Raw genomic sequence first — 228,226 nt, forward strand, 5'->3', positions numbered from 1 at the left:
ACCGGGCACACAGGCTCACAGGCACCACAGTCGACGCACTCGTCGGGGTGGATGTAGAGCATCCGGTTGCCCTCGTAAATGCAGTCGACCGGGCATTCCTCGATGCATGCCTTGTCGAGCACATCCACGCACGGCTCGGCGATGATGTAGGTCACCGGTCTTCTCCTCCGCAAGACTCGTCGCGATCACACGCGACGGTAAGAGCCTAGTATCTCGCCGGGGAGGAGGTCGATCGTGCTCCGAGAGCAGGATGTGGGACACCGGATCGTGGTCCGGCGGATCGTGGGCTCACGCGCCGGTCGGCCGGTGTTCACCGACGCCCTCGGCGAGCTGGTCGAGCTGACCGAGACCCACCTCACGATGACCACCCGGCAGGGTCGGCTGCGCGTACCGATCGCCGAGGTGCACCGCGCCAAACGGGTCCCGCCGACCCGCCGGCCCACCGCCGACGCCGTGGTCGAGCTGGAACTCGCCGCCGACGAGGCGTGGCCGGCGCCCGTCCGGGGTCGGCTCGGCGACTGGCTGCTGCGCTCCGCCGACGGCTGGACCGGCCGCGCCAACTCCGCGCTGCCGGTCGGCGACCCCGACCGGCCGCTGCCGGCCGCACTCGACGCGGTCGAGCGCTGGTACGCCGAACGGGGCCGGCCGGCGATCGTCAACACGCCGTTGCCGCTGGCCGCACCGGTCGGCGCCGAACTCGACCTGCGCGGCTGGGAGAGCCGCCCGCTGGTGCTGGTGCAGACCGTGCCGCTGGCCGCCCTGACCGCACCCGACGGCCGGGTTACCCGCGCGGCCACCGCCGCCGCACCCGCCGTCGAACTGGCCGCCGCGCCGACGGACGACTGGCTCACGGTGGCCGCCGGCCGCAAGGGCGGGCTGCCGGCCGCCGCCCGGCACGTGCTCACCGCCGTCGGACAGGTCCGCTTCGCGCACGCGTACGACGGGGACACGCTGGTCGGGGTCGGCCGGGGCACCGTCACCGGCGCGGGCCGCTGGCTCGGACTGTCCCTGATCGAGGTGCTGCCCGAGGCCCGCCGCCGAGGGGTGGCCGTGGCCGTCATCGGCGCGCTCGCCGAGTGGGCCGGCACGGCCGGCGCCACCGACGTGTTCCTCCAGGTCGAACAGCACAACGTGCCCGCCGTGACGCTCTACCGGACGCTGGGCTTCACCACCCACCACACCTACCGGAGCCGGATCGCCCCGAGCTGACGGCGCGGCCCGTGCCGGGCGTACCCGGTCAGCGACGCACGCTGCGACGCGGCTTGCCCGAGCCGCTCTCGGCGTACTCCTGGAGGCTCTGCGACCGGTGGTCGCGGCCCAGCGTGGTGAGCAGCAGGTAACCCAGGATCGTGCCGACGGTGGTCGCGACGAGGTAGAGCACGACCTGCCAGAAGAAGGTGGCGCTGCCGTCGGCGAACGGGCTCCGGCCCACCAGCAGCGGCCCGACGAACATGGTCAGCGCGAGCGCGATGCCGATCGCGCCGGCCAGCTCGGGGCCCCACTGGGCCACCGGACGCGACTGGCCCCACGAGTAGGCCATCCCGGCCAGGATCAACCCGATCACCGCGAACATCCCGAGGGTCACCCGATCGGCGGCGGCCTCGTCACCGTCGAAGCCGAACCGGATCACCAGTCGGGCGACCACGTTGACCGCGAACAACGCGATCGCGAGCACTCCGATCGCGCGCCACCGCTGCCCCATCGCACGCCTCCCGCCGTACCGCCCGCCCCGGTGGCGGGCCTCCTGGCAGGAATGTCTATCACCCGGGACGGGGTGGCGTCAGTACCGCCTGGACGGCGGGTTCGGCGCGAGGATCGACCGGAACGCCATCACCGCGAAGGTCATCGACCCGGCCACCACCAACGTGAGCCCCACCCAGTTGCCGACCAGCAGCACGTCGCCCTCGGTGGTCCGGTCGGCCGCCGCCACCATGATCACGACCCACGGCAGCGCCGGCAGCACCACCGCCCACCGGGACCCCACCGTCTCCATGGCGAACCAGCTCAGCACGATGTTCGCGAGCACGGCCACCAGCACCGCCGCCCCGATCAGGTATCCACCGACCCGCAGCGGGGCGAGCAGCAACTCCAGCACCGCCGTCACCGCCCCGGCGACCAGGGCGACCACCCCGCCGAGCGCCCGCAGGCCGAGGTCCACGGGTCGCCGCCAGGCCCGCGCGGGCGGTGGCGGCTGGTGTCCGGGCGGGGCGACCGACATCGCGGTGGGCACGGTCACCGGAGACCGGCCGTACCGACCGGTGTGCGATCCGGGTCGTCGGCGGTCTCCAGCCCGGCGAACAGGTCCGACTCCCAGCCGTACGGGCCGCTGCCCGGTCCCTTCGCGCCCACCGCGAGGGTGAAGTACTCCACGCCCATGAACTCGGCGCCGAAGTTGCCGGCGATCGAGTAGAGCCAGGAGGTGGCCGGGATCTGGGTGGCGTGCGCCCGCATCGCCGCCTCCTTCGCGGCGTGCTGCTCGGTCGCGTCGATCCGCGCCGCGATGTCCTTGTCCGGCGTGCAGAAGGGCAGGTCGGTGGCGTTCTCGATGCCGGCGAAGGGGTTGTCCGAGGACTCCTCGAAGTGCGTCATCCCGGCCTCCAGGACGCTCTGCGGCATGGCCGTCCAGTAGACCTTCGCCGGGGCGATCCCCTCGGCGGCGGCCAGCTCGACGGCCCGCATCGCGACCCGGTGCGCCTGGATGTGGTCGGGGTGGCCGTAGAAGCCGTTCCCGTCGTAGGTGATCACCACCTGCGGGCGTACCTCCCGGATCACCTCCAGCAACTGGCCGGCGGCCTCGTCCAGGTCGGCCTGCCAGAAGGCGCGCGGGTGGTCGTTGGTGGCCAGGCCCATCATCCCCGAGTCGCGGTAGCGTCCGGCGCCACCGAGGAAGCGGTGGTCGGTCACGCCGAGCTCGGCGCAGGCGGCGGCCAGCTCGGCGATCCGGAACCCGCCGAGCTGGTCGGCCTCGGCGGCGGCGAGCCCGGCCAGCTCCGGCACGTGGATCTCGCCCTCCTCGCCGAGTGTGCAGGTGACCAGGGTGACGTGGGCCCCGGTGGCGGCGTAGTGCGCCATGGTCGAACCGGTGCCGATGGACTCGTCGTCGGGGTGCGCGTGGACCAGCAACAGGCGGCGGTCGGGCAGCGTCGTCACGAGGGTCACTCTAACCGGCGGTTCTCGCCGATCAGCCCCGACGCGTCCGCTCGGGTCCGGCACATCGCGCTCGGCCGCCGCATACGATCTGGCCTGTGGACTTTCCCGAGCTGGCCGCCCGCACCCGCCGGTTCAGCCACGGGGCGCCGCGCGCCGTCTCCGTGGCCGACGACGGGGCCCGGGTGGTCTTCCTGCGTTCCGCGGGGCCGGAGAACCCGGCCGACGCGCTCTGGCAGCTGGACGTGGCGAGCGGCGAGGAACACCTGGTCGCCGACCCGGTCGCGCTGCTCGGCGAGGACGCCGACCCGGCCGCGCTCAGCCCCGGCGAACGGGCCCGACGGGAGCGGCTGCGGCTCTCCGCCGCCGGCATCGGCGCGTACGCCCTGGACGCCGCCGGCCGGGTGGCGGTGTTCGCACTGGCCGGTCGGCTGTTCCGGGCCGACCTGGTGCACGGCGACGTGATCGAGGTGCCGGCCGCCGGCCCGGTCCTCGATCCCCGGCCGGACCCGACCGGCCAACGGCTCGCGTACGTCACCGACGCCGCCGAGGGGGTACGCCGGGGCGAACTGCGGATCGTCGACGTCGACGGCACCGACACGATCCTGGCCGGCGAGGACTCCGGGGTGCTGTGGGGGCTGGCCGAGCACATCGCGGCGGAGGAGTTCGACCGACACCGTGGCTACTGGTGGGCACCGGACGGCCGGTCGGTGCTGGCCGCCCGGGTCGACGAGTCCCGGCTGCCCCGCTGGCACCTGCACGACCCGTCGCAGCCGGCGAGCCCGCCGGTCAGCGTCGCGTACCCGGTGGCCGGTGGACCCAACGCGGAGGTCAGCCTGCACCTGTTGGACCTCGACGGCGGCTGGGTGGACGTGCACTGGGACCGGGAGACCTACCCGTACCTGACCGCGGTGCACTGGGCCGAGGGTGCTCCGCTGGTCACCGTGCTGCGCCGCGCGCAGCAGCACGGGCTGGTGCTCGCCGTCGACCCGCGCACCGGCGAGACCCAGGTGCACGCCGAACTGGCCGACCCGCGCTGGGTGGAGCCGATCGCCGGTACGCCCGCACACCTGCCGGACGGGCGGGTGCTGGTCGGCGGCGAACTCGCCCACGACGGGTACGACGCGCGGTGCCTCTTCGCCGACGGCACCCTGCTCACCCCGCCCTCGCTCTACGTCCGCCGGGTGGTGGGCCGGCTGGCCACCGGCACCGGGCCGGCGGACCTGCTGGTCGAGGCGAGCGACGGCGAACCGAGCGAGCAGCACCTGTTCCGGGTCCGCACCAGCATCGGCGGCGGCGTCGACGCCCGCCGCCTGACCAGCGACGCGGGATGGCACCACGGTGCGGTCGGCGGGGACGTGCTGGTCGTCGGCGTCGCCTCGCTCGACCACCCGGGTGTGCGGTGGACGGTCCGGCAGGGCGACCGCGAGGTGGCCGTGCTCCGGTCGCTGGCGGCCACGCCCCGCTACTCCCCGCTGCCGCTGCTGGAACGGGTCACCGACCGACGCCTGCCCTCGGCCGTGCTCTACCCGGACAACCACGTCACCGGCCGTCGGCTGCCGGTGCTGCTCGACGTGTACGGCGGGCCGGGGCACCAGGAGGTGGTCGCCACCCGCGCGGCCTGGCTGGAACGGCAGTGGTGGGCCGACGCCGGCTTCGCGGTGGTGGTGGTCGACAACCGGGGTACGCCCGGCATCGCGCCGTCGTTCGAGAAGGCCATCCACCGGCGGCTCGCCGACGTGATCCTGCTCGACCAGGTGGAGGCGCTGACCGCGCTCGCCGACAAGCACCCGGACCTGGACCTGTCCCGGGTCGGGGTACGCGGCTGGTCGTTCGGCGGCTGGCTGGCCGGGCTCGCGGTGCTGCGCCACCCCGAGCTGTTCAAGTGCGGGATCGCCGGCGCGCCGGTGACCGACTGGGCCCTCTACGACACCGCGTACACCGAGCGTTATCTCGGCCTGCCCGACGACGGCCCGGACGTGTACGCCCATCACTCGCTGGTGGAGGCGGCCGCCGAGCCGCCCACCGACCCGGCGCAGGCCCGGCCGCTGCTGCTGGTGCACGGCATGGTGGACGACAACGTGGTGGCCGCGCACACGCTGCGGTTCTCGGCCGCGCTGCTGGCCGCCGGCCGACCGCACTCGGTGCTGCCGCTGACCGGTGCGACGCACATGGCCGCCGGTGGGCTCGCCGAGCGCCTCCTGCGCCTGGAACTCGACTTCCTCCGCACCCACCTGTCCGTGTAAGGAAGGGCACCTTACTAACGCCTCGTGCATAGCAGGGGACCCCTCCTTACATCTCAGGGCCCGGCACGGCACGAGCCGTCCGTCGCGCGTACGTCGGTCGGCTGGCCTAGGGTCGGCCCATGAGCGAGCACGACGGGGTGCGGGGATGACCGAGTTCGACGCGGCCGAGGTCGCCGTGCAGGCCGCGCTGGACGCCGGCGCCAGGTACGCGGACGTCCGCGTGATGCACCGGCGCTACGAGTCGATGACGGCCCGCAACGGCGAGGTGGAGGCACTGACCCAGGACGAGAGCATCGGGCTGGGCGTCCGCGCGCTGGTCGGGTCGAGCTGGGGCTTCCACGCCGTACCCGAGGTCTCCGACGCGACCGCCCGTGACGCCGGCCGGCGGGCGGCACGGATCGCCGCCGCGAGCGCGCGGGTGCCCGGCCCCCCGGTGGACCTGGTGCCGTCGACGCCGACCACGGCGACCTGGGCCTCGCCGTGCGAGGTGGATCCGCTCGGCGTCTCGCTGGCCGCCAAGGGTGACCTGCTGGTGGCGGCGACCCGCACGATGGCCGAGCACGGCGCCGACCTGACCGAGGGCCTCTACCAGGTCTGGGACACCTCGAAGTGGTTCGTCTCCAGCGAGGGCCACCGCATCGACCAGCACATCCGCGAGTGCGGTGCGGGCATCTCGGCCACCTCGGTCGGCGACGGCGAGACGCAGCGCCGGTCCTGGCCGAGCTATCGCGGGCAGTACGGCACCACCGGCTGGGAACTGGTCGACTCACTGGACCTGACCGCGCACGCGGCCCGCATCGCGGAGGAGTCCCGGGCGCTGCTGACCGCGCCGCTCTGCCCGGCCGGCGAGACCGACCTGATCCTCGGCGGCGAGCAGTTGGCGCTCCAGATCCACGAGTCGGTCGGGCACGCCATCGAACTCGACCGCATCCTCGGGTGGGAGGCGGCCTTCGCCGGCACGTCCTGGCTGGACCTCGACCGGCTCGGCTCGCTGCGCTATGGCTCCGACCTGATGAACATCACCATCGACCCGACCATCCCCGGCGCGCTGGGCAGCTTCGGCTACGACGACGAGGGCTCACCGGCGGTCCGGCGTGACGCGGTCCGGGACGGGCGGTGGGTGGGCGTGCTGGCCGGCCGGGACTCGGCCGCCGTCGCGGGCCTGGACTACGGCGGCAGCGTACGCGCCGACGGCTGGGCCCGGCTGCCGATGGTGCGGATGACCAACGTGGGCCTGGAACCCGGCCCGCACACCCTGGAGGAGATCGTCGCCGCCACCGACGAGGGGGTGCTGATGGACGTCAACCGGTCCTGGTCGATCGACGACAAGCGGCTCAACTTCCAGTTCGGCTGCGAGATCGGCTGGGAGATCCGCAACGGCCGGCGCGGGCGGATGGTCCGCAATCCCACGTACACCGGCATCGGGCCGCAGTTCTGGCGCTCGATGGACATGCTCTCCTCCGAGATCGTCCCCTGGGGCACCCCGAACTGCGGCAAGGGCCAGCCGGGCCAGACCGGCCACACCGGCCATCCGGCGGCACCGGCCCGCTTCCGCGGCGTCCGGGTAGGAGTGCGCGCATGAGCGAGCGAATCGTCAGACTCAGCCGACATGACGACACGCAGCGAAGCGGAGTGGCGTCATGAACGAGCTGGAGCTGGCCGGGCGGGTGGTGGAGTTGGTCGCCCGGCTGGGCGGGACGGACGCCCAGGCCGAGGTGACGGTGTCCCGGGGCGAGTTGGCGTTGACCCGGTTCGCGAACTCGGCGATCCACCAGAACGTCGCCGAGTCCGCCGTGGAGGTCCGGCTGCGGCTGCACCTGGCGGGGCGTACCGCCACCGGGGTGGGCAGCGCGGTCAGCACCGACGGGTTGCGCGCGCTGGTGGAGCGGGTGGTGGCGGCGACCCGCTTCACGCCGCCGGACCGGGGCTGGCCCGGCCTGACCCCGCCGACGACGATGCCGGCACCGGCGCTCTGGGACGTCGCCACCGCCGACGCCGGTCCGGACGAGCGGGCCGATCTGGTGCGGGCCTTCGTCGACGCGGCCGACGGGTTGGAGACGGCCGGCTACTGCCGCACCGCCCACCGGTCGGTGGCGTTCGCCAACTCGGCCGGACACTCGGCGCAGGGTCGCACGGCGGAGGCCGCGATGGACGGGATCGCCCGGGCCGGTGGCGCGGACGGGATGGCCCGGCACTGCGTCGACCGGCTGGCCGACCTCGACGGCGCCGCTCTCGGGCGACGGGCCGCCGCGAAGGCCCGGGCGGCCCTGGACCCGATCGAGTTGGCGCCGGGGCGGTACCCGGTGGTGCTGGAGCCGGCCGCGGTGGCGGACCTGTTGCAGAACCTCGCCTGGTACGGCTTCAACGGCAAGCGGTACGCCGAGCGGCAGTCGTTCGCCGAGCCCGGAACGGCGCAGCTCGACCCGGCGGTGACACTCGTCGACGATCCGCTCGGCGCCAGCGGGTTGCCGTTCGACCTGGAGGGCACGCCGACCGGCACGGTGACCCTGGTGGACGCGGGCACCACCACGGCGGTGGCACATGACCGGCGTAGCGCCGCCGAGTCGGGCACCACCTCGACCGGTCACGCCGCGCCCGGCAGCGCCACGTTCGGTCCGATGCCGCGCAACCTGCGGCTGGTCCCGTCCGGTCGGGCCGAGGCGGTGGAGACGGTCGGGGCGACGGTGCCGCCGACCGGGGCGGTGGCGGACGCCGACACCGCGGCCCTGGTCTCCCGGATGGGGCGTGGCCTGCTGGTCAGCGACCTCTGGTACACCCGGGTGCTCGATCCGAAGAGTCTCGTGGTGACCGGGCTGACCCGTAACGGGGTCTGGCTGGTCGAGGAGGGTCAGGTCACCCGCGCGGTCCGGGACCTGCGCTTCACCGAGTCGTACCCCCGGGCGCTGGCGCCGGGCGGGGTGCTGGAGGTGGGTCGCCGGGCGGTACGCCAGCCGGACCGCTTCGACGGTGTCTGGCGGGAGGCGCCGTCGCTGCGGTTGGCCGCGTGGAACTTCACCGGCGGGGCGTCCGGCTGACCAGCTCATCGGCCGTTTGTCGATCTTTTTCGGACGCTCACATATTGATCATGGCGAGAGACTTTCCAAAGTTCGGGACACACGGGACACTGCCTTGCGCGGACGGCCCGCCTAGATCGGCGTAACGTGTGTCACTTAGCTGCGCCGACAAACCCGGTGCGGTCGTTGGTGTGCGCATGACGTGGCACGTGGGCGCGGGATGACCGGTCCGCCTGCCGACCGGAAGTGTTCCGCCGCCCGTGACAGGGCCCCGTCAGGGAGACGACGCGAATGACATCATCGGCAACGAAACCGAAACCGCGGGGGGCGCGGGCACGTGCCGCCATCGCGGCGAAGACGTTGCGTACGGACCGTTGGTGGCTCGCGCCACTGATCACCGTCATCGGGCTCGGCGCATGGATCACGTACGCGACGGTCCGGGTCTTCATGCACCGGTGGTACTGGGTCGAGGAGTACCACTACCTGACCCCGTTCTACTCCCCCTGCGTGACCGACCGGTGCATTCCGGAGGCGTCGCACTTCGGGCAGTACCTGCCGGGCTGGTGGATCATCCCGGACGCCGCGTTCACCCTGCCGTTCCTGCTGCTGTTCCGGCTCACCTGCTACTACTACCGCAAGGCGTACTACCGGTCGTTCTGGCTCTCGCCGCCGGCCTGCGCGGTGCCCGACGGTCACGCCAGCTACGGCGGCGAGACCCGGTTCCCGCTGATCGTGCAGAACTCGCACCGGTACTTCTTCTACTTCGCCGCGATCATCTCGTTGATCAATACCTGGGACGCGATCGCCGCCTTCCGCAGTCCCGAGGGCTTCGGCTTCGGCCTGGGCAACCTGATCCTGGTCGGCAACGTGGTGATGCTCTGGGCGTACACCATCTCCTGCCACTCCTGCCGGCACATCATCGGCGGACGGCTCAAGAACTTCTCCAAGCATCCGGTCCGCTACCGGGCCTGGGGCTTCGTCTCCTGGCTGAACGTCCGGCACATGCAGCTCGCCTGGATCACCCTCGGCACGTTGGCGCTGACCGACTTCTACGTCATGTCGATCGCCGCCGGGTGGATCTCCGACCTGCGGTTCATCAACTAAGGGCCCCCGACATGACCAATCCTCAGCACGGACCGAGCACCACCACCCGCATCGAGCGACACCACTACGACGTCGTCGTGATCGGGGCCGGCGGCGCCGGCCTGCGCGCGGCGATCGAGGCGCGGCTGGCCGGCAAGAAGACCGCCATCATCTCCAAGTCGCTGTTCGGCAAGGCGCACACGGTGATGGCCGAGGGCGGCGCCGCGGCGGCCATGGGGAACGTGAACAGCCGGGACAACTGGCAGGTGCACTTCCGGGACACCATGCGCGGCGGCAAGTTCCTGAACAACTTCCGGATGGCGGAGCTGCACGCGAAGGAGTCGCCGCAGCGGATCTGGGAGCTGGAGACGTACGGGGCGTTGTTCGACCGTACGAAGGACGGCAAGATCTCGCAGCGCAACTTCGGCGGCCACGAGTACCCCCGGTTGGCGCACGTCGGCGACCGGACCGGCCTGGAGCTGATCCGCACCCTCCAGCAGAAGATCGTCTCCCTGCAGCAGGAGGACAAGCGCGACCACGGCTCGTACGACGCCCGGATCAAGGTCTTCGCCGAGACCACCATCACCGAACTGCTGCTCGACGGTGACCGGGTCGCCGGCGCGTTCGGCTACTACCGGGAGTCCGGGGAGTTCGTCCTCTTCGAGGCGCCCGCCGTGGTGCTCGCCACCGGCGGCGTCGGTCGCTCCTACAAGGTCACCTCGAACTCGTGGGAGTACACCGGGGACGGCCACGCGCTGGCGCTGCGTGCCGGGGCGACCCTGATCAACATGGAGTTCCTCCAGTTCCACCCCACCGGCATGGTCTGGCCGGTCTCGGTCAAGGGCATCCTGGTCACCGAGTCGGTACGCGGTGACGGCGGCGTGCTCAAGAACTCCGAGGGCAAGCGGTTCATGTTCGACTACGTCCCCGACGTCTTCCGCAAGCAGTACGCGGAGACCGAGGAGGAGGCGGACCGCTGGTACACCGACCCGGACAACAACCGGCGTCCGCCGGAGCTGCTGCCCCGCGACGAGGTGGCCCGGGCGATCAACACCGAGGTCAAGGAGGGGCGGGGCACCCCGGCCGGCGGCGTCTACCTGGACATCGCCTCCCGACTGCCGGCCGAGGAGATCCGTCGCCGCCTGCCGTCGATGCACCACCAGTTCAAGGGCCTGGCCGACGTCGACATCACCAAGGAACCGATGGAGGTCGGCCCGACCTGCCACTACGTGATGGGCGGCATCGAGGTCGACCCGGACAGCGGTGCCGCGCACGGATCGGTGCGGGGCCTGTTCGCCGCCGGTGAGGTCTCCGGCGGGATGCACGGCTCGAACCGGCTGGGCGGCAACTCCCTCTCCGACCTGCTGGTCTTCGGCAAGCGCGCGGGTGGCCACGCGGCCACCTACCTCGACCAGCTCGGCGGGCGCCCCCGGGTGGCCGTGGAGGCGGTGGAGCACGCGGTGGAGACCGCGCTGGCCCCGCTGCACCGGGACACCGGCGAGAACCCGTACACCCTCCAGCAGGACCTCCAGGCGGTGATGGGCGACCTGGTCGGCATCATCCGGCGGGAGGCCGAACTGGAGGACGCGCTGGTCCGGCTGGCCGAGCTGCGCGAGCGGGTGGCGAAGGTCAGCGCCTCCGGCGGCCGGCGTTACAACCCCGGCTGGCACCTCGCGCTGGACCTGCGCAACATGCTGGTCGTGTCGGAGTGCACCGCCAAGGCGGCGTTGGAACGCCGCGAGTCGCGCGGCGGCCACACCCGCGAGGACCACCCGACGATGGATCCGCAGTGGCGCCGGGTCAACCTGGTCTGCTCGCTGGAGGGCGACACCGTCCGGCTGGAGCGCAAGCCGCTGCCGAAGATGCGGACCGAACTGATCGGCCTCTTCGACCGCGCGGAGCTGGCCAAGTACCTGACCGACGAGGAACTGGCCGAGTTCGACGCCGTCGCCGCCGCTGACGCTGCCGGGAAGGAGAGCTGAGGAATGGGTACGAAGCGCAACTTCCGGATCTGGCGGGGTGACGCCGACGGGGGTGACCTGCAGGACTACGCCATCGAGGTGAACGAGGGCGAGGTGGTCCTCGACGTGCTCCACCGCCTGCAGGCGACCGACGCGCCCGACCTGGCGTGCCGGTGGAACTGCAAGGCGGGCAAGTGCGGCTCCTGTTCGATGGAGATCAACGGGATGCCGAAGCTCAGCTGCATGGCCCGGATGTCGACGTTCGAGGAGAACGAGACGGTCACGGTGACGCCGCTGCGCACCTTCCCGGTGATCCGGGACCTGGTCACCGACGTGTCGTTCAACTACGAGAAGGCGCGCGAGACCCCGGCCTTCGCACCCCCGGCCGACCTGGCCCCCGGCGACTACCGGATGCAGCAGGTCGACGTGGAGCGCTCGCAGGAGTTCCGCAAGTGCATCGAGTGCTTCCTGTGCCAGAACGTCTGCCACGTGATCCGTGACCACGACGAGAACAAGCCGGCGTTCTCCGGGCCGAGGTACTTCATCCGGGCCGCCGAGCTGGACATGCACCCGCTGGACACCAGGACCGACCGCAAGGAGTACGCGCAGACGGAACAGGGTCTCGGCTTCTGCAACATCACCAAGTGCTGCACCGAGGTCTGCCCCGAGCACATCAAGATCACCGACAACGGGATCATCCCCATGAAGGAACGGGTCGTCGATCGCAGGTATGATCCACTCGTATGGCTCGGTAGCAAGATCTTCCGGAGGGGTCAGGTGCCTCAGACCAGCGTGACCAGCGAACACACCCCGGGCGCCGTGCGCTCCAGCGCCAGCGGCCACGGCGTGCACTCGCACGCGGGCGGCTCCCACGACACCGACGCCGAGGTGCAGGCCCAGCAGGGCGTCAACTGGCACCGCGAGGTGCCCCGGCCGACCGCCCCGGCGGTCGACGCGAGCGGCAAGCTGCCGCTGACGGAGCTCACCTTCGACCGGGCGGCGGCCCCCTCGCCCTTCGGCGACGACGTGACCTTCCCGCTGCCCCCGGAGCACCTCAACTTCGCGCATCCGGAGCAGGACGACAAGAAGCACTGACACCCGTTTCGACCGGGGGGCCGTGGCATCCGCCACGGCCCCCCGCTTCGTTCCCGCGCCATGGCCATGCGATCTCCGCCTCGACGGCCGTGGTCGCCGTCGGCTCAGATCGCGTGTTCGGCACCGACCTCGGCCGGCACCCGCTTCGCTATCCGCAGGTTCAGCTTCCACGCGGCCCGCTGGGCAAGACCGACCGCCTCCTCGGCGCTGGCGGCGCTGGCCCGCACCTGCGCGACCCGGGAACCCGAGTCGGAGAGCAGCTCCACCGGGGCACCGACCTGGACCAGTGCGGTGACCTCGACCGACGGACCCAGGGCCTGGGCGTCCTCGACACCGTCCAACCCGGCAAAGATCCCCGCCTCCGGCGCGGTCACGAACCAGATCGCCTCGCTGGTGCCGCTCGGCTCGGCGTTGCGCAGCCGCTCCTGCACCGGCTCGCCGAGCACCAGGTCGATCGAGGCCGCCGACATGTCCACCCCGCTGACGATCGACGCCATCCGCCCGATGTCGTCACCACCGAGACGGGCGTTGACCTCCACGATCCGGGGTCCGTCCGAGGTCAGGACGACCTCGGTGTGGGCGGGACCGTCGGTGAACCCGAGGGCGTCGAGCATCCTGACGACGTACGCGCGCACCACCTCGGCCTCCGCGTCGGGGATCTGCGCCGGCACCACGTGCCCGAGTTCGACGAACGTCTCCGGGTGGGAGAACTTCTGGGTGATCGCGAGCACCGAGGTGACTCCGTGCTGACTGATCGACTCGACGCTGAACTGCGGCCCGGACAGGAAGGGCTCGACGATCACGCGGCGGTTGGCGCGGTCGGGATCGATCGGTGACTCCTGGTCGGACGCCCGTCGTAGCGCTGCGGCCAGGTCACTGCCCCGGGTCACCTTCGACACGCCCAGGCTTCCGCAACCGGCGGCCGGCTTCACGATCCAGGCGGCCTCCGGGTGCCCCGCGCCGACGATCGCGGTCAACTCGGCGAGGCTCTCGACGGTGCGGGCCCGGACGTTCTCGACGCCGGCCTCGGCCAGGTGGGTCCGCATCGACTCCTTGTCCACGATGCGCCGGACCACCGAGAGCGGCGGCACGCCGGGCAGGTCGAGTGCCGTGGCGATGCGCGCCGCCAGCACGGTGAGCGGCTCACCCAGGCAGGCGACGGCGTCGAACGGGTCGAACGCGTGGATGGACCGGACCATCTCGACGACCAGGTCGTCGGGCTCGTCACCCTGGATCGCGAGGACGCGCGCGTGGTGTCCGAGACTGCCGAACCAGGTCAGGAGTTCGCGGGAGGTGACGAAGGTGGTGCGGGTCTGCGGGCGGTGCGCCAGGAACGCGCCGTTGCCGCCACCCACCAGGAGGACATGAGAGGGCCGTCCGCTCATCAATGCTCCGCATGCTCTCGACTACCGGGAGTCACAGTCTCCGTACTGGCACCGTTCGGCACCATCGTCTGACCATCGGTAACACCTGACGCGTACGGCGGGTTACCTCTCGGATGCCGGCCCGTCGGGCGGGGCGTCGGCGGATCCGAGCAGCGGACGGAGGGCGGCGACGATGGGGGCGTCGGCGGGCAGCCAGGTGACGGTGTCCAGCTCGGCGGCGGAGAGCCAGCGCATCCCCGAGTGCTCCAACGCCTGCGGTCGGTCACCGTGCAGCAGGCGGGCCGCGTACACCTTGAGCACCGAGCGGCCGTGTGCCATCCGGACGCTGCGGCCGACCCGGTCGCCGACCTCGACGCGTACGCCGAGTTCCTCGGCGCACTCCCGGGCCAACGCCGCCGTCTCGCTCTCCCCCGGCTCCACCTTCCCGCCAGGGAATTCCCACATGCCGGCGACCTCGGGTGGGGCCGATCGGGCACAGGCCAGCACTCGCCCGTCCTCGATGATGGCCGCCCCGACGATCACCTTCGGGTCCCTGCGGGCAACCTGCCCGCCACCATTAGCCCGTTCGGTCCGCACGGGCGTCCAGCGTGCCAGATCAATCGGCGGTTTGGGTAGCCTGGTCGACCGTCAGGGCAGGAATCCCAAGAAGTGTGGGCGTGGACACACCATCCGAGTGACGTAAGACTAGAGGCACCGACAAGACACGGGGCGGCGACGATTTGGCCACAAGCCGGCAACGAAGCCTGGGAGGTGCGGTGATGCGTGCGCTGTTCGGCGGTCGAGCAAAGCACGACTACCTCAGCGACGCCCTCACCCTACTCAACGGGTGGACGCGCGAGGGCGACCAGATTCGGCGCACTCTGGTCATAGACGACACGCAGCACGCGGCCCTGACCGAACGGGTCAAGGTGGTCGCTGACGCGCTGCACCTACGTCCGGAGATAAGCCGGCGGGCCGACCACACCCAGATCCGGGTCGGGCACCACGACGAGCCCCTCACCGAGGGTGAGGTCCTGCTGGCCGCCCGGATCGAGGACGCCTACCGCGCGGTGGCGGAGCCGGGCGAGGACCGCCTGAGCTGACGCCGCGTCCGGGACGGTCCGACGGACTGACCTGCCGGATCTTGTGGTTGGCGTCGGCCACCTACCGTGGAGTACATGACGAACGCGACGTACGACCGCAAGGAGCAGTTCCAGCAGATCCAGAGTGGCCTGCTCGACGGGGAACAGATCATCGCCGTCTACGACGCCGTCGGCACCGGCACCGGGTTCATCGGGCTGACCGACCGGCGCGTGATCATCCAGGACCGTTCGTTCATCGGCAAGAAGTACGCGATCACCAGCATCCCGTACTCGAAGATCACCAGCGTGAGCGTGGTCAGCAACAAGTCCTGGGGCGGCTCGTTCTTCTCCACCGGCGCCATCGCCATCCACGTCGGCACGCACACCTACGAGGTGGAGTTCCGGGGCGACCAGAAGAGCCACCACGTGCACAACGTGATCCTGCACTACATCAGCTGACGACGGCCGACGCGGCACCCACGCGCCGGAAAACGGGTTGCCCGCCGCCATCGAGCCCGCTTGGCTGGTCCTCAGCCGATCGAAGGGAGCGACCGACATGAGGTACGCCACGACGCACGTCCAGCGACCCACAGTCACCGACTCCGTCGAAACGAGGCTTCGTGAGTACGTGGTTTCCCACGATCGAGGCGCCGCACGGCGCCGCTAGCAGCACCGGAGGCCGCTGATGTCGGTCTTCGACGACCCGGGGCACTTCGGCCGGTTCTGGGCCGACACCTACGACCTGCCCGGTGGACTGCCCGACCCGATGCCGGCTGCGGCGTTCCTCGCCGACCTGGCCGGTGACGGTCGGGCGCTGGAACTCGCCATCGGCACCGGCCGGGTGGCCCTCCCGCTCGCCGCGCACGGCTGCGCCGTCGAGGGGGTGGAGGGGTCACCCGAGATGGTCGCGAAACTGCGCGACAAGCCGGGCGGCGCCGACGTCCCGGTCGCCATCGGCGACATGGCGGACGTACCCGGAGTCACCGGGCCGTACCGACTGGTGTTCCTGGTCTTCAACACGCTGTTCAACCTGACCCGCGCGGAACGGCAGGCGGACTGCTTCCGCAACGTCGCGCGGGTGCTGGAACCGGGCGGGACGTTCGTCATCGAGACGTACGTGCCCGACCCGGCGGGCATCGACCGGGACGAGCAGGTCCAGCCCTGGGAGGTGACCGAGGACTCGGTCGCCATCCGGCTGCACCGGTACGACCGTGCGGCGCAGACGTTCCTGCGGCAGACCGTCACCTTCGACGGCACCGGAGTACACCTGCACCCGTTCGCCATGCGGTACATGTGGCCGGAGCAGATCGACGAGATGGCGGCCCAGGCCGGCTTCCACCTCGCCGAACGGTACGCCGACTGGGACCGCTCGGCGTTCGGGGCGGACAGCACCTCGCACATCTCCGTCTACCGGCTCGGCTGACGACCGGTGCGGGCACGGGACGGCCGTCGTGCCGCTTCGTGCCCGCACCACCCACCGGTCCGGACGGGTACGTCGGGCCCGGAAGCTCGCCCCCTGCGGCCCCTGTCGAGCTGAACCGTTCAGCGCATCACCCAGGCCGGCGGCTCGCACCGAGTGGGCCGATCGGTGATCCGTTCGCGCCATCAGCTCGACAGCGTCCATATCCCTATACCGACGCCACCCTCTGCACCAGCCATCCACATGCCGGCGCGGGGAGTGGCCTCGCCACGGGCTGGGATAATCGATCACATGCCGATCCGTACCGCCGTGTCAGCCGGACTGCGCCGGGTCAGGGAGAACGGCCGGGGCCGCTGGCTGCGCCGGGCGGTGCTAGCCGGCACGGCCGGCGTGGTGCTGGTCACGACCGGAGCCTGGGCCAGCATCGGTTGGATCCGTTCCGGCGCCGACGGGCACACGTACACCGCCGAGGCGGTGCCCGAGGCCCCCGTCGCCCTGGTGCTGGGCACCCGGGTCCAGCCGGACGGCACCCCGTCGCCGTTCCTCAGTGCCCGCCTGGAGATCGCCCGCGAGTTGTACGCCACCGGCAAGGTGCGGGCGATCCTCGTCTCCGGCGACAACATGCGCCACGACTACAACGAACCCGAGGCGATGCAACGTTGGCTGGTCGACCGGGGCGTACCCGCCGACAAGGTGGTGCTCGACTACGCCGGATTCGACACGTACGACTCCTGCGCCCGCGCCAAGCGGGTCTTCGGCGTGGAGCGCGCGACCGTGGTCACCCAGTCGTTCCACCTAGACCGGGCCGTCACGGTCTGCCGTCACCTCGGCGTCGACGCCAACGGTGTGGGCGACGAGACGATGCGGGAGCTGAACAACCGGACCTGGCGGATCAGCTCGACCCGCGAGTACGGCGCGGGTCTGAAGGCGGCGGTGGACGTCCTCTCCGGCCGTGACCCGGTGCACCTGGGCGAGCGCGAGACCGCCCTCGACGACGCGCTACGCGCCGGCTGACACGCCGCCGCACCGGCGCCTCAGGAGAAGTTCGTCGGATAGACGCGCCGCTTGGCACCGGTCTGCTGAGCGGCGGTCGCCTGCCGCTGCGCCACCGGGATCTGGGCGACCATCGGCGGCGGCGCGACCTTCGTCAACGGTCCGGGTACGGCCAGTTCCTCGACCACCTGGATCTGGCCCGGCGGGATCACCTCCAGGGTCTGAAAGTTGTTGCTGTCACCGCTCTTGTCCTGGCGCCACCGGTCGTTACCGGTGATGCTCGCCTCCGGCACGTCGAAGCTGAGGACGAGGCCGCCGCACTCCGCCACGTCCCGGAGGGCGGGCTCGTGTTCTTTCATTCCCATGGCCCACTCGGTGTGCTGCCGCGCGTAGGAGAGCGCCACCTCGAAGCTGAGCGTGACGGTGTGCCAGCCCTGGTCCTTGTACTCCGCAGCGACGATGTGTTTCTCCCATCGCTTGCAGCCGATACCGCCACCGGCCTTGCCCGGGTCGAGTCCCACAGCCGAGATGCTGCCGGGCCCGGAATAGAAGTTCTCCCGGTTGGTGCCCTGGTAGAAGCGGCAGATCCCCGGAGGTGCGGGAGCCGGTGCCGGATTCGCCAACCGCCACAGGTGCCCCTGTCGCGTGTTGAACGCCTGGAGCGCGACCGGGTCGCCCACATCCACGGGGAGCTCGTGCAGGCGGGCGGCCAGCCGGTAGAGGATCAGCTTGTCGGCGATGGCGCCGAGCGCCGGACCTGCGTACGTGACGGAGAGAACGATCATGTTGGCAACCGGGAGGTAGTCGCTGCCGACCGGGGTGTCGAGAAGCCCGACACTCAGCGGCGCGGGCTGACCGGCATCGAGTGACGCCACGGCGTCGGCGACCAGCTGGTCCGTCCCGGCCAACTGGTGGAGTCGCGCGGTCAGTCCCGGGTGCGCGGGTGGGGGTGCCGGAAGGGCGCCTGGGGTGGGTTGCATACTCGCGACCCTAGGCCGAACAATCACCCTCTGTCACAACTCGATCGCGAAGCAGACTGACAGATCGCCACGTTGGAAGAGCGTGGCAGTGTGGCTGTTCGACACGCCGGGTCCAGAGCAGCTGCACTGCCACGATCCGGGCCGAACTCAGGCAATCACGTGGAAGTCCATCGGGCTACGTGACCGGGCACCGTCAGGCGGCGCGGCCGGTCAGCGACGCCGCATCCAGCTCGGAACTGGCGGCACCGAGACTCGCAACGGCCCGCGTCGGTCGCGAATGTACGTCGCGTAGTCCGAGAAATGGCGGCGGCGACCCAGGTAGTGCGGGTAGTGGTCGAAATGCCACCGGCAGTCCTCAAGGAAATCGGTGTGGTCATCCAGCCCGAGGCGGGCACATGTCCGAGCGAAATCGTCCAAGCCGATCATCATCTCGGCGCACTGGGCGGGCGTCGCGCCATCGGCACCCCACAGCACCCCGGCCGGGAGTTCGTGAACCACGTAGTCAAGCCATTCGCGGTCATGGCGGTAGCGGGCCTGGTCGTCGTCGGCCAAGGCGATCACCAGGCTCTGCTCGCCCTCGGTGGTCTCGATCCCGTCCGGCAGCATCACGACCATCTCGCCGCCGTCGACACTCCCCGCACCAGCCTCGATCCAGAACTCGATCGGGAAACGCGATCGCGCCGTCACGGTGAGCGTCGTGAGGACGGGCACCTTCTCGACGATGCGATGGTGACGCCCTCGGGCGTCGCGAACGGACGCCTCGACCCAGCCGGGAAAGTCGTCCGAGTGCCAACGCACAGCCACCGCCCTCAGCTTCACCATGGAGCGAAGCCTAGGTGGCAGACGTTGGACCAGGATCAGACGTTGAAGCGGAACTCCACCACGTCGCCGTCCTGCATCACGTACTCCTTGCCCTCGATGCGGACCTTGCCCGCCGACTTCGCCGCCGCCATCGAACCGGCCGCGACCAGATCGGTGTAGGAGACCACCTCGGCCTTGATGAAGCCGCGCTGGAAGTCGGAGTGGATCACCCCCGCGGCCTCCGGCGCGGTCGCGCCGACCGCGACCGTCCAGGCCCGTGCCTCCTTGGGGCCGGCGGTGAGGTACGTCTGGAGGCCGAGCGTGCGGAAACCGACGCGAACCAGCTGGTCCAGCCCCGGCTCCGACTGCCCGATCGACTCCAGCAGCTCGCGGGCCTCCTCCTCGGGCAGGTCCACCAGCTCCGACTCGATCTTGGCGTCCATGAAGACCGCCTCGGCCGGGGCGACCAGCGCCCGCAACTCGTCGAGGAACTCGGCGTTGTTGAGCTCGGCCTCGTCGACGTTGAAGACGTAGAGGAACGGCTTGGTGGTGAGCAGGTGCAGCTCCCGCAGGTGCTCCAGCTCGATCTTGGCTGCCGCCGCGCCCGCGTACAGGGTGGTGCCGCCGTCCAGGACCTCGACGGCCTGCTTGGCGGCGGTCACCGCGGCGGCCCGGTCCTTGCGGAGCTTGGCCTCCTTCTCCAACCGGGGCAGCGCCTTCTCCAGGGTCTGCAGGTCGGCGAGGATCAGCTCGGTGTTGATCGTCTCGATGTCGTCGGCCGGGGAGACCTTGCCGTCGACGTGCACCACGTTCGGGTCGGAGAAGGCCCGCACCACCTGGCAGATCGCCGAGGCGTCGCGGATGTTGGCGAGGAAGGCGTTGCCCCGCCCCTGTCCCTTGGAGGCGCCCCGGACCAGGCCGGCGATGTCGACGAACGACACCGGCGCGGGAAGCACCTTCTGCGAGTCGAAGATCTCGGCGAGCTTGACCAGCCGCTCGTCCGGCAGCCCGACCACGCCGACGTTTGGCTCGATCGTCGCGAACGGGTAGTTCGCGGCGAGCACGTCGTTCTTGGTCAGCGCGTTGAACAGGGTGCTCTTGCCGACGTTGGGCAGGCCGACGATGCCGATGGTGAGACTCACGACGAGCCAGCTTACGCCGTTACCCGCCGACCACGGTCAGCGGTGGGTCAGCTTCGCCGGCTCGGGCCCGCCTGCCGGGGCACCAGCGTGTCGACCCGCAGCGAACCCGGGGCCAGCTCGGCCGCAGCGGCCAGCGGCAGCGTGAACCGGGCGTCCGCGGTCGGGTCGGCACCGTGCGACTCGCCGAGCATCCAGTGCACCTCGTCGGCCGTCCAGCCCAACGTCGACCGGGTGGCGATCTCCCGGAGCAGTCGCAGTGCGGCGCGGGTGTCGTCGTCGTAGAAGCGCATGCACCAGTGGTGCACCCACATGCCCAGGGCCCGTACGCCGTCGTGGTCCAGCGACCGCAGCAGGCGCCCGCAGGCGGTGTCGCCGAAGGCGCGCCCCGGGTCGTCGGCACGGTCCCGCTCGATGGCGCCGACCGCCGCCGGGGCGACGACGCGCATCCGCTCGTAGAAGCGTTGGACGACAGCCTCGTCCAGCGGGGGGTGTCCCTGCCTCGACGCCGATGCCCGACCCGCCACGCTCGCCATCACCGCGCCCCTTCTTGAGTTGGTGGCCGCACGCTACCGACCACAACCGACACTTTCCCCGCGCCCACGTCGCACCCGTGCCCACCATCCCGCCACTCGCCGCAGCTCGCAGCGGGTATGGATGTAAGGAAGGGACCCTTCCTATACACGAGGCGTTAGTAGGGGACCCCTCCTTGCACCGGGTCCGAATTCCGCCAGCCGGAGGTCGGCGGGAGGCGCATCATCGGTGACGTGGATCTGGACTTCGAGCGGTGCTACCGGGCTGTCGACAGCCGCGACCAGCGGTTCGACGGCTGGTTCTACACCGGCGTGACCTCGACCGGGATCTACTGCCGGCCGTCCTGTCCGGCGGTGACCCCGAAGCGGCGCAACGTCCGGTTCTTCCCGTCCTCGGCGGCGGCCCAGCGGGCCGGACTGCGTGCCTGCCGACGGTGCCGGCCGGACGCCTCCCCCGGCTCGCCCGAGTGGGACGTCCGTGCCGACGTGGTGGGCCGGGCGATGCGGTTGATCGCCGACGGCGTGGTGGACCGCGACGGCGTGCCGGGGTTGGCGTCCCGCCTCGGGTACACCGAACGGCACCTGCACCGGATGCTCCGGGCGGAACTCGGCGCGGGGCCGCTGGCGCTGGCCCGGGCGCAACGGGCACAGACTGCCCGAACGCTGATCGAGACCACCGGACTGGGCCTGGCCGAGATCGCCTTCGCCGCCGGTTTCGGCAGCGTCCGGCAGTTCAACGACACCGTCCGCGAGGTCTTCGGCGTACCCCCGTCCCAGTTGCGCAGTGTCCGCAGGTCCGACGCGGGCGGGGCGGGGACGGTCACCGTGCGGTTGGCGTACCGTCCGCCGCTGCACGCCGCCGCACTGCTCGGCTTCCTGGCCCAACGGACCCTGCCCGGGGTGGACGAGGTGCGCGACGGGGCGTACCGCCGGGGGTTGCGGCTGCCCCACGGCCCCGGCGAGGCCGTGTTGACCCCTGCGGACGGGTACGTCGTGGCCACGCTGCGACTGACCGATCTGCGGGATCTCGCCCCGGCGGTGGCCCGGTGCCGGCATTTGTTCGACCTCGACGCCGACCCGGTCGCGGTCGACCAGACCCTGGGTGCCGATCCGGCGCTGGCCGGCGCGGTGGCTACCGAGCCCGGCATCCGTGTCCCGCACGCGGTGGACGGCTTCGAGACGGTCGTCCGGGCGATCGCCACCCAGCAGGTCTCGCTCGCCTCGGCCCGCACCACGCTCACCCGGCTGCTCGCCGCGATCTCCGACGCCCCACCCGACGGCCCAGCCGGCGCGGGCGACGGCGATCCCGCCGTCGAGCGCCTGCGGGAGCGGCAGGGCTGGCTGCGCGGGTTCCCGACGGCGGAGGAGATCCTGCGGGTGCCCGACGCGGGTTTCCGGATGCCGGTGGGCCGGCGCGAGACGATCCGGCGGGTGGCCCGGGCGGTCGTCGACGGCGGACTCGACCTGGCACCCGGCGGCGACCGGCAGGAGACCGCACGGCGGTTGACCGCGACGTCGGGCATCGGCCCGTGGACGGCGGGCTACCTGGCGATGCGCGCGCTCGGCGACCCGGACGCGTTCCTTCCCACTGACCTGGCGGTCCGCCGGGGAGCTGCCGCCCTCGGCCTGCCCGACGACCCGACGGCCCTCGACGCGTACGCCACCGCGTGGCGCCCCTGGCGCTCGTACGCGGTGATCCGACTCTGGAGAGCAGCATGAACCCGACCTTGGAGAAGAGTGTGAACCCCACCTCGCAGAGCCCGGCCGACCCGACCGTCGACTACGCCACCGTGAACACTCCGGCCGGTCCGCTCACCATCCTCACCGGTCCGGACGGCGCGGTACGGTCCGCCGGTTTCACCGCCGACCCGGCACTCCTGTTGCCGCTGATCCATCCGCGCCTGCGGGGCACCCTTCGGCAGCATCGGGACCTCGGCCCGGTCACCGACGCCGTCACCCGGTACCTCGACGGTGACCTGACCGCGATCGACGCGGTGCCGGTCGAGCAGTACACCGACGGGGTGTTCCTGGCCCACGCCTGGCAGGTGCTGCGGGAGGTGAAGCCGGGTGAGCCGGTCACCTACACCGCGTACGCGGGACTGGCCGGACGCCCGGCCGCGATCCGCGCCGCCGCAGCGGCCTGTGCCCGTAATGCCGCTGCCCTCTTCGTCCCGTGTCACCGGGTGCTGCGCACCGACGGGACGCTGGGCGGATACCGCTGGGGACTGCCGGTGAAGGAGTGGCTGCTGGCGCACGAGGGAGGCCGTTGAGGCGCGGGCCCGACCCGCTCGCCGCGAGCCGCGCCAGTGCTGACGGCCGGCTGGCGGAAGGGGCCCGGGCGGCGGAACAGCAGGCGGTGGTTCTCGATGACCGCGATCGCCCCATCCTGACAGCCGGAGTGGCTGCCCGCAGCCCCGGACGCTCCCCTGTGGACAACCGTCCGACAGGGCAACATAGCTGACAACAAACCGACACCGGTGACCCGGCGTTTGCCGCTACCGTCGGGTAGTGGCTGCGGGGAGCGACGGCGGCCCGACCGACCGGGGTGAGGTCGGACGACATCCGCTGCGGAACCTGTGGCGGCTGCGCCGCTACCTGCGCCCACACGCCACCGAGTTCGCCTGGCTGATGCTGGCCGGGCTCGCCGCCACCGGCGCGGGCATCGCCGTGCCACTGGTGGCGCAACGGGTGGTCGACGGTCCGGTGGCCGCGCAGGATCTGCCAGGGCTGCTCAGGCTCGGCGCGCTCGCGCTGGCGCTCGGGCTGGCCGAAGCCGTGCTGATCTTCATTCGACGGTGGGTGCAGTCGTCGTCCTCGGTGGCGATGGAGGCGACCATCCGCGCCGACGTCTACGCCCATCTGCAACGACTACCGGCCAGCTTCCACGACCGGTGGCCGTCCGGTCAGCTGCTGTCCCGGATCACCAGCGACCTGTCCGTGCTGCGCCGGTTCCTCTCCTTCGGGCTGTTCTTCCTCATCCTCAACCTGGTCACCTACCTGGTCGTCGTGGTGCTGCTGATCCGGCTGCACCCGGTCCTGGGGTTGCTGGTGGCGGCCAGCGCGGTGCCGCTGTTCCTGATCGCCCGCCGCTTCGGCCGGCACTACCACACCGCGTCCCGACGGATGCAGGACCAGCAGGGCGACGTCGCCACGCTGGTCGAGGAGACCGCGCAGGGGCTGCGGACCATGAAGGCGTACGGGCGGGGACCGCAGTTGGCGGCCCGGTTCGCGGGTGGCACCCGGGCGTTGCACGACACCGGGGTGGGCAAGGGGCGGCTGCTCGCCCGTACCTCCGCCCTGCTCGACCTGGTGCCCAACCTGACGCTCGGCGTGGTGCTGGTGGCGGGCGCGGCGGCCGTCGCCACCGGCCGGCTCACCATCGGTCAGCTCGTCGCGTTCGTCAGCCTCCAGCTCATGCTGATCTGGCCGGTGCAGTCGCTGGGTTGGATCATCGCCAACGGGCAGGAGGCGGCCACCGCCGCCGACCGCATCCAGGAGGTGTTGGACACCGCACCGGGCATCGTCGACGCGCCGGGTGCGGTGGCTCTCTCCGGTCCGGCGGTACGCGGGCGGCTGCGCTTCGAGGCAGTGACGTTCCGCTACCCGGGCAGCACCGCCGCCGTGCTGCGCGGCATCGACCTGACCGTGGAGCCGGGCGAGACGCTCGCCGTGGTCGGTGCCACCGGCAGCGGCAAGAGCACACTGCTGTCGCTGGTGCCCCGACTGCACGACGCGACGGGCGGCCGGATCACGCTGGACGGGCACGACCTGCGGGACCTGGGGCTGGCCTCGTTGCGTGGGCTGGTCGGGATGGCCTTCGAGGAGCCGACGCTCTTCTCCATGTCGGTCTGGGAGAACCTCACCCTGGGTCGGCCCGACGCCGGGGAGGACGAGGTCCGGGCGGCACTCACGCTGGCCCAGGCCGAGTTCGCGTACGACCTGCCGTGGGGTCTGCGGACCCGGCTCGGTGAGCAGGGGCTCTCCCTCTCCGGCGGCCAGCGGCAGCGGTTGGCGCTGGCCCGGGCGGTGCTCGTCCGGCCCGCCGTGCTCGTCCTCGACGATCCGCTCTCCGCGCTCGACGTGCACACAGAGGCGCTTGTCGAGTCGGCGCTGAAGCGGGTGCTGCGCGACACCACCGCGCTCCTGGTGGTGCACCGGCCGTCCACGATCGCCCTCGCCGACCGGGTCGCGTTGCTGGAGCAGGGCCGGATCACCGCGATCGGTCCGCACGCCGAACTGCTGGCCACGGTGCCGGCGTACCGGGCGGTGCTCTCGGCCGAACCGACCGAACGGGTCGCTCCGGCTGGACCGGCTGCTCCGGTCTCCCCGGCCGGGCCGGACGAACCGGTCGCACCGCCGCCCCGGGCGTCCGCCGACCCGGCACCCGACGGCTCACCGCTGGTGCGCTCATGACCGGCGCCGCCGGACCCGAACCGGCCGCCCCCGCACCGACGGCCGCCGATCCCGCGCTGTCCGGCCCGACGATCGCCGCACCGACGACCTCCCGCCCGACGGTCGCCGACCCGACGCACTGGCGCGGCATCGCCCCCGACCCGCACGCCGACCGCAGCCTCGCCGAGGACACCAGCCCGGAGGCGGTGGCCCGGTTGCGCGCCCGCAGCCGGGCGCTGCTGGCCGACGTGCTGCGCCCGCACCGCGCCCGGCTGGGCGCCGCGGTGGCGCTGCTGCTGACCCAGAACGCCGCCGCCATGTCCGGGCCGTACCTGGTGATGCTCGGCATCGACCGGGCCATCGACCCGCTGCGCGAGGGCCGGCCCGGTCCGCTGGTCGCGGTCGCGGTGGCCTTCGCCGCCGCGGCCGGCATCGAGTACGCGGCCCGGCGCGCCTTCCTCGCCCTCTCCGCCCGGATCGGCCAGGCCGTCCTGCTCGACCTGCGCCAGCGGGTGTACGCGCACTTCCTGCGCCTGCCGGTGGCCTTCCACGAGCGGTACACCTCGGGCCGGATGATCTCGCGCCTGACCAGCGACATCGACTCGATCGCCGAGTTGGTCGACGGAGGCGTGGAGAGCCTGGTGATGGCGGCTCTGACGATCGTGTCGGTGGCCGGCATCCTGCTCTGGCTGGACCTGCCGCTGGCGGCGGCGACCCTGCTCGCCTTCCCGCTGCTGTTCTGGTTGTCCCGCTGGTTCGCCCGCGCCTCGGCCGCTGCGTACCGCCGGACCCGAGAGGCGATGGCGCTGGTCATCGTGCACTTCGTGGAGTCGATGCGCGGCATCCGGGCGGTGCAGGCGTACCGCCGGCAGGAGCGCAACCAGCAGATCTTCGCCTCGGTCAACGACGACTACCGGCACAGCAGCCGGCACGCCTTCCGCCTGATCGCGACGTACTCCCCGGGAATCAAGCTGATCGGCAACGTCACCGTGGCGGTGGTGCTCTGCTACGGCGGCGCGCGGGTGCTGGGTGGCGAGACCGGCGTGGGCGTACTCGCCGCCTTCCTGCTCTATCTGCGCCGGTTCTTCGAGCCGATGCAGGAGCTGAGCCAGTTCTACAACTCGCTCCAGTCGGCCACGGCCGCGTTGGAGAAGCTCGCCGGGGTGCTCGACGAGCGTCCGGAGGTCGCCGAGCCCGCGCGGCCGGTGCCGCTGCCGCGCGGGCCGACCCGGGGCGCGGTGGAGTTCCGGGACGTGTCGTTCGGCTACCACACCGGGCGGGCGATCCTGACCGGCCTGGACCTCGACATTCCCGCCGGGCAGACGGTGGCGCTGATCGGGCCGACCGGCGCCGGCAAGTCCACCGTCGCCAAGCTGCTGGCCCGGTTCCACGATCCGACCGGCGGCACGGTCAGCCTCGACGGCGTGGACCTGCGCCAGGTGGCCGACACCGAGTTGCGCCGGACGATGGTGCTGGTCACCCAGGAGACCCACCTGTTCGGTGGCACGGTCGCGGAGAACATCCGGTTCGGTCGGCCGGACGCCGACGACGCCGCCGTCGAGGCCGCCGCGCGGGCGATCGGCGCGCACGACTTCATCGCCGCGCTGCCCGGCGGGTACGCCACCGAGGTGCACCGGCGCGGCGGCCGGCTCTCCGCCGGGCAGCGGCAGTTGGTCGCGTTCGCGCGGGCCTTCCTGGCCGATCCGGCGGTGCTGATCCTGGACGAGGCCACCTCGTCGCTGGACGTCCCGACCGAACGTCTGGTGCAGCACGCGCTCGGCACCATCCTGCGGGACCGGACCGCAGTGGTGATCGCGCACCGGCTCTCCACGGTGGAGACCGCCGACCGGGTGCTGGTCCTCGACGGCGGCCGGATCGTCGAGGACGGCCCCCCGGCCCGACTGGTCACCGAGGGAGGCCGGTACGCCGCGCTGCACCGCCAGTGGCGCGACTCGCTGCTGTAGAAATTCCGGTGACCGCCCCCCTGGTCCCCCGCCTACGATCGACAGATGACTGATACGGCGAGGACGGCCCGCACCGGCGTCCCCGAGCGTCCGACCCTGGACGGACTCGAGGAGACCTGGTCGCGCCGCTGGCAGGAGGAGGGCACGTACACGTTCGACCGCACGAAGGAGCGGTCGGACGTGTACGCGATCGACACCCCGCCGCCGACCGTATCCGGCGAGCTGCACATGGGGCACGTCTTCTCGTACACCCACACCGACCTGGTCGCCCGCTTCCAGCGGATGCGGGGGCGGACGGTCTTCTACCCGATCGGATGGGACGACAACGGACTGCCCACCGAGCGACGGGTGCAGAACGTCCACGGCGTGCGCTGCGACCCGAGCCTGCCGTACGACCCGCAGTGGCAGGCACCGCAGGCGCCGGTGGACGACGCCGCCCGCAAGGACCCGACCCCGATCTCCCGACGCAACTTCATCGAGTTGTGCGAGCGGCTGACCGTCTCCGACGAGCAGGTGTTCGAGGCGTTGTGGCGGCGGCTGGGGCTCTCGGTGGACTGGTCGCTGATGTACACCACGATCGGTCCGGCGGCCCGGGCCACCTCGCAGCGGGCCTTCCTACGCAACCTGGCCCGGGGCGAGGCGTATCAGGCGGAGGCGCCGACGCTGTGGGACGTCGGTTTCGCCACCGCCGTGGCCCAGGCCGAACTGGAGGACCGGGAGCGCCCCGGCGCGTACCACCGGCTGCGGTTCCACGGGCCGGACGGGCGCGAGGTGCTGATCGACACCACCCGCCCGGAGTTGCTGCCGGCCTGCGTCGCGCTGGTCTGCCACCCGGACGACGAGCGGTACGCCGACCTGGTCGGCACGGTGGTGCGTACCCCCGTCTTCGGGGTGGAGGTGCCGGTGCGCGCGCACACGCTGGCGGACCCGGCCAAGGGCACCGGCGTCGCGATGGTCTGCACGTTCGGTGACCTGACCGACGTGACCTGGTGGCGGGAACTGGACCTGGAGACCCGGGTGGTGATCGGCCGCGACGGGCGGCTGCTGCCGGAGCCACCGTCCGGGGTGCCCGGCGGCCCGTACGCGGAGTTGGCCGGGCAGACCGTGAACGGGGCCCGGCGTCGTCTGGTGGAGTTGCTCGCCGACGCGGGTGACCTGGTCGGCGACGTGCGACCGATCACGCATCCGGTGAAGTTCTACGAGCGGGGCGACCGGCCGCTGGAGATCGTCTCGACCCGGCAGTGGTATCTGCGCAACGGTGGCCGCGACGCCGACCTGCGCGAGGCGCTGCTGACCCGGGGGCGGGAGATGCGCTGGGTGCCGGAGCACATGCGGCACCGCTACGAACACTGGGTGAGCGGCCTGACCGGCGACTGGCTGGTCAGCCGACAGAGATTCTTCGGCGTGCCGGTGCCGGTGTGGTACCGGCTCGACGACGTTGGCGAGCCGGACTGGTCCCACCCTCTCACGCCGGAGGACTCCGCGCTGCCGATCGACCCGTCCGAGGACGCCCCGCCGGGTTACGACGAGTCGCAGCGCGGCGTGCCGGGCGGATTCGTCGGCGATCCGGACGTGCTGGACACCTGGGCCACCTCGTCGCTGACCCCGCAGCTCGCCGGCGGCTGGGAACGTGACCCGGAACTGTTCCGGAAGATCTTCCCGATGGACCTGCGCCCGCAGGGCCAGGAGATCATCCGGACCTGGCTCTTCGCCACCGTGGTCCGGGCCCACCTGGAGCACGGCACGCTGCCCTGGCACACCGCCGAGTTGTCCGGCTGGATCCTCGACCCGGACCGCAAGAAGATGTCCAAGTCCAAGGGGAACGTGGTGACCCCGATGGCGTTGCTGGAGCAGCACGGCTCCGACGCGGTGCGCTACTGGTCGGCCAACGGCCGGCCCGGCACCGACCTGGCGTTCGACCCGGCACAGATCAAGGTCGGGCGGCGGCTCGCCACCAAGCTGCTCAACGCGTCGCGGTTCGCGCTCGGGCTCGGTGCCGCCGATGCCCTGCGCGCCCCGGCGACCACCCCGCTGGACCGGGCGGTGCTGGCCGAACTGGCGTCCGTGGTGGCGGCGTCGACCACCGCGTTCGAGGCGTACGACCACACGGCCGCGTTGCAGGCCGCCGAGTCGTTCTTCTGGCGGTTCTGCGACGACTACATCGAGTTGGTGAAGGAACGCGCCTACGGCACCGGTGCCGGGGCGGACTCGGCCCGGGCGACGCTGGCCACCGCGCTCTCCGTGCAGCTCCGGCTGTTCGCGCCGGTGCTGCCGTACGCGACCGAGGAGGTGTGGTCCTGGTGGCGCTACGGGTCGGTGCACCGGTCGCCGTGGCCCACCACGTACGAGGTGAACCGGGCAGTCCAGGGCGAGGGTGATCCCGCGCTGCTGCGGTTGGCCTCCGACGCGTTGGGGCAGGTCCGACGGGCCAAGTCGGAGCGGAAGCTGTCGATGAGGGCGGAGGTGCCGCTGGCCGAGGCGCTCGGTCCGGCGGCCCTGCTCGACCAGCTCACCGAGGTCGCCGACGACCTGCGGGCGGCGGGCCGGATCGGCAAACTCGACCTGCTCCCGGACCGCACCACCGAACTCGTCATCGCCTGCGCCTTCTAGCGCTTGGGTGAAAGGAAGGGCACCTTGTTAACGCCTGGTGCATAGGAAGGGCCCCCTGCTAACAACCGGCCGGCACGAGCCCTTCGGAACCGTTAACAGGGGGCCCTTCCTATACCGGAGGCGTTAACAAGGTGCCCTTCCTTGCATACCTCAGCTGGTTTCGCCGGCCACCGAGAAGGACCGTAGGCGGTCGATGGCGAGCAGCGTGAAGCCGACGCTGACCAGTACCATCATCACCGCCGCCACCGGCACGGAGACCGTCGTGTTGAGCAGCTCGGTCGGGGCCAGCCTGTCGGCGACGGCGATCACGTAGTGCTGGATGGACAGCACCCGGGTGCCGGTCACCACGTTGCTGAGCAGCCCTTCCCAGATCAGCACGTAGACCAGGCCGAGCAGCACCGGCCGCCGGGTGAGCAGGCTGCTCGCCACGAACAAGGCCGAGTAGGCCAGCGCACCGGCCGTCGCGGCGACGGCGAGCGCCAGACCGAGGCGGACCGAGTCGGCCAGCAGACCGGCGACGAAGAGCGGCACCGCCACGGTGACGGCGGTGGCACCGGCCGCCACCGCCAGCTTGGGCAGGACGATCTGCCAGCGCGGCAGTGGCGTGGTGAGCACGTGCACCACCGTGCCGTCGTCGATCTCGGCACCGAGCACGCCGGTGCCGACGATGAGCGCGATCACCGGCAGCACCACGGCCAGGCCGAGGCCGACCAGGACCGGCGGTCCCCAGTCGGTGGGCTTCACCCCCAGACCACGGGAGAGTACGGCCAGCACCACCAGCAGGATGGGCAACGGCAGCAGCAACAGGAACCGGCGGCGACCGAACAGCCCGCGCGCGGTGATCCAGGAGACAGTGGACATCAGGCCTCCACCAGGTAGGAGAAGACGCTCTCCAGGGATTCGTCCTCGGGCACGAGCTGGCTGACGCGTACGCCCCGGGCCAGCGCCACCTTCGGCAGCGCCCGGGTGAACGAGCCGTAGTCGCCGGCGCGTACGGTCAGCCCGTTGCGGCCCAGCTCGACGCCGCTGACCGAGGGTTCGGCCATCAGCGCGACGGCCAGCGCCCGGTCGTCGGTGGATCGGATCGCGAAGACGTGCGGCCGGTTGGTCATCAGTCGGCGGATGGTGCGGAAGTCACCGGAGGCGGCGAGCCGGCCGGCGACCATCACCTGCACGGTGCCGGAGACCTGCTCGACCTCCTCCAGAATGTGCGAGCTGAACAGGATGGTGCGGCCCGCGTCGCCGAGCGAGTGCAGCAGCTCCATCATGTGCAGCCGCTGGCGCGGGTCCATGCCGTTGAACGGCTCGTCGAGCAGCAGCACCTGCGGTTCGTGCACCAGCGCCGCCGCCACCCGGGCCCGCTGCCGCATGCCCTTGGAGTACGTGCCGATCCGGCGGTCCTGTGCGCTCTCCAACTCGACGAGGGCGATCGCCCGGCGGGCCGCCTCCTTCGGGTCGGGCAGCTTGTGCATCCTGGCGGTGGCGAGCACGAACTCGTACGCGGTGAGGAACGAGTGCACCGCCTCCCGCTCGCTGACCAGCCCGAGCCGGCGGTACACCTCGGGGTTGCGCCAGGTGGGCCGCCCGTCGAGGGTGACCGCGCCCCGCGACGGGGCGAGGAATCCGGCCATCATGTGCAGCAGCGTGGTCTTGCCGGCCCCGTTCGGTCCGAGCAGACCGGTCACCCCGGGGCCGAGGGACATGCTGACGTCGTTGACCGCGACCACGTTGCCGTACCAGCGGGAGACCCCGGCCAGGTCGAGGCTGCTGGTGGCGGTGGCCGTCGGCGCGGCGGCGGAGGAGGTCGTGGTCATCGTGCGGCCACCTTCCGGTAGCGGGCCAGCAGCAGGGCGACGCAGCCGGCCACGAGCGCGACGGCGGCCACGGCGTACAGCGGGCCGAACGGGCCGAGGTCGGGCACGAAGGCGTCCTGGTCGGTGATCAGCAGGTCGCGCAGTGTCCAGACGCCGACGCCCTGCACCAGGGTGGACGGCGAGGCGAGACCGGAGAGCTGGTTGGCCGCCTGTGAGGGCAGGATCGACATGGTGCCGACGATCGGCGTGGTCATCAGGAAGACCGCGACGATGCCACCGGCGGCGAAGGCCCGCTTGCCGGTCAGCGAGGCGACCAGCAGGCCGATCGAGGCGAAGACCGCCGCCCAGAGCCCGGCGTAGAGCAGCCCGCCGGTCAGGTCCACGAACTCGTCCCAGACCGCTCCGGGACCGTCCAGCGTGAACGCGCCGCCGAGGAACATGAACAGCTGCGGCGCACCGAGCAGCAGCCAGAGCGAGGTGACCAGGGCGAGCAGCTTGGCCAGCGGGTAGTCGGCGCGGGGCAGCGGCCGGGAGAAGTACAGCGGCAGCACACCGCTGCGCAGGTCCCGCGAGACCAGCTCGGGCGCGGCCACCGCGACGAAGAACAGGACCAGCCAGCTCATGTTGTCGGCGAACTGCGCGTACGTCATCACGACCTCGCCGAACTGGGCGCGGATCGCGGTGGCGGCGACGGCCACCATGAGCACGATGCCGACCACCAGCCAGGGGAAGATCTTCGCCTTGGCGCTGCGCCCCAGACCGAAGGCGGTGCGTACGCCGTGCAGGTAGAGCGATCCGAAGACGTACCGGCGGCCGAGCCGGGGACCGGTGTACCGCTGGTAGCCGATGTCGTGGATGACGCCGGTCGGCTCAGGCATGGGTGCTCTCCCTCCGGGAGAAGAGTTCGGAGACCCGGTGTCGGCGCTGGTCCAACCGGTGCAGCGGCAGGTCCAGCTCGGCCACCGCACCGAGGATCAGGTCGTAGGTGCCGTCGTCGGCGAGCGGGACCAGGAGCAGTTGCCCCTCCCGGTTCACCGGCAGGTCGAGCGCGGTCAGCCGGGTCGCCAGCTCGTCGGTGCCCTCGCTGACCTCGACGGCGAGCACGTCGAGGGCCGTGGTCATCGCGGCGATGTGGTCGGCGCGCAGCAGCCGCCCGCCGTCGATCGCGACCAGCGTGTCGCAGATCCGCTCGACCTCGCCGAGCAGGTGGGAGCAGACCAGCACGGAGATGCCGAACTCGGTGCCGATCCGGTGCACCAGGGCCAGCATCGCGTCCCGGCCGGCCGGGTCGAGACCGTTGGTGGGCTCGTCGAGAAGCAGCAGGTCGGGGTCGTGCACCAGCGCCTGGGCCAGCTTGACCCGCTGCTTCATGCCGGTGGAGTAGCCGCCGACCGGGCGGTGTCGCTCCTCGTGCAGCCCGACGTGGCGCAGCGCCTCGGAGGCACGTTCCCGCGCGACCGTCTTCGGCAGGCCGCTGATCCGCCCGAGGTGGGTGACCAGTTCGGCGCCGGACAGGTCGGGTGGCAGGCAGTCGTGCTCCGGCATGTAGCCGACCCGGGCGCGTACCGCCGTGGGATCGGTGGTGGGGTCGAGGCCGAGTACGCGTACCTGGCCACTGGTCGGGGCGAGCAGGCCGAGCAGGAGCTTGATCAGCGTCGACTTGCCGGCGCCGTTGGCGCCGACCAGCCCGACTATTCCTGGCTCCACCGCTACCGTCAGCTCGGACAGTGCGGTGACCCCGCCGCCGTAGACCTTCGTCAACGACTCGGTTGCGATCAGTGTCACGTCGACAGCCTAGAGAGGGTCGGCAATGTTCCGGACCCCGGTGAGGGCCCCTGTTTCCCCTGATCCTCCCCGGGTGGCCGCCCCCTAGGGTGAGGCGTCCCGGACCTGGGCCGGCATCCCCGCCACCACCGGCACGCCGGAGTCGGTTGCGTACGCCGGGCCGGAAGAGGAGGATTCGACCCCGCACACTCAGTGATCGCGGCATTTGGTACACCATGGAGCATGCGACACGACAACCGGCGGAAGTGGCGGGCAGGAGGACGATGACGGCTGGCGGGCCCAAGGTGAGCGTGGTGGTGCCGGCGTACAACGCGGCCGGGACCATCCAGACGCTCGTCGACTCCCTGCTGCGGCAGTCCATGCCGGCGGCGGAGTTCGAGGTGGTCTTCATCGACGACGGTTCGACCGACGACACCGGGGCCCTGCTGGACAAGCTGGCCGCCGCGCACCCGCACATCCAGGTGCTGCACACCGAGAACGCCGGTTGGCCGTCGCGTCCGCGCAACCTCGGGATCGCCCGGGCCCGCGGGGAGTACGTCCAGTTCGTCGACGACGACGACTGGCTCGCCGACGAGGCCCTGGAGCGGCTCCACGCGTACGCGGTGCGGCACGACGCGGACATCGCGATCGGCAGGATGGTCGGTCACGGTCGGACCGTGCCCCGGGAGCTGTTCCGCGTCGACCGCCCCGACGCCACGCTCCACGACGCCCCGCTCATCGACAGCATGACCTGCCACAAGATGTTCCGGCGGGCCTTCCTGCTGGAGCACGACCTGCGGTTCCCGGAGGACCGGAGACGTCTGGAGGACCACCATCTGGTGACCCGGGCGTACCTGCTCGCCCGCCGCGTCAGCGTGCTCTCCGGCTACACCTGCTACCACCACGCCAAACGGACCGACGGCGGCAACCTGACCGCCAGCCGACTCGATCCGGCCGAGTACTTCGACAGTCTGCGCGCCGTGCTGGACATCGTCGACGCGCACGTGCCGCCGGGTCCGCAGCGCGACCGGCTGCACCGGCGGTGGCTACGCAACGAGATGCTCGCCCGGCTGCGCGGCAAGCGGCTGCGGGACGCGCCACGGGACTGGGCCGACCAGGTCGTCGACGAGGTCGGCAGGACGATCCGGGAACGGTTCGCGCCGGGGGTCGCCGCCGCGCTGCCAGCGCTGCAACGGACCGTCACCGCGCTCGCCGCCGAGGGCCGCGTCGAGGACCTGCACCGCCTGGCCGAGTGGGAGGCGGGCGTCCGCGGCGTCGTCCGCCTGACCGGGTACGAACTGACCGGCTCGACGCTCGTCGTCACCCTGACCGGTCAGCTACGGACCGGCGACGGGCCGATCACGTTCACCCACGTCGACGGGCGGGACCTGCTCGTCGTACCGGTCGAGGAGATCCCCACCGACCTGCTCGACTGCACCGAGGAGCTGCGGCACGGCCGGTTGGACGTCCTCGCCCGGAGCGCCCGGGACGGCACGGAGTCCTTCCTGCCGGTGAGCTTCGAGGTGAAGCGCGTCACCGTTCCCGCAGGTGGCCTGCGCGTGGTCTACCGGGGCACGGCGACGGTCGACGTCGACACGCTCGACGGCGGTCCGGACCCGGGTGACTGGGCACTGAAGGCCCGGGTGTCCAGCTTCGGCTGGACCAAGGACGCGAAGGTGCCGCTGGCGTTGTCGGTCGGGGCCGACGGCCCGGTGGTGGTGGACAAGCGCCCGAGCCCGACTCCCCCGCCACCGCCGGAGAAGGTCGGCCTGTGGCGACGGGTGCAGCGGACGTTCGGCCGCCGTCCCGGCGCGACCGGGCCCGGCGCGGTCGGCGCCACCTGACCCTCGGACGGCCGCCGGGGCCGGTGGGGCCGTGGGAGGAGTGGCGCTCTCGACCGATCGGCGACCGGCTGCGAAACTGTGTGCCGGTCGCCGGAGTTGGGGGTCTGATGAGCAACGGCTGGGTGCTGCCCGACGAGGTGCTGCGGGACGCGCCGACGTACACGCCGCGTCCCGGCGAGCTCGCGGATCTGGAGTTGTTGCTCACTGGTGCGTACGCGCCGCTGACCGGCTTCATGACCCGGGCCGACCTGGTCTCCGTCAGCCGCCGTGGTCGGCTCGTCGACGGCGCACCGTGGCCGGTCGCGGTGACCCTCCAGGTGCCCACGACGCTGGTCCAGGGGCTCGACCTGCACGATCCGGAGCGCCGCACGCTGGTGCTCGCCGACGGTGAGGGAGCGCCGGTGGCGGCGCTGGAGGTGGCCGACGCCTGGCAGGTCCGTGACGGCGTGGCCGGCGTCGGCGGCACGGTCCGCCGGCTCGGCGACGGCGGGCAGGGCCCGTTCCAGCGGCTGCGCCGCCCGCCCGAGGAGATCCGGGCCATGCTGCCGCCCGGCCGGGTGCTCGGTGTGGTCGCCGACCGGCCGCTGCACCGCCCGCAACTGGCCCAGATCGCGCACGCCGTCCGGACACTCAGCGCCCACCTGTTGATCATGATTCCGGTGGGCGAGGAGGGCACCGGGGGCATGCCGCCGGAGGCGCTGGTGCGCGGCGTCTTCGCCGCCCGCGACCGGATGCCGCCGGCCACCCTGGTCGCGGTGCCGTTCTCCCGGCGGCGGGACGAGATCAGCGACGCCCTGCTGCGGGCCCGGGTGTCCGCCGCGTACGGCGTCACCCACCTGCTCTCCACCGGTGAGATGCTCTCCGGCGCCGGGCTGCGGGTGCTGGTGCCCCGGGAGCTCGCGTACGACAACCGCGACGGCCAGTGGCGCTGGCGCGAGGACATCCCGCCGCGCAACCGCCGGTTGGCGCTGACCCAGTCCGAGGTCGACGATCTGCTGGACCGGGGTTTCCCGTTGCCCGAGTGGCACACCCCGCCCGCGGTGGCGAAGGAGTTGACGCGGGCCCGGCCACCCCGGCGGCACCGTGGGCTGGTGGTCTTCCTCACCGGGCTCTCCGGTTCGGGCAAGTCGACGGTCGCCCGGGGGCTCGCCGACACGCTGCGCGAGCAGGGCGAGCGTACGGTGACGCTGCTCGACGGCGACGTGGTGCGCCGCGAGCTGACCGCCGGGCTGGGCTTCAGCAGGGCCGACCGGGACACCAACGTGCGCCGGATCGGCTGGGTGGCCGCCGAGATCGCCCGGCACCGGGGCATCGCCATCTGCTGCCCGATCGCCCCGTACGCCCAGGCCCGGGCGACCGCCCGGGAGATGGCCACGGCGGCGGGCGCCGGTTTCGTCCTGGTGCACGTGGCCACGCCGTTGGAGGTGTGCGAGCAGCGCGACCGCAAGGGCCTGTACGCGCGGGCGCGGGCAGGTCTGCTCACCGGCATGACCGGCATCGACGACCCGTACGAGGAACCGACCGACGCCGACCTGGTGCTCGACACGACGGATCTCGCGGTGGAGAACGCCGTGCACGCGGTCCTGCACCAGCTCACCGAGACCGGCTGGGTCGAGCCGCCGCGTCCCGCGCTCTGACCCGGGGATCGTCCCTTCCGGGAGGTTGCCGACCCGCGCTATGTTTGCCCATGTTCGAAGATGTTCGTTGACGTGGGGCGCGGAGGGTGCCGATGCTCGCCCAACAACGCCAGGCGGCGATCCTGGACCGGGTCCGGGCGACCGGCGGGGTCCGCGTCGGTGAGCTGGCCGTCGAGTTCGGTGTCTCCGACATGACCATCCGGCGCGACCTGGACCTGCTGCACGAGCGCGGCCTGCTGGCCAAGGTACACGGCGGGGCCACCGTCGCCGGCTCCACAGACGAGCCCGGCTTCCAGGCCAAGTCGGTGCGCCAACAGGTCGAGAAGGCCGCCATCGCGGCCCGCGCGGCACGACTCGTGCACCCCGGCGCGGCGATCGCGCTCTCCGCCGGCACCACCACCGCCGAGTTGGCCCGACGACTGGTCGACGTGCCGTCCCTGACCGTGGTGACCAACTCGCTGCCGGTCGCCGACATCCTGCACGACCAGGGCCGGGACGACCAGACGGTGGTGCTCACCGGCGGCGTGCGGACGCCGTCGGACGCGCTGGTCGGACCGCTGGCCGTGGCGGCCGTCCGGTCCCTGCACCTGGACCTGCTCTTCCTCGGCGTCCACGGGGTCACCGACCGGGCCGGTTTCACCACGCCGAACCTGATGGAGGCGGAGACCAACCGCGCCCTGGTGGCCGCCGCCGATCGGCTCGTGGTGCTCGCCGACCACACCAAGTGGGGCACGGTCGGCCTCTCCGCCATCGCCCCGTTGTCGGACGCGCACGTGCTGGTCACCGACGACCGGCTGGCTCCGGAGGCCCGCCGGCTGCTCGCCGACCGGGTCGGTGAGCTGCTCGTGGTGCCGGCGACCGGACCAGGAGGGCCGCGATGAGGCGTACCGCGATCAGGCTGGCCGACGGCCGCGAACTGATCTACTTCGACGAACGGGACGACGGCGTCCGGGACCATCCGGACCGGCGCGACCTGCCCCCTCCCCCACCCGCCTCCCAGCTCCGCTACGACCCGCTCACCGACGAGTGGGTGGCGCTGGCGGTGCACCGGCAGACGCGCATCTTCCTGCCGTCGGCCGACCAGTGCCCGCTCTGTCCCTCGACCGACGAGTGGTCCAGCGAGATCCCGGCGCCCGACTACGACGTGGCGGTCTTCGAGAACCGCTTCCCGGCCCTGAGCGGCAACGTGGTCGACGAGCCCACCGAGATGACGCCGTTCACGGCGGTCCGGCCCGGGCAGGGGCGCTGCGAGGTGGTCTGTTTCACCGACGACCACCATGGCTCCTTCGCCGGCCTACCGCCGCGCCGGGTCCGTACCGTGCTCGACGCGCTGGCCGACCGGACCGCCGCGCTGGGCGAGTTGCCTGGAGTGGAGCAGGTGTTCTGCTTCGAGAACCGGGGGGTGGAGATCGGCGTGACCCTGCACCACCCGCACGGGCAGATCTACGCGTTCCCGTTCGTCACGCCGCGTACCCGGTCGCTGTTGGGCGCGGCCCGCCGGCACGCGGAGCGCACCGGAGGCCGGAACCTCTACGCCGACGTGCTCGCCGCCGAACGTGCGGCCGGCGAGCGGGTGGTCGCCGCCAACGACCACTGGACGGCGTACGTCCCGGCCGCTGCCCGCTGGCCGTTCGAGGTGCACCTCGCCCCGCACCGGCCGGTGCCCGACATCCCGGCGTTGGATGAGGCCGAGCGGGACGCCTTCGGCCCGCTCTACCTGGACCTGCTGCGCCGCTTCGACGGCCTGTTCGACGCGCCGATGCCGTACATCGCCGCCTGGCACCAGGCGCCGGTACGCGTGGACCGCGAGCTGGGTCACCTGCATCTGCAACTGTTCAGCGTGAAGCGGGCCGCGGACAAGTTGAAGTACCTGGCCGGTACGGAGTCCGCGATGGGCGTGTTCAGCAACGACATCGCCCCCGAGCAGGCCGCCGCCCGGCTCCGCGCCGTCTGAGTCGACCGCGACGTGCGCGGGACCTGCTGCGGTGACGCGTCGGGGCGGAGAGCAGGGCGCGGGGGGCCCGGGACAGGGCCCCCCGCGGGGAAGGGACGGCTGGCTGTCGGTGACAGCCGAGGAAGGCTGGCTGCTGGGCACGCGTGCCGCGCGGCGGCGACGGTCAACCTTCCAGGACGGGACTGGCATCTCGTCCACCCTGGTCAACGAGGCGCGCCGGAGCGGGTGACGCCGCACGGCGTGTCCGCCCGCGCCGCGCCGCCGGAGCCCGCTAGCCCGCCACCGGCGACCGTCGGCGAGCCCGCCGCAGAGAGCCGCGAGCCCACCGGCGGTCGGCCGGCGGGCTCGCGGATACGGACGGAACTCAGGCGGCCAGGCGGCGGGCCAGGTTCTCGTCGAGCGTGTTCATGAACTCGTCGGTGGTCTGCCACGGGGCGTCCCGCGAGATGAGCAGCGCGAGGTCCTTGGTCATCTGCCCGCTCTCGACCGTGGAGACGATGACCTCCTCCAGGGTGTTGGCGAACTCGGTGACCGCCGGGGTGCCGTCCAGCTTGCCCCGGTGGGCCAGGCCCCGGGTCCAGGCGTAGATCGAGGCGATCGGGTTGGTGGAGGTCTTCTCGCCCTTCTGCCACTGCCGGTAGTGCCGGGTGACGGTGCCGTGCGCGGCCTCGGCCTCGACGGTGCGGCCGTCGGGCGAGAGCAGCACGGAGGTCATCAGACCGAGCGAGCCGAAGCCCTGCGCGACGGTGTCCGACTGCACGTCACCGTCGTAGTTCTTGCACGCCCAGACGTAGCCGCCCTCCCACTTGAGCGCGGCGGCGACCATGTCGTCGATGAGCCGGTGCTCGTAGGTGAGGCCGGCGGCGTCGAACTCCGCCTTGAACTCGTTCTCGAACACCTCGGCGAAGATGTCCTTGAACCGGCCGTCGTACGCCTTGAGGATCGTGTTCTTGGTGGACATGTAGACCGGGTAGCCGCGGTCCAGGCCGTAGCGGAACGAGGCCCGCGCGAAGTCCCGGATCGAGTCGTCGTAGTTGTACATGCCCATGGCGATACCGCCGCCCGGGAAGTTGGCGATCTCCATCTCGACCGGGTCCGACCCGTCGGCCGGGGTGTAGGTGATGGTGACCGTACCCGGGCCGGGGACCACGAAGTCGGTGGCGCGGTACTGGTCGCCGTGGGCGTGCCGGCCGATGATGATCGGCTTGGTCCAGCCCGGGACGAGCCGCGGCACGTTGGACATGATGATCGGCTCGCGGAAGACGACGCCGCCGAGGATGTTGCGGATGGTGCCGTTCGGCGACCGCCACATCTTCTTCAGCCCGAACTCCTCCACCCGGGCCTCGTCCGGGGTGATCGTGGCGCACTTGACGCCGACGCCGTGCTCCTTGATGGCGTTCGCGGCGTCGACGGTCACCTGGTCGTCGGTGGCGTCACGGTGCTGGATCGACAGGTCGTAGTAGTGCAGGTCGACGTCGAGGTAGGGCAGGATCAGCTGTTCGCGGATCTGCTTCCAGATGATCCGGGTCATCTCGTCGCCGTCGAGCTCCACGACCGGGTTGTTTACCTTGATCTTCGCCATCGGCCGGCGCTCCTCTCAGGGGACACATGCTCAAGCAGTACGAGCGTACTGGATCCGCCCCGAGCGGAAACATCGCGGCCACCCGTTCGCCGACGGGCAGGTGCCGGACGCGGCCTCCGGGCCCGACGGGAGTTACCCCGCCAGACCCGGCGCATGCGCGGTGGATCAGTCGGCCTGCTCGGTGCCGTGCAGCCACTGGACCACCTGCAGGATCACCCCGTTGGGGTCGGTGACCTGGAAGAACCGCTCCCCCCAGGGCTCGGTCTGCAACTCGGTGACGATCGGCACACCGGCGGCCTGGAGGCGGGCGTACTCGGTGTCGATGTCGTCCACCACGAAGACGACGAGCAGGCCCTCGGCCCGCTGATCCTTCAGGCTCGGGGGCTGGAGGCTGGCCAGGCCCGTACGCAGGAAGATCAGGTTGAAGCCGACCCCGTCCCGGGCCAGCGAGACGAACCCGTCGGCCGACATCTCCTCCCGGAACCCGAAGTGCTGCTTGACGAACTCGGCCGACGTCGTCACGTCCTCGACGTTGAGCGAGATGGCCGAACCGGTGATCTGCATGCGCTCTCCCACCTTGCGGAAACTTACTCCGTACATTGTACATCGTACTGCGTACAGAGATTTGGCCTGCAAAGATCGGAGAGTGCCCGACCATCACACCGGAGGCGGCGATCCCGCCCACACGCTGCGCCTGCTCTGGCGGCAGCCCGACGCCGACCCCCCGCGCCGCGGCCCCCGCCAGGGCCGCTCGTTGGACGAGATCGTGATGGCCGCCATCGCGCTGGCCGACGCCGAGGGGCTGGACGCGGTGACCATGCGAGCGCTCGCCCAGGCCGTCGGCGTGGCACCGATGACCCTCTACACGTACGTGCCGGGCAAGGCCGAGCTGCTCGACCTGATGTTGGACGCGATCTATGCGGACATGCCCCGGCCGGACCTCTCCGACCAGCCGTGGCGGGTGCGGGTGGCGGCGCTCGCGCAGGACAACCGGGAGCTCTTCACCGCCCACCCCTGGGCCGCCGAGGTCGCCACCGGTCGCCCGCCGCTGGGGCCGGGCCTGATGGCCAAGTACGAGCACGAGCTGCGCGCCTTCGACGACACCGGCCTGGACGACGTCACCCGGGACGCCGCGTTGACCTTCGTCCTCGACTTCGTCCGGGCCGCGGCCCGCTCGGCGGCCGAGGCGCGCTCCGCTCGACAGCAGAGCGCCTGGACCGACGAGCAGTGGTGGACAGCGAACGCCCCCCTCCTGGCCCAGGTCCTCGACGAACAGCAATACCCCACCGCCGTACGCGTCGGCGCCGCCGCCGGCACCGCCCAGAACGCCGCCTACCACCCCGACCACGCCTACACGTTCGGCCTGACCCGCATCCTGGACGCCCTGACCACCCTCATCGACCAGTCGAGTTGATCAAGAAGTTTGCATTGCCGAAGAGCGATTCGGAGACGCAAACTTCTTGATCAACCCGGGGGTGGAGACAGCGCAGCGCCCCACGACCGGGAGAGGGCGTGGGGCGCTGGGTGGAAGGTCGGGGTTACATGTTGACGACGTCGGCCTGCTTGGCGCGGACGGCCTCGGCGGCCTCCTTGAGGCTGGCCAGCTCGTCGGCGTCCAGGTCGGTCTCGACCACCCGCTTGACGCCCTCGGCGCCGATCGCCGCCTCCACGCCCAGGTAGACACCGGAGATGCCGTACTCGCCGTCGACCCAGGCGCAGACCGGCATGACCTCGCCGGAGTCCTCGGCGACGGCCTTGGCCATCCGCGCCGCGGCGGCCGACGGGGCGTAGTACGCCGAACCGGTCTTGAGCAGGGCGACCACCTCGGCCCCACCGTTACGGGTGCGGACGACCAGGTCCTCGATCTGCTCGGCCGGCATCACCTCACGCAGCGGCTTGCCGTTCACGCTGCTCTGCGACGGCACCGGGACCATGGTGTCGCCGTGCGACCCCAGGGTCAGCGTCTTCACCGACTTCACCGGTACCTCCAGCGCCTCGGCGACGAAGTTGGAGAACCGGGCGGTGTCGAGCATGCCGGCCTGGCCGAGCACCCGGTTACGCGGGAACTGGGTGGCGATCTGGGCCAGCGCGGTCATCTCGTCCAGCGGGTTGGAGACCACGATGACGACGGCGTTCGGGGCGTACTTGGCGACGTTCTCGGCGACCTGGCGCACGATCTTCGCGTTGGTCTCCAGCAGGTCCATCCGGCTCATGCCCGGCTTGCGCGGCAGGCCGGCGGTGATGACGACGACGTCGGAGCCCTCGATGCCCTCGTAACCCTCGCCGGTCGGGCTGGTGGTGACGCCGACGACCTTGGTCTCGAAACCCTCGACCGCACGGGACTGGTTGAGGTCGAGGGCGATGCCCGCGGGCTTGCCCTCGATGATGTCGGTGATCACGACGGTGTCGAAGACGTCGTACTCGGCCAGGCGCTGCGCGGTGGTGGAGCCGTAGAATCCGGCGCCGACGACAGTGACCTTCTTACCCATGGTCGTCCCACTCCCTGCTACCAGTCGGTTTTCCGGACGGTATCAGCCATCCTGGCACCGGGCAGGGCAGGGGCGGACGGTTATGGGCCTTCCGTCACCTCAGCCGCGTTCGGCCCGCTCGACCACGTTGGTCAGCAGCATGGCGCGGGTCATCGGACCGACCCCGCCGGGCATCGGCACCACCTTGCCTGCCACCTCGAAGACCTCCGGGTCCACGTCGCCGGTGTAGCGACCCTTGCCGTCGGAGCCGATCACCCGGGTGATGCCCACGTCGACCACGACCGCGCCCGGGGTGACCATCTCGGCGGTGAGCAGGCCGGGTACGCCGGCCGCGACGATGACGATGTCGGCGGCACGGGTGTGTGCGGCGAGGTCGAGGGTGCCGGTGTGGCAGAGCGTCACGGTGGCGTTCTCGCTGCGCCGGGTCAGCAGCAGCCCGAGCGGACGCCCGACGGTGTTGCCCCGGCCCACCACCGCGACGTTGGCGCCGCGCAGCGGCACCTCGTGCCGACGGAGCAGTTCCACGATGCCGCGCGGGGTGCACGGCAGCGGCGCGTCGTAGCCGAGCACCAGCCGACCCAGGTTGACCGGGTGCAGGCCGTCGGCGTCCTTGTCCGGGTCGATCAGTTCGAGCACCCGCTGGGTGTCCAGGTGTGCCGGCAGCGGCAGCTGGACGATGTAGCCGTGGCATGCCGGGTCGGCGTTGAGCTCCGCCACGGCCTGGTCGACCTGCTCCTGGGTCGCGTCGGCCGGCAGCTCCCGCCGCAGCGAGGCGATGCCCACCTCGGCGCAGTCGCGGTGCTTGCCGTTGACGTACGCCTGGGAACCGGGGTCGCTGCCGACCAGGACCGTGCCCAGCCCCGGCACGGTCCCCCGTTCCGCCAGGGCCTTGACCCGCGTCCGCAGCTCGTCCTTGATCTCCGCCGCAGTCGCCTTGCCGTCCAGAAGCGTCGCCGTCACGACCTGATCGTCTCACGCCCACCACCGTCGCCTCCCCCGACCTGGCGGGCCGACGACGCGGACCACGAAACTACTTTCCGTAAGGTGTCGTTCCTCACTCGGAGTGACGGCTTGTGCCGCCGGCCACGACGGCTCCGGACAACGGGCGCACGAACACCCGCAACCCGACGATCGATTCGTCCGGCCCCGAGAAGGCGTCGACCACTGCGTCACGCCCCTCAACCGTCGCAAGCATCCGCGCGCCGCCGACGCTTTGGGCGGTTCGACTTAGCACGCCGACAAGCCCTCGCCAACCTGTACGCCCTCGTTCTGTTACCCCTTCGAGACCGGCACGTTGCCGAGTCCCGGTGCACGACCTACCGTTGCCCAGCGTTGCGCAGAGTCACCTCAATGTCGGGCTCAATAGCGCAGCGTAATGAGATGAGGAGGCTCAATGCGCGTTCGTAGGCTCGCCGCCTGGACCGCCCTCCCGCTCGCGGTGACCCTGGGCCTGGTGGCCTGCGGCTCGGGCGGCAGCGGTTCCGGTGAGAGCGACCCCAACGCGGCCGTGCGGATCGAGATCGCCGAGCCGCAGCACCTGGTGCCGACCAACACCAACGAGACGAGCGGTTCCCAGGTGCTCGCCGCCCTGTTCAGCCCGCTCGTCGACTACGACGAGGCCCACAAGCCGTACGCGGTGGCGGCCGAGTCGATCACGTCCGAGGACAACACCACCTGGACGATCACGCTGAAGGACGGCTACACGTTCCACAACGGCGAGGACGTCACCGCCGACAACTACATCGACGCCTGGAACTACGGCGCGTACGCCCCGAACGGGCAGAACTCCAGCTACTTCTTCGAGAAGATCGCCGGGTACGACGACCTCCAGGGCGAGGACCCGAAGGCCACCACGCTCAGCGGGCTGAAGAAGGTCGACGACGACACCTTCACCGTCACGCTGTCCCAGCCGTACAGCGAGTTCACCGCGATGCTCGGGTACACCGCCTTCTACCCGCTGCCGGAGGCCGCGTTCTCCGCTCCCGGCGAGCTGGCCGAGGGGTACGAGCAGGCGCCGATCGGTCAGGGTCCGTTCAAGATGAAGGGCACCTGGCAGCACGACGCCAAGGTCGAGGTCGAGCGCTACGACGCCTTCCCCGGCGAGCAGCCGAAGGTGGCCGGCGTCGAGTTCCGGATCTACCAGCAGCTCACCGCCGCGTACGCGGACGTGCTGTCGGACAACCTCGACGTGATCAAGACCATCCCGACCGAGAATCTCTCCACCGCCGCCACCGACCTGGGTGACCGGTTCCAGCAGAGTCCCGCGTCGTCGCTGCACTTCCTGGCCTTCCCCACCTTCCAGGAGGAGTACAGCAACCCGGACGTCCGCAAGGCCATCTCGATGGCGATCGACCGTGAGGAGATCACCCGGTCGATCTTCAAGGACTCGCAGCAGCCGGCCCGCTCGTTCGTCTCCCCGGTGGTCGCCGGCTACCGGGAGAACACGGTCGGCTCACCGGGCGAGTTCGACCCGATCAAGGCCAGGGCGCTGTACGAGGCCGCAGGCGGGCCGTCGCAGATCACCCTGTCGTACAACGGCGACGGTGGGCACAAGGACTGGATCGACGCCACCTGCAACCAGCTCAAGGCCAACCTGGGTGTGGACTGCGTCGGCAACGCCGAGCCGAAGTTCGCCGACCTGCTCACCAAGGTCAAGGCCAAGCAGCCGGTCGGCCTGTTCCGGATGGGCTGGATCATGGACTACCCGTCCATGGAGAACTACCTGGGCCCGCTCTACAGCTCGAACGGTTCGTCGAACTACTACGGCTACCGCAACCCGGAGTTCGACAAGCTGCTCGCCGAGGGCGCCAGCGCCCCCAGCGAGGACGAGGCGATCGAGAAGTACCAGGCGGCCGAGGACCTGCTGGCCGAGGAGATGCCGGTGGTGCCGCTGCGCTTCGGGCAGAACAACTTCGGTCACTCGACCAAGGTGAAGAACGTGGAGATGGACCTCTTCGACCGGGTCGACCTGATCCAGATCGAGGCCGTCTCGTAACGACCACGGGCGCGGGTCGGGTCGAGGTGACCCGACCCGCCACGGGGTTCGCCCTTTTTGGGGAGACTGCCTAGTATGTTCCGCTTCATCGTGCGGCGCCTGCTTCAGATGGTCCTGGCCTTCTTCGGCACCACGCTGATCGTCTACGCGCTGATGTTCGCCGGCCAGGGCGACCCGATCCAGGCGCTCGCCGGTGAACGTCCGGTGACCGAGGCCCAACGGGCCTACCTCACCGAGAAGTACCACCTCGACGCGACCGGGGTCGGCGGCTTCTTCTACCGCTACGTCGACTACCTCTCCAACCTGCTCCGTGGCGACCTCGGCGAATCGCTCACCGGCCGGTCGATCGGCGACATCCTCGCCACCGCCTGGCCGGTCACCATCAAACTGGCGCTGATCGCTCTCGCGGTCGCCGTGATCTTCGGAGTCACCGCGGGCGTCCTCGCCGGCATCCGACGGGCCAGCATCTTCGACAACGCCACGCTGCTGCTGACGCTGCTGGTGCTCGGCATCCCGACCATCGTGCTCGCGCCGCTCGCGCAGTACTTCCTCGGCGTCCGGTGGCAGGTCTTCCCACCCACCGCCGGTGCCGACCCCGACTTCCGCTCCCTGCTGCTGCCCGGGATCGTGCTCGGCTCGCTCTCGCTGGCCACCGCGCTGCGGCTGACCCGTACCTCGGTGGCCGAGAACCTGCGCGCCGACTACGTGCGTACCGCCCGCTCCAAGGGCCTGCCGAACCGGCGGGTGGTCAGCGTGCACGTGCTGCGCAACTCGCTCATCCCGGTGATCACCTTCCTCGGCGTCGAGGTGGGCAACCTGATGAGCGGCGCGATCATCACCGAGGGCGTGTTCAACATCCCCGGCGTCGGCTTCAACCTGTTCCGCGGCATCCGCACCGAGGACGGCCCGCTGGTGGTGGGCATCGTCAGCGTGCTCGTCGTGGTCTACCTGGTCTCCAACCTGGTGGTGGACATCCTGTACGCCGTCCTGGACCCGAGGATCCGCTATGTGTGAGCGCAGCGAGGGGGCGGCATGAGTGAGCGCAGCGAACGAATCGGCCAGCGCAGCGGAAATGCCGGCACTGAGCGCAGCGAAGGGACGGCATGAGTGAGCGCCAGCGAACGAATCATCAGCTCAGCGGAAATGCCGGCACCGAGCGCAGCGAGGGGACGGCATGAGTGACTTCGAGACCGTCGCGGCGACGGAGAACCAGGCCGCGCGACGGGGGCCGTCGGGTGAGCCGGGCGCGCCGGATCAGGTCGGCCGTCCCCGCAAGCCGCGCAGCCTGGCCGGGGACGCCTGGCGCGACCTGCGCCGCAAGCCGATCTTCTGGATCAGCTTGTTCCTGGTGCTGCTGGTGGCCGCGATGGCCGCCGCGCCCGGGCTCTTCACCGGCAACGATCCGGGCGACTGCGTGCTGTCCCGGCAGCACGCCGCCCCGTCCGGCGGGGCGATCTTCGGGTACGACTTCCAGGGCTGCGACACGTACGCCCGCGCGGTCTACGGCGCCCGCGCGTCCCTGCTGGTCGGCGCCCTCTCGGCGCTGCTCACCGGGGTGATCGCGTTGGTCGTCGGGATGCTCGCCGGCTACTTCGGCGGCTGGGTCGACGCGGTGCTCTCCCGGGTGATCGACATCGTGCTCGGCATCCCCCTGCTGCTGGCCGCGATCGTGCTGCTCAAGCGGGTCGCCAGCGACAGCGCCACGGTACGCGTCGGTGCCGTCATCTTCGTGCTCGCGGTGCTCGGCTGGACCACCGCCGCCCGGGTGGTCCGCTCGTCGGTGATCACCGCTCGGGAGCAGGACTACGTGTCCGCCGCCCGGATGCTGGGCGCCGGCAACGGCCGGATCATGTGGCGGCACATCCTGCCGAACGCGCTCGCCCCGGCGATCGTGGTGCTGACCATCGCGCTCGGTTCGTTCATCGCCGCCGAGGCGACACTCTCGTTCCTCGGCATCGGCCTGCGGGAGCCCACCATCTCCTGGGGCATCGACATCAACAACGGTCGGGTGCACATGCGGGAGTCGGCGACACCGCTGGTCGTCCCGTCGACGTTCCTGGCCCTGACCGTACTGGCGTTCATCATGCTGGGCGACGCCATCCGCGACGCGTTCGACCCGAAGCTGCGGTGACCGACATGACCACGACGCCACCGACCCCGGCCACCCCCACCCCGCCCGGCGGCCACCTGCTCCAGGTACGGGACCTGCACATCGAGTTCCGCACCGGCGAGGGGGTGGCCAAGGTGATCAACGGGGTCAGCTACCACCTGGATCCGGGCGAGACCCTGGCGGTGCTGGGCGAGTCGGGCTCCGGGAAGTCCGTCACCGCGCAGGCGGTGATGGGCATCCTGGACAGCCCACCGGCGCACGTCAGCTCCGGACAGATCCTCTATCAGGGGCGCGACCTGCTCACCCTGCCCAAGGAGCAACGCCGGCAGGTGCGGGGCAAGGAGATCGCGATGATCTTCCAGGACGCCCTCTCCGCGTTGAACCCGGTCTTCCCGGTCGGTTGGCAGATCGGTGAGACGCTGCGCCAGCGGCTCGGCATGTCCCGGGCCGACGCCCGTCGCCGCGCGGTGGAGTTGATGGACCTGGTGCAGATCCCGGCCGCCGACGCACGTCTGGGCGACTATCCGCACCAGTTCTCCGGCGGTATGCGCCAGCGCGTGATGATCGCGATGGCGCTGGCCATGGAACCGAAGGTGCTCATCGCCGACGAACCGACCACCGCGCTCGACGTCACCGTGCAGGCGCAGATCATGGACCTCCTCGCCGACCTGCGGCGGGACCTGGACATGGCGATGATCCTGATCACCCACGACCTGGGCGTGGTCGCCGACGTGGCCGACCGGATCGCCGTCATGTACGCGGGCCGCATCGTCGAGCACGCCGACGTGCGGTCGCTGTACCGGGCACCTGCCCACCCGTACACCAAGGGGCTGCTGGCGTCGATCCCGCGCCTGGACCAGCGCGGCGGGCGGCTCTCCACCATCCGGGGCCTGCCGCCGAACCTGATGCGCATCCCCAGCGGCTGTCCCTTCCATCCCCGATGCCCGTACGCGCAGCAGGTCTGTGTGGACGAGGTACCGCACGACCTGGTCCTCGGCGACGGCCGGACCAGTGCGTGCCACTTCGCGCAGGAGGTACGTGATGACCGCGCCGACTGAGCCCACCACCGTGCGCGGCGAGACGCTCCTCGACGTCGACGACGTGGTCAAGCACTTCCCGATCACGCAGGGGGTGCTGTTCCAGAAGAAGGTCGGCGCGGTGAAGGCCGTCGACGGGGTGAGCTTCCAGCTCCGCCGGGGCGAGACGCTGGGCATCGTCGGCGAGTCCGGCTGCGGCAAGTCCACCCTGGCCCGGCTGCTGATGCGGCTGGAACGCCCGACCGCCGGGCGGGCCACCCTGGCCGGGCAGGACCTCTTCGCCGCCTCCGGCGCCCGGCTGCGCCGGATCCGCCGGAACATGCAGATGGTCATGCAGGACCCGTACACCTCGCTGAACCCGAGGATGACCGTCGGCGACATCATCGGCGAGCCGTTCGAGATCCACCCCGAGGCGGCCCCGAAGGGCAGTCGCGACCGGCGGGTGCAGGAGCTGCTCGACGTGGTCGGGCTGAACCCGGAACACGTCAACCGCTACCCGCACCAGTTCTCCGGCGGTCAGCGGCAGCGCATCGGCATCGCCCGGGCACTCGCGCTGCGGCCCGAGGTGATCGTCTGCGACGAGCCGGTCTCCGCGCTGGACGTCTCCATCCAGGCCCAGGTGATCAACCTGTTGGAGCAACTCCAGGACGAGTTGGGGCTGTCGTACATCTTCATCGCGCACGACCTGTCCGTGGTGCGGCACATCTCGGACCGGATCGCGGTGATGTACCTGGGCCGCATCGTGGAGATCGGCACCGAGGACGAGATCTACCAGCGCGCCACCCACCCGTACACACAGGCACTGCTCTCGGCCGCGCCGGTGCCGGACCCGGACGCCCGGGAGCATCGGACGGTGATCCGGTTGCACGGTGACGTGCCGAGCCCGGCCGACCCGCCGAGCGGCTGCCACTTCCGGACCCGCTGCTGGAAGGCCCAGGAGATCTGCGCCGTCGAGGATCCGCAGGCGGTGCCACGGGCCGCCGACCCGCACCCGTCCGCCTGTCATTTCGCCGAGCTGCGATCGGTGTAAGGAAGGGTCCCCTGCTAACGCCTGGTGTATAGCAGGGGACCCTTCCTAACATCACAGCCGCAAGCGCACACGGCGCCGCCGGTCGCGCGGCGGCGGGTCAGTGGAAGAAGTGCCGGGTGCCGGTGAGGTACATGGTGACGCCGGCCTGCTTGCAGGCGGCGATCACCTCCTCGTCCCGGATCGAGCCGCCCGGCTGCACGATGGCCCGGATGCCGGCGTCGATGAGGATCTGCGGGCCGTCGGCGAACGGGAAGAACGCGTCCGAGGCCGCCACCGCGCCCCGCGCCCGGTCGGCACCGGCCCGGCTGACCGCCAGTCGCGCCGAGTCCACCCGGTTGACCTGCCCCATCCCGACACCGACCGTGGCGCCGTCCTGCGCCAGCAGGATCGCGTTGCTCTTCACCGCGCGCACCGCCCGCCAGGCGAAGGCCAGGTCGGCCAGGGTCGCCTCGTCGGCCGCGTCACCGGTGGCCAGCCGCCAGGTCGCCGGGTCGTCGCCCTCGGCGTCGACCGCGTCGCGTTCCTGCACCAGCACGCCGCCGGTGATCTGCCGCCACTCCGTGGACGGCGGACGGAACTCCGGTGCCCGCAGCAGCCGGATGTTCTTCTTGGCCTGGAGCACCTCGGCGGCCCCCGGCTCGTAGCCGGGCGCCACCACGACCTCGGTGAAGATCTCGGCGATCTGCCCGGCCAGCTCGACCGAGACCGGACGGTTCACCGCGATGACGCCGCCGAAGGCGGAGACCGGGTCGCAGGCGTGTGCCTTGCGGTGCGCCTCGGCCACGTCCGCGCCGACCGCGATCCCGCACGGGTTGGCGTGCTTGATGACGGCCACCGCCGGCTGGTCGGCGAAGTCGTTCGCGGCCCGCCAGGCGGCGTCGGCGTCGACGTAGTTGTTGTAGGACATCTCCTTGCCGTGCAACTGCTCGGCCTGGGCCAGGCCGGGCGGGCTCGCCGGGTCCGCATAGACCGCCGCGCCCTGGTGCGGGTTCTCGCCGTACCGCAGCACCGCCTGCCGCCGCAGCGCCAGCCCGGCGAACTCCGGCCCGCCGTCGGCGGCCGGGGCCAGGGACGTGGCGAACCAGTCGGCGACCGCCACGTCGTACTCGGCGATGTCGGCGAAGGCGCGGGCGGCCAGCGCCCGCCGCTGCGCCAGGGTGAAGCCACCGCCGTCGAGCGCGGCCACCAGCAGCGGGTACGCGGCCGGGTCGGTCACCACGGCCACCGAGGCGTGGTTCTTGGCGGCGGCACGCACCATCGCCGGACCGCCGATGTCGATCTGCTCGACGCACTCGTCCTGGCTGGCGCCGGAGGCGACGGTCTGCTGGAACGGGTAGAGGTTGGAGACCAGCAGGTCGACCCCGGCGATGCCGTGCTCGTCGAGCTGGGCGACGTGGGTGTCCTTGCGCAGGTCGGCGAGGAGTCCACCGTGGATCTTCGGGTGCAGGGTCTTCACCCGGCCGTCGAGGATCTCCGGGAAGCCGGTCACCTGCTCCACGGCGGTCACCGGTACGCCGGCACCGGCGATCGTCGACGCGGTGCTGCCGGTCGAGACGATCTCCACCCCGGCGGCGTGCAGGGCCTTGGCCAGGTCGACCAGACCGCTCTTGTCGTAGACGCTGACCAGTGCCCGCCGGATCGGGCGGCGCCCGTCCTCGATGGAACTCACGGAACTGTGACCTTTCTCCCGGTGATCGTCCAGCCGTCGCGGACCAGCCGGCCCACCTGCTCGACGAGTTGCTGCCGCTCGGCTTCCTTGATGCGCTCGGTGAGCGTGTCCACGTCGTCGTCGTCGTGCACCGGCACCGCCACCTGCGCCACGATCGGGCCGGTGTCCATTCCGGCGTCGACGAAGAAGAGCGTCGCCCCGGTGACCTTCACGCCATAGGCGAGCGCGTCCCGCGGGCCGTGGATGCCGGGGAAAGCCGGCAGCAGGGTGTTGTGCGTGTTCAGGTAGCGGTCGCCGAAGGCGGCGAGGAACCGGGAACCGACAAGCTTCAGGAACCCGGCGGAGACGACCAGGTCGGGCCGGTGCGCGGCGACCTGCTCGGTGAGCGTCGCGTCCCACTCCTCGCGGGACGGGTGGTCCTTGACCTTCGCCACGAAGGTCGGCACCCCGGCGGCGGCGGCCCGGTCCAGCCCGGCGATGCCGTCGCGGTCCGCGCCCACCGCGACCACCCGGGCCCCGTACGCCGGGTCGGCGGTCGCGTCCAGCAGCGCCTGCAGGTTGCTGCCGGAGCCGGAGACGAGGACGACGATGCGGGCGGGCTCGGTCACCGGCACACCCTATCCGGCGGCGAATCAGCGCTGGTCCGGTGCCCACCCGATGGGCCGCCGACCCTTCGCCGACCACCGAAGTCGCACAGACCGGGTACGCTGCCGGTCGCTTGGGACCGGCGCATGTCCGGCCCGCACCCGTCAGCGACACGTACGTGAGGAGCTCGTCACCATGCAGCCCGGATACCCGTCCCAGCCGCCCCAGCAGGTCGACAACAACATGACGATGTCGATCGTCGCCATCTTCCTGTTCTGGCCGCTGGCGATCCCCGCCATCATCAACGCCTCGAAGGTCAACCAGCTGCTCCAGCAGGGTGACTACGCCGGTGCCCAGGCCGCGTCCGCCGAGTCGAAGAAGTGGTCCAAGTGGGCCATCATCGTCGGTGTCGCGTGGCTCGTGATCGTGCTGCTCTGCTGCCTGGGCGGTGGCGTCCTCGGTTCGCTCAGCGGCTCGAACGCCTGAGTAACGGAACCACATGCAACCCGGTAACCCCGGTCAGGACCCGTACGGCCAGCAACAGCCGTACGGGGATCCGACAGCTCCACCTCCGCACAACCCGTACGCGCCACCGGCGGCCAATCCCTACGCACCTCCGCCGGCCAACCCGTACGCCACACCGGAGCCGCACACGCCCGCGGTCGACCCGTACCAGCAGGCAGACCCGTACCAGCAGGTCGATCCGTACCAGCAGGTCGACCCGTACGGCCAGCAGCCGCCCACCTCGGGGCAGCCCTACGATCCGTACTCTGCACCGCCCGCCGGACAGCCGGCGTACGGTCAGCCCCCGGCCTACGGGCAGCCGCCGACGTCGGGGCACCCCTACGGCCAGCCCTACCAGGACCCGTACGCCCCGCAGCCGTACGGCGGCGCGCCGATGTACCCGCACGCGGGTTTCGTCGGCCACGGCGGCCAGCAGAACACCCTCGCGCTGGTGGCGATGATCCTGGGCATCGCGTCGATCCCGCTGAACTGCTGCTACCTCGGTATTCCGCTGGGTCTGGCCGCGGTCATCACCGGCTGGCTCGGCAAGCAGAAGGTCGACCAGGGCCTGGCCGGCAACCCGGGGCAGGCACTCACCGGCCTGATCTGCGGCGGCATCGGCCTGCTGCTGGGCCTGCTCTATGTCGTGCTGATCGCGGTGAACTACGCCGTGCCGCGACTTTGAACCAGCAGTACGCGAGGGGCGCTCCGGACGACCGGGGCGCCCCTCGTCGTGAGCAGGCCCGCTGTCGAGGTCTGGCCGCCCTGCGGCAGGCCTAGACGGCGCGTCGGGTGAGCCAGCGGACCGCCCCCGCACCGAGCACCGCCCCACCGCCCGTGATCAGCGTCGCGGCCAGCGCCACCTGCCACCCGACCGGGCCGACCTCGGCCAGCCGACCGGCACCGAGCGGTCCGCCGGAGACCTCCGCGAGCACCCCCAGCAGCACCCCGGCCACCGGACCGACGAGTACGGCCGGCACCAGCAGACGCCGCCAGCGCAGCGGAGCGCGGTCCGCCCCGGCCGACCGGATCAACCGGCGGGCCAGCAGCCCACCGGCGGCCATACCCACCAGGACCGGCATCGCGAGAACCATGATCGAGGCGGGCCCGTCGACCGGCCCGCTCGGCAGCCCGGCGAACAACGGCAGCGCCGGTAGCGCGCCGACGGAGACCTCGCTGGTGCGGACGGCCGTGTCGGTGCCCACGGCGAAACCGGGCCCGAGCAGGTAGCTGGTGGACCAGACGGTGGCGTTGGGCGCGTACGCCAGGCTGACCAGCGTGATGCCAGCCTGCCCGGCCACACCGGTGCGGTAGGCGCCGATCAGGTCGGCCGCGTCGCCCCCGCCGGTCGCCACGGCCAGTCCCGCCCCGGCGGCTCCCGCGCCGAGCAGCACCAACGCGGCCACCAGACCGGCACGGACCCCTTCGCGTACCGGCCCCGGCAGCTGCCCTGCGAGCACCTCGGCCAGCCCGGTGGTCCGGGCCGCGCCGAGACCCGCGGCGAGCGTGCCGAGCACCGCGAGCGTCACGCCGGCCCGTGGCCATGACACACCGGTGCCACCGGAATCGACGAGCAGCGCGGCGAGCAGGCCGATCAGGGCGTATCCGACGCCGACCGCCGCCGCGACGGCGACCGTGCGGCCCGGGGACCGGTCGCCGCGTGCGCCGACCGCGCGGCTGGCGTGCACGCCGGCCCGGGTGAGCCGCCAGATCGCCAGCACGGTGACCGCGAGCGGGGCCAGGCCCAGGGGGCCGGCGGCGGTCTCCAGCGGTACGCCGTGCCCGAGCAGCCAACCGGCCGCGCCCGCGCGGATCGCGCCCAGCGGGGTGGCGGCGCCTTCGCTGAGCTGGAACAACCAGAGCACGAGCACCACCGGCAACCAGGAGGTGAGCGCGGCCCCACCGGCCGCCACCAGCGCGGCGACCGCGAGGGGCGGGTGACGGCGGCCGCCGGGTGTGCCCCGTTGCACCGGTACCCGACGGGGCGGGCCGGCACGACCGGGTGGCCGGGCGCCGACCCCACGGGCGTCGGTGGCCCGGCGGGGCTGGTCAGGGGTGACGGAGGACATCGTCTCTACTCTGGCATGTCGGGGCCGCCTCGGCTGTCCGACACCACCCCGTCCGGAGGTGAGTTCGCCTGATCCGCCGTGCCGGCAAGGGGCTCCGGTCTAGCCTCGGCTCAGAGCCGTGGCCGACGTCGCGGCAGTTAGTGTCCGGAGGGAAGCCGTGAACGCTCCGTATCCACCGCCCCCGCCGCCACCGGCGGGCCGGGACCGCACCACCCTGTGGGGCGTGCTGGGCATCGTGACCGGGGTGCTCTGTTGCGGCATCCTCGGCATCGTCTTCGGTTGGCTGTCGATCCGCGACGCGCGCCGCTACCGGCAGTCCCCGGTGCTGGGCTACGTCTCGATCGGTCTGGGTGTGGTCAACATCGTGGTCAGCCTGATCCTGTCCGCCACGGGCAACTACCCGTACTGGAACCGCTGAGGGGCCGACCTTCCGGTCGGCCCCTCGAAGACTGTCGTACCGGCTCAGCCGGCGGACATGATCTCGCGCATCAGCTTGGCGGTCTCGGTCGGGGTCTTGCCGACCTTGACACCCACCGCCTCCAGCGCCGCCTTCTTCGCGTCGGCGGTGCCCGCCGAACCGGAGATGATCGCACCGGCGTGCCCCATGGTCTTGCCGGGCGGGGCGGTGAAGCCGGCGATGTAGCCGACCACCGGCTTGGTGACGTTGGCCTTGATGTACTCGGCCGCCCGCTCCTCGGCGTCGCCGCCGATCTCACCGATCATCACGATGGCGTCGGTGTCCGGGTCGGCCTCGAACGCGGCCAGCGCGTCGATGTGCGTGGTACCGATGATCGGGTCGCCACCGATGCCGACGCAGGTCGAGAAGCCGATGTCCCGCAGCTCGTACATCATCTGGTAGGTCAGCGTGCCGCTCTTGCTGACCAGGCCGATCCGGCCGCTGCCGGTGATGTCGGCCGGGATGATGCCGGCGTTGGAGGCACCCGGCGAGGCGATGCCGGGGCAGTTCGGCCCGACGATCCGGGTCCGCTCGCCCTTGCCCGTGTTGTACGCCCAGAAGGCGGCGGTGTCGTGCACCGGCACGCCCTCGGTGATCACCACGGCCAGCGGGATCTCGGCGTCGATCGCCTCGATGACCGCGCCCTTGGTGAACTGCGGGGGCACGAAGATGACGGTGACGTCGGCACCGGTGTCCTTCATCGCGTCCGCGACGCTGGCGAAGACCGGCAGCTCGGTGCCGTCGAAGTCGACGGTGGTGCCCGCCTTGCGCGGGTTCACGCCGCCGACGACGTTGGTGCCGGCCGCGAGCATCCGCCGGGTGTGCTTGGAACCCTCGGAACCGGTCATCCCCTGGACGATGACCTTCGAGTCCTTGGTCAGCCAGATAGCCATTGTCAGACCCCCGCAGCCGCCAGCTCGGCGGCCCGCTCGGCCGCGCCGTCCATGGTGTCGACCCGCTGCACGAGCGGGTTGTTCGCGCTGTCGAGGATCGCCCGACCAGCTTCGGCGTTGTTGCCGTCGAGCCGCACGACGAGCGGCTTGGTGACCTGCTCCCCGCGCTGCTCCAACAGGGCCAGCGCCTGGATGATGCCGTTGGCGACCTCGTCGCAGGCGGTGATGCCACCGAAGACGTTGACGAAGACGCTGCGGACCGACGGGTCGGAGAGCACGATCTCCAGGCCGTTGGCCATCACCGCGGCGCTCGCGCCACCGCCGATGTCGAGGAAGTTGGCCGGCTTGACACCGCCGTGCCGCTCACCGGCGTACGCGACCACGTCGAGCGTGGACATGACCAGGCCCGCGCCGTTGCCGATGATGCCGACCTCGCCGTCGAGCTTGACGTAGTTGAGGTCCTTCTCCTTGGCCGCCTGCTCCAGCGGGTCCACGGTCGCCTGGTCGACCAGGGCCTCGTGGTCCGGGTGCCGGAAGCCGGCGTTCTCGTCCAGCGAGATCTTGGCGTCCAGCAGCAGCAGCGTGCCGTCACCGGTCTTGGCCAACGGGTTGACCTCGACCAGGGTGGCGTCCTCGGCGACGAACGCCTTCCAGAGCCCCACCGCGACGTCGACGAGCTGGTCGGCGAGATCGGCCGGGAAGCCGGCTGCGGTGACGATCTCCCGGGCCTTGGCCTCGTCGACACCCTTGACGGCGTCGATCGGGGCCTTGACCACCTTGTCCGGGGTCTCCGCGGCGACCTGCTCGATGTCCATGCCGCCGGCCACGCTGGCGATGCAGAGGAAGGTGCGGTTCGCCCGGTCCAGCAGGTACGAGAAGTAGTACTCGTCGGCCACGTCCGCGGTCACCGTGATCATGACCTTGTGGACCGTGTGGCCCTTGATGTCCATGCCGAGGATGTCGGTGGCGCGGGCCACCGTCTCCTCCGCGCCCTCGGCGAGCTTGACGCCGCCGGCCTTGCCTCGCCCGCCGACCTTCACCTGCGCCTTGACGACCACTCGGCCGCCGAGGCGATCGGCGATCGCGCGGGCCTCCTCCGGGGTGGTGGCAACGCCGCCGGCGAGCACGGGAAGACCGTGCCGCTCGAACAGGTCCCGCCCCTGGTATTCGTACAGGTCCACGATTGCGCGTCCCGTCCCGTCTCCGCGGCGCACCGTCGCGCCGCCACCAGCGTATGGAAAGTAAACAGTGCGGTGCCTGACATCAGTCGAAGTTGACGCAGACCGCTGAACCTCGCACGGCCCGAACCGCACGGCGCTCGCGCACCGCACCCACCCGGTGGATCCGTCGGACCGTGGGCGGAGGTGGTGCGAGGTCCATTGGGCGCAGCCTAACGATGTCGGCACGGGCGGCAACCGAGCGGGTGCGGGGTGTGCGGTAATCCACAGCCACCACCGACGCTGTGTCACCGGTGTGCGCCACGCCGCAGCGGCCGCCCCGATGTCACCCGTTCGAGCGATCTCGGCGGGCCTGGCAGGGAACCGGACGTCGGCGCGTAACCCGGTTGGCAGGGCCTCGTTGAGTCAGGTGTCGGAGCGCTGAACGGCGCGAGGACGCAAGCGGCCGATGCCCTGTCGGTCGAGGGGTGGCGGCGGGGCATCGTGCATAGAGGGGCCGGACGTGTGAGGGGTGCGTCCGGCCCCTCCCCTTGCCCGCATTCGCCCCACGTCCCCGTACCCGACTCTCGCGTCGGCCCCCGGGTCCGCTCGTCCGGGTCAGCTCACCGGCTGGGCGACGTTGCTACGGACCCACTCCACGATGGACTGGGTGGTCGCGCCCGGCGTGAAGATCTTGGCCACGCCGATCTGCTCCAGCTCCGGGATGTCCGCGTCCGGGATGATGCCCCCGCCGAAGACCACGATGTCCCGGGCGTCGCGCTCGCCCAGCAGTTCGAGCACCCGGCGGAACAGCGTCATGTGCGCGCCGGAGAGCACCGAGAGACCGACCGCGTCGGCGTCCTCCTGGATGGCGGTCTCCACGATCTGCTCCGGGGTCTGGTGCAGGCCGGTGTAGATGACCTCCATGCCGGCGTCGCGGAGAGCGCGGGCCACCACCTTGGCCCCACGGTCGTGGCCGTCCAGGCCCGGCTTGGCGACGACGACCCGAACACGAGAGCTCATCAGCGCATCCCTTTCACCGGCTCCGGGGCTTTCACCTGAACGAACGGTAACCCGCGCCACGGATTCCGGGGAACCGGGGCCGGGACCCGAGGACGGACCCGCCGCCACGACGACCTCACACACAGGCACGACCGACGCGGCTCGGGTCAAGGAGGACGACTCCGCCGATCGGTCACGGTCTGCGACGAACGGACGATAACGAGGGCAGCCCACTAGTGCCGCGAGCCATGACATTAATGGACGGAAAGGGACAGAAAGGTGCAACGAGTTCGGCGCTCCGGCTTGTGGGGCGACTGACGGTTGGCTACCGTGTCCACGGTTGTCATCAGGTTTGCGGACGGGTGACGACGCGACCAGCCGACGGACGGATCACTGATCCGGACGGCGGCCGAACGCTTCGGAACCCCGACAACGGAGGGTGTGCGTGCGCCAGCGCCTGTCGTCTGAGCCCGATCGATATCGCGGTCGCCGCCGCGTACCCACCCCCCCACGTAGCCGTTACGCCGCAGTCGTCACCACCGCCTTCGTCGGTGCCGGCGTGGTGGCACTGGGCGCCGGCGCACTGCCGGACGCCAAGAGCGTCGAACAGTCGGTGCTCGACGAGCTGAAGCAGGCCGCCGTCAGCAGCCAGGGAGCTGCCGAGCGCGCCGACGCCGCCGAGCGGCCCTCCCGGGACGGCCGCAGCGCCCCGGAGAGCGTCGAGGACTCCGGCGTCTGGCTGCTGCCGCTGCAGGGCTACGACTTCAACTCCCCCTACGGCATGCGCTGGGGCAAGCTGCACACCGGCATCGACCTGGTCGCACCGGAGGGCACCCCGTACGTCTCGATCCACGAGGGCACCGTCACCAAGGCCGGCTGGTTCGGCGGGTACGGCAACGCCGTGATCGTCCAGCACCCGGACGGCAGCGAGGCGATCTACGGCCACTCCTCGGCGTTGAGCGTCCGGGAAGGCCAGCAGGTCAAGGCCGGCGACCAGCTCGGCCTGGTGGGCAACACCGGCCACTCCTACGGGGTCCACCTGCACCTGGAGATCCATGTCAAGGGCAAGCCGCTCGACCCGGTGCCCTGGCTCCAGGAGCGCGGAGTGGACATCAAGCTGCAAGTCGAGGCAATCTACAGCGAGGTAACGGAGTCCTGACACCCCGTTGCACCCGTTGACCGCCCGGATCGATCGATCCGGGCGGTTTTGCGTGCGCGGCCCGAACGCAAAGTGTCCCAGGCCACAGGCTGCTTTGTGGCGGAGCGCACACCACAGCCGACGCACCGACCCGGTCATCCGGTGGCAACCGGGGACAGAACCGGGCGGCCGTCCCGCCGCCACCATCCACCCGCCGAACCCCGGTACCCGACACGCACCCGACCGACACCAGGATTTCCAGGTCACGTACCCCTCGATCCAGTGAGGTCCGCTCCGTGCAGGACGACAGCTCCACCCCGAACCGCACGCTCTCCCACGCTCCCGCCCGGCACCGCCGCCGGATCGGCCGGCGCGGCCGTCGGCTGGCCGTCGGCGCGGTCGCCGTGCTGGGACTCGGACTCGGTGGTGTCGTCGTGACCAATCTCGACGACAGCCCCACCCCGAGCCCCGTCTCACTCGACGCGCAGGCCCGCGCCGAAGCCGCCGCCCGCGCGGAGGCCGCCGACCGCGCCGACCGCTCGGCCCGCGAGTCGGTCGCCCCGGCCACGCCGGAGAGCCCGACACCGACCCCGACGGCGAGCCCGACCAGGACACCCAGCGCGAGCCCGACCGCGAAACCCCGCCCGACGGCGACCAGGGCCAGCAAGGCCGCTCCGAAGACCACCACGAGCACCGCGTCGAAGCCCGACTGGGTCATCCCGATGGCCGGCGCCGCCGTCACCTCGTGCTACGGCCCCCGGTGGGGCACACTGCACGCCGGCATCGACTTCGCACTGCCCGCCGGCACACCGGTGCGGGCCGCCTCCAAGGGCACCGTCACGAAGGCCGGCGACGTCGGTGACGGGTACGGCATCTCGGTCGTCATCGACCACGGCAACGGCTACCTCACCCACTACGCCCACCTGAGCACCACCCGGGTGAACGTGGGTGCGAAGGTCAGCACCGGCCAGACCATCGGACTGGAGGGCTCCACCGGCGACTCCACCGGGCCGCACCTGCACTTCGAGGTACACCAGGGTCAGATGTGGAACCAGATCGACCCGGCGCCGTTCCTGCGCGCCCGCGGCATCGACGTGGCGTGCTGACCTGATCGCCCGGTGCACCGGTCCCACCCGGGCCGGTGCACCGGTCCGTCAGATCTTCTCGATCGGGGCGTGCCGCAGCACCAGCCACAACGTCTGGTCGCCAAAGTCGATCTGCGCGCGGGCACCCGGACCATGGCCCTCCACGGTCACCACCCGGCCGAGTCCGTACCGCTGGTGGTTGACCCGGTCCCCGGCGGAGACCTTGGGGCCCTGGGGCAGCTCGCTCGCGGTGGCCAGCCGGCTGCCGTCCACGCCGAGCTTGCGGGCCAGCTGGACCGCGCGGGGCGTACCCCCGGTGAAGCCGCCGCCCACCCGGTCCGCGCGACCACCCACGCCGCCGCCACCGCCACCCCAGGAGGTGTACGACCCCTCCGTGCGTTCCCAACGGACCAACTCGGTCGGCAACTCCTCCAGGAACCGCGACGGCGGGTTGTACGCCGGCTGCCCCCACGCCGACCGGGTCACCGCCCGGGACAGGAAGAGGCGCTGCCGGGCGCGGGTGATGCCCACGTACGCCAGCCGCCGCTCCTCCTCCAGCTCACGGGTGTCGCCCAGCGAGCGCAGGTGCGGGAAGACACCGTCCTCCAGGCCGGTCAGGAAGACCACCGGGAACTCCAGCCCCTTGGCGGTGTGCAGGGTCATCAGCGTGACCACGCCCTGGTGCTCGGGATCGTCCGAAGGGATCTGGTCGGCGTCGGCCACCAGGGCCACCTGCTCCAGGAAGCCGGCCAGCGTGGCCCGCTCCCCCTCCGCGCCGGTCGCCTCGATCCGTTCGGTGTACTCCCGGGCGACGCTGACGAGCTCCTGGAGGTTGTCCACCCGGCCCGCGTCCTGCGGGTCCAGGCTCTCCTCCAGCTCGCTCAGGTAGCCCGAGCGGGTCAGCACCGCCTCCAGCACCTCCTCCGGGGTGCCGTCAACAGCCACCTCCCGGGCGGAGTCGAGCAGTGCCACGAAGTCGGCGATGCCGTTGGCGGCGCGGGTGGAGATGCCCGGCGCGTCCTTGGCCCGACGCAGCGCCGCACCGAACGAGATGCGGTCCCGGCTGGACAGTGCCTCCACGCACGCCTCGGCCCGGTCACCGATGCCCCGCCGGGGCGTGTTCAGGATCCGGCGCAGACTCACCGTGTCGTCGTCGTTGACCACCGCGCGCAGGTAGGCGAGCGCGTCGCGGACCTCCTTGCGCTCGTAGAAGCGCACCCCGCCGACGACCTTGTACGGCAGGCCGACCCGGATGAACACCTCCTCGAAGACGCGGGACTGCGCGTTGGTGCGGTAGAAGACCGCCACGTCGCCCGGCCTGGCCTCGTCGGCGTCGACCAGCCGGTCGATCTCCCGACCCACCCAGTCCGCCTCGGCGTGCTCGGTGTCGGCGACGTACCCGACGATCTGCTCGCCCGCCCCGGCATCGCTCCACAGCCGCTTCGGCTTGCGGGAGGTGTTGCGGTCGATCACCGCGTTGGCCGCGTTCAGGATGGTCTGGGTGGAGCGGTAGTTCTGCTCCAGCAGGATGGTGCGGGCGTCACCGAAGTCGCGTTCGAACTCCAGGATGTTGCGGATCGTCGCGCCCCGGAAGGCGTAGATCGACTGGTCCGCGTCACCGACCACGCACAGCTCCGCCGGAGCCAGCCCTTCGGTGCCGGCGACCAGTTCCTTGATCAGCACGTACTGCGCGTGGTTGGTGTCCTGGTACTCGTCGACCAGCACGTGGCGGAACCGACGGCGGTAGGTCTCGGCCACGTGCGGGTGCGACTGGAGCAGGTGCACCGTGGTCATGATCAGGTCGTCGAAGTCGAGCGCGTGCGCCTCTCGCAGCCGTCGCTGGTACAGCGTGTACGCCTCGGCCAGCGCCCGTTCGTTCGGCCCCGACGCCCGGCCCGCGAAGGTCTCCGGGTCGACCAGCTCGTTCTTGAGGTTGGAGACCTGGGCCGCCAGACCCCGCGCCGGATAGCGCTTCGGGTCCAGGTCGAGCTCGCGGGTGACCATCTGCATCAACCGGCGGGAGTCGTCGGCGTCGTAGATCGAGAAGGTGGACTTGAGCCCGGCGTGCGCGTGCTCGGCACGCAGGATCCGGACGCAGGCGGAGTGGAACGTGGACACCCACATCATCCGGGCGCGCGGACCGACCAGGGCGGTCACCCGCTCCTTCATCTCACCGGCGGCCTTGTTGGTGAAGGTGATCGCAATGATCTCTCCGGGATGCACGTCCCGCGCGGCGAGCAGGTATGCGATCCGGTGGGTCAGAACCCGGGTCTTGCCGGAACCGGCACCGGCGACGATCAACAGCGGTGAACCGGCGTGGGTGACCGCGTCCCGCTGGGGGCCGTTGAGGCCCTCCACCAGATCGGCGGGGTCGAGGCGGCCGGGAGCCGGCCGACGCGGCGGCAACGCCCGGTCGGGCTCGGGCGCGGACGGGGACGCGGGGATGTCGAAGAGAGGATGCATCGCAGGGCGAGTCTATGCCGCCGCCCCGACATCCCCGCCCCGCGCCGCCCCCGGTGTAAGGAAGGGCCCCCTACTCACGCCTCGTGTATAGGAAGGGTCCCTTCCTTACCGGTTTCCTTGCGCGGCGGCGGCTGCGGCGGCATACTCGACGGCGTGTTCGACCAGCGCTTCTACTTTTACTACGGCCCCGGGAGTCCGGCAGCCGTAGGTCGCGCCTGATCGACAAGACCTACGAAAAGCCCCGGGCTCTCGGAGTCCGGGGCTTTTGTCGTCCCGGGATCCGGGCACCGGGCACCACACCGTGAGAGGTACCCGAAGATGACAGACGTGATGGAGCAGAACGGCGTCCCAGGCGAGTCCGGCACGACCCCGAACGGCACCGGCGCGGAGGGCGGCACCAGCCCCGGCCTGGACACCCCGAAGACCGGGACCGCGGAACCGGGCGCCGCCGCCCGCATCGCCGAGATCCGGGTACGGATCGACGAGATCGACCGCACGATCGTCGAGCTGTGGCAGGAACGGGCCGCCCTGTCCCGCGAGGTCGGCGCGACCCGGATGGCCTCCGGCGGCACCCGGCTGGTGCTCTCCCGCGAGCAGGAGATCCTGGAGCGCTTCCGGGTCGCTCTCGGTGCCGACGGCACCCAGTTGGCGCTGCTGCTGCTGCGGGCCGGTCGCGGCCCACTGTGACCGAGCGGGTCCGTCGGCGAGGCGCGTCAGGGTTCGACCGTCCCCATGAGCAGGCGCCGGGCCGACCGTGGCGGCCCGGACACGCAGTCCGGGCACGGTGGTCCGAACGCGGACCGGGGCGCCGGCCGCTGGTGACGGCCGACGCCCCGAATCACTGAGGAGGCACTACCTTCACCGCCGCTCCCGGTTTGGATGACCGGCCACGACGGCGTCTGTGTGGCTACTCCGTCGCGTGCACCACGTCGCGTACCTCGGCGAAGTGGCAGGCGCTCGGGTGGCCGGACTTGTCCCTGACCTGCAGCAGCGGCTCCTCTTCCGCACAGACGTCCTGCGCCTTCCAGCAGCGGGTACGGAACCTGCAGCCGGACGGCGGGTTGGCCGGCGACGGCACGTCGCCGGTCAGGACGATCTGGTCACGGTGCCCACGCAACGTCGGGTCCGGCACCGGCACCGCCGACAGCAGCGCCTGGGTGTACGGATGCGTGGGCGACTCGTAGATCTCGTCCTCGGTGCCGATCTCGACGATCTTGCCGAGGTACATCACCGCGACCCGGTCGGCGATGTGCCGCACCACGGACAGGTCGTGCGCGATGAAGATGTACGACAGACCCAGCTCGTTCTGGAGCTTCTCCAGCAGGTTGATCACCTGAGCCTGGATGGAGACGTCCAGCGCCGAGACCGGCTCGTCGCAGAGGATGATCTCCGGGTTGAGCGCCAGCGCACGGGCGATCCCGATGCGCTGCCGCTGGCCGCCGGAGAACTGGTGCGGGTAGCGGTTGATGTGGTCGGGGTTCAGGCCGACCAGCTCCAGCAGCTCCTGCACCTTGGGCCGACGCTGGCCCTTCGGCACCACGTCCGGGTGCACCTCGAACGGCTCGCCGATGATGTCGCCGACGGTCATTCGCGGGTTCAGCGAGGTGTACGGGTCCTGCATCACCAGCTGGATGTTCCGCCGACCCCGACGCCGTTCCTCGGAGCCGACCTTGGCCATGTTCTTGCCCTGCACGAACAGGTCACCGGAGGTCGGCGTCTCCAGACCCACGAGCAGCCGGGCCAACGTCGACTTGCCGCAACCGGACTCGCCCACGATGCCGAGGGTCTCGCCGCGCCGCAGCTCCAGGTTGATCCCGTCGACCGCGCGGACCGCCCCGACCTGCTTCTTGAAGACGATGCCCCGGGTCAGCGGGAAGTGCTTGACCAGGTCACGGGTCTCCAACACCACGTCACTCATCGCCCTTGACCTCCTTCCAGAAGTGGCAGGCAGCCGTCCGGCTCGGCGACACCTGGTACAGCGGCGGCGCCGGGTCCTGCTTGCAGACGTCCTGGGTGTACCGGCACCGGGGGTTGAAGGCGCATCCACGAGGGATGTTGGTCAGCGCCGGGGGCAGGCCCTTGATGGCGCTGAGCTCCTGGCCCTTGAGGTCCAGCCGCGGGATCGACTCCAGCAGACCCTTCGTGTACGGGTGGGCCGGGGTGGCGTAGATGTCGTTCACGCCGGCTTCCTCGATGACCCGACCGGCGTACATGACGGAGATCCGATCCGCCACGTCGGCCACCACACCCATGTCGTGGGTGATCAGCACCAACGCCATGTTCCGTTCCCGCTGGAGCTCGGCGAGCAGGGCCATGATCTGGGCCTGCACGGTCACGTCCAGGGCGGTGGTCGGCTCGTCCGCGATCAGCACCTCGGGGTCGAGTGCCAGCGCCATGGCGATCATGACGCGCTGGCGCATACCGCCGGAGAACTGGTGCGGGTAGTCGTTCACCCGCTGCTGGGCCGCCGGGATCTTGACCAGGTCGAGCAGTTCGACGGCTCGGGCCTTGGCATCCTTGCGGGACATGCCCCGGTGCTTGCGGAACAGCTCGCCGAGCTGGAACCCGACCGTGAAGACCGGGTTCAGCGCGGAGAGCGCGTCCTGGAAGATCATCGCGATCCGGTTCGCGCGCACCTTGCGGCGCTCGGACTCCGGCAGCTTGAGCAGGTCGACACCCCGGTAGAGGATCTCCCCACCGGTGATGAACCCGGGCGGGCTGTCCAGGATGCCCATGATCGCCTGGGCGGTCACGCTCTTGCCGCAGCCCGACTCCCCGAGGATCGCCCGGGTCTCGCCGGCCCGCACGTCGAAGCTCACTCCGTTGACCGCGCGAGCCACGCCGTTACGGGTCCGGAACTCCACCTGCAGGTTCTTGACCTGAAGTGGCAACGCGTTCGGGTCGAGGCCCGGCAGCGCGTCCAACTTGACGTTCACATCACTGCTCATGCCGACACTCCGCTTCGCTCCGCGCCAGCCTGAGACACCAACGCGCCGAGCCTGATGATTCGCTCGCTCCGCTCCCTCATGCCGACACCCCGCTTCGCTCCGCGCCGGCCTGAGACACCAACGCGCCGAGCCGATTGATTCGCTCACTCATTCGGATCACCGGAACTTCGGGTCGAGGGCGTCACGCAGTGCGTCACCCATCAGGATGAAGGACAGCACCGTGCCGACCAGCAGACCACAGGGGAAGAGCAGCAGCCACGGGTCCTCCAGGAAGTAGACCTGGTGAACCGAGATCATGATGCCCCACGACTGCGCCGGCGGCTGGAGCCCGACGCCGAGGAAGGTCAGCGTGGCCTCCGCGGCGACGAACGAACCGAGCACGATGGTGGCGTACACCAGCATCGGGGCGATCGCGTTCGGCAGGATGTGCCGGAACATCAGCCGCGAGTTGCGGGCACCGACCGCCTTGGCGGCGTGTACGTAGTCCAGATCCTTCGAGGAGATGACGCTACCTCGGGTGATCCGGGCGATGGTCGGCCAGGCGAGCAGGAACAGCACCAGGGTCAGCGTCCAGATGTTCTGCCGCTTGATGACCGTGAGGAACACGATCGCGCCGAGCAGGAACGGCAGTGACAGGACGATGTCCATCACCCGGGAGATGATCGTGTCGACCCAGCCGCCGTAGTAGCCGGCGAGCAGGCCGAGCGTGCCACCGACCAGCACGATGCCACCGGTCGCCATGACCGCGATGACCATCGACGGCCGCGCGCCGTAGATCGCGTGCGAGTAGTAGTCGCAGCCCAGGATGTCGTACCCGAACGGGTGTTCCCAACTGGGCGAGATCCGGGACCGGTCGGTGTTGCAGGCACGCGGGTCCTGGCTGGTCCAGAGCTTCGGGAAGGCTGCCATCGAGCCCACCACGAGGATGTACAGGGAAGCGATCATGAAGACCGGGTCGCGCAGCAACTGCCGCCGGGCGTCCGCCCAGAGACTGGCGCTGCGCTCCTTGCCGCCGACCGGCGCATCGGTCGTGGGACCGTCGCCGCCCACCGGTGCCCCGCCGACGGCGGTGCCCGCACTGTTCAGGTCACTCATGCCGACGCTCCGCTTCGCTCCGCGCCGCCATGAGGCACCAACACACTGAGCCTGATGATTCGCTCGCTACGCTCACTCATGCCGACGCTCCGCTTCGCTCCGCGCCGCCATGAGGCACCAACACACTGAGCCTGATGATTCGCTCGCTACGCTCACTCATGCCGACGCTCCGCTTCGCTCCGCGCCGCCATGAGGCACCAACACACTGAGCCTGATGATTCGCTCGCTACGCTCACTCATGTCCACACCTCGTTTCGCTCCACCGGCACCCGGGAGCGGTCGGAAGAACCTGCGTCGGCATCGTCACCACGGTCCGGTCACTCATAACGGATCCTCGGGTCGAGCACGGCGTACAGGAGGTCGACGAGCAGGTTGGCGATCAGGACCACCAGCACCAGCATGGTCACCACGCCGATCACCACCGAGGATTCCCCGGTACGCGCCGACATCGTCACCAGCCGGCCGATGCCCGGCACGTTGAAGATGGTCTCGGTGACCACCGCGCCGGCCATCGCGGCGCCGATGTCGACGCCGAGGAAGGTGATCACGGGGATCAGCGAGTTGCGCAGCGTGTGCACACCGATGACGCGCTTGGTGGTCAGGCCCTTGGCCTTCGCCGTCCGGACGTAGTCGGCCCGGATGTTCTCCATGATGCTGGTCCGGGTGAGCCGGGCGGTGACCGCCAACGACGTCGCACCGAGCACCATGCCCGGGATGATCAGACTCGCCCAGGGGTAGTCGGGCTTGAATCCCGGGCTGAACATGCCGGTGGAGATCACGTCGGGAATCCAGCTCTGGCCGCGCAGGACGTTGCCGAACTTGACGCCGACGAACTCCCGCACGATCAGGCCGAGCACGAAGATCGGCACCGAGATGACGAAGACCGTGCTGATCTTCACCGTGTAGTCGGCGAAGCTGCCGCCCCGCAGACCGGCGAGCACACCGGCGGCGATACCCACGACGGCCTCGAAGACGATGGCGATGAGCAGCAGCTTGAGCGTGAACGGAATGGCGTCCGCCACCAGGTCGGTGACCTCACGCTGGCGCAGGTTGATGCCGAAGTCGAAGTTAAGGAAGATGCCCTGCAGCCGGTCCAGGAACATCCCGAAGCAGGGGTTGCCCTTCTGGTCGAGGCAGGGGTCACCGTAGCCGAGTCGCTCGGTGATCGCCTCCAGCAGCGCGGGCGGCGGCGTCCGGTCCCCGAACAGCGCGCGGACCGGGTTCCCGCTGAACTGGATCGCCAGTGAAGTCAGGTAGTGGAGCAGGAACATGGTGCCCAGCACGGTGGGGATGAACTGGAGCAACCGTCGAATGACGTAGCGCCCCATGTCGGGGTCTCCTCTCGGCGCTGACGTGGCGGCAACGATCACCCTGGTGGGGAGACCGTTGCCGCCACGTCGTGTTACGGCAGGATCAGGCGGTTGAAGCTCAGTTCTGCTTCAGCGAAATCGCTGCGTAGTCGGCGTCCGAGACGGAGTTCCAGACGAACTGGTCGACGTTCTCGCTGTAAAGGGCACCAACCTTGTTGAACCACATCGGGATGACCGGCAGGTCCTCACCGACCAGGTCCTCCGCCTTCTGGTAGGACGGGATCGCGGCCTGGATCGAGTCGGCCGAGTCACCCTCCTTCATGGCGGCGTCGAACTCGGGGTTGCTGTAGGTCGAGTTGTTGCTGCCCGAGCCCGTGGCGTACAGCGGGTAGAGGAAGGTCTCCATGAACGGGTAGTCCGGACCCCAGCCGAGGCGGAACCCACCGGTGAACTTCTTCTGGTCGGCGGTCTCCAGGTACTCGGCGAACTGCAGGTTCACCCGCAGCTCGTAGTCGATACCCAGGGCCTCCTTGATCTGGTCGCCGACCGCCTGCAGCCACTGGTCGTGGCCGGCACCGGCGTTGGCCCACAGGATCAGCTTCTCACCGGCCGGCCAGCCGCCGGCCTCGGCGAGCAGCTGCTTGGCCTTCTCGACGTCCTTCTTGGCGTACGGGGTGACGTTCTCCCGAGCACCCTCGAAGGTCGGGGCGACGAAGCCGGTGGCCGGGGTGAACCGGCCGTCGAAGACGGCGTCGATGATCGACTGGCGGTCGATCGACAGCGAGAGCGCCTGCCGGACCCGCTTGTCCTTGAAGTTGTCCTGGTACAGCGGCATACCGACGTAGGTGAAGCTGTCACCCGGCTGCTCGTACATCCGGTCGGCGTAGGTGGCCTTAGCCTCCTTGTACCGGGCCGGCGGCACGGTGTAGAGCACGTCCAGCTCGCCGGCCTGGAAGGCGGCGTAGCCGGCGTCGATGTCGGCGAAGATCCGGTACTCGATGCGGTCCGGCTTGCCGGGGTCGCCCTTCCAGCTGTCGCTGCGGACGACGTTGATCGCGACGTTGTGCTGCCAGCTGCCGTCGATCTTGTACGGGCCGTTGCCGATCGGCTTCTCGTTGCAGGCCGCAATGTCGGCGATGCAGGCCTCGGCCATCGGGAAGAAGCCCGGGTAGCCGATCGTGGTCGGGAAGCCCGAGAACGGGGCCTCCAGCTCGACGGTGAAGGTCAGGTCGTCGACCTTCTTGAGGCCGGACAGCTCCTTCGCCTTCGGCTCCGGGGCCTTCTGCGGGCCGTCGCCGTCCGGGTCCTCGGACTGGACGTCCTTGATACCGGCGATCCGCTTCATGAAGTAACCGTTGTTCTGGGCGTTCGGGCTGTAGGCCGCGAAGTTCCAGGAACGGATGAAGGCGTCGGCGTTGACCGGCTCACCGTTGTCGAAGGTGTAGCCGTCCTTGATCTTGATCGTCCAGAGCTTCTGGTCGTCCGAGTCGACCGACTCGGCCAGGTCCATCTCGACCGCGGCGCTCTCGGCGTTGTACTTGACGAGACCACGGAAGAGCGAACGGATCACGTACAGCGACGGCTCGTCGTCACCGCCGGAGGGCGTCAGGAACGCCGGCTCCGCGTTGTAGACGCGCAACGTACCGCCGGCCTGGCCGCTCGATTCGTTGTCGTTGTCGCTACCACCGCCGCAGGCGGTGGCCAACATGGCGGTGGCGGTCGCCGCGACCGCCACCTTCAGGAATTTCCCGCGCATGGGAGTGCCTCCTCAGGGCGCTCGGCTCACGAGGGGGTTGTGAGGTGCCTGCCACTGTGACACCCGATGCGCCCAAGCCGAAAGGCGTGTTATCAACCCGATACCCGCCCGGGACGGCCTCGACATCGACCTGGAGCCCCCTCCACGCCGCTCGACAGGCATGCTATGAGCTGCCCGTCAACGGCTTTTTCGGGCCCGATTGGCCGATTGCCGGCGCGGCCGGAACACCCCGGAGCATCGACCAGGAAACCTGAGGTGAATCCCGCCACGTCGCCCCGAATACTAACCGAAAAGACGATGTCAATTCCAGACGGGAGACCGAACCCGTTACTCGGGTGATCGTCCGCCGGAGAGCCCGTACGAGCCCCGTCCGCTCACACCAACCGGCGGTCCGCGGCCCAGCGGGACAACTCGTAGCGGTTGGACATCTGGAGCTTGCGCAACACGTTGGAGACGTGCGTCTCGACCGTCTTGATCGAGATGTACAGCTCCCGGGCGATCTCCTTGTACGCGTACCCCCGGGCCAGCAGCCGCAGCACCTCGCGCTCGCGGTTGGTGAGCTGGTCCAGCTCGGGATCGGCGACCGGGGCGTCGGGGCGGGACGCGAAGGCGTCCAGCACGAACCCGGCCAGCCGGGGGCTGAACACGGCGTCCCCGTCGGCCACCCGCCGGATCGCCGCAGCCAGTTCGTCCGGTGAGATGGTCTTGGTGACGTAGCCCCGGGCACCGGCCCGGATCAGCCCGATCACGTCCTCGGCGGCGTCGGAGACGCTGAGCGCCAGGAACCGCACCTGCGGGTGGCTGCGCCGCATCGCCTCCAGCACCGCGCGACCGCCCCCGTCGGGCATGTGTACGTCGAGCAGCACCACGTCCGGTCCGGTGGCCGCGATCCTGCTGACCGCCTCGGCCACCGTGCTCGCCTCACCCACCACCTCGACGTGCGCGCCCAGTTCGGCGCGTACCCCGGCGCGGAACATGGCGTGGTCGTCGACCAGGAACACGCGCAGCCGCTCGGGTCCGGCTCCCGTCGGCTCGGCCGGTGGCGTCGACTGCTCGGTCATGATCTGTCCCTTTCCGCCGTGGCCGAGTCCCGACTGATCGGCAGGATCAGTCGGACCTCGGTCCCCTCCCCCGGTCCGGAGCGGATCTCCGCCCGGCCGCCGTGTCGCTTCATCCGCCCGATGATCGAGCCCCGTACACCGTGCCGGTGATCCTCCACGGTATCCGGATCGAAGCCCGCCCCCCGGTCCCGTACGAAGACACTGACCTGGTCGGGTTCCACCTCCGCGTAGAGCGAGACGGTCTGCACCCCGGCATGCCGGGCGGCGTTCACCAGTGCCTCCCGGGCCGCGGCCACGATCGCGCCGACCCGTTCGTCGGTGTCCCGGTCACCGACCACCACCGCCTCCACGGTGATCGCGAAGGTGTCCTCGACCTCGGCCGCGGCCTGTTCCAACGCGGCGGCGAACCGTTCGGTCGGCGACGCGGTCGGCTTGTAGAGCCAGTTCCGAAGCGAACGCTCCTGGCCCCGGGCCAGCCGCTGGACGGCCTTCACGTCGCTGGCGTTGCGCTGGATCAACGCGAGGGTGTGCAGCACCTGGTCGTGCACCATGGCCGCCAGTTCGGCCCGTTCCTGTTCCCGGATGCGACCCTCACGCTCCGAGCGGAGCTGGTTCCAGGTCCGCCAGAGCACCGGCGCCGTCACCACCCCGACACCGGCCAGGCCGACCAGCGCGAAGATCACGCCGTTGATCACCGCGTCCAGGTTCTGCGCCGGGGAGTAGACGGCGGCGACACCGATGATGCCGACGGCGACCAACACCCCACCGCCGACGAACCGGAGCACGAAGGCCCGCCGGTCGCTCTCCTCCACCACCGCGCCGAGCCACGGCACCGGCAGCGACTCGCCCCACTGCCGCCGCCGCTCGGGGGTGGACTGGTGCCAGATCACGCCGGCACCCACCGCGATGATCGCGACCAGCCAGCCGGCGGTGCCCGCCGCACCCACCGAGTCGAAGAGCATCATCTGGACCAGCAGTACGCCGAGCCCGATCGCCACGAAGGGCAGCAGCTGCCCGAACTCCCGCCGGGGCGGTACGGCGGTGTCTCCCGGACGCAGCGGCACGACGGCCCAGAAGGCCGCATAGAGCAGCAGGCCGAGCCCGCTCAGCCCGAGCAGCACCATGAAGGCGACCCGGACCCGGCGTACCGGAACGTCGAGGTGCTCGGCGATGCCGGCAGCCACCCCGGCGGCCATCCGGTGCTCCGGGGCGCGATAGAGGCGCGGTGGCTGGCTGACGGTACTGATCACGTACTCCCTGGTCAGAACGGCTCGTGCCGGTGAAGGAGGAATGCGGCGGCGTTGGTCCGATCGTCACACGCGCGGTGGTCGGCCGACCACGGGGACGCCCCGGACATTGGCGGCCCACCGATCTCAGGGTGGGGTCAGGGTCGTCTCCGGAGGTCGCTCGGGTCCGTGGCGCAGCAGTATCGAGACATGACCGACGACGCTGCTCAGCCGCACCGGCCGGGGCCCACGGAGAAGGCGCCGGGGCACGACGCCCCGGCACCGGACGCGCCCGACACACCGGGCGCCGTTCAGGACGGTCCCGACACACCGGCCGCTGCTCCGGACGGTCCCGACCCGTCGGCCGCACCGCCACCGGCTGGATCGACGGCGTGGGACGCGACGCCCCCGCCGGTCGGCACGCCACCACCCGCCGGGCCGGGGGGGCCGGGCGGGTCGGCGTACACCGAGGGTCCGCCGGCCGCCCCGCCGCCCGGCGGGAGCGGCGCACCACCACCCGGGGGGACCGGCGCACCACCGCCGTCGGAGGGTCCCTGGCCGCACTTCGGCGGCGCCGGATTCACCTCGCGGTACGGGCTGGTCCGCCCCCGCGACGGCCGTTACCTGGCCGGGGTGTGCGCCGCCGTCGGTCGCGCCACCAACACCGACCCGGTGCTCTGGCGGGTGCTGCTCGCCGTGCTCGGCTTCTTCGGCGGCATCGGCATCCTGCTCTACGTCACCGCCTGGTTGATCATCCCGGGCGAGGGCGACACCGCCTCACCTGTCGAGTCCATGCTCGGGCGGGGTCGGTCCAGCATGTCCCCGGTGACCGTGATCGTGCTCAGCATCCTGGTCGCGATCAGCTTCGGCTTCATCGTCACCGACGCCTTCCGGGCGGTGCTGCTCGGCGCGGCGATCCTGGTCGGCGGCGCACTGCTGCTCAACCGCCACCAGCAACGCGGCCCGCATCCTGCGGGCGGTCCGGTCGGCGCACCGGCGCCACCCGCCGGACCTCCGGGTCCGGTGCCGCCGGTGAGCTATCCCGGCCCCGCCGGATATCCGCCGCCGCCCGGCGGGTTCGGCCGCACCGTCCCGGCGTTCACCGCGCCGGCCGCCTTCCACGCGCCCGCCCCGGTCCCCGGATCGGCACCCGCTCCGGCCGGGCGCGCCGAGGACCCGACCCGGTTCCTGCCGCCGACCCCACCGTGGTCCCCGGTGGGCTCCCCCACGCCGCTGGTGGTGCCACCGACCGTGCCGCCGCACTCGTCGACCTACCGTGCCCCGTTCGCCCCGCACGGCCCGTACGCCGGGCAGACCCCGGTGGCACCGCCGCCCAGGCCGCCGAAGCCGCCGAAGAAGCCCCGGGAACGTTCCGCACTCGGTGCGGTGACCTTCTCGCTGATCTTCGTCGCGCTGGGCGCGGTGGGCATCCTCGATCTGCTCGACGTCTTCCGGATCGGCGCGTCGGCGTACTTCGCGGCGGTTCTCGCCGTGATCGCCCTGGGCCTGCTGGTGGGCACCTGGTTCGGCCGGGCCCGCTGGCTCATCGCGCTCGGTCTGGTGGCCTCCGCCGCTCTGGGGGTGGCCACGGTCGCCGAGTCGTACGACCGGGTCCGTGGTGTGGACGGCACCGTGACCTGGGCGCCCACCGACCACCGCGACCTCGCGGTGCGGTACGAGCAGAGCTTCTCCGACGCGGTGCTCGACCTGCGCGCGGTCGACTTCGACCAGAAGGACACCGAGATCACCGTGGTCATCAACTTCGGCGAGGCCACGGTGGTCGTTCCGCCGAACGTGGACGTGACGACCAACGCGCATGTCACCGCAGGTGACGCCAACGTCTTCGGCCAACGCACCGGCGGCCTGGACAACCGGCTCACGGAGATCGTCGACCTCGGCGCGGACGGTGTCGGTGGCGGCAAGCTCCGCCTCAACCTGCAGATCAACGCCGGACACATGGAGGTGACCCGGTGAGGGTGCATCGCACGGACCTGGTGTCGTTCGCCTTCGGGCTGCTCTTCCTGTCGTTCGCCGCCTGGTGGCTACTGGCCCAGGTGCTCGGCCTGGTGCTGCCGCCGGTGGGTTGGTTCCTGGCCGGTGGGTTGATCCTGATCGGCGCGTTCGGCCTGGTCGGTGCGCTGCGGTCCAGCCGACACAGCCGGACGTCGGCGGACGAGGCCGTCCCGACCGAGCCGGCCGCTCCCCCGGCCGCCGGCCTGGGCTCGCCGACCGCCTTCGAGCCGTCGGACCTGGACTCGCCGACCGCCTTCGGGCCGACCGGCCCCGACTCGCCGACCGTCTCCGGGCCCACCGACCCGGACTCACCGACCGTGTTCCGGCCGACCGACCCGGACTCACCGGCGGGCACCTGGCCCGACCTGGCCGGCGACCCGGCCACCGGGACGGCGCCGGGCCGGGCGGAGACGGACGACCGGACCCTCGGTCTCCCCTACGGGGACGACACGTCGCCGACGCCGCCACGGGGGCCTGCCGCCTGACCATGCGGCGCCTGTCCGCAGCCGCCTATGCTGGCCGGTGTGCTCCCGCCTCCGTCGGCCGGCCACGCCGCAGGGCCTCCTGCGCTGGCCGCCGGCTCGCGCGGGCCGTCCGTGGCAGGCCCGGCCCCGCCACTGGCGGTGATCTCGCGACAGTCGCCTCTACCCCGTCAGGAGCCTGTTCGACATGACCCAGTCCCCCGCCGTGCGTGTCCCCGGACGGTCCGGTCCGGTCCGCCTCGGCGAGCGTGCCGCCCGTACTCTCGTCGCCGAGCTCGCTCGGATCAACGACCCGAAGGCCGCCCTGCTTGTGGGCGCTGCCCCGGAGTCCGCTGTGCTGGCCGCAGCGATCGACGCGCTGCTGCCCGGCGACACCCTCACCCTGGTGCCCACCGAGCGCGTCAGTGCGACGGCGCTGCGGGAACACGTCACCGCCCAGGGGCGCTGGGTCGCCGACCGGGTCCGTGTGGTGGACAGCCTCACCGAGGCCGAGCCCGCCACCGTGGTGGTCGCCGGTGAGCCGTTCGTCGGCACCGCGGACGAGACCCGGAGCACCGTCGAGGAGCTGACCAAGTACCTGGCCGACGGCGGGGTACTCACCGTGTCCACGGCGGTCGCCCGGACCGCCGGCGCCGCCGCCGAGCTGGAGCGGCAGGGCGCGCTGCACGGCGTCGGGGCCGACCTGGTGCTGCGCAACTCACCGCCGGTACGCGTGTACCGGCTCCGCTTCACGCCGGCCGACGCCGCGTCGGCGGAGCGTCTCGCTCCCGCCTACCGGCCGTCGAGCGTGCCGCTGACCCGCGACATGCACATCGACTCCAACGGGGTGGCCGCCGCCGGCATCGCCCTCGGTCTGGCCGCGCTGACCCGCCTGGCCCGGCCGAAGTCGAAGCTCTGGTTGCTGCCCGCGCTGGCCGCCGCGCCCGTGGCCGCCTTCTTCCGCGACCCGGAGCGGGACGTGCCGGAGGACCCGTCGGCCGTGGTGGCCGCCGCCGACGGCGAGGTGCTGTCCGTGCAGCGCCTGCACGACGAGCGCTTCGGCGACGGCGAGTTCCTGCGGGTCGCCGTCTTCCTCTCGGTGCTCGACGTGCACGTCAACCGCTCGCCGGTGGCGGGCAAGGTGGTGGACTACTTCGTCGCCGACGGCGGGTTCGTCAACGCGATGAAGCCGGACGCGGAGCACAACGTGGCCGCGTACACGGTGCTGGACACCGCCCACGGCACCGTCGTGGTGGCCCAGCGGACCGGCCTGATCGCGCGGCGGATCGTGCAGCGGGCCCCGATCGGCGCACTGCTGGCCCGGGGCGAGCGGTTCGGCCTGATCCGGTTCGGTTCGCGGACCGACGTCTACCTGCCGGCCGAGGCCGCCGAGCCGCTGGTCGGGCCGGGCGACAAGGTCGTCGGTGGGTCGAGCGTCATCGCCCGCTGGCGCTGAGCGGTACGAAGAAGGGGCGTCCCGGCCGGGACGCCCCTTCTTCGTGCCATGTCGATCAGGTCAGATGAGGGTGCGGCGCTGGCGGAGCCAGAGCACCGGACCGCTGACCAGGTAACCCACCACGATCAGACCGAACGTGACCCGGATGTCGATCAGCGCACCGAGCACCGGGACCACCCAGACCCACGGCGGCAGCTTGACCAGCCGCGCGAGCTTCGCGTACGGGAAGCTGCTGACCATGGTGAAGGCGAGCAGCGCCACCCCGGCGACCTGCACCAGACCCGGCACCGGCAGGCCGATCACGACCATCAGGGCGAGCACGGCCGCCGCCATGGTGGTCGGCACGCCGCAGAAGAAGCGGCCGTCCTGGGGTGAGACGTTGAAGCGGGCCAACCGGATCGCGGCGCACGCGGCGACCAGTGCGGCGGCCACCCCGGCGGCGGCCATCGGCACCTCACCGGCGAGCGAGGCGTAGACCACCACCGGTGCGGCGAGACCGAACGAGCACATGTCGGCGAGCGAGTCCATCTGCGCGCCGAAGGGGCTGGAGACCCCGAGCTTGCGGGCCAGCGCGCCGTCGAGGCCGTCGAAGGCGACGCAGGCGATGAGCAGCAGGGCCGCCAGTTGTACGTCGCCACGCATGGCGACGAAGATCGCGTTGATGCCCAGCACCAGGCTGGCCAGTGTGCAGGCGTTGACCAGGGCGAACTTCATCCGCCGGGCCATCGTCCGCTCACCGGGGAGCAGCGGGATCGGTGTCTGGGCGCTCTCCTCCACCGGAGCCGGCACGACGGCGGGGCTGACCGGGGCGATTGTCTCGATCCGTGTGCGGTGGAACCGCTGCAGGCCGTACCGGCGACGCGGACGGTCCTGGTACCTCGGCTCGGGCAGCACGTCAGCCGTGCCGCCCCCCTCCACACCTCGACGACCGACGCGGACCAACAGGACCTGGCGGGCGAGACTGCCGCTGCGGCGCAGCGGGCCCGTCCAGTTGCGTCCGGCGGGACGCGGGCTGTCAGTGGTACGACGCCGGCGCCATGGGGCTCTCGGCACGCTTCCTCCATCACCGGATCGTTGGCCGCCACCTGGGGCCGGCGTCCGGCTCTCTCGTGCCGGGTCTCTTCGACCCGGCAGCCGTTTTGCGGAGTACACCATTGCATAGGGGGACGGGGATTGGCGATAGCTACCGGCGCTACTTATATCTGCCTCAACCGTGCAAACCGCCGTCTTATTCCCATCCCGGGACATTCTTGCCCGTATTCAGTGTCAGCGCTGCCTCGACTGTACCGGAGCCGGTCATCCCCGGCCCGGTGAGCAGGAGCCCGGAGGGTGCCGCGACCAACGTCACATGAGCGCGTCGAGCGCCCGCGAGGCGATCTCCGTCATCGGCAGTTCTCGCAGCTCAGGAATGGTGAACCAGGCGGCTTGGGCGGTGGAGCCGCCGGCCAGTTCGGTCACCGCCGGAACGGTCGGAACATCGACCAGCACCCGATAGACGACCCGGATCCCGTGCCAGTCGATCGGATACCCTTCCGGACCCAGTGCGACCTGATTGTGCAGATTGTCCACTTCGATCAACTCGGTCACCCGACCCAGTTGTCCGGACTCCTCGACCAGTTCCCGTAGCAGCGCGGTGACCGGCTGTTCGCCATGATCAGTACCGCCGCCGGGCAGGTGCCAGCGGCCGGCACCCGGATAGCCGTCCGCGATCAACGACAGCAGCACCCGGCCCGCCGGGTCGGTGACCACGCCGTACGCCCCGAAACGCTGCCGTCGGCGCGGCTCGGGAGGCGGGAAGGGTGCCGTCCGGCGCAGCGCCGCCGACGGCAACGGGACCACCGGCAGACCGAGCGCCTCGGCCGTGAACGGCAGCAGCGGCAGCACGGACGCCTCGGCCGGGCTGCACCAGCGGGCGAGATCGGTGCTGCCGATCGCCTCGGCCCGCAGCCGCCCGCCCAGCGGGTTGACGTCGAACAGCACCCGGTCGGTGTGCAGGGCCACCCCGAGGTCCGGATAGGGCGTCACGTCGGCGACCACCGCCCGCAGCCCGGTCACCTCGACGACCAGGCCGGTCTCCTCGGCGCACTCGCGGACCACCGCGTCGGCGGGATGCTCGGCGTGCTCCAGGCCACCGCCGGGCAGCGACCAGACCGCGGGGAAGTCCGCCTCCGCCGAGCCCCGCACCAGAAGCATGCGCCGCTCGGCGTCCCGCAGCACCCCGTACGCACCGACCCGCCGCAGCTGTTCCACGTCCCGACCCTAGTGCGGCGTCCGGAGCGGTCACCGGACCGGTCTAGATCGATCATGAAGTTGACGGGTGCTCGCCGCCAACCCCACGATCGTCGGACGGGTGACGTCAGGTCAGTCGAGCCGCCTGCACGGCCTCCGCCGTGACCTCGGTGAGGCGGTCGGTGGGCAGGGCGCCCAACTCCTCCCGCGCGAACCAGCGGGCCTCACAGGTGGAACCACCGACGTCGGCGACGGTGGGCGGGGCGGGCTTGTCGACCACGACCCGGTAGAAGGCACGGACGCCGTGCCAGTCGATCGGGTAGCCCTCCGGGCCGAGCGAGGCGGCGTCCCGGTGGCTGGCGACCCCGAGCAGCTCGACCAGCCGCCCGTCCTGCCCGGTCTCCTCGACCAGTTCCCGGATCAGCGCGGCACCCGGCTGCTCGCCGTAGTCGGTGCCGCCACCGGGCAGGTGCCAGCACCCCGCACCCGGGTAGCCGTCGGAGACCCGGGTCAACAGCACCCGCCCGTCCGGGTCGGTGACGACGGCGTACGCGGCGAAGCGCTGCGCCCGGTGCAGCCCGTCCGGGCCGGGCACCGCATAGAAGGAGGGGAACTCCGGCGCCTCGTCGGGGACGATGTCCGCCGAGGAGGCGGGCAGCCCCAGTGCACGGGCGGTGAAGGAGCGCAGCGGCAGGCGCTGCGCCTCCTCCCGGGTGACCCAGCGGACCAGGTCGGTCGGCCGGTCGACCCGGTCGGTCAGCGAGCCGCCCCGGACCGAGACCCGGTAGAGCAGCCGGTCGGTGTGGATGGTGATGCCCCGCTCGGGCAGGGCACGCATGTCGGCCAGGACGTCCTGGAGGCCGGCCACGGCCACCGACAGCCCGGTCTCGGCGGCGGTCTCGCGGACGACGGTGTGGTGCGGGTCCTCGCCGTGGTCGACAGCCCCACCGGGCAGGGACCACGTGCCGGGTGTGCCGGAGCGCTCCGATGCGCGGACCAGCAACACTCGGTCAACCGAATCAGCACAGACTGCATATGCCGCGATCCTGCGCAGCGGCTCCAGCATGGTGGTCACGGAGCCAAATTCTCCCCGTGTCCGGTTACCGCAGCGGAAAAGAGTCGGATTCCTGACTGATCACTCGCCCCTGAGGGGCAGGTCAGGGTAAGACTCCGGGCCATCACCGAGGTCGATGAGCGTCGCGACGCGGACCGTGGAGTCATGACTTCCACATCGCAGGCCCCGTACAAGCAGTTGCGCCGCCCGACCACCGACCGGATGATCGCCGGTGTGGCCAGCGGCCTCGGCCGGTACTTCGCCGTCGACCCCACCCTGGTCCGCGTCGCCTTCGCCGTCGGCACGTTGCTGACCGGCGGGATCGCCGCGCTCGCGTACCCGGTCATGTGGTTCCTGATGCCCGAGGAGCCGGCCGGTGCGCCGGCCTGGCCGCACCCGGCGGACGCGACGCCCCACGCCGCGCCGCCGCCCGGACCGGCCGGTGGCCCGTCGCACCCCGCCTGGCCCTTCCCGGCCCCGGGAGCGGCCCCCACCGGCCCGGTGACCACCCCGCACGCACCCCCGCAGGCGCCGGTCGTCGGGCCGGAGCCGATCGTCGAATCGGGGCCGGAGGCCGGGCCACAGCCGACCCCCGGAACGTCACCTCAGCCGCCGGACCGACCGGCCGTCTGAGGCGTCACTCCCACTCGATGGTGCCCGGTGGCTTGCTGGTGACGTCCAGGACCACCCGGTTCACCTCGGCGACCTCGTTGGTGATCCGGGTGGAGATCCGGGCGATCACGTCGTAGGGCAGGCGGGACCAGTCGGCGGTCATCGCGTCCTCGCTGGAGACCGGGCGCAGCACCACGGGATGACCGTAGCTGCGCCCGTCGCCCTGCACACCGACGCTGCGCACGTCGGCCAGCAGCACCACCGGGAACTGCCAGACGTCGCGGTCCAGCCCGGCGGCGGTGAGCTCCTGGCGGGCGATGAAGTCGGCCCGGCGCAGCAGGTCCAGTCGCTCCCGGTCGACCGCACCGATGATCCGGATGGCCAGGCCCGGGCCGGGGAACGGGTGCCGCCAGACCATCGCCTCGGGCAGTCCGAGCTGGAGACCGAGCGTACGGACCTCGTCCTTGAACAGCGTGCGCAGCGGCTCGACCAGGGCGAACTTGAGATCGTCGGGGAGCCCGCCGACGTTGTGGTGGCTCTTGATGTTGGCGGTGCCGGTGCCGCCCCCGGACTCGACCACGTCCGGATAGAGCGTGCCCTGCACCAGGAACTCGACGTCACCGTGGGCGGCGACCTCACGGGCGGCGGCCTCGAAGACCCGGATGAACTCTCGGCCGATGATCTTGCGCTTCTGCTCCGGGTCGATCACCCCGGCCAGCGCGCCGAGGAACCGGTCGGCGGCGTCCACCACCTTGAGCTTGATGCCGGTGGCGGCGACGTAGTCCTTCTCCACCTGCTCGGCCTCGCCCGCGCGCAGCAGGCCGTGGTCGACGAAGACGCAGGTGAGCTGGTCACCGACGGCCCTGTGCACCAGCGCGGCCGCCACCGCGGAGTCGACCCCGCCGCTCAGCCCGCAGATGACCTCCTTGTCACCCACCTGCTCGCGGATCCGGGCCACCTGCTCGTCGATGATGTTCTCGGCGGTCCAGGTCGGCTCGATCTCGGCGATGTCGTACAGGAAGCGGGTCAGCATCTCCTGCCCGTGCGCGGTGTGCCCCACCTCGGGGTGGAACTGCACCCCGGCCCGCCGACCGGCCAGGTCCTCGAAGGCGGCGACCGGCGCACCGGCCGACTCGGCGGTCACCGTGAAGCCCTCGGGCGCCTCGGTGACGCAGTCGCCGTGACTCATCCAGACCGGCAGGTCGGCTGGCAGGTCGCGGAGCAGCACACCCGGGTCGAGCAGGCGGGGCCGCAGCGGGGTGCCGCCGTACTCGCGGTTGCCGGTGCGGGCCACCGTGCCGCCGAGCGAGCGGGCCATCGCCTGGAACCCGTAGCAGATGCCGAAGACCGGCACGCCGGTGTGGAACAGCCCGTCGTCCACCTGCGGCGCGCCCGGCTCGTAGACGCTGGAGGGGCCACCGGAGAGGATGATCGCGGCCGGGTTCCGGGCCAGCATCTCGGCCACGGGCATGGTGTGCGGGACGATCTCGGAGTAGACCCGCGCCTCGCGTACCCGGCGGGCGATCAGCTGGGCGTACTGGGCACCGAAGTCGACCACGAGGACAGGACGCGGCAGGCTCATGTGCACGAAGCCTACCGACAGTCACCGGTCGCCCCGGTCGCGCCCTGCGCGGTCCCGTCACCCGTCGCGTGGCCGGCCTCGGCGGGTCACGAGCCGCCCTGGTCAGCCAGCGCTCCGGGTGCGCCCGGCGGCACGGCCGGACGGTGCGGGCGGACCGCGGTGAGCCGCCGGTACGGCGCGCCGAGCGGCGGACGCGGGTCGACCTCACCCCGGTTCGGCCAGAGCGACGTGGCGCGCTCGGCCTGGGCGGTGATGGTCAGCGACGGATTCACCCCGAGGTTGGCCGAGACGGCGGCACCGTCCAGCACGTGCAGCCCCGGGTGGCCGTGGACCCGGTGGTACGGGTCGACCACCCCGTCGGCGGGGGACACGCCGATCACCGCGCCGCCCAGGATGTGCGCGGTCATCGGGATGTCGAACGGCTCGGTCAGCGCGCCGCCCGGCGTACCGTCGATCTCCTCCGCCAGCAGCCGCGCGGCCCGGTGGCCGGCCGGGATCCAGGTCGGGTTCGGGACGCCGTGGCCGGGGCCGGAGACCAGCCGGCCGCCGAACGGCCCGCGCCTCCAGCGGGTGGTGAGCGAGTTGTCGACCGACTGCATGACCAGGGCGATCACGGTGCGTTGCGACCAGCCACGGACGGAGAGCATCCGGACGGCCCGGCCGGGATGCCGGACCAGTTGCCCCAGCCAGCGGCGGACCCGGTGCGGCCCGCCCTCGACCAGCAGCGTCTGGAGCAGTCCCATCGCGTTCGCGCCCCGCCCGTACCGGACCGGCTCGACGTGGGTCTGCGGGTCGGGGTGGAACGAACTGGTGATCGCCACCCCCTCGGTGAGGTCGACACCGCGTGCCCGCGCCTGCCGGCGGGACATCGAGGCACCGAGAATCGCCTCCGAGTTGGTGCGGGTCAGCTCACCGAGGCGGGGCGAGAGACCGGGCAGCGCGCCGACGGCCCGCATCTCGTGCAGCAGCCGCTGGGTGCCCAGCGCACCGGCGGCGAAGACCACCTGGTCGGCCTCGATCACCTGCCGACGCCGCCGCAGCCAGGACCCGGTGCGTTCGGTGTGCACCCGGTACCCGCCCCCGACCGGCCGGACCTCGGTCACCGTGGTCAGCGGACGCACCTCGGCACCGAGCCGCTCGGCCAACCAGAGATAGTTCTTGACCAGCGTGTTCTTCGCGCCGTGGCGGCAGCCGGTCATGCAGGCGCCGCAGTGCGTGCAGCCGGTGCGCGCGGGACCGGCACCCCCGAAGTACGGGTCGGCGACCGACTCGCCGGGCCGCCCGATGTGCACGCCGACCGGGGTCGCGTGCACGGTGTGCCCCACCCCCATCCGCTCGGCCACCCGCCGCATCACCCGGTCCGCCGGGGTGACCAGCGGGTACGCGGTGACCCCGAGCATCCGTTTGGCCTGGTCGTAGTGCGGGGCGAGTTCGGCACGCCAGTCCGTGACGTCCCGCCACTGGGGGTCGTCGTAGAACGCGTCCAGCGGCTCGTAGAGCGTGTTGGCGTAGACCAGCGACCCACCGCCGACACCCGCTCCGGACAGCACCAGCACCCCGCCGCCACGTCGCCGGTCGGCGGCCCGCAGCAGGGTGAGGCGTTGCAGGCCGAAGCAGCCCAGCCGGGGCGCCCAGAGGAACCGGCGCAGCCGCCACGAGGTCCGGGGGAACTCGTCGTCGGCGAACCGCCGGCCGGCCTCCAGCACGCCGACCGTGTAGCCCTTCTCGGCCAGCCGCAGCGCGGCGACACTCCCGCCGAAGCCGGACCCGATCACGACCACGTCGTACCGCATGCACGCATCATTACTCGCGAGTAGATCTCGCGCCAGGCGCGGTTTTCGCGCCATCATGCAGCGCACCCGACCGCCGTGGGCCCGACGCGTGCCACGACGCCGTCCCGGACGCCCGCGGGCCGGTCGGTGGCAACCCGGCCCGCCGTGCGGCGGCGGCCCGGCATCGCAGGAGGAGGCGGGGGATGACGTTCGGAGTAAACCGTAGACGGCTGACACTGGCGGTGGCCGGCCTGGTCACGGTGGCGGTGGTGGCCGTCGGCGCGGTGGCGGTGGCCCGGACGGTCGGCGACGACCGCACGCCGACCGCCGCGCCCACCGACGTCGCCACCTCGCCGAGCGCGTCGCCCAGCCCCGTCCCGAGTACGCCCCCACCCGGCGCCGACATCACCGGCCCGCTCAACCTGCTGCTGGTCGGCATCGACACCCGGGTCAGCGTGCCCGGCTGGCAGCCGAACGCCGACGCCGTCCTGGTGCTGCACGTGCCGGCCGGACTGTCCCGGGGGTACCTCTTCTCGCTCCCCCGCGACCTGCTGGTGGACATCCCGGCGTTCCCGGACGCCGACTACCGGGGCGGGCGGACCAAGCTCACCCACGCGATGAGCAACGGCAGTCGGGTGCCGGGCCGACCGAACGAACCGGACCCGGCCCAGGGGTACGAGTTGCTGCGCCGCACCGTCAGCGAGTACACCGGGCTGCGCATCGACGCGGGCGCGGTGCTCACCTTCGGCGGCTTCGACAAGCTGGTGGACAGCCTCGGCGGCGTGGACATCCGGGTCGACCAGCGCGTCGTCTCCCGGCACCGCCAGCCGGACGGCAAGCACCGCCAGCCCGGCCCGGGTGTCGGGGGTTACGTCGGGCCGAGGATGGTCTACGAGCCGGGCGACCGGCACCTCAACGGCTGGCAGGCCCTCGACTACGCGCGCCAGCGCTACCTGCCCGGTGGCGACTACACCCGGCAGCGCCACCAGCAGCAACTCATCCGTGCGCTGATCGGCAGGATCCTCGCCGACGACCTGGGCCGGCAACCGCAGCGCCTCGAGCAGGTGGCCGCCGCGCTCGGCGACGCCATGATCTATGTCGGCGGGCGGCGGATCGTGGAGTTCGCGTACGCCCTCAGCACGCTGTCACCGGACACGCTCACGCTGGTCGGCCTGCCCGGGGCGTCGGTCGGCCGGGGCGGCGCGTACCGGGGCGAGGAACTGACCACCGTCGGTCGCCGGTTCCTGGCCGCCCTGCGCGCCGGACGGGTGGACGCGTACCTCGCCGACCACCCGAAGCTCACCGTGCCGGACTGAGCGGCGCACGGCGGCCTGCCGTCTGTCGCCCTGCCCTCCGCCGTCCGGCAGACAGGCGGTCGGGGCGGGTTGGGTGGTCAGGGTAGGCCGGGCGGGGTGGAGCCGGTGAGCCAGGTGTCGAAGAAGGTGCCCAGCGACCGGCCGGAGACCCGCTCGGCCAGGGCGACGAAGTCGCTGGTGGTGGCGGTGCCGTCCCGGCGTTCGGTGGTCCAGGAGCGCAGGATCTCGAAGAAGGCGTCGTCGCCCACCGTACGGCGCAACGCGTGCACCACCAGCGCCCCGCGTTTGTAGACGGCGGTGCTGAACATCTGGCCCGGACCGGGGTCGAGGGTGGGCCGCGACCAGTCGGTGTCGGCGTACTGGAGTTCGAAACTGCGCTGGGCGGTACGCCCACCGTCGTGCTCCGCCCAGAGCCACTCGGCGTAGCTGGCGAAGCCCTCGTTGAGCCAGATGTCGCCCCAGCGGGCCAACGCCACACTGTTGCCGAACCACTGGTGCGCCAACTCGTGCGCGACCACCGCGTAATTCGGTTCGCCGTCACGGAAGAAACCCGGGCCGTAGACCGGCCGGGACTGCGTCTCCAACGCGTATCCGATGCGGCTGTCGTCGACCACCACCCCGCCGTACGCCTCGAACGGGTACGGCCCGAAGCGACCGGCCAGGAAGTCGGCGATCTCGCCGGTGCGGGCCAGTGACCGTGCCTGCGGACCGGTGGCCGGCATCCCGGTCGGTACGGCGGTGACCAGCGGCTTGCCACCGTGGGTGCCGGTCTCGACCCGGTAGTCACCGATCACCAGCGTGGTCAGGTAGCTCGCCATCGGCGACCGCTCGGCCCACCGCCAGGTGGTCCAGCCGTCGGTGCTGGTCCGCTCCCCCGGCACCCCGTTGCTCAACGCGGCGAGGCCGTCCGGGACGGTCACCTCGATGTCGTACGTGGCCTTGTCGGAGGGGTGGTCGTTGACCGGGAACCAGGTCGACGCCGAGCGCGGCTGGCCGAGCGCGATCGCGCCGTCGTCGGTGTGCTGGAAGCCGCCGCTGCCCAACACGTTGTCGGCGATCGGCTGCGGCACACCGGCGTACGTCACGTCGACCGTGAACCGGCTGCCCTCGGGAAGTCCCCGGCGCGGGGTGACGGTCAGTTCACCGTCGGCGTGCCGGTGCTCGGCCGGTGCGCCGTCCACGGTGACCGTGTCGACCGCCAGCCCGGTCAGGTCCAGGTTGAAGCGGGACAGTCCGTGGGTCGCGGTCGCCCTGACCTCGGCCCGGCCGGCGAGCCGGTCGTCGGCCGGGTCGTAGCGCACCACCAACCGGTAGTGGTCCACGTCGTACCCGCCGTTGCCGCTGCCCGGCACGTACGGGTCGGCCAGGTCGACGCTGCCCGCCCGGAACCCGTCGCGGTCCGCGGGCTCGCGCTCCCCCGTGCAGCTCACCAGCCCCACAGCGGCCACCACGGCCACCACGCCAGCCCGCCACCGCCGCCCCGCACCCCTGCTCATCCGCCAGAGCCTACCGCCGCCCACGTCATCGATCATGGAGTTGTGGCGGCGGCGAACCGGGCAAACCAATACGGGTCGCCTGCCACAACTCCATGATCGACGGTCCGACCGGGGACGACGGGGTGACGGGTGGGGTCAGCGGTCGAGGACCAGGCCGACGCGCTGGAACTCCTTGAGGTCGCGGTAGCCGCACTTAGCCATGGCCCGGCGCAGGCCACCGAAGAGGTTCAGTTGGCCGTCGGGCTCGTCGGCGGGGCCGAACAGCAGGCGCTCCATCGAGCCCAGCGGCTCACCGGCGACCTCGAACGCACCTCGGGGCAGCGACGGGTGGCTGGCCGCCGAGTGCCACCAGGCACCGCCGGCCGGCGCCTCGGCGCAGAGCGACAGCGGCTCGCCGAGCATCACCGCGTCCGCCCCGCACCCGAGCGCCTTGGCGATGTCGCCGGAGGTACGGATGTCGCCGTCGGCGATCAGGTGCACGTACCGGCCACCCGTCTCGTCCAGGTAGTCCCGGCGGGCCGCGGCGGCGTCGGCGATCGCGGTGGCCATCGGCACCCGGATGCCGAGCACCGACTCGGTGGTGGACCACTCGTCCCCGCCGATGCCGACGATCACACCCGCCGCACCGGTCCGCATCAGGTGCAGCGCGGTCTTGTAGTCGGTGCAACCGCCGACGATGACCGGCAGGTCGAGGTCGGCGATGAACTCCTTGAGGTTGAGCGGTTCGTCGGTGGTCGAGACGTGCTCGGCCGAGACGATCGTGCCCTGGATGACCAGGAGGTCGACGCCCGCGTCGAGGATGACCGGAGCCAACGCCAGGGTGTGCTGCGGGGACACCCGGACGGCCACCGTGCTGCCGCCCTCCCGCAGCTCGCGGACCCGCTCGGTGATCAGGTCGGGGCGGATCGGCTCGGCGTACACCTCCTGGAGGCGCTTGGTGGCGCGGGCGTCCTCGCCCAGGTCGGACAGCTCCTCCAGCACCTTGGCCGGGTTCTCGTACCGCGTCCACAGCCCCTCGACGTTGAGCACGCCGAGACCGCCCAGTTCGCCGAGCCGGACCGCCGAGGCCGGGCTCATCGTCGCGTCCGAGGGGTGCCCGACACAGGGGATGCCGAACTGGTACGCGTCGAGCTGCCAGCCGGTGGAGACGTCGTCGACGTCCCGGGTGCGGCGGCTCGGCACGATCGCGATGTCGTCCAGGTGGTAGCCGCGCTGCGCGGTCTTGCCCAGCCCGATCTCGACCACGTCACGCATGGGGACTCCAGATGTCTCGGGGGTGGAGGGGGTGATCAGCGGGTGTGGTAGTTGGGCGCCTCGACGGTCATCTGGATGTCGTGCGGGTGGCTCTCCTTGAGCCCGGCCGCCGTGATCCGGATGAGCTGACCGCGCTCGTGCAGCTCGGAGATGCTCTCCGCGCCCGCGTACCCCATCGCCAGCCGCAGGCCGCCGACGAGCTGGTGGGCCACCCGGGCGAGCGGTCCACGGTAGGGAACCTGGCCCTCGACGCCCTCCGGCACCAACTTCTCGTCGCTGGTCACGTCCTGCTGGAAGTAGCGGTCCTTGGAGTACGACTTGGCCTGGCCCCGGGACTGCATGGCACCGAGCGAGCCCATGCCGCGGTACGCCTTGAACTGCTTGCCGTTGACGAAGATCAGCTCACCCGGGCTCTCCTCGCAGCCGGCCAGCAGGCTGCCGAGCATCACCGTGTCGGCGCCGGAGACCAGCGCCTTGGCGATGTCGCCGGAGTATTGAATGCCGCCGTCACCGATCACCGGCACACCGGCCGGACGGGCGGCCCGGGCGGCCTCCATGATCGCCGTGATCTGCGGCACGCCGACGCCGGCCACGATCCGGGTGGTGCAGATGGCACCGGGGCCGACACCCACCTTGACGCCGTCGGCACCGGCGTCGACCAGGGCCTTCGCCCCGGCGTAGGTCGCCACGTTGCCGCCGACGATGTCGATCGCCACGTCCTTCTTGAGCCGGCTGACCATCTCCAGCACGGCCCGCTGGTGCCCGTGCGCGGTGTCCACGATGATCACGTCGACCCCGGCGTCGACGAGCGCGCGGGCCCGCTTGTACGAGTCCTCGCCCACGCCGATCGCGGCGGCCACCCGCAGCCGGCCCGCGTCGTCCTTGGTGGCGCTCGGGTACTGCTCGCTCTTGGTGAAGTCCTTGACGGTGATCAGCCCGCGCAGCTTGCCGGAGCCGTCGACGATCGGCAGCTTCTCCACCTTGTGCTGGCGCAGCAGGTCGAGCGCGTCCTCCTTGCTCACCCCGACCGGCGCGGTGACCAGCGGCGCGCGGGTCATGATGTCGCGCACCGGGGTGGCCGGGTCGGAGACGAAGCGCATGTCGCGGTTGGTGACGATGCCCACGAGCTGGCCCTGCCCGTCCACCACAGGCACACCGGAGATGCGGTAGCGCCCGCAGAGCTGGTCCACCTCGCGCAGCGTGTCGTCCGGGCTGGCGGTCACCGGGTTGGTGATCATGCCGGACTCGGAGCGCTTGACCAGGTCGACCTGGAGCGCCTGGTCCTCGACCGAGAGGTTGCGGTGCAGCACGCCGATGCCGCCCTGACGGGCCATGGCGATCGCCATCCGCGCCTCGGTGACGGTGTCCATCGCGCTGGAGAGCAGCGGGATGGAGAGCGTCACGTTGCGGGTCAGTCGAGTGACGGTGTTCACCCGACTGGGCACCACGTCCGACTCGCCGGGTTGGAGCAACACGTCGTCGAAGGTCAGCCCCAGCGGCACCACCCGGGCGGAGCCGGCCGGCAGCTCGGGCAGATGGCCGCTCAGCTCGCCACCCTCGGCGCCGGCGAAAAGGTCGGAACGGGGCGAATTCTCCACGATTGCTCTCCTGAGCTGGTCGAACGGGGCTTCAGCGAGGTGGCACGGGTGGGCACCGGCGAGCGCCGGGCGAGGGTGCGTCAGGGCCATCGTACCCAGTGGCCGGGGTGGTGCCCGCGTCCGGCGGCCCGCGCGGCGAGGTGGCGACGCCCCCACCGGGGTACGTCGGCTTGCGCGAAGGGGGACAGGCGTCCGACGTGCCTTGGGTCTACGGTGAGGGGGTGCACGACGAGCCCATCGACCCGTTCACCGGCGATCCGACCGATCCGTCGGCCGATCTGGAGGGTCCCGGTCGCGACGCCCCGCTGGATCCGCTGACCGACGTCGAACGCCAGGACGTGCTGGAAGACCTCGCCGACCTGGAGATCTACCAGGCGTTGCTGGCGCCGATCGGCGTACGCGGGCTCGTCATCGAGTGTGAGGACTGCCGGGAACCGCACTACTTCGACTGGGACCTGCTCCGGGGCAACCTGCGTCACCTGCTCAGCTCCGGCCGCCCCCGGGTGCACGAGCCGGCCTACGACCCGGACCCGGACCACTACGTCACCTGGGACTACGCCCGGGGGTACGCCGACGGCGTGCACGACACCCTCAGCGAGGGCACCGAGGACGACTCCACCGGCCGGGACTGACCCCCGCCCGCCGCCTGCCGCCGGGCCGCAGCCGCCGTCCGATGGCCGGTAAGGAGGGGGCCCTTCCTATACACCAGGCGTTAGCAGGGGGCCCCTGCTAACCAGTCGGTGTCAGGCGACCAGGCCAGCCCGGAAACCGGCGGCCACCGCGTGCGCCCGGTCCCGGGCGCCCAGCTTGCGGAACAGCCGCCGGGCGTGGGTCTTCACGGTGTCCTCGGAGACGAACAGCTCGCGGCCGATCTCGGCGTTGCTCTTGCCCTCGGCCATGCCGAGCAGCACCTGGAGTTCCCGTTCGGTGAGGCCCACGGTGGACCGGTCGGCCCGCGCCGGAACGGCCTTGCCGGACTCGGGAGCGGCGTCCGGCTCGGCCGGGTCGTCACCGCGCTGCACCGGCACCATCGCCGGGCCGCCGGCCGCGTCACCGCCCGGCCAGGCCGACGCGGCCTCGCCGGTGGTGGGCCGGGCACCGGGGGCCGGGCGGCCGGAGCCACCGACGGCGGCGGTGTCCCGTGCCGGGTCGGCGATCCGGGGCCGGTTGGCCCGGCCGGAGGCGGCCAGCAGCAGCAGCGCCTTGGCGACCGCGCTGGTGAGATCGTGGTCCACGCCCTGGATCAGGCCGCGCGCACCGGCGCTGATGGTCGCCGCCGCCGCCTCGGACTCCTCCGCGCCGAGCAGCAACACGCTGGCCTGCGGCGCGCGGGCCAGGACCCGCCGGACGAAACCGGCACTGTCGGGCCGGGTGATGGCGGTGTCGGCGAGCACCACGTCGGCGGGGCGCTCGGCGAGCCGGAGCATCACCTCCGGATCGGAGACCGCCGTCCGGACCGCACCCGACAGCCCCAGCCGCGCTGCCGCTGAGGTCAGGTGCTGCGCCGCGAGCGGCGTCCGAACGCACACGAGAACCGTACGCACTGTGATCTCCTCTCCGCACACGAGCAGACCATGACGGGGTGGGGTCGGGAGGAGGTTCCCGGCAACTCTTCCAACTTTTCCGACAGATAGGGCATATGCCCCAATTCGGCAAACGTTTTCGATCACACACGTGTGAGCCGAGAAGGGGCTGGGTAACGAGGGGCTCAGGCCGGGAACGGTGCGCCTGCGCGGCCCGCCGCCCGGACAGCCGGCCACGAAGTATCTCGCGGTGCCGCGCGAGAGGAGGGGTGCAGATGTCGAACGTACGTAGACTGCCCGGACCGATCATCGACCTGTGGGACTGGCAGCGCCTCGGCTCCTGTCGTGGCCGCGACAGCGCACAGTTCTTCCACCCCGACGGCGAGCGCGGATCCTCCCGGCTCCGGCGGGAGTCCTCCGCCAAGAACGTCTGCCGCGCCTGCCCGGTACGCGCCGAGTGCGCCGCGCACGCGTTGGCGGTGCGGGAGCCGTACGGCGTGTGGGGTGGATTCAGCGAGTCGGAGCGCCTGCGCCTGCTCGCGGTCGGCTGGGAGGACCTCGCCGACCGTCGGCAGACCCGGGTCGACGTCAACCGGTTGGAAGCCCGTCTGGGCAGCTCCCACCGGGCGGCCCTCCCGCCCCAACGCAACGTCGCCTGACCCAACGCCCCCGACGCCGCGCTCCCGCCCCCCGGAAGCGCGGCGTCGGTCTGTGCGTCACTCGACCGTCAGGGTGACCGAGTGCCAACCCGTCGCGCCGTCCGGCGCCACGTCCTGCCGCTGCCCGGTCTGCGTCTCGCCGGTGCTGTCCGTCGCCCGCACCTGGAGCGTGTGCTCGCCGGGCGTCGCCTCCCACCGCCAGGACCACTGCACCCAGGTGTCCACCGAGGCCGTCGGCGCCAGCTCCGCCTCCTGCCAGGGTCCGCCGTCGACGCGGACCTCGACCCGGCGTACGCCCCGGTGCTGCGCCCACGCGACCCCGGCCACGGTAACCGGGCCGGCGGCGGGACGGTTACGCGGGCGGGGCGTGTCGATCCGCGACTGCGTCTTCACCGGCCCCTCGGCCGACCAGCCCCGGGGCACCCAGTACGCGTCGAAGTCGGCGAAGCTGGTCAGCTCCAGCTCGGTGATCCACTTGCACGCCGACACGTACCCGTAGAGGCCGGGCACCACCATCCGGGCCGGGAATCCGTGCGCCACCGGCAGCGGCTCGCCGTTCATACCGACGGCGAGCAACGCGTCCCGCCCGTCCCGCAGCACCGCCGTCGGGGTGCCGCAGGTCCAGCCGTCCACCGAGCGCCCGACCACCTGGTCCGCGCCGTCGAGCGGCTGCACCTCGTCGAGCAGCTCCCGGATCGGTACGCCGAGCCACCGCGCGTTGCCGATCAGATCGCCGCCGACCTCGTTGGAGACGCAGGCCAGCGTGACGTACCGCTCCACCATCGGCCGGGCCAACAGGTCCGCGAAGCTCAGCGTCACCGGATTGCGCACCCGGCCGTGGATGCGCAGCCGCCACGTCTCCGGATCCACCTGCGGCACCACGAGCGCGGTGTCGATGCGATAGAAGCGCCGGTTCTCGGTGACGTACCGCGCCAGGCCCGGCACCTCCAGGTCGACACCGGCGGGCAGCGGCGGCGCGGCGGAGACCGGGGCGGGCAGGCTGATCGCCGCCCGCGCGTCGGAGACACCCCGTTGACCGGCCCACCACCGTCCGGCCGCCCCGCCGACGACGGCCACCCCGAGCACCCCGCCGACACCGGTGAGGAAGCGCCGCCGCGACTCCGGATCGGTCCGCCGCTGCGGACCCGTCCCGTCCGGCTCGGGTGGGTGCTGCGGCCCTGCCCCGTCCGGCGCGGGCGCGCGCTCGCCCGTCGGCGGGGACCAGGGCCACGGATCGAGTTCCAGCGGACCGGCGACGAACGCCCAGAGCGTCACGCCGCCGACCAGCGCGCCGACCAGCGACGGCACCGCGTCCAGGCCGTCCGCGCCGGCCCGGGTCAGCGCCGCCCCGGCACCGAGAGCGGCGAACGCCGCGATGCCGGCCAGGCCGACCACCAGGCGGCGTACGGCCAGCACGCCCAACAGGGCGGCGAAACCGGCCAGCAGCACCGCCGTCCCGACCAACAGGGCGATCTTGTCGTACGTGCCGAAGACCGCGATGCCGAACCGCTTCACCGGCTCGGGGGCGGCGTCCACGACCAGCCCACCGACCGCCACCAGTGGGGCGGAACGGGGGCCGGTCAGCACCGCCACGACCTCGGCGGCACCGATGGCCGCCGTTGCGGCGGCGATACCGGCGAGGGCGGCGTACCGGGGTGTCGTACTGCTCACCGGTCCAGTGTTTCCGACCGCACGCCCGACCGGTAGTCACCTCGACCCGGTGTGACCGGGCCGGAACACACGTGGGGCGCACCGTCGTCGACGGTGCGCCCCACGTCCACGTACTCCTCGGGTCAGAAACCCGGGCCGTGCTGGTGGCCGTGCCCGTGCCCGTGGCCGTGGCCACCGGCGGCGGGCTCCGCCTCCTTCGGCTTGTCCACCACGAGGCTCTCGGTGGTGAGCAGCAGACCGGCGATCGACGCGGCGTTGGTGACCGCGTTACGGGTCACCTTGACCGGGTCGATGATGCCCGCCTTGGCCAGGTCGACGTACTCGCCGACGGCCGCGTCGAGACCGGTGCCCCACTCGGCGGCGATGACCTTCTGCACCACCACGTAACCGTCGTGGCCGGCGTTCTGGGCGATCCAGCGCAGCGGCTCGACCAGCGCCTTGCGCACGATCGAGACGCCGACCTTCTCGTCACCGGTGAAGCCCAGGTCGTCGTCGAGCACCGGCAGGATCTGGGCCAGGGCGGCACCGCCGCCGGGGACCGTACCCTCCTCGACCGCAGCCTTGGTCGCGGCGATGGCGTCCTCGATGCGGTGCTTGCGCTCCTTCATCTCGACCTCGGTGGCCGCGCCGACCTTGACCACCGCGATGCCGCCGGAGAGCTTGGCCAGCCGCTCGGCGAGCTTCTCCCGGTCCCACTCGGAGTCCGACGCCTCGATCTCCTTGCGGATCTGGGCGACCCGGTCGGTGACCTCGGTGCCCTGACCGCCACCGTCGACGATCGTGGTGTTCTCCTTGTCGACCACGATGCGCCGGGCGGTGCCCAGCACCTCCAGGCCGACCTGGTCGAGCTTGTAGCCCAGCTCGGGCGCGACCAGCTCGGCACCGGTCAGGATCGCCATGTCCTGGAGCATCGCCTTGCGGCGGTCACCGAAGCCGGGAGCCTTGACCGCGCAGACCTTGAGGGTCTTGCGGATCGCGTTCACCACCAGGGTGGACAGGGCCTGGCCCTCGACGTCCTCGGCGACGATCAGCAACGGCTTGTTGTTCTGGAGGACCTTCTCCAGCAGCGGCAGCAGCTCCTCGATCGCCGAGATCTTCTGCGTGGTGATCAGGATGTACGCGTCCTCCAGGACGGACTCCTGCGACTCCGCGTCGGTGACGAAGTTCGGCGAGATGAAGCCCTTGTCGAACTGGAGACCCTCGGTCACGTCCAGCTCGGTGTGCAGGGCGGAGCCCTCCTCGACGGTGATCACACCGTCGCGGCCGACCCGCTCCATCGCCTCGGCGATCAGCTCACCGATGGTGGCGTCCTGCGCGGAGACCGTCGCGACGTGCGCCACGGCCTTCTTGTCGGCGACCTCGACGGCCTTGCCGAGCAGCGCCTCGGAGACCTTCGCGGCGGCCGCGTCAACGCCCCGCTTGAGGCCAGCCGGGTTGGCGCCCGCGGTGACATTGCGCAGACCCTCGCGGACCATGGCCTGGGCCAGCACGGTCGCGGTGGTGGTCCCGTCGCCGGCGACGTCGTTGGTCTTGGTCGCCACCTCCTTGACCAACTGCGCGCCGAGGTTCTCGTACGGGTTGGTGAGCTCGATCTCCTTGGCGATGGTCACACCATCGTTGGTGATCGTCGGCGCACCGAATTTCTTGTCCAGGACGACGTTGCGCCCGCGCGGCCCGAGGGTGACCTTGACCGCGTCCGCGAGCGCGTTGACACCGTGCTCCAGCAGGTGCCGGGCGTCGTCCGAGAAGCTCAGGATCTTCGCCATGAATGTCCCTTCGACGCGAGGTTGCCCCGGCCCGGCGAACCGGACCGGGGCAACGTCACTGATCGGTTGGTTACTTCTCGATGACCGCGAGGACGTCGCGGGCGGAGAGCACCAGGTACTCCTCGCCGGCGTACTTGACCTCGGTGCCGCCGTACTTCGAGTAGAGGACGGTGTCGCCGACGGAGACGTCGATCGGCACGCGGTTGCCCTTGTCGTCGATCCGGCCCGGGCCGACAGCGAGGACGGTGCCCTCCTGCGGCTTCTCCTTGGCGGTGTCGGGGATCACGATGCCCGAGGCGGTGGTGGTCTCGGCCTCGTTCGCCTGGACCACGATGCGGTCCTCGAGCGGCTTGATCGCAACCTTGGTCGCGGTAGTCACGGGCATACCCTCCTGGGGTACTTGGTTTCGTTACCGATCGGCATGCCGACCGGCGTCAATTGCCACATGCCACCGGGCGGGACCGTCGTCGCGGGTGCCGGTCCGCCTGGCGTTCAACCCCCGGGCACCAGGGCCCGGACGTTGGCACCCTCAGGGTGAGAGTGCTAATCGCAGGTTATTCCTCGGCTAGCACTCCGTCAAGGAGAGTGCCAACCCGCCACCCCGTGTCGCCACTCTTTCCGCACTCTTGCGCCACTCTTTCTCCACCGTTCGCCACGGTTGACCGCGACACGCCGACACTCGCTTCCGCCCCGAACGACCAATCCTTACTCTCCGGCGCGACTACGTGACGGAGGGCGGACAGATGGCGGACATGCCAACCCTGGGTTTCCTGCGCGACCAACTGCGCCGGGCTCGCAAGATGCGCGGGCTCAGCCAGGAAGAACTGGGCAAGATGGTCAACTACTCCCCGTCGGCGGTGAGCGCGATGGAGACCGGGCAGAACCAGCTCAGCGCCGACTACCTGGCCCGGCTCGACAAGGTGTTGGAGACCGGCGGACTCTTCGTCGGGATACTGGAGCTGATCCGGCTGCACGCCGAGCCGGACTGGTTCCGACCGTGGGGCGAGATCGAGCGCCAGGCCGTCGCGCTGCGCTGGTACGACCCGGCGGTGGTGCCGGGCCTGCTCCAGACCGAGGCGTACGCGCGGGCGATGTTGCGGGCCGGGCCGCCGCTGACCGACGAGCAGATCGAGAAGCGGGTGCTGGCCCGGATGGCACGGCAGGAGATCCTCGCCCGCGAGGAGCCGCCACAGCTCGTCGCGGTGCTCGATCAGCAGACGCTGCGTCGCCAGGTGGGCGAGCGCACGACCATGCGCGAGCAACTGGAGCACCTGCGCGCCCTCGCCGACCATTCGCACGTCCAGGTACGGATCGTGCCGGCCGAGACCCCGTGGTACGGCGGACTTGCCGGGCCGTTCGTCCTGGCCCGGCTCGCCGACGGCACCGAGGTGGCCCACCTGGACAACCAACTCCGGGGGCACACCGTGGACAGCCCGAACGAGCTTGCCAGCCTCGGACGGCGTTGGGAGACTGTGGCCGGTGAGGCGCTGCCGCGCCGGCAGTCCGCCCGCCTGATCGAGGAAGTGGCGAACTCATGGACCTGACCCGTGCCGCCTGGCGCAAGTCCTCCCGCAGCAATCAAAATGGCGGCGCCTGCGTCGAGGTAGCCGACAACCTGCCCGGCGTCGTCGCCGTACGCGACAGCAAGGACCCGACCGGCCCGGCGCTCACCTTCACCCCGGCCGCCTGGCACGCCTTCGTCGACACCCACCACCCCACCCGCTGACCGCCCCCACACCCACGCCCACACCCGGGCGCTGACGCTCGTTCTCGCCACCCACAGCACCCGCCGCCGTAACTGACGCTGGCGCTGCCACCCAGCACCCGCCGCCGTAGTCGACGCTTCACCACCCGCGACTCGCCCCGCCACCGCCGCCCCACCTCGTGGCCCCGTCGCTCGCCGCCGCCCCGTCGCTCGCCGCCGCCCCGCCGCCCCGTCGCCTCGCGGCCCGTCGCCCGTCGCCCGTCGATCATGGAGTTGTGGTCGACGAAACGCCCGATCCAGGGCATTGCCCGAGCCACCACTCCATGATCGGCAGGACGACGGTGCGGGCTGCCGCACGACCGACGGGTGGACGGGATGCCGCGAACGGCGTCAAGGTCACGCTCGATCCAGGATCGAGTGGCATCCCGGCGACTGCGAGACCACTCGATCCTGGATCGAGCACGATCATGGACCGGACAGCGTCGGCCAGCGCCGGGCGGTGGCGTCGGGGCGGGGGCGGTCGGATCGGGGGCGGGGGCGGTCGGGGCGGGGACGGGGGCGGGCGGGGCGGGGACGAGTGGCGGCCCGGACAATGGGCGGGTGGATCTGGAGCAGTTCGCCGTGTTGCGTACCGACGAGGGGTCGGCGGCGCTCGACGCGGCGGGGCGGGTGGCCGGCGGCGACCCGCTGCACGCGGCGGCCACGCTCCGCGCGGCAGGGGTGCCGGCCGGACTGGCGGCGGCGGCACTGACCCAGGCGGAGTTGCGCCGCCGCGCCACCGGCAAGTTCGGGTCGGCGGCCGGCGCCATGTTCTTCACCCGGCCCGGTCTGGAGCAGGCCACCCGGCGGATCGTGGCGGACCGTCGGGCCCGACGACTGCGGGCCGCCGGGGTGGGCACCCTGGCGGACCTGGGCTGCGGGTTGGGCGCCGACGCGCTGGCCGCCGCCCGTGCCGGCATCCGGGTGTACGCGGTGGAGGCCGACCCGCTCACCGCCGCGCTCGCCGAGGCGAACGCTCTCGCTGCCGGGGTGGCCGACCTCGTCACCGTCGAGTGTGGCGACGCGACCGCGTTCGACGTGACCCGGGTCGACGCGGTCTTCTGCGATCCGGCCCGCCGCCGGGCCGGTACCGGTCGCCGGGTCTTCGACCCGAACGCGTACTCGCCGCCGTGGGACTTCGTCGTCGGGCTGGCCGAACGGATGCCGCGCACGGTGGTGAAGGTGGCGCCGGGTCTCGACCACGCTCTGATCCCGGCCGGTGCCGAGGCCGAGTGGGTCGGCGTCGACGGCGACCTGGTGGAGGCGGCCCTCTGGTGCGGCCCGCTCGCCGCACACCCCCGCCGCGCGACCGTGTGTAAGGAAGGGCCCCCTACTAACGCCTCGTGTATAGCAGGGGTCCCCTCCTTACATGCCGGCGATGGGGTGCGCGTGCATCAGCTCACCGGGCGGGGGACGGCGGAGGCGCCGGTCGGGCCGGTACGCAGGTTCGTCTACGACCCGGATTCGGCGGTGGTACGGGCACACCTGGTCGCCGAGCTCGCCGCCGACCTGGACGCCACGCTGGCCGACCCGAGCATCGCCTACCTCTATGCCGACCGGGCCACCCCCACCCCGTACGCCCGCTGCCTGGAGGTGACCGACGTGCTGGCGTTCTCGCTCAAGCGACTGCGGGCGCTGCTGCGGGAACGCCGGGTCGGCCGGGTGGAGATCCTCAAGCGGGGCTCCGCACTGGAACCGGAGCGGCTCCGGCGGGACCTGCGGTTGGCCGGTGACCAGCCGGCCAGCCTGGTGCTGACCCGGGTCGCCGGAGCGCCGACGGTGCTGGTCTGCCAGCCGGTGACCTGACCCGCCGGGCGCAGGACTAGGTTGGCGGGCATGGCGGGACGGGGTACGCCGGCGATCGCGCTGCTGGCGAAGCAGAGGATCACGCACCGCACCCACCCGTACGACGTCCCGCCGGACGCCGCCAACTACGGCGCGGTGGTCGCCGCCGCGCTCGCGGTCGCGCCGGAACGGGTCTTCAAGACCCTGGTCACCGAGGTCGACGGCGCGCTGACCGTGGCGGTGGTGCCGGTCACCGGCGAGTTGGACCTCAAGGCCCTCGCCGCGGCCGTGGGCGGCAAGCGGGCGGCGCTGGCCGACCGCGCGGCGGCCGAGCGGACCACCGGGTACGTGCGGGGCGGCATCAGTCCGCTCGGCCAACGCAAGCGGCTGCCCACCGTGATCGACGAGTCCGCCCTGGCGCATCCCACCGTGTACGTGTCGGCCGGTCGCCGGGGTCTCCAGGTGGAATTGGCGCCCACGGATCTCGTGGCGCTCACCGAGGCCAGCACCGCCGCGCTGACCACCGGCTGACCGCACCCGACCTGCCCACTTATCCGTCGTCGCCCGGCCGCGTACCGGGCGGGTGTCGTCGGCGTTGCTGAATTGTTACCGCCGACAACAAACTCATCGCGATCGCACTCTTGTGCTGGCGTGTGGGGCGCAATACGTTGCCGGACACAACAAAACAAACACCGACACCCTTCCCCCACCCTCGAAAGGACCCTGCAGATGCGCAAGGGCTTCCTCGCCGTCGGCGCCGTGGGTCTCCTGACCCTCGGCTCCCTGACGGCCTGCGGCGACGACTCCGGCGGCAACCAGGCCGGTTCCGACAAGACCCCGAAGATCGGGGTGATCCTGCCGGACAGCAAGTCCTCCGTCCGCTGGGAGAGCGCGGACCGCAAGTTCCTGGAGGAGGCGTTCAAGGCCGCCGGCGTCCAGTACGACATCCAGAACGCCCAGGGTGACAAGAACGCGTTCCAGACCATCGCCGACCAGATGATCACCAGCGGCGTCACCGCGCTGATGATCGTCAACCTGGACTCCGGCACCGGCAAGGCCGTGCTCGACAAGGCCAAGTCGCAGGGCGTCGCCACCATCGACTACGACCGCCTCACCCTCGGCGGCTCGGCGGAGTACTACGTCAGCTTCGACAACGAGGCCGTCGGCAAGCTCCAGGGCGAGGGCCTCGTCAAGTGCCTCACCGACGCCAAGGTGGAGAAGCCGGCGATCGCGTACCTGAACGGCTCGCCGACCGACAACAACGCGACCCTGTTCAAGAACGGGTACGACTCGGTCCTCAAGCCGAAGTTCGACTCGGGCGAGTACACCAAGGCCGCCGACGACTCGGTGCCGGACTGGGACAACGCGCAGGCCGCCACCATCTTCGAGCAGCAGCTCACCAAGGCCAGCGGCAAGATCGACGGCGTGCTGAGCGCGAACGACGGCCTGGGCAACGCCGCCATCTCGGTGCTCAAGAAGAACAACCTCAACGGCAAGGTCCCGGTGACCGGCCAGGACGCCGACCCGCAGGGTCTGCAGAACATCCTCGCCGGTGACCAGTGCATGACCGTCTACAAGGCCGTCAAGCAGGAGGCGGACGCCGCTTCCGAGCTGGCCATCGCGCTGGCCAAGGGCGAGCGCAAGGAGACCGGCCAGACGGTCAAGGACCCGGAGAGCGGTCGGGACGTGGCCAGCGTCCTGCTCACCCCGAAGGCGATCTACAAGGAGAACGTCAAGGACGTCATCGCCGACGGCTACGTGACCAAGGAAGAGGTCTGCACCCCCGACTTCGCCAAGCTCTGCACCGAAGCGGGCATCAGCTGACCCACCCGCCTAGGCGGCGCCGCCCGGCACGGCAACCCCGTGCCGGGCGGCGCGACGCCGCTGGACGGGTCCCGATCTCCCTCCGTGTCTAAGGAGAACCCCGTGTCCGCGACCCCACTGCTGGAGCTACGCGGGATCGACAAGAGCTTCGGTCCCGTCCAGGTCCTGCGCGACGTCGCCTTCGCCGCCTACCCGGGCGAGGTGACCGCGCTCGTCGGCGACAACGGCGCCGGCAAGTCGACCCTGGTCAAGTGCATCAGCGGCATCTACCCCACCGACTCCGGGGAGTTCGTCTTCGACGGCCGCCCGGTGCACATCAACAGCCCCCGCGACGCCGCCTCGCTCGGCATCGAGGTCGTCTACCAGGACCTCGCGCTCTGCGACAACCTCGACATCGTGCAGAACATGTTCCTCGGGCGGGAGAAGCGCAGCGGCATCGTCCTGGACGAGCCGACGATGGAGCAGATGGCCGCGGAGACCCTCGCCGGGCTCTCCGTACGCACCGTCAAGTCGCTGCGCCAGCACGTCTCCAGCCTCTCCGGCGGCCAGCGCCAGACCGTGGCGATCGCCAAGGCGGTGCTCTGGAACAGCAAGCTGGTGATCCTGGACGAGCCGACCGCCGCGCTCGGCGTCGCACAGACCGCCCAGGTGCTCGAACTGGTCCGCCGGCTGGCCGACAACGGTCTGGCCGTGGTGCTCATCTCGCACAACATGAACGACGTCTTCGCCGTCTCCGACCGGATCGCCGCGCTCTATCTCGGCCAGATGGTCGCCCAGGTGAGGACCACCGACATCACGCACTCGCAGATCGTCGAACTGATCACCGCAGGCCGTTCCGGCGGGCTCGGGCTCGCCACCGAACCGGCCACCAACGGCAACGGTGGAGCACCCGCCAGCAGCAACACAGGAGGGCTGGCATGAGCGAGCCGCAGCGAGCGAATCATCAACTCCGGGCCGAGGCCGGCCCGCAGCGCAGCGGAGGGTCGGCATGAGTTCCACCGCCGTCAAGCAGGACGGGCCGGCCGCCGTGGCACCGGCACCCTCCGTCGCCAGTCACGTACGCGGCTACTGGCGTCGGGTACGCGGCGGCGACATCGGCGCGCTGCCCGCCGTCGCCGGCCTGCTCGTCCTCTGCACGATCTTCTCGATCATGCGTCCGAGCTTCCTCACCGCGGGCAACTTCGCCAACCTGTTCACCCAGGGCGCGGCGGTCACGTTGATCGCCATGGGGCTGGTCTTCGTCCTGCTGCTGGGCGAGATCGACCTCTCCGCCGGTTTCGCCAGCGGCGTCTGCGCGGCGGTGCTGGCCAACGTGGTGACCGTCCTCGGGTACCCCTGGTACGTGGCGGTGCTCGCGGCCGTGCTCACCGGCCTGGTCATCGGCACCACGCTGGGCTTCCTGGTCGCCAAGGTCGGCATCCCGTCGTTCGTGGTCACCCTCGCCGGCTTCCTCGCCTTCCAGGGCGTGGTGCTGCTGCTGATGGAGGAGGGCCGGAACATCTCGGTCCGCGACCCGGTCCTGGTGGCGATCGCCAACCGCAACCTGCCGCCGGCGCTCGGCTGGGCACTGGCCGCGCTCGCGGTCGCCGGCTTCGCCGCGGTGCAGTTGCTGCGGTACCGCAAGCGTGCCGCACGCGGCCTGATCAACGACCCGCTGGCCATGGTGCTGGGCCGGATCGGCATCCTGGCCGTGGTCCTCGGCGTCGCCGTCTACGTACTCAACCTGGAGCGCAGCCGCAACGTGCTGATCAGCTCGCTCAAGGGTGTACCGATCGTGGTGCCGATCATCGCCGTCCTGCTCGTGGCCTGGACGTTCGTGCTCCAGCGCACCAGCTACGGCCGGCACATCTACGCGGTCGGCGGCAACAAGGAGGCCGCGCGCCGGGCCGGCATCAACGTGGACCGGATCCGCATCTCGGTCTTCGTGATCTGCTCCACGATGGCGGCGATCGGCGGCATCGTGGCGGCGAGCCGGGCCAACTCGGTCGACCCGAACACCGGTGGCAGCAACGTGCTGCTGTACGCCGTCGGGGCGGCGGTGATCGGTGGTACCAGCCTCTTCGGTGGCAAGGGACGCGTCCTGGACGCGGTCCTCGGTGGCGCCGTGGTGGCGGTGATCGACAATGGCATGGGGCTGATGGGCTACAGCTCGGGCGTGAAGTTCGTGGTCACCGGCGTGGTGCTGCTGCTCGCGGCGAGTGTCGACGCGTTGTCGCGACGACGAGCCTCGGCCACCGGCAACCGCTGATCCGCTGTACCGAAAGTAGTCAAGCCTCGATGCGCGTAGGACCCAGCCAGGACGAGATCCGTCGGCAGAATCTCGGTGCCCTGCTGCGTTACGTGCACCTGCACGGCGCCACCACGCGCGCCGAGCTGACGAACACGCTGGGCTTGAACCGGAGCACCATCGGCGCGCTCACCGCCGACCTCGCCGCCGCCGGACTGGTGAGCGAGGGGGCGCCGAAGGAGACCGGCCGGGCCGGACGACCGTCGCTGGTCGTCCGGCCCGAGTCGGACCGGGTCTTCGCGTACGCGTACAGCATCGAGGTGGACCGGCTGCGGGCCGCGCGGGTCGGTCTGGGCGGTGCGGTGCTCGACCGTTGGGAACTGGACCGCCCGCGCGGGTTGACCGCGACGGAGGCCGCCCCGCTGCTGGCCGGAGCGGTGAAGGAGATGCGGCACGGGCTGCCGCAGGACGCGGTCTGCGTCGGGGCCGGGGTGGCGGTCTGCGGCATGGTGCGCCGCGACGACGGTCTGGTCCGCCTCGGCCCGACCACCGGATGGGTGGACGAGCCGATCGGCACCACCCTCGGCAGCGAACTCGGCGTCGACGTCCCGGTCACCGTGGGGAACGTCGCCGACGTGGCGGCCTTCGCCGAACACGCCCGGGGCGCGGCGGCCGGCTGCGACAACGTCATCTATCTCTACGGCGACGTCGGCGTGGGCGCCGGGATCATCGCCGGTGGCCGCCGCCTCACCGGGCACGGCGGCTACAGCGGCGAGGTCGGGCACATGGTGGTCAGCCGCGACGGGGTGCGCTGCGAGTGCGGCAACCGGGGCTGCTGGGAGACCGAGATCGGCGAGCACGGGCTGCTGCGGGCCGCCGAGCGCTCCGACGCCCGGGGCCGGGAGGCGATGCTCGCGGTCTTCGACGCCGCCGACCGTGGCGACGCCCGGGCCCAGACGGCGGTACGCCAGGCCGGCGACTGGCTGGGTTTCGGTGTCGCCAACCTGGTCAACATCTTCAACCCCGAGATGGTCATCTTCGGCGGCACCATGCGCGACCTCTATCTGGCCGCCGCCGCCCAGGTACGCAGCCGGCTCAACTCCAACGGCCTGCCCGCCTGCCTGGAGCACGTACGCCTGCGGACGCCGAAACTCGGCGAGGACGCCCCGCTTGTCGGCGCCGCCGAACTCGCCTTCGAACGGCTGCTGGCCGACCCGCTCGACGTCGGCTGACCCGACCGGACAAGACCGTGAACCGGTTTCGGAACCGGTGAACTGATCGGCCACTCATTCCGTACCACTGTGCGGACGAGCGGCCGGCGTGTCAGGCCGCCGTCACGTAGTCGACCGGTTCTCGTCCGAGGAGGCGCCGCAGACATGGCACCGCTGGATTCCGCTCGTCGCCGGCAGGGCACCCGGTCCCGTCGCCTGGCGGTGCTGCTCACCACGATCGCCGCCGCTCTCGTCTGGCATCCCGGTGCCGCCGTGGCCGCGCCCGCCGGCCAGCAACTCGCCGCCGCCGACCAGGCCCTGCTCGACGGGGTACGCCTGGCCGGGCTCTGGGAGATGCCGGCCGGACAGATGGCCGCCGAGAAGGGCCAGTCGGCGGTGGTCCGCGAGGTCGGTGCGGAGATCGCCCGGCAGCACGAGGAACTGGACCGACTCACCGTGGAGGCCGCCAACAAGCTCGGCGCGACCATCCCGACCGTGCCGTCCGCACAGCAGCAGCAGTGGCTGAAGGAGATGAAGGACGCCACCGGCGCCCGGTTCGACCAGATCTTCGTCACCCGGCTCCGGGTCGCCCACGGCTCGATCCTCCCGGTCGTCACCGCGGTCCGCGGCAGCACCCGCAACGACGTCATCCGCGACCTGGCCAACGCCACCAACAAGTACGTCAGCGACCACATGCTGATGCTGGAGAGCACCGGCCTGGTGCGGTACGCCGAACTGCCGCCCGCCGTGCTGCCCGCGCCCGGCGAGGACGGACTGATCGCCGCCGCGTCGGCCAACACCGCACCGGCGGTGGGCATCAGCAACACCCTGATCTGGGCCATCTTCTTCGTTGCCATCGGCACCGGCGGCTTCCTCAGCTATCGGCTGTTGCGCCGCAGGTAACCAGCCGACCCGCACCGATGGCACCCCGTACCCGGGCCCTCGCCCTCCTCGGGCTGGTCCTGGCCACCCTGTGCGCCGCCCTGGGTCCCGCCGGCCCAGCGGCGGCGCACGCCGTCGTGGTGGACACCACGCCGCAGCGCGACGAGGTGCTCCCGTACGCGCCACGCGAGGTCCTGGTCACCTTCAGCGAGTCGGTCGCGCCGGTGTCCGGCCGGGTGCAGGTGCTCGCGCCGGACGGTAAGCGGATCAACATCGGTGACCCGGAGGTCCGCGACCGGACCCTGCGGATCATGCTGCGCGCCTCCGACCGGCCGCTCGGCACGTACCTGGTCAGTTACCGCGTCATCTCGGCGGACAGTCATCCGGTCGCCGGCAGCTTCACCTTCGCCGCCGGGGCACCGTCGGTGGCCCCACCCCTGCCGGCCGTGGCGGAGTCGGAGTCACCGGCCGGGGTCCTGGTGCCCGCCGCCAAGTTCCTCGGCTACCTCGGTCTGCTGCTGGCGGTCGGTCCGCCGCTGCTCGCTGCGGCGTTCTGGCCACCCCGGCGGTCCCGGCGGGGTGCGACGGTGACGGCGCTGGTCGGGCTCGGCCTGGTCGCCGTGGCCACCGTCGGCACCTGGGTCGGGCAGGCCGCCCAGGTGGTCGGCGCGCCGGTCGGGCAACTCTCCCCCGCCGACCTGCGCGCCGTCGCCGACACCGACATCGGCCTGGTGCTGGCGGCACGCCTGGCCCTGGTCGGCGTCGCCGCGGCGCTGCTGCCGGCGGTCACCCGGGGACGCGCCGGGCGGGTCCGGACGGGGGCGCTGGCCGTCGTGGGGGTGGCCGGGGCGGTCACCTGGCCGCTCGCCGGGCATCCGGTCGCCGCACCGGTGCCGCCGGTGAGCATCGTGCTGACCACCGTGCACGTCGTCGGGGTGGCGGTCTGGCTGGGCGGGCTGCTCGCCCTCACCGTGTTCCTGCTCCGGGGCACCCACGAGCGGGTTCTCGCCCGCATCCTGCCGGCCTGGTCGAAGTGGGCCACGCTGGCGGTGGCCTGGCTGGTCACCGCCGGGGTGCTCCAGGCCGCGATCGAACTCGGTCGGCCGTCGGCAGTGCTCGGCACCACGTACGGTCGGCTGCTCTGCGCCAAGGCCGCACTGCTCGCAGCCGTGCTGGCGATCGCGGCCTGGCAGCGGCGCCTGATCCGGCGGCGGATCGCCGCCGGGCGGCCCCGCTGGGTCGCCCGCGCGGCCGGTGTCGAACTCGCGGTGACCGCGATGGTCCTGGTGCTGACCGCCGTGCTGGTGCAGACGCCGCCGGGGCGGACGGACGGCGCGACCGCCGACGGGGTCACCCGGGACGGTGTCGCCCAGTCGTTGACCACAAGCATCTTCGTGGTGCAGTTCGACATCTACCCGGCGGCCCCGAACACGGCGAACAGCCTGCACGCGTACGTCTACACACCGGCGGGCAAGGAGCTGCCGGTGGCGGAGTGGAGCGTCACCGCCGCCCTGCCGGAGGCGGGTATCGAGCCGATCGCGATCGACGTGCTCAGCCTGGAACCGCACCACGGCAGCGCCGAGATCCAGTTCCCGCTGGCCGGCGAGTGGACGCTGCGGATCAGCGCCCGGACCAGCGACATCGACCGGGCCACCGCGACCACCACGGTGACCATCCGCTGACCGTGGTGGCCCGGTTCAGCGGTCGACCTGGGTGAAGTCCCAGGAGTGCGGCGGCCGGGCGAGCAGCATCACCGGCGGCTCGGGCAGCGGCCGGGGACTGCTGCGCCACTTCGAGATCACCACCACCCGGTGGTCGGTGGAGGAGAACACCTCGCTGGACAGGTGCAGCGGGTCGTGCTCGAACTCGGGCAGGGCGCTGTCGCACACCCAGGTGATCAACTCGGCGAGCGCGTACGGCTCCGCCCGCGCCTCCCACATCCGTACGATCACGTCGCCGTCCTCCCTCAGACGCTGACCGTGGTCAGCGGCATCGCCGAATCCGCGGGCAGGTCGAGCCGGCTCGGCGCGACCCCCGAGGCGACCAGGTGCGAGCCGAGGGCCGCCACCATCGCGCCGTTGTCGGTGCACAGTCCCGGCCGGGGTACGCGTACCCGGATGCCGTGCCGCGCGGCCCGCTGCTCGGCCAACGCCCGCAGCCGCGAGTTGGCCGCCACTCCCCCGCCGATCACCAGGGTCTCCACGCCACTGCTGCGGCAGGCGTCCAGCGCCTTGGTGACCAGCACGTCGCAGACCGCCTCCTGGAAGGACGCCGCCACGTCGGCCACCGGCACCGGTTCACCGGCCCGCTGTCGTGCCTCCACCCACCGGGCCACCGCGGTCTTCAACCCGGAGAAGGAGAAGTCGTACCGGTGCGCGGCCAGGTCCTTGGCGGCGGTCAGGCCACGCGGGAACGCGATCGACGCCGGATCGCCGGCCCGCGCCTCCCGGTCGATGTAGGGGCCGCCGGGAAACGGCAGGCCGAGCAGCCGGGCCACCTTGTCGAAGGCTTCCCCGGCCGCGTCGTCGATGGTGGCGCCCAGCGGGGTGACGCCGTGCGCCAGGTCGTCGACGAGCAGCAACGACGAGTGCCCCCCGGAGACCAGGAGGGCGATCGCCGGCTCGGGCAGCGGCCCGTGTTCCAGCGTGTCCACCGCCACGTGCGCGGCCAGGTGGTTGACCCCGTAGACGGGCTTCTCGGCGGCGACCGCGTACCCCTTGGCCGCAGCCACCCCGACCAGCAGCGCACCGGCCAGCCCCGGGCCGGCGGTCACCGCGATCGCGTCGATGTCGGCGATCGTCACCCCGGCCTCGGTCAGCGCCCGCCGCATGGTCGGCACGATCGCCTCCAGGTGCGCCCGGCTGGCCACCTCCGGCACCACCCCACCGAACCGGGCGTGCTGGTCCACGCTGGACGCGAGCGCGTCGGCGAGCAGGGTGTGCCCGCGCACGATGCCGACACCGGTCTCGTCGCACGAGGTCTCGATGCCGAGGATCAGGGGTTCGTCAGCCATGGGTGCTCAGTCCTGGTGGCGCTGCATCACCAGCGCGTCGGTGTTGCTCGGTTGGTAGTAGCCGCGCCGCACGCCGATCGGCTCGAAGTCGTACGACGCGTAGAGGCGCTGGGCCGGCGCGTTGTCCGCCGCGACCTCCAGCAGCACGCTGCGTACGCGCCGCCGGGCGGCCTCGGCGAGCAGGGCCTCCAGCAGTACCCGCCCCACGCCCCGGCGGTGCGCGTCCCGGCGTACCGCGATGTTCTGCACCCACGCCTCGTCGGGCGGCGCGACCGCCAGCCCGGCGTAGCCGAGCACCGCGCCGTCGTCGTCGGTCGCGACCAGATAGAAGTGCCCGTGCGACAGTTCGTTCCAGAACATCGCCGCGGACCACTGCTCGGCGCCGAAGAGGTCCGCCTCGATCGGCAGCACCTCGTCGATGTGCCACCACCGGAACCGGCCGAGCCGCACCAGGTCACGCTGCTCCGGGTCACGCCGCCCGAGTTCACGCCGCACCGGATCGGTGCGTTGCCGCTCGCTCACGGCAGGACCGTCTTGCGGGCGGTGGCCGCCACCGCGTCCGGCCGCCGCAGATAGAGCGGGGTCAGCGTCTCGCCGGGCGCGCCGGCCCGGATGCGTTCGGCGGCCAGGGCGGCCAGCGCGCACGCGTCCGGGTAGCGCGGCTCCGGCCACAGCGGCAGCCCGAGCGTCTCCGCGTACCGGTGCGCGCCGTCACCGACCGCCGCCGTGACGCCCAGCTCCCGGGCCCGCTCGGCGGCGACCGCCGGGGCACCGACCTCCGGCCCGACGAGCCGCTGCCCGGCGCCGTCGTAGACGGCCCAGTAGATCTCCCGACGCCGCGCGTCACCGGCGGCCAACACCGGCTCGCCGTTCGCCGCCGGGTATCCGATGGCGTCCAGGGAGCAGACACCGTACGTCGGTATGTCGAGCACCTGACCCATCGTGGCGGCGGTGACCAGCCCGACCCGCAGCCCGGTGAACGGCCCCGGGCCGAGCCCGGCGACGATCGCGTCGAGGTCGGCCGGGCGGGCGCCGACGTCGGTCAGCACCGCGTCGACCTGAGGCGCGAGCAACTCGCCGTGCGCGCGGGCGTCGACGGTGCACCGGTGCGCACGGGTCGTCACCGCCGTCGCGGTGACCTCGACCAGGGCCGCCGTCACCGCCGGCGTCGAGCTGTCCACCACGAGTACGAGCACAATGAGCCAGCCTAGCCGCACCGCCGACCGCCTCGTGGCGCCCCGCCCGCCCCCGATCGAAGCACCCGCACCGGCAGCCACCGTCGCTACCGACAGTGATCGGGCAAGTACTTCCGTTCGCCGAGCAACTTCTGCTCCCGCCACCACCGTCCCACCTCCGGACAGAGGAGGAATGTCGATTTGAAGGCCGCAGACGAGCAAGCGTTCCGGGAGTTCGTGACGTCCGAGATGGCGTCACTGCGCAAGCTGGCCTATGTGACCTGCGGGGACTGGCACGCGGCGGATGACGCGGTGGCCAACACACTGATCAAGCTGTACCCGCGCTGGCGCAAGGTGGAGCGCCCGGACCTGTACGCCAAGACCATGGTGTACCGGGCCGCCGTCGACGAGACGCGCAGGCCCTGGCGTCAGGGGCGGGAGCGGTCGGCCGGCTACGGCATTCCGGACGTTGCGGTGGACGACCCGAACGGCGCCACCGACGAGCGGCTACGGCTGCGCACGGCGCTGAACGCCGTACCCACCGGCCAACGGGCCGCCGTGGTGCTGCGTCACTACCTCGGACTCAGCCTGGAGGAGACGGCCCAGGTCCTGGGTTGCACCGTCGGCACGGCGAAGAGCCAGACGTCGCGCGGTCTCGCCAAGCTCCGCGAACTACTCGGAGCCGACCGGCTCAACAACATCGAGGACAAGGAATGGCATGTCGCAATTGCATGAGATCGTGGCGGCGGTGACCGTGGACGAGCCGCCCATGTCGCGTTCCGTCGACCAGATCGTCACGGCCGGCCGCAAGGCCGAACGTCGCCGTCGGGCGGGATTCGCCTCCGCAGGTGCCGCCGGCCTGGTCGCGGCCGTGGTCGCCGGCACGTTCGCGCTGACGCCGGGTGCGCCGGAGCAGCCGACCACGATCGTCGCCGGGGCCGCCCCAGGCGCGGAGGCCACCTGGTCGGACGCGCCGCCGTTCAGCTTCACGTTCCGCGCGTTCGACGCCGGTCCGCTGCGCGTGCAGGACCCCGTGGTGGTCTCCCCCGCCTATCAGATCGCCTCGGTCTACATGGACGGCAGAGTCACCCACGACCGGCCGGTCGAGGATTCCGAGACGCCCGTCCGTCGGAATGGGAAGCGCCCCCCGGCTGCCGGCACCGACTCGACCCAGCGACCGCTGTACGCCTACCTGACGCTCTACCGACCGGGCGCGTTCGACCCGGCGGGGATCGTCGGCGGCACCTCGTCGACGATCGCCGGCCGCCAGGCCGTCGAGTCGACCGTCGAGCCGGCCGGCCGGCAGTTGGCCTGGGAGTACGCCGACGACGCGTGGGCCGTGGTGACCGCGTACACCAGCACCCCCGACCCCTCCATCGCGGACCTGTCGGCGCTGGTCACCGCCCTGAAGCCGAGCCCGGCGGTGCCCGCCACGCTGCCGTTCCGGATCGGCTACCTGCCCGCCGGCCACACTGCGGTCGAGGCCGGCTCGCACGCCCTGCCCGGCCTGGTCGGCATCGCGCAGGCCCGCGCGGGCAACTACGGTGGCGTGACCTACGCCGACCCGGCCCCGTCGACCACCGGCCTGACGTCGCCGTACGGCGACAACGAGAGCGCCACCATCCCGGGCAGTGTCAGCATCTACGTCATGCCCGCCTCCTCCTCCAACCAGCGGGCGAAGGCCGGCAAGACGAAGTGCTACCAGGCGTCGGGTGACGCGTTCTGCAACCGCTGGACCACGGACGGCGCGGTGCAGGTGCAGGTGCTCGGCACCGGCGGGCTCTCCGTCGCGGAACTGACCAGGATCGCGGAGTCGGTCGAGGTGGCCGACGTGAACGACGAACTCACCTGGACCCCGGTGCCCCAGGCGCGGTAGCCCCTGGCCGACACCGACGATCCCGCTCGTCCGGCGCCGTGTCCCCGCCCCCGGGGGCACGGCGCCGTCGCCTGCCACCGTCCCTCATTTGTCCACAATGGAGGAACACGAGTCCATGCGCCCCAGAAGATTCCTACCGGCCGCCGTGGCCCTGCTGCTCGCGGCCGGTCTCGTTCCGGCGTCCCCGGCAGCGGCCGACGCGGCCGGGGCGGCTGCGCCCTCCGGCGGCGGTCGGACCGCGACGCTGATCACCGGTGACCGGGTCACCGTGACCACCGACGGCGGCGTCAGCGTCGTCCCGGGCCCGGGACGGTCGGAGATTCCGATGCTGACCAGCACGATCGCCGGCCGGGTACGGGTGGTGCCGGCCGACGCGCTGCCGCTGTTGCGGGCGGACCGACTCGACCCACGGCTGTTCGACGTGACCGGGCTGCTCGCCGACGGGTACGACGACGACCGACGTGCCGACCTGCCGATCATCGCCTCCACCGACAGTGGCGTCGACGGCACGATCGTGCACCGGATGACCAGCTTCCCGGCCACCGCGATGCACACCCGCAAGCAGGGCCTCGACCGGCTCTGGTCGGGGCTGACCCGCAAGGGCGCGAAGGGCAAGGTCTGGCTGGACGCCGTCGGGCGTTTCAGCGGCGCCGAGGGTATCCAACAGATCGGCGCCCCGAGCGCCTGGCAGGCCGGCCTGACCGGCCGGGGTGTCACCGTCGCGGTGATCGACAGCGGGATCGACGCCACCCACCCCGACCTGGTCGGCCGGGTAGCCGCCCAGGTCGACTTCTCGCCGGTCTCCGAGGGCGGCGTACCCACCAGCGACGACGTCCGCGACCTGATGGGACACGGCACGGCCGTCGCCGCCGTCGCCGCCGGCAGTGGGGCCGCCTCGGCCGGCCGGTACCGGGGCGTCGCCCCCGAGGCGACGATCATCGACGCCAAGACCGGTGACTGGGACTCGACCGAGTCGGCGGTGATCGCCGCGATGGAGTGGGCAGCCGGCCCGAAGCGCGCCGCAGTCGTCAACATGAGTCTCGGCTTCCCGGACACCCCCGGCGACGACCCCCTGGAGATCGCCCTGCGCCGCCTGAGCGAGCAGCACGGCACGCTCTTCGTGGTCGCGTCCGGCAACAGCGGCGACAACGGCAACAACCCGAACGCCGCCCAGGACTACGACGTCGGGTCACCGGCAACCGCCGATGCCGCGCTGGCCGTCGGCGCGGTCGACCACGACGACCGGCTGGCGTCCTTCTCCAACCGGGGCCCACGTCTCGGCGACGACGCCGTCAAGCCCGACCTCACCGCGCCCGGCGTCGACGTCACCGCTGCCCGCAGCACCGACGCGTACGGCACCGGCCCCTACACCGACGGCCTGTGGGGCACCTCCTTCGCGGCGCCGCACGCGGCCGGCAGTGCCGTCCTGCTCAAGCAGAAGCACCCGGACTGGACCGGAGACATGATCAAAGCCGCGCTGATGGGTACGGCCCGACCGGCGTCGGGCGTCAGCGTGTTCGCTCAGGGCGCCGGGCGCGTCGACGTGGCCGGCGCGCTCGCCGGTACGGTCCTCGCCGACCCGCCCAGCCTGAGCCTCGGCACCCACACGTTCCCGCACACCGGCGCCGCGCCGACCAGCGGGACGGTCACCTACCGCAACACCGGCACCACGCCGCAGACCCTACGACTGAGCCTGACCGTGGACGGGCCGCAGACGGCGCCCACCTCCGGGATGTTCCGGGTGAACCCGTCGACGCTGACCGTGCCGCCCGGCGGCAGTGCCCATGCCACCGTCACGGCCACCGCCTCGACGACGGCACCGGCCGGGCCGTACTCCGGGCGGCTGACCGCCGGCACCGGCGACGGCAAGCGGCTGACCACGCCGGTCGGGTTGGTCCGGGAGGCCGCCACCCACTCCCTGACGCTGCGGCATCTCGGCGCGGACGGTCAGGAGACCCGGGACTTCTACACCACCGTCGTGGGCCTGGACATCCCGTACACGTACGACTCGCTCCACCACTACGACGACGAGCAGGGCAGTGAGATCACCATCCGGGTGCCCGAGGGGCGCTACGCGGTCGTGTCGCAGATGTTCTCCCACCTGCCGGAGCTGACCTATCTGGCGCACACGAACCTGGCCGTGCGGGCCGACACCGACCTCACGCTCGACGAACGGGTCGGGCGTCCGGTCCAGGTCAGCGTGCCGGCAGCCGACGCGGTCCGCTCCGACAGCACCGTCCAGGTGGGCGTCCGCTCCGGCAACTCCTGGGTGACCGTCGGCGGCAGCAGCAACGCGTCGACCCGGATGCGGACGGCCCAGATCGGCGGGACCGGCAGCCGGGACGAGTTCGTCTCGGTGATCGGCACGGCGTTCGCCGACGGATCGGACCCCAGCCGGTACGCGTACCAGCTCGCCTGGCACCGGCCCGGCGCGCTGCCCACCGGCTTCACCAGGTCCGTCACGGCCGGAGAACTCGCCGTGGACCGGACCTCCGCCCGCGCCCAGGCCCCGGAGGGCCCGGCCGCGATGCAGTCGGCGCCGATCGTGCCGGGCTATCCGCTGACCCCGGCGTACGCCTCCACGCCGCTGGCGCAGACCCGCCACTTCAACACCGACGGCGGCATCAGGTGGGCCTCGCGGGTGTTCCAGTACTCGGACGAGGCCGTCGACTACTACACCGTCACCACGGCCGGACCGGCGATCGCCTACCGGCCCGGGCGGACCTACACCTCCACCTGGAACGCCCCGATCGTCGCGCCCTGCCCGACCGCCGGTGGCGGGTGGTCCGGCGACCAACTGGTCGTGCGGGTCGCCCCCTACTGCGACAGCGCCGGCCACCCCGGCCACGTCGAGCAGGAAACCCTCTCCGGTACGACCACCCTCTACCGCAACGGCACCGAGGTGGCCACCTCGGACCTGCCCGGTCACGCCCGATTCACCGTGCCGCCCGTACCGGGCAGTTACCGGCTCCACGTCGAGTCCACCCGGGCGGCCTCGTTCGGCCTGTCCACCCGGGTCACCGCCGACTGGACGTTCACCCGGCCGGTGACCGCGTCGCGCCTCATGGCGGTCCGCATGGCGCCGACCCTGGACGCCACCGGCACGGCACCCGCCGGCCGGTCCTTCACCATCCCGATCAGCAGCGCCGACGCCACGTCGGTCGGCCTGCGGGTCTCCTACGACGACGGCGCCACCTGGAAGTCGACCCCGGTCACCCGCACCGGCGCCGGCACCTTCCTCGGTACGGTCCGCCACCCGGCCGCCCCCGGGTACGTGTCCGTGCAGGTCACGGCCAGAGGTAGCGCCACCAGCCTGACCGAGACGGTGGTTCGCGCGTACCGGATCGGCTGATCCGAGGTGCCCCTTCACGTCGCCGCACGGGGATGTGAAGGGGCACCTCAGCGCACCAACGGCTCAACCGGCGGTGCGCTCCCAGTCGACGGTGGGCAGGCCGGCGTCGGCGAGGGCCTTGTTGGCCGCGCTGAACGGCCGGCTGCCGAGGAAGCCACGCGGGTTCATCGGGCTGGGGTGGCCCGCCTCCAGCACCACGTGCTGCGGATTGGTGACCAGCGCCGCCTTCTTGCGCGCGTAGCCACCCCAGAGCAGGAACACCACGCGCGACTCCTGGGCGTCCAGCGCCCGGATGGTGGCATCGGTGAACTCCTCCCACCCCCGGTTGGCGTGCGAGCCGGGAGTGCCCTGCCGCACCGTCAACACCGAGTTGAGCAGCAGCACCCCCTGTGCCGCCCAGCCGTCCAGGTTGCCGCTGCGCGGCTTGGGCACGCCCAGGTCCTCGCCCAACTCCTTGAAGACGTTGCGCAACGACGGCGGCACCGAGACCCCCTCGCGCACGCTGAAACTCAACCCGTGCGCCTGGCCGACCCGGTGATAGGGGTCCTGCCCGAGGATCAGCACCCGGCAGGCCGACGGCGCGCAGAGTCGGTAGGCGGAGAAGAGGTCCTCGACCGGCGGGAAGACCGTCTGGGTCGCGTACTCCCCGGCGACGAAGTCGGCCAACGCGGCGGTGCGGGCCGGGTCGAGGTGCGGGGCGAGCACCTCGCGCCACGCCTCGGGAAGCAGGGCCGGCAGGTCGAGGGCGGGGGTGTCGTCGGGCATCGGCGGCCTTTCACCGGTCGGAACGTTTCCGGGCACTGTAGGCAGTGGGTACGACAGCGTTCGGCGCAGGGCCGTCAGCGCGGGACGGTCAACTCGGCCAGCCGGGCCGCCCAGTCGCCACCGACCGGCTCCAGCCCGACGACCCGGGTGTCGTCGTCACGCCGGTCCATCTGGATCCGCAGGTGTGCGTCGACCAGCTGCTCGACCAGCCCCTCGCCCCACTCGACCACGGTGACCGAGTCCTCCACCGAGGCGTCCAGGTCCAGGTCGTCGATCTCGGCCCGGGGGTCGCTCGCGGCACCCAGGCGGTACGCGTCGGCGTGCACCAACGCCACCCCGCGTCCGGTCGCCGGGTCCGGCCCGTGCACCCGGGCGATCACGAAGGTCGGCGAGGTGATGTCGCCGAGCACGCCCAGCCCGGCACCGACCCCCTGGGTCAACGCGGTCTTGCCGGCACCCAGCGGCCCGGTCAGGAGCACCAGGTCACCGGCGCGCAGCAGCCGCGCGAGGCGCCGCCCGAAGGCGTGCGTGTCCGCGACGGTCGGCAGCTCGAAACGGGTCACGGGCGGTCCCGCTCGCACGAGTCGAGGAAGCGGCTGACCGCGATGTTGACCTCGTCGGCGTGCTCCAGCATCACCACGTGCCCACTGTCGTGGATCTTGACGAACTCGGCGTGCGGCAGCCGCCGGACGATCTCCTCGGAATGCGTCACCGGCGTGATCATGTCCTTGTCTCCGACGATCACCAACACCGGCGTGTCCTCCAACGCGGCCAGCGCCGGGAACCGCGAGTGCGTCGCCAGCGTACGCAGATAGCGGGTCACCGTGTCGGCCGAGGTACGCGAGTTCATCTCCTCCACGTACGACACCAGCGACGGGCTCGGCTTACGGGTGCCGAAGCCGTACCTGCGGGTGAGCAGCCAGGCCACGTTGCTGGTGGACTTGCGGGCCCGGTCGATCACCGTCCCGCCGTAGCGGGTGACGTAGCCGGCCGTGTAGAGCACCGGCGCGCCGACGCGCCCGAGCAGAGCGGGCGCGACCAGCTTCGTCTCCGCCAGCAGACCGCCGGAGGTGGCCATCAGCACCGTGCCCACCACCCGGTCGTCGAACATCTCCGGGTACAGCTCGGCCAGCGACATGATGGTCATGCCGCCCATCGAGTGCCCGATCAGGACCAGCGGCCCGTCCGGTGCCACCTCGTCGATCACCCGGCGCAGCGTGTGGCCGAGCGCGACGAGGTCGTACTCGCCGCCCTCCAACCGCCCCGAACGGCCGTGACCGGGCTGGTCGTACGCCACGATCCGGTGCTCGCCCCGCCCGGCCAGCATCTTGCGCTGGAAGTGGAACGTGCCCATGTCCAGGCAGAAACCGTGCACCAGCACGACCGTCGGGTTGCCCGCGACCGGACGGATCGGCTCGACCACCTCGACGTGCACGTCGGTGCCGTCGGGCAGCTCCAACCGGTGCGCCGCGTCGTAGTGCTGCTCGCCGAAGACCTCGTCGACGTACGGATCGGCCGGGTCGGCCTTGAGTCGGCGGACCAGGGCCCGTTCCGTGGCGACACCGGCGGCGAGCCCGGCGGCGGCCACGCCGAGTGCCGCACCGACCAGCCCGGCGGCCCGGCCGGCGGCGGTACGCGGTCGGGGGACCCTCACGCCGACCCTCCGTCGTAGACACGGGGCACCCGGGTGCTGCCGAAGCGGGTGACGATCTCGTAGTTGATGGTGCCGACCGCCTCGGCCCAGTCGTCGGCGGTGGGCGCACCGTCCGCGCCGTCGCCGAAGAGGGTGACCACGTCACCGGCGACCACCGGATCGTCGCCGCAGTCCAGCACGAACTGGTCCATGCAGACCCGACCGGCGACGGTCCGCCGCCGGCCGCCGAGTTGCACCGGGCCGGTGCCGGAGGCGTGCCGGGGCACCCCGTCGGCGTAGCCCAGCGGCACCACGGCCAGCGTCGCGTCGCGCTCGGTGAGGTAGGTGTGCCCGTAGGAGACACCGGCGCCGGCCGGTACCCGTTTGGTCAGCATCACCCGGGCCCGCGCGGTCATCGCCGGCCGCAGCCCGTACGTCTGTCCGGCCACCGGCGAGAGGCCGTACACGGCCAGCCCGGGGCGGACCAGGTCGAAGTGGGTGTCGGGTCGGGTCAGCGTGGCCGCCGAGTTGGCCAGGTGCCGGTAGCGCGGGCGCAGTCCGGCCCGCTCGACCATGGCCAGCCCCTCGTGGAAGACCGCCAACTGCCGGTCCGTGGTGGGGTGTCCGGGCAGGTCCGCGTAGACGAAGTGGCTCCACACCCCGACCACCTCGACCAGCCCGTCGGCCTGGGCCTTGGCGGCGGCGTCGAGCAGCGCCGGCCAGTCGGCGACGGTCGCGCCGCCCCGGGCCAACCCAGTGTCGATCTTGAGGTGCAGCCGGGCCGGACGTTCCGCGCGTCGGCTCGCCCCGACCATCTCGTCGAGCTGCGGAAGGCTCGCCACCCCCAGGTCGACGCCGGCCGCGACGCCGGTGTGCAGCGGCAGCCCGGGCGCCAGCAGCCAGGCCAGCACCGGGGCGTCGATGCCCGCCGCCCGCAGGGCCAACGCCTCGTCCAGGGTGCAGACCCCGAGCCAGTCCGCGCCCGCCTCCAACGCGGCGCGGGCGGCCGGGACCATGCCGTGGCCGTAGCCGTCACCCTTCACCACCGCCATCAACTCGGCGCCGGTGCCGGTGCGCAACCGGTCCACGTTCTCCCGGATCGCGTCGAGGTCGACGCGTACCTCGGCCTGCCACATGCCCCCCACCCTACTTCCGCGCTGATCACCCGGGGTCGCCCCCGGCCGAGCACGGGGTGTCGGGCGAGTCCCCGACGACGGGTCAGGTGATCCGGGCCAGCACCGGCCGCAGCGCGTCGGCCACGTCGGCGGCGGCCACCGGACCGCCCCGCGCCGCCTCCCGACCGGCCAACCCGTGCAGGTACGCCGCCGCCGCGGCGGCCCGCTCCGCCGGCAGGCCGGACGCGAGCAGCGCACCGAGCAGCCCGGCCAGGACGTCCCCGGTGCCGCCGGTGGCCAGGGCCGGGGTGCCGGTCGGATTGACGTACGCCCGGCCGTCCGGCGTGCCGATCACCGTGCGGTTCCCCTTGAGCAGCACCACGGCGTTCGTCCAGGCGGCCAGCCGCAGCGTCGCGGCGACCCGGTCCGCGCCGGGCTCCTCGCCGCAGAGCCGGGTGAACTCCCGGTCGTGCGGAGTGATCACGATGGGCGCGTCGCGCTGCCGGAGCCGGTCGGCGAGCCGACCGTCGACCAGCAGCGTCAGCGCGTCGGCGTCCAGCACCACCGGCACCGGCGCGGCGAGCACCGTCCGCAGCTCGGCGGCGGCCCGGTCGTCCGTGCCCAGGCCCGATCCGCACACCCACGCCTGCACCCGACCCGCGTCGACCACCCGATCGGTGGCGATCACCGACGGGTAGCGGCGCACCACCTCCTCGCGGGCACCCCCCGCGTAGCGGACCAGGCCGGTCGGCCCGGCGAGCGCGCCGCCGACCGAGAGCACCCCCGCACCCGGATACGTCGCCGACCCGGTGGCCACCCCGACCACGCCCCGGGTGTACTTCTCCGAGGCCGCGCCGAGCCGGGGCCACCAGTCGACCACGTCGGGCTCCTCCACGACGTGCAGCGCCGGGCTGCCCCGCAGCCACGGCCCCAGCCCGATGTCGACCAGCTCCACCTGCCCGGCGAGCGCGGCGGCGGGGCCGACCGCCAGAGCCGGCTTCCAGGCGCCGAAGGTCACCGTCACGTCGGCCCGCACCGCCTCGGGGCGACCGGACGAGGTCAACGGCACCGCCCCGGTGTCCACCTCGACGCCGCTGGGCACGTCCACCGCCACCACAGTCGCGCGACCACCGTCGCGCCCGTGCTGCCGCGACAGGCTCGCCGCCAACTGCTCGGCGGTCTCCCGCAGCCCGCCGCGCCCGCCGATGCCCACGATCCCGTCGAGCACCAGGTCGACCGTTGCCGGCGGGCGCGCCACGACCCGACCACCGGCGGCCCGCAACGCCGCCAGCCCCGCCGCGTGCACCCGGTCCGGCGCGAGCAGCAGCGCCGACACGGCCGCACCCCGCCGGGCCAGCCGGGCGCCCGCGTACAGGGCGTCGCCGCCGTTGTCGCCGGAGCCGACGAGCAGCAGCACCGGTGCCGCGTACACCCCGCCCCGGTCGGCGAGCAGCAACGCGCAGCGGCGGGCCAGCCCGGCGGCGGCGCGCTGCATCAGCGTGCCGGGAGGCAGCTCGGCCATCAGTGCGCTCTCGGCCGCCCGGACCTCCGCCACCCGCCAGACCGGCCGCATGTCACACCCCGTCTCCCGCGTCCCGCACGCGATCGGTGCCGACGATCACGCGGCCACCCTACCGGCGGGCGGGCCGCAGGATAGCCCTTGTCCACATACCCGACGGCCCCTGTGGACGACGGCGGCGGGCGTACCCGGCCGTCGTCCACAGGGGCCGCCTCCGGGGCCCGGCCCCGCCTAGCGTCTGCGCCGGGCGGGAGTCGAGGACGGGAGGGGCCGATGGCGCAGGAGGAGTTGACCGTGCGGCCGGAGACGCTGCACCGGGTGGGGCGGACGCTGGGCGACACCGCCTACCGGCTGGCCCACGGGCCGGCGGGCGTGCCGGGGTTGGCGGCACCGGACCGCCAGTGGTCGGCGGCGGGAGCGCTGGCCGCACTGGAGACGTCGGTACGCACCTGGTGCGGGCGGCTCGGCGCGGAGGTGGCGGAGACCGGGGACGCGGTCCGCGCCGCCGCCGGGGCGTACGAGTCGGTGGACGGTCGGGCCGCCACCCGCTTCTCCGCGGTGACCCGGTGACCGGCGCGACGCCGACCCGGCCGAGCGCCGTCGGGTACGTCCAGCTCTCCACGGCCGACCCGGCCGGCTGGCGGAGCACCGGCACCGCGTGGGCCGGCCTGGCCGGGCTCGCCGGGCGGCGGGCCGACGAACTCGCCGACGGTGCGGCGGCACTGCGCACCGGCTGGTCCGGGCGGGCCGCCGGCTCGGCCGGGGCCCGCCTGACCGGGCTGCGGACCGAGCTGACCGCGCTCGTCCCGGCCGCCGTCGAGGTCGACCAGGTGCTCGCCGGGTTCTCCGCCCGCCTCGCGGCGGCCCGGGCCCGGCTCTCCTCGGCCGTGGCGCTGGCCGCCGCCACCGGTGTGCTGATCGACCGGTCGGGTCGGGTGCGCCCCGACCCGGCGCGGGTGCCGCCGGAGCGGGCCGCCGCCACGGTTACCCCGGTGGCCACCGGCCTGCGGGACGCACTCGACCTGGCCGGGGCGGCCGACCGAGAGGCCGCCGGACGCCTCGGGCAGTTGTCGCGGGACGCCGCCGCCGGTTGGGTGGTCCCGCCTCCGCCGGGCCGACCCGCCCCGCACACCGACCCCGCCCGGGTACGCCAGTGGTGGACCGGGCTCAGCACGGCACAGCGTCGCTGGTTGGTGCTGCACGAGCCGGAGCTGGTCGGTCGCCTCGACGGGGTGCCGGCCGCCGACCGGGACCAGGCCAACCGCTCGCTGCTGGGCATCCGGCGGGAGGAACTCCGGGCGCGGTGGGAACGGCTGCTGGCCCGGGTGCCGCGCGGTCCGGCGGAGGTGGCCGGGCTGCGCGCGGTGGACGCCGCACTGACCGGGCTGGACGCGCTCGCCACCCGGCTCGACGCGACGGGGTCACCCCGGGCGTACCTGCTCGGGTTGGACGTGGGCGGCGAAGGACGCACGGTGGTGGCGCTGGGCGACCCGGACCGCGCCACCGGCGTGGTGACGTACGTGCCGGGGATGACCGCCGGGCTGGACGACGCCACCGGCGAGCTGGGCCGGGCGGCCCGGGTGCTGTCCCGCTGCGCCGACCTGGCACCGGGCCAGGAGACCTCGGCGGTGCTCTGGCTGGACTACGACGCCCCGGACTTCCTGCACGAGGCGGCCCGGGACGGGCAGGCCCGGGACGCGGGCGAGGCGCTGCACCGGTTCCAGGAGGGACTGCGGGCCACCCACGACGGGCCACCGGCCCGGCAGACGGTGCTCGGGCACAGCTACGGGTCGCTGGTGGTCGGGACCGCTGCCCGGGACCATGGGCTCGCCGCGGACGCGCTGGTCTTCGTCGGCTCGCCCGGCGTCGGTGTGGGACACGCCTCCGAGCTGGGCGTCCCGCCCGAGCAGGTGTGGGCCAGCACCGCGCCGGACGACGTGATCCGGCTGACCCGCCCACCGGACGAGCTGGCCCGGCAGGCGGTGCTCGGCGCCTCGCCGGTCGGCACGGTCCTGGACTGGCTGGCCGGGTCGGACGACGAACGCTGGTTCGGGCGCGACCCGGCCGAGCCGGGTTTCGGAGGTCGGACGTTCCCCAGTGGCCGGTACGGTCACACCGGCTACTGGGATCCGGCCAACCCCGCGTTGGACGGTATGGCGCGAGTGGTGCTCGGCCGGTGAGCGCCCCGTGCTACTCCACGGTGACCGACTTGGCCAGGTTGCGCGGCTGGTCGACGTCGTGCCCCCGGGCGGCGGCGATCTCGGCCGCGAGCACCTGCAACGGCACGGTGGTCACCAGTGGGGCGAGCAGCGTCGGGGTACGCGGCACGTAGATCAGATGGTCGGCGTAGCGGACGACCGCCTCGTCGCCCTCCTCGGCGATCACGATGGTGCGGGCGCCCCGGGCGCGTACCTCCTGGATGTTGGAGACGATCTTGTCGTGCAGCAGTCCGCGACCGACCGGGGACGGCACCACGCAGATCACCGGGGTGCCCTGGTCGATCAGCGCGATCGGGCCGTGCTTGAGTTCACCCGCCGCGAAGCCCTCGGCGTGCATGTACGCCAGCTCCTTGAGCTTGAGCGCGCCCTCCAGCGCCACCGGGTAGCCGACGTGCCGGCCGATGAACAGCACCGTCGGCGCGGACTTCAGCTCCCGGGCCAGCTCCCGGACCGGCTCGATCCGACCGAGCAGTTCCCGCAGCTTGTCCGGCACCTGGTGGAGCTGATCGACCACGGCCGCCACCTCGTCGGCGAACTTGATCCCCCGCACCTGGGCCAGGTGCAGCCCGATCAGATAACAGGCGACCAACTGGGTGAGGAACGCCTTGGTCGAGGCGACGGCGATCTCCGGACCGCCGTGGGTGTAGAGCACGGCGTCGGACTCCCGGGGGATGGTGGAACCGTTGGTGTTGCAGATGGCCAGCACCCGGGCCTTCTGCTCCTTGGCGTGCCGCAGCGCCATCAGGGTGTCCATGGTCTCGCCGGACTGCGAGATCACCACGATCAGGGTGGAGCGGTCCAGCACCGGGTCGCGGTACCGGAACTCGCTGGCCAGTTCCACCTCGCAGGGGATCCGGGTCCAGTGCTCGATGGCGTACTTGGCGACCATGCCGGAGTGGTACGCGGTGCCGCAGGCGACGATGAAGATCTTGTCGACGTCGCGCAGGTCCTGGTCGCTGAGGCGGACCTCGTCGAGCATGATCTCGCCGCTCTCGGTCAGCCGGCCCAGCAGCGTGTCGGCGACGGCCTGGGGCTGCTCCTCGATCTCCTTGAGCATGAACCAGTCGTAGCCGCCCTTCTCGGCGGCCGAGGAGTCCCAGTCGATGTGGAAGTCCTTGCCGCTGGCGGGCTGACCGGCGAAGTCGGTGATCTCGATGGTGTCGGCGGTGATCAGGACGATCTGGTCCTGGCCCAGCTCGACCGCCTCGCGGGTGTACTCGATGAACGCGGCGACGTCGCTGGCGAGGTAGTTCTCCCCGTTGCCGCGCCCCACCACCAGGGGCGAGTTGCGACGCGCGCCGACGACGGCTCCGGGCACCCCGGCGTCCACCGCGAGCAGCGTGAAGGCACCCTCCAGCCGCTGGCAGACCACCCGCATGGCGGCGGCGAGCAACTGCGGCCCGTCCGGGTGGCCGGCGGCCCGCAGCTCGGCCAGGGCCTTGGCGAGCAGGTGCGCGGCGCACTCGGTGTCGGTGTCACTGACGAACTGGACGCCGTCGTCCTCCAGCTCGGTGCGGAGCTTGGCGAAGTTCTCGATGATGCCGTTGTGGATCACCGCGACCCCGCCGTCGGGTGACAGGTGCGGGTGCGCGTTGCGGTCCGTGGGGCCGCCGTGGGTGGCCCACCGGGTGTGCCCGATGCCGGTGGTGCCGTCGCCGATGCCGATCGGGCTGGCTCCGCAGCCGGCCGGGTCCTCGGCGGCACGCTCGGAGAGCACCTTCTCCAGGTTGGCCAGCTTGCCGGCCTTCTTCTCGGTCAGCAGCTGCCCGTCGCAGACCACGGCGACACCCGCCGAGTCGTAGCCGCGGTACTCCAGCCGCCGCAGGCCGTCGAGCACGATACCGAGCGCCGGCCGACTGCCGGCGTACCCCACGATTCCACACATGGGAGGCAGCCTAACCAGATCCGCTCACGATGTCTGCGCGAAAGCCGGGTAAACAATCACTGAATTTGAGCGATTAGCGCTACACGGTGATCGGTGTCACCTCGCACGCAAGCGGGGGCGGGCAGGACGACCGGGCCCAGCCGTACCCTGACCGTGTGACGAGCACCGATGTCGACCCGCTGGTGAGCCGGATGCGCCCGTTCGGGACGACGGTTTTCGCCGAGATGTCCGCTCTGGCCGTGCGTACCGGCGCGGTCAACCTCGGACAGGGTTTCCCGGACACCGACGGCCCGCCCGAGATGCTCGCCGCCGCCGCCGAGGCGCTGCGGGCCGGCCGCAACCAGTACCCTCCCGGCCCCGGCGTACCGGAGCTGCGCGCCGCCGTGGCGGCACACCAGCGCCGGTTCTGGGGCCTGGAGTACGACCCGGACGGCGAGATCGTGATCACGGCGGGCGCCACCGAGGCGATCGCCGCCGCGATCCTCGGTCTCTGCGAGCCGGGCGACGAGGTGGTCTGCTTCGAGCCCTACTACGACTCGTACGCCGCCTCGGTCACGCTGGCCGGAGCCGTCCGGCGACCGGTCACGCTGCGGCCCGGCGACGACGGGCGGTACGCCTTCGACCCGGCGGACCTGCGGGCCGCGTTCGGGCCGCGGACCCGACTGGTGCTGCTGAACTCCCCGCACAACCCGACCGGCAAGGTCTTCACCCCGGCCGAGTTGTCGCTGATCGCCGAGCTGTGCCAGGAGCACGGCGCGTACGCGGTCACCGACGAGGTGTACGAGCACCTGGTCTTCACCGACGCGTCGACCGGGCACGTCCCACTGGCCACGCTGCCCGGCATGCGCGAGCGCACGCTCCGCGTCTCGTCGGCCGGCAAGACGTTCTCCTGCACCGGCTGGAAGGTGGGCTGGGTCAGCGGTCCGGCGGCACTCGTCTCGGCGGTGCTGCGGGTCAAGCAGTTCCTCACCTTCGTCAACGCGGCGCCACTGCAACCTGCGGTCGCGGTGGCCCTCGCCCTGCCCGACGCCTACTTCACCGACTTCCGAGACGGCATGCAGGCCCGCCGCGACCAGTTGATCAGCGGGCTCGGCGACGCCGGCTTCGACGTGCTCACGCCGGAGGGGACGTACTTCGTCACCGCCGACATCACCGCCCTCGGCGGCACCGACGGCGTCGACTTCTGCCGGACGTTGCCGGAGCGCTGCGGCGTGGTGGCCGTACCCACCCAGGTCTTCTACGACGACCCGGAGGCCGGCCGGCGGCTGGTGCGGTTCGCGTTCTGCAAACGCCCGGAGGTGCTGACCGAGGCGGTGGCCCGGCTACGCCGGGCAGGCGCGCACGCCTGACCCGGCGGTCAGCGCGTCCGGGCCCGACGGCGCGCCGCCGACCGGGTGAGCAGGGGGCACCACGGCCGCCCTGCCGCGTGTACCGGCCGTCGCGTCGGTCAGGCCGGGCTGGCCGTGCGGACCTGTTCGGCGATCCGCTCGGCGACCTTCCGTGCGGTCGCCTCGGTGGCCGCCTCGACCATCACCCGCACCAGCGGCTCGGTGCCCGAGGGGCGCAGCAGCACCCGTCCCGTCTCGCCCAGCTCGGCCTCGGCGCGTTCCACCTCGGCGCGGACGGCGGGCGCGGCGGCACCGACGGTGCGGTCACCCACCGGCACGTTGATCAGCACCTGCGGCAGCTTGGTCACCACCGCCGCGAGGTCCGCCAGGGTCCGGCCGGTGGCGGCCATCCGGGCCATCAGGTGCAGCCCGGTCAGCACCCCGTCGCCGGTGGTGGCGTACGCGGGCATGACGATGTGTCCACTCTGCTCACCGCCGAGCGCCAGCCCGGAGGCGCGCAGTTCCTCCAGCACGTACCGGTCGCCCACCTTGGTCTCGATCAGCCGGATGCCCTCGGCGGACATGGCCAGGCGCAGGCCGAGGTTGCTCATCACGGTGGCGACCAGGGTGTCCCCGGTCAGCGTGCCGGCCTCCCGCATGGCCAGCGCCAGGATCGCCATCACCTGGTCGCCGTCGACCTCGTCGCCGTCGGCGGTGACCGCCACGCAGCGGTCGGCGTCGCCGTCGTGCGCGATACCGAGGTGTGCGCCGTGCTCGACCACGGCCTGTTGCAGGGCGGCGATGTGGTTCGAGCCGCACCCGTCGTTGATGTTGAGCCCGTCCGGCTCGGCGTAGATCGCGACGACCTCGGCGCCCGCCTCGCGGTACACGGCCGGGGCGACCTCGGCGGCGGCGCCGTTGGCGCAGTCCACCACGACCTTGATCCCGTCGAGCCGGTGCGGCACGGTGCCCGCCAGGTGCTGCACGTAGTGGTCGGCGCCGTCGAGCAGGTCGTGTACGCGGCCCACGCCCGCACCGACCGGCCGCGTCCAGGCGGTGGTGGCGTTGGCCTCGATGGCCGCCTCGATCCGCATCTCGATCTCGTCGGGCAGCTTGTGCCCACCAGCCGCGAAGAGCTTGATCCCGTTGTCCGGCATCGGGTTGTGCGAGGCGGAGAGCATCACCCCGAGATCCGCCTTGGCCTCGGCGGTGAGGAACGCCACCGCCGGGGTGGGCAGCACGCCGACCCGGACCACGGTCGCTCCGGCGCTGGTCAGTCCGGCCACCACGGCCGCCTCCAGCATCTCGCCGCTGGCGCGGGTGTCCCGGCCGACCACGGCGATCGGAGCGTGACTGCGATCCGACTCGGCGAGGGTGTGGGCGGCCGCGACGGCCACCGAGAGCGCCAACTCCGGGGTGAGGTCGACGTTCGCCCGCCCGCGTACGCCGTCCGTGCCGAACAACCGGCCCATACCCACCAACCTCCGATGAAACTGCCGTTACAGGTGAAAAGCGGACGGCCGGTCCACCTCCCCGGGTCGAGGGGAGGCGGACCGGCCGTCCGTCAGAAGTACAAGGTGCGGCTGGAGATCAGCGCTTCGAGTACTGGGGAGCCTTACGGGCCTTCTTGAGGCCGTACTTCTTGCTCTCCTTGACCCGCGCGTCACGGGTCAGGAAGCCGGCCTTCTTGAGGGCCGGGCGGTCGTCGGGCTCGTTGACGATCAGCGCCCGCGCGATGGCCAGCCGCAGCGCGCCGGCCTGGCCGGTGGTGCCGCCGCCCCGCAGGTTGGCGATCACGTCGAAGGCCTCGGGCTTCTCGGCGGTGACCAGCGGGTCCTTGATCAGCTGCTGGTGCACCTTGCTCGGGAAGTAGGCTTCCAGGTCGCGTCCGTTGCACGTGATCTTGCCGGTGCCCGGCACGATCCGGACTCGGACGATGGCCTCCTTGCGCCGACCCACGGTCTGGATCGGGCGGTCACCACGAGGCGCGCGGGCGACGGGCGCCGGCGCCTCGGTGGCCTCGGGGGCGACCTCGGTGGCGGTGATGTCGGTCATGCTGCTTCCTTCGCCCGCGCTCACTGCGCGATCTGCTTGATCTCGAACGGCGCCGGCTGCTGCGCGCCGTGCGGGTGCTCGGCACCGGCGTAGACCTTCAGCTTCTTGATCAGCTGACGGCCCAGCTTGTTGTGCGGGAGCATCCCCTTGACAGCCAGCTCGATGGCCCGGTCGGGGCGCTTGGCGAGCAGCTCCTCGTAACCGACCTGCTTCAGGCCGCCCGGGTAGCCGGAGTGGCGGTAGGCGATCTTCTGCTGCCGCTTGTTGCCGGTCAGCGCGACCTTGCCCGCGTTCACGATGACGACGAAGTCGCCCGTGTCGACGTGCGGCGCGAAAGTCGGCTTGTGCTTGCCCCGCAGCAGCGTGGCGGCGTGGGTGGCCAAGCGGCCCAGCACGACATCAGAGGCGTCGATGACGTGCCACTGACGCTCGATCTCACCCGGCTTCGGGCTGTACGTACGCACAGGTCTACCTTGTCTCGTCGTCGGTCTGGGGTAGCGCGCCGAGGTGACCAGGGCTTCCCGGTCGGACCAGCGCGCACGAACGACCAAGCGTACCTCAGGCGGCACGCCCACAGATGTCGTACAACAGCAGGCAACGATACCCGTAGCCCCGTCGGCCGGTCAAAACGGGGGTCCGGCGGGCGCGCCGGATGGAGGGACAATACCCCCTCAGACCCGTGCCCGCGCCATCCGGGACCCCGGCCGGAGGTACGCCACCCAGGTGACCGCCAGCAACACCAGGAAGAAACCGACATAGAAGCGCAGGGCCGGCTGGATCCCGCCGTAGGTCGACCGGGCCCAGGCGTAACAGATCGGCACCAGGAAACCGCCGAAGGCGCCGACCGCGGAGATGATGCCCAGCGCACCGGCGGCCTGCCGACGCATCGCCAGCATCACCTCCGGCGTACCGCCCAGGTCCTCGCCCTTGACCCGGAAGATCTTGCTGATCATCCGGTAGGTCGAGCCGTTGCCCACCCCGGTGGCGACGAAGAGCAGCAGGAAGGCCGCGAAGAAGACACCCATGCTGCGCCGCTCCACCGACCAGAGGGCGGCCAGCGCACCGGCGGCCATCAGCACGAAGCTGACCACCGTGACCCGGGCACCGCCGACGACGTCGGCCAGGCGACCGCCGAAGGGCCGGCAGAACGAGCCGACCGCAGCGCCGAGGAACGCCCAGGCCAGCGCGGTGTCCGGCCGGCCGAACACCGAGGTGAGCAGCGTCGGGAAGGCCGCCGAGTAGCCGATGAACGAGCCGAAGGTGCCGATGTAGAGCAGGGACATGATCCAGGTGTCCCGGTGCCGCAGCGACGACCAGACCGGCCCCACGTCGGCCTTGGCCTCGACCAGGTTGTCCATGAAGAGGTACGCGCAGACGGCGGCGATCACCGCGAGCGGGACGTACATCAGTCCGGCGCGGGCCAGCACGAGCCCGCCGCCGAGCACGATCACCTGCGGCACCACGAACTGCACCACCGCGACCCCGATGTTGCCACCGGCCGCGTTGAGGCCCAGCGCCCAGCCCTTCTCACGTTCGGGGTAGAAGAAGGATATGTTCGCCATGCTGGAGGCGAAGTTGCCGCCGCCGAGACCGGCGCTGGCGGCGATCAGCAGCAACGGCAGGAACCCGATCTCCGGATGCTCGACCGCCCAGGCCAGGCCGGCGCAGGGCACGATCAGCAGCAGCGCGGAGACGACCGTCCAGTTCCGTCCGCCGAAGACCGGCACGGCGAAGGTGTACGGCAACCGCAGCAGCGCCCCCACCCCGCTCGGTACGGCGGTCAGCCAGAGCGCCTGGCTGGTGGTCAACTGCCACCCGGCGTCGCCGAGCCGGACGACGACGATGCTCCACAGCAGCCACACCGAGAAACCGATGTGTTCCGCGAAGATCGACCAGATGAGGTTGCGTCGGGCGATCCGACTGCCGGTGGTACGCCAGAATCCCGGCTCCTCCGGCGTCCAGTGCCCGATCCAGCGACCGGGCCTGCGGTCCAGGTCCTGCGTGTCCTCGATAACCTCGGGGCGCGTGCTCGTGGTGGTCATGGCGCCGAAGCTAGGAATCGAGCGTTACCGTGGCGTTCGCCCTCGGGGTCGACGGCGCAACGGGGAGCGCACCGGCGCCGCGCGCCGGTGGTGAGGAACGGTCAGAGCTGCTGGAGGATGCGCAGCGCCCGGTCGATCCGGCGCATGGTCTCGATGTCGGCGACGTCCACGCACTCGGCGAACCACTTCTTCATCGGAGACGAGATCCGGTCCGGCATGACCACCCAGCCGCCCATCGGCACCGCCAGGGGCGAGTCGCGCAGCAGCGCCGCCTCGACCACCTCGGCGACGATCACGATGGGCACCGCGGTGGAGTTGTAGACATCCGAGCTGATCACGAGCCCGAGCCGCTCGCGAGCCCCGGCGATCCGCCAGACCTCGCCCCTACGCAGCACGCGGGCGACCGCCGAAGAGCAGGTCGTCGACCATGCCCACCTCCTGCGCGTCGGCCAGCGAGGCCGACTCCAGGTCCAGTCCGGCCCGCCCGACCGCGGCGGCGTGCGCCGCGAAGACCTCACGCAGGGCCTTCTCCCGGGCAGCCTGATCCATCCAGGCCGACAGGGAGAGCCCTTCGCGCTTGGCGAACCGCCTGGCCTCCGCGATCGTCTCGTCGGAGAACGACAGAGTCACCTTGGCTGTCATGCCGGTCAGACTACCCGCTGGTATGACCATCAGTCATCCGTCGAGTACCGCGAGCTGTCGCCGGCCGGGCCGTTGGCACCCGGGGCACGGCCGCCGAAGACCGCGAACCGCCACGCCTTGAAGAAGCAGTCCACGTCGGTCAGCCCCGCGTCGGACAGCCAACGACACTGCTCCCCCACGGACGCCGGCCGGTCGTACGCCATCCGCTGCGCGGCGGCGGCGATCTCGTCGGCGTCGGAGCCGCGCGCGGTGATCTGGGCCAGCCAGACCTCGTGGTAACGCCGGTCCAGCTCGGCGGTGGGGCCGGCGACCTGTTCGGCGTTGACGAAGACGCCTCCGGGCACCAGCGCCTCGGCGGCCCGCCGGTAGAGGTCCCGCTTTCCGGCGTCGTCGAGGTGGTGGACGGCGAGCGCGCTGACCACCGCGTCGTAGCGCCCGTCGGGCAGCGGGTCGGTCAGGTCGGCCACCACCACCCGGTGCGGCACGCCACGGCTGGTGAGCTGGTCGGCGGCGACGGCCAGCATCTTCGGCGCGGCGTCGACGAGGGTCAGTCGGACTCCGGGCACGGCGGCGGCGACCAGCGACGACAGCAGACCGGTGCCGGCGCCCAGATCCAAGACCTCGGGGGTACGCCCGGCGGCGCGGGCGGCACGCAACGCCGGCTCGACGACCTCGACGGCCGTGCCGTAGAACCCGTCGAAACAGGGCACCAGTCGCCGCCGCGCGGCGTCGTAGCTGCCGGCCACCGCGTCGAACGCCTGAGCCACATCCATGTCGATCCCCCCGATCCGTCGCCGTCGCGCACACTTCCCACATGACAGGATTTTCGTTCCATATTGTAGACCTCTCGACCCCGCGCGCAGCCGACGTGCGGTGTGAGGTGCTCTTGACAGGGCCGAAACAAACGGGACGCCGACCGGAAACCGCCCAACGGCACGCTTTGCCGACATGACAGACGGTGCACGGTCGGCGACTCGATCGGGGGAAACACCCCGGGAGGTGGCGACGCACTGCCCGTACTGCGCACTCCAGTGCGGGATGACCCTGCGCCAGGACGAGGACCGGATCTCCGTACACCCCCGGGACTTCCCCACCAACCGGGGCGGCCTCTGCCAGAAGGGCTGGACCTCCGCCGAACTGCTCGACCACCCCGACCGGCTGACCACCCCGCTGCTGCGCGACCCGGCCACCGGCCGACTCGCACCGGCGAGCTGGGAGGCGGCGCTGGACCGCATCGTCACCGGGCTGGGCGAGGTACAGCAGCGGCACGGCCGCGACGCCGTCGCCGTCTTCGGCGGCGGCGGGCTCACCAACGAGAAGGCGTACGCACTGGGCAAGTTCGCCCGCGTGGCGCTGCGTACCCGACACATCGACTACAACGGACGGTTCTGCATGTCCTCGGCCGCCGCAGCCGGGATGCGGGCCTTCGGCGTCGACCGGGGACTGCCGTTCCCGCTCGCCGACCTGGGCCGGGCGGACACCCTGCTGCTGGTCGGCGCGAACCCGGCCGAGACGATGCCACCGCTGGTGCGCTGGCTCACCGAACAGCGGGAACGCGGCGGCACGCTGATCGTGGTCGACCCGCGCGCCACCGCCACCGCCCGGCAGGCCGACCTGCACCTGCAACCCCTGCCCGGCACCGACCTGGCGGTGGCCAACGCACTGCTGCACACCGTGCTGACCGAGGGCTACGTCGACGGGTCGTACGTCGCCACCCGCACCAACGGTTTCACCGACGTACGCCGTACCGTGGCGGGCTGGTGGCCGGCTCGGGCCGAGGCGCTATCCGGCGTACCCGTGGCCGACCTGGAGGCGACGGCCCGCGCCCTCGGCACCGCCGAACGGGCGATCATCCTCACCGCCCGGGGCGCCGAACAGCACGCCAAGGGCGTCGACACGGTCACCGCCTTCGTCAACCTGGCGCTCGCCCTCGGCCTGCCCGGCCGGCCCGGCTCCGGGTACGGCTGCCTGACCGGGCAGGGCAACGGCCAGGGCGGCCGGGAGCACGGGCAGAAGGCCGACCAGCTACCCGGGTACCGCAGGATCGACGATCCGGCGGCCCGGGCACACGTCGCGGAGGTCTGGGGCGTACCCGCGGACGAGCTGCCCGGTCCGGGCGTGCCGGCGTACCGGTTACTGGACTCACTGGGCACCGCGGACGGACCCCGGGCGTTGCTGGTCTTCGGCTCCAACCCGGTGGTCTCCGCACCGCGCGCGGCCCGGATCGAGAGCCGGCTGCGCGACCTGGACCTGCTCGTCGTCGCCGACTTCCTGCTCTCCGAGACCGCCGCGCTGGCCGACGTGGTGCTGCCCACGGCGCAGTGGGCCGAGGAGGACGGCACCTTGACCAACCTGGAGGGACGGGTGCTGCGCCGACGCGCGCTCCGCCCCCCGCCGACCGGTGTCCGCACCGACCTCGCCATCCTCGCCGCCATCGAGGACCTTCTGAAAGGAAGGGCCCCTTCCTATCGCCTCGTGCATAGCAAGGGTCCCCTCCTAACACCCGGCGCGGACGCGAGCGACGACGCGGGAGCGGGTGTGCCGGAGGCCGATCCGCAGGCGGTGTTCGAGGAACTGCGGCGGGCCTCGGCGGGCGGGCTCGCCGACTACGCCGGCATCAGTTGGGACCGCATCGACGAGGCGGACGGGGTGTTCTGGCCCTGCCCACGCAGCGACGGGCCGGACTCGCCCCGACTCTTCGCGGACCGCTTCGCCACCCCGGACGGGCTGGCCCGGTTCCACCCGGTGGAGCACCGGCCGGCGGCCGAGGAGGTCTGTCCGGAGTACCCGCTGCACTTCACCACCGGCCGGGTACTCGCCCAATACCAGTCCGGCACACAGACCCGGCGGGTGGCGGCGCTGCGCCGGGCCGCCCCCGACGCGTTCGTGGAGCTGCACCCGGATCTGGCCGATCGGCTCGGGGTGGCCGACGGCGAACCGATCCGGGTGGTCTCCCGGCGAGGCGAGTTCCGGGCGCCTGCCCGGCTGAGTCCGGCGATCCGGCCGGACACCGTCTTCGCGCCGTTCCACTGGGCCGGCGCGGCACGGGCCAACTCCGTCACCAACGACGCGGTCGACCCGATCTCCGGCATGCCCGAGTTCAAGATCTGCGCCGTCCGCCTGGAGAAGGTCGCACCAGGCGACGCGGAGCGCAGCGGAGTGTTGCCATGAGCGAGCACCAGCGAGCGAATCAGCACCACAGCGCGGACAAGCCTCATGGCGACACGGAGCGCAGCGGAGTGACGGCATGAGCGAGCGCCAGCGAGCGAATCAGCAGCACAGTGCGGACAAGCCTCATGGCGACGCGGAGCGCAGCGGAGTGTTGCCATGAGCGGCGATCGGGTGGTCGTGGTCGGCAACGGGATGGCCGGTGCCCGGTTGGCGAGCGAGCTGCGCGGGCGGGGCGGGGACCTCAAGGTCACCGTGCTCGGCGCGGAGCCGCATCGGGCGTACAACCGGATCATGTTGTCGACGCTGCTCACCGGCAAGATCAGCGAGCTGGACGTGGAGTTGGCGGAGGCGGCCGGGCGGGGGGTCGACGTCCGCACCGGGGTCACCGTCCGGGCCGTCGACCGGGCCGCCCGGGAGGTACGCACCGACGACGGCGACCGGATCCGTTACGACCATCTGGTGCTCGCCACGGGTGCGCGGGCGGTCGTGCCGCCGTTGCCCGGTCTCGATGCGGCCCACCTGCCGGACCGGGTGGTCGCGTTCCGCACGCTGGACGACTGCCGACGCATCATCGCGACGGCCCGGGGTGCCCGGCGGGCGCTGGTGCTCGGGGGCGGGCTACTCGGCCTGGAGGCGGCCCGGGGGCTCGCCGCCCGGGGGCTCGGCGTCGCGGTGGTGCACCGGGTGCCGTACCTGATGGAGCGGCAGCTCGACGCCGTGGCCGCCACGATGCTGGCCGGTACGCTCGCCGACCTGGGGGTGACCACCCATCTGGCCGTCACGCCGACGGCGCTCGCGGCCGACGCCTCCGGGGTACGCCTGGAGCTGTCCGACGGCCGGTGCCTCGACGCCGACCTGCTGGTGCTCGCCTGCGGGGTACGCCCGGAGACCGCCCTGGCCGAGGCGGCCGGACTGGCGGTGGACCGGGGTGTGCGGGTCGACGACCGACTGCGGACCGGCGATCCACGGGTCTCGGCGATCGGCGACTGCGCGCAGCACGGCTCCGCGCCGACGGGGCTGGTGGCACCGGCCTGGGCGCAGGCCCGGGTGGTCGCACACCTGCTGACCGGCGAGGATCCGTCGGCCCGGTACCGGCCCCGGCCGGTGGTGACCCGGCTCAAGGCGGCCGGCATCGACCTAGCCTCGATGGGCGACCCGACCGGCGGCCCGGGCGAGGAGCTGACCTTCGCCGACCCGGCCCGTGGCACGTACGCCCGGTTGCGGATCCACGACGAGCGGCTGGCCGGCGCGATCCTGCTCGGCGACAACCCGTCGGTGGGCACCGTCGTCCAGTTGTTCGACCGGGGTCAACCGGTCCCCGCCGACCGACGGGCGCTGCTGCTGGGCCGGTCGCTCGGTGGTGCGGTCGCGGCTCCGGCCGCCTCCCCGGCGTTGATGCCGGACGCGGCCACGGTGTGTCAGTGCAACACGGTCAGCAAGGGCGCGCTGGTGGCCTGCTGGCGCGGCGGAGCCCGGACCGTCGACGAGGTCGTCGCCCGGACCAGGGCCGGGACCGGCTGCGGCGGTTGCCGCGACGCGGTCGCCGGCATCGTCGACTGGTTGTCCAGATCGGATCCGGTGGAGGTGGGACGATGACCGGTGGCAACGTGGTCGTGATCGGCAACGGCATGGTCGGGCAACGGTTCGTCGACGCGGTGCGGTCACGCGACCCGGGGGGACGGTGGCGGGTCACCGTCCTCGCCGAGGAGACCCGACCCGCGTACGACCGGGTGCGGCTCTCCGCGTTCTTCGACGGGGCCGACGTGGACGAGTTGAACCTGCACACCCCGCACGACGGCGTCGAGTTGCGCCTCGGCGAGGCGGCCACCGGGGTGGACCGGGCCCGTCGGGTGGTGTCCACGGCGACCGGCGAGCACCCGTACGACGTGCTGGTCCTGGCCACCGGGTCGTCGGCGTTCGTGCCGCCGGTGGCGGGTACGGACCTGCCGGGGGTGTTCGTCTACCGGACGCTGGACGACCTCGCGGCGATCCGCGAGCACGCCCGGGGCCGACGCACCGGCGCGGTGATCGGCGGCGGTCTGCTCGGCCTGGAGGCGGCGAACGCGCTGCGCCTGCTCGGTCTGGCCACCCGCGTGGTGGAGTTCGCGCCCCGGCTGATGCCGGTGCAGGTCGACACCGCCGGTGGCGCGATGCTGCGCCGCTACGTCGAGGAGTTGGGGGTGGCCTGTCACCTGGGGGTGGCGACCACCGCGTTGCGACCCGGCCCGGACGGCGCGGTCGGCGGCCTGGAGCTGGCCGACGGCACGCTGCTCGACGCCGACGTGGTGGTGGTGGCCGCCGGCATCCGTCCCCGCGACGAGGTGGCCCGTGCGGCCGGACTGGAGGTCGGCCCGCGCGGTGGGGTGCTGGTCGACGACGCCTGCCGCACCTCCGACGAGCGGATCTACGCGGTCGGCGAGTGCGCGGCGGTGCAGGGCACCTGCTACGGCCTGGTCGCCCCCGGGTACGCGATGGCCGAGGTGGTGGCGGATCGGCTGGTCGGCGGGGAGGCCACCTTCCCGGGCGCGGACACCGCCACCAAGCTGAAGCTGCTCGGCGTCGACGTGGCCTCCTTCGGTGACGCGCACGGCACCACGCCGGGTTGCCTGGACGTGACCTGGACCGATCCGGCCACCCGGGTCTACGCCAAACTGGTGCTCTCCGACGACGCGACGACGCTTCTCGGCGGCGTGCTGGTGGGTGACGCGTCGGCGTACCCGACGTTGCGGGCCAGCGTCGGCGGGCCGTTGCCGGCCGCGCCGCTGGCGTTGCTCGCCCCGGAGCAGGCGGCGGGCGCGACGGCGGGCGCGCTGCCGGCGTCCGCCCAGGTCTGTTCCTGCAACGCGGTCACCCGGGGCGACGTCGACGCGGCGATCGCGGGCGGCTGCGCGGACGTGCCGGCGCTGAAGGCGTGCACCCGGGCCGGCACCAGTTGCGGTTCGTGCGTCCCGATGCTCAAACAGTTGCTCGACGCGGCCGGTGTGGTCCAGTCCCGGGCGTTGTGCGAGCACTTCGACGTCAGCCGGCAGGAGCTGTTCGACATCGTCCGGGTACGCGGCATCCGGACGTTCTCCCGGCTGATCGCCGAGCACGGCCGGGGGCGGGGCTGCGACATCTGCAAGCCGGTCGTCGCCTCGATCCTCGCCTCGCTCGGCAACGGGCACATCCTCGACGGCGAGCAGGCGTCGTTGCAGGACACCAACGACCACTTCCTGGCGAACCTGCAACGGGACGGCAGCTACTCGGTGGTGCCGCGGATCCCGGGCGGGGAGATCACCCCGGAGAAGCTGATCGTGATCGGTGAGGTGGCCCGCGACTTCCGGCTCTACACCAAGATCACCGGCGGGCAGCGGATCGACCTGTTCGGCGCCCGGGTCGACCAGTTGCCGCAGATCTGGCGTCGGCTGGTCGACGCCGGTTTCGAGTCCGGGCACGCGTACGGCAAGGCGCTGCGGACGGTGAAGTCCTGCGTCGGCTCCACCTGGTGCCGGTACGGGGTGCAGGACGCCGTCGGACTGGCCGTCGCCCTGGAGCTGCGGTACCGGGGACTCCGCGCGCCACATAAGCTCAAGTCGGCGGTCTCCGGCTGCGCCCGGGAATGCGCCGAGGCCCGCAGCAAAGACTTCGGCATCATCGCCACCGAGACCGGCTGGAACCTCTACGTCGGCGGCAACGGAGGCTTCCGGCCCCGGCACGCCGACCTGTTCGCCACCGACCTCTCCACCGAGGCGCTGATCAGGACGATCGACAGGTTCCTGATGTACTACGTCCGCACCGCAGACCGGCTGCAACGCACCGCCGTCTGGATCGAGGCGATGGAGGGCGGGCTCGACCACCTCCGCTCGGTGATCGTCGACGACTCGCTCGGCCTCTGCGCGGACCTGGACGCCGCGATGGCCCGACACGTCACGTCCTACTCGGACGAGTGGCGGGACGTGCTCGACGACCCGGACCGGCTGCGCCGCTTCACCTCCTTCGTGAACGCGCCGGACGTACCCGATCCGTCGATCACCTTCGCCACCGAACGCGGACAACCCGTCCCGGTCGGCGGCCGACCACCCGCACCCGACGGCCGCCAGCCGGTCACCCTCGGCCTGCCGGAGGTACGGCGATGAGCATCGCGACGACGCTGCGCTGGCACGTGGTCTGCCCGCTGGACCGGCTGGACCCGGACCGGGGCGTCGCCGCCCTCGTCGACGGGGTGCAGGTGGCGGTCTTCCGCACCGGAGACGGGTTGTACGCGATCGACAACCGCGACCCGGTCGCCGAGGCGTACGTGCTGTCCCGGGGCATCGTGGGCAGCCGGCAGGGCGTGCCGACGGTCGCCTCGCCGCTGCACAAGCAGGTGTACGACCTGCGCACGGGGGTTTGTCTCGACCTGCCCGGCGTCGCCGTGGCCCGGCACGAGATCCGTTGCCGGAACGGCATGGTCGAGGTGCGGCTGCGACAGGAGGGGTGAATGGGCGAGGAACTGGCCGGCTTCACCATCGGGGTGACCGCCGACCGACGGCGGGACGAACTCGCCGCGCTACTGCAACGGCGCGGTGCCCGGGTGGTGCTCGCTCCCGCCCTGCGGATCGTGCCGCTCGCCGACGACACCGAGTTGCGCGAGGCGACCCGTACCTGCCTCGACCGGCCACCGGACGTGTTGATGGCCAACACCGGGATCGGCATGCGCGGGTGGCTGGAGGCGGCCGAGGGCTGGGGCCTGGCCGAGCCGCTGCGCTCCGTGCTCGGCGGCGCGTACGTGGTGGCCCGGGGGCCGAAGGCCCGGGGGGCGATCCGCGCCGCCGGGCTGCACGACCAGTGGTCCCCGGAGTCGGAGAGCTGCGACGAGGTGGTGGACCACCTGCGTCGGCGGGGAGTCGCCGGGCAGGTGATCGCCATGCAGTTGCACGGCGAGCGGCAACCGGAGTGCACCCGCGCTCTGGAGGACGCCGGTGCCACGGTCATCGAGATCCCGGTCTACCGGTGGGCCCCGCCGACCGACCCGGCCCCGCTGCACCGGCTGGTCGACCTGGTGGCCAGCCGGTTGGTGGACGCGGTCACGTTCACCTCGGCACCGGCCGCGGAGGCGTTGCTGCGGGCCGCCGGTGACCGGACGGAGACGGTGCTGGAGGCCCTGCGCGGTGACGTGCTGGCCAGTTGCGTCGGCCCGGTCACCGCCGAGCCGCTGGTACGCCGGGGCGTGCCGGTGAGCGCGCCGAGCCGGGCGAGGTTGGGTGCGCTGGTCCGCACCATCGTCGACGAGTTGCCCCGCCGGACGGTCACCATCAAGGCCGCCGGACACCTGCTCACGTTGCGGGGCCACGCGGCGGTGATGGACGGTGACCTGAGACCGCTGGCCCCGGCACCGATGGCGGTGCTGCGGGCACTGGCCCAGACACCGGGTCGGGTGCTGTCGCGTACCGCCCTGCTGCGGACCCTGCCGCGTGGCGCCGACGAGCACGCGGTGGAGATGGCGGTGGCCCGGCTCCGGGCCGGGCTGAAGGCCCCCCGGGTGGTGCAGACGGTCGTCAAACGCGGGTACCGACTCCGGGTCGACTGACCGTACGCGGGAGCCCGCCGGTGGAGGTCCACCGACGGGCTCCCGCCGACACTCAGCCCACCGGGGTCGGAAAGCCCCGGTCGTGTTCGGCCTGCAACCGCGCCATGGCGTGCTCGACGACGGTCATCAGCACCCGCTTGACCGAGTCCCGCTGCCGGGCGTCGGTCAGCACCAGCGGTACGTCCGGCGAGATGGCCAGCGCCTCGCGGACCTCCTCCAGTTCGTACTGCTGCGCGCCGTCGAACCGGTTCAGCGCGACCACGTACGGCAGCTTGCGGCTCTCGAAGTAGTCGAGCGGAGCGAACGCGTCGGTTATCCGGCGGGTGTCCACCAGCACCGTGGCACCCACCGCGCCCCGAATGATCTCGTCCCACATGAACCAGAACCGGGTCTGCCCAGGTGTGCCGAAGAGGTACAGGATCAGGTCCTGTGCCATGGTGATACGGCCGAAGTCCATGGCGACCGTGGTGGTCTCCTTGCCCGGCACCTTGGACGGGTCGTCGATACCGACGCCCGCCGCGGTCATCACCGCCTCGGTGGTCAGCGGTGTGATCTCCGAGATCGCCCCGACCAACGTGGTCTTGCCGACACCGAAGCCACCCGCGACGACGATCTTCGCGGAGATGATTCCCCGGCTCTGGCGGGCCCCGGCGGGGTCATAGCTCGCGAAGTCCACTCAGCACCCTTCCCAGCATTTCCATCCGCTCCTCGAAACCTGTGGCGGGAGCGGCCGTCTGTAGCGTCAACAGGCCCTCGGCCACCATGTCGGCGACCAACACCCGGGCGACACCCAGCGGTAGCCGGGTGTACGCGGCGATTTCCGCCAGCGATTCGGGCCGGCTCTCGCAGACCATGGCGATGCGATGCTTGTCATGCCCGGCAAACCGCGACTCGGCGATCTGGGTGGGGCTGGCGACCAGCACCGCTTCCAAGGCGATGTCCTGCCGCGGCTCGGTCCGTCCCCGGGTGACCGCGTACGGCCGCACCAGTGCACCACGCGGGTCACGTCGGTGTTGCTCCATCCGCGATCACCTCCTCTCCCCTCCGCCGGCATGTCGCCACCGGATCTCCTCCGTACCGGCGCGGGGTTGCGCCGGTCCTGTCCCTGTTATGACCGCACCGCGTCCCGGGGCAGCGGCACCAGCGCCGCGCCGACCCGCTCGACCAGCAGTGCCATCTCGTAGCCCACCTGCCCGACGTCGCAGCTTCGCGCCGCGAGCACGGCCATCGACGACCCGTCGCTGATCGACATCAGGAACAGGTAGCCGCTGTCCATCTCGATGACCGTCTGCAGCACCCCGCCGGCACTGAACATCCGCGCGGCGCCCTCGGTCAGGCTCACCACGCCGGAGGTGATCGCGGCGAGCTGGTCCGCCCGGTCCCCCGGCAGGTCACGGGAGGAAGCGAGTAGCAGTCCGTCGGCGGACACCGCCACCACGTGGGCGATACCCGCCACGCTGTCGGCGAAGTTGGTGAGCAGCCAACCCATGTCCTGCATGGCCGCTGGCCTGTTCATCGGCTCGTCTCCTTGGTCGAGGTGCTGTCCTGGCTCGCTCCGGCCGTCCGTCCGCGCTGCACGCCACGGTGGTAGGCCGAGAGCAGACCGCGTACTTCGTCCGGCGTACGGCGGCTGCGCTCACGTCCGCTGCGGGGCTCGATCCCACCGGGGACGAGCTGCTGCTGCGGCACCCGCTTGGGCAGTCCGGACCGGGTGGTGCCGGCCGGGGTCGGCTCGGCCGCCTTGCTGGCCCGCGTCCAGCCGTCGTCGGCCGCGGTCCGCCAGGCGTCGGACTCCGAGGCCTGCGGGGCCGCCGGCGACGGCGCCGGGGGCGGCGTGGCCGAGGTGGCCGGTGGCGGTGCCGCCGGTGGTGGCGCGGCGGGCGGAGTCACCGTGGGCAGTGGCGTGGTCGCGGCGGTCGTCGCGGTCGACGCGGCCGGTGACGACTGGTACGCGGGTGGCGGCGCGGGCTGCGCGGCGGCAGCCGCCCCGGGTGTACGTGTGGGCAACGGGCTCCGTCCCCGAGTCGGCTCGACGGCCGGCGCGGGTGGGCCGGCAGCCGGCTGCGGCGGCTCGTCGAACTGCGGTCGGCTGAAGATGGCGGTGGCGTCGTTGCCGTGCGAACGGAACCAGACCGCCTCCATCTCGCGGAAGATCGGCGCCTCGGCCTGGGGTTCCGGCGGGGCGGTGATCGGCGCGGTGGCCTGTGGTGCCGTGGCGGCCAGGCTGGCGCCCAGGCCACGGAAGGGGGTGTCGGTCTGCGGGGTCGCACCCACACCGAACGCGGTCGGTGCGCTCATCGGTGCCCCGGCGACCGGACCGGCCGGCAGCACCGGGTCGGGCCGGGCGGCGGGCGGTGCGCTCCGCTGCGGCAGCGGATCGAGTGACGGCTGGGCGACCGTCGGCGTGCCGGCGTTGAACCCCCCGGCGAAGGCGGGCGGTGCGGTACGGGCCGGCGGGGCCGGCGGCTCCGGGGTCGGGGCCGGGTTCGCGGTCGGCCACGGCGCCGACGAGGGGGTGGTGTCGCGCCACCGCTCGGTCAACGTGGCGAGGTTGGTGCGACCGGTGCCGGTGAGCGGCTCACTGGGGGCCGGCGGCGTCGGGGTCTGCTCGACGGCGAGCGGCTGACGCGGCCGGGTGATCTGGTCGCGGCCCCGCAGGCTCGGCAGGATCACCGTCGAGGCCGGCAGGGTGATCTGCGCCACGGTGCCGCCCTCGACGTTGCGGCGCAGCTCGACCCGGATGCTGTAGCGGGCCGCGAGGCGGCTGACCACCGCGAGACCCATCAGCCGGAAGGCGGCCACGTCGACGGTGGACGGCGCGGCGAGCCGGCGGTTGAGCGAGTCGAGCTGCTCGTCGCTCAGCCCGAGGCCCCGGTCCTCGATCTGGATGAGCACGTAGTCGCGGATGCGGCGGCCGTCGGCGACCACGGTGGTGTTCGGCGGCGAGAAGCGGGTGGCGTTGTCGAGCAGCTCGGCCACCAGCCGCACGACGTCGTTGACCGCGTGCGCGGCCACCGAGACGTCGGTGTCGACGGTGCCGAACTCGATCCGGTTGTAGAGCTCCACCTCGGACTGCGCGGCGCGCAGCACGTCCACCAGCAACGCGTCGTCGCGACGCGGCACGGCCGAGTCCGCGCCGGCCAGCACCAGCAGGTTCTCGTCGTTGCGGCGCATCCGGGTGGCGAGGTGGTCGAGCTCGAAGAGCTGGGCGAGCCGCTTCGGGTCCTCCTCGCCACGTTCGATCGCGTCGAGTTCACCGATCATCCGGTCGACCAGGGTCTGACTGCGCCGGGCCAGGTTGAGGAACATCGCCGAGACGCTGGTCCGCAGGGCCGCCTGTTCGGCCGCGACCCGGACCGCCTCACGGTGTACGACGTTGAAGGCCAGGGCGACCTGTCCCACCTCGTCGCGGTTGTTGAGCTGGATCGGGTCGCGTACCTCGCGGACGATCTCGTCGACGCTGCCGTCGCTGACGTTGCCCATGCCCTGGAGGCGGCGCACCGCCTCGGGCAGGTCGTGGTTGGCCACCGAGAGCGCACCCTCACGCAGCCGGCGCAGCGAGTGGTTCAGCGAACGGGCCAGCACCACGGCCAGCGTCACCGCGATGATCAGGGTGAGCAGCACCAGCGTCGACTCGACGATGGCCTGCCGGATGACGTCCGTCCGTGCCTGCTCGGCCTGGGCGAGCAACTGGTTCTGAAGCTCGATCTCGGCCCAGCGCATCAGCTCGTTGACCGCGCCGATCGCCGCGGTGGCGTCCTGCGCGCTGACCGGCGAACGGTTGCCCACCGAGCGGCTGATGTCGGTGGCGATCCGGTCGGCCAGCACCACCGCGTCACCCGAGACGGTGCTCTCGACCAGGGCCCGCTGGGCCGGGTCGGCGGCCAGCGAGAAGGCCAGCAGCGCCTCCTGCTGGCCGGTCAGGGTGGCCACGAACGCGGAGAACTGTTCGTTGTCCAGCCGGCCACGGGTCAGCGCCGTGAAGGCGATCGACTCCTCCTCGGCGACGGCGGCCTTCGCGCGGGCGAAGGCGGCCACCGCGCGGCGGGTGTCGGCCAACCGCTCCTCACCCGGCAACTGGGCCAGGCCGTCGCCGTAGGCGACCAGGTCGGACAGGACCACGCCGTACCGCAGGGCCGCCTCGGCGACCTCCATCTGCGAACGGTCGAGCACCTCCTGCCGGGTGCCGTCCAGCGTGTCCAGGTGCGTGTCGATGGTCCGTAGGCGGTCGCCGACCGCGCTGGGCACCTCACCGACCTTGGACCGCTCCGCGCGGTACGCCTCGATCCGCTGCTGGGTCTGCCGGACCCGCAGGTTGTACGCGTCGGCCTGCGGCTGCGGCTGGGCCAGGTAGGCCGCTGCCGCCATCCGTTCGGCGTGCAGGTCGTTAGTGAGCGCGGAGATGTTGATGGACAGTGCGGTCAGCGATCGGGCCTGGGTGGCGTCGTAGGCGCCCTCGCCGACAGAGACGAGACGGACGGTGGCCAGCGCGATGACCGCGGCGACCGGCACGACCAGAATCAGCGCCAGCTTGGACCGGATCCGGGCGTCACGCAGCCGGAACAGGCGGCGAGGCGCCTTCGGCACGGCGTCACCGCTGGCGGGCAGGGTCGTCGGTCCGGTGCTCACGACATCGCCTCCGTCGTTTTCTCCACGCCTGGCCCGTCGATCCGTGCATGGAGCGACGGCCAGCGCCACGCGCGGCACGGCCGCGATTTCATCAGACGAGATCGTGTTTGGGAAGCCGCAGGCGGGCAGGAATCGGTCGGACGTCGCGCATCCCGTGATCCGGTCAACTAATACCTACATTTCCACAGCGCCCTGATCAGGGCATGTAACTCCAGAGTGGCGAAGCATGTCGCCACAGTGAGCAACGGAAAACATCTGGTTACCCCAACATGTGGGATCGGCGTCCCGAAACGCCTCCAGTGGTCCCGCTTGACCGCAGCGCCCGGCATTGGCAAGGTTTTGCAGGCTTCGCGCACACGGTACGGCAGACCCTTCCCAATTATCCACAGTGGACGGTTGCCGACACCAGTGACCGGGCCCCGCCCGCGCCACACCAGGAGGACTGAGTTGACCCCCTTCCGCTCCGCGACCGCCACGGCGCTCGCATCCACCCTGCTGGCCTCCATGCTCGCCGGCTGCCAGTTCGGCGGAGAGGCGAGGGACACGAGCCCGATCGTCATCGCCGCCGACCTGGAGCTCTCCGGAGCAGCGGCCGGGGTCGGCAAGGCGTACCGGCAGGCACTGGAACTCAAGGTCGAACAGTTGAACGCCTCGGGTGCGCTGAACGGCCGGTCGATCGATCTGCGGGTGAAGGACAATCGTTCCGACGCCAGTGAGTCGCTGCGAAACATCGCGGACTTCAGCAACGATTCGGCGGTCAGCGCCATCATCATGGGCGGCTGCAACGAATGCGCGGTCGGCGCGGTGCGCACCATCAACGAAAAGCAGATCCCGACCATCGCGCTCGCCGCGGCGGGCGCCATCACGAGTCCGGTCGCAGAACGACGGTACGTGTTCAAATTGGCACCGAACGCAGCCGACAGTGCCGACGCGCTCACCGTCGAACTGCGCCGCCGCAGCATCGACACGATCGGCATTCTGCACACCGAGGACACGTACGGCCGGGAGGGTGTCACCGCGCTGCAGCGCGAGTTCGACAACGCCGGCATCCAGGTGGTGGCCCAGGCCTCGGTCCGGGCCACGGACACCGAGGTGGACGGGCAGGCCAGCACGCTGGCCGCCGCCAACCCGGAGGGGATCATCATCTGGACCTCGCCGGAGCAGGCCATGCTCGCCGCCGCAGCGGTGAAGCGGGCCAACTTCTCCGGGGCGCTCTACCTCGACGCCGCCGCGGCCGGTGACCTCTTCCTCGGGTCGGCCTCGCGGGCGGTGGAGCGGGCGACCCTGGTGTTCACCCAGACCATGGTGATCGACGACGTCATCGCGACCACCCCGGCGAAGGCCGCCCGCCGCCAGTGGTTCCAGGACTACACCGCCCGCTTCGGCGGCTACCACGGCTCGTCCTCCTTCGCGGCGGACGCCGTCCAGCTCATCGCCGACGCCGAGCTGCGCTCCGGCGGCCCGGCCGGACAGGTCGACCGTGACGGCCTCCGCGACGTGCTGGAGACGTCCCAGTTGGACGGCCTGTCCGGACCGATCCGGATGACGCCGGACAACCACTCCGGGCTGATGCCGCAGGCGCTCACCACGCTGGTCGCCCGGAACGGCCGGTGGCGTCTGGCCGGCTGAGCCGGGTCAGCGGCTGGAGGTGGTCTCGCGCACCCAGGGCAGGCTGCGACGCTCGACGAGCACCAGCACGGTGTACAGCAGGATGCTGACCAGGGCGACGAGGATGATCGCCGCCCACGCCGTAGCGGTGTCACCGATGCCCGCGTACTGCTGGATGACGAAGCCGAGACCACCCTCACCGGCCTGGAACTCGCCGATCACCGCGCCGATCGCGGCCAGCGGCATGGCGACCTTGAGCCCGACGAAGATCTGCGGCAGCGCGGCCGGGAAGCGGACCTTACGGAACGCCTGCCAGCGGGAGGCGTTCCAGGACCGGACCAGCTCGGCCAGCTCGGCCGAGGTGGTGGTCAGGCCGGTCGCGGTGGAGAGCACGATCGGGAAGAAGCAGAGCAGGAAGACCATCGTCAGGATGGGCTTCTGACCCCAACCGAGCGCCACCACCAGCAGCGGGCCCAGGGTGATCTTCGGGACCGCGTTGACGGCGACCAGCAGCGGGGTGAACATCCGCTCGACCGTCCGCGAGGCGGCCAACGACAGTCCGATCAGCACACCCGCCACCGCCGAGAGCAGGAAGCCGAGCAGGATCTCGCCGGTGGTGGTGACGGTGTGTTCGAGCAGTCGGTCCTGCCCCATGCGGAACGCGGTCAGCACGTCGCCGGGAGGCGGCAGGGCCGCCGGGTGGACCAGCTCCAGCCGGGCGACCAGCCACCACACACTGAAGGCGATCAGCAGGCCGGCGGCTGGCAGCAGCGCGGACGTCGCGCCGTCCCGCAGGTCTCCCGGCCGCCACCGCCGGCCACGCGGTGCGGCCGGGGCCGGCTCCGGGGCGGGCGTCGCCTCCGGCTGCCGTGAGCGGACGTCGGTCATCGGATCCTCCTGCGGTTCGGGTGGTCAGACGCGGGATCGGGGTACGCCGTACCGGCTGGCCGGCACGGCGTACCCCGCGGTGGAACTGGAACGGACTGGTCGACCTCAGGCCTTGGGGGCCAGGTTGAAGTCGATGATCTGGTCCGGGCTGAGGTCGGACTTCAGCGCACCGGCACCGCGCAGGATCGCGATGCTCTTGGCCACCCGGCCACTGTCCAGCGTGCCCAGAGCGGTACCGGAGTTGCTCGACCGGACGTACCCGGCCATCAGCTGCAGCTCGGCGGCGGCAGCGGCGGGCACCACGGCCTCGACGTTCTTGGCCAGGATCTCGGCGGCCTCCTGCGGGTTCTCCAGGGCGTACTCCAGGCCCTTGAGCAGGGCCGCGGTGAACCGCTTGACCATCTCCGGCTTCTCGGTGGCGACCTGCTTCGAGGTGATCAGCACGTTGCCGTAGAGGTCCTGCATCACGTTGCTGTACGGCAGCAGGACGGCCTTCTTCTTGGTCACCGCCTCGATGGTGGGCTGACCGACGACGAACTGGCCGATGCCGTCCACCGAGCCGGAGGCCAGCGTGCCCATCAGGGTCTGGGCGTCACCGTTGACCCAGGTCACCTTGTCGTAGTCGATGCCGGCCATCCGCGCGTACGTCGGGAAGAGGTTCCGGACGACCGAGCCGGGGGTGTCGGCGAGCTTCTTGCCCTCCAGGTCCTTCGGCGTGCTGATGCCGGTGCCCTCGACGGTCGCGATGGCGGCCATCGTGCGCTGCTGGATCGCCGCCACCGCGACGAAGTCCTTGGCCTGGCCGTTGCCGAGCTGGAGCAGACCGCCGGTCAGGTCGATCGGGCCGAACTGCGCCTGACCGCCGACGATCGTCTGGATCACGGCGTTGGTGCCCTGGCCGGGCTTGATGTCCACGTCGAAGCCGGCGTCCTTGAAGAAGCCCTTCTCCTTCGCCACCCAGGCGTAGGCGTCACGCCCGAAGTTGCCGAACGAGGTGAGGTAGGTCACCTGCTCCATCGAGGAGCCGACGTTGTCGTCAGCGTCGTCCGAGCCGCTGCCGCACGCGGAGACCAGGGCGAGCGCGGTGGCCATCGTGGCCGCGGCGACCGTACGGGTCAGCCTTCTCATCAGTACACCTTGTCCTTTCCCACCGGAGGCGTCGCGGGCCTCCGGGAGGGGATGTTGGGGCGGTACCGGCAGCCGGGACGGAAGCCGACACCGCGTATCGAGGGGACTCTTCGCGGGCACAGCGTACGAGAACCTCACCTTTGCGACGCCAGGCATACCGGGTTGCGGAACGGAAACAACTCATCTCCACCCCGGACGGTGAGATAACGGTGGAGACCGCTAACCTTTGGGCGGAATCCTGACTACTCACTCAGGGAGGCCGTCGGATGATCCGCCTGTCCGAGGTTTCGCGCACCTTCGACGGCCGTAGTGGCCGCGTGGAGGCGCTGCGCGGCATCAACCTCGACGTGGCCGACGGCGAGTTCGTCGCCATCCTCGGTCGCTCCGGCTGCGGCAAGTCGACCCTGCTCCGGCTGATCGCCGGTCTGATCCCGGTCACCTCCGGCGAGATCACCGTGGGTGGCGAGACGGTCACCAAGCCGCGCCGCGACATCGCCATGCTGTTCCAGCGGCCGGCTCTGCTGCCGTGGCGCACCGTGCTGGACAACGTCCTGCTGCCGGTGGAGATCTTCGGCTGGAAGCGCGCCGACTACCGGGACCGTGCCCGGCAACTACTCGACGTGGCCGGGCTGGCCGGTTTCGAGAAGCGGCTGCCGCACGAGCTGTCCGGCGGCATGCAGCAGCGGGTGTCGCTCTGCCGGTCCCTGATCGGCGACCCCCGCGTGATGCTGATGGACGAGCCCTTCTCCGCGCTGGACGCGCTCACCCGGGAGGAACTGTCCGGGGAGTTGCAGCGGGTGCACATGCGCAGCCGGGCCACGGTCGTCTTCGTCACCCACTCCATCGACGAGGCGGTACTCCTGGCCGACCGGGTGATCGTGCTCAGTCCGCGCCCCGGCCGGGTCCGCAAGATCGTCGACGTGGCCATCCCCCGCCCCCGCACCCTAGGCCGCCACGCGCACCTGGCGGAGGTCGCCCAGGTCAGCGCCGACCTGCACGAGCTGCTCATGGAGCGGGACCACCCCGCGACCGCCGGTACGCGGCGGTGACCATGCGGGTCACTGTCTTCACCGAACCGCACCGGGGTGCCAGCTACGACGACCAGCTCCGCTTCGCCCGACTCGCCGAGGACGGCGGTTTCGAGGCATTCCTCCGCGCCGACCACTACCAGTCGATGAGTGACGCGCCGGCGCTGCCCGGCCCGACCGACGCCTGGCTGACGCTCGCCGCGCTCGCCCGGGAGACCAGCCGGATCCGGCTCGGCACCCTGGTCACCTCCGCGACCTTCCGGCTGCCCGGTCCGCTCGCGGTGATGGTGGCCCAGGTGGACCAGATGAGCGGCGGCCGGGTCGAGCTGGGCATCGGCGCCGGATGGTACGCCCGCGAGCACACCTCGTACGGCATCCCGTTCCCCGGCACCAGCGAACGCTTCGACCGGCTCACCGAGCAGCTCGACGTACTCACCGGACTGTGGCGGACCCCGTCGGGCAGCACGTACAGCTACAGCGGCGACCACTACCAGTTGGTGGACGCCCCGGCGCTGCCCAAGCCGGTGCAGACCCCGGGGCCGCCGATCATCATCGGCGGACGCGGTCCCAAGCGCACCCCGGACCTGGCGGCCCGCTTCGCCGACGAGTTCAACGTGCCCTTCACCGACGTCGCCCGGACCGCCGAGTCCTACGAGCGGGTACGCGAGGCGTGCGACCGGGTCGACCGCGCCGGCACCGGCCGGGCACCGCTGGTGCTCTCCGCCGGCATCGTGGTGGCGATCGGACGCACCGACGCCCAGGCCCGACGACGGGCGGCACCACTGCACGTGACCAGCGCCCTCCCACCCGAGGAGGCGGTGGTCGGCTCTCCGGAACAACTGGTCGACCGGATCGGCGAGTTCGCGGCCGTCGGCACCGCCCGCGTACACCTGCGGTTGGTCGACCTCGACGACCTGGACCACCTGGAGCTGATCGCGGCCGAGGTGCTGCCCCGACTGGAGGGAACCCGATGACCGAGACCCCCCTCGACCTGCCCACGCTCGGCCCGGTGGGCCAGGAGGTCGTCTTCGAGAACGACCGGGTCCGGGTCTGGCACATCCGGCTGGAGCCGGGCGAGCGGCAGCCGCTGCACCGGCACGACCACCCCTATCTGGTGGTGGCGGTGCAGGGTGCGAAGAACGTGGTGCAGACCATCGACGGCACCACGATCGACGCGGACGAGCCGACCGGCGGCGTGGTCTACCGCGACCCGGGCGCGGTGCACATGCTGACCAACGTCGGGGACACGACATACCTGGCTCGCCTGGTCGAGCTCAAGTAGACCCGCCGGACGCAGGTAGCAGCCGTCCCACGGCGCGCCGGTGGCGATCGGCCGCCACGGACCGTAACGTGCCGACCATGGCCCATCGGACCTTGAGCCGGCTACTGCTCACGGCGTTCGGCGTCAGCCTGCTGGCCGCCGCCGGTCAGCTGGGCGTCGCCTTCGGCTTCGGCATTCTCCGCCTCACCGGCGCCTTCACCGGCACCACAGTCAACCAGTGGCCGGCCCAACTCGTCTGGGCCGGGTGGTTCGCGGCGAACGCCGCCGTCGTCGGCGCCGTACTCACCGAACGTCTCGCCGAGCGCCACGGTGGGCTCACCGGTACGCATCGTCAACTGGCCGTGGCGTGCAGCGCCGCGCTGGGAGCCGTCGTGGTGGCGCCGCTGTGCATGCGACCGGCCCGCGCCGTCGAACTCGTCTCGGTCGACCCGGTCTGGGCCGTCGCCATCTGCGCCGTCCTCGGTGCGGTGGTCGGCGCGGGCGCCGCGCTGGCCGCCCTGCTCCGGCCGGCCTTCGCCTGGAACATGGCCGGCATCGCCGGCGCGGTGTGGCTGCTGGCGCTGCTGTCCGTCGCACCGTCGCTGGCCGCGACCGGGCCACTGACCCCGGTACGCCTCGGCGTGCTGGAACCGAGTTGGCTCTCCGCCGACGCGGCGCAGCGGTTGACCCTGCTGCTCCTGCCGCTGATCGGACTGCTGGCCGGTGCCGCGACCGGCGCCCTGGCGCGGTGGCGCGGGCAGCCGCCGCTGATCAGCGGCCCGAGCGGGGTGGCCGGGCCGATCCTGGTGGCGTTCGCCTACCTGGCCGCCGGTCCTGGCGACGCGAGCGATCGATACCAGCTCGCGCCCTACTACGGCGCCCTGATCACGGTCGCGGTCGGTGCCCTCGGGTCGGCCGCCGCCGCGCTGCTCCCCCTCGCCGTCCTCGACCGCGACACCGCCGACAGCGCCGGGACCGCCATCGAACCGACCGCGATCCTGCAACCTCTGCCGGCCTCCCCCACCCTGCCGACGTCGGCCGCGCGTCCCGCCGACCGTCCGGCCGGCACCGGGGCCGCCGCCGGGGCCGTCGTGGTGGCCGACCCACCCGGCGGTACGCACACCAGCCCCGGCCTGCCGACCACCAGCCCCGGCCTGTCGGCCACGGGCGACGTGTCGCCACCGCACTGGCACTGGCCCGGCGAGCCCGCTCCCCCGGTACCCGCCACGCCGGACGGACCGCCGACCGGCACCTCGCCGAGGCCCGGCGTCCCGATCGCCGCCGGCCCGACCATCGACGGCGACCTCGCATCGGCCGCCGACGGGACTTCCTCCGCCGCAGTGGCGGACTCGACCACCGGCACCCCGTCGACCAGCGGCACCCCGTCGGGCAGCGGACGACCGGACGAGTCGGACGCGGACACCGGCTCCACCGCTGCTGGTCCCCTCTCCGTCGGCGCCGCTCGCGGCGACGTCTCCGACGCGGCCCCCGATTCCGCCATCGGTGCCGACCACGAGACGCCCGAGACCGACCACGACGCGACCACGGCCGACCGCGACGCGACCACGACCTCCGACCACGGCGCGGTCACCGACGCCGGCCCCGGCGCCACCCGGCCCACCGCCGTCGACCTGGACACTCTCGGCACACCGGCCCTCGCCGTCCAGGCGACGGACCCGCTGCCGAACGGTCCCGAACGTCCGGACCAGCCGATGACCGGCGCGATCAACGGGCCGTCGTCAGGTGGGCCCGACCCGGTCGGCGACGGCGGTGACCTCACCCCGACGGCGGGCCGGGCACCCGGGCGTACCCGCACGCCACGTCCCCTCGCCGAACCGCCGAACCGGGCCGTGCCGGCAACCCGGTCCGGCGACCAGGCCCGGTCGTCGAGCCCGTTCGACGATCCGAGCCCGAGCGCGTACACGCCGCCGCCCTGGGCCGGGCCGAACCAGAGCGGCGGTACGGATTCCGCCGACACCGTGCCCGTGCCGCCGGGCGCCGATCCCGCGTCGGCGCACGACGACGGGGTACCGACCGACGGCGGTCTGCCGGACACGGCGGTGACACCGGCGGCCCGTCCGGCGGAAGGGCCGGAGACCGCACCCTGGCCCCGACACCGCCTCCCGTTGCCCGACCTGAACACGACGGAGTCCTGGAACGCCTTCGCACCGGCCCGCCGCCCCGACCCGGCCGACGAGACCGCGCCGCCGACCGGATCGGGCACCGACGGACCGTCGGACGACGCCGCCGACCGGGTCGACTCCACCACCGGGCCCGACCCGGCGGCAGCCGCCCGGGACGTCTCGGCGGCCTTCGCCAGTGCCGCTCCGGCGGTCTCCACCGACCCGGCGGCAGCCGCCCGCGACCTGACGGCCGCGTTCACCAAACCGCCCGTCCCCCGTGCCGAGCCTGCCGCGCCGGAGCACGAGCGGGAGAAGGGCCGCCGGGGACTGTTCCGGCGCAGCCGGCCCCGCCCCGCGGAGACCGAGCCCGCGGAGCAGGAGGAACCGCTCGCCGCGCAGGACGAGGAGTACGTCGACTGGGTGGCCGGACTCGGCCGCCCGTCGATCGAGGACGAGCCGCTGCCGAAGGAGACCCGCCGCCGACTGCGGCCGACCGGCCGGCACCACCGGGAGTAGCCGGGACGGTCGTCAGGCCAGCGGCAGGTACACCCGCCCGCCGGAGGCGAGGAACTCCTCGGACTTGTCCTGCATGCCCCGGGCGGCGTACTCCTTGAGGTCCTGACTGATCTTCATGGAGCAGAACTTCGGCCCGCACATCGAGCAGAAGTGCGCGGTCTTCGCCGGCTCGGCGGGCAGCGTGGCGTCGTGGTACGACCGTGCCGTCTCCGGGTCGAGCGAGAGGTTGAACTGGTCCTCCCACCGGAACTCGAACCGCGCCTTGGAGAGCGCGTCGTCCCAGGCCTGCGCGCCCGGGTGCCCCTTGGCCAGGTCCGCCGCGTGCGCCGCGATCTTGTACGCGATGACCCCCGCCTTGACGTCGTCACGATCCGGCAGCCCCAGGTGCTCCTTGGGCGTGACGTAGCAGAGCATCGCGGTGCCGAACATGCCGATCATCGCCGCGCCGATGGCCGAGGTGATGTGGTCGTACGCGGGCGCGACGTCGGTGGTCAGTGGACCGAGCGTGTAGAACGGCGCCTCGTGGCACCACTCCTGCTGGAGGTCCACGTTCTCCTTGATCTTGTGCATCGGCACGTGGCCCGGCCCCTCGATCATCACCTGCACGTCGTACTCCCAGGCGATCCGGGTCAGCTCGCCCAGCGTCCGCAGCTCGGCGAACTGGGCCTCGTCGTTGGCGTCCGCGATCGAGCCCGGCCGCAACCCGTCGCCGAGCGAGAACGTCACGTCGTAGCGGGCCAGGATCTCGCACAGCTCCCGGAAGTTCGTGTAGAGGAAGTTCTCCTCGTGGTGCGCCAGGCACCAGGCCGCCATGATCGATCCGCCCCGCGACACGATGCCGGTCACCCGGTCGACCGCCAGCGGCACGTACGGCAGCAGCACCCCGGCGTGCACCGTCATGTAGTCCACGCCCTGCTCGGCCTGCTCGATCACGGTCTCCCGGAACACCTCCCAGGTCAGCTTCACCGGGTCGCCGCCGACCTTCTCCAGCGCCTGATAGATCGGCACCGTACCGATCGGCACCGGCGAGTTGCGCACGATCGACTCGCGGGTCTCGTGGATGCGCTTGCCGGTGGACAGGTCCATCACGGTGTCCGCGCCCCACCGGGTCGCCCAGGTCAACTTCTCGACCTCCTCGGCCACCGAGGAGGTCACCGCCGAGGTGCCGATGTTGGCGTTGACCTTGACCAGGAACGCCTTGCCGATGATCGCCGGCTCGCACTCCGGGTGGTTGATGTTCAGCGGCAGCACCGCCCGACCGGCAGCGATCTCGTCCCGGACGAACTCCGGGGCCATCCCCTCCCGGATCGCCACGAACTCCATCTCGGGCGTGACGACCCCGGCCCGCGCGTACGCGAGCTGCGTGGGACGGTTGCCGTCCGCCCCGCCCAACGGGGTTCCGGCACCGCGTACCGGGGCGACGTCCCCCCGCTCGGCGATCCACGGTCCCCGCAACGGCGGCAGACCGACCTCCGGGTCCGAGCCCGGCCCGGCGGTGTCGTAGAGCCGGACCGGCGGGTTGTCCCCGGTCAGCTCGACCTCCGCGAACGGCACCCGGACGTCCGGTCGCGAACCCTCGACATAGACCTTGCGACGTGCCTGCATGACAGCCTCCCTCGCCTAAGCGGACCAGCCGAAGTGGTCCATCGGGCCGCGTCCCGCGCCCAACTCCCAGTCCCGCGCACCGGCCAGCGCGCGGGTGACGTACTCCTTGGCGGCGGCGACCGCCGCCGGCACCGGGTCGCCCAGTGCCAGCCGCACGGCGGTCGCCGCCGAGAACGAACAACCGGTGCCGTGCGTGTGCCGGGTCGGCACCCGTGGGGCCCGCAGCACCGTCGTGCCGTCCGGACCGTGCAGCACGTCCACCGCCTCATCGCCGGTGTCCACGTCACCGCCGGTCACGATCACCCACTCGGCTCCGCCCGCCGCCAGCGCCCGCGCCGCCGCCGTCATCTCCGCCACGCCGGTCACCGGCGCCCCGGTGAGGGCGGCGGCCTCCGCGCTGTTCGGCGTCGCCACCCGGGCGTACGGCAACAGCCGCTCCACCGCCTCCACCACGCCGAGACGATGTCCACTGGTGGCGACCAGCACCGGGTCGACCACGAGTTGCGGCAACCGACCGGCCGCCGCCGCCTCGGCGATCGCCTGCGCCACCGCCGGCGTACCGAGCATCCCGGTCTTGACCGCGCGCACCTCGAAGTCGGACAACACGCTGTCCAACTGGTCGCTGACCATCTGCGGCGGCAACGGCAGGACCGCGTCCACCCCCCGGGTGTTCTGCGCGGTCACTGCGGTGAGCACACTCGTGCCGTACGCACCGAGCGCGGCGAAGACCTTGAGGTCGGCCTGGATGCCGGCACCGGCACCGGAGTCCGAGCCGGCGACGGTGAGCACGGTGGTCGGGGTTGTCACGTGTCTCCTCTTGGCTTGGTTCTTGCTTGTTCTGGGTTGCGGTTCAGGGCTGCGGCCGACCGTGCCCACTCCGGGCGGTCAGGCTTGATCCCTGCGTGGGCACGGTCGGCCGCAGCCCCGTGGTGGGCGTCGCCCGTCGGGACGGATAGGTGGCGGCTTCGGGTGTCCTGCCTTGGGAGAGGCTGGCGGGGTGGGGCTTCGTGGGCGCCCGTCGAAGACCTGGTGGGGGCTGCTTCTGGAGAAGCTCGTGGTGGGCGGTGGTGAGGGTGGTGGCGACCTGGTGGGGGTCTCGGGCGCGCATGATGGCGCCTTGCACGGCCACACCGGTGGTGCCGGCCTCCACGCAGGCCCGGACCTGTGCGGGAGTCTCGATGCCGCCCAGAGCGAGAACGGGCACGGGGCTGCGACCCACCAGGGCGGCCAGGCCGTCGGGGCCCAGCGGTGGGCCGTAACCGGGCTTGCTGCGGGTGGGAAAGACCGGTGACAGGGTCACGTAGTCCTCGGTGGTGAGTCGGTCCAGCTCCGCCTCGTCGTGGCAGGAGCGGCCGACCAGGTCGGCGACGGGTGGCGGGTACGGGCCGGCGGCCGGCAGGTGGAGCGCGACGAATGCCCCGCCGAAGGTGCTGGGAATCCGCGGGGCGGGCTCGGTCTCGGGCAGGAGCGGGTCGGGGCCGGCGACGATCAGGGTGCCGCCCGCCTCGGCCAGGATCGGTCGCAGCTCGGCCGCGAGCACCAGGCGCTCGACACGCGGCAGGTCCTTCTCGCGCAGCACCACGCACCGCACTCCCCCGGCGACCGCCTGCGCCACCACATCGCGCAGGTCCCCCCGCGCCGCCCAGCGATCCGTCAACAGCACCACACCCGAGACCAGCTGGAGCTTGGTACGAAGAGTCTCCTGGAGGGGCGGGTCAACACCAGGATCGGCGACGTGGCGGGTCACAGGTCTGGTCGACCGTCGTCGGGCGTGGAGGCGAGCGCGTGGAAGCGACGCGGAATACGTCCCGCGCCGTACGCGAGGCGGCCCGCCTCGATCGCGTACCGCATCGCGGTGGCCATCGCGACCGGGTCCTCGGCCCGGGTGACGGCGCTGGCCAGCAGGACCGCGTCACAGCCCAGCTCCATGGCCAGGGCCGCGTCCGAGGCAGTGCCGATGCCCGCGTCGAGGATCACCGGGACCGTCACGTCCTGACGGATCAGCCGGATGTGGTGCGGGTTGTTGACGCCCAGCCCGGAGCCGATCGGCGCGCCGGCCGGCATCACCGCAGCGCAACCCACGTCGGCCAGCCGCCGGGCCAGCACCGGATCGTCCGACGTGTACGGCAGCACGGTGAACCCGTCGTCGACCAGTTCCTCGGCGGCGCGCAGCAGCTCCACCCCGTCGGGCAGCAGCGTGCGCTCGTCGCCGATCACCTCCAGTTTGACCCAGTCGGTGTCGAACGCGTCCCGGGCCAGCCGGGCCACCTTCACCGCCTCACCTGCGGTGTAGCAGCCGGCCGTGTTCGGCAGCAGACGTACGCCACAGCGGTCCAGCAGGTCGAGCAGGCCGCCCGAGCCGACCGCGACGGTGTCCACCCGGCGCAGGGCCAGCGTGACCAGCTCGGTGCCGGAGGCACGGATCGCCTGCTCCAGCACGTGCAGGTTGGCGGCCCCGCCGGTGCCCAGGACCAGCCGGGAGCCGAACCGGACCCCGCCCAGCTCGAAGCCCTTCATGCCGGCGTCCACCTCGGGCCCGTCAGTCGACGGTGTGCGGTCCATCCCGCTCACCCGCCCTGGGCGGCGCTGAGCACCTCGACCCGGTCGCCGCCCCGCAGCACCGTCGCCGGCCAGTCGGTACGCGGCACCACCTCGCCGTTGACCGCCACCGCGACGCCGCGCGGTTGCGGGGTCACGTCGCGGACCAGTTCGGCGACCGTGACCTCGTCCGACACATGGCGTCCGACACCGTTCACCGTCAACTCCATCAGGCATCCTCCGTTCACTGCGCAGGTCGGATGGCGTCGCCGGACGCGCCGAGGCCGTCCCCCGGTCCGACGTGGGCAGCGGACGTGCCGAAGCCCTCGCCCGGTCCGGCGTCGGCGACGAACGCGCCGAACCGGTCACCCGGTCCGGCGTCGGCGGCGAAGCGCTCGGGGCGGAACGGGCGGCCGATGGTGTCGACGGTCGCCCCGGTCACCAGGTCGGTGATCAGGTCGGCGGTCACCGGGGTGAGCACGATGCCGTGCCGGTGGTGACCGGTGGCGACCAGCACGTCCGGCCGGCCCGGCAACGGACCCAGGATCGGGGCGTTGTCCGGGGTGCCGGGGCGCAGCCCGGCGATCGCCTCCACCAGGTCGTACTCGGCCAGTTCCGGCAACAGATCGGTCGCGGCACGCAGCAGTCGCAGCACCGCGCCGGCACCGACCGCCAGATCGGAGCGCTCCTCGACGGTCGCCCCGACGACCACCTCACCGTCGTCGCGGGGCACCAGATAGACGTGCTCGCCGTCGGCGTACCCCCGGATGACGTGCCGGAAGCCCGGCGGACCGCCGTCGGGCGCGCGCAGCCGCAGCACCTGGCCCTTCACCGGGCGGACCGGCAACCCGGTGAGGGCGGCCGCGCCGCAGCCGGCGGCGATCACGGTCACCCGGGCGCGGACGTCGGCCGGTGTCCGCACCGGCTCCGGGACCACCGTCGCACCGGCCCGCTCGGCGGCGAGTCGCAGTGCCGGCACCAGGCGGCGCGGGTCGACCTGGTGGTCGGTGGCGGCGAGCGCCCCACCACGGACCCGGACCGCCAGCGCCGGCTCGCGGTCGCGCAGCTGCGAGGGGCGCAGCGGCGTCACCGGCAACCCCAGTCCCTGCTGGTACGCCCAGAGGCGACGCGCCTCGGCGAGGTCGTCGGCGGTGAGCCCGACCATCAGCGTGCCCTCGGTGCGGTAGCCGATGTCGGCGCCGGTCGCCTCGGTCAGCTCGGCGGCGAACGCCGGCCAGCGGGCGGCCGACTCGGTGAGCAGGGCGGTCAGTTCCTGCTCGCCGAAGTACGCCTCGGCCACCGGCGCGAGCATCCCGGCGGCGACGTGCGAGGCACCCGAGCCGGGCGCGGGATCGTGCACCACCACCCGCAACCCGCGCGCCGCACAGCGCCAGGCGATCGCCAGCCCGATCGGCCCCCCACCCACGACAGCTACGTCGGGTGTAAGGAAGGGCCCCCTACTAACGCCTGCGGTAGAGGAAGGGTCCCCTGCTAACACGTCAACGCTCCGATCAGCTCCGCCGCGACGCGAGCCGGATCGGCGGCGGCCGAGAGCACACCGACCACCGCCACCCCGTACGCCCCGGCGGCGCGCAGCGCGGGCACGTCCGCCACCGTCACCCCGCCGATGGCGAACACCGGCACGGTGACCGCCTCGGCCACGGCCCGCAGCCCGGAGACGCCGATCGCCGGCGGCAACCCGTCCTTGGTGGTGGTGGCCCGGCACGGACCGACGCCCAGATAGCTCGCGCCGGCACCGACCGCCTCGGTGGCCGAGGCCGGTTCGCGGGCGGTGGCCCCCAGCACGGCGGCCGGGCCGAGCACCTGCCGCGCCGCCGCGACCGGCAGGTCGTCCGCGCCGACGTGACCACCGGCCGCGCCGGTGGCCAACGCCACGTGCAGCCGGTCGTTGACCAGGCAGTCGACCGCGTACGGCGCGCAGAGGGCGAGGACCCGTCGGGTCAGGTCGTACGCCTCGCGGTCGGTCGCGGAGTCCTCGACCCGGACCTGCACCAGGAGTTCGGTACGGGCCACCGGCAGTACGGCCCGGAGCACGGCGAGCGGATCCCGCCCGGGCCGGGTGTCGGTGATCAGATGCAGTCGTCCCAGGGACGGCACGGCAACTCTCCTCCCTGCGCCGGCATTACCCGGATCAGGTTCGACGGTCGGGGGCTCACAGCCCCCCTCTCAGCCCGGTCGACCGGGCTCCCGTGGGTCACTTGCGTGGCCACCGTACGACAGATCCGCTGACCTGCCAAGGTGCGTCCCGCCAGGGGGGCCTGCTCCGCCGCCGGCGTTAGGAGGGGTCCCTTCCTCTACCGCAGGCGTTAGCAGGGGACCCCGCCTTGCACAGGGGGAATGCGTGCTTCACACATAAAAACGGTAATTACAGCCCACCGATACCGAAACGTTACCCATCGAAACCTTGCCATGGATCGATTCAGCGGAATTAATTTGTTCAGCGATTCGACATAATGCCGCAACGGAAGCCCTGGCACGGCACTCCGGCTGCGGCTCCATCAGGGACGGTCTTCGGCGAGCCGGCCCCCGCGACCCCTGTCCGGCAAGGATCAAGGAGACCGGAGTGTTCCGACCACGCCGTATGCGCGTGCCCATGACCGCCACCCTTCTCACCCTCGGACTGGCCGCGACCACGCTCGCCGGCGCACCCGCCGCCCAGGCCGCCCCCGTTCCGGTAGCCCAGGCGCCGGCCCCGCAGGCCGAGGCCGACCCGTTCTCGGTGCTGGTCTTCTCCAAGACCGCCGGCTTCCGGCACGGTTCGATCCCGAGCGGCATCGCCGCCATCCAGCAGCTCGGCGCGGAACACGGGTTCACCGTGGACGCCACCGAGGACAGCACCGCCTTCACCGACCAGAACCTCGCCGGATACCAGGCGGTGATCTGGCTCTCCACCACCGGTGACGTGCTCAACGCCGACCAGCAGGCGGCGTTCGAGCGCTACATCCGGGCCGGTGGCGGGTACGCCGGCGTCCACGCCGCCTCCGACACCGAGTACGACTGGGAGTGGTACGGCGGCCTGGTCGGGGCGTACTTCAACAGCCACCCGGCCAACCAGCAGGCCACGGTCAAGGTGGAGGACCCGGCGCACCCGTCCACCGCGGACCTGCCGGACCGTTGGTCCCGGTTCGACGAGTGGTACAACTACCGCACCAACCCGCGCGGCAAGGTGCACGTGCTGGCCACGCTGGACGAGACCAGCTACTCCCCCGGCTCCGGCGCGATGGGTCACGACCACCCGATCGCCTGGTGCCAGGACTACGACGGCGGCCGGGCCTGGTACACCGGTGGCGGCCACACCAACGAGTCGTACGCCGAGCCGCAGTTCCTCGGTCATCTGCTCGGCGGCATCCGGACCGCGGCCGGGGTGCAGGACGCCGACTGCGGCGCCTCGCTGACCGCCAGCTTCGAGAAGGTGACGCTGGACAGCAACACCAGCAACCCGATGGAGCTGGACGTGGCCGCGGACGGCCGGGTCTTCTACATCGAGCGCGACGGCCGGGTGCAGATCGTCAAGCCGGACACCGGCAACACGGTCACCGCCATCGACCTCGACGTCTTCACCGGCAACGAGGACGGGTTGATCGGCATCCGCCTCGACCCGGACTTCGCCACCAACAACTGGGTGTACCTCTACTACGCCCCGAACGACGGGGTGGCGCGCAACGTGCTGTCCCGGTTCACGGTGAGCGGTGACGCGATCGACGCGGCCTCCGAGAAGGTCGTCCTCCAGGTCGACACCCAGCGCAACACCTGCTGCCACGCGGGCGGCACCATGACGTTCGACTCGGCCGGCAACCTCTACCTGGCGACCGGTGACAACACCAACCCGTTCCAGTCGGACGCGTACACGCCGATCGACGAGCGGCCGGGCCGCGCCGACTACGACGCGCAGCGCACCTCCGGCAACACCAACGACCTGCGCGGCAAGGTCCTGCGGATCCACCCGGAGGACGACGGGACGTACACCATCCCGGAGGGCAACCTGTTCCCGCCGGGCACCGAGAAGACCCGGCCGGAGATCTACGGCATGGGCTTCCGCAACCCGTTCCGGATCGGCATCGACCTGGCCACCGACACCCTCTACGTCGCCGACTACGGTCCGGACGCCGCCTCGGCGAACCCGAACCGTGGCCCGGCGGGCCTGGTCGAGTGGAACATCGTGGCCGAGGCCGGCAACTACGGCTGGCCGTACTGCCACGGTGGGAACCAGGCGTACAACGACTACCAGTTCCCGTCCGGCCCGAGCGGAGCGAAGTTCGACTGCGCCGCCGTGGTGAACAACTCGCCCAACAACACCGGCCTGACCAACCTGCCACCGGCCATCGCGGCCACCGTCGACTACGGCTACAGCGGTGACCCCCGGTTCCCGGAGATCGGTGGCGGTGGCGCGCCGATGGGCGGCCCGGTCTACCGGTACGACGCCGACCTCGACTCGGACCGCAAGTGGCCGGCGTACTACGACGGCAAGGCGCTGCTCGGCGAGTGGAACCAGTCCAAGATGTACACGATGCAGGTCAGCGCCGACGGGCGGGAACTGGTCGACATCAACCAGTTGCTCACCGGGATGACCTTCATCCGTCCGATGGACTTCGAGTTCGGCCCCGACGGCGCGATGTACCTGATCGAGTGGGGCAGCGGCTTCGGCGGCAACAACGACAACTCCGGCGTCTACCGGATCGACTACATCGCCGGTGACCGGGCCCCGATCGCGGTGGCCTCCGCCGAGCCGACCTCCGGTCCGGCGCCGCTGACGGTCGAGTTCTCCAGCGCCGGGTCACGTGACCCGGACGGCGGCGTGCTGACGTACTCCTGGGCGTTCGGCGACGGCGGCACCTCCACCGAGGCGAACCCCACCCACACGTACGCCGAGGCCGGCAACTACACCGCCCAGCTCACCGTGACCAACCCCAACGGCCGTACGGCGGTGGCGAACGTCCCGGTGACCGTGGGCAACACCGCACCGACGGTGGAGATCGAGTTCCCGCCCAACGGTGGCTTCTTCAACTGGGGCGACCAGGTCAAGTACTCGATCAAGGTGACCGACCCGGAGGACGGCGAGATCGACTGCGCCGACGTCCAGCTCCAGGTGCTGCTCGGGCACGACGAGCACGCGCACCCGCTGGAGCAGCACACCGGGTGCAGCGGCACGGTGCAGACCCAGCTCGCCGCCGGTCACGGCGCCGAGGCGGACGTCTTCACCGTGCTGGAGGCGACCTACACCGACAAGGGCGGCTCCGGCGGCGCCAGCCCGCTGACCGGGCGGATCATCGAGATCCTCCAGCCGAAGCGCAAGCAGGCCGAGTACTTCAGCGACACCGGACGCACGGCCGACGGCACCGGCGGCGGTGAGCCCGGCGTGCAGCGCGAGGCCACCGGCGATACCGCAGGCGGTGGCGAGAACATCGGCTTCATCGAGGACGGCGACTGGTGGTCGGTGGACCCGGCCGACCTGACCGAGATCTCCGAGATCCGGTTCCGCGCCTCCTCCGGCGTGGAGGGCGGTGTGATCGAGGTCCGGGCCGGCGCGGTCGACGGACCGGTGGTCGCCACGGCCACCGTCCCGGGCACCGGTGACTGGCAGACGTACACCGACGTCACCGCCCCGGTCACCGGGCCGGCGAGTGGATCTCTGTTCTTCGTGGCCCGGCACCCGAGCGGCGGCTCCGGCTCGCTGTTCAACGTCAACTGGGCGGACTTCGTCGGCAAGGGCGTCACCGACAACGCCCCGCCGACGGTCACCGCCACCGCCACGCCGGGCACCGGCACCGCGCCGGTCACCGTCGCGTTCGGTGGCACCGCCGTCGACCCGGAGGGCGACACCCCGCTGACGTACGAGTGGGACTTCGGTGACGGTGGCACCGCCGACACGCTCCAGGCCGAGCACACGTACGAGCGGCCCGGCAACTTCACCGCGACCCTGACGGTGACCGACAGCCGGGGCGCCTTCTCGTACGCCACCGTGCCGGTCCGGGTCGACGCGCCGAACACCTCCTGCGTCGGCACGCGTTCGGACGACTTCGGCGGCACCACCCTGGACCGCGAGCGTTGGACCAGTGTGGTGCGGGAGAACCAGCTCCTGTCCGTCTCCGACGGCACACTGCGCCTGCCCACCTCGGCCGGCGACCTGTACGGCAGCCGCAACGACGCCACCAACCTGGTGCTCCAACCGGCACCGTCGGGCGCCTGGCAGGCCACCACCAAGGTGACCCTGCCGGTGACGGCCGACTACCAGCAGGCCGGCCTGCTGGTCTACGGCGACGACGACAACTACGCCAAGGTGGACCTGCTCTACAACGGCAGCCGGCGGGTGGAGTTCATCCGGGAGACCGCGGGTACGCCTCGCAACGAGGGTGCCGACAGCACCGCGGCACCGGCCGGTGACACCGTCCACCTGCGGATCAGCAGCGACGGCACCAGCCTGACGGCGTCGCTCTCGTCCGACGGTCTGACCTTCACCCCGGTCGGTCGGGCGGCAGCGCTGGAGGGCATCGAGAACCCCCGGATCGGCCTGTTCGCCCTCAACGGCGGCACGACCGCGCCGGTGGTGGACGCCGCGTTCGACTGGTTCCAGGTGACGCCGGACGAGCCGGCCGGACCGGTCGACCCGTCCGACGAGTTCGGCGGGACCGCGCTGGACAAGTGCCGGTGGAACGCGATCCTCCGGGAGGACGCCACCGCCTACCTGGTGGCCGACGGGGCGTTGAGCATCGACGTACCCAACGGTGACATCTACGGCACCGACAACACCGGGCCGACGAACTTCATCCTGCAGAACGCGCCGGACGGCGACTGGACGCTGGAGACGAAGGTCGACGGCAGCCTGCTGGACGAGCAGTACCAGCAGGGCGGGTTGATCGTGTACGGCGACGACGACAACTACGTCAAGTTCGACTTCGTCGTCGACAACCAGGCCGGCTCGCCGGTGTCGCGACGGATCGAGTTGCGCAGCGAGATCGACGGGGTGATCCAGAACCCGCAGCCCGGCCCGGAGGGCCTGACCGAGTCGGTGTGGCACCTGCGGCTGGCCCGCACCGGTGACACCTTCACCGGGTCGTACTCGGCGGACGGCACCACCTGGACGACGCTGACCGAGCTGACCAACGCGGCGGTCGGGGCGACCCCGAAGGTGGGCCTGTTCGCCCTCGGGGGCAACCAGACCGCCTCGAAGCAGGTGTCGTTCGACTACTTCCGGCTGAGCACCGGCACGGTGGACGACACCGCGCCGGTGACCACCGCCGAGGTGGCCGGTACGCCGGTGGAGGGCTGGTACACCGGCCCGACGACGGTGACGCTGACCGCCACCGACGAGGGCGGCAGCGGGGTGGCCCGCACCGAGTACCAGCTCGACGACGCCGACACCTGGACCGCCTACACCGCGCCGGTGGCGGTCTCCGGGGACGGTGAGCACGAGCTGCGGTTCCGCTCGGTCGACGAGGCCGGCAACGTGGAGGAGACCCGGACGGTCGACGTCCGGATCGACACCACCGCGCCGGTCAGCACCGCGGCGTTCGCCCCGGCGAACGACGCGGGCTGGCACGACGGCACGATCCCGGTGGTGCTCTCCTCGACCGACGCCGGTTCCGGGGTCGGGTCGCTGGAGTGGTCGTTGGACGGCGGCGACTGGACGCCGTACACCGAGCCGGTCGAGATCAGCGGCGACGGGACCCACGAGCTGCTCTACCGGGCCACCGACAACGCGGGCAACGCCGAGACGCTCAAGTCGGCGGTGGTTCGCATCGACGGCACCAAGCCGACGCTGTTGGTCTCCGGCATCGCCGACGGCCAGCTCTACGGCGACAGCCAGGACGTACGGGTGTCCTGGCAGGCGGTCGACCCCACCTCGGGGATCGCCACCGTGGTCGGCCGGCTCGACGACCGCCCGTACGTCAGTGGCACCCTCCAGGCGATGTACGAGCTGCCGCTGGGGCTGCACGAGCTGACGGTGACCGCGACCGACAAGGCGGGTAACGCCACCACCACGACGGTCCGATTCTTCGTCACCACCTCGTTCCGGGACATGCAGAACCTGCTGGACCGGTTCAAGGCGACGGGTCGGCTCACCGCTCGGGCACACACCCAACTGTCGAACCGGCTCTCCAACGCCCGCACGGCGGAGGCCGCCGGTAACGACCAGCGGGCGATCAACCAGCTCACCGCGTTCCGGGGGCTGGCCGGCGACGCCACCCTGGTCGGTGAGGCGGAGATCCGGGACGTGCTGGTCCGGGACACCGACGCCATGATCGTCCGGCTCGGCGGCACGGCCAGCAAGGCGGGCGTACGCGCCAACGACGGTGATTCCGTCGCCGGCACGGGACGACTGGGTGGCGATCCCACCCGGCTCGCTCCCGGCCGCCGGTTGTAGGAGCGACCGCCAGTCCTGCTGACGGTCGTTCTCCGCAGGTGATCGGGGCCCCGTCCGGCAACCAGCCGGGCGGGGCCCCTTCGCGTGCGCTGCCCCCTACCGGTCGAGCACCGCGCGCAGCGCCGTGAGGTCCGCCTCACCCGGCTGCCAGTTGCCCGCCTCGGCGTTGGCGCGTACCTGGTCGGGCGTGGTGGCTCCGGCGATGACGGAGGTCACCGCCGGCTGGGCGGCCAGCCCGCCGATCGCCACGTGCAGCATCGACACGCCCCGCTCGGCGGCGTACGCCTCGATGCCCTCGATGGTGTCCCAGTCGGCGGCGGCGAGCCGCTGGGCGTACCGGCCGCCACCGGCGAGGCGGCTACCGGCCGGCGGGGCCTCACCACGCTTGTACTTGCCGGTGAGCAGCCCGTTGGCCAGCGGGAAGAACGGCAGCATGCCGAGGCCGAACCGCTCGCAGGCGGGCAGCACCTCGATCTCGGCGTCCCGGTTGAGCAGGCTGTAGTGGTTCTGGGCGCTGACGAAGCGGGCGGTCCCCCGGGTCTTCGCCGTCCAGTCGGCGTCCGCGATCTGCCAGCCCGCGAAGTTCGAGTTGCCCAGGTAGCGCACCTTGCCGGCACGGACGAGATCGTCCAGGGCGGTGAGCGTCTCCTCGATCGGGGTGCCCGGGTCGGGCTCGTGGAACTGATACAGGTCGATGTAGTCGGTGTCCAGGCGGCGCAGCGACGCCTCCACCGCCCGGATGACGTACCGCCGCGAGCCGCGCACGCTGAAGTCCCGCCCGTTGCCACCCCCCATCGACATGCCGAACTTGGTCCCGATCACCACGTCGTCGCGACGGCCCTTGAGGGCCGCGCCGAGCTGAGCCTCCGACGCGCCGTGCGGCTCGCCGTAGATGTCGGCGGTGTCGAAGAAGTTGATCCCGACGTCGAGGGCGGCGTCGACCACCGCGCGGGTGCCGTCCAGGTCGAGTTTGCGGCCGAAGTTGTTGCAGCCGATCCCCACGACGGACACCACGAGCCCGGAGTCGCCCAACCGGCGATAGGTCATCTCAGTCACGAGATCAACCCTATGTCGATCGTCCGACCTCCCACACCGGCTCCGGCGTCTCCACCACCTCACCGTCACCACGGAAGAGCAGGAAGCGGTCGAAGGTCCGGGTGAACCAGCGGTCGTGGGTGACCGCCAGCACCGTGCCGGAGAACGCGGCCAGCCCGGCCTCCAACGCCTCGGCCGAGGCCAGGTCGAGGTTGTCCGTCGGCTCGTCGAGCAGCAGCAGGGTCGCCCCGGACAACTCCAGCAGCAGCACCAGGAAACGGGCCTGCTGGCCGCCGGAGAGCGTGCCGAAGCGCTGGTCGCCCTGCCCGGCGAGCTCGTACCGGCTGAGCGCGGCCATGGCCGCGTGCCGGTCCATGCCGGCGCGGTGCTCGTCGCCCCGCCACAGGATCTCGGCCAGCGTCTTCGCCATCAGCTCCGGCCGGTCGTGGGTCTGCGAGAAGTGCCCGGGACGCACCCGCGCGCCGAGCCGGGCCGTCCCGTCGTGCGCCACCGGCGCGAGCGCCGCCGCACCGTCGACTGGGCCGTTGGCCGGGTCCGGGTCGGTGCCCCCTCGGGCGAGCAGCCGAAGGAAGTGGGACTTGCCGGTGCCGTTGGCGCCCAGCACCGCCACCCGGTCGCCATACCAGACCTCCAGGTCGAACGGGTAGGTCAGGCCGTCGATCTCGAGCTGTTCGCAGACGAGCGCCCGCTTGCCGGTCCGGCCACCGGCCAGCCGCATCCGGATGTCCTGGTCCTTCGGCGGTACGGGCGGCGGCCCGGCCTCCTCGAACTTGCGCAACCGGGTCTGCGCCGACTGGTACCGGGAGGCCATGTCCGAGTTGTACGCCGCCTTCTGCTTGTACATCAGCATCTGCTCGCGCAGCTTGTGGTGCTCCTCGTCCCACCGTTTGCGCAGTTCGTCGAGGCGGGCGTGGCGGGCCACCCGGGCCTCGTGCCAACTGGCGAAACCGCCCGGGTGCACCCAGGCGCTGCCGCCCTCCACCGCGACCACCCGGTCGGCGGTGTGCGCCAACAGTTCGCGGTCGTGCGAGACGTAGAGCACCGACTTGGTGGACTCCCGCAGCCGCGCCTCCAGCCAGCGCTTGCCGGGCACGTCGAGGAAGTTGTCCGGCTCGTCGAGCAGCAGCACCTCCTCCGGGCCTCGCAGCAGCAGTTCGAGCGCGAAACGCTTCTGCTGTCCACCGGAGAGGGTGCGGACCGGACGCTGCCGGGCGGTCTCCCAGGGCAGGTCGAGCACGATGGTGGCGACGGTGTCGAAGAGCACCTCGGCGTCGTACCCACCGGTCTCGCCCCAGGCGGCCAGCGCGTCCGCGTACGCGAGCTGGGCCTTGCCGGCGGCGGTGCTGTACTTGCCGCGCAGCTCGGCCGCGCGCATGGCGGCCTCGGTCTCGGTCAGCCGGTGTCCCGCGTCGCGCAGGGGCGGCGGGGCCAGGGACAGGGCCAGGTCGGCAAGCGTCGAGTCGTCGCCGATCATGCCGATGAACTGGCGCATCACTCCCAGTCCACCGGCCCGCGCGATGGTGCCGGTGTGGACCGGCAGGTCACCGGCGACCATCCGCAGCAGAGTGGTCTTGCCGGCGCCGTTCGGCCCGACCAGCGCCACCTTGGCACCCTCACCGACCCGGAACGACACGTCGGTGAAGAGTTCACGACCGTCCGGTAGTACGTGTCCGGCCGCTGCCACGTCGACGTATCCCACGCCGGCATCCTGCCGGAGCCGGGCCGGGCGGCCAACCGATTAGTCGTGTCCCGGCGGTCAGCGGGTGACGCGAAGCACCCGGAAGCCCTTCTGACTGGCGTGCCGCTCGACCCGCCAGCCCTGCTCGACCAGCCAGCGTTGCAGCGAGTCGCCGCCGAGGTGGCGGGCCACCACGAGCCAGGCCACCCCGTCCGGGGCCAGTCGCGGCAACCAACGGCCGAGCAACTGGTGCAGATCCTCCTTGCCGATCCGGATCGGCGGGTTGGACCAGATCTCCGCGAAGTGGAGGTCTGCCGGCACCTCCTCGGGGGTGGCCACCCGCAGCCGATCCGCGACACCGAGCCGTTGCGCGTTCCCGGCGGTCAGCTCCCGGGCCCGCTCGTTGACGTCCACCGCCCAGACGGTCGCCTGCGGTGCGACGCTGGCCAGGACGCAGGCGATCGGCCCGAACCCGGAGCCGAGGTCCAGCAGCGGTCCGACGGCCGCCGGGGTCGGCAGTTGGGCCTTGCGCAGCAGCACGGCGGTGCCGGGGTCCAGCCGGGTGGCGGAGAACACCCCGCCCGCCGACGCCAGGGCGTAGTCGCGGCCGGCGACGCTGAACTGCACCTCGCGCGCCTGGCCGGGCGTGCTCGGTTCGGCGGTGAAGTAGTGGTCCCCGGTCACGCCGGCCATTCTCGCACCGAGCCGGAACGGGCCGGACCGACGGGAGTGGGCAGTGCCTCCAGCACATCCGGCAAAATGCCCACTAATGGGGTAAAAATCCTTACTCTGGTCACCATGTACCGGTACGACTCTGATGAGGACGCATACCTCCAGTACGGCGACGACGACGCGGAGGTGGTCCCGGCCGGCGACGACCGCCGCCCGGGCGGCCCCTCCCCGTCGCGCTTTCCCACACCGTCGCTGACGCGCCCCAACCAGATCCTGCTGCCCTCGGCGACAGCGGGCTCCGCCACGGATCCGCCGCCCCCGCCCGAGATGGTCACGCCACCGGAGCCGATCGACCCACCGGCGCCCTACCCGCCGGAGACCGACCTGGTCCTGCCCTCCGGTGTGTACGCGTCGAGCACCGCCGCACCGGCGCAGACCTCCCTCACCGGGTACGAGCCGACCTCGGCCGCCGCCCCACCGTCCACACCGGTGAGTGCGCCGTCGCCCCGCACCGGCGGCAACCGCACCTGGCAGGTGCTGATCGGCGGTGCCGCCGCACTCGTCCTGCTCGGGCTCTGCGGCCTCACCGCCGGCGCCCTGATGGACGGTGGGCAGCTCATCGGCCAGCAGGCGGCACCCACCTCCGAGCCGCAGAACACCCAGGACACCGAGGACGCCGCCAGCGACCTGGACTCCCGGGACACCGACTCCGCGCCGCTGACCGCCCGCGAGGTCTTCCCGGCCAGCACCCTGACGATCGACGGCAGCACCGCCGGCTACGAGGTGCTGCGGACCCAGTCCAGCGCGAGCTGCGCGGTCGCGGCCACCGGCGAGGTCGCCGAGTCGCTGACCCTGCTCGGCTGCAACCAGGTGGTCCGGGCCACGCTGCGCACGCCCGACGGCGAGCACCTGGTCACCACCGGGCTGTTCAACCTGACGGACCGGAGCAGCGCCGAACGTGCCAGGGACCGCATCCGGCAGGCGCTCGACGCGCGGCAGGGCCGGTTCCGGGGCATGTCGGCCGGCGACGGGACCGACGTCGTCACCTCCGCGCCCGCCCGCGTCGGCTGGCAGGTACGCGGCCACTACCTCGCCTACGCGGTGGTGACCCGCACGGACGGGGCGGTGGTCCGTTCCGCCGACACCACGGTCCGCGAGATCCTCTTCGACATGCTGGAGATGCACCTCAACCGCGACGTGCTGGAACGGCGGGCGGCCGGCGGTACGGCCACCCAGCCCGACCCGACGCCCACCGACGACACCGGCGACCAGGACCCTGACACCGGGAACTGAGGAGGCGGCTCAGGCCACCACGGCTCAGGTCTCCGCCGGCACCCGCAGCCGACGGGTGGCCTCGGCCCGGCGGGCGTAATCGGCTGGATCGTCGGGATAGCCGACCGCCACCAGGGTCAGTCCGTGCGCCGGTGCCACCGTGACCTCGCTGGACCGCTCCCGCCGGGTCAACAGGCCGGCCGGCCACTCGACCGGCCGGCGCCCGTCCCCGGCGACCAGCATCGCGCCGACCAGGCTGCGCACCATCGCCTGGCAGAACGCGTCGGCCTGCACGGTGGCGACCAGGACGCCGTCGGCCTCGCGCCGCCAGTCCAGCCGGGTCACCTCCCGCAGCGTGGTGGCGTTCTCCTTCCGCCGGCAGTACGCGGCGAAGTCGTGCTCCCCCACCAGCCCGGCCGCCGTGGCGGCGAGCCGGTCGACGTCGAGCGCACGCGGCCAGCCCAGGATCTCGTGCCGGCGCAGCGGCTCGGCGCCCCAGGGCGCGTCGGTGACCCGGTACTCGTAGCGCCGGAAGGTCGCCGAGAAGCGGGCGTCGAAGCTGTCCGGCACCACACTCATCGCCCGTACCCGGACGTCGCCCGGCAGCAGCCGGGCCAGCCGACGCAGCAGACGGCTCTCCTGTACCCGCCACACCTCGTCGGGCAGGTCGACGTGGCAGACCTGCCCGGTGGCGTGCACCCCGGCGTCGGTGCGCCCGGCAACCGTCAGCCCGGCCGCGACACCGGCCCCGAGCACCAGGTCCAACGCCTCGACCAGCACACCGGCGACCGTGCGCCGCTCCGGCTGGGCGGCCCACCCCGAGAAGCCGGTCCCGTCGTACGCGACCTCCAGCCGCAGCCGGGTGCGCTCCTCCACGTCGTACCTCCTCGACGGGTCGGGCCCGGCACCCCCGAGGGGATGCCGGGCCCGACGACGGCCTGAATCAGGCCTTGCCTTCCTCGGTGGCCAGGTCGCTGTCCTCGCGGGCAGCGGCGGTGTCACCGGACGCCGACACCGGCGGCTCGGCGTCCTGGTCGGCCGACCGGTTCTCCGGGGCCTCGTCGGCCGGGGCCAGCGCCTCGACCTTGTCCTGCTGCGCGGCCTTGCGGGCGGCGGTCTTCTGGTTCACCTTCGGCTCGGCGACCTGAAGCTCCTCGACCAGCTCGATGATCGCCATCGGCGCGGCGTCGCCCTTGCGCGGACCGGTCTTCACGATCCGGGTGTAGCCACCGTTGCGGTTGGCGTACCGCGGCGCGATCTGGTCGAACAGGGCGTAGACCACGTCCTTGTCCTTGACCACGGTCAGCACCCGCCGACGCGACGCGAGGTCGCCCCGCTTGGCCTTGGTGATCAGCTGCTCGGCGAGCGGACGCAGCCGCCGGGCCTTGGTCTCGGTGGTCTTGATCTTGCCGTGCTGGAACAGCGAGGTGGCCAGGTTGGCCAGCATCAGCCGCTCGTGCGCGGGGCTGCCGCCGAGGCGGGGGCCCTTGGTGGGCGTGGGCATGCTTGGTGCTCCTCAGGTGTGGCGGCAGCGCGGACTAGAGCTGCTCGGTCTCGCGGTAGTCGTCGGTGTCGTAGTCGGCCTCGCCGAAGGTGTCCACGACATGCGCCGGGTCGAAGTTCGGAGCCGAGTCCTTCAGCCCCAGACCCATTCCGGCGAGCTTCATCTTGACCTCGTCGATCGACTTCTGGCCGAAGTTGCGGATGTCGAGGAGGTCGGCCTCGGTACGCCCGATGAGCTCACCAACGGAGTTGATGCCCTCGCGCTTGAGGCAGTTGTAGGAGCGGACGGTCAGGTCCAGCTCCTCGATCGGCAGGGCCAGGTCCGCCGCCAGCTGCGCGTCCTGCGGCGACGGGCCGATGTCGATGCCCTCCGCCGTCTCGTCCAGCTCCCGGGCCAGCCCGAAGAGCTCCACCAGCGTCGAACCGGCCGAGGCCAGCGCGGTACGCGGGCCCATCGACGGCTTGGTCTCGACGTCGATGATCAGCCGGTCGAAGTCGGTCCGCTGCTCGACACGGGTCGCCTCGACGCGGTACGTCACCTTGAGCACCGGCGAGTAGATCGAGTCGACCGGGATCCGGCCGATCTCCGCACCCGCCTGCTTGTTCTGCGCCGCCGTGACGTAGCCCCGACCCCGCTCGACGGTCAGCTCCATGTCGAGCCGGCCCTTGCCGTTGAGGGTGGCGAGCTTCAGGTCCGGGTTGTGCACCGAGACACCGGCCGGCGGCTGGATGTCACCGGCGGTCACGTCGCCCGGGCCCTGCTTGCGCAGGTACATGCTGACCGGCTCGTCGTGCTCGGAGCTGACGCAGAGCTCCTTGATGTTCATGACGAGCTCGACCACGTCCTCCTTGACCCCGGGGATCGTGGTGAACTCGTGCAGGACACCGTCGATCTTGATCGAGGTGACCGCCGCACCGGGGATGGAGGAGAGCAGCGTACGCCGCAGCGAGTTGCCCAGGGTGTAGCCGAAGCCCGGCTCCAGCGGCTCGATGGTGAACCGGGACCGGGTCTCGTTGATCGACTCTTCGGAGAGAGACGGTCGCTGGCTGATGAGCATGTTTTCTCTTCTCTTCCGGGACGCCCGCTATATGACGTCCACGACACAACGTGTTCCGGTGGCCCGCCCGTCGCCGGGCGGGCCACCGCAACGAGCCCTTACTTGGAGTAGAGCTCGACGATCAGCTGCTCCTGGACCTGGGTGTCGATCACCTGGCGGGCCGGGAGCGAGTGCACGAGCACCTTCATCTGGCTCGGAATGGCCTCAAGCCACGCCGGAACCGTCTTGGAGCCGGCCTCGGCCTGCGCCACGATGAACGGGGTGAGCTCCTTGCTCTTCACCCGAACCTCGATGATGTCGTGCTCCTTGACGCGGTACGACGGGATGTCGACCTTCTTGCCGTTCACCATGAAGTGGCCGTGCTTGACCAGCTGGCGGGCCATGTCCCGGGACTTGGCGTAGCCGGCCCGGTAGACCACGTTGTCCAGCCGCGACTCGAGGATCTGCAGGAGGACCTCACCGGTCTTGGCCTGCTTGGCCACGGCCTCCTCGTAGTAACCGCGGAACTGCTTCTCCAGCACGCCGTAGACCCGGCGGGCCTTCTGCTTCTCACGGAGCTGGAGCAGGTACTCCGTCTCCTTGGTCCGACCGCGGCCGTGCTGCCCGGGCGGGAACGGCCGGGACTCGAACGGGCACTTCGGACCATCGCACTTGCTGCCCTTGAGGAACAGCTTCATCTTCTCCCGCCGGCAACGGCGGCAGTCAGCACCGGTGTAACGAGCCATCTCTCTCTAACCTCTCAGACCCGACGACGCTTCGGCGGACGGCACCCGTTGTGCGGCTGCGGGGTGACGTCGGAGATCTGCCCGACCTCCAGACCCACCGCCTGCAGCGAACGGATGGCGGTCTCCCGGCCGGAGCCGGGACCCTTGACGAACACGTCGACCTTGCGCATGCCGTGCTCCATGGCCCGACGCGCGGCGGCCTCGGCGGCCAGCTGCGCGGCGAACGGAGTCGACTTGCGCGAGCCCTTGAAGCCGACCTGGCCGGCGGAGGCCCACGAGATGACGGCACCGGTCGGGTCCGTGATGGACACGATGGTGTTGTTGAAGGTGCTCTTGATATGCGCCTGCCCGTGGGCGACGTTCTTGCGTTCCTTGCGCCGGACCTTCTTGACAGCGGCTCCGGCACGAGCCTTCGGTGGCATAAGTCTGTGCGCTCCTGTTTTTGGTTCTCGATCGGTTCTGGCTTTTCGCCCCGTTGATCAGATAGACACCGGTTCCGGTGGGAGCCCGGCCTACCTCGACGGAGAACGACCAGAATTCCGGTTGAGGAACTACTACTTCTTGCCGGGCTTCTTCTTGCCGGCGACCGTCCGCTTCGGGCCCTTGCGGGTACGCGCGTTCGTACGCGTCCGCTGGCCACGGACGGGCAGTCCCCGGCGGTGCCGGATACCCGCGTAGCAGCCGATCTCGACCTTGCGACGGATGTCAGCGGCGACCTCGCGGCGCAGGTCGCCTTCTACCTTGTAGTTGGCCTCGATGTGGTCACGGAGCTGGACCAGCTCCTCGTCCGTGAGGTCCCGGGCGCGCTTGTCCGGCGAGATGCCGGTGGCGGCGAGCGTCTCCAGAGCGCGGGTACGACCCACGCCGAAGATGTAGGTGAGCGCAATCTCCAGCCGCTTCTCGCGGGGGAGATCCACGCCGACTAGACGTGCCATCTGCGGGCGTACTCCTTGTGGTCTTCTGCCGGAGGTGTGGTCCCGTCCCACCCCGCTACGCGGCCGTCCCGTCCTTCCGGCGCGACGTGCGCCGGCGACCGGGATGGTCGCTGCCCGAGCGGGCCCCGGCCTCCGACCGGGGGTCAACCACGAGAAAGTACGCGCTGCGCACCGCTCGCGGCTGGGACGAGCATGTGTGATGTGTGGGCTGGGTTCAGCCCTGGCGCTGCTTGTGGCGCGGGTCGGTGCAGATCACCATGACCCGGCCGTGCCGGCGGATAACCCGGCACTTGTTGCAGATCCTCTTGACGCTCGGCTTGACCTTCACGGTTGCCTTACTTCCCATCTGGCCCGGCGCCACGAGGCGCGACACCGGACGTCGAAGACGGACACGGGACGATTCCGGGCCGCCGTCAGGCTTACTTGTAGCGGTAGACGATGCGCCCGCGAGTCAGGTCGTACGGCGAGAGTTCGACGACGACCCGGTCCTCCGGCAGGATGCGGATGTAGTGCTGCCGCATCTTGCCGCTGATGTGAGCCAGGACCTTGTGGCCGTTGGCGAGCTCCACCCGGAACATGGCGTTCGGCAGGGGCTCGATGACCCGACCTTCGATCTCGATGGCTCCGTCTTTTTTCGGCATGTCCTCCGCTGTCCTGACGTCGACTACTCCGGACGGCCCACAACGTCTTACACGGGTGACTGATCAAGATCAGATTTCCCGCGCCAGCCGCGGCTCCGCGTCCCACCGAAGCGCTGGTGGGCATGGCGGAGTGGACGCTGTGCGCCGATCAGAAAGTGTACGCCCGCCTGCACGCCGTCGCCAAACCGACCGGCCCGAGTACGCCGACGGGGTGGACAAAGCCGGCGTTCAGCCCGCCGCGTCACGCTCCGCCCGGTCCGCCCCCGCCGGCGTGACGGGCCCGCCAGCCGACGCCGAGGGCTGCCCCGGCGACGACGGCGCGTCGGCCGCCGTGGCGGTGATCGCGTCGGGCTGCTCGGCGGCGAGCGCGGCACGCTCCCGCTTGCGGGCCTTCTTCTCCGCCTTCCGCTGCCGACGGCGTTCCTGCTGCGCCGCCCAGCGCTGCGGCTCGCCGGTACTCAGCCCGGTGACGGTACGCACCACCTGCACCGCGCCCCACGGCCCGGCCACCCAGATGGGCCAGAAGTACACCAGGTCGCGGGCGGCGAACGAGGTGACCGCCCAGATCGCGATGACGATCCCGACGGCCTTGAGCCAGGGCTCCCAGACGTCGACGAGCCAACGGGCGGTCACGCCCCGCCCGCCGTCGGGCAACACCGGCGCGTCGGCCTCCTGCCGGGCCGGCACCGCCCCGGGCAGGTCGCCCACCAGTGCGTCGAGTTCCGCGTACGTCCGGGCCGCATAGGCCCGCTGTAGCCGGTCGTCGTACTCGTGCAGGTCGAGCCGGCCCTCGTCGAGTGCCTCCCGGAGCCGTTCGGCGACGGCCTGCCGGTCGGAGTTCGCTGCCCGCATCCCGTCCTGCCCGTCCATGTCGGCAAGCATGCCATCGTGCCGCCAGCCCGACTAACCGACGCCGTGCGGCCTGCCCCACCGTCATGCCGACACCGACCGGCTCGCCCCGGTTCTGGTCACCGACAGTGAGCGCGACGAGCCGCTCGTGTCGAACGTCACATGCCTCGTGGCCGGATGCTGCCGAGCCGCCGCCACGACGGCTCCGCGCCGAGCGCCTGGGATGCGAACGGCCGGTCGGCCGGATGCCGGGATTCGGCGACTCAGCCGGCCGACGAGGCGGCGGGCTGGCGGGCGGTGACCAGCTCACCGAGGCGGGCTCGACCGCCGTCCTGGGCGGTCAGCACCCAGACCCCGTCCGGCAACAGAGCCATGGTGTGCTCGACGTGTGCCGCACGCGACCCGTCGCGGGTGACCACGGTCCAGCCGTCGGCCAGTTCGGCGGTACGCGGCGACCCCATCGTGATCATGGGCTCGATGGCCAGCGCCATGCCCTGCACCAGCCGCGGCCCCTTGCCCGGCCGCCCGTGGTTGAGCACGTGCGGGTCCTGGTGCATCTCGGTGCCGATGCCGTGGCCGCCGTAGCCGTCGACGATGCCGTACCGGCCGCCCTTGCGCACCGCGTTCTCCACCGCGTGGGAGATGTCGGTCAGCCGGCCCTTGCCGCTGGCCGCACCCCGGGCGGCGGCGGCGATACCGGCCCACATCGCGTCCTCGGCCACCGTCGCCATCCGCAGCAGGGCCGGGTCGACCTCGCCCACCCCGACGGTGATGGCCGCGTCGCCGTGCCAGCCATCGAGCACCGCACCGCAGTCGATCGAGATCAGGTCGCCCTCGGCGAGGACCTGGTCCGGCGACGGGATCGCGTGCACGATCTGCTCGTTGACCGAGGAGCAGATCGACGCCGGGAAGCCGTGGTAACCCTTGAACGACGGAGTCGCGCCGGCCTCGCGGATGGTCGACTCGGCGATCGCGTCCAGGTCGGCGGTGCTGACCCCGGGGGCCACCGCCTCGCGCATCCGGCGTAACGCCTCGGCGACCACCAGCCCGGCGGCACGCATCTTCTCGATCTGCTCGGGGGTCTTCAGCTGGATGTCCAGCTGGGGACGACGCATCGGGGCGCTACCTTTCGTTGCCGAACCAGCGGGGCACGCCGGGCGTACCCCGCTGTTCGCACTCTATCCGGCCGGCGATGACGCCGAGCTCAGCCGCCGTAGGACCGCAGGGCGTCGATCGCGCGGACCGTGACGTCCTCCACCGGCCCGGTGGCGTCGATCCCGACCAGCTTGCCCTGGGCGCCGTAGTAGTCCACCAGCGGCGCGGTCTTCTCCGCGTACTCGCGCAGGCGGGCGGCGATGGTCTCCGGCTTGTCGTCGTCGCGCTGGAACAGCTCGGCACCGCAGCGGTCGCAGATGCCGTCCCGACTGGTCGGGTCGAACTCGACGTGCCAGATCTTGCCGCAGCCCCGGCAGGTGCGCCGGCCGGAGAGCCGCCGGATCACCTCGTCGTCGTCGACCACCAGCTCCAGTACGACGTCCAGCGCGGTGCCGAGGTCGGCGAGGAGCTTGTCCAGCGCGGCGGCCTGCGGAGTGGTCCGCGGGAACCCGTCGAGCAGGAAGCCCTCGGAGGCGTCCGGCTCGGCGAGCCGGTCCCGCACCATGTTGATGGTGACCTCGTCCGGGACCAACTTGCCGGCGTCCATGTAGCGCTTGGCCTCGACCCCGAGCGGGGTGCCCTGCGACACGTTGGCACGGAAGATGTCACCGGTCGAGATCTTCGGCACGGAGACGTGCGCAGCGATGAACTCCGCCTGCGTTCCCTTACCCGCGCCGGGCGGGCCAACCAGAACCAGTCTCATCTACCGCAGGAACCCTTCGTAGTTCCGCTGCATCAGTTGGCTCTCGATCTGCTTGCTGGTTTCGAGAGCCACACCGACCATGATCAGCACAGCGGTACCGCCGAACGGGAAGTTGAGGTACTGCTGCCGGTCCAGCCAGATGAAGAAGAAGTTCGGCAGGATCGAGATGATCGCGAGGTACAGCGCCCCCGGCAGCGTGATCCGGCTGAGGATGAAGTCCAGGTAGTCGGCGGTCGGCTTGCCGGGGCGGATGCCCGGCACGAAGCCGCCGTACTTCTTCATGTTGTCCGCGACCTCGGTCGGGTTGAACGTGATCGAGACGTAGAAGTACGTGAAGAAGATGATCAGCAGGAAGTAGACCGCGATGTAGATCGGGCTGGTCGGGTCGACCAGGTTGTTCTGGATCCACGCCTGCGTCTGACCCGGGTCGTTCTGGTCGAAGAACTGCAGCGCCAACTGGGGCAGGTAGAGCAGCGACGAACCGAAGATGACCGGGATGACACCCGCCTGGTTGACCTTCAGCGGGATGTAGGTCGACGTGCCGCCGTACATCCGCCGGCCGATCATCCGCTTGGCGTACTGCACCGGGATCCGGCGCTGGGCCTGCTCGATGAACGTGACCGCGGTGATGACCACCAGGACCAGGGCGATGACGAGGAAGAACTTGGCCCAGCCCTGGCTCTCCTTGATGCGCCAGCCCTCGCTGGGGAGGCGGGCGGCGATCGAGGTGAAGATCAGCACCGACATGCCGTTGCCGACGCCGCGGTCGGTGATCAGCTCGCCCAGCCACATGACCACGCCGGTACCGGCGGTCATCGTCATCACCAGCATGGACAGCGTCAGCCAGTCCGGGATGCCGGTGCCCTCAGGGATGATCGGGAACTGGTCGCACTGGTTGTTGAAGAGCTGTCCGGAGCGGGCCAGCGCGACGAACGCGGACGCCTGCAGGACGCCCAGGCCCAGTGTCAGGTACCGGGTGTACTGGGTGATCTTCGCCTGACCGGCCTGGCCCTCCTTACGGAGCTGCTCGAGCCGCGGGATCACCACCGTCAGCAGCTGCAGGATGATCGACGCGGTGATGTAGGGCATGATGCCCAGCGCGAAGACCGAGAGCTGGAGCAGTGCGCCACCGGAGAAGAGGTCGAGCAGGTTCAGAACCCCGGTCGAGCCGTCGATGGTGTCGAGGCACTGCTGGACGTTGCCGTATGACACGCCTGGGCTGGGCAGCGTCGCGCCGAGCCGGTAGATCGCGATGATGCCTACTGTGAACAGCAGCTTCTTGCGCAGGTCAGGCGTACGGAACGCACTGAGAAAGGCGGACAGCAACTTCTTCCTCCTGCGCGAGGCGGGCCGCCGGTCGTCCCTGGCGGTTTGGGGTGGGTGCCGGGCAGGTGCCCGATATCCATGGCTGGGAAGGGACTCTAACAGCCCGATCCCCGTCCGGGCAGATGTGCCCGGCTACATAAACCGAATCCGATATTACCGGGCGCACAGGCCCTGTGGAGACCATGGCGCCCGCCAGCTGGGATCAACTGGCGGGCGCCATCGTTCGTGCTGCTTACAGCTCGGTGACCGAACCACCGGCGGCAGCGATCTTCTCCTTGGCCGACGCACTGAACGCATGCGCCGTGACCTGGAGCGACACGTTGCCGAGGTCCCCGGTGCCGAGAACCTTGACCGGGTGACCCTTGCGGACCGCGCCCGCCTCGACCAGCTCGGCCGGGCCGACCTGACCGCCGTTGGGGAACAGTTCGGCCAGGCGGTCCAGGTTGACCACCTGGAAGACCACCTTGAACTTGTTCTTGAAGCCCTTCAGCTTCGGCAGGCGCATGTGGATGGGCATCTGCCCACCCTCGAACGCCGCCGGGATGTTCTTCCGGGCCTTCGAACCCTTGGTACCCCGACCGGCGGTCTTGCCCTTGGAGCCCTCACCGCGACCCACACGGGTCTTGGCGGTCTTGGCTCCCGGCGCCGGGCGCAGGTGATGGACCTTGATCGTCATTACTCGACCTCCTCGACCTTCACGAGGTGGCTCACCTTGAAGATCATCCCGCGAATCTCGGGCCGGTCCTCCTTGACCACCACGTCGTTGATCCGCTTGAGACCGAGCGACCGCAGCGACTCACGCTGGTTGTGCTTGGTCCCGATGTCGGACCGGAGCTGGGTGACCTTGAGACGTGCCATCAGGAAGCCACCTCCGCCCGCGAGGCCAGCATGGCGGCCGGAGCGACGTCCTCCACCGGCAGGCCTCGACGCGCCGCGACAGCCTCCGGGGACTCCAGCCCCTTCAGGGCCGCCACGGTGGCGTGCACGATGTTGATCGGGTTCGACGATCCGAGGCTCTTGGAGAGCACGTCGTGGATGCCCGCGCACTCCAGCACGGCACGGACCGGACCACCGGCGATGACACCCGTACCGGCCGAGGCCGGCTTGAGCAGCACCACACCGGCGGCGTCCTCGCCCGTGATCGGGTGCGGGATCGAGGAACCGATCCGCGGCACCTTGAAGAAGTGCTTCTTGGCCTCCTCGACACCCTTGGCGATCGCCGCGGGCACCTCCTTGGCCTTTCCATAGCCCACGCCCACGGTGCCGTCGCCGTCGCCGACGATCACGAGGGCGGTGAAGCTGAAGCGACGACCACCCTTCACGACCTTGGCGACGCGGTTGATCGCGACGACCCGCTCGAGGTGCGGGGTCTTCTCGGCGGGCGCGTTTCCGCGGCCGCCCTCACGGCGGTTGTCGCGGCGACCACCCTCGTTGCCACCGGACCCGCCGCCACGGCGCTGTTGACCTGGCATCAGCAGCCTCTCTTCTCTCTCGTGACGGGGATTGTCAGAACTCGAGCCCGGCTTCGCGGGCGGCGTCGGCAAGCGCGGCGACCCGCCCCGCGTACCGGTTGCCACCGCGGTCGAAGACGACCTTGGAGACGCCGGCGGCCTTGGCCCGCTCGGCGAGCAGGGCACCGACCTTGCCGGCGAGGGCGCTCTTGTCGCCCTCGGTGCCGCGCACCGAGGCGTCCAGCGTCGAGGCCGACGCCAGGGTGTGCCCCTTGGTGTCGTCCACGATCTGGGCCACGATGTGCCGCAGCGAACGGGTGACCACCAGGCGCGGACGCTCGGCGGTGCCACTGACGTTCTTGCGGACGCGGAAGTGCCGACGCGCACGCCCGACGGCACGCTTGGCGGCGACGCCGCGGCGGCGCTTGAGCAGCGTGGCGCTCACTTCTTACCTGCCTTTCCAGCCTTGCGACGGATGACCTCGCCCTGGTACTTCACGCCCTTGCCCTTGTAGGGCTCCGGCGGGCGGATCTTCCGGATGTTGGCGGCGACCTCACCGACGAGCTGCTTGTCGATACCGGCCACGTGGAACAGCGTCGGCCGCTCCACCGTGAAGGTGATGCCCTCGGGCGCCTGCACCTGCACCGGGTGCGAGAACCCGAGCGCGAACTCCAGGTCCTTGCCCTTGGCGGTGACCCGGTAACCGGTACCGGCGATCTCCAGGCTCTTGCGGTAGCCCTCGGTGACCCCGACGATCATGTTGGCGACCAGGGTACGGCTCAGGCCGTGCAGTTCCTTGGCCTTGCGCTCGTCGTTCGGGCGGTTGACGCTCAACTGCCCGTCCTCGGCCCGCTCGATCGTGATCGGCGTGGCCAGGGTGTGCGACAGCTCGCCCTTGGGGCCCTTGACCTTGACGGTCTGGCCGTCGATCGTCACGTCGACGCCGGAGGGCACCGGGATCGACTTACGTCCAATTCGCGACATTTCTACCTGTCTCCCGTTACCAGACGAAGGCGAGGACTTCCCCGCCAACGCTCCGCTTGCGGGCCTGCCGGTCGGTAAGCAGCCCCTGGGACGTCGAAATGATCGCCACGCCCAGTCCACCGAGCACCCGCGGGAGCCCGTCCGACTTGGCGTACACCCGGAGACCGGGCTTGGAGACGCGCTTGATACCGGCCAGGCTCCGCTCCCGGTTCTGGCCGTACTTCAGCTCGACGACCAGTCGCTTGCCGACGGCACCCTCTTCGGGCTCCTCGACCGCCCAGGTGGCGATGTAACCCTCGGACTTGAGGACCTCGGCGATGTTCGCCTTGATCTTCGAGTAGGGCATCGTCACCCGGTCGTGGTACGCCTGGTTGGCGTTACGCAGACGCGTGAGCATGTCTGCGATGGGGTCGGTCATCGTCATGAAAACTCGTCAACCTTTCTCGCCGGGGTTCCCGCGACTCGCGCAGGCCTACGGCGAAGAGACAGTCCAGCTGATGCGCCGAAGCGCGCCGGGCTATTACCAGGAAGCCTTGGACACGCCGGGCAGCTCACCGCGGTGGGCCATCTCCCGGATGCACACCCGGCAGAGCCCGAACTTGCGGTAGACCGCCTTGGGACGCCCGCACCGCTGGCAGCGGGTGTAGGCGCGAACCGAGAACTTCGGCTTCGCGGCCGCCTTGAGGATCAGCGCCTTCTTGGCCATCTCAGTTCTCCTTGAACGGGAAGCCCAGGAACTTCAGCAGCGCCCGGCCCTCGTCGTCGGTCGTGGCGGTGGTCACCACCGTGATGTCCATGCCCCGCTGGCGATCGATCTTGTCCTGGTCGATCTCGTGGAACACCGACTGCTCGGTCAGACCGAACGTGTAGTTGCCGTGCCCGTCGAGCTTGCGCCCGTCCAGGCCGCGGAAGTCACGGATACGCGGCAGCGCGATGGAGAGCAGCCGGTCCAGGAACTCCCACATCCGGTCGCCGCGCAGGGTCACCTTCGCGCCGATCGGCATGCCCTCGCGGAGCTTGAACTGCGCGATGGACTTCGTCGCCCGCCGGACCTGCGGCTTCTGGCCGGTGATGGTGGCCAGGTCGCGGACCGCGCCGTCGATGAGCTTGGCGTCCCGAGCGGCCTCGCCGACGCCCATGTTCACGACGATCTTGACCAGCCGCGGCACCTGCATCGGGTTGCCGTACTCGTGCTGCTCGCGCAGCTGGGCCACGATCTCGTTGCGGTACCGCTCCTTGAGGCGCGGCATGGTCTTGGTTTCGGTAGCCGTGGTCATCACAGGTCCTTACCGGTGCTACGCGCGATGCGGACCTTCTGGCCGTTGTCGTCGATCCGGTAACCGACGCGGGTCGGCTTGCCGTCGGAGTCCACGACCATCACGTTCGAGACGTGGATCGGGGCCTCCTGGGTGACGATGCCACCGGTCTTGGCGCCACGCTGAGTGGTGCTGATGCGGGTGTGCTTCTTGACCCGGTTCACGCCCTCGACCAGGACCTTGTCCTGCCGCGGGTAGGCCGCGATGACCTTGCCCTTGGCACCCTTGTCCTTGCCGGCGATGACGACGACCGTGTCGCCCTTCTTGACCTTCACGGTCACAACACCTCCGGCGCGAGAGAAATGATCTTCATGAACCGCTTGTCCCGCAGCTCACGACCGACCGGGCCGAAGATACGGGTACCGCGCGGGTCCCCACCGTCCTTGATGATGACGGCGGCGTTCTCGTCGAAGCGGATGTACGACCCGTCCGGGCGTCGCCGCTCCTTGGCGGTACGGACGACGACAGCCTTGACCACGTCGCCCTTCTTGACACCGGCACCCGGGATCGCGTCCTTGACGGTCGCCACGATGACGTCGCCGATGCTCGCGTAGCGCCGACCGGAGCCACCGAGAACCCGGATGCACAGGATCTCCCGGGCACCCGTGTTGTCGGCGACGCGCAGTCGCGACTCCTGCTGAATCACGTCTATCTCCTATGTCTGCCGGTTCTCCGGCCGCCGGGGCGGCCGGAGCCTGGCGGAACCTGCGCCCGACCGATCTCGGCCGAGCTCGAGCCTTCGCTACTTGGCCTTCTCGAGGATCTCCACGAGCCGCCACCGCTTGGTGGCGGAGAGCGGCCGGGTCTCCATGATCAGGACGCGGTCGCCGATGCCGGCGGAGTTCTGCTCGTCGTGGACCTTCAGCTTGCTGGTACGGCGCATGATCTTGCCGTACAGCGCGTGCTTGACCCGGTCCTCGACCTCGACCACGACGGTCTTGTCCATCTTGTCGCTGACCACGAGGCCCTCGCGGACCTTCCGGCGGCCACGCTGCTGGGTGGCGGTCGTGTTCTCGCTCATGAAGCAGTCACCTCAGTCGGCGCGGCCGAGAGCCCCAGCTCGCGCTCACGCATGATCGTGTAGATCCGGGCGATCTCCCGACGGATGACCTGCAGCCGCCGGTTGTTGTCCAGCTGACCGGTTGCGGCCTGCACGCGGAGGTTGAACAGCTCCGCCTTGGCCTCGCGCAGCTTCGTGACCAGCTCCTCCTCGGAGAGCTCACGCAGCTCGGAGGCCTTAACGCCCGCTGCCATCAGGATTCACCCACTTCGCGCGTAACAATGCGGCACTTCATCGGGAGCTTGTGGATCGCGCGACGCATCGCCTCTCGCGCGATCTGCTCGTTGGGGAAGGACATCTCGAAGAGGACCCGCCCCGGCTTGACGTTGGCGACCCACCACTCCGGCGAGCCCTTACCGGAACCCATCCGGGTTTCGGCCGGCTTCTTGGTGAGGGCCTGGTCCGGGAAGATGGTGATCCAGACCTTGCCGCCACGCTTGATGTGGCGGGTCATCGCGATACGCGCCGACTCGATCTGCCGGTTGGTCACGTACGCCGGCTCAAGAGCCTGGATCCCGAACTCGCCGAACACCACCCGGTTGCCGCCCTTGGACGCGCCGCTGCGGTCCGGGTGGTGCGGCTTGCGGAAGCCCTTCGGGGGCTTGCGCGGCATCAGCATCTGTCAGCCCTCCTGCTGCGTTTCTGCCGCGGCGGCGACGGCGGACGCGTCCACCGGCTCGCCACTCGGCGTCTCGGCCTGCTGCGCGACGGTCGTCGCGGCAGCGCGGCCGGCCTCGGTGCCACCGGAGGTCGTGCCGGACGAACCGGACCGACCACGACGCGGCCGCTCGGGGCGGTCACCGCGCTCCCGGCGCGGGCGCGACGGAGCCTCGGTCGGGGTCTCCCGACCCGGCACCGCGTCGCCCTTGTAGATCCAGACCTTCACGCCGATGCGGCCGAAGGTGGTACGGGCCTCGAAGAAGCCGTACTCGATGTTGGCCCGCAGCGTGTGCAGCGGAACCCGACCCTCGCGGTAGAACTCCGTGCGGCTCATCTCGGCGCCGCCGAGGCGACCCGAAACCTGCACCCGGATGCCCTTGCACATCGGGTTCTTCATCGCCGACTGCATCGCCTTGCGCATCGCGCGGCGGAAGCTGACCCGGCTGGAGAGCTGCTCGGCGACGCCCTGGGCGACCAGCTGCGCGTCCGACTCGGGGTTCTTCACCTCGATGATGTTGAGCTGCACCTGCTTGCCGGTGAGCTTCTCCAGCTCGCCGCGGATCCGGTCGGCCTCCGCACCCTTACGGCCGATGACGATGCCCGGCCGGGCGGTGTGGATGTCGACGCGGACCCGGTCGCGGGTGCGCTCGATGTCGACCTTGGAAATGCCGGCGCGCTCCAGGCCCTTGGACATCATGCGGCGGATCTTGACGTCCTCGCCGATGTAGTCCTTGTAGAGCTTGTCCGCGAACCAGCGGGACTTCCAGTCGGTCGAGATGCCGAGCCGGAACCCGTGCGGGTGAACCTTCTGACCCATTACTCGGCGCCCTCCGTGTTGCTCTGCGTCTCGGCCGGTTCGGTCTGCTTGGCCGGGGCCGTCTTCTTCGCCGACTTCTTCGGCGCGGCCGGCGCGACCGCCTCGACCGCCACGGTGATGTGGCAGGTGCGCTTGCGGATCCGGTACGCCCGGCCCTGAGCCCGAGGCTGGAACCGCTTCATCGTCGGGCCCTCGTCCACGAACGCCTCGCTGACGAGCAACGCGTCGGGGTCCAGCCGCTCGTTGTTCTCCGCGTTGGCGATCGCGCTCGCGAGCACCTTGTACACCTGCTCGCTCGCCGCCTGCGGCGCGAACTGCAGCACCGTGAGCGCCTCCTTCGCGGGCAGGCCGCGGACGAGGTTGACCACCCGGCGCGCCTTCATCGGCGAGATGCGCACGTGTCGCGCAATCGCCCGCGCGCCCGGAAGCACCGGAGCGTCGCCCTTTCCTGGCATCGCTGTAACCCCTTGATCCTCTATCCGTATGCCCGCGGCGTCAGCGCCGGCGGCTCTTCCGGTCGTCCTTCTCGTGACCCTTGAACGTACGGGTCAACGCGAACTCGCCGAGCTTGTGCCCGACCATCGCCTCGGTCACGAACACGGGGACGTGCTTACGTCCGTCGTGCACCGCGATCGTGTGCCCGAGCATGTCCGGGATGATCGTGGAGCGGCGCGACCAGGTCTTGATGACGTTCTTCGAGCCCTTCTCGTTCTGCGTCTCCACCTTCTTGAGCAGGTGGTCGTCGATGAACGGGCCCTTCTTCAGGCTGCGAGGCATGTCTTATCTCCCTCAGCCGCGCTTACGCGTGGCGTAGCGGCGGCGGACGATCAGCCGGTCACTCGGCTGGCCCTTACGACGGGTGCGGCCCTCGGGCTTACCCTGCGGGTTGACCGGGTGGCGACCACCGGAGGTCTTGCCCTCGCCACCACCGTGCGGGTGGTCGACCGGGTTCATGGCCACACCACGGACGGTCGGGCGCTTGCCCTTCCACCGCATCCGGCCGGCCTTGCCCCAGTTGATGTTTGACTGGTCGGCGTTGCCGATCTCGCCGACGCTGGCGCGGCAGCGCACGTCGACGCGGCGGATCTCACCCGACGGCATACGCAGGGTCGCGTACGCGCCCTCCCGGCCGAGCAGCTGGATGCCGACGCCGGCCGAGCGGGCCAGCTTGGCGCCGCCGCCCGGACGCAGCTCCACGTTGTGGATCGTGGTACCGACCGGGATGTTGCGCAGCGGCAGGTTGTTACCGGGCTTGATGTCCGCGCCCGGGCCCGACTCCACCGCGTCGCCCTGCTTGAGGTCCTTCGGCGCGAGGATGTAGCGCTTCTCGCCGTCGGCGTAGTGCAGCAGCGCGATCCGCGCGGTGCGGTTCGGGTCGTACTCGATGTGCGCGACCTTGGCCGGCACGCCGTCCTTGTCGACCCGCTTGAAGTCGATCAGCCGGTACTGCCGCTTGTGGCCGCCACCCTGGTGCCGGGCGGTGATCCGCCCGTGGGCGTTCCGGCCACCCTTCTTCGGCAGCGGGGCCAGCAGCGACTTCTCGGGCGTCGACCGGGTGATCTCAGCGAAGTCGGCGACGCTGGAGCCACGCCGGCCCGGCGTCGTCGGCTTGTACTTACGGATAGCCATTGTCTACACCCCTCAGCTGACCGGGCCGCCGAAGGCCTCGATGCGGTCTCCCTCAGCCAGCTTCACCATCGCCCGCTTGGTGTCCTTGCGCTTGCCGAACCCCGTACGGGTCCGCTTGCGCTTGCCCTCGCGGTTGAGCGTGTTGACCGTCAGGACGCGGACGTTGAAGATCTGCTCGATGGCGATCTTGATCGCGGTCTTGTTCGCGTCCGGGTGCACCAGGAAGGTGTACCAGTTCCGGTTCAGCTCGCTGTAGCTCTTCTCCGAGACGACCGGCGCCACGATGATGTCGCGCGGGTCGGCGATCGTGCTCACTTGCCGTCCTCCTCGGTGGTCTCGGCGGGAACGCCCAGGAACTCGTCCAGGGCCTCCTTGGTGAAGACCACGTCGTCGGCCACCAACACGTCGTACGTGTTGAGCTGGCCGGCCTCGATCAGGTGCACCCGCGGCTCGTTGCGCAGCGACACCCAGTTCAGCTCGTCGGTGCTGCTCAGCACGACCAGCACCCGACGGGCCTCGCTCAGCTTCGCGAGCGTGGCCAGCGCGGCCTTGGTCGACGGCTTCTCACCCGAGACGAACGCCTCGACGACGTGCACCTGCCCGGCGCGCGCCCGGTCCGAGAGGGCCCCACGCAGCGCGGCGGCCTTCATCTTCTTGGGGGTGCGCTGGCTGTAGTCACGCGGCACCGGGCCGTGCACCACGCCACCGCCGGCGAACTGCGGCGCGCGGATCGAGCCCTGCCGGGCCCGACCGGTGCCCTTCTGCTTGTACGGCTTCTTGCCGCCGCCGGCGACCTCGCCGCGGGTCTTGGTCTTGTGCGTGCCCTGCCGGGCCGCTGCCAGCTGCGCCACCACGACCTGGTGCATCAGCGGGACGTTGGCCTGGACGTCGAAGATGTCGGCGGGCAGCTCGACCGAGCCGCTCTTGGCGCCTTCGGTGTTCAGGACGTCAACGGTGGTCACTTGGCCACACCGCCCTTCTTCGCCTTGGTCTTGGCCGCGGTGCGGACCAGGACCAGCGCGCCCTTCGGGCCGGGGATGGCGCCGCGGACGAGCAGGAGGTTGTTCTCGGTGTCGACCGCCTGGACGGTCAGGTTCTGCACGGTGTAGCGCACGCCGCCCATGCGGCCGGCCATCCGGGTGCCCTTGAAGACGCGACCCGGGGTGGCGCAGGCCCCGATGGAGCCCGGGGAGCGGTGCTTGCGCTCGACACCGTGGCTGGCGCGCAGACCGTGGAAGCCGTGCCGCTTCATCGGGCCGGCGTAGCCCTTGCCCTTGGTCTTGCCGGTGACGTCGATCGAGACGCCGACCGGGAACTCCTCGACCGTGACCTCCTGGCCGAGCGAGTAGTCGCCGGCGTCGGCGGTGCGCAGCTCGACGATGTGCCGGCGCGGCGCCACGTCGGCCTTGGCGTAGTGCCCACGCAGCGGCTGCTTGGCCTTGCGCGGGTCGATCGTCCCGTACGCCAGCTGGACCGCGGAGTAGCCGTCCTTGTCGGCGTCACGAACCTGGGTGATGACGCAGGGGCCGGCCTGAACCACGGTCACCGGGACAACCTTGTTGTTGTCCCAGACCTGGGTCATGCCGAGCTTCGCGCCCAGGATCCCCTTAACTTGCCTGTCCATGTGTCCGGTCCCTACAGCTTGATCTCGATGTCGACGCCAGCCGGCAGGTCGAGGCGCATGAGCGAGTCGACCGTCTTCGGGGTCGGGTCGATGATGTCGATAAGCCGCTTGTGCGTACGCATCTCGAAGTGCTCGCGCGAGTCCTTGTACTTGTGCGGCGAGCGGATGACGCAGAAACGGTTGATCTCCGTGGGCAGCGGCACCGGGCCAGCGACCTGCGCCCCGGTACGCGTCACCGTCTCGACGATCTTCCGAGCCGAGGAGTCGACGACCTCGTGGTCATAGGCCTTGAGCCGGATGCGGATCTTCTGTCCCGCCATGGTGGCTTCTGTTCCTTCTCTCGATGCCGCTGTGTTGCGGGTACCCATACCGGCTGGTACGAGCCCTCTTCGCCCACCCCCGCGGTCGGGCGTGTCGCGCCCTGTGGCCAGGCTCCGCCCCGAGAATCCGGAGCGATCCTGACCGCGGTGGGTCCAGGCGCCGATCGCGCTACCGCGACCTGAACGCCGCGCGAGGGTGGTTGGCGGCCGGACCGCCAACCACCCCACGCCCGACTGCTCTGCCTACCCGGAGGTTCGGCGTGAGCCGAACACGGGCAGCGAACTGTCGTTACGCAACCTGACTAGTATGCCGCACGACCGGCGGCGGGTCTAATCGGGGTTACCCAGCTCACTTGATGATCTTGGTGACGCGACCCGCGCCGACCGTGCGGCCACCCTCCCGGATCGCGAACTTGAGGTTGTCCTCCATCGCGATGGGCTGGATCAGCTTCACGGTCATCGTGGTGTTGTCACCAGGCATGACCATCTCGGTGCCCTCGGGGAGGGTGACGACACCGGTGACGTCCGTGGTCCGGAAGTAGAACTGCGGACGGTAGTTCTGGAAGAACGGGGTGTGCCGGCCACCCTCCTCCTTGGAGAGGATGTAGACGGTCGCCTCGAACTCCGTGTGCGGGGTGGTGGTGCCCGGCTTGACGACCACCATGCCGCGCTCGACGTCCTCGCGCTTGGTGCCCCGGAGCAGCAGACCGACGTTCTCGCCTGCGCGGGCGTCGTCCAGGGTCTTCCGGAACATCTCGATCGCGGTGACCTTGGTCTTGAAGCCCTTCTCGCGGATGCCGACGACCTCGACGTCCTCGTTCGGGAGCAGCACGCCACGCTCGACGCGACCGGTGACCACGGTACCCCGACCGGTGATGGTGAAGACGTCCTCGACGGGCATGAGGAACGGCTTCTCGGTCTCGCGCTCCGGCTGCGGGATCGCGGTGTCGACCGCGCTCATCAGCTCGAGCAGCTTCTCGGTCCAGACCGGGTCGCCCTCGAGGGCCTTCAGCGCGGAGACCTGGACGACCGGCAGGTCGTCACCCGGGTACTCCTGAGCCGAGAGCAGCTCGCGGACCTCGAGCTCGACGAGCTCCAGGAGCTCCTCGTCGTCGACCATGTCGCTCTTGTTCAGCGCCACGACGATGTACGGCACGCCGACCTGGCGGGCCAGCAGCACGTGCTCGCGGGTCTGCGGCATCGGGCCGTCGGTCGCCGCGACCACCAGGATCGCGCCGTCCATCTGCGCGGCACCGGTGATCATGTTCTTGATGTAGTCGGCGTGACCGGGGCAGTCGACGTGCGCGTAGTGCCGCGCCTCGGTCTGGTACTCGACGTGTGCGATCGAGATCGTGATGCCGCGGGCCTTCTCCTCAGGCGCCTTGTCGATCTCGTCGAACGGCGTGTACGGGTTCAGGTCCGGGTACTGGTCGTGCAGGACCTTGGTGATGGCCGCCGTCAGCGTCGTCTTACCGTGGTCGATGTGACCAATGGTGCCGATGTTGACGTGCGGCTTAGTCCGCTCGAACTTCGCCTTCGCCACTGGTGTCCTCCTGTGGACTTCTTGGTTCGTTCGCCCCGGTGCGCCAGGTCGGCGCTTAGGACTCTGTCGACAGCCTTTCCGACCTGACGGCCGGAGAGCTTTGTGGGTTCTGCGGCGATGAAGCCTACAGGCCCGGAATTCACACAATCCGACCGAGGTGGTCGCAGTCGGGGAATCCTCCCGCGACCACCTCGGATCAGCTCAGGTGAGCGTCACTCACCCGTCGCCTTGGCGATGATCTCCTTGGCGACCGAGGACGGGACCTCGGCGTAGGAGTCGAACTGCATGCTGTAGCTAGCCCGGCCCTGGGTCTTCGACCGCAGGTCGCCGACGTAGCCGAACATCTCCGACAACGGCACCAGAGCACGGACGACGCGGGCGCCACTGCGCTCCTCCATCGCCTGAATGATGCCGCGGCGGGAGTTGAGGTCGCCGATGACGTCACCCATGTTCTCCTCGGGAGTGGTGACCTCAACAGCCATCATCGGCTCGAGCAGTGCGGGGTCGGCCTTGCGGGCCGCGTCCTTCATCACCATCGAGCCGGCGATCTTGAATGCCATTTCCGACGAGTCGACCTCGTGGTACTGGCCGTCCAGCAGGGTGAGCTTGATGCCCACCAGCGGGAAGCCGGCGAGGATGCCGTACTGCATGGCGTCCTGCGCACCCGCGTCCACCGACGGGATGAACTCCCGGGGGATGCGGCCACCGGTCACGCCGTTGGCGAACTCGTAGGTCGGCGCGTCGTTGCCCAGCGGCAGCGGCTCCAGGCTGACGATCACCCGAGCGTACTGGCCGGAGCCACCGGTCTGCTTCTTGTGGGTGTACTCGACCTTGTCCACCTTGCGGCGGATGGTCTCGCGGTACGCCACCTGCGGCTTACCGATGTTCGCCTCGACGTTGAACTCGCGGCGCATCCGGTCGACCAGGATGTCCAGGTGCAGCTCGCCCATGCCGGAGATGACCGTCTGACCGGTCTGGTCGTCCAGCTTGACGCGGAAGGTCGGGTCCTCCTCGGCCAGCCGCTGGATGGCGGTGCTGAGCTTCTCCTGGTCGGCCTTGGTCTTCGGCTCGATGGCGACCTCGATGACCGGCTCCGGGAAGGTCATCGACTCCAGGATGACCGGGTTCGCCGGGTCACACAGGGTGTCACCGGTGGTGGTCTGCTTGAGACCCTGCACCGCGATGATGTCGCCGGCCTGGGCAGAGCCGCGCTCTTCCCGCTTGTTGGCGTGCATCTGGTAGATCTTGCCGATCCGCTCCTTGCGGTCCTTGGTGGAGTTGACCACCTGGGAGCCGGACTCGAGCGTGCCGGAGTAGATGCGCACGTAGGTGAGCTTGCCGAGGTGCTTGTCCGTCTGGATCTTGAAGGCCAGACCGGAGAACGGCTCGGCCACCGCCGGCTTACGCAGCAGCGGGGTCTCACCGTCGGTGGCGGTGCCCTCGATCGCCGGGATGTCCAGCGGCGACGGCAGGTACGCGACGACCGCGTCCAGCATCGGCTGGATGCCCTTGTTCTTGAAGGCGGTGCCGGTGAGGACCGGGTTGGCCTTGCCGCCGATGGTGGCCCGACGGATGGCGGCCTTGATCTCCTCGACGGAGATCTCCTCGCCCTCCAGGTACTTCTCCATCACCGAGTCGTCGACGTCGGCGAGGGTCTCCATCAGCTTCTCGCGCCACTCGGCGGCGGAGTCGGCGAGGTCGGCCGGGATCTCCTCGACCGCGTAGTCCTCACCCTTCTGGGTCTCGCCACGCCAGGTGAGGGCCCGCATCTCGACCAGGTCGACCACGCCGATGAAGTCGCTCTCGGCGCCGATCGGGATCTGGAGCACCAGCGGAGTGGCGTTCAGCCGGTCGATCATCATCTGCACGCAGCGGAAGAAGTCCGCGCCGGTACGGTCCAGCTTGTTGACGAAACACATCCGGGGGACGTTGTACTTGTCCGCCTGACGCCAGACGTTCTCCGTCTGCGGCTCCACGCCGGCCACGCCGTCGTAGACCGCGACCGCACCGTCCAGGACACGCAGCGACCGCTCCACCTCGACCGTGAAGTCGACGTGGCCGGGCGTGTCGATGATCTGGATCGTGTGGCCCTTCCACTCGCACTTCGTGGCGGCGGAAGTGATGGTGATACCGCGCTCCTGCTCCTGCTCCATCCAGTCCATGACGGCAGCGCCCTCGTGGACCTCACCGATCTTGTACGTGATACCGGTGTAGAACAGGATTCGCTCGGTGGTAGTGGTCTTACCGGCATCGATGTGCGCCATGATGCCGATATTGCGTACGTTGGCGAGCGCGTCTGCGGCGGCCACTTCAATCCCTACTTATCGTCGTCTCGACACAACTGGTGGCGGTCCCGGCGCCGGATGGGCACCGGGACCAAGCTGTTACCAGCGGTAGTGCGCGAAGGCCTTGTTGGACTCCGCCATCTTGTGCGTGTCCTCGCGCCGCTTGACGGCGGCACCGAGGCCGTTGCTCGCGTCCAGCAGCTCGTTCATCAGCCGCTCGACCATGGTCTTCTCCCGGCGGGCCTTGGAGTAGGTCACCAGCCAGCGCAGGCCGAGGGTGGTCGCCCGGGCCGGACGGACCTCGACCGGCACCTGGTAGGTCGCGCCACCGACACGGCGGCTGCGGACCTCGAGAGTCGGCTTGACGTTGTCCATCGCGCGCTTGAGCGTGACGACCGGGTCGGTGCCGGACTTCTCCCGGCAGCCCTCCAGGGCCGCGTACACGATGCGCTCGGCGAGCTGGCGCTTGCCGCGCAGGAGGATCTTGTTCACCAGCTGGGTGACCAACGGCGAGTTGTACACCGGGTCAGCGACCAGCGGCTTCCGCGGAGCGGGTCCCTTACGCGGCATGTCAGCTCTTCTCCTTCTTGGCGCCGTAGCGGCTGCGCGCCTGCTTGCGGTTACGGACACCCTGGGTGTCCAGCGAACCGCGGACGATCTTGTAACGCACACCGGGGAGGTCCTTCACCCGGCCGCCACGGACGAGCACGATCGAGTGCTCCTGCAGGTTGTGACCCACGCCCGGGATGTAGGCGGTCACCTCGATCTGGCTGCTGAGCTTCACACGAGCGACCTTGCGCAGCGCGGAGTTCGGCTTCTTGGGAGTGGTGGTGTACACACGGGTGCACACGCCGCGCCGCTGAGGGGAACCCTTCAGCGCCGGGGTCTTGGTCTTGGTCGTCTTGGCCTGTCGGCCCTTGCGGACCAGCTGCTGGATCGTGGGCACCGGGTTTCTCCGCTCCCTTCGGCCGCTCACGCGGCCGCGCTCGCTCGGTCGGCCTGATGACCGACCCTCCTACATTCCGACCAGGTCCACCTCGCGGTGGTCCCGGCACCCGCGGTCGGGCGTGTCGCCCGAGCACGGTCCCGGTTCCGGTTCCGACGCTCACGCGGAGGTTCCGGGTTGTGTCACCGGCGCGCGGATCTCCGCCGCCGGGTCTTCTGGCTCAGTCGTGTCGCTGTTCGGATGCCGGTATCACCGGATCCCGCGCACGCACGAGTTGCCCGGGCAAGCCCGGGCGCAAGGGGAAAGAGTACCTACCACAGCCGTGCAGGTCAAAACGGATGACCCGCCGGACTTCTCACTGCTCGCCGGCCGGGCTCGTCACGCCTCACGCCTGTGATGGGCACCTACGGAGACAAGTGTACCGGCTCCGCCGGAAACCGGACCGGTAGCCCCTGGGCGGGACCGATCGGTATCCGGCGCTCGCCCGCTCGTCCCGACCCGACGTGGGCCGGATCTCAGGTCAGCGTCAGCAGCAGCGCCAGCCCCAGGCCCGACAGGCAGAGCAGAAGACCGGCACCACCGCAGCTGATCCCGGCGATCGCCACGCCACGGCCGGTGAACCGGACCGCCGGCGGTGCGGCCGGGCGGCGGATCTGCCGGAGGCCGAGCAGGCCGGCCACCACGGCGCCGGCACCGGTCAGGCTGCCCAGCACGGCGAAGGCACCGGCGGCCCAGGCTCCCCCGCCCGTGCCTCCCCCGACCGCGCCGATGCAGATGGTCAGGAACGAGATCAGGATCGAGGTGATGCCGGCCACCAGCGAGCCGACCGCCAGCCCGGACGTGACCGGGGGTACGTCCAGGTGCACGGTCGCGAACGGGGTACCGGGCACCGGCTCCACCCGTTTGGGCGGCCGGGGACGCTCCTGCGGCGGTGGACCGGCCGCCGGCCCACCCCAGCCCGGCGGCGGGCCGGGAAACGGGGGCGGGCCGAACCCGGGGGCCCCGACCGGCGGCCTCGACTGCGGCGGGCCGAAGCCGGAGTGCCCGTACGGAGGGCCGGGCGGCGGCCCGAACGGTGCGGGGCCGAACCCGGGCGTGGGACCACCCGAGGCCGGTCCGAACGGTGGCGGTCCGAACCCGGGCGAGGAACCGCCCGAAACCGGTCCGGGGTCGGCGCCGACAGCGGGCGAGCCGGCCGGGTCGGCGCCGGCAGTCGGCGGTCCGGGCGGACTCGCCGGCGACGAGTCGGGGGCGGCACCGTGAGCGGACGGTCCGGACGGCGGAGTCTGCGGCGGAGGGGCGTCGGTCGGCGCGTACCCGGACGGGGATGGCGGGACGTGGGGCTCCGGTGCGGGCCCGGGTCGTGGCTGCTCCCCCGGTGCCGCCCCGGCCGCGTCGTCCGAGTGCCCGGACGTGGGCTGGGCGGACTCGCCGCCCTCGGCGCGCGCCGGTTCGGTCACGGGATCTCCTCCTCATCGGCCGCGTCCACCGCCGTGCGACGGACACCGTCAGGCTACCGCCGCGAGTCAGCCCACCGTGCCCGGCGCGATGGCCACCTCGGGCCGGGTCAGTCGACGGTGGGAGCGAAGTCCTGCCCGTAGGGCGCCTCGGCGAGCCGGACCACACCGATCACCAGCAGCGCCACCACGCTCACCGCGACCAGTACCAACCCCGTCCAGGCCAGTCGTTCGCCGCGACGCAGCCAGGCCGCACCGGTCAGGAAACCACCTGACGCGTACGCCTCCCGGCGCGCCTGCCGGGCCAGGTGCAGCGCGACCGTCGCGGGGACCACCCCGCCCAGCAGCAGGCCGGTCATCGCCCCCATCAGCCCGAGCGCGAACACCGCGCGAGCCTTGGTGGCCCGGACCGGATCGGGGTCGAGCGGATGACGTGGCGCCGACTCGGTCGGTGCCGGTCCGGGTGCGATCGTCATGAGCACATGATGCCTGCCCGGGCCGCGCCGCGCGCCGCAGCGGCGGGTACGGACACGAGGAGGCCCCCGGCAGATGCCGGGGGCCTCCCACGTCACACGGTCCTAGCGGTACGACCCGAAGTCGAAGTCGTCCAGCGGAACCGCCTGGCCACTGGCCGGCCCGAAACCGTAGTCGGTCTCCGGGTAGCCGGTCATCGAGTAGACCTTGGCCTTCGCCTCCTCGGTCGGCTCGACCCGGACGTTGCGGTACTTGCTGATGCCGGTACCGGCCGGGATGAGCTTACCGATGATCACGTTCTCCTTGAGACCGATCAGCGAGTCGCTGCGGGCGTGGATCGCCGCGTCGGTCAGCACCCGGGTGGTCTCCTGGAAGGAGGCCGCCGAGAGCCAGGAGTCGGTGGCCAGCGAGGCCTTGGTGATACCCATCAGCACCGGACGCCCAGCGGCGGGCTCGCCGCCCTCTCCGACGAGTCGGCGGTTCTCCGACTCGAACAGCGCCCGGTCGACCAGCACACCCGGCAGGAACTCGGTCGAGCCGGAGTCGATGACCGTCACCCGCTTGAGCATCTGGCGGATGATGATCTCGATGTGCTTGTCGTGGATGAGCACACCCTGCGAGCGGTAGACCTCCTGGACCTCCTGGGTCAGGTGGACCTGGACCGCGCGCGGGCCGAGGATACGGAGCAGCTCGTGGGGGTCGATGGTGCCCTCGGTGAGCTTCTCGCCGACCTCGACGTGGTCGCCGTCGTGCGCCCGCAACCGGACCCGCTTCGAGATCTTGTCGTACACGATCTCGTCGCTGCCGTCGTCGGGGATCACGACGATCTTGCGCGACCGCTCGCCGTCCTCGATCCGGATCCGGCCGGGGGTGTCGGCGATCGGCGCCTTACCCTTCGGGATCCGGGCCTCGAAGATCTCCTGGACACGCGGCAGACCCTGGGTGATGTCCTCACCCGCGACACCACCGGTGTGGAAGGTCCGCATCGTCAGCTGCGTACCCGGCTCACCGATCGACTGGGCCGCGATGATGCCGACCGCCTCGCCGACGTCCACGATCTTGCCGGTCGGCAGCGAGCGGCCGTAGCACGCACCGCAGACGCCCAGCTTCGACTCGCAGGTGAGCACGCTGCGCACCCGGATGTGGTCGACCCCGGCGGCGACGATCTTGTCGACCAGGATCGAGTTGATGTCCGAGCCACGCTCGGCGACGACGGTGCCGTCCGGCCCCTTGATGTCGTCGGCGAGGGTACGGGCGTGCACGCTCGTCTCGGCGTGCTCGTGCACCACCAGCCGGCCGTCGAGCTGCTGACCCACCTGCATCGGGATGGCCCGATCGGTGCCGCAGTCCTCCTCGCGGATGATGACGTCCTGCGAGACGTCCACCAGACGCCGGGTCAGGTAACCCGAGTCGGCGGTACGCAGGGCCGTGTCCGCGAGACCCTTACGGGCACCGTGCGTGGAGATGAAGTACTCCAGCACGGACAGACCCTCCCGGTAGCTGGCCTTGATCGGCCGCGGGATGATCTCGCCCTTCGGGTTGGCCACCAGACCACGGATCGCCGCGATCTGCCGGAGCTGGAGCAGGTTACCGCGAGCACCCGAGTTGATCATCTTCCACAGCGGGTTCTCCTGCGGCAGCGCGGTGTCCATCTCCTTGGCGACCTCGTTGGTCGCCTTGGTCCAGATCTCGATGAGCTCGCCGCGACGCTCCTCGGCGGTCATCAGACCACGCTGGTACTGCTTGTCGATCCGGTCGGCTTCCTTCTCGTACCGCTCCAGGATCTCCCGCTTGCGCGGCGGAGCGATGACGTCCTCCATGCCGATGGTCACGCCGGACCAGGTGGCCCAGTGGAAACCGGCCTCTTTGAGCCCGTCCAGGGTGGCCGCCAGGGCCACCTTGGGGAACCGCTCGGCGAGGTCGTTGACGATCGCGGAGAGCTGACCCTTGCGGATCTCGTAGTTCACGAACCGGTAGCCCTGCGGCAGGGTCTCGTTGAACAGCACCCGGCCGAGCGTGGTCTCCACGGTCAGCGGCTCACCCTGAACCCAGCCCTCGGGCGCGGTCCACGGCTGCCCACCGACGCCGTTGTCCACCTCGACCACGTTCCGCAGCCGGATCTTGACCGGCGCCTGCAGGTGCAGCTCGCCGTTGTCGTACGCCATCCGTGCCTCGGCGTCCGAGCTGAACGCCCGTCCCTCCCCGCGCTCACCGGTGGTGAGGTGGGTCAGGTGGTAGAGCCCGATGACCATGTCCTGGGTGGGCATGGTGACCGGCTTGCCGTCGGCCGGCTTGAGGATGTTGTTCGACGACAGCATCAGGATCCGGGCCTCGGCCTGGGCCTCGGCGGAGAGCGGCACGTGCACCGCCATCTGGTCACCGTCGAAGTCCGCGTTGAACGCGGTGCAGACCAGCGGGTGGATCTGGATGGCCTTGCCCTCGACCAGCTGCGGCTCGAATGCCTGGATGCCGAGTCGGTGCAGGGTGGGCGCCCGGTTGAGCAGCACCGGGTGCTCGCCGATGACCTCTTCCAGCACGTCCCACACGACCGGCCGCTGCCGCTCGACCATCCGCTTGGCGGACTTGATGTTCTGTGCGTGGTTCAGGTCGACCAGCCGCTTCATCACGAACGGCTTGAACAGCTCCAGCGCCATCTGCTTGGGCAGGCCGCACTGGTGCAGCTTGAGCTTCGGGCCGACCACGATGACCGAACGGCCGGAGTAGTCGACGCGCTTGCCCAGCAGGTTCTGACGGAACCGGCCCTGCTTGCCCTTGAGCATGTCGGACAGCGACTTCAGCGGGCGGTTACCCGGGCCGGTGACCGGCCGACCGCGGCGGCCGTTGTCGAACAGCGCGTCGACGGCCTCCTGCAGCATCCGCTTCTCGTTGTTGACGATGATCTCGGGCGCGCCGAGGTCGATCAGCCGCTTGAGCCGGTTGTTCCGGTTGATCACGCGGCGGTACAGGTCGTTCAGGTCGCTGGTCGCGAAGCGGCCACCGTCGAGCTGCACCATCGGACGCAGGTCCGGCGGGATCACCGGTACGCAGTCCAGCACCATGCCGAGCGGCGAGTTGCGGGTGTTCTGGAACGCCGCGACGACCTTGAGCCGCTTGAGCGCCCGGATCTTCCGCTGCCCCTTGCCGGTACGGATGGTCTCCCGGAGGTTCTCCGCCTCGGCGGCGAGGTCCATGTTCTGCACCAGGGCCTTGATCGCCTCGGCGCCCATGCCCCCGGTGAAGTACTCGCCGAACCGGTCACGCAGCTCGCGGTAGAGCAGCTCGTCGGTGACCAGCTGCTTCGAGTCGAGCTTGCGGAAGGTGTCCAGCACCTCGTCGAGGCGGTCGATCTCGCGCTGGGCCCGGTCGCGGATCTGGCGCATCTCGCGCTCTCCGCCCTCCTTGACCTTGCGCCGGACGTCCGCCTTCGCGCCCTCGGCCTCCAGCTCGGCCAGGTCGGCCTCGAGCTTGGCGGCCCGCTTCTCGATCTCCGAGTCGCGGCTGTTCTCGGACTGCCGCTTCTCGGCCAGGATCTCGTTCTCGATGGTCGAGAGGTCACGGTGACGCGCTTCGGCGTCAACGCTCGTCACGACGTACGAGGCGAAGTAAATGATCTTTTCGAGGTCCTTCGGGGCGAGGTCCAGCAGGTAACCCAGCCGGCTCGGCACGCCCTTGAAGTACCAGATGTGGGTCACCGGCGCGGCGAGCTCGATGTGGCCCATCCGCTCCCGGCGGACCTTGGAGCGGGTCACCTCGACGCCGCAGCGCTCACAGATGATGCCCTTGAACCGGACCCGCTTGTACTTGCCGCAGTAGCACTCCCAGTCCCGCTGAGGACCGAAGATCTTCTCGCAGAAGAGCCCGTCCTTCTCCGGCTTCAGGGTGCGGTAGTTGATCGTCTCGGGCTTCTTGACCTCGCCGTGCGACCACTGACGGATGTCGTCGGCGGTCGCCAGCCCAATTCGCAACTCGTCGAAAAAGTTGACGTCGAGCACGTTCATTCCCTCACACGTCGCTTGTTGCGCTAGCAGCTGACCGGGTCCGGGCCCGGGACGGGGTGACCTCCGAAGGGGCCGCCCCGTCACCGGACCGCAACGTCACACTTCCTCGACCGAGCTCGGCTCGCGCCGGGAAAGGTCGATACCCAGCTCCTCCGCGGCCCGGAAGACCTCGTCGTCGGTCTCGCGCATCTCCAGGGCCACACCGTCGCTGGAGAGCACCTCGACATTGAGGCACAGCGACTGCAGCTCCTTGAGCAGCACCTTGAACGACTCGGGAATGCCCGGCTCGGGGATGTTCTCGCCCTTGACGATCGCCTCGTAGACCTTGACCCGGCCCAGGACGTCGTCGGACTTGATCGTCAGCAGCTCCTGCAGGGCGTACGCGGCACCGTAGGCCTGCATCGCCCAGCACTCCATCTCACCGAAGCGCTGGCCACCGAACTGCGCCTTACCACCCAACGGCTGCTGCGTGATCATCGAGTACGGACCGGTCGACCGTGCGTGGATCTTGTCGTCGACCAGGTGGTTGAGCTTCAGGATGTAGATGTAGCCGACCGCGATCGGGTCCGGCAGCGGCTCGCCGGAGCGACCGTCGAACAGCTGCGCCTTACCGCTGGCACCGATCAGCTGGTTGCCGTCCCGGTTGGGCAGGGTCGACGCGAGCAGACCGGAGATCTCCTCCTCGCGGGCACCGTCGAAGACCGGCGTGGCCACGTTGGTGTCCGGCTCGGACTCGTCCGCACCGATCCCCTGGAGCTGACGCTTCCACTCCGCGTCGTCGCCGTCGACCTTCCAACCGGTCTTGGCCACCCAGCCCAGGTGGGTCTCGAGTACCTGGCCGATGTTCATCCGGCTCGGCACACCCAGCGGGTTGAGCACGATGTCGACCGGGGTGCCGTCCTCCAGGAACGGCATGTCCTCGACCGGCAGGATCTTGGAGATGACGCCCTTGTTGCCGTGCCGGCCGGCGAGCTTGTCGCCGTCCTGGATCTTCCGCTTCTGGGCGACGTAGACCCGGACCAGCTCGTTGACGCCCGGCGGCAGTTCGTCGCCGTCCTCGCGGGAGAAGGTACGCACGCCGATGACCGTGCCGGTCTCACCGTGCGGCACCTTCAGCGAGGTGTCCCGGACCTCACGCGCCTTCTCACCGAAGATCGCGCGGAGCAGCCGCTCCTCCGGAGTCAGCTCGGTCTCGCCCTTCGGGGTGACCTTGCCGACCAGGATGTCGCCGGGGACGACCTCGGCACCGATCCGGATGATCCCGCGCTCGTCGAGGTCGGCGAGCATCTCCTCGCTGACGTTCGGGATGTCGCGGGTGATCTCCTCCGGGCCGAGCTTGGTGTCCCGCGCGTCGACCTCGTGCTCCTCGATGTGGATCGAGGTGAGCACGTCCTGCTGTACGAGGCGCTGCGACAGGATGATCGCGTCCTCGTAGTTGTGGCCCTCCCAGCACATGAACGCCACGAGCAGGTTGCGCCCGAGCGCCATCTCGCCCTCGTCGGTGCACGGCCCGTCGGCGACCACCTGGCCGGCCTCGACCCGGTCACCCTCGAAGACGACCGGCTTCTGGTTGACGCAGGAGCCGGCGTTGGAGCGGCGGAACTTGTGCAGGAGGTACGTCCGGCGGTGGCCGTCGTCCTGGTGGACGGTGATGTAGTCGGCGCAGAGGTCCTCGACCACGCCACCGACCTCGGCCACCACCACGTCACCGGCGTCGACCGCGGCACGGTACTCCATGCCGGTGCCGACCAGCGGCGACTCCGCCTTGACCAGCGGGACCGCCTGACGCTGCATGTTGGCGCCCATCAGGGCCCGGTTCGCGTCGTCGTGCTCCAGGAACGGGATCATCGCGGTCGCGACCGAGGTCATCTGCCTCGGCGACACGTCCATGTAGTCCACCGCACCCGGCGCGACGTCCTCGGTCTCGCCGCCCTTACGGCGGACCAGGACGCGGTCCTCGGCGAACGTGCCGTCGGCCCGCAGCGGCGCGTTGGCCTGCGCCTTGACGAACCGGTCCTCCTCGTCCGCGGTCAGGTAGTCGATCTGGTCGGTGACCCGACCGTCGACGACCTTCCGGTACGGCGTCTCGATGAAGCCGAACGGGTTGACCCGGGCGAAGGTGGACAGCGCGCCGATCAGACCGATGTTCGGGCCTTCCGGCGTCTCGATCGGGCACATCCGGCCGTAGTGGGACGGGTGCACGTCGCGGACCTCGAAGCCGGCCCGCTCCCGGGACAGACCACCCGGGCCGAGCGCGCTCAGCCGACGCCGGTGGGTCAGGCCCGCCAGCGGGTTGGTCTGGTCCATGAACTGGGACAGCTGCGAGGTGCCGAAGAACTCCCGGATCGCGGCGACCACGGGGCGGATGTTGATCAGGGTCTGCGGCGTGATCGCCTCGACGTCCTGAGTCGTCATCCGCTCGCGGACGACCCGCTCCATCCGGGACAGACCGACCCGAACCTGGTTCTGGATCAGCTCGCCCACGGTACGCAGGCGCCGGTTGCCGAAGTGGTCGATGTCGTCGGCCTCGTAGCCCTCCTCACCGGCGTGCAGCCGGCAGAGGTACTCCACGGTGGCGACGATGTCGTCCTCGGTCAGCGTGCCGGTGGTGATCGGCACGCTCACTTCGAGCTTCTTGTTGAACTTGTACCGACCGACCTTGGCGACGTCGTACCGCTTCGGGTTGAAGAAGAGGTTGTCGAGCAGGGTCTGGGCGTTCTCGCGGGTCGGCGGCTCGCCAGGGCGCAACTTCCGGTAGATGTCGAGTAGCGCCTCGTCCTGGCCGGCGATGTGGTCCTTCTCGAGCGTGGTCATCATCAGCTCGGACCAGCCGAACTTCTCGCGGATCCGCTCGGCCGACCATCCGACGGCCTTGAGCAGGACCGTGACGGCCTGCCGACGCTTACGGTCGATGCGTACGCCGACCGTGTCGCGCTTGTCGATGTCGAACTCCAGCCAGGCACCCCGGCTGGGGATGACCTTGACGCTGGAGAGGTCGCGGTCGGAGGTCTTGTCCGGCTGCTTGTCGAAGTAGACGCCCGGCGAGCGGACGAGCTGGCTGACCACGACGCGCTCGGTGCCGTTGATGATGAAGGTGCCCTTCGGCGTCATCATCGGGAAGTCACCCATGAACACCGTCTGGCTCTTGATCTCGCCGGTGGTGTTGTTGGTGAACTCCGCGGTCACGAAGAGCGGCGCGCAGTAGGTCAGGTCCTTCTCCTTGCACTCCTCGATCGAGGCCTTGACCTCGTCGAAGCGCGGTGCCGAGAAGGAAAGCGACATGGTGCCAGAGAAGTCCTCAATGGGACTGATCTCGTCGAGGATTTCCGCGAGACCCGAGCGTGCGTGCGGGTCGTCCGCCGACCGGCCCTGCCAACCCTCGTTGCCGACGAGCCAGTCGAAGGACTCGTTCTGAATGGCAAGGAGGTTGGGGACCTCGAGGTGTTCGGTGATCCGACCGAAGGAAACTCGGCGGGGAGCGAATGCGCTCGACGTACGACTGGTCTTCGCAGGGCGGGAAGCTGCCAAGATGCGTCCTTCCGAGGACCGGTGCTGCAGAACGGCTGGTACGCGTGCACTCCAATGACCCCACCAGAAAATATCCACAAACGGACATTTCCGAGCAGGGGTCAAGTCGGAAGGCAGCGCAAACTAGCAGTGTAGCCGAGAGGCTAACCGCTGTCCAGCCCACCCCGCAGGAAGTTGCGGAACGAGCCTCGGGACCCTGGAAACGGGTCACACCGGGCCGCTCGGAACGCAACGTCCCTGCCGGGCCGCCCAGATGTCTGCGGCGGTGGTGCTGCCGCTTCATACCCAGCCGGTGGCCGTCGCAAGCGCGGAAGGTCTTGCTGATGTCAGCGTGCCTGGGAGTCCATGGTCGCGTCAAGGCCCGGTGCCGCCATCCGACGGTCTTTCCCACCCACGGGCGAAACCACTGCCGTTCGGGCCCGCGCCCGCCGCGATGCACACGCCCTGCTCATGACCGGTTCCGGGCAGTGAAACCACACGGCGGGCGCCGATCCGAGATCCGGATCGTCGCCCGCCGCGATGTGGGTGTGCCCCGGCTCACGTGAGCCGGTACGCCCGGGTGAGGCTCAGGTCACTTGAGGGTGACCTTGGCGCCCTCGCCCTCCAGCTTGGCCTTGGCCTTGTCGGCGGCCTCCTTGTTGACCTTCTCGAGGATCGCCTTCGGCGCGGCCTCGACCAGGTCCTTGGCCTCCTTGAGGCCCAGGCCGGTCAGCTCACGCACGACCTTGATGACCTGGATCTTCTTGCCACCGTCGGCGTCGAGGATGACGTCGAACTCGTCCTTCTCCGGCTCGGCCTCGGCGGCAGCGCCACCCTGGGCCGGGCCCGCCGCCATCGCGACCGGGGCGGCGGCGGTGACCTCGAAGGTCTCCTCGAACTGCTTCACGAACTCGGAGAGCTCGATCAGCGTCATCTCCTTGAACGCGTCGAGCAGCTCTTCGGTGCTGAGCTTCGCCATATCTGGCGTCCTTTCTGAATGGTTAACTAAGAACGTGGGTGCGCCGCGCGGCCTCAGGCCGCCTCGGCGCCCTCCTGCTCACGCTTCTTGTCCTGCAGGGCGGCCGCCAGACGGGCGGTCTTCGACAGCGGGGCCTGGAACAGGGCCGCGGCCTTGCTCAGGTTGCCCTTCATCGCGCCGGCCAGCTTGGCCAGCAGCACCTCACGGGACTCCAGGTCGGCGAGCTTCGTGACCTCGGCCGCGGAAATGGCCTTGCCCTCGAAGACGCCGCCCTTGATGACGAGCTTCGGGTTGGACTTCGCGAAGTCGCGAAGCCCCTTCGCCGCCTCGACGACGTCGCCCGAAACGAAAGTCAGCGCGGTAGGACCGGTGAACAGCTCGTCGAGGCCGGAGATACCCGCATCTGCCGCAGCACGCTTGGCCAGCGTGTTCTTGGCGACGGTGTAGGTGGTCTCCTTGCCGAGCGAGCGCCGCAGCTGGGTGAGCTGGGAAACCGTCAGACCGCGGTACTCGGTCAGCACGGTGGCACCCGCGCTGCGGAAGTTCTCCGTCAGCTCAGCAACGGCCGAGGCCTTGTCGGCCCGGATCGGCTTGTCCGCCATGTCCCTCCTCTCTCGTTACTCGAGGCTGGTCACCGTCGCAGACAGGCGCCTGTGACGGGGACGGAGGCATCGCGGCAACAGAAAAGCCCCGGCGCAGGGCGCACGGGGCGAGGTCGGCGGAGATCATCGCAGTCGGCGGACCACGGGGACTCTGCCAGTTTTCGCTTGCCGCCCTACGCGGGTCGCCCGTCTTCGCGGACCTTCGACCGTGCCGGAGCACGGTGACCAGCGGTCTCTGGGTGGAACTTCGCGGCCTAGGTTACGCCCTACTCCCGGTAGCCGCCAAATCGCCCCGGAGTGCGCTCGGTCACCACGGACGGTGAACGTCAGGCACGTCGATGGCGGGCACGCCGACAACCCGCCAGAAGCACGGCCGCCCAACCGAGCGCCCAGGCGGTCACCAGCACCCCGGTCGCCCACGACAGGGACCCCGCCAGCGCCCGCGCGGTGGTCAGCAACGGCGGGGCCAGCCACCGGAGCGCCGGGTCGACGCGGCCGAACACCAGGGCGAGGACCACACCGAGGACGAGCACCGCGACGCCGTACCCGGCGCTGCGCGTGACCGCCCGGCCGGCGAGGGCACCGAGCGCCACGGCAGCCGGCAGGGCGATCAGGTGCGCCCAGAGGCCGAGTGCCAGGCCGGCGACGATGGACCGGTCGTCCGGTCCGGTCGGCACGGCCATCCCGCCGAGCAGCCACGGGATCACCAGCGCGACCGCGATCAGACCCAGACCTGCGGTCGCCGCGGCGAGCAGTCCGGCCGCCCACTCCCGCGTCGGCCCGAGCGCGACCACGGCCAGCCGACGCTGAGCGTCCGGCTCCACGTCCAGCAGGATCTTGGTCTGCCAGGCCAGGACCGGAAAGAGGACCACCGCCGACACGCCGTAGGCCTCGGCCGGCTCGGCGCGGCCACCGCCGTAGAGGATGCCCAACACGAGCAGGCCGGCCAGGACCGGTGCCAGCGCCCGTCCGGTACGCAGGAAGCCCGCGAGCCGGAACCGGACCAGCGCGATCACGGCGCCACCTCGGAGGCCGCCCCGGCCAACGACTCGGTGACCTCCGACGACGCGTCGTGTCCGCGTACCCGGAGGACGCGGTGACCGTCGGCGCGCAGCCGGCGCACGGCGTCGGCGACGTCGGCAGCCGGGACCGCCACCTCCACCACGACGGTGGCCTCCGCACCGGCCCACGGCCCCTCGGCCACCGTCTGACCGTCGACGGTCCACTGCCGGGCACCCGGCAGGCGGGCCGTCTCACCGCGATGATCGCTGACCAGTACCGCACCGCCCTCGGCCAGCACCTCGCCCACGACCTCGGGGACCAGTTCGCGGGCAGCGGCGTCCAGGCCCTCCCAGGGCTCGTCGAGGACGAGCAGTCCCGGCGGGCGCAGCAGTGCCTGGGCCAGACCGACCTTCTGCGCGGTGCCCTTCGAGAGCTGGGGCAGCCGGCTGGCCCGGAAGGGTCCGAGACCGAGGCGCTCGACCCAGTGGTGCACCGCCCGGCCCGCCTCGTCACGAGCGAGTCCACGCACCCGGGCTGCCGCGTCGAGGTATCCCTCGACGGTGAAGGGCTGGTCGGCGGGAAAACGTTCCGGTACCCAGCCCACCACGGCCGGTCGATCGCGCACCCGCCCCCGGGACGGCGGCAGGATCCCGGCGACGAGTTGCAGCAGCGTCGACTTGCCGGCGCCGTTGCGCCCGTGCACCACCACCGCCTCGCCGGGCGCGATCTCGATCGTCACCGATCGAAGCACCCAGGGACCGGGACGGCGGTACCGCAGCCAGACGTCCTCCAGTCGCATCAGGCGAGCTTGCCACCTCGGTCACGGTGAAGGGGCCCCGCCACGGTCGTGTGGCGGGGCCCCTCGAGGCGTTCGTCCTGCTCAGCTGTCGGCCGAGCCCTCCTGCAGGTTCTTCACCAGGTTCGGGTCGATCGGCACGCCCGGGCCCATGGTCGTGGTGAGGGTGACCTTCTTGAGGTACTTGCCCTTCGCCGCGGACGGCTTGGCCCGCAGCACCTCGTCCAGGACCGCCACGTAGTTGTCCACCAGCTGGGTCTCGGAGAACGAGGCCTTGCCGATGATCAGGTGCAGGTTGGAGTGCTTGTCCACCCGGAAGGTGATCTTGCCGCCCTTGATGTCCGCGACCGCCTTGGTGACGTCCATGGTCACCGTGCCGGTCTTCGGGTTCGGCATCAGACCGCGCGGGCCCAGGATCCGCGCGATCCGGCCGATCTTGGCCATCTGGTCCGGCGTGGCGATCGCCGCGTCGAAGTCCAACCAACCGCCCTGGATCCGGGCGACCAACTCGTCGGTACCCACCTCGTCGGCACCGGCGGCGACGGCCTCCTCGGCCTTCGCGCCGGCGGCGAAGACGATCACGCGGGCGGTCTTACCGGTGCCGTGCGGCAGGTTGACCGTGCCGCGGACCATCTGGTCCGCCTTGCGGGGGTCGACGCCGAGGCGCATGGCGACCTCGACCGTGGCGTCGAACTTGACGTTGGTCGTCTCCTTGGCCAGCTTCACGGCCTCGGCGGGGGTGTAGAGCTTCGACCGGTCGATGACCTCGGCGGCCTTGCGGTAGCTCTTGCTGCGCTGCATTTCTGTCTACTCCTGTGGTTTCTGGCGGGCCGCGGTGCTCGCGCGCCCTCCCACGATCCGTACGGGTCGCTGGTGACCGAGATCAGTCGGTGACGTTCAGGCCCATCGACCGGGCGGTGCCGGCGATGATCTTCTCAGCCTGGTCGAGGTCGTTGGCGTTGAGGTCGGCCATCTTCTTCTCGGCGATCTCACGCAGCTGGGCGCGGGTCACCGAGCCGACCTTCTGGGTGTGCGGGACGCCCGAGCCCTTCGCCACACCAGCGGCCTTGATCAGCAGCCGGGCGGCGGGCGGGGTCTTCAGCACGAAGGTGAAGGACCGGTCCTCGTACACGCTGATCTCGGCGGGGACGACATCGCCCCGCTGCGACTCGGTCTGCGCGTTGTAGGACTTGCAGAACTCCATGATGTTCACGCCGTGCTGACCGAGCGCAGGGCCCACCGGCGGCGCCGGGGTGGCCTGGCCCGCCGGCAGCTGAAGCGTGAACGTCTTGACGAGCTTCTTCTTCGGAGGCATGTCACTTCCTGGGGCTTGGAACTGGGAATTGTTCGCACCGACGTCGCCGTCGAGCGCGCACGGTCAGCGCGTGTGGGACGGCGGCGACGTTCTAGGGTAGCGCAGGTCGGAATCCACCCGCCCACAGAGGTTGCCCGACGGGGGCGGGACGGGCCAGACGAACGACGGCGACCGCCGACGACGACCCTCTGGGCCGTCGCCGACGGTCGATGCGATCAGATCTTGGCGACCTGGTTGAAGTTCAGCTCCACCGGCGTCTCCCGGCCGAAGATCGACACCAGCACCTTGAGCTTCTGCTGGTCGGCGTTGATCTCACTGATCGTGGCCGGCAGCGACGCGAAGGCGCCGTCGGTGACCGTCACCGAGTCGCCGACCTCGAAGTCGAGGACCTTGATCTCCGGCTTGGCCTTCTTCTGCTCGGTCTCGACGGACGGCGCCAGCCACTTCAGCACCTCGTCGAGGCTCAGCGGGGCCGGACGGTCGGCCCGGTCCGTGGCACCCACGAAGCCGGTCACCCCGGGCGTGTTGCGCACGCAGGAGTAGGACTCGGCGGTCAGCTCCATCCGGACCAGGATGTAGCCCGGGAAGACCTTCGCCTGGACCTGGGACCGCTTGCCGTTCTTGACCTCGACCTCTTCCCGGGTCGGCACCTCGACCTGGTAGATGTAGTCCTCCATGTCGAGGGACGTGATCCGGGTCTCGAGGTTGGTCTTGACCTTGTTCTCATAGCCGGCGTACGAGTGCACCACATACCAGTCGCCCGGCGCGTAGCGCAGCTTCTGCCGCAGCTCCGCGACCGGGTCGTAGTCCTCGTCGGGTGCGGGCTCCGTCGTCGCGAACTCCGGCTCGCTGGCGGCCTCGACCGACTCGTCGTTCGCCGCCGTCGCCACCGTGGACTGCTCGTCCGGGGTCTCGGCGGTCTCGTCGTACTCAGGCACGCTTGCTCACTTCCGTCACTATCGGCACAGTCAGCCGGTCAGCTGGGGTTGCCGAAGACCCACAACACGCCCTTCGCGAAGGCGTAGTCAAGGCCGGCCACGATCGTCAGCATCATCGCGACGAATGCGACCACCACGGCCGTGTAGGTCAGCAGCTCCTTGCGCGTCGGCCAGATGACCTTACGCAGTTCGGCCACGACCTCGCGGATGAAACGCGCGACGCGGCCGAACAGGCCCACCTTGTCGGCATCGGCACGCGTCTTCGACCGGCTGTCGGCGGAATCCGCCTTCGCCCGTTCGCGGGTGGCGGTGCCGCCCCGCGATACCAGATCGTCCGCGTCGGTGGCGTCGTCGTCGGCACCGTCACCGTCGTTGACCACCTCGTCGTTCAGGCGGTCGTCGTCGGCGTCCTCGCCGCGCCGCTTGTTGTCGGCCACTTCGCCCTCCGTCGCGGGATGTCGGGGTCGCACGCGGTACGCGTACGCGGCGCTGGTCACGCCGGCCGGACCAACCGTCCCGGGACGGGCCGCGGCCGGCGGATCAACCGGAGGGGCCCCGATGCCTCGGAACCTCTCCGCCGATGCCACCACCACGGGCCGCACGCCACCGAGCGGTGACGCGACCCACGGAACGGTCAGGCCTGAGGCGCAGGGGTGACAGGACTTGAACCTGCAGCCTGCGGTTTTGGAGACCGCTGCTCTGCCAATTGAGCTACACCCCTGTGTGGCAACGTTCGTCCCACCCGGTCACACGACCAGGCAGGAGTCACTTGCCCCACGGCGGACCAGTGTACGGGTAGGGACCCGACTTTCCCAACCGGTCTGCCGATCGCGGCGAGCGGTGCCGGTCAGCCCGTCGTCCGCACGATGGCCCGCGCCTGCGACAACACCTTCTCGCCCTGACAGGTGGCGGTGATGTCGAGCCTGGTCAGGCCCGCATCGGTGACCTCGCGGACGACTGCGGTCACCACGATCTCGGTGCCCTGGTCGTCGTCCGGCACCACCACCGGACGGGTGAACCGGACGTTGTAGTCGACCACCGCGTCGGGTCCACCGGCCCAGGCGGTGACGGCCCTGCCGACCAGCGCCATGGTGAACATGCCGTGCGCGATCACGCCCGGCAGACCGACCTTGGTGGCGAACCTGTCGTTCCAGTGGATCGGGTTGAAGTCGCCCGAGGCGCCGGCGTAGCGGACCAGGTCCGCCCGGGTCACTCGGAACGTCTGGGTGGTCAGCTCCATGTCAGGCCTCCCCGCGTACGACGAGCTTGGACCAGACCGTGACCACCGGCTCGCCGGCGGTCGTGCTGACCTCGGTCCGGGTGGTCAGGAACTCGTGACCACCCCGGCTGGTGATGTCCTCCACGACGTTGACGCAGACCAGCTCGTCGCCGGCCGCCACCGGGCGGGTGTACGCGAACCGCTGGTCGCCGTGGACGACCCGGCTGTAGTCGACGCCGAGGGCCGGGTCCTCGACGATCTGACGGCTGGCGGCCATGGTGATCACCACGGGGAAGGTCGGCGGCGCGACCACGTCCGGATGGCCCAGGGCACGGGCCGCCTCCGGATCGTGGTAGGCGGGATCGGTGGCCCCGATCGCCGTCGCGAACTCACGGATCTTCTCGCGGCCCACCTGGTAGGGGGCGGTCGGCGGAAAACTGCGGCCGACGAAGGAGTGGTCCAGGGACATGTCGCGAACCTACACGCAACGCACGAACGCCGATCCGCGCGGTCGACGTCGGCCCGAGGGCCGCGCCGCCGCACGAACCGGCGATCGTGGTACGCGTCGACCCGGGCCGAGTCGGCCCGGACGGGTCAGCGGGTCTCGCGGTGAACGGTGTGCCGACCGTCCCGGGGGCAGAACTTCTTCAGCTCGATGCGGTCCGGGTCGTTACGGCGGTTCTTGCGCGTGATGTAGTTGCGCTCCTTGCACTCCACACACGCCAAAGTGATCTTCGGCCGGACATCGGTCGCCTTCGCCACGGCGGAGTGCCTTCCTCGCTAACGGATACAACTACAGCGCTACAGCGTACGCACCACAAGGGCGGACACGCAAAGCGGGCGCCCAAGGCGCCCGTGCCACCGACCGCCGGAATGCTCCGGACGGACGAGAGTAGCGGTGGCCGGACTTGAACCGGCGACACAGCGATTATGAGCCGCTTGCTCTACCATCTGAGCTACACCGCCGTGGTGGGCCCAGCCGGACCCTCTGAGCCCCCTTACGGAATCGAACCGTAGACCTTCTCCTTACCATGGAGACGCTCTGCCGACTGAGCTAAGGGGGCCTGCGCGATCACTCGGTGGCCGCGGCAGAGGTAAGAGTACACGGCCCTACCGCGCTGGTGAAATCGGATCCCCGGGGACGTCGGACACCCAGCTCAGGGGACCACTCGCAGGCGCGGCAGCTCGTTGTCGGTGATCGACTCCGGGTCGACCTGGGCGCCGAACCAGGCCTCCAGCCGCTCGTACGGCAGCGGGCGGCTGAACAGGAATCCCTGGCCGATCTCGCAGCCGATGTCCTGGAGCAGTTCCAGGGTCAGCTCGCTCTCCACTCCCTCGGCCACCACGGTCAGGCCGAACTGTTGCGAGAGGGTCACCACGGCGTTGACGATCGCCAGGTCACCGGGATCGGTCGCCATGCCCTGGACGAAGGAGTGGTCCACCTTCACCTCGTGCACCGGCAACCGGCGCAGGTGGGCCAGCGAGGAACTGCCGGTGCCGAAGTCGTCCACCGAGAGCCGTACACCGAGGTCCCGCAGGCGGCGCAGGGTCGGGATGGGCCGGTCGGTGCCGTCCAGCACCCCGGCCTCCTCGATCTCCAGGGTCAACAGCTGCGCCGGTACGTCGTACTCCGCCAGCAACTCGCGCACCCGCTCCGGGAAGTGCTGGTCGTTGAGCGTACGCGCGGAGATGTTGACCGCGACGGCGAGCGACTGGCCGCCGTGCGCCCAGTCACGGCTGTGGCGCAGCCCCTCCCGCAGCACGAACTCGGTGAGTCGCCCGAGCTGGCCGGTGTGTTCGGCCACCGCGACGAAGTCCTGTGGGGCGACCGTGCCGTGGGTGGGATGCTCCCACCGGGCCAGGCACTCCACTCCCACCAGACGCCGGTCGCGCAGCGTCACCTTCGGCTGGTAGTAGATCTCCAGTTCGCCGTTCTCCAGGGCGCTGCGCAGGTCGCCGGCGAGACCCAGCCGGTGCAGCGCACGCGACTCCAGGGCCGGTGTGTAGAGCTGCACGCTGCCGGGGACTGACTTGGCGGCCGACGCCGCCACGTCCACCCGTTGCAGCAACGTCGCCGGATCGCTGCCGTGATCCGGATGCACCACCACGCCGACGGCGGTGTCCACGTCCAACGTGAGGGCGTCGAAGACCATCTCGTCCCGGATCTGCTCGCGCAGGTGGCCGGCGAGTTCCACCGCCGCCTCGGCACTCTCCAGACGCAACGTCACCAGGAACTCGTCGCCGCCGGCCCGACCGACCAGGGCCGCCGACGGTACGCATCCACGCAGCCGGTCGGCGACCTCGACCAGCACCTTGTCCCCCGCGGCGTGCCCGAGGGACTCGTTGACCTGGCGCAGGCGGTCGACGTCGAAGAGCAGCAGCGCCACCACCTCGCCGGGGGCCCGGATCCGGACCGCCTCGGTCAGCGCGCCGAGGATCCGACGGCGGTTGGGCAGTTTGGTGAGCCCGTCGTGGTACGCGTCGTGCCGCAACCGGTCGACCAGGCGCGAGTTCTCCAGCGCGACCGCCGCGTGGGCGGCGACCGTCTCGAAGACGGTCACGTCCGCGGCCCGGAACGAGTTGGTGTCGCCGAGCCGGTTGATCACCTCAAGGGTGCCGATGACCGCCTTGCCGGACCGCAGCGGCACCACGATCACGTCCTTGACCGAGGTCGACTCCAGCGTGTCGCGCAACTCCAGGTCGTCGCCGCCCAGCCGACTGCTGACCGCCACGGTCTCCTGCCGGGCCACCGCGACGTCCCGCAACGCGGCCGGGCTGTGCGTGGAGTCCAGCAGGCCGGGCTTGCCCTCCTGGGCGGTCAGCAGCACCTCCGGGTGGCGGCCCTGGGCCGGCAACCAGAGGGTGGCGGACTCCGCCTGCATCAGGCTGCGGATCCGGACCAGCAACGCGTCGATCAGGTTGCCGTCCGGTCCGCTCTCGGTGATCCCCTTGGTGAACTCGTACATCTCGGCGACCGTGCGGTGCTGCCGGAAGAACTGGGCGTACGAGCCGTAGACCAGCGCGAAGGCGATGCCCAGACCGGCGAAGAGGAACACCGCCCAGGGCGTGCCCTCCAGCGCGATGATGATCACCAGGCCGATGGCGAGGTTGATCGTGACCGCGAGCAGCATCGGCGGCGCCGCCCGGAGCATCTCCCGCCCGGCCTGCCAGCCCTGCACCACGGAGACCACCGCGACCACGGCGGCCAACGCGACGAGGGTGTGCGTACCCACGGCGACGGTCAGCACGGCCCAGGTACCCGGACCGACGCCACCCGGCTGCGGCAACACGTGGTAGACCACGGTCGCCAGAGATGTCGCTATCGCCGCGAGCGCGACGTTGAACCAGAACTTCGCCGGCAGCAGTTTGCGGCGGATCTGCACCACGATGGCGGCGGCCGTGTACGCCAGCACCACCGACAGCGGCGGCAGCAGATAGAGGGCGACGACCAACGGGATCTCGGTCGGCGTGGCGGCGAGCGCCTGACGCCGCACCACGACGTTGATGGTCGGCAGTGCGGCGGCCACCATCGCCGCCGTGAGCAGCAACGTCATCGGCCAGTCCCCCAGGGAGGGGGACGTCGTCAGCCCGAGGATCAGTGAGAAGACGACAGCACCAAGCGCCAACGGCCCGGTGACCAGCCAGGCGTACTCCGTCCGCCGTCGGATGGGGCGGGGGCGAGGCGTCATGGCTCCCCTAGCGACCTGAACTCAGCGGATCCCGGAGGGGCCCGGACGCGCGAAGGCCCGTCAGGGGATCAGCGACCCTAGGGTCGGCATGTTCCACTCGAGACCATTCGCCCTGACATCGAACTCCGCGACCGTGCTCGTCGCGAGAACCAGGCCGGAAACCAGCAAGAGGGAGCCGAGTAGCCGGCCCAAACGTCGAGCAGACATCTGTGCTCCTGAGTGGGGTGAAGGGAACGCGATGGAGGTCCCCCGATGGTGCCACAGCGAGTCGGCCGGTGGAAAGTTCACAGACCTGATGTTGGTCCGGTTGTCGTGCCGCACGACACGTACGTACCCGTCGCGTACAACGTCCGGGCAGGTCAGCGCTGGCAGCACCGGTGCCACTGAAGAAGAAGACACCAACCACCCATTCCCTACTAAGGCGGCGTAGCGGATCTAGCGGACAATGGCGAAGAATACTTTTGACCGGATAATGCGGAATGGCGGAAGACCTCCAATCACGCCACCGTAAGCGATCAGTTACCCCGCGTCCGCGACCACTCTTCCGCCTGCCCCGCGCCGACCCGCGTCCTCCATCGCGTGGCGGACAGCAGCCGGATCACCAGGTAGAGCACCGCCGGGCCGACACCCCATCGGCGACGGTGTGGAGCCGCACGAACCCAGAGTAGGCCGAACACACCATCGCAGTCACCCCCATGGATGGCCGAATCGTGCCAACCTACACGAAGGCGCTGCTCAACAGCGCCGACGGCCGATCTGTCGGGTACCCGCTCCCGCCGTCCGAGACATTCGGCGTCCTCGCCGACCAGCGGCCGGACGAAGAATGCGACCTTCCCGGTTCACCGCTACCCGACCTCGACCGGCTGAAGGTACCGACGGCTTCCGCATTATCGGACCCCGATTTCGTAGTCGATAAAGGCGCGGAGTCGCGTACGGGTCGACAGCCTTATGCCGTTCGCTGCCGGGCACGCTGGACCGAACTCGCGTTGACTGCCACCCGGAGAACACACCCCGAAGGCCGAGCGGATCATGGGCACCACCACTCCTCGCCGGGACAGTGCAGAGCAACCCGACGACTACAGGTAGCCGATTCCCGCCTGGGTGACGTGAGCCGCGAGTGGCACCGGCCCGTTCTCGTCCTCGTGCTGGCATGGCACTGCCGCAGGCGCGCACACCGCCATGTAGCTCCCCAGGAAGACCTTCCGCTGTCGGCCGCCGGTCTCGTACTTCACGTTCAGTCCGCGTCGGACCGTCCGGCCCTCCCCGACGAACTCGTAACCGAGCAGAATCTCGATGTGCACGGTGCCGTGAGGATGATCGACCGGGTCAACGGCTCCAGGATCGGGAATGACGAACCCGGCCGCATCCTCCGCACCGTCAAGGTCACGGTGAGTCGGCGGCCAGCCCTCGGAGTCCACCACGGGTGACCCTCGGGACGCGGTCAGCAACCGCACCTGAGCACCGAGCAGACGAGTCGAACCACCGTGCATGACCGGCTCGATGCTCTTGATCGTCACCGGCCCCTTGTCGATCCGAACGATTGTGACGCCGTCCGTGAGTCGATAACCGACAGCGAAGGACCCTCCCCAGCCGTAGCTACTCGTCTGGGCAAACACGTCATCGCCAAGCTGGTCAGAGGCCAAGAACGGCGAACCGCAGCCGCTGGCGGCGAGTGTCACGACAAGGACGCCCGCCATCCCCGCTCGGACGAACCGAGTGCTCACGCAACCTCCTCGACCTCACGGCGAGCCAGCCGCCGACAGGCTGCCCCGCCTTCTACAGCGCCGGACCGACGGCACGCGGGCATCGGCCCTCACAAGGATCCTGACAGCCCTCATCAATCCCCGACGGCAAGGGACTCGGCGCAGGAAGTCACTCAGGAGCGCAACGGGCTGGACTCAGCCGGACGGAGCTAGCTCAACGAGAACGGCCCCTGATCAGCATCTCTGCTGTTCAGGGGCCGTTGTCGCACCTGGTGGCGGGTAGAGGATTCGAACCTCTGAAGCTTTCGCGACGGATTTACAGTCCGCTCCCATTGGCCGCTCGGGCAACCCGCCAGGGCGTACCACCGCACCGTGGCGCGGCAGCGGAAGCAAGGATAGCGGCTACCACCGGCTCCGGCGCAACCGGGTACCGTCAGGGAGTCGTACCCCTGGGCATCGGGGGCAAAGGATCACAAATCAGCCGGACAGCAGGAGCATGAGCATGGCAGCGAACCCGTCGTTCGACATCGTCAGCAAGGTCGACCGCCAGGAGGTCGACAACGCCCTTCGCCAGGCGGAGAAGGAGCTCGCGACGCGGTTCGACTTTCGGGGGACCGGCGCGGAGATCTCCTGGTCGGGTGAGGAGGCGATCAGCCTCCAGGCGGAGACCGAGGAGCGGGTGAAGGCCGCGCTGGACGTCTTCAAGGAGAAGTTGGTCAAGCGCAACATCTCGATGAAGTCGTTGGACGCGGGTGACCCGCGCCCGTCGGGCAAGATCTTCAAGATCGACGCCAAGGTGATCCAGGGCATCGACCAGGAGAAGGCCAAGGCGATCAGCAAGAAGATCCGCGACGAGGGTCCCAAGGGAGTCCAGGCGCAGATTCAGGGTGACCAGCTTCGGGTCACCGGCAAGAAGAAGGACGACCTGCAGGCCGTCATCACGCTGCTCAAGGGCGAGGACTTCGGCGTCGCCCTGCAGTTCAACAACTACCGCTGAGGCAGCGGCCCCCGCGGTCGGCCGCCCCCCAGGAATACCGGGGGCGGCCGGCGGGCGGCGTCTGCGCCGAGCCGGTGCGAGCGGGGTACGCACGGCTCAGCCGGGTGCCTGGCGGCTGAGGTCCTCCCAGGCTCGGTACTCGTCGACTCTGGCCTGCTCCATCTGCCTGACGATGTCGTAGGAGTTGCTGCCGACGATGAGGCGTAGCGGCGGCTCGGGCAGGTCGACCAGCGTCATGATGACCGGTGCGGCGGTCTCGGGCGGCGGGCCGGCGTCGTCGCCCCAGAGTTCGGCCAGTTGCGCCCGCAGCGGCGCGTACGCCGGCCGGGGTTCGGTAGCGGTCATGCCCGACGTGTAGAGGCCGGTGTCGTAGCCGCCGGGCTGCACGATGCTGACCCTGATGCCGAAGGGCGCGAGTTCCATCGCCAGAGATTGGCTGAGCGCGTCGAGTGCGGCTTTGCCGGCCGCGTAGAGGCCGACGGAGGCGACGCCGCCGCCGCTGCCCATCGAGGTGACCTGGAGCAGGCGACCGCCGCCCTGGGCGCGCAGGTGCGGGATGACGGCCTGGGTGACCCAGACGGCGCCGAAGAAGTTGACGTCGAGGTGCTGCCGGATCTGTTCCTCGGTGGCTTCCTCCAGCATGCCGAGCAGCATCCCGCCGGCATTGTTGAGGACGACGTCGAGCCGACCGAAGGTCTCGGCCGCGCGGTCCACCGCCAGCGTGACGGCGGCCCGGTCGGCGACGTCCAGGGGCAGGCCGACCAGGGTGTCGGGGTAGCGCGCGACCAGCTCGGCCAGGGGTCCGGTGTCGCGGGCCGCTCCGACGACCCGGTCCCCTGCGGCCAGGGCGGCCTCGGTGACCGCCCGGCCCAGTCCACGGCTGGCTCCGGTGACGAACCACACGCGAGGATCTGCCACCCCGCACCTCCCTCGATCGAGTGAGACGAGACGGACCGTCTCGCTTGACGGATCGAGTCTGCTCCGCCGACACCGATCCGTCAAGACGGACCGTCTCGTCTCACTCTCGATATGCTCAAGCCCATGTTCCCGGCCCCGAGAAACACCGACCCGACCCAGGACCTGGCCACCACCCAGGCCCAGGCCACAGCCCAGGCACCGGCACCGGCACCGGCACCGGCACCGAAGCGTCCGGACCCGGCACGCCGGAGTGAACGGTCCCGGCAGGCCGTGCTGGGTGCCACGCGGGAACTGGTCTCCGAGGTCGGGTACGCGAAGCTCTCCATCGAGGCCATCGCGGCGCGGGCGGGGGTCGGCAAGCAGACGATCTATCGGTGGTGGCGGTCGAAGGGGGCCGTGGTCTTCGACGCGTTCCTGGCGTTGAGCGAGGAGGCCGGCGGTGTGAGGCTGCCGGACACCGGCGACATCGAGGCCGACCTGAGGACGGTGCTGCGGGCCACCGTCGCGGAGTTCGCCGACCCGGCGTTCGAGGCGCCGATCCGGGCGCTCAACCTGGAGATCGCGGCCGACCCGGAGTTGGCCGCGCAGTACCGGGAACGACTGGCGGCTCCGGTGGACGAGGCCAAGCGGGAGCGGCTGCGCAGCGCGCAGCGGGCGGGGCAGATCCGCGCCGACGCCGACCTGGACCTGACGCTCGAACTGCTCTACGCGCCGCTGTACCAGCGGTGGCTGCTCCGCCTCGGGCCACTCACCGACGAGTACGCCGACGCGCTGGTCGCGCACGTGCTCCGCGCGGTGCGCCCCGGACCGTGAGCGGGTGCCGGGGACACGGTCAGACGGCGGCGGGCTCTTCGAGGCGTACCGCGTCGGCTTCGGCGCGGGCGATGGGGCCGGCGGGCAGGGCCGCGACCCCGGCCCCGACGGCGACCGCCGCACCGGCGAACAGGAAGGCCCAGGGCACCCCGCCGGCCTGGTCGACGATCAGGCCGGCGACGGCACCACCGGCCGCGCTCGCGCCGACCGACATGGTCACCACCCAGGTGTACGCCTCGTTCAGCATGCCCAGCGGGGAGATCCGCCCGACCAGGGTGTTCTCCAGGGTCAACGCGGGCGCGATGGCGGCGCCACCGATGACCAGGGCGACGCCCAGCGCGCCCGCCGTGGGCATCACGGCGAACACCACGAAGCTGCCCGCCACCAAGCCCAACAGCCAGGCGAACTGGCGGGTCATGTTGAGGGCCGGACGGCGCAGGCCGAACCAGAACCCACCGATCGCGCTGCCGATCCCCCAGACGGCCAGCAGCACACCGGCGAGGCTGTCCGGGTCGTCGGCGGCGTAGCGGGTGGCGAACGCCGGCACGGTCACGCCGGTCGCGCCGAACGCGATGCCGAGGCTGGCCACGCAGAGCAGCAGCGCCGGGAAGCCGGGGACCCGCAGCGGGCCGAGCCCTCGGGTGCGGTGCTCACGGGAGTGCGGCTGCCAGCCGCGCATGGTGCGGCCGAGCGCCACCGCCACGGTGCCGACGAGGGTGACCACGGCCGCGCCGATCAGGGCCGCTCCGGCGTCGGCGAACAGGATGAAGCCGGCGACGAGCAGTGGGCCGAGCACGAAGACGATCTCGAACAGCGTCGTCTCCGCGGCGAGCGCCGTGTTGCGCAGGTGGTAACGGCCCGAGGAGACGCTGGTCAGGTCGTTCCAGGCGCCTCGGATGGCGGCGGTGAGCGGCGGGTACGACCCTCCGGCCAGCGCCGAGGCCACCAGCACCACGGCGAAGGGCACGGTGTCGGAGCGGGCCGACAGGAGTAGCCCGATCAGCGCCAGTGGATGGGCGATCGCGGTGCCGACCAGGACCGGGGTGGGACCGATGCGGTCGGCGATCCGTCCGGCGATCGGGCTGAGCGCGGCACCGGTGAGGGCGTAGCAGCCGCCGGCCAGGGCGGCCAGCGAGTAGCGGCCGGTGACCTGCTCCACGACGAGTAGCAGCGCCAGTGGCGTCATGCCGATCCCGAGCCGCCCGAGGATGCCGGTGATCAGCAGGGTCGGCGCACCTGGGATCTGCCAGACGCTCAGATACCGGCGCAGCCCGACCACCGTGCACCCCCACCGCAGATGTAATGAGCCAGATTCGTTTAGACCCTAACGCCCGGGTGGTGCCGCGCAACATGGTTATCGCGCTCACAGGCCGCACCGACGCGCCGCCCGCGCCGGATGCTCCGGCGCGGGCGGCGAAGGGGTTGGGTGGTGCGTCAGCGCTGGTAGCGGACCGGGCCGACCTGGGCGGCCATCTGCTCCAGCCGAGCCACGCGCTCCTCCATCCGGGGGTGCGTGGCGAACAGGGCGGAGATGCCGCCGCCCTTGAACGGGTTGTCGATCATCAGGTGGGCGGTGCTGGTGAGCTGGCCCTCGGCCGGCAGCGGTCGACGCTGGGTCCCCATGTGGATCTTCCGCAGCGCGCTGGCCAGGGCCAGCGGGTCACGGGTCAGCTCGGCGCCGGAGGCGTCCGCCTGGAACTCCCGGTTGCGGCTGATCGCGAGCTGGATAACGGTCGCGGCGAGCGGGCCCAGGATGACGGTGAGCAGCAGTACGACCGGGTTCGGGCCGTCCTCGTCACTGTTGCCGCCGAGCGGGATGAACAGAGCGAGGTTCGCCAGCATGGTGATGATGCCGGCCAGACCGGCCGCCACGCCGGAGATGAGGATGTCCCGGTTGTAGACGTGGGACAGTTCGTGGCCGATCACGCCCCGCAGCTCGCGGTAGTCGAGGATCTCCACGATCCCCTGCGTCACGCAGACCGCCGCGTTCTGCGGGTTACGCCCGGTGGCGAACGCGTTGGGCTGGGCGGTCGGGCTCACGTAGAGACGGGGCATGGGTTGCCGCGCCTCGGCGGCCAGTTCCCGCACCATGTGGTACAGCTCCGGGAACTGCGCCTCGGTGACCGGCTGCGCCCGCATCGAGCGCAACGCCAGCTTGTCCGAGTAGAAGTAGGTGAAACCGTTCATCGCCAGCGAGACGAGGACGGCGACGACCAGTCCGCCACTGCCGCCGAACCAGTAGCCCACCGCCAGGATCAACGAGGTGAGCAGGCCGAGCAGCGCGGCGGTCTTCAGACGGTTGTGGTGCACGATCACTCCTTCGGTGCACGGATGACGGGATCCGCTGACCGGTACAACAACCCGGTACCCGTAAACCATCCGCTTCATGACTGAGAGTTACCTGAACGGCAGTCATGACCAGGAGTGCGGTCGCGTTCAGCCTCCGGCGAGATCCAGCACGACCTGCGGTGCGAACCCGACCACCACGGCGAGGATCGTCGCCACCGCCAGCGCGGCGATCACCGCGCGTCCCGGTCGCACGGCGGGCGCGGCGGTCTCCCCCGGCGGCCCGTAGAGCAACGCCGCGACGCGCAGGTAGTAGGCCAGGCCGATGACCGCGTTCACCGCTACCACCAGGGCGAGCCAGTTCGCCTCGCCGCCGAGCAGCGAGCGGACCACCGTCACCTTGGCGAACAGCCCGGCCAGCGCCGGCGGCAGGCCCGCCAGCCCGACCAGCGCGAACGCCAGGCCGCCACCGATCCACGGGTGCCGGCGGGCCGCACCCCGCAGGTCGTCCAGGGTGCCGCCGTCCGCACCGGCCGGGCGCAGTGCCACCACCCCGGCGAAGGCGGCCAGTTCCAACAGCACGAAGAAGACGGCGTACGCCAGGGCGGCCGCGTACGCACCGGTGCGCGCGTCGGGATCGGCCAGGGCCAGCGCGCCGAGCGGAGCGAGGATGTACCCGGCCTGCGCCACCGAGGACCAGGCCAGCAGTCGCACCGTACGCCGCTGACGCAGCGCCACCAGGTTGCCCACGGTCATGGTCAGCACGGCGACCGTGGCCAGCACCGGACCGGTCACCTCGGCCGGCAACGCGTGCTGCACCACGGCGAGCAGGGCCACCACCCCACCGAGCTTCGAGGCCGTCGACAGGTACGCGGCCACCGGCAGCGGTGCGCCGTCGTAGGTGGCCGGCGCCCAGACGTGGAACGGCACCGCCGCCACCTTGAACGCCAGTCCCGCCACCACGAGCGTCACCGCCACCGTGGTCAACGGCAGGTCGAGTAGTGCCCCGTCGGCGAGAAGCCCGCCCAGCCGTTCCAGGTGCAGCGCGCCGGTGACCGCGTAGAGCAGCGCGGCACCCAGCAGCGTCAGCGTGGTGGCCACCACGCTCACCACGAAGAAGGTCACCGCCGCCTCGGCGCTGGCCAGACTGCCCCGGCGGAGCCCGACCAGCACGTACAGCGGCAGCGTGAGCACCTCCACCGCCACGATCAGGGTGATCAGGTCACCGGCCACGCCGAGCACCACGCCACCGGTCATCGAGCAGGCGAGCAGGAAGCAGTACTCCCCCACCGGGGTACGCCCGTCGCGCAGCAACGGCCCGGACAGCGCCAGCACCCCGACCATCAGCAGCGCCACCAGCGCCGCGACCAGAGCGGCCCGGCCGCCGAAGACGTACGAGCAGTCGGGGCCGACGCAGAACGTCCGCCGGTCCGGGAGGGTGCCGACCGCCGCCGCCCCCACGGCGGTGGCGACCGCACCGGTGACCGCCGAGGCCACCGTCGCCGCCGGACGGGCCAGCAGCAGGTCCACCAGGAGCACCAGGACGGCCGTCCCGGCGGCCAGGTACGCCGGCAGCAACGCGACGTGGTCCACACTCTGCACTTCGCTCATGCCGGCACTCCGCTCCGCTGCGTGCCGCCACGAGGCACCACCGCGCCGCGTTGACGATTCACTCGCTGACGCTCGCTCATGCCGGCACTCCGCTCCGCTGCGTGCCGCCATGAGGCACCACCGCGCCGCGTTGACGATTCACTCGCTGACGCTCGCTCATGCCGGCACTCCGCTCCGCTGCGTGCCGCCACGAGGCACCACCGCGCTGTACCGAAGATTCGCTCGCTCACGCTCGCTCATGGCAGCACTCCTACGAGGGCAGCCACCGGTGCCTCGGCGACGCCCAGCACCAGGGTCGGGGCCAGCCCGACGGCGAGGGTCAGCAGCACCAGCGGCACCCAGGCGGCCAGCTCGGCCCCCGCGATCCCCGGGCCGAGGCCGCTCACCGTCGGTGTCGGTCGGCCGTGGGTGACCCGGCGCAACAGCCGCAGCAGGTACGCCGCCGTCAACGCCCCGCCCAGCGCCGCCAGCACCGCCAGTGTGGTCCAGAGTGCGCCGCCCACCTGGATCGCGGCGACCACGGCGAACGCCTCGCCCCAGAAGCCGGCCAGACTGGGCAGCCCGAGCGAGGCGACCGCCGCGAAGGCGAGCAGCCCGGAGAGCCGGGGTGCGGTCTCCCGCAGCCCGGACAGTTCGCTCAACGCGCCGGTGTGCGTACGGTCCTTGATCGCGCCGGCCAGGAAGAAGAGCAGGCCGGTGATGATGCCGTGCGCCACGTTGCCGATCAGCGCCGCCTGGATGCCGGTGGCGGTGAGCGTGGCGATCCCGAGCAGCACGAAACCCATGTGCCCCACGCTGGAGTAGGCGATCAGCCGTTTCAGCTCGGTCTGCGCCAGGCAGACCAGCGAGCCGACCAGGATGGCGGCCACGGCGAGCACGCCGAGCACCGGTGCCGCCCAGCGGGCCCCCTCCGGGGCCACTCCGACGGCGACCCGGATCAGGCCGTACGTGCCCATCTTGAGCAGCACACCGGCGAGCAGCACACTGCCGACCGTCGGGGCCTGGGTGTGCGCGTCGGGCAGCCAGGAGTGCAGCGGCCAGAGCGGGCTCTTCACCGCGAAGGCGACCGCGAACAGGGTGAACGCGGTGAGCTGGGTGGTCCTGGACAGGCCCGTGCCGCCGGTCAGCGCCACGATGTCGGCGGTCCCGGCGGCGGCCACCACGACGTACACGCCGACCAGCAGCAGCACCGAGCCGAAGAGCGTGTAGAGGGCGAACTTCCGGGCCGCCCGTCGCCGCGCGTCGACCGCCGCCAGGTCGGCGCTGTCGCCGCCCCAGCCGACGATGATCGCGTACATCGGCAGCAGGACCACCTCGAAGAAGAGGAAGAACAGCACCAGGTCGAGGGCGAGGAAGGTGCCGAGGATGCCGACCTCGACCACCAGCAGCAGCGCCACCAGCGCCTTACCGCTGCCGCCGGTCGGCACCCGCCAGAGGCTGTAGCCGCAGCAGAGCAGCGTGAGCAGGGCGGTGAGCACCACCAGCGGCCAGGAGATGCCGTCCACCCCGAGGTGGAAGCGCAGGTCCAGGCCGGGTACCCAGGACAGGTCGACGGTGTGCCAGGGCAGCACCGCCCCGGCGGTGCCGTCCGGCAGGTACGCCGACCAGCCGGCGTCCCGGGCGGCGAGCAGCGCGACGGCCGCGACCAGGGTCAGCGCGGCGACGACGGTGCCCAGCACCCGCGCGCCCCGGTCGTGCGGCGTGGCCGCCACCGCCAGGGCACCGAGGGCCGGCAGCGCGAGCACCGCCACCAGCAGGACTTCCCCGGACGTCATGCCGCTCCTCCGATCAGGACGGCGGCCAGGCCGAGCAGCAGCGCACCGGCGAGCACCGCGACGACCGCCCGGGGCAGTGCCGCCCGGTGCAGGGTGCCCAGCCCGCCGCCGAGCGCGCTGGCCGCCCGCCCGGTGCCGGTGACCGCGCCGTCCACCACCCGCTCGTCGGCGGTACGGGCCAGCCGACCCAACGCGGTCGTCGGGCGTACCACCAGGGCGTCCTGGACGTCGTCGAGCCGGAACGCGCGGGCGAGGACCGGCCGCAGCGGACCCAGCGTGGTGGCCGGGTCGACCGCCGGATCACGCCGCCAGGCCAGGGCCACCCCGACCAGCAGCAGCGCCAACGGCAGCAGCATCAGCGGCCCGATGTGCACCAGCTCCGGCACGCCCAGCCCGCCGGGAGCGCCGGAGAGCAACCGGTCGGTGAACCAGGGCGAGAAGCCGGCCAGGCCGAGCAGGGCCGCCGGCACCGCGAGCAGCAGCAACGGCCAGCGCAGGGCGGCGGGCGGATCGTGCGGCGGGAGCTGCGGGGTGCGCAGCGTGCCGAAGAAGGCCCGCAGCAGCAGTCGGGTGGCGTACCAGGCGGTGATCGCCACCCCGACCAGCCCGGAGACCAGCACCAGCCATCCCACCCAGCTCGGGGCCGGGCCACCACCGAGCACGGCGTCGGCGGCAGCGGCCAGCACGCCCTCCTTGCTCCAGAACCCGGAGAGCGGCGGTACGCCGGCCAGCGCGCCCAGCCCGATCAGCATGCACCAGAAGGTGACCGGCATGGTGTGCCGCAGCCCGCCCATCCGGGACATCAGCGCGGTGCCGACGCTGTGGATCACCGCACCGGCGGCGAGGAAGAGCAGCGCCTTGAACGCGGCGTGGGTGAGCAGGTGGAACAGGGCGGCGGGCGGCGAGCCGACGGCCAGAGCACCGGTCATGTAGCCGAGCTGGGAGACCGTGGACCAGGCCAGCACCCGCTTGATGTCGTCCTGTGCGGTGGCGGCCAGCGCACCGAGCAGCAGCGTCACCGACGCCATCACGCCGAGCACGGCCAGCGCGACCGGCGTCGCCTCGAACAGCGGCCACAGCCGGGTGACCGCGTACACACCGGCGGCGACCATGGTCGCGGCGTGGATCAACGCGGAGATCGGGGTCGGGCCGGCCATCGCGTCGGGCAGCCAGGTGTGCAGCGGGAACTGGGCGCTCTTGCCGGCCACCCCGGCGAGCAGCAGCAGACAGGCGGCGGTGAGCGTGGTGGTGCTGTGGGAGTGGGCGAGCACGTCGTGGATCCGGAAGCTGCCCGCCGAGACGCCGAGCAGCGCGATGCCGAGCAGGAAGCCGACGTCGCCGACCCGGGTCACCAGGAACGCCTTCATCGCGGCGGCCGGGGCCTCCGGCAGCCGCCGGTCGTGGGCGATGAGCAGGTACGAGCAGAGACCCATCACCTCCCAGCCGACCAGCAGCAGGATCAGGTCCCCGGAGACCACCACCAGCAGCATCGCGGCGGTGAAGAGGCTGATCTGGGCCGCGTACGGCGGGTAGCGATGGTCGACGTCCCCGTCCTCGCGCGGGCCACCGCTCAGGTAACCGGTCGAGTAGACCTGCACGGCCAGGGCGACGGCGGTGACCGCGACGGCGACCAGCGCGGCGGCCCCGTCGAGGCGTACCCCGAGGGTGACGGCGAGACCGCCGAAGTCGATCCAGGTGGTCGACGCCTCCACCGGGCCGTCCAGCGTGACCAGCAGGGCGACCGCCAACGCGAGAGCACCGGCCGCACCGGTCACGCCGAGGGCGACGGCGGTCCGGCGGGCCGGATCGGCACCGAGGGCGGAGCCGCGCGGCGAGGGCGGCAGCAGCAGGCCGGTCAGGCCGGCGACCAGCGGGACCACCGGCAGCAGCACACCCAGCAACGTCGTGGTGCTCACCGCTCCCCCTCCGCGACCACGTCACCGGCCGGACCGGCGACGACCGGCGTCGGCTCGTCGGCCGGGCGCTCGGCCAGCGGGATCTCGTCCACCGCCACGCTGGCCCGCATCCGATAGAGCTGGAGCACGATCGCCAGCCCCACCCCGATCTCGGCGGCGGCCAGCACGATCACGAAGAGGGCGAAGACCTGCCCGCCGTGCGGCAGCAGCGCCTTGGCCGTGGTGTCGGCGGTGACCAGGATCAGGTTCACCGCGTTGAGCATCAGCTCCACGGCCATCAGCACCAGCACCGCGTTACGCCGCCGCAGGACGCCGTAGACGCCGAGGCCGAACAGCAGGGCGGCGGTGACGTACGGGATGACCGGTCTCACCGCGACCGCCCCTCCGACACGCCGCCCCCGGACGCCGATTCCCTGTCACGCGGTGCCCGACCGATGTCCGGCCGGGACAGCACGATCGCACCGACCAACGCCGAGAGCAGCAGTACGGAGAGCACCTCGAACGGCAGCACCCAGCTTCCGAAGACCTGCTCACCGATGCGCTCGGCGTTGCCCGGCCCGGGCAGTTCCACGGCGGTCCAGCGGTACGCGTCGACGAGCAGGGCCGACAGCCCGAGCCCGACGCCACCGCCGATCAGCGCGGCCGGCCAGCCGGGCCGGTCCAGGTCGTCCGAGGCGCCGATCGGTGCCCGGGTCAGCATCACCGCGAACAGCAGCAGCACCACCACCGCGCCGACGTAGATCAGCACCTGCACCCAGGCCACCATCTCGGCGGAGAGCACCAGGTACATCCCGGCCAGCGCGCCGAGGCAGACCACCAGATAGAGCCCGGCCCGGACCAGATGGCTGGTCGCCACCACCAGCACCCCCGACCCGACCGCCACCGCACCGAGGGCGAGCAGCAGGGCGTCCACGCCGGTCACGCGGGAGTGCCTTCCCCGGCATCGGTCTCGGGCGTACCCGCACCTGCGGCGCCGGGCTCGGCGGCGGGTGGGCGGGCGGCGGGGCGGCGCTCGGGGCGTACCGCCGGGGCGGTCGGCCGGGCGGCGGACGCGGCGGGAACCGCGGCCTTGCGCGCGGCGGCGGTCTCCTCCTTGGCCGGCTCACCCTGCGGGTCGTGCGCGGGCGGCGGCGGCACGGTCGCCACCCACTCGCCCAGGTGCTCCTTGTCGTGCAGCAGGTCCTTGATGTCGTACTCGGAGTACTCGAACTCCGGCGACCAGTGGAGCGCGTCGAAGGGGCAGACCTCGATGCAGATGCCGCAGTACATGCAGAGCGAGAAGTCGATGTCGAACCGGTCGAGGACGTTGCGCTGGCGGGGCCGGGCCGCGCCGGGCACCGCCACCTCCTCCTTGTGCGAGTCGATGTAGATGCACCAGTCCGGACACTCGCGGGCGCAGAGCATGCAGACCGTGCAGTTCTCCTCCATCAGCGCGATCACCCCGCGCGAGCGGGGCGGCAGGTCGGGCGCGACGTCCGGGTACTGCTGGGTGGTGGAGCGCTTCGTCATCGTCTTGAGCGTGACCGCCAGCCCCTTCACCAGGCCGCTGCCGGGTACGCCGGCCGACTCGCTTCGCTCGCTCATGCGCAACATCCTGCCCTGTGGCCACGGCCCGCGCGACCACCACCCGAAGGATCGCCACCGACGGCCCGACCGTGGCGTCCGGCGGCTCCCCGCGCCGGCCCGCGCATGATCGGCCATGATGGGATGCAGGACGACGTGGCGACACCTTGGGGGCGGCATGGGCGCGGGCGGTACGAACAGCGGCGGGAAGTACGTCGAGCAGGGCGAGTTCAACCGGGACCAGAACTACATCACCACCCGGATCACGGTCGACGGCCGGGACGGCTACCCGGTCGAGGCGGGTCGGTACCGGTTGGCGGTGAGTCGGGCCTGCCCCTGGGCAAACCGGCTGATCATCGTCCGGCGGCTGTTGGGGCTGGAGGACGCCATCTCGATGGCCGTCGCCGGGCCCACCCACGACGCCCGGAGCTGGACCTTCGACCTCGACCCGGACGGGCGTGACCCGGTGCTCGGCATCGAGCGGCTCCAGCAGGCGTACTTCGCCCGCTACCCGGACTACCCGCGCGGCATCACCGTGCCGGCCATGGTCGACGTGGCCACCGGGCAGGTGGTGACCAACGACTACAGCCGGATGAGCCTGGACCTCTCCACCGAGTGGACCGCACACCACCGCCAGGGCGCGCCGCAGCTCTACCCCGAGCACCTGCGCGACGAGATCGACGAGGTCAACGCGCTGGTCTTCAGCGACGTCAACAACGGCGTGTACCGCTGTGGCTTCGCCGGCAGCCAGGAGGGCTACGAGAAGGCGTACCACCGGTTGTTCGACCGGATCGACTGGCTCAGCGAGCGCCTGGCCGGGCAGCGGTACCTGGTCGGCGACACCATCACCGAGGCCGACGTACGGCTGTTCACCACGCTGGTCCGCTTCGACCCGGTGTACCACGGGCACTTCAAGTGCAACCGGCAGAAGCTGAGCGAGATGCCGGTGCTGTGGGCGTACGCGCGGGACCTGTTCACCACGCCCGGCTTCGGCGACACGATCGACTTCGACCACATCAAGCGGCACTACTACGAGGTGCACCGGGACATCAACCCGACCGGGGTGGTGCCGCTCGGCCCCGACCTGTCGAACTGGCTCACCCCGCACGACCGGGAGGCGCTGGGCGGTCGCCCGTTCGGCGACGGCACTCCCCCGCCACCCCCGCCGCCCGCCGAGCGGGTCGACCCCGCGCACACTCCCCTGCGCTGACCGCCCGCCGTGCGGCGGCGGCTCGCCGCCGGGCGGCGACCGTGCGGCGGCGGTGAGAGGTGTTAGGAGGGGACCCCTGCTATACCGGAGACGGTAGTAGGGGTCCCCTCCTTACAGGGCCACCCGGACGGCGGCGGTCAGCACGAGCTGGGCCAGCGCGGTCGGCACCAGCACCAGCCAGCAGAGCCGCTGCAACTGGTCCTCCCGCAACCGGGGGTAGGAGACCCGCAGCCAGATGATCACGAAGCTGACGGCGGCCACCTTGAGCAGGGTCCAGAGCCAACCGAGCTGGTCGTCCGCGAACGGCCCCTGCCATCCGCCGAGGAACAGCACGGTGGTCAGGGCGGCGATCACCACGATCCCGACGTACTCGGCCAGCAGCAGGAACGCGAACCGCAGTCCGGTGTACTCGGTCATGTACCCGAACACCAGCTCGGAGTCGGCCACCGGCATGTCGAACGGCGGCCGGCGGATCTCGGCCAGACCCGCCACGAAGAACACCACCATCGCCGGGGCCTGCCAGATCAGCCACCACGGCTGCCACGCCTCGACGATGCCGGAGAGACTCAACGTGCCGGCGGCCATCGCCACCGACGCGGCGGCCAGCACCAGCGGCAGCTCGTAGCCGAGCAGTTGAGCGGCACCCCGCAGCCCACCGAGCAGGCTGAACTTGTTGGCCGAGGCCCAGGCCGACATCAGCACGGCCAGCACCCCCACGCCGACCACCGCCAGCACGAAGAACAGACCCACGTCGAGCGGCTGACCGACGAGGTCGTTCGGGCCGAGCGGGATCACCAGCAGGGCGAGCAGGTACGGCACCAGGGCCACCGCCGGGGCCAGCCGGAACACCGGCCGGTCCGCCGCGCGGGGGGTGACGTCCTCCTTCTGCACGAACTTCACCCCGTCGGCGACGAGCTGCGCCCAACCGTGGAACGCGCCCGCGTACATCGGGCCGAGCCGACCCTGCATGTGCGCCATCACCTTGTGCTCGGCCTGACCCACCAGCAGCGGCAGGACGAGGAAGGCGGCCACCACCCCACCGATGCGGATCACCAGTTCCAGCCAGAGCGGCATCAGGGCGTACCCTCCTCGCCGGCTCCGGGCTCCGCCGGATCCGCCGCAGGGCCGGACTTCGCCGGGTCCGCGGCGGGGGCGGGTCCGGATTCCGTCGGGTCCGCCTCGGGGGCGGCGGCCCTGGGGGTACGCGGTGGGCGCGTACCCGGTGCCGGTCGGGCCGGACGCTCCCGAGCGGGCCGCGCCGGGGTACCGCCGCGGGGGCCCTCCCCGACACCACCGGCCCCGGCCGGGGTCGGCACCACGCCCCACTCCCCGGGTGCGGGTACGCCCGGCGGGCGGATCGGCCGCCGCCCGCCACCGGCTTCGGACTCGCCCGGTTCCTTCGCCCCCGGCCAGGGCTTCGCGACCCGGGAGGCGAGCACGAACTCCTTGCGCAGCGGATGGCCCTCGAACTCCGGCGGCAGCAGCAACGGTCGCAGATCGGCGTGCCCGGCGAAGTCGATGCCGAACATCTCGTGGGTCTCCCGCTCGTGCCAGGCGGCACCCGGGTAGACC

At 71.3% G+C, this 228,226-nt stretch carries 209 protein-coding genes, 4 tRNA genes, 3 pseudogenes and 1 riboswitch (2 of these 217 running past the window's edge); of the genes and pseudogenes, 70 read left to right on the forward strand and 146 right to left on the reverse strand.

Annotated features, from left to right (window positions below):
- A protein-coding gene (gene fdxA / locus HUT12_RS27570) for a ferredoxin (RefSeq protein WP_030490464.1) crosses the window boundary here: on the reverse strand, positions 1-155 show its start. It extends 172 nt beyond the left edge of the window; only the first 155 of its 327 coding nucleotides appear in the window; its start codon is at positions 153-155; the stop codon falls past the left edge of the window.
- A 79-nt stretch (positions 156-234) separates the two neighbouring features.
- Between fdxA and HUT12_RS27575 the strand changes: the two genes are divergently transcribed.
- Complete coding sequence (locus HUT12_RS27575; RefSeq protein ID WP_176095175.1) at positions 235-1,209, forward strand: N-acetyltransferase; 975 nt, start codon at positions 235-237, stop codon at positions 1,207-1,209.
- Positions 1,210-1,237: 28 nt separating this feature from the next.
- Here HUT12_RS27575 and HUT12_RS27580 read toward each other — a convergent pair whose 3' ends face one another.
- From HUT12_RS27580 to mshB, 3 genes are all read right to left on the reverse strand, one after another.
- Complete coding sequence (locus HUT12_RS27580; RefSeq protein WP_131056368.1) at positions 1,238-1,702, reverse strand: hypothetical protein; 465 nt, start codon at positions 1,700-1,702, stop codon at positions 1,238-1,240.
- Positions 1,703-1,780: 78 nt separating this feature from the next.
- Positions 1,781-2,218: a hypothetical protein gene (locus tag HUT12_RS27585; protein ID WP_131056371.1), complete on the reverse strand. Its 438-nt coding sequence runs from the start codon at positions 2,216-2,218 to the stop codon at positions 1,781-1,783.
- A gap of 14 nt (positions 2,219-2,232) precedes the next feature.
- Entirely contained in the window at positions 2,233-3,159 is a 927-nt protein-coding gene (gene mshB / locus HUT12_RS27590) for an N-acetyl-1-D-myo-inositol-2-amino-2-deoxy-alpha-D-glucopyranoside deacetylase (RefSeq protein ID WP_176095176.1), read from the reverse strand.
- Between the two features lie 86 nt (positions 3,160-3,245).
- Between mshB and HUT12_RS27595 the strand changes: the two genes are divergently transcribed.
- The 6 genes from HUT12_RS27595 (at position 3,246) to HUT12_RS27620 (ending at position 12,546) form a co-directional block, all read left to right on the forward strand.
- The gene (locus tag HUT12_RS27595) at positions 3,246-5,393 is read left to right on the forward strand and encodes a prolyl oligopeptidase family serine peptidase (protein WP_176095177.1); all 2,148 of its coding nucleotides are present in this window, start codon (positions 3,246-3,248) and stop codon (positions 5,391-5,393) included.
- A 145-nt stretch (positions 5,394-5,538) separates the two neighbouring features.
- Positions 5,539-6,975: a TldD/PmbA family protein gene (locus tag HUT12_RS27600; protein ID WP_176095178.1), complete on the forward strand. Its 1,437-nt coding sequence runs from the start codon at positions 5,539-5,541 to the stop codon at positions 6,973-6,975.
- A 58-nt stretch (positions 6,976-7,033) separates the two neighbouring features.
- A complete protein-coding gene (locus HUT12_RS27605; protein WP_176095179.1) occupies positions 7,034-8,428 on the forward strand; it encodes a TldD/PmbA family protein in 1,395 nt (464 codons plus the stop codon).
- Positions 8,429-8,698: 270 nt separating this feature from the next.
- Positions 8,699-9,511 carry a hypothetical protein gene (locus HUT12_RS27610; RefSeq protein WP_131052709.1) on the forward strand — a complete coding sequence of 271 codons (813 nt, stop codon included), beginning with the start codon at positions 8,699-8,701 and terminating at the stop codon, positions 9,509-9,511.
- Between the two features lie 11 nt (positions 9,512-9,522).
- Entirely contained in the window at positions 9,523-11,472 is a 1,950-nt protein-coding gene (locus HUT12_RS27615) for a fumarate reductase/succinate dehydrogenase flavoprotein subunit (protein ID WP_131052710.1), read from the forward strand.
- A 3-nt stretch (positions 11,473-11,475) separates the two neighbouring features.
- Positions 11,476-12,546: a succinate dehydrogenase/fumarate reductase iron-sulfur subunit gene (locus tag HUT12_RS27620; protein ID WP_131052711.1), complete on the forward strand. Its 1,071-nt coding sequence runs from the start codon at positions 11,476-11,478 to the stop codon at positions 12,544-12,546.
- A 104-nt stretch (positions 12,547-12,650) separates the two neighbouring features.
- Here the strand turns inward: HUT12_RS27620 and HUT12_RS27625 are convergent, their stop codons facing one another.
- Together HUT12_RS27625 and HUT12_RS27630 are read right to left on the reverse strand one after the other, a co-directional pair.
- Positions 12,651-13,931 carry an ATP-grasp domain-containing protein gene (locus tag HUT12_RS27625; RefSeq protein ID WP_176095180.1) on the reverse strand — a complete coding sequence of 427 codons (1,281 nt, stop codon included), beginning with the start codon at positions 13,929-13,931 and terminating at the stop codon, positions 12,651-12,653.
- Positions 13,932-14,033: 102 nt separating this feature from the next.
- The gene (locus HUT12_RS27630) at positions 14,034-14,507 is read right to left on the reverse strand and encodes a (deoxy)nucleoside triphosphate pyrophosphohydrolase (protein WP_131052713.1); all 474 of its coding nucleotides are present in this window, start codon (positions 14,505-14,507) and stop codon (positions 14,034-14,036) included.
- A 182-nt stretch (positions 14,508-14,689) separates the two neighbouring features.
- On the opposite strand from HUT12_RS27630, the gene HUT12_RS27635 reads away from it, so the two are divergent.
- From HUT12_RS27635 to HUT12_RS27650, 4 genes are all read left to right on the forward strand, one after another.
- Positions 14,690-15,013, forward strand: a complete 324-nt coding sequence (locus HUT12_RS27635; protein ID WP_176095181.1) for a 4a-hydroxytetrahydrobiopterin dehydratase — start codon at positions 14,690-14,692, stop codon at positions 15,011-15,013.
- Between the two features lie 75 nt (positions 15,014-15,088).
- Positions 15,089-15,451, forward strand: coding sequence for a PH domain-containing protein (locus HUT12_RS27640; RefSeq protein ID WP_117226445.1), 363 nt, complete (start codon positions 15,089-15,091; stop codon positions 15,449-15,451).
- Positions 15,452-15,677: 226 nt separating this feature from the next.
- Positions 15,678-16,415: a class I SAM-dependent methyltransferase gene (locus HUT12_RS27645; protein WP_131052716.1), complete on the forward strand. Its 738-nt coding sequence runs from the start codon at positions 15,678-15,680 to the stop codon at positions 16,413-16,415.
- A gap of 288 nt (positions 16,416-16,703) precedes the next feature.
- Positions 16,704-17,426 (forward strand): vancomycin high temperature exclusion protein, encoded by a 723-nt coding sequence (locus tag HUT12_RS27650; protein ID WP_131052717.1) that lies wholly within the window; start codon positions 16,704-16,706, stop codon positions 17,424-17,426.
- A 20-nt stretch (positions 17,427-17,446) separates the two neighbouring features.
- On the opposite strand, the gene HUT12_RS27655 is transcribed toward HUT12_RS27650, so the two are convergent.
- From HUT12_RS27655 to HUT12_RS27670, 4 genes are all read right to left on the reverse strand, one after another.
- On the reverse strand, positions 17,447-18,385 hold the full coding sequence (locus HUT12_RS27655) for a hypothetical protein (RefSeq protein WP_176095182.1): 939 nt from the start codon (positions 18,383-18,385) through the stop codon (positions 17,447-17,449).
- A gap of 210 nt (positions 18,386-18,595) precedes the next feature.
- Positions 18,596-19,207, reverse strand: coding sequence for a hypothetical protein (locus HUT12_RS27660; RefSeq protein WP_176095183.1), 612 nt, complete (start codon positions 19,205-19,207; stop codon positions 18,596-18,598).
- A 35-nt stretch (positions 19,208-19,242) separates the two neighbouring features.
- Positions 19,243-20,328: a redox-regulated ATPase YchF gene (gene ychF / locus HUT12_RS27665; protein WP_131052720.1), complete on the reverse strand. Its 1,086-nt coding sequence runs from the start codon at positions 20,326-20,328 to the stop codon at positions 19,243-19,245.
- Positions 20,329-20,375: 47 nt separating this feature from the next.
- On the reverse strand, positions 20,376-20,861 hold the full coding sequence (locus HUT12_RS27670; protein ID WP_176095184.1) for a hypothetical protein: 486 nt from the start codon (positions 20,859-20,861) through the stop codon (positions 20,376-20,378).
- A gap of 231 nt (positions 20,862-21,092) precedes the next feature.
- Here HUT12_RS27670 and HUT12_RS27675 point away from each other — a divergent pair, with 231 nt between their 5' ends.
- From HUT12_RS27675 to valS, 5 genes are all read left to right on the forward strand, one after another.
- Positions 21,093-22,577, forward strand: a complete 1,485-nt coding sequence (locus HUT12_RS27675; RefSeq protein WP_176095185.1) for an AlkA N-terminal domain-containing protein — start codon at positions 21,093-21,095, stop codon at positions 22,575-22,577.
- The gene (locus HUT12_RS27680; protein ID WP_176095186.1) at positions 22,574-23,128 is read left to right on the forward strand and encodes a methylated-DNA--[protein]-cysteine S-methyltransferase; all 555 of its coding nucleotides are present in this window, start codon (positions 22,574-22,576) and stop codon (positions 23,126-23,128) included. The genes HUT12_RS27675 and HUT12_RS27680 overlap by 4 nt, the downstream gene beginning before the upstream one ends.
- Positions 23,129-23,486: 358 nt before the next feature.
- Complete coding sequence (locus tag HUT12_RS27685; RefSeq protein WP_254877083.1) at positions 23,487-25,271, forward strand: ABC transporter ATP-binding protein; 1,785 nt, start codon at positions 23,487-23,489, stop codon at positions 25,269-25,271.
- Positions 25,268-27,214 carry an ABC transporter ATP-binding protein gene (locus HUT12_RS27690; RefSeq protein ID WP_254876974.1) on the forward strand — a complete coding sequence of 649 codons (1,947 nt, stop codon included), beginning with the start codon at positions 25,268-25,270 and terminating at the stop codon, positions 27,212-27,214. The genes HUT12_RS27685 and HUT12_RS27690 overlap by 4 nt, the downstream gene beginning before the upstream one ends.
- A 45-nt stretch (positions 27,215-27,259) precedes the next feature.
- Entirely contained in the window at positions 27,260-29,824 is a 2,565-nt protein-coding gene (valS, locus tag HUT12_RS27695) for a valine--tRNA ligase (RefSeq protein WP_176095188.1), read from the forward strand.
- Between the two features lie 150 nt (positions 29,825-29,974).
- On the opposite strand, the gene HUT12_RS27700 is transcribed toward valS, so the two are convergent.
- The 4 genes from HUT12_RS27700 to HUT12_RS27715 are packed head-to-tail and all read right to left on the reverse strand — an operon-like array spanning position 29,975 to position 33,423.
- Positions 29,975-30,685, reverse strand: coding sequence for an ABC transporter permease subunit (locus HUT12_RS27700; RefSeq protein ID WP_131053875.1), 711 nt, complete (start codon positions 30,683-30,685; stop codon positions 29,975-29,977).
- Complete coding sequence (locus HUT12_RS27705; protein WP_176095189.1) at positions 30,685-31,638, reverse strand: ABC transporter ATP-binding protein; 954 nt, start codon at positions 31,636-31,638, stop codon at positions 30,685-30,687. The genes HUT12_RS27700 and HUT12_RS27705 overlap by 1 nt, the downstream gene beginning before the upstream one ends.
- Positions 31,635-32,516 (reverse strand): ABC transporter permease, encoded by an 882-nt coding sequence (locus HUT12_RS27710; RefSeq protein ID WP_131053877.1) that lies wholly within the window; start codon positions 32,514-32,516, stop codon positions 31,635-31,637. The genes HUT12_RS27705 and HUT12_RS27710 overlap by 4 nt, the downstream gene beginning before the upstream one ends.
- Positions 32,509-33,423, reverse strand: coding sequence for an ABC transporter ATP-binding protein (locus tag HUT12_RS27715; protein WP_131053878.1), 915 nt, complete (start codon positions 33,421-33,423; stop codon positions 32,509-32,511). Before HUT12_RS27715 ends, HUT12_RS27710 begins: the two co-directional genes overlap by 8 nt.
- A gap of 263 nt (positions 33,424-33,686) precedes the next feature.
- On the opposite strand from HUT12_RS27715, the gene HUT12_RS27720 reads away from it, so the two are divergent.
- From HUT12_RS27720 to galT, 4 genes are all read left to right on the forward strand, one after another.
- Entirely contained in the window at positions 33,687-35,246 is a 1,560-nt protein-coding gene (locus HUT12_RS27720) for a glycosyltransferase family 2 protein (RefSeq protein WP_176095190.1), read from the forward strand.
- A 107-nt stretch (positions 35,247-35,353) separates the two neighbouring features.
- Positions 35,354-36,883, forward strand: coding sequence for an adenylyl-sulfate kinase (gene cysC / locus HUT12_RS27725; RefSeq protein ID WP_176095191.1), 1,530 nt, complete (start codon positions 35,354-35,356; stop codon positions 36,881-36,883).
- A gap of 92 nt (positions 36,884-36,975) precedes the next feature.
- Entirely contained in the window at positions 36,976-37,764 is a 789-nt protein-coding gene (locus HUT12_RS27730) for a DeoR/GlpR family DNA-binding transcription regulator (RefSeq protein WP_131053881.1), read from the forward strand.
- Positions 37,761-38,837 carry a galactose-1-phosphate uridylyltransferase gene (gene galT, locus HUT12_RS27735; protein WP_131053882.1) on the forward strand — a complete coding sequence of 359 codons (1,077 nt, stop codon included), beginning with the start codon at positions 37,761-37,763 and terminating at the stop codon, positions 38,835-38,837. The genes HUT12_RS27730 and galT overlap by 4 nt, the downstream gene beginning before the upstream one ends.
- Positions 38,838-39,201: 364 nt before the next feature.
- On the opposite strand, the gene HUT12_RS27740 is transcribed toward galT, so the two are convergent.
- A complete protein-coding gene (locus tag HUT12_RS27740; RefSeq protein WP_131053261.1) occupies positions 39,202-40,419 on the reverse strand; it encodes an NADP-dependent isocitrate dehydrogenase in 1,218 nt (405 codons plus the stop codon).
- Between the two features lie 165 nt (positions 40,420-40,584).
- On the reverse strand, positions 40,585-40,983 hold the full coding sequence (locus HUT12_RS27745) for a VOC family protein (RefSeq protein WP_131053262.1): 399 nt from the start codon (positions 40,981-40,983) through the stop codon (positions 40,585-40,587).
- Between the two features lie 82 nt (positions 40,984-41,065).
- Here HUT12_RS27745 and HUT12_RS27750 point away from each other — a divergent pair, with 82 nt between their 5' ends.
- A complete protein-coding gene (locus HUT12_RS27750; RefSeq protein ID WP_236145737.1) occupies positions 41,066-41,833 on the forward strand; it encodes a TetR/AcrR family transcriptional regulator in 768 nt (255 codons plus the stop codon).
- 124 nt (positions 41,834-41,957) lie between these two features.
- Here HUT12_RS27750 and HUT12_RS27755 read toward each other — a convergent pair whose 3' ends face one another.
- Positions 41,958-42,908, reverse strand: a complete 951-nt coding sequence (locus tag HUT12_RS27755) for a malate dehydrogenase (protein WP_131053264.1) — start codon at positions 42,906-42,908, stop codon at positions 41,958-41,960.
- A 99-nt stretch (positions 42,909-43,007) separates the two neighbouring features.
- A complete protein-coding gene (locus HUT12_RS27760; RefSeq protein ID WP_176095192.1) occupies positions 43,008-43,868 on the reverse strand; it encodes a bifunctional methylenetetrahydrofolate dehydrogenase/methenyltetrahydrofolate cyclohydrolase in 861 nt (286 codons plus the stop codon).
- 433 nt (positions 43,869-44,301) lie between these two features.
- On the opposite strand from HUT12_RS27760, the gene HUT12_RS27765 reads away from it, so the two are divergent.
- The 5 genes from HUT12_RS27765 (at position 44,302) to HUT12_RS27785 (ending at position 50,080) form a co-directional block, all read left to right on the forward strand.
- On the forward strand, positions 44,302-45,903 hold the full coding sequence (locus tag HUT12_RS27765; protein ID WP_176095193.1) for an ABC transporter substrate-binding protein: 1,602 nt from the start codon (positions 44,302-44,304) through the stop codon (positions 45,901-45,903).
- Positions 45,904-45,978: 75 nt separating this feature from the next.
- Complete coding sequence (locus HUT12_RS27770) at positions 45,979-46,917, forward strand: ABC transporter permease (RefSeq protein ID WP_176095194.1); 939 nt, start codon at positions 45,979-45,981, stop codon at positions 46,915-46,917.
- 160 nt (positions 46,918-47,077) lie between these two features.
- A complete protein-coding gene (locus HUT12_RS27775) occupies positions 47,078-48,034 on the forward strand; it encodes an ABC transporter permease (RefSeq protein WP_176095195.1) in 957 nt (318 codons plus the stop codon).
- A gap of 5 nt (positions 48,035-48,039) precedes the next feature.
- Entirely contained in the window at positions 48,040-49,071 is a 1,032-nt protein-coding gene (locus HUT12_RS27780; protein ID WP_176095196.1) for an ABC transporter ATP-binding protein, read from the forward strand.
- Complete coding sequence (locus tag HUT12_RS27785) at positions 49,055-50,080, forward strand: ABC transporter ATP-binding protein (RefSeq protein ID WP_131053270.1); 1,026 nt, start codon at positions 49,055-49,057, stop codon at positions 50,078-50,080. The genes HUT12_RS27780 and HUT12_RS27785 overlap by 17 nt, the downstream gene beginning before the upstream one ends.
- Before the next feature lie 97 nt (positions 50,081-50,177).
- Here HUT12_RS27785 and purH read toward each other — a convergent pair whose 3' ends face one another.
- Together purH and purN are read right to left on the reverse strand one after the other, a co-directional pair.
- Positions 50,178-51,749 carry a bifunctional phosphoribosylaminoimidazolecarboxamide formyltransferase/IMP cyclohydrolase gene (purH, locus tag HUT12_RS27790; RefSeq protein ID WP_176095197.1) on the reverse strand — a complete coding sequence of 524 codons (1,572 nt, stop codon included), beginning with the start codon at positions 51,747-51,749 and terminating at the stop codon, positions 50,178-50,180.
- The gene (purN, locus tag HUT12_RS27795; protein ID WP_131053272.1) at positions 51,746-52,357 is read right to left on the reverse strand and encodes a phosphoribosylglycinamide formyltransferase; all 612 of its coding nucleotides are present in this window, start codon (positions 52,355-52,357) and stop codon (positions 51,746-51,748) included. Before purN ends, purH begins: the two co-directional genes overlap by 4 nt.
- A gap of 172 nt (positions 52,358-52,529) precedes the next feature.
- On the opposite strand from purN, the gene HUT12_RS27800 reads away from it, so the two are divergent.
- Both HUT12_RS27800 and HUT12_RS27805 read left to right on the forward strand, forming a co-directional pair.
- Positions 52,530-52,820 carry a CD225/dispanin family protein gene (locus HUT12_RS27800; protein WP_131053273.1) on the forward strand — a complete coding sequence of 97 codons (291 nt, stop codon included), beginning with the start codon at positions 52,530-52,532 and terminating at the stop codon, positions 52,818-52,820.
- Positions 52,821-52,833: 13 nt separating this feature from the next.
- Positions 52,834-53,523, forward strand: a complete 690-nt coding sequence (locus HUT12_RS27805) for a DUF4190 domain-containing protein (protein ID WP_131053274.1) — start codon at positions 52,834-52,836, stop codon at positions 53,521-53,523.
- Positions 53,524-53,614: 91 nt separating this feature from the next.
- Here the strand turns inward: HUT12_RS27805 and HUT12_RS27810 are convergent, their stop codons facing one another.
- Positions 53,615-54,907, reverse strand: coding sequence for a DUF6350 family protein (locus tag HUT12_RS27810; protein WP_176095198.1), 1,293 nt, complete (start codon positions 54,905-54,907; stop codon positions 53,615-53,617).
- Between the two features lie 157 nt (positions 54,908-55,064).
- On the opposite strand from HUT12_RS27810, the gene HUT12_RS27815 reads away from it, so the two are divergent.
- On the forward strand, positions 55,065-55,325 hold the full coding sequence (locus HUT12_RS27815; protein ID WP_131056226.1) for a DUF4190 domain-containing protein: 261 nt from the start codon (positions 55,065-55,067) through the stop codon (positions 55,323-55,325).
- A gap of 44 nt (positions 55,326-55,369) precedes the next feature.
- Here the strand turns inward: HUT12_RS27815 and sucD are convergent, their stop codons facing one another.
- The 3 genes from sucD to HUT12_RS27830 form a co-directional block, all read right to left on the reverse strand.
- Positions 55,370-56,257, reverse strand: coding sequence for a succinate--CoA ligase subunit alpha (gene sucD / locus HUT12_RS27820; RefSeq protein ID WP_176095199.1), 888 nt, complete (start codon positions 56,255-56,257; stop codon positions 55,370-55,372).
- Between the two features lie 2 nt (positions 56,258-56,259).
- On the reverse strand, positions 56,260-57,438 hold the full coding sequence (gene sucC, locus HUT12_RS27825; RefSeq protein WP_131056222.1) for an ADP-forming succinate--CoA ligase subunit beta: 1,179 nt from the start codon (positions 57,436-57,438) through the stop codon (positions 56,260-56,262).
- A gap of 594 nt (positions 57,439-58,032) precedes the next feature.
- On the reverse strand, positions 58,033-58,437 hold the full coding sequence (locus HUT12_RS27830; protein ID WP_131056220.1) for a cobalamin B12-binding domain-containing protein: 405 nt from the start codon (positions 58,435-58,437) through the stop codon (positions 58,033-58,035).
- 424 nt (positions 58,438-58,861) lie between these two features.
- On the opposite strand from HUT12_RS27830, the gene HUT12_RS27835 reads away from it, so the two are divergent.
- Together HUT12_RS27835 and HUT12_RS27840 are read left to right on the forward strand one after the other, a co-directional pair.
- Positions 58,862-59,575, forward strand: coding sequence for a M23 family metallopeptidase (locus HUT12_RS27835; protein ID WP_131056218.1), 714 nt, complete (start codon positions 58,862-58,864; stop codon positions 59,573-59,575).
- 275 nt (positions 59,576-59,850) lie between these two features.
- Complete coding sequence (locus tag HUT12_RS27840) at positions 59,851-60,660, forward strand: M23 family metallopeptidase (protein WP_176095200.1); 810 nt, start codon at positions 59,851-59,853, stop codon at positions 60,658-60,660.
- A 48-nt stretch (positions 60,661-60,708) separates the two neighbouring features.
- On the opposite strand, the gene pcrA is transcribed toward HUT12_RS27840, so the two are convergent.
- A complete protein-coding gene (gene pcrA, locus HUT12_RS27845) occupies positions 60,709-63,102 on the reverse strand; it encodes a DNA helicase PcrA (protein ID WP_176095201.1) in 2,394 nt (797 codons plus the stop codon).
- A 318-nt stretch (positions 63,103-63,420) separates the two neighbouring features.
- Here pcrA and HUT12_RS27850 point away from each other — a divergent pair, with 318 nt between their 5' ends.
- Positions 63,421-63,789, forward strand: a complete 369-nt coding sequence (locus tag HUT12_RS27850; protein ID WP_236145768.1) for a chorismate mutase — start codon at positions 63,421-63,423, stop codon at positions 63,787-63,789.
- Between the two features lie 220 nt (positions 63,790-64,009).
- Here the strand turns inward: HUT12_RS27850 and HUT12_RS27855 are convergent, their stop codons facing one another.
- The 7 genes from HUT12_RS27855 to HUT12_RS27885 all read right to left on the reverse strand — a co-directional run bounded on the left by HUT12_RS27855 (position 64,010) and on the right by HUT12_RS27885 (position 72,537).
- The gene (locus tag HUT12_RS27855) at positions 64,010-65,020 is read right to left on the reverse strand and encodes an ABC transporter ATP-binding protein (protein WP_131053637.1); all 1,011 of its coding nucleotides are present in this window, start codon (positions 65,018-65,020) and stop codon (positions 64,010-64,012) included.
- On the reverse strand, positions 65,013-66,050 hold the full coding sequence (locus HUT12_RS27860; RefSeq protein ID WP_131053635.1) for an ABC transporter ATP-binding protein: 1,038 nt from the start codon (positions 66,048-66,050) through the stop codon (positions 65,013-65,015). The genes HUT12_RS27855 and HUT12_RS27860 overlap by 8 nt, the downstream gene beginning before the upstream one ends.
- Before the next feature lie 156 nt (positions 66,051-66,206).
- Positions 66,207-67,145 (reverse strand): ABC transporter permease, encoded by a 939-nt coding sequence (locus HUT12_RS27865; protein WP_131053633.1) that lies wholly within the window; start codon positions 67,143-67,145, stop codon positions 66,207-66,209.
- 317 nt (positions 67,146-67,462) lie between these two features.
- Positions 67,463-68,473 carry an ABC transporter permease gene (locus HUT12_RS27870; protein WP_131053632.1) on the reverse strand — a complete coding sequence of 337 codons (1,011 nt, stop codon included), beginning with the start codon at positions 68,471-68,473 and terminating at the stop codon, positions 67,463-67,465.
- A 100-nt stretch (positions 68,474-68,573) separates the two neighbouring features.
- Positions 68,574-70,211, reverse strand: coding sequence for an ABC transporter substrate-binding protein (locus tag HUT12_RS27875; RefSeq protein ID WP_131053630.1), 1,638 nt, complete (start codon positions 70,209-70,211; stop codon positions 68,574-68,576).
- A gap of 374 nt (positions 70,212-70,585) precedes the next feature.
- Complete coding sequence (locus HUT12_RS27880; RefSeq protein ID WP_131053629.1) at positions 70,586-71,272, reverse strand: response regulator transcription factor; 687 nt, start codon at positions 71,270-71,272, stop codon at positions 70,586-70,588.
- Positions 71,269-72,537 (reverse strand): ATP-binding protein, encoded by a 1,269-nt coding sequence (locus tag HUT12_RS27885; RefSeq protein WP_131053627.1) that lies wholly within the window; start codon positions 72,535-72,537, stop codon positions 71,269-71,271. Before HUT12_RS27885 ends, HUT12_RS27880 begins: the two co-directional genes overlap by 4 nt.
- Positions 72,538-72,708: 171 nt before the next feature.
- On the opposite strand from HUT12_RS27885, the gene HUT12_RS27890 reads away from it, so the two are divergent.
- The 3 genes and pseudogenes from HUT12_RS27890 to HUT12_RS27900 all read left to right on the forward strand — a co-directional run bounded on the left by HUT12_RS27890 (position 72,709) and on the right by HUT12_RS27900 (position 76,428).
- Positions 72,709-74,472, forward strand: a complete 1,764-nt coding sequence (locus tag HUT12_RS27890) for a PspC domain-containing protein (protein WP_176095202.1) — start codon at positions 72,709-72,711, stop codon at positions 74,470-74,472.
- Positions 74,469-74,651: pseudogene (locus HUT12_RS33400) on the forward strand (hypothetical protein); the annotation flags it as partial. The gene HUT12_RS27890 and the pseudogene HUT12_RS33400, both read left to right, overlap by 4 nt.
- Positions 74,652-75,180: 529 nt before the next feature.
- On the forward strand, positions 75,181-76,428 hold the full coding sequence (locus tag HUT12_RS27900; RefSeq protein WP_131053289.1) for a phosphatidylserine decarboxylase: 1,248 nt from the start codon (positions 75,181-75,183) through the stop codon (positions 76,426-76,428).
- A 60-nt stretch (positions 76,429-76,488) separates the two neighbouring features.
- On the opposite strand, the gene HUT12_RS27905 is transcribed toward HUT12_RS27900, so the two are convergent.
- From HUT12_RS27905 to HUT12_RS27915, 3 genes are all read right to left on the reverse strand, one after another.
- Positions 76,489-77,406: a phosphatidylcholine/phosphatidylserine synthase gene (locus HUT12_RS27905; RefSeq protein ID WP_131053301.1), complete on the reverse strand. Its 918-nt coding sequence runs from the start codon at positions 77,404-77,406 to the stop codon at positions 76,489-76,491.
- 366 nt (positions 77,407-77,772) lie between these two features.
- Positions 77,773-78,678, reverse strand: coding sequence for an NUDIX hydrolase (locus HUT12_RS27910; RefSeq protein WP_176095203.1), 906 nt, complete (start codon positions 78,676-78,678; stop codon positions 77,773-77,775).
- Positions 78,679-78,784: 106 nt separating this feature from the next.
- Entirely contained in the window at positions 78,785-79,732 is a 948-nt protein-coding gene (locus HUT12_RS27915) for an NUDIX hydrolase (RefSeq protein ID WP_131053291.1), read from the reverse strand.
- Positions 79,733-79,876: 144 nt separating this feature from the next.
- Between HUT12_RS27915 and HUT12_RS33015 the strand changes: the two are divergent.
- A pseudogene (locus HUT12_RS33015) lies at positions 79,877-80,110 on the forward strand (PspC domain-containing protein); the annotation flags it as partial.
- A 238-nt stretch (positions 80,111-80,348) separates the two neighbouring features.
- Here the strand turns inward: HUT12_RS33015 and guaA are convergent.
- Positions 80,349-81,905 carry a glutamine-hydrolyzing GMP synthase gene (guaA, locus tag HUT12_RS27925; protein ID WP_131053293.1) on the reverse strand — a complete coding sequence of 519 codons (1,557 nt, stop codon included), beginning with the start codon at positions 81,903-81,905 and terminating at the stop codon, positions 80,349-80,351.
- Positions 81,906-81,991: 86 nt separating this feature from the next.
- Entirely contained in the window at positions 81,992-83,698 is a 1,707-nt protein-coding gene (locus tag HUT12_RS27930) for an FAD-dependent oxidoreductase (protein ID WP_131053294.1), read from the reverse strand.
- A 182-nt stretch (positions 83,699-83,880) separates the two neighbouring features.
- Here HUT12_RS27930 and HUT12_RS27935 point away from each other — a divergent pair, with 182 nt between their 5' ends.
- On the forward strand, positions 83,881-84,993 hold the full coding sequence (locus HUT12_RS27935; protein WP_176095204.1) for an LCP family protein: 1,113 nt from the start codon (positions 83,881-83,883) through the stop codon (positions 84,991-84,993).
- 77 nt (positions 84,994-85,070) lie between these two features.
- Here HUT12_RS27935 and HUT12_RS27940 read toward each other — a convergent pair whose 3' ends face one another.
- The 3 genes from HUT12_RS27940 to guaB form a co-directional block, all read right to left on the reverse strand.
- Entirely contained in the window at positions 85,071-86,489 is a 1,419-nt protein-coding gene (locus HUT12_RS27940; RefSeq protein ID WP_176095205.1) for a M1 family metallopeptidase, read from the reverse strand.
- 135 nt (positions 86,490-86,624) lie between these two features.
- Complete coding sequence (locus HUT12_RS27945; protein ID WP_131053297.1) at positions 86,625-87,743, reverse strand: GuaB3 family IMP dehydrogenase-related protein; 1,119 nt, start codon at positions 87,741-87,743, stop codon at positions 86,625-86,627.
- A 35-nt stretch (positions 87,744-87,778) separates the two neighbouring features.
- The gene (gene guaB / locus HUT12_RS27950; protein WP_176095206.1) at positions 87,779-89,341 is read right to left on the reverse strand and encodes an IMP dehydrogenase; all 1,563 of its coding nucleotides are present in this window, start codon (positions 89,339-89,341) and stop codon (positions 87,779-87,781) included.
- Between the two features lie 221 nt (positions 89,342-89,562).
- On the opposite strand from guaB, the gene HUT12_RS27955 reads away from it, so the two are divergent.
- Entirely contained in the window at positions 89,563-89,973 is a 411-nt protein-coding gene (locus tag HUT12_RS27955) for a DUF5319 domain-containing protein (protein WP_131053299.1), read from the forward strand.
- Positions 89,974-90,084: 111 nt separating this feature from the next.
- Here the strand turns inward: HUT12_RS27955 and HUT12_RS27960 are convergent, their stop codons facing one another.
- Positions 90,085-90,885 (reverse strand): helix-turn-helix transcriptional regulator, encoded by an 801-nt coding sequence (locus tag HUT12_RS27960; RefSeq protein ID WP_176095207.1) that lies wholly within the window; start codon positions 90,883-90,885, stop codon positions 90,085-90,087.
- Positions 90,886-91,139: 254 nt separating this feature from the next.
- Between HUT12_RS27960 and HUT12_RS27965 the strand changes: the two genes are divergently transcribed.
- A complete protein-coding gene (locus HUT12_RS27965) occupies positions 91,140-91,523 on the forward strand; it encodes a WhiB family transcriptional regulator (RefSeq protein ID WP_131057755.1) in 384 nt (127 codons plus the stop codon).
- A 57-nt stretch (positions 91,524-91,580) separates the two neighbouring features.
- Here HUT12_RS27965 and HUT12_RS27970 read toward each other — a convergent pair whose 3' ends face one another.
- The 3 genes from HUT12_RS27970 to groES form a co-directional block, all read right to left on the reverse strand.
- Entirely contained in the window at positions 91,581-93,194 is a 1,614-nt protein-coding gene (locus HUT12_RS27970) for a molybdopterin-dependent oxidoreductase (protein ID WP_176095208.1), read from the reverse strand.
- 122 nt (positions 93,195-93,316) lie between these two features.
- On the reverse strand, positions 93,317-94,960 hold the full coding sequence (groL, locus tag HUT12_RS27975; RefSeq protein WP_176095209.1) for a chaperonin GroEL: 1,644 nt from the start codon (positions 94,958-94,960) through the stop codon (positions 93,317-93,319).
- A gap of 70 nt (positions 94,961-95,030) precedes the next feature.
- Complete coding sequence (gene groES / locus HUT12_RS27980; protein ID WP_089155197.1) at positions 95,031-95,345, reverse strand: co-chaperone GroES; 315 nt, start codon at positions 95,343-95,345, stop codon at positions 95,031-95,033.
- Between the two features lie 358 nt (positions 95,346-95,703).
- Here groES and HUT12_RS27985 point away from each other — a divergent pair, with 358 nt between their 5' ends.
- The 10 genes from HUT12_RS27985 to HUT12_RS28030 all read left to right on the forward strand — a co-directional run bounded on the left by HUT12_RS27985 (position 95,704) and on the right by HUT12_RS28030 (position 106,315).
- Complete coding sequence (locus tag HUT12_RS27985; RefSeq protein WP_254876976.1) at positions 95,704-96,504, forward strand: helix-turn-helix transcriptional regulator; 801 nt, start codon at positions 95,704-95,706, stop codon at positions 96,502-96,504.
- Positions 96,495-96,686, forward strand: coding sequence for a DUF397 domain-containing protein (locus tag HUT12_RS27990; RefSeq protein WP_176095210.1), 192 nt, complete (start codon positions 96,495-96,497; stop codon positions 96,684-96,686). The genes HUT12_RS27985 and HUT12_RS27990 overlap by 10 nt, the downstream gene beginning before the upstream one ends.
- 579 nt (positions 96,687-97,265) lie before the next feature.
- Positions 97,266-98,510 (forward strand): methyltransferase domain-containing protein, encoded by a 1,245-nt coding sequence (locus HUT12_RS27995; RefSeq protein ID WP_176095211.1) that lies wholly within the window; start codon positions 97,266-97,268, stop codon positions 98,508-98,510.
- 30 nt (positions 98,511-98,540) lie between these two features.
- A complete protein-coding gene (gene ybaK / locus HUT12_RS28000) occupies positions 98,541-99,020 on the forward strand; it encodes a Cys-tRNA(Pro) deacylase (protein ID WP_176095212.1) in 480 nt (159 codons plus the stop codon).
- A gap of 198 nt (positions 99,021-99,218) precedes the next feature.
- Positions 99,219-100,313, forward strand: coding sequence for a sugar ABC transporter substrate-binding protein (locus HUT12_RS28005; RefSeq protein WP_131054915.1), 1,095 nt, complete (start codon positions 99,219-99,221; stop codon positions 100,311-100,313).
- A 102-nt stretch (positions 100,314-100,415) separates the two neighbouring features.
- A complete protein-coding gene (locus HUT12_RS28010) occupies positions 100,416-101,234 on the forward strand; it encodes an ATP-binding cassette domain-containing protein (protein ID WP_131054916.1) in 819 nt (272 codons plus the stop codon).
- Positions 101,235-101,301: 67 nt separating this feature from the next.
- The gene (locus HUT12_RS28015; RefSeq protein ID WP_176095213.1) at positions 101,302-102,561 is read left to right on the forward strand and encodes a sugar ABC transporter permease; all 1,260 of its coding nucleotides are present in this window, start codon (positions 101,302-101,304) and stop codon (positions 102,559-102,561) included.
- A gap of 29 nt (positions 102,562-102,590) precedes the next feature.
- Positions 102,591-103,772 (forward strand): ROK family transcriptional regulator, encoded by a 1,182-nt coding sequence (locus tag HUT12_RS28020; RefSeq protein WP_131054918.1) that lies wholly within the window; start codon positions 102,591-102,593, stop codon positions 103,770-103,772.
- 144 nt (positions 103,773-103,916) lie between these two features.
- Positions 103,917-104,654, forward strand: a complete 738-nt coding sequence (locus HUT12_RS28025; RefSeq protein WP_176095214.1) for a DUF4142 domain-containing protein — start codon at positions 103,917-103,919, stop codon at positions 104,652-104,654.
- Between the two features lie 17 nt (positions 104,655-104,671).
- On the forward strand, positions 104,672-106,315 hold the full coding sequence (locus tag HUT12_RS28030; RefSeq protein WP_176095215.1) for a copper resistance protein CopC: 1,644 nt from the start codon (positions 104,672-104,674) through the stop codon (positions 106,313-106,315).
- Between the two features lie 15 nt (positions 106,316-106,330).
- Here HUT12_RS28030 and HUT12_RS28035 read toward each other — a convergent pair whose 3' ends face one another.
- The 4 genes from HUT12_RS28035 to tsaB all read right to left on the reverse strand — a co-directional run bounded on the left by HUT12_RS28035 (position 106,331) and on the right by tsaB (position 108,842).
- Positions 106,331-106,585: a hypothetical protein gene (locus tag HUT12_RS28035; RefSeq protein WP_131056998.1), complete on the reverse strand. Its 255-nt coding sequence runs from the start codon at positions 106,583-106,585 to the stop codon at positions 106,331-106,333.
- Positions 106,586-106,599: 14 nt separating this feature from the next.
- A complete protein-coding gene (tsaD, locus tag HUT12_RS28040) occupies positions 106,600-107,646 on the reverse strand; it encodes a tRNA (adenosine(37)-N6)-threonylcarbamoyltransferase complex transferase subunit TsaD (protein WP_131057000.1) in 1,047 nt (348 codons plus the stop codon).
- Positions 107,647-107,652: 6 nt separating this feature from the next.
- Positions 107,653-108,096: a ribosomal protein S18-alanine N-acetyltransferase gene (rimI, locus tag HUT12_RS28045; RefSeq protein ID WP_131057002.1), complete on the reverse strand. Its 444-nt coding sequence runs from the start codon at positions 108,094-108,096 to the stop codon at positions 107,653-107,655.
- 68 nt (positions 108,097-108,164) lie between these two features.
- Entirely contained in the window at positions 108,165-108,842 is a 678-nt protein-coding gene (gene tsaB, locus HUT12_RS28050; RefSeq protein ID WP_176095216.1) for a tRNA (adenosine(37)-N6)-threonylcarbamoyltransferase complex dimerization subunit type 1 TsaB, read from the reverse strand.
- A 180-nt stretch (positions 108,843-109,022) separates the two neighbouring features.
- Here tsaB and HUT12_RS28055 point away from each other — a divergent pair, with 180 nt between their 5' ends.
- The 3 genes from HUT12_RS28055 to HUT12_RS28065 all read left to right on the forward strand — a co-directional run bounded on the left by HUT12_RS28055 (position 109,023) and on the right by HUT12_RS28065 (position 114,049).
- Entirely contained in the window at positions 109,023-109,556 is a 534-nt protein-coding gene (locus tag HUT12_RS28055; RefSeq protein WP_131057862.1) for a SigE family RNA polymerase sigma factor, read from the forward strand.
- Positions 109,540-110,697: a hypothetical protein gene (locus tag HUT12_RS28060; protein WP_176095217.1), complete on the forward strand. Its 1,158-nt coding sequence runs from the start codon at positions 109,540-109,542 to the stop codon at positions 110,695-110,697. Before HUT12_RS28055 ends, HUT12_RS28060 begins: the two co-directional genes overlap by 17 nt.
- Positions 110,698-110,812: 115 nt before the next feature.
- Positions 110,813-114,049, forward strand: coding sequence for a S8 family serine peptidase (locus HUT12_RS28065; protein ID WP_176095218.1), 3,237 nt, complete (start codon positions 110,813-110,815; stop codon positions 114,047-114,049).
- Positions 114,050-114,112: 63 nt separating this feature from the next.
- On the opposite strand, the gene ung is transcribed toward HUT12_RS28065, so the two are convergent.
- The 5 genes from ung to HUT12_RS28090 form a co-directional block, all read right to left on the reverse strand.
- Complete coding sequence (ung, locus tag HUT12_RS28070; RefSeq protein WP_131055874.1) at positions 114,113-114,814, reverse strand: uracil-DNA glycosylase; 702 nt, start codon at positions 114,812-114,814, stop codon at positions 114,113-114,115.
- A gap of 74 nt (positions 114,815-114,888) precedes the next feature.
- Positions 114,889-115,395, reverse strand: a complete 507-nt coding sequence (tsaE, locus tag HUT12_RS28075) for a tRNA (adenosine(37)-N6)-threonylcarbamoyltransferase complex ATPase subunit type 1 TsaE (protein ID WP_176095219.1) — start codon at positions 115,393-115,395, stop codon at positions 114,889-114,891.
- Complete coding sequence (locus HUT12_RS28080; RefSeq protein WP_176095220.1) at positions 115,374-116,468, reverse strand: alpha/beta fold hydrolase; 1,095 nt, start codon at positions 116,466-116,468, stop codon at positions 115,374-115,376. Before HUT12_RS28080 ends, tsaE begins: the two co-directional genes overlap by 22 nt.
- Complete coding sequence (gene alr / locus HUT12_RS28085; protein WP_176095221.1) at positions 116,465-117,583, reverse strand: alanine racemase; 1,119 nt, start codon at positions 117,581-117,583, stop codon at positions 116,465-116,467. The genes HUT12_RS28080 and alr overlap by 4 nt, the downstream gene beginning before the upstream one ends.
- 82 nt (positions 117,584-117,665) lie before the next feature.
- The gene (locus tag HUT12_RS28090) at positions 117,666-119,135 is read right to left on the reverse strand and encodes an NAD(P)H-hydrate dehydratase (protein ID WP_176095222.1); all 1,470 of its coding nucleotides are present in this window, start codon (positions 119,133-119,135) and stop codon (positions 117,666-117,668) included.
- A 219-nt stretch (positions 119,136-119,354) separates the two neighbouring features.
- Here HUT12_RS28090 and HUT12_RS28095 point away from each other — a divergent pair, with 219 nt between their 5' ends.
- Both HUT12_RS28095 and HUT12_RS28100 read left to right on the forward strand, forming a co-directional pair.
- Complete coding sequence (locus HUT12_RS28095; protein WP_176095223.1) at positions 119,355-119,651, forward strand: type VII secretion target; 297 nt, start codon at positions 119,355-119,357, stop codon at positions 119,649-119,651.
- Positions 119,648-121,261, forward strand: coding sequence for an alpha/beta hydrolase (locus tag HUT12_RS28100; protein ID WP_176095224.1), 1,614 nt, complete (start codon positions 119,648-119,650; stop codon positions 121,259-121,261). The genes HUT12_RS28095 and HUT12_RS28100 overlap by 4 nt, the downstream gene beginning before the upstream one ends.
- Before the next feature lie 10 nt (positions 121,262-121,271).
- On the opposite strand, the gene glmS is transcribed toward HUT12_RS28100, so the two are convergent.
- Positions 121,272-123,185, reverse strand: coding sequence for a glutamine--fructose-6-phosphate transaminase (isomerizing) (glmS, locus tag HUT12_RS28105; protein WP_131053674.1), 1,914 nt, complete (start codon positions 123,183-123,185; stop codon positions 121,272-121,274).
- Positions 123,186-123,340: 155 nt separating this feature from the next.
- Between glmS and HUT12_RS28110 the strand changes: the two genes are divergently transcribed.
- Positions 123,341-124,534, forward strand: coding sequence for a pyridoxal phosphate-dependent aminotransferase (locus HUT12_RS28110; RefSeq protein ID WP_131053673.1), 1,194 nt, complete (start codon positions 123,341-123,343; stop codon positions 124,532-124,534).
- A gap of 98 nt (positions 124,535-124,632) precedes the next feature.
- On the opposite strand, the gene glmM is transcribed toward HUT12_RS28110, so the two are convergent.
- The 7 genes from glmM to HUT12_RS28145 all read right to left on the reverse strand — a co-directional run bounded on the left by glmM (position 124,633) and on the right by HUT12_RS28145 (position 130,025).
- Positions 124,633-125,985 carry a phosphoglucosamine mutase gene (gene glmM / locus HUT12_RS28115; RefSeq protein ID WP_131053672.1) on the reverse strand — a complete coding sequence of 451 codons (1,353 nt, stop codon included), beginning with the start codon at positions 125,983-125,985 and terminating at the stop codon, positions 124,633-124,635.
- 118 nt (positions 125,986-126,103) lie between these two features.
- Positions 126,104-126,568 carry a 30S ribosomal protein S9 gene (gene rpsI / locus HUT12_RS28120; RefSeq protein WP_102658823.1) on the reverse strand — a complete coding sequence of 155 codons (465 nt, stop codon included), beginning with the start codon at positions 126,566-126,568 and terminating at the stop codon, positions 126,104-126,106.
- A gap of 20 nt (positions 126,569-126,588) precedes the next feature.
- The gene (gene rplM / locus HUT12_RS28125; RefSeq protein WP_131053671.1) at positions 126,589-127,032 is read right to left on the reverse strand and encodes a 50S ribosomal protein L13; all 444 of its coding nucleotides are present in this window, start codon (positions 127,030-127,032) and stop codon (positions 126,589-126,591) included.
- 207 nt (positions 127,033-127,239) lie between these two features.
- Complete coding sequence (locus HUT12_RS28130) at positions 127,240-128,610, reverse strand: NarK family nitrate/nitrite MFS transporter (RefSeq protein ID WP_176095225.1); 1,371 nt, start codon at positions 128,608-128,610, stop codon at positions 127,240-127,242.
- A 101-nt stretch (positions 128,611-128,711) separates the two neighbouring features.
- Positions 128,712-129,005 carry a type II toxin-antitoxin system PemK/MazF family toxin gene (locus HUT12_RS28135; protein ID WP_131053669.1) on the reverse strand — a complete coding sequence of 98 codons (294 nt, stop codon included), beginning with the start codon at positions 129,003-129,005 and terminating at the stop codon, positions 128,712-128,714.
- Complete coding sequence (locus HUT12_RS28140; protein ID WP_117226201.1) at positions 128,995-129,252, reverse strand: DUF6364 family protein; 258 nt, start codon at positions 129,250-129,252, stop codon at positions 128,995-128,997. Before HUT12_RS28140 ends, HUT12_RS28135 begins: the two co-directional genes overlap by 11 nt.
- 29 nt (positions 129,253-129,281) lie before the next feature.
- The gene (locus tag HUT12_RS28145) at positions 129,282-130,025 is read right to left on the reverse strand and encodes a class I SAM-dependent methyltransferase (protein WP_176095226.1); all 744 of its coding nucleotides are present in this window, start codon (positions 130,023-130,025) and stop codon (positions 129,282-129,284) included.
- Positions 130,026-130,200: 175 nt separating this feature from the next.
- Here HUT12_RS28145 and HUT12_RS28150 point away from each other — a divergent pair, with 175 nt between their 5' ends.
- From HUT12_RS28150 to HUT12_RS28170, 5 genes are all read left to right on the forward strand, one after another.
- Positions 130,201-132,423 carry a molybdopterin oxidoreductase family protein gene (locus tag HUT12_RS28150; RefSeq protein ID WP_176095227.1) on the forward strand — a complete coding sequence of 741 codons (2,223 nt, stop codon included), beginning with the start codon at positions 130,201-130,203 and terminating at the stop codon, positions 132,421-132,423.
- A 156-nt stretch (positions 132,424-132,579) separates the two neighbouring features.
- Positions 132,580-134,019: an FAD-dependent oxidoreductase gene (locus tag HUT12_RS28155; RefSeq protein WP_176095228.1), complete on the forward strand. Its 1,440-nt coding sequence runs from the start codon at positions 132,580-132,582 to the stop codon at positions 134,017-134,019.
- Positions 134,016-136,538: a nitrite reductase large subunit NirB gene (nirB, locus tag HUT12_RS28160; RefSeq protein ID WP_176095229.1), complete on the forward strand. Its 2,523-nt coding sequence runs from the start codon at positions 134,016-134,018 to the stop codon at positions 136,536-136,538. The genes HUT12_RS28155 and nirB overlap by 4 nt, the downstream gene beginning before the upstream one ends.
- Positions 136,535-136,882 (forward strand): nitrite reductase small subunit NirD, encoded by a 348-nt coding sequence (gene nirD, locus HUT12_RS28165; RefSeq protein WP_131055220.1) that lies wholly within the window; start codon positions 136,535-136,537, stop codon positions 136,880-136,882. The genes nirB and nirD overlap by 4 nt, the downstream gene beginning before the upstream one ends.
- Positions 136,883-137,971 carry a uroporphyrinogen-III synthase gene (locus HUT12_RS28170; RefSeq protein WP_131055218.1) on the forward strand — a complete coding sequence of 363 codons (1,089 nt, stop codon included), beginning with the start codon at positions 136,883-136,885 and terminating at the stop codon, positions 137,969-137,971.
- A gap of 52 nt (positions 137,972-138,023) precedes the next feature.
- On the opposite strand, the gene HUT12_RS28175 is transcribed toward HUT12_RS28170, so the two are convergent.
- The 4 genes from HUT12_RS28175 to HUT12_RS28190 all read right to left on the reverse strand — a co-directional run bounded on the left by HUT12_RS28175 (position 138,024) and on the right by HUT12_RS28190 (position 142,600).
- Positions 138,024-138,647 (reverse strand): ATP/GTP-binding protein, encoded by a 624-nt coding sequence (locus HUT12_RS28175; RefSeq protein WP_131055216.1) that lies wholly within the window; start codon positions 138,645-138,647, stop codon positions 138,024-138,026.
- Positions 138,628-138,993: a DUF742 domain-containing protein gene (locus HUT12_RS28180; protein WP_117226208.1), complete on the reverse strand. Its 366-nt coding sequence runs from the start codon at positions 138,991-138,993 to the stop codon at positions 138,628-138,630. Before HUT12_RS28180 ends, HUT12_RS28175 begins: the two co-directional genes overlap by 20 nt.
- A gap of 86 nt (positions 138,994-139,079) precedes the next feature.
- The gene (locus HUT12_RS28185; protein WP_007465177.1) at positions 139,080-139,487 is read right to left on the reverse strand and encodes a roadblock/LC7 domain-containing protein; all 408 of its coding nucleotides are present in this window, start codon (positions 139,485-139,487) and stop codon (positions 139,080-139,082) included.
- Complete coding sequence (locus HUT12_RS28190) at positions 139,484-142,600, reverse strand: sensor histidine kinase (protein ID WP_176095230.1); 3,117 nt, start codon at positions 142,598-142,600, stop codon at positions 139,484-139,486. The genes HUT12_RS28185 and HUT12_RS28190 overlap by 4 nt, the downstream gene beginning before the upstream one ends.
- A gap of 447 nt (positions 142,601-143,047) precedes the next feature.
- On the opposite strand from HUT12_RS28190, the gene HUT12_RS28195 reads away from it, so the two are divergent.
- A complete protein-coding gene (locus HUT12_RS28195; protein ID WP_131056511.1) occupies positions 143,048-144,229 on the forward strand; it encodes an ABC transporter substrate-binding protein in 1,182 nt (393 codons plus the stop codon).
- A gap of 6 nt (positions 144,230-144,235) precedes the next feature.
- On the opposite strand, the gene HUT12_RS28200 is transcribed toward HUT12_RS28195, so the two are convergent.
- Together HUT12_RS28200 and HUT12_RS28205 are read right to left on the reverse strand one after the other, a co-directional pair.
- Positions 144,236-145,096, reverse strand: coding sequence for an ABC transporter permease (locus HUT12_RS28200; protein WP_176095231.1), 861 nt, complete (start codon positions 145,094-145,096; stop codon positions 144,236-144,238).
- A gap of 105 nt (positions 145,097-145,201) precedes the next feature.
- Positions 145,202-146,224 carry an ABC transporter substrate-binding protein gene (locus HUT12_RS28205; protein ID WP_131056595.1) on the reverse strand — a complete coding sequence of 341 codons (1,023 nt, stop codon included), beginning with the start codon at positions 146,222-146,224 and terminating at the stop codon, positions 145,202-145,204.
- A 266-nt stretch (positions 146,225-146,490) separates the two neighbouring features.
- Here HUT12_RS28205 and HUT12_RS28210 point away from each other — a divergent pair, with 266 nt between their 5' ends.
- From HUT12_RS28210 to HUT12_RS28225, 4 genes are all read left to right on the forward strand, one after another.
- A complete protein-coding gene (locus HUT12_RS28210; RefSeq protein ID WP_131056597.1) occupies positions 146,491-147,273 on the forward strand; it encodes an ABC transporter ATP-binding protein in 783 nt (260 codons plus the stop codon).
- 2 nt (positions 147,274-147,275) lie between these two features.
- The gene (locus HUT12_RS28215; RefSeq protein ID WP_176095232.1) at positions 147,276-148,226 is read left to right on the forward strand and encodes an LLM class F420-dependent oxidoreductase; all 951 of its coding nucleotides are present in this window, start codon (positions 147,276-147,278) and stop codon (positions 148,224-148,226) included.
- On the forward strand, positions 148,223-148,534 hold the full coding sequence (locus tag HUT12_RS28220; protein WP_131056599.1) for a cupin: 312 nt from the start codon (positions 148,223-148,225) through the stop codon (positions 148,532-148,534). The genes HUT12_RS28215 and HUT12_RS28220 overlap by 4 nt, the downstream gene beginning before the upstream one ends.
- A 77-nt stretch (positions 148,535-148,611) precedes the next feature.
- A complete protein-coding gene (locus HUT12_RS28225) occupies positions 148,612-151,152 on the forward strand; it encodes a hypothetical protein (protein WP_176095233.1) in 2,541 nt (846 codons plus the stop codon).
- Between the two features lie 12 nt (positions 151,153-151,164).
- On the opposite strand, the gene thiC is transcribed toward HUT12_RS28225, so the two are convergent.
- The 7 genes and pseudogenes from thiC to HUT12_RS28260 form a co-directional block, all read right to left on the reverse strand.
- A complete protein-coding gene (thiC, locus tag HUT12_RS28230; RefSeq protein ID WP_176095234.1) occupies positions 151,165-152,757 on the reverse strand; it encodes a phosphomethylpyrimidine synthase ThiC in 1,593 nt (530 codons plus the stop codon).
- Between the two features lie 15 nt (positions 152,758-152,772).
- Positions 152,773-153,564: a bifunctional hydroxymethylpyrimidine kinase/phosphomethylpyrimidine kinase gene (gene thiD, locus HUT12_RS28235; RefSeq protein WP_131055161.1), complete on the reverse strand. Its 792-nt coding sequence runs from the start codon at positions 153,562-153,564 to the stop codon at positions 152,773-152,775.
- 283 nt (positions 153,565-153,847) lie between these two features.
- A pseudogene (locus HUT12_RS28240) lies at positions 153,848-154,420 on the reverse strand (thiamine phosphate synthase); the annotation flags it as partial.
- An 80-nt stretch (positions 154,421-154,500) separates the two neighbouring features.
- The gene (locus HUT12_RS28245) at positions 154,501-155,274 is read right to left on the reverse strand and encodes a thiazole synthase (RefSeq protein WP_176096013.1); all 774 of its coding nucleotides are present in this window, start codon (positions 155,272-155,274) and stop codon (positions 154,501-154,503) included.
- 50 nt (positions 155,275-155,324) lie between these two features.
- Complete coding sequence (gene thiS / locus HUT12_RS28250) at positions 155,325-155,525, reverse strand: sulfur carrier protein ThiS (RefSeq protein ID WP_131055157.1); 201 nt, start codon at positions 155,523-155,525, stop codon at positions 155,325-155,327.
- A 14-nt stretch (positions 155,526-155,539) separates the two neighbouring features.
- On the reverse strand, positions 155,540-156,793 hold the full coding sequence (thiO, locus tag HUT12_RS28255; RefSeq protein WP_176095236.1) for a glycine oxidase ThiO: 1,254 nt from the start codon (positions 156,791-156,793) through the stop codon (positions 155,540-155,542).
- On the reverse strand, positions 156,787-157,413 hold the full coding sequence (locus HUT12_RS28260; RefSeq protein ID WP_176095237.1) for a thiamine phosphate synthase: 627 nt from the start codon (positions 157,411-157,413) through the stop codon (positions 156,787-156,789). Before HUT12_RS28260 ends, thiO begins: the two co-directional genes overlap by 7 nt.
- Positions 157,408-157,516: riboswitch (TPP riboswitch) on the reverse strand. It overlaps the preceding gene by 6 nt.
- Before the next feature lie 393 nt (positions 157,517-157,909).
- Here HUT12_RS28260 and HUT12_RS28265 point away from each other — a divergent pair.
- Entirely contained in the window at positions 157,910-163,678 is a 5,769-nt protein-coding gene (locus HUT12_RS28265; RefSeq protein WP_254876978.1) for a ThuA domain-containing protein, read from the forward strand.
- A gap of 96 nt (positions 163,679-163,774) precedes the next feature.
- Here the strand turns inward: HUT12_RS28265 and HUT12_RS28270 are convergent, their stop codons facing one another.
- From HUT12_RS28270 to HUT12_RS28280, 3 genes are read right to left on the reverse strand one after another with little or no spacing between them, the layout of a single operon-like run.
- The gene (locus HUT12_RS28270; RefSeq protein ID WP_131053095.1) at positions 163,775-164,725 is read right to left on the reverse strand and encodes an aldo/keto reductase; all 951 of its coding nucleotides are present in this window, start codon (positions 164,723-164,725) and stop codon (positions 163,775-163,777) included.
- Positions 164,726-164,744: 19 nt separating this feature from the next.
- Positions 164,745-166,433 (reverse strand): ABC-F family ATP-binding cassette domain-containing protein, encoded by a 1,689-nt coding sequence (locus HUT12_RS28275; protein ID WP_176095238.1) that lies wholly within the window; start codon positions 166,431-166,433, stop codon positions 164,745-164,747.
- Between the two features lie 57 nt (positions 166,434-166,490).
- On the reverse strand, positions 166,491-167,096 hold the full coding sequence (locus HUT12_RS28280) for a class I SAM-dependent methyltransferase (RefSeq protein WP_131053092.1): 606 nt from the start codon (positions 167,094-167,096) through the stop codon (positions 166,491-166,493).
- 114 nt (positions 167,097-167,210) lie between these two features.
- Here HUT12_RS28280 and HUT12_RS28285 point away from each other — a divergent pair, with 114 nt between their 5' ends.
- Complete coding sequence (locus tag HUT12_RS28285) at positions 167,211-168,377, forward strand: hypothetical protein (protein ID WP_176095239.1); 1,167 nt, start codon at positions 167,211-167,213, stop codon at positions 168,375-168,377.
- Between the two features lie 24 nt (positions 168,378-168,401).
- Here the strand turns inward: HUT12_RS28285 and truA are convergent, their stop codons facing one another.
- The 58 genes from truA to HUT12_RS28575 all read right to left on the reverse strand — a co-directional run bounded on the left by truA (position 168,402) and on the right by HUT12_RS28575 (position 213,919).
- On the reverse strand, positions 168,402-169,232 hold the full coding sequence (gene truA / locus HUT12_RS28290) for a tRNA pseudouridine(38-40) synthase TruA (RefSeq protein WP_176095240.1): 831 nt from the start codon (positions 169,230-169,232) through the stop codon (positions 168,402-168,404).
- 67 nt (positions 169,233-169,299) lie between these two features.
- On the reverse strand, positions 169,300-169,860 hold the full coding sequence (gene rplQ, locus HUT12_RS28295; protein WP_131053089.1) for a 50S ribosomal protein L17: 561 nt from the start codon (positions 169,858-169,860) through the stop codon (positions 169,300-169,302).
- A gap of 34 nt (positions 169,861-169,894) precedes the next feature.
- Positions 169,895-170,917 (reverse strand): DNA-directed RNA polymerase subunit alpha, encoded by a 1,023-nt coding sequence (locus tag HUT12_RS28300; protein WP_074472529.1) that lies wholly within the window; start codon positions 170,915-170,917, stop codon positions 169,895-169,897.
- A gap of 98 nt (positions 170,918-171,015) precedes the next feature.
- Positions 171,016-171,642 (reverse strand): 30S ribosomal protein S4, encoded by a 627-nt coding sequence (gene rpsD, locus HUT12_RS28305; protein WP_131053088.1) that lies wholly within the window; start codon positions 171,640-171,642, stop codon positions 171,016-171,018.
- Between the two features lie 14 nt (positions 171,643-171,656).
- Positions 171,657-172,064, reverse strand: a complete 408-nt coding sequence (gene rpsK, locus HUT12_RS28310; protein ID WP_007073011.1) for a 30S ribosomal protein S11 — start codon at positions 172,062-172,064, stop codon at positions 171,657-171,659.
- Between the two features lie 132 nt (positions 172,065-172,196).
- Positions 172,197-172,577, reverse strand: a complete 381-nt coding sequence (gene rpsM / locus HUT12_RS28315; protein WP_117226239.1) for a 30S ribosomal protein S13 — start codon at positions 172,575-172,577, stop codon at positions 172,197-172,199.
- A gap of 214 nt (positions 172,578-172,791) precedes the next feature.
- Positions 172,792-172,905, reverse strand: coding sequence for a 50S ribosomal protein L36 (gene rpmJ / locus HUT12_RS28320; RefSeq protein ID WP_012184307.1), 114 nt, complete (start codon positions 172,903-172,905; stop codon positions 172,792-172,794).
- A gap of 91 nt (positions 172,906-172,996) precedes the next feature.
- On the reverse strand, positions 172,997-173,218 hold the full coding sequence (gene infA, locus HUT12_RS28325) for a translation initiation factor IF-1 (protein WP_007073013.1): 222 nt from the start codon (positions 173,216-173,218) through the stop codon (positions 172,997-172,999).
- 228 nt (positions 173,219-173,446) lie between these two features.
- On the reverse strand, positions 173,447-174,088 hold the full coding sequence (locus HUT12_RS28330) for a DUF1707 domain-containing protein (protein WP_254876979.1): 642 nt from the start codon (positions 174,086-174,088) through the stop codon (positions 173,447-173,449).
- Between the two features lie 242 nt (positions 174,089-174,330).
- The gene (map, locus tag HUT12_RS28335) at positions 174,331-175,182 is read right to left on the reverse strand and encodes a type I methionyl aminopeptidase (protein ID WP_131052666.1); all 852 of its coding nucleotides are present in this window, start codon (positions 175,180-175,182) and stop codon (positions 174,331-174,333) included.
- Positions 175,183-175,271: 89 nt separating this feature from the next.
- A complete protein-coding gene (locus tag HUT12_RS28340; protein ID WP_117226242.1) occupies positions 175,272-175,925 on the reverse strand; it encodes an adenylate kinase in 654 nt (217 codons plus the stop codon).
- The gene (gene secY / locus HUT12_RS28345) at positions 175,926-177,251 is read right to left on the reverse strand and encodes a preprotein translocase subunit SecY (RefSeq protein WP_131052667.1); all 1,326 of its coding nucleotides are present in this window, start codon (positions 177,249-177,251) and stop codon (positions 175,926-175,928) included.
- 232 nt (positions 177,252-177,483) lie between these two features.
- A complete protein-coding gene (gene rplO, locus HUT12_RS28350) occupies positions 177,484-177,927 on the reverse strand; it encodes a 50S ribosomal protein L15 (RefSeq protein ID WP_131052668.1) in 444 nt (147 codons plus the stop codon).
- Complete coding sequence (gene rpmD / locus HUT12_RS28355; protein WP_117226245.1) at positions 177,927-178,109, reverse strand: 50S ribosomal protein L30; 183 nt, start codon at positions 178,107-178,109, stop codon at positions 177,927-177,929. The genes rplO and rpmD overlap by 1 nt, the downstream gene beginning before the upstream one ends.
- Positions 178,109-178,723, reverse strand: a complete 615-nt coding sequence (gene rpsE / locus HUT12_RS28360; RefSeq protein WP_119575433.1) for a 30S ribosomal protein S5 — start codon at positions 178,721-178,723, stop codon at positions 178,109-178,111. The genes rpmD and rpsE overlap by 1 nt, the downstream gene beginning before the upstream one ends.
- Positions 178,724-178,757: 34 nt before the next feature.
- A complete protein-coding gene (gene rplR, locus HUT12_RS28365; RefSeq protein WP_176096016.1) occupies positions 178,758-179,135 on the reverse strand; it encodes a 50S ribosomal protein L18 in 378 nt (125 codons plus the stop codon).
- Positions 179,136-179,143: 8 nt separating this feature from the next.
- Entirely contained in the window at positions 179,144-179,686 is a 543-nt protein-coding gene (rplF, locus tag HUT12_RS28370; RefSeq protein WP_131052669.1) for a 50S ribosomal protein L6, read from the reverse strand.
- A 16-nt stretch (positions 179,687-179,702) separates the two neighbouring features.
- The gene (gene rpsH / locus HUT12_RS28375; RefSeq protein WP_093403619.1) at positions 179,703-180,110 is read right to left on the reverse strand and encodes a 30S ribosomal protein S8; all 408 of its coding nucleotides are present in this window, start codon (positions 180,108-180,110) and stop codon (positions 179,703-179,705) included.
- 96 nt (positions 180,111-180,206) lie between these two features.
- A complete protein-coding gene (locus tag HUT12_RS28380; RefSeq protein WP_007073023.1) occupies positions 180,207-180,392 on the reverse strand; it encodes a type Z 30S ribosomal protein S14 in 186 nt (61 codons plus the stop codon).
- Between the two features lies 1 nt (position 180,393).
- Positions 180,394-180,963: a 50S ribosomal protein L5 gene (rplE, locus tag HUT12_RS28385; protein WP_131052670.1), complete on the reverse strand. Its 570-nt coding sequence runs from the start codon at positions 180,961-180,963 to the stop codon at positions 180,394-180,396.
- A complete protein-coding gene (rplX, locus tag HUT12_RS28390; protein WP_018217055.1) occupies positions 180,963-181,283 on the reverse strand; it encodes a 50S ribosomal protein L24 in 321 nt (106 codons plus the stop codon). Before rplX ends, rplE begins: the two co-directional genes overlap by 1 nt.
- On the reverse strand, positions 181,280-181,648 hold the full coding sequence (gene rplN, locus HUT12_RS28395) for a 50S ribosomal protein L14 (RefSeq protein ID WP_007465279.1): 369 nt from the start codon (positions 181,646-181,648) through the stop codon (positions 181,280-181,282). Before rplN ends, rplX begins: the two co-directional genes overlap by 4 nt.
- 96 nt (positions 181,649-181,744) lie before the next feature.
- A complete protein-coding gene (rpsQ, locus tag HUT12_RS28400) occupies positions 181,745-182,023 on the reverse strand; it encodes a 30S ribosomal protein S17 (protein ID WP_111215565.1) in 279 nt (92 codons plus the stop codon).
- Positions 182,020-182,256, reverse strand: coding sequence for a 50S ribosomal protein L29 (rpmC, locus tag HUT12_RS28405; RefSeq protein WP_007073028.1), 237 nt, complete (start codon positions 182,254-182,256; stop codon positions 182,020-182,022). Before rpmC ends, rpsQ begins: the two co-directional genes overlap by 4 nt.
- Entirely contained in the window at positions 182,256-182,681 is a 426-nt protein-coding gene (gene rplP, locus HUT12_RS28410) for a 50S ribosomal protein L16 (protein ID WP_007465292.1), read from the reverse strand. The genes rpmC and rplP overlap by 1 nt, the downstream gene beginning before the upstream one ends.
- Positions 182,682-182,684: 3 nt before the next feature.
- Complete coding sequence (gene rpsC, locus HUT12_RS28415; protein WP_131052671.1) at positions 182,685-183,539, reverse strand: 30S ribosomal protein S3; 855 nt, start codon at positions 183,537-183,539, stop codon at positions 182,685-182,687.
- Positions 183,539-183,994 (reverse strand): 50S ribosomal protein L22, encoded by a 456-nt coding sequence (gene rplV, locus HUT12_RS28420; RefSeq protein ID WP_131052672.1) that lies wholly within the window; start codon positions 183,992-183,994, stop codon positions 183,539-183,541. Before rplV ends, rpsC begins: the two co-directional genes overlap by 1 nt.
- A 40-nt stretch (positions 183,995-184,034) precedes the next feature.
- Positions 184,035-184,316, reverse strand: coding sequence for a 30S ribosomal protein S19 (rpsS, locus tag HUT12_RS28425; RefSeq protein ID WP_067359615.1), 282 nt, complete (start codon positions 184,314-184,316; stop codon positions 184,035-184,037).
- A gap of 12 nt (positions 184,317-184,328) precedes the next feature.
- Positions 184,329-185,168 (reverse strand): 50S ribosomal protein L2, encoded by an 840-nt coding sequence (rplB, locus tag HUT12_RS28430; RefSeq protein WP_117226254.1) that lies wholly within the window; start codon positions 185,166-185,168, stop codon positions 184,329-184,331.
- A gap of 12 nt (positions 185,169-185,180) precedes the next feature.
- The gene (rplW, locus tag HUT12_RS28435; protein WP_093403611.1) at positions 185,181-185,483 is read right to left on the reverse strand and encodes a 50S ribosomal protein L23; all 303 of its coding nucleotides are present in this window, start codon (positions 185,481-185,483) and stop codon (positions 185,181-185,183) included.
- On the reverse strand, positions 185,480-186,130 hold the full coding sequence (gene rplD / locus HUT12_RS28440) for a 50S ribosomal protein L4 (protein WP_131052673.1): 651 nt from the start codon (positions 186,128-186,130) through the stop codon (positions 185,480-185,482). The genes rplW and rplD overlap by 4 nt, the downstream gene beginning before the upstream one ends.
- On the reverse strand, positions 186,127-186,792 hold the full coding sequence (gene rplC, locus HUT12_RS28445; RefSeq protein ID WP_131052674.1) for a 50S ribosomal protein L3: 666 nt from the start codon (positions 186,790-186,792) through the stop codon (positions 186,127-186,129). The genes rplD and rplC overlap by 4 nt, the downstream gene beginning before the upstream one ends.
- Before the next feature lie 11 nt (positions 186,793-186,803).
- Positions 186,804-187,112: a 30S ribosomal protein S10 gene (gene rpsJ / locus HUT12_RS28450; protein ID WP_007073037.1), complete on the reverse strand. Its 309-nt coding sequence runs from the start codon at positions 187,110-187,112 to the stop codon at positions 186,804-186,806.
- Positions 187,113-187,461: 349 nt separating this feature from the next.
- Positions 187,462-188,655, reverse strand: a complete 1,194-nt coding sequence (gene tuf / locus HUT12_RS28455) for an elongation factor Tu (protein ID WP_131052675.1) — start codon at positions 188,653-188,655, stop codon at positions 187,462-187,464.
- Between the two features lie 212 nt (positions 188,656-188,867).
- The gene (gene fusA / locus HUT12_RS28460; RefSeq protein WP_131052676.1) at positions 188,868-190,964 is read right to left on the reverse strand and encodes an elongation factor G; all 2,097 of its coding nucleotides are present in this window, start codon (positions 190,962-190,964) and stop codon (positions 188,868-188,870) included.
- Positions 190,965-191,039: 75 nt separating this feature from the next.
- A complete protein-coding gene (rpsG, locus tag HUT12_RS28465; RefSeq protein ID WP_091079418.1) occupies positions 191,040-191,510 on the reverse strand; it encodes a 30S ribosomal protein S7 in 471 nt (156 codons plus the stop codon).
- Between the two features lies 1 nt (position 191,511).
- A complete protein-coding gene (rpsL, locus tag HUT12_RS28470) occupies positions 191,512-191,886 on the reverse strand; it encodes a 30S ribosomal protein S12 (RefSeq protein WP_007465318.1) in 375 nt (124 codons plus the stop codon).
- Between the two features lie 515 nt (positions 191,887-192,401).
- Positions 192,402-192,776, reverse strand: coding sequence for a hypothetical protein (locus HUT12_RS28475; RefSeq protein WP_131052677.1), 375 nt, complete (start codon positions 192,774-192,776; stop codon positions 192,402-192,404).
- Between the two features lie 677 nt (positions 192,777-193,453).
- Positions 193,454-193,819 (reverse strand): hypothetical protein, encoded by a 366-nt coding sequence (locus tag HUT12_RS28480; protein WP_131054313.1) that lies wholly within the window; start codon positions 193,817-193,819, stop codon positions 193,454-193,456.
- A gap of 102 nt (positions 193,820-193,921) precedes the next feature.
- Positions 193,922-197,809: a DNA-directed RNA polymerase subunit beta' gene (locus HUT12_RS28485; RefSeq protein ID WP_131054314.1), complete on the reverse strand. Its 3,888-nt coding sequence runs from the start codon at positions 197,807-197,809 to the stop codon at positions 193,922-193,924.
- Between the two features lie 102 nt (positions 197,810-197,911).
- The gene (locus HUT12_RS28490) at positions 197,912-201,343 is read right to left on the reverse strand and encodes a DNA-directed RNA polymerase subunit beta (protein WP_131054312.1); all 3,432 of its coding nucleotides are present in this window, start codon (positions 201,341-201,343) and stop codon (positions 197,912-197,914) included.
- 571 nt (positions 201,344-201,914) lie between these two features.
- Positions 201,915-202,301 (reverse strand): 50S ribosomal protein L7/L12, encoded by a 387-nt coding sequence (gene rplL, locus HUT12_RS28495; protein WP_131054311.1) that lies wholly within the window; start codon positions 202,299-202,301, stop codon positions 201,915-201,917.
- A gap of 53 nt (positions 202,302-202,354) precedes the next feature.
- Positions 202,355-202,903 carry a 50S ribosomal protein L10 gene (gene rplJ / locus HUT12_RS28500; RefSeq protein WP_131054310.1) on the reverse strand — a complete coding sequence of 183 codons (549 nt, stop codon included), beginning with the start codon at positions 202,901-202,903 and terminating at the stop codon, positions 202,355-202,357.
- Positions 202,904-203,229: 326 nt separating this feature from the next.
- Positions 203,230-203,919 (reverse strand): hypothetical protein, encoded by a 690-nt coding sequence (locus tag HUT12_RS28505; protein WP_176095241.1) that lies wholly within the window; start codon positions 203,917-203,919, stop codon positions 203,230-203,232.
- Positions 203,916-204,704 carry an ABC transporter ATP-binding protein gene (locus HUT12_RS28510; RefSeq protein WP_176095242.1) on the reverse strand — a complete coding sequence of 263 codons (789 nt, stop codon included), beginning with the start codon at positions 204,702-204,704 and terminating at the stop codon, positions 203,916-203,918. Before HUT12_RS28510 ends, HUT12_RS28505 begins: the two co-directional genes overlap by 4 nt.
- An 81-nt stretch (positions 204,705-204,785) precedes the next feature.
- Positions 204,786-205,502 carry a 50S ribosomal protein L1 gene (gene rplA, locus HUT12_RS28515; RefSeq protein WP_131052803.1) on the reverse strand — a complete coding sequence of 239 codons (717 nt, stop codon included), beginning with the start codon at positions 205,500-205,502 and terminating at the stop codon, positions 204,786-204,788.
- Positions 205,503-205,584: 82 nt separating this feature from the next.
- The gene (gene rplK / locus HUT12_RS28520) at positions 205,585-206,016 is read right to left on the reverse strand and encodes a 50S ribosomal protein L11 (protein WP_131052802.1); all 432 of its coding nucleotides are present in this window, start codon (positions 206,014-206,016) and stop codon (positions 205,585-205,587) included.
- A gap of 215 nt (positions 206,017-206,231) precedes the next feature.
- Positions 206,232-206,954, reverse strand: coding sequence for a transcription termination/antitermination protein NusG (nusG, locus tag HUT12_RS28525; protein WP_131052801.1), 723 nt, complete (start codon positions 206,952-206,954; stop codon positions 206,232-206,234).
- A 38-nt stretch (positions 206,955-206,992) separates the two neighbouring features.
- A complete protein-coding gene (gene secE, locus HUT12_RS28530) occupies positions 206,993-207,391 on the reverse strand; it encodes a preprotein translocase subunit SecE (protein ID WP_131052800.1) in 399 nt (132 codons plus the stop codon).
- A 211-nt stretch (positions 207,392-207,602) separates the two neighbouring features.
- Positions 207,603-207,675: transfer RNA gene (locus HUT12_RS28535), tRNA-Trp, on the reverse strand.
- Positions 207,676-207,801: 126 nt separating this feature from the next.
- Positions 207,802-208,194 carry a MaoC family dehydratase gene (locus HUT12_RS28540; RefSeq protein ID WP_176095243.1) on the reverse strand — a complete coding sequence of 131 codons (393 nt, stop codon included), beginning with the start codon at positions 208,192-208,194 and terminating at the stop codon, positions 207,802-207,804.
- Position 208,195: 1 nt separating this feature from the next.
- Positions 208,196-208,642 (reverse strand): MaoC family dehydratase N-terminal domain-containing protein, encoded by a 447-nt coding sequence (locus HUT12_RS28545; RefSeq protein ID WP_131052798.1) that lies wholly within the window; start codon positions 208,640-208,642, stop codon positions 208,196-208,198.
- Positions 208,643-208,767: 125 nt separating this feature from the next.
- Positions 208,768-208,935 carry a 50S ribosomal protein L33 gene (gene rpmG / locus HUT12_RS28550; protein WP_007073056.1) on the reverse strand — a complete coding sequence of 56 codons (168 nt, stop codon included), beginning with the start codon at positions 208,933-208,935 and terminating at the stop codon, positions 208,768-208,770.
- 131 nt (positions 208,936-209,066) lie between these two features.
- Positions 209,067-209,139, reverse strand: a tRNA-Met gene (locus HUT12_RS28555).
- Positions 209,140-209,164: 25 nt separating this feature from the next.
- Positions 209,165-209,237 (reverse strand) — tRNA-Thr (locus HUT12_RS28560).
- 93 nt (positions 209,238-209,330) lie between these two features.
- Positions 209,331-211,862 (reverse strand): bifunctional diguanylate cyclase/phosphodiesterase, encoded by a 2,532-nt coding sequence (locus HUT12_RS28565; protein ID WP_176095244.1) that lies wholly within the window; start codon positions 211,860-211,862, stop codon positions 209,331-209,333.
- A 1,076-nt stretch (positions 211,863-212,938) separates the two neighbouring features.
- Positions 212,939-213,586 carry a hypothetical protein gene (locus HUT12_RS28570; RefSeq protein ID WP_176095245.1) on the reverse strand — a complete coding sequence of 216 codons (648 nt, stop codon included), beginning with the start codon at positions 213,584-213,586 and terminating at the stop codon, positions 212,939-212,941.
- Between the two features lie 249 nt (positions 213,587-213,835).
- Positions 213,836-213,919 (reverse strand) — tRNA-Tyr (locus HUT12_RS28575).
- A gap of 148 nt (positions 213,920-214,067) precedes the next feature.
- On the opposite strand from HUT12_RS28575, the gene HUT12_RS28580 reads away from it, so the two are divergent.
- Positions 214,068-214,562 (forward strand): YajQ family cyclic di-GMP-binding protein, encoded by a 495-nt coding sequence (locus HUT12_RS28580; RefSeq protein WP_161594942.1) that lies wholly within the window; start codon positions 214,068-214,070, stop codon positions 214,560-214,562.
- Between the two features lie 96 nt (positions 214,563-214,658).
- Here HUT12_RS28580 and HUT12_RS28585 read toward each other — a convergent pair whose 3' ends face one another.
- The gene (locus HUT12_RS28585) at positions 214,659-215,480 is read right to left on the reverse strand and encodes an SDR family NAD(P)-dependent oxidoreductase (protein ID WP_176095246.1); all 822 of its coding nucleotides are present in this window, start codon (positions 215,478-215,480) and stop codon (positions 214,659-214,661) included.
- A 123-nt stretch (positions 215,481-215,603) separates the two neighbouring features.
- Between HUT12_RS28585 and HUT12_RS28590 the strand changes: the two genes are divergently transcribed.
- The gene (locus tag HUT12_RS28590; protein ID WP_176095247.1) at positions 215,604-216,293 is read left to right on the forward strand and encodes a TetR/AcrR family transcriptional regulator; all 690 of its coding nucleotides are present in this window, start codon (positions 215,604-215,606) and stop codon (positions 216,291-216,293) included.
- 19 nt (positions 216,294-216,312) lie between these two features.
- Here HUT12_RS28590 and HUT12_RS28595 read toward each other — a convergent pair whose 3' ends face one another.
- The 8 genes from HUT12_RS28595 to HUT12_RS28630 all read right to left on the reverse strand — a co-directional run bounded on the left by HUT12_RS28595 (position 216,313) and on the right by HUT12_RS28630 (position 225,474).
- Entirely contained in the window at positions 216,313-217,572 is a 1,260-nt protein-coding gene (locus HUT12_RS28595; RefSeq protein WP_176095248.1) for an MFS transporter, read from the reverse strand.
- Positions 217,573-217,727: 155 nt separating this feature from the next.
- Positions 217,728-218,603, reverse strand: a complete 876-nt coding sequence (gene htpX / locus HUT12_RS28600; RefSeq protein ID WP_176095249.1) for a zinc metalloprotease HtpX — start codon at positions 218,601-218,603, stop codon at positions 217,728-217,730.
- A 126-nt stretch (positions 218,604-218,729) separates the two neighbouring features.
- Positions 218,730-220,190 carry an NADH-quinone oxidoreductase subunit N gene (locus HUT12_RS28605; protein ID WP_131052790.1) on the reverse strand — a complete coding sequence of 487 codons (1,461 nt, stop codon included), beginning with the start codon at positions 220,188-220,190 and terminating at the stop codon, positions 218,730-218,732.
- 236 nt (positions 220,191-220,426) lie between these two features.
- Positions 220,427-221,965 carry a NuoM family protein gene (locus tag HUT12_RS28610; protein WP_176095250.1) on the reverse strand — a complete coding sequence of 513 codons (1,539 nt, stop codon included), beginning with the start codon at positions 221,963-221,965 and terminating at the stop codon, positions 220,427-220,429.
- On the reverse strand, positions 221,962-223,881 hold the full coding sequence (locus tag HUT12_RS28615) for an NADH-quinone oxidoreductase subunit L (protein WP_176095251.1): 1,920 nt from the start codon (positions 223,879-223,881) through the stop codon (positions 221,962-221,964). The genes HUT12_RS28610 and HUT12_RS28615 overlap by 4 nt, the downstream gene beginning before the upstream one ends.
- Complete coding sequence (gene nuoK, locus HUT12_RS28620) at positions 223,878-224,252, reverse strand: NADH-quinone oxidoreductase subunit NuoK (RefSeq protein WP_131057507.1); 375 nt, start codon at positions 224,250-224,252, stop codon at positions 223,878-223,880. The genes HUT12_RS28615 and nuoK overlap by 4 nt, the downstream gene beginning before the upstream one ends.
- Complete coding sequence (locus HUT12_RS28625) at positions 224,249-224,803, reverse strand: NADH-quinone oxidoreductase subunit J (protein WP_176095252.1); 555 nt, start codon at positions 224,801-224,803, stop codon at positions 224,249-224,251. The genes nuoK and HUT12_RS28625 overlap by 4 nt, the downstream gene beginning before the upstream one ends.
- On the reverse strand, positions 224,800-225,474 hold the full coding sequence (locus HUT12_RS28630; protein WP_176095253.1) for an NADH-quinone oxidoreductase subunit I: 675 nt from the start codon (positions 225,472-225,474) through the stop codon (positions 224,800-224,802). Before HUT12_RS28630 ends, HUT12_RS28625 begins: the two co-directional genes overlap by 4 nt.
- Before the next feature lie 148 nt (positions 225,475-225,622).
- Between HUT12_RS28630 and HUT12_RS28635 the strand changes: the two genes are divergently transcribed.
- Positions 225,623-226,654: a glutathione S-transferase family protein gene (locus tag HUT12_RS28635; RefSeq protein ID WP_176095254.1), complete on the forward strand. Its 1,032-nt coding sequence runs from the start codon at positions 225,623-225,625 to the stop codon at positions 226,652-226,654.
- 111 nt (positions 226,655-226,765) lie between these two features.
- On the opposite strand, the gene HUT12_RS28640 is transcribed toward HUT12_RS28635, so the two are convergent.
- Together HUT12_RS28640 and HUT12_RS28645 are read right to left on the reverse strand one after the other, a co-directional pair.
- Positions 226,766-227,728, reverse strand: a complete 963-nt coding sequence (locus HUT12_RS28640; protein WP_131057418.1) for a complex I subunit 1 family protein — start codon at positions 227,726-227,728, stop codon at positions 226,766-226,768.
- A protein-coding gene (locus tag HUT12_RS28645) for an NADH-quinone oxidoreductase subunit C (protein ID WP_176095255.1) crosses the window boundary here: on the reverse strand, positions 227,728-228,226 show its 3' portion. Its footprint extends 314 nt past the window's final position; only the last 499 of its 813 coding nucleotides appear in the window; its start codon lies beyond the right edge, outside the window — the gene reads right to left on this strand; it ends in the stop codon at positions 227,728-227,730. Before HUT12_RS28645 ends, HUT12_RS28640 begins: the two co-directional genes overlap by 1 nt.

Source organism: Verrucosispora sp. NA02020 (assembly GCF_013364215.1).
GTDB lineage: Bacteria > Actinomycetota > Actinomycetes > Mycobacteriales > Micromonosporaceae > Micromonospora.

Excerpts from the sequence above, each read along its gene's own strand:
- map (WP_131052666.1), bottom strand. The coding sequence starts at position 175,182 with ATGCGTCGTCCCCAGCTGGACATCCAGCTGAAGACCCCCGAGCAGATC.
- rpsJ (WP_007073037.1), bottom strand. The coding sequence starts at position 187,112 with ATGGCGGGACAGAAGATCCGCATCCGGCTCAAGGCCTATGACCACGAG.
- HUT12_RS28150 (WP_176095227.1), top strand. The coding sequence starts at position 130,201 with ATGACAGACGGTGCACGGTCGGCGACTCGATCGGGGGAAACACCCCGG.
- HUT12_RS27785 (WP_131053270.1), top strand. The coding sequence starts at position 49,055 with ATGACCGCGCCGACTGAGCCCACCACCGTGCGCGGCGAGACGCTCCTC.
- HUT12_RS28095 (WP_176095223.1), top strand. The coding sequence starts at position 119,355 with ATGGCGCAGGAGGAGTTGACCGTGCGGCCGGAGACGCTGCACCGGGTG.
- infA (WP_007073013.1), bottom strand. The coding sequence starts at position 173,218 with ATGCCGAAAAAAGACGGAGCCATCGAGATCGAAGGTCGGGTCATCGAG.
- HUT12_RS27855 (WP_131053637.1), bottom strand. The coding sequence starts at position 65,020 with ATGAGTGACGTGGTGTTGGAGACCCGTGACCTGGTCAAGCACTTCCCG.
- HUT12_RS28540 (WP_176095243.1), bottom strand. The coding sequence starts at position 208,194 with ATGGAGCTGACCACCCAGACGTTCCGAGTGACCCGGGCGGACCTGGTC.
- HUT12_RS28065 (WP_176095218.1), top strand. The coding sequence starts at position 110,813 with ATGCGCCCCAGAAGATTCCTACCGGCCGCCGTGGCCCTGCTGCTCGCG.
- cysC (WP_176095191.1), top strand. The coding sequence starts at position 35,354 with ATGAGCAACGGCTGGGTGCTGCCCGACGAGGTGCTGCGGGACGCGCCG.
- HUT12_RS28185 (WP_007465177.1), bottom strand. The coding sequence starts at position 139,487 with ATGAACAGGCCAGCGGCCATGCAGGACATGGGTTGGCTGCTCACCAAC.
- HUT12_RS27740 (WP_131053261.1), bottom strand. The coding sequence starts at position 40,419 with ATGGCGAAGATCAAGGTAAACAACCCGGTCGTGGAGCTCGACGGCGAC.
- HUT12_RS27690 (WP_254876974.1), top strand. The coding sequence starts at position 25,268 with ATGACCGGCGCCGCCGGACCCGAACCGGCCGCCCCCGCACCGACGGCC.
- HUT12_RS28155 (WP_176095228.1), top strand. The coding sequence starts at position 132,580 with ATGAGCGGCGATCGGGTGGTCGTGGTCGGCAACGGGATGGCCGGTGCC.
- rpsK (WP_007073011.1), bottom strand. The coding sequence starts at position 172,064 with ATGCCACCGAAGGCTCGTGCCGGAGCCGCTGTCAAGAAGGTCCGGCGC.
- HUT12_RS27610 (WP_131052709.1), top strand. The coding sequence starts at position 8,699 with ATGACATCATCGGCAACGAAACCGAAACCGCGGGGGGCGCGGGCACGT.
- tsaD (WP_131057000.1), bottom strand. The coding sequence starts at position 107,646 with ATGGCTGACGAACCCCTGATCCTCGGCATCGAGACCTCGTGCGACGAG.
- HUT12_RS28330 (WP_254876979.1), bottom strand. The coding sequence starts at position 174,088 with ATGGACGGGCAGGACGGGATGCGGGCAGCGAACTCCGACCGGCAGGCC.
- groES (WP_089155197.1), bottom strand. The coding sequence starts at position 95,345 with ATGCCCGTGACTACCGCGACCAAGGTTGCGATCAAGCCGCTCGAGGAC.
- HUT12_RS27700 (WP_131053875.1), bottom strand. The coding sequence starts at position 30,685 with ATGTCCACTGTCTCCTGGATCACCGCGCGCGGGCTGTTCGGTCGCCGC.
- HUT12_RS28480 (WP_131054313.1), bottom strand. The coding sequence starts at position 193,819 with ATGACGATCGCACCCGGACCGGCACCGACCGAGTCGGCGCCACGTCAT.
- HUT12_RS27780 (WP_176095196.1), top strand. The coding sequence starts at position 48,040 with ATGACCACGACGCCACCGACCCCGGCCACCCCCACCCCGCCCGGCGGC.
- galT (WP_131053882.1), top strand. The coding sequence starts at position 37,761 with ATGAGGCGTACCGCGATCAGGCTGGCCGACGGCCGCGAACTGATCTAC.
- rplA (WP_131052803.1), bottom strand. The coding sequence starts at position 205,502 with ATGCAGCGCAGCAAGAGCTACCGCAAGGCCGCCGAGGTCATCGACCGG.
- HUT12_RS27635 (WP_176095181.1), top strand. The coding sequence starts at position 14,690 with ATGCGTGCGCTGTTCGGCGGTCGAGCAAAGCACGACTACCTCAGCGAC.
- HUT12_RS28015 (WP_176095213.1), top strand. The coding sequence starts at position 101,302 with ATGAGTTCCACCGCCGTCAAGCAGGACGGGCCGGCCGCCGTGGCACCG.
- HUT12_RS28060 (WP_176095217.1), top strand. The coding sequence starts at position 109,540 with ATGTCGCAATTGCATGAGATCGTGGCGGCGGTGACCGTGGACGAGCCG.
- HUT12_RS28630 (WP_176095253.1), bottom strand. The coding sequence starts at position 225,474 with ATGTTGCGCATGAGCGAGCGAAGCGAGTCGGCCGGCGTACCCGGCAGC.
- HUT12_RS27710 (WP_131053877.1), bottom strand. The coding sequence starts at position 32,516 with ATGCCTGAGCCGACCGGCGTCATCCACGACATCGGCTACCAGCGGTAC.
- HUT12_RS27810 (WP_176095198.1), bottom strand. The coding sequence starts at position 54,907 with ATGTCCTCCGTCACCCCTGACCAGCCCCGCCGGGCCACCGACGCCCGT.
- rplE (WP_131052670.1), bottom strand. The coding sequence starts at position 180,963 with ATGACCACGGCTACCGAAACCAAGACCATGCCGCGCCTCAAGGAGCGG.
- HUT12_RS28005 (WP_131054915.1), top strand. The coding sequence starts at position 99,219 with ATGCGCAAGGGCTTCCTCGCCGTCGGCGCCGTGGGTCTCCTGACCCTC.
- HUT12_RS28225 (WP_176095233.1), top strand. The coding sequence starts at position 148,612 with ATGGCCCATCGGACCTTGAGCCGGCTACTGCTCACGGCGTTCGGCGTC.
- thiS (WP_131055157.1), bottom strand. The coding sequence starts at position 155,525 with ATGGAGTTGACGGTGAACGGTGTCGGACGCCATGTGTCGGACGAGGTC.
- rplC (WP_131052674.1), bottom strand. The coding sequence starts at position 186,792 with ATGGACAGGCAAGTTAAGGGGATCCTGGGCGCGAAGCTCGGCATGACC.
- HUT12_RS27705 (WP_176095189.1), bottom strand. The coding sequence starts at position 31,638 with ATGACCACGACCTCCTCCGCCGCCGCGCCGACGGCCACCGCCACCAGC.
- HUT12_RS27890 (WP_176095202.1), top strand. The coding sequence starts at position 72,709 with ATGACCGACGACGCTGCTCAGCCGCACCGGCCGGGGCCCACGGAGAAG.
- HUT12_RS28565 (WP_176095244.1), bottom strand. The coding sequence starts at position 211,862 with ATGACGCCTCGCCCCCGCCCCATCCGACGGCGGACGGAGTACGCCTGG.
- rpsE (WP_119575433.1), bottom strand. The coding sequence starts at position 178,723 with ATGCCAGGTCAACAGCGCCGTGGCGGCGGGTCCGGTGGCAACGAGGGT.
- HUT12_RS27765 (WP_176095193.1), top strand. The coding sequence starts at position 44,302 with ATGCGCGTTCGTAGGCTCGCCGCCTGGACCGCCCTCCCGCTCGCGGTG.
- HUT12_RS28245 (WP_176096013.1), bottom strand. The coding sequence starts at position 155,274 with ATGAAGGGCTTCGAGCTGGGCGGGGTCCGGTTCGGCTCCCGGCTGGTC.
- HUT12_RS27745 (WP_131053262.1), bottom strand. The coding sequence starts at position 40,983 with ATGCAGATCACCGGTTCGGCCATCTCGCTCAACGTCGAGGACGTGACG.
- HUT12_RS28215 (WP_176095232.1), top strand. The coding sequence starts at position 147,276 with ATGCGGGTCACTGTCTTCACCGAACCGCACCGGGGTGCCAGCTACGAC.
- rplV (WP_131052672.1), bottom strand. The coding sequence starts at position 183,994 with ATGCCAGGAAAGGGCGACGCTCCGGTGCTTCCGGGCGCGCGGGCGATT.
- sucD (WP_176095199.1), bottom strand. The coding sequence starts at position 56,257 with ATGGCTATCTGGCTGACCAAGGACTCGAAGGTCATCGTCCAGGGGATG.
- HUT12_RS27860 (WP_131053635.1), bottom strand. The coding sequence starts at position 66,050 with ATGAGCAGTGATGTGAACGTCAAGTTGGACGCGCTGCCGGGCCTCGAC.
- HUT12_RS27805 (WP_131053274.1), top strand. The coding sequence starts at position 52,834 with ATGCAACCCGGTAACCCCGGTCAGGACCCGTACGGCCAGCAACAGCCG.
- HUT12_RS28200 (WP_176095231.1), bottom strand. The coding sequence starts at position 145,096 with ATGACCGACGTCCGCTCACGGCAGCCGGAGGCGACGCCCGCCCCGGAG.
- HUT12_RS28605 (WP_131052790.1), bottom strand. The coding sequence starts at position 220,190 with ATGAGCGAAGTGCAGAGTGTGGACCACGTCGCGTTGCTGCCGGCGTAC.
- HUT12_RS27775 (WP_176095195.1), top strand. The coding sequence starts at position 47,078 with ATGAGTGACTTCGAGACCGTCGCGGCGACGGAGAACCAGGCCGCGCGA.
- pcrA (WP_176095201.1), bottom strand. The coding sequence starts at position 63,102 with ATGCATCCTCTCTTCGACATCCCCGCGTCCCCGTCCGCGCCCGAGCCC.
- HUT12_RS27990 (WP_176095210.1), top strand. The coding sequence starts at position 96,495 with ATGGACCTGACCCGTGCCGCCTGGCGCAAGTCCTCCCGCAGCAATCAA.
- HUT12_RS28090 (WP_176095222.1), bottom strand. The coding sequence starts at position 119,135 with ATGCGGCCGGTCTGGCGGGTGGCGGAGGTCCGGGCGGCCGAGAGCGCA.
- rpsM (WP_117226239.1), bottom strand. The coding sequence starts at position 172,577 with ATGGCACGTCTAGTCGGCGTGGATCTCCCCCGCGAGAAGCGGCTGGAG.
- rplB (WP_117226254.1), bottom strand. The coding sequence starts at position 185,168 with ATGGCTATCCGTAAGTACAAGCCGACGACGCCGGGCCGGCGTGGCTCC.
- HUT12_RS27940 (WP_176095205.1), bottom strand. The coding sequence starts at position 86,489 with ATGAGCAGGGGTGCGGGGCGGCGGTGGCGGGCTGGCGTGGTGGCCGTG.
- nirD (WP_131055220.1), top strand. The coding sequence starts at position 136,535 with ATGAGCATCGCGACGACGCTGCGCTGGCACGTGGTCTGCCCGCTGGAC.
- HUT12_RS28140 (WP_117226201.1), bottom strand. The coding sequence starts at position 129,252 with ATGACAGCCAAGGTGACTCTGTCGTTCTCCGACGAGACGATCGCGGAG.
- HUT12_RS27935 (WP_176095204.1), top strand. The coding sequence starts at position 83,881 with ATGACGTTCGGAGTAAACCGTAGACGGCTGACACTGGCGGTGGCCGGC.
- rplP (WP_007465292.1), bottom strand. The coding sequence starts at position 182,681 with ATGCTGATGCCGCGCAAGCCCCCGAAGGGCTTCCGCAAGCCGCACCAC.
- ung (WP_131055874.1), bottom strand. The coding sequence starts at position 114,814 with ATGCCCGACGACACCCCCGCCCTCGACCTGCCGGCCCTGCTTCCCGAG.
- HUT12_RS27930 (WP_131053294.1), bottom strand. The coding sequence starts at position 83,698 with ATGCGGTACGACGTGGTCGTGATCGGGTCCGGCTTCGGCGGGAGTGTC.
- HUT12_RS27655 (WP_176095182.1), bottom strand. The coding sequence starts at position 18,385 with ATGCAACCCACCCCAGGCGCCCTTCCGGCACCCCCACCCGCGCACCCG.
- HUT12_RS27830 (WP_131056220.1), bottom strand. The coding sequence starts at position 58,437 with ATGAGCTCTCGTGTTCGGGTCGTCGTCGCCAAGCCGGGCCTGGACGGC.
- HUT12_RS27615 (WP_131052710.1), top strand. The coding sequence starts at position 9,523 with ATGACCAATCCTCAGCACGGACCGAGCACCACCACCCGCATCGAGCGA.
- HUT12_RS27620 (WP_131052711.1), top strand. The coding sequence starts at position 11,476 with ATGGGTACGAAGCGCAACTTCCGGATCTGGCGGGGTGACGCCGACGGG.
- glmS (WP_131053674.1), bottom strand. The coding sequence starts at position 123,185 with ATGTGTGGAATCGTGGGGTACGCCGGCAGTCGGCCGGCGCTCGGTATC.
- HUT12_RS27720 (WP_176095190.1), top strand. The coding sequence starts at position 33,687 with ATGACGGCTGGCGGGCCCAAGGTGAGCGTGGTGGTGCCGGCGTACAAC.
- HUT12_RS27580 (WP_131056368.1), bottom strand. The coding sequence starts at position 1,702 with ATGGGGCAGCGGTGGCGCGCGATCGGAGTGCTCGCGATCGCGTTGTTC.
- HUT12_RS28610 (WP_176095250.1), bottom strand. The coding sequence starts at position 221,965 with ATGACGTCCGGGGAAGTCCTGCTGGTGGCGGTGCTCGCGCTGCCGGCC.
- HUT12_RS27965 (WP_131057755.1), top strand. The coding sequence starts at position 91,140 with ATGTCGAACGTACGTAGACTGCCCGGACCGATCATCGACCTGTGGGAC.
- HUT12_RS27680 (WP_176095186.1), top strand. The coding sequence starts at position 22,574 with ATGAACCCGACCTTGGAGAAGAGTGTGAACCCCACCTCGCAGAGCCCG.
- HUT12_RS28340 (WP_117226242.1), bottom strand. The coding sequence starts at position 175,925 with ATGAGACTGGTTCTGGTTGGCCCGCCCGGCGCGGGTAAGGGAACGCAG.
- HUT12_RS27870 (WP_131053632.1), bottom strand. The coding sequence starts at position 68,473 with ATGGGGCGCTACGTCATTCGACGGTTGCTCCAGTTCATCCCCACCGTG.
- HUT12_RS27660 (WP_176095183.1), bottom strand. The coding sequence starts at position 19,207 with ATGGTGAAGCTGAGGGCGGTGGCTGTGCGTTGGCACTCGGACGACTTT.
- rplQ (WP_131053089.1), bottom strand. The coding sequence starts at position 169,860 with ATGCCCACGCCCACCAAGGGCCCCCGCCTCGGCGGCAGCCCCGCGCAC.
- HUT12_RS28180 (WP_117226208.1), bottom strand. The coding sequence starts at position 138,993 with ATGGAGCAACACCGACGTGACCCGCGTGGTGCACTGGTGCGGCCGTAC.
- HUT12_RS28145 (WP_176095226.1), bottom strand. The coding sequence starts at position 130,025 with ATGGATGTGGCTCAGGCGTTCGACGCGGTGGCCGGCAGCTACGACGCC.
- HUT12_RS27730 (WP_131053881.1), top strand. The coding sequence starts at position 36,976 with ATGCTCGCCCAACAACGCCAGGCGGCGATCCTGGACCGGGTCCGGGCG.
- rpsI (WP_102658823.1), bottom strand. The coding sequence starts at position 126,568 with ATGACCGACATCACCGCCACCGAGGTCGCCCCCGAGGCCACCGAGGCG.
- rplO (WP_131052668.1), bottom strand. The coding sequence starts at position 177,927 with ATGACGATCAAGGTCCATCACCTGCGCCCGGCGCCGGGAGCCAAGACC.
- HUT12_RS28640 (WP_131057418.1), bottom strand. The coding sequence starts at position 227,728 with ATGCCGCTCTGGCTGGAACTGGTGATCCGCATCGGTGGGGTGGTGGCC.
- alr (WP_176095221.1), bottom strand. The coding sequence starts at position 117,583 with ATGTGGCAGGCCGAGGTACGCGTCGACCTCGACGCGATCCGGGAGAAC.
- HUT12_RS27770 (WP_176095194.1), top strand. The coding sequence starts at position 45,979 with ATGTTCCGCTTCATCGTGCGGCGCCTGCTTCAGATGGTCCTGGCCTTC.
- rplL (WP_131054311.1), bottom strand. The coding sequence starts at position 202,301 with ATGGCGAAGCTCAGCACCGAAGAGCTGCTCGACGCGTTCAAGGAGATG.
- rpmC (WP_007073028.1), bottom strand. The coding sequence starts at position 182,256 with ATGGCAGCGGGCGTTAAGGCCTCCGAGCTGCGTGAGCTCTCCGAGGAG.
- HUT12_RS28545 (WP_131052798.1), bottom strand. The coding sequence starts at position 208,642 with ATGTCCCTGGACCACTCCTTCGTCGGCCGCAGTTTTCCGCCGACCGCC.
- HUT12_RS28220 (WP_131056599.1), top strand. The coding sequence starts at position 148,223 with ATGACCGAGACCCCCCTCGACCTGCCCACGCTCGGCCCGGTGGGCCAG.
- HUT12_RS27985 (WP_254876976.1), top strand. The coding sequence starts at position 95,704 with ATGGCGGACATGCCAACCCTGGGTTTCCTGCGCGACCAACTGCGCCGG.
- HUT12_RS28030 (WP_176095215.1), top strand. The coding sequence starts at position 104,672 with ATGGCACCCCGTACCCGGGCCCTCGCCCTCCTCGGGCTGGTCCTGGCC.
- HUT12_RS27685 (WP_254877083.1), top strand. The coding sequence starts at position 23,487 with ATGCTGGCCGGGCTCGCCGCCACCGGCGCGGGCATCGCCGTGCCACTG.
- HUT12_RS27865 (WP_131053633.1), bottom strand. The coding sequence starts at position 67,145 with ATGAGTGACCTGAACAGTGCGGGCACCGCCGTCGGCGGGGCACCGGTG.
- guaA (WP_131053293.1), bottom strand. The coding sequence starts at position 81,905 with ATGAGCCTGCCGCGTCCTGTCCTCGTGGTCGACTTCGGTGCCCAGTAC.
- HUT12_RS28380 (WP_007073023.1), bottom strand. The coding sequence starts at position 180,392 with ATGGCCAAGAAGGCGCTGATCCTCAAGGCGGCCGCGAAGCCGAAGTTC.
- HUT12_RS28170 (WP_131055218.1), top strand. The coding sequence starts at position 136,883 with ATGGGCGAGGAACTGGCCGGCTTCACCATCGGGGTGACCGCCGACCGA.
- rpsD (WP_131053088.1), bottom strand. The coding sequence starts at position 171,642 with ATGGCTCGTTACACCGGTGCTGACTGCCGCCGTTGCCGGCGGGAGAAG.
- HUT12_RS27850 (WP_236145768.1), top strand. The coding sequence starts at position 63,421 with ATGACAGACGTGATGGAGCAGAACGGCGTCCCAGGCGAGTCCGGCACG.
- HUT12_RS28635 (WP_176095254.1), top strand. The coding sequence starts at position 225,623 with ATGGGCGCGGGCGGTACGAACAGCGGCGGGAAGTACGTCGAGCAGGGC.
- HUT12_RS28025 (WP_176095214.1), top strand. The coding sequence starts at position 103,917 with ATGGCACCGCTGGATTCCGCTCGTCGCCGGCAGGGCACCCGGTCCCGT.
- rpmD (WP_117226245.1), bottom strand. The coding sequence starts at position 178,109 with ATGGCACGTCTCAAGGTCACCCAGCTCCGGTCCGACATCGGGACCAAG.
- rplJ (WP_131054310.1), bottom strand. The coding sequence starts at position 202,903 with ATGGCGGACAAGCCGATCCGGGCCGACAAGGCCTCGGCCGTTGCTGAG.
- HUT12_RS27800 (WP_131053273.1), top strand. The coding sequence starts at position 52,530 with ATGCAGCCCGGATACCCGTCCCAGCCGCCCCAGCAGGTCGACAACAAC.
- rpsC (WP_131052671.1), bottom strand. The coding sequence starts at position 183,539 with ATGGGTCAGAAGGTTCACCCGCACGGGTTCCGGCTCGGCATCTCGACC.
- HUT12_RS28130 (WP_176095225.1), bottom strand. The coding sequence starts at position 128,610 with ATGACCACCACGAGCACGCGCCCCGAGGTTATCGAGGACACGCAGGAC.
- HUT12_RS27625 (WP_176095180.1), bottom strand. The coding sequence starts at position 13,931 with ATGAGCGGACGGCCCTCTCATGTCCTCCTGGTGGGTGGCGGCAACGGC.
- HUT12_RS27900 (WP_131053289.1), top strand. The coding sequence starts at position 75,181 with ATGACCCAGTCCCCCGCCGTGCGTGTCCCCGGACGGTCCGGTCCGGTC.
- HUT12_RS27650 (WP_131052717.1), top strand. The coding sequence starts at position 16,704 with ATGCCGATCCGTACCGCCGTGTCAGCCGGACTGCGCCGGGTCAGGGAG.
- HUT12_RS28210 (WP_131056597.1), top strand. The coding sequence starts at position 146,491 with ATGATCCGCCTGTCCGAGGTTTCGCGCACCTTCGACGGCCGTAGTGGC.
- HUT12_RS27755 (WP_131053264.1), bottom strand. The coding sequence starts at position 42,908 with ATGGGTAAGAAGGTCACTGTCGTCGGCGCCGGATTCTACGGCTCCACC.
- HUT12_RS27585 (WP_131056371.1), bottom strand. The coding sequence starts at position 2,218 with ATGTCGGTCGCCCCGCCCGGACACCAGCCGCCACCGCCCGCGCGGGCC.
- HUT12_RS28300 (WP_074472529.1), bottom strand. The coding sequence starts at position 170,917 with ATGCTCATCAGCCAGCGACCGTCTCTCTCCGAAGAGTCGATCAACGAG.
- HUT12_RS28265 (WP_254876978.1), top strand. The coding sequence starts at position 157,910 with ATGACCGCCACCCTTCTCACCCTCGGACTGGCCGCGACCACGCTCGCC.
- rpsQ (WP_111215565.1), bottom strand. The coding sequence starts at position 182,023 with ATGAGCGAGAACACGACCGCCACCCAGCAGCGTGGCCGCCGGAAGGTC.
- HUT12_RS27640 (WP_117226445.1), top strand. The coding sequence starts at position 15,089 with ATGACGAACGCGACGTACGACCGCAAGGAGCAGTTCCAGCAGATCCAG.
- rpsG (WP_091079418.1), bottom strand. The coding sequence starts at position 191,510 with ATGCCGCGTAAGGGACCCGCTCCGCGGAAGCCGCTGGTCGCTGACCCG.
- HUT12_RS28205 (WP_131056595.1), bottom strand. The coding sequence starts at position 146,224 with ATGAGAAGGCTGACCCGTACGGTCGCCGCGGCCACGATGGCCACCGCG.
- groL (WP_176095209.1), bottom strand. The coding sequence starts at position 94,960 with ATGGCGAAGATCCTGAGCTTCTCGGACGACGCCCGGCACCTGCTGGAG.
- thiC (WP_176095234.1), bottom strand. The coding sequence starts at position 152,757 with ATGCAGGCACGTCGCAAGGTCTATGTCGAGGGTTCGCGACCGGACGTC.
- HUT12_RS27600 (WP_176095178.1), top strand. The coding sequence starts at position 5,539 with ATGACCGAGTTCGACGCGGCCGAGGTCGCCGTGCAGGCCGCGCTGGAC.
- HUT12_RS27670 (WP_176095184.1), bottom strand. The coding sequence starts at position 20,861 with ATGGCGAGCGTGGCGGGTCGGGCATCGGCGTCGAGGCAGGGACACCCC.
- HUT12_RS27880 (WP_131053629.1), bottom strand. The coding sequence starts at position 71,272 with ATGACCGAGCAGTCGACGCCACCGGCCGAGCCGACGGGAGCCGGACCC.
- valS (WP_176095188.1), top strand. The coding sequence starts at position 27,260 with ATGACTGATACGGCGAGGACGGCCCGCACCGGCGTCCCCGAGCGTCCG.
- HUT12_RS28510 (WP_176095242.1), bottom strand. The coding sequence starts at position 204,704 with ATGCGACTGGAGGACGTCTGGCTGCGGTACCGCCGTCCCGGTCCCTGG.
- HUT12_RS28020 (WP_131054918.1), top strand. The coding sequence starts at position 102,591 with ATGCGCGTAGGACCCAGCCAGGACGAGATCCGTCGGCAGAATCTCGGT.
- nirB (WP_176095229.1), top strand. The coding sequence starts at position 134,016 with ATGACCGGTGGCAACGTGGTCGTGATCGGCAACGGCATGGTCGGGCAA.
- HUT12_RS28270 (WP_131053095.1), bottom strand. The coding sequence starts at position 164,725 with ATGACCTATCGCCGGTTGGGCGACTCCGGGCTCGTGGTGTCCGTCGTG.
- rpsH (WP_093403619.1), bottom strand. The coding sequence starts at position 180,110 with ATGACGATGACCGACCCCATCGCAGACATGCTCACGCGTCTGCGTAAC.
- HUT12_RS28590 (WP_176095247.1), top strand. The coding sequence starts at position 215,604 with ATGTTCCCGGCCCCGAGAAACACCGACCCGACCCAGGACCTGGCCACC.
- rplF (WP_131052669.1), bottom strand. The coding sequence starts at position 179,686 with ATGTCGCGAATTGGACGTAAGTCGATCCCGGTGCCCTCCGGCGTCGAC.
- rpsS (WP_067359615.1), bottom strand. The coding sequence starts at position 184,316 with ATGCCTCGCAGCCTGAAGAAGGGCCCGTTCATCGACGACCACCTGCTC.
- ybaK (WP_176095212.1), top strand. The coding sequence starts at position 98,541 with ATGGCGGGACGGGGTACGCCGGCGATCGCGCTGCTGGCGAAGCAGAGG.
- glmM (WP_131053672.1), bottom strand. The coding sequence starts at position 125,985 with ATGGGCCGGTTGTTCGGCACGGACGGCGTACGCGGGCGGGCGAACGTC.
- HUT12_RS28580 (WP_161594942.1), top strand. The coding sequence starts at position 214,068 with ATGGCAGCGAACCCGTCGTTCGACATCGTCAGCAAGGTCGACCGCCAG.
- HUT12_RS27875 (WP_131053630.1), bottom strand. The coding sequence starts at position 70,211 with ATGCGCGGGAAATTCCTGAAGGTGGCGGTCGCGGCGACCGCCACCGCC.
- HUT12_RS28285 (WP_176095239.1), top strand. The coding sequence starts at position 167,211 with ATGTACCGGTACGACTCTGATGAGGACGCATACCTCCAGTACGGCGAC.
- HUT12_RS27605 (WP_176095179.1), top strand. The coding sequence starts at position 7,034 with ATGAACGAGCTGGAGCTGGCCGGGCGGGTGGTGGAGTTGGTCGCCCGG.
- rplK (WP_131052802.1), bottom strand. The coding sequence starts at position 206,016 with ATGCCTCCGAAGAAGAAGCTCGTCAAGACGTTCACGCTTCAGCTGCCG.
- HUT12_RS27945 (WP_131053297.1), bottom strand. The coding sequence starts at position 87,743 with ATGCGTGACGTGGTCGAGATCGGGCTGGGCAAGACCGCGCAGCGCGGC.
- HUT12_RS27645 (WP_131052716.1), top strand. The coding sequence starts at position 15,678 with ATGTCGGTCTTCGACGACCCGGGGCACTTCGGCCGGTTCTGGGCCGAC.